This window comes from Nocardioides sp. JCM 18999 (assembly GCF_055391175.1).
In genome coordinates this window covers 2,471,860-2,693,913 of the sequence record NZ_AP043887.1, presented here as the reverse complement: position 1 = coordinate 2,693,913, position 222,054 = coordinate 2,471,860, and the positions used below count along the sequence as shown (strand labels likewise).

230 protein-coding genes, 5 tRNA genes, 1 pseudogene and 1 riboswitch (2 of these 237 cut by a window edge) are annotated in these 222,054 nt (G+C 69.5%); of the genes and pseudogenes, 110 read left to right on the top strand and 126 right to left on the bottom strand.

Annotated features, from left to right (window positions below; all coding sequences use genetic code 11):
* From ACZ5J1_RS13270 to guaA, 16 genes and pseudogenes are all read left to right on the top strand, one after another.
* Positions 1–842: the 3' portion of a GuaB3 family IMP dehydrogenase-related protein gene (locus ACZ5J1_RS13270; RefSeq protein ID WP_464559535.1), read on the top strand. The gene continues 271 nt to the left of window position 1, outside the view; 842 of the gene's 1,113 nt are visible here — the last part of the coding sequence; the start codon falls outside the window, past its left edge; its stop codon occupies positions 840–842.
* Between the two features lie 68 nt (positions 843–910).
* Positions 911–2,077, top strand: a complete 1,167-nt coding sequence (locus ACZ5J1_RS13265; protein WP_464559533.1) for a phosphotransferase family protein — start codon at positions 911–913, stop codon at positions 2,075–2,077.
* Entirely contained in the window at positions 2,074–3,228 is a 1,155-nt protein-coding gene (locus ACZ5J1_RS13260; RefSeq protein ID WP_464559531.1) for an Rv3169 family protein, read from the top strand. The genes ACZ5J1_RS13265 and ACZ5J1_RS13260 overlap by 4 nt, the downstream gene beginning before the upstream one ends.
* Positions 3,225–4,688: an aldehyde dehydrogenase gene (locus ACZ5J1_RS13255; RefSeq protein ID WP_464559529.1), complete on the top strand. Its 1,464-nt coding sequence runs from the start codon at positions 3,225–3,227 to the stop codon at positions 4,686–4,688. The genes ACZ5J1_RS13260 and ACZ5J1_RS13255 overlap by 4 nt, the downstream gene beginning before the upstream one ends.
* Positions 4,689–4,724: 36 nt before the next feature.
* Positions 4,725–6,458, top strand: coding sequence for a glycerol-3-phosphate dehydrogenase/oxidase (locus ACZ5J1_RS13250; RefSeq protein WP_464559527.1), 1,734 nt, complete (start codon positions 4,725–4,727; stop codon positions 6,456–6,458).
* Positions 6,459–6,665: 207 nt separating this feature from the next.
* A complete protein-coding gene (locus ACZ5J1_RS13245) occupies positions 6,666–8,264 on the top strand; it encodes an ELWxxDGT repeat protein (protein ID WP_464559525.1) in 1,599 nt (532 codons plus the stop codon).
* Between the two features lie 37 nt (positions 8,265–8,301).
* Complete coding sequence (locus ACZ5J1_RS13240) at positions 8,302–9,036, top strand: VOC family protein (protein ID WP_464559523.1); 735 nt, start codon at positions 8,302–8,304, stop codon at positions 9,034–9,036.
* A gap of 29 nt (positions 9,037–9,065) precedes the next feature.
* Positions 9,066–10,678 (top strand): annotated as a pseudogene (locus tag ACZ5J1_RS13235) (tyrosine-protein phosphatase); the annotation flags it as partial.
* Entirely contained in the window at positions 10,679–11,053 is a 375-nt protein-coding gene (locus ACZ5J1_RS13230) for a hypothetical protein (protein ID WP_464564830.1), read from the top strand.
* Positions 11,054–11,092: 39 nt separating this feature from the next.
* A complete protein-coding gene (locus ACZ5J1_RS13225) occupies positions 11,093–12,859 on the top strand; it encodes a GMC family oxidoreductase N-terminal domain-containing protein (protein ID WP_464559521.1) in 1,767 nt (588 codons plus the stop codon).
* 193 nt (positions 12,860–13,052) lie between these two features.
* Complete coding sequence (locus ACZ5J1_RS13220) at positions 13,053–13,442, top strand: hypothetical protein (protein WP_464559519.1); 390 nt, start codon at positions 13,053–13,055, stop codon at positions 13,440–13,442.
* Positions 13,443–13,486: 44 nt separating this feature from the next.
* Positions 13,487–14,806, top strand: a complete 1,320-nt coding sequence (locus ACZ5J1_RS13215; RefSeq protein WP_464559517.1) for an HNH endonuclease signature motif containing protein — start codon at positions 13,487–13,489, stop codon at positions 14,804–14,806.
* 52 nt (positions 14,807–14,858) lie between these two features.
* A complete protein-coding gene (locus ACZ5J1_RS13210; protein WP_464559515.1) occupies positions 14,859–15,065 on the top strand; it encodes a hypothetical protein in 207 nt (68 codons plus the stop codon).
* A 46-nt stretch (positions 15,066–15,111) separates the two neighbouring features.
* Positions 15,112–15,306, top strand: coding sequence for a hypothetical protein (locus ACZ5J1_RS13205; protein ID WP_464559513.1), 195 nt, complete (start codon positions 15,112–15,114; stop codon positions 15,304–15,306).
* Positions 15,307–15,319: 13 nt separating this feature from the next.
* Positions 15,320–15,610: a hypothetical protein gene (locus ACZ5J1_RS13200; protein WP_464559511.1), complete on the top strand. Its 291-nt coding sequence runs from the start codon at positions 15,320–15,322 to the stop codon at positions 15,608–15,610.
* Positions 15,611–15,668: 58 nt separating this feature from the next.
* Complete coding sequence (guaA, locus tag ACZ5J1_RS13195) at positions 15,669–17,243, top strand: glutamine-hydrolyzing GMP synthase (RefSeq protein WP_464559509.1); 1,575 nt, start codon at positions 15,669–15,671, stop codon at positions 17,241–17,243.
* A gap of 81 nt (positions 17,244–17,324) precedes the next feature.
* On the opposite strand, the gene ACZ5J1_RS13190 is transcribed toward guaA, so the two are convergent.
* On the bottom strand, positions 17,325–17,942 hold the full coding sequence (locus tag ACZ5J1_RS13190; protein ID WP_464559507.1) for a pyridoxamine 5'-phosphate oxidase family protein: 618 nt from the start codon (positions 17,940–17,942) through the stop codon (positions 17,325–17,327).
* A gap of 61 nt (positions 17,943–18,003) precedes the next feature.
* Here ACZ5J1_RS13190 and ACZ5J1_RS13185 point away from each other — a divergent pair, with 61 nt between their 5' ends.
* Genes ACZ5J1_RS13185 through ACZ5J1_RS13155 form a run of 7 tightly spaced genes read left to right on the top strand, consistent with a single transcriptional unit; the run spans position 18,004 to position 24,578 of the window.
* Entirely contained in the window at positions 18,004–19,284 is a 1,281-nt protein-coding gene (locus tag ACZ5J1_RS13185) for a D-arabinono-1,4-lactone oxidase (RefSeq protein ID WP_464559505.1), read from the top strand.
* 15 nt (positions 19,285–19,299) lie between these two features.
* Positions 19,300–19,878 (top strand): lysophospholipid acyltransferase family protein, encoded by a 579-nt coding sequence (locus ACZ5J1_RS13180; RefSeq protein WP_464559504.1) that lies wholly within the window; start codon positions 19,300–19,302, stop codon positions 19,876–19,878.
* Positions 19,875–20,648: an SDR family oxidoreductase gene (locus ACZ5J1_RS13175; protein ID WP_464559502.1), complete on the top strand. Its 774-nt coding sequence runs from the start codon at positions 19,875–19,877 to the stop codon at positions 20,646–20,648. Before ACZ5J1_RS13180 ends, ACZ5J1_RS13175 begins: the two co-directional genes overlap by 4 nt.
* A gap of 3 nt (positions 20,649–20,651) precedes the next feature.
* The gene (locus tag ACZ5J1_RS13170; RefSeq protein WP_464559500.1) at positions 20,652–21,647 is read left to right on the top strand and encodes an NADPH:quinone oxidoreductase family protein; all 996 of its coding nucleotides are present in this window, start codon (positions 20,652–20,654) and stop codon (positions 21,645–21,647) included.
* A gap of 32 nt (positions 21,648–21,679) precedes the next feature.
* Positions 21,680–23,209 (top strand): acyl-CoA synthetase, encoded by a 1,530-nt coding sequence (locus ACZ5J1_RS13165; RefSeq protein WP_464559498.1) that lies wholly within the window; start codon positions 21,680–21,682, stop codon positions 23,207–23,209.
* Between the two features lie 9 nt (positions 23,210–23,218).
* The gene (locus tag ACZ5J1_RS13160; protein WP_464559496.1) at positions 23,219–23,878 is read left to right on the top strand and encodes a GNAT family N-acetyltransferase; all 660 of its coding nucleotides are present in this window, start codon (positions 23,219–23,221) and stop codon (positions 23,876–23,878) included.
* Positions 23,879–23,906: 28 nt separating this feature from the next.
* A complete protein-coding gene (locus tag ACZ5J1_RS13155) occupies positions 23,907–24,578 on the top strand; it encodes an NUDIX domain-containing protein (RefSeq protein WP_464559494.1) in 672 nt (223 codons plus the stop codon).
* Between the two features lies 1 nt (position 24,579).
* On the opposite strand, the gene ACZ5J1_RS13150 is transcribed toward ACZ5J1_RS13155, so the two are convergent.
* Positions 24,580–24,723, bottom strand: a complete 144-nt coding sequence (locus tag ACZ5J1_RS13150; protein WP_464559492.1) for a GPGG-motif small membrane protein — start codon at positions 24,721–24,723, stop codon at positions 24,580–24,582.
* 87 nt (positions 24,724–24,810) lie between these two features.
* On the opposite strand from ACZ5J1_RS13150, the gene ACZ5J1_RS13145 reads away from it, so the two are divergent.
* The 4 genes from ACZ5J1_RS13145 to ACZ5J1_RS13130 are packed head-to-tail and all read left to right on the top strand — an operon-like array spanning position 24,811 to position 30,954.
* Positions 24,811–26,928 carry a molybdopterin-dependent oxidoreductase gene (locus ACZ5J1_RS13145; protein ID WP_464559490.1) on the top strand — a complete coding sequence of 706 codons (2,118 nt, stop codon included), beginning with the start codon at positions 24,811–24,813 and terminating at the stop codon, positions 26,926–26,928.
* On the top strand, positions 26,922–27,812 hold the full coding sequence (locus ACZ5J1_RS13140) for a DUF1295 domain-containing protein (RefSeq protein WP_464559488.1): 891 nt from the start codon (positions 26,922–26,924) through the stop codon (positions 27,810–27,812). Before ACZ5J1_RS13145 ends, ACZ5J1_RS13140 begins: the two co-directional genes overlap by 7 nt.
* Positions 27,813–27,830: 18 nt before the next feature.
* Positions 27,831–28,937 carry an FAD-dependent oxidoreductase gene (locus tag ACZ5J1_RS13135; RefSeq protein WP_464559486.1) on the top strand — a complete coding sequence of 369 codons (1,107 nt, stop codon included), beginning with the start codon at positions 27,831–27,833 and terminating at the stop codon, positions 28,935–28,937.
* A gap of 16 nt (positions 28,938–28,953) precedes the next feature.
* Positions 28,954–30,954 (top strand): SDR family oxidoreductase, encoded by a 2,001-nt coding sequence (locus ACZ5J1_RS13130; protein ID WP_464559484.1) that lies wholly within the window; start codon positions 28,954–28,956, stop codon positions 30,952–30,954.
* A 10-nt stretch (positions 30,955–30,964) separates the two neighbouring features.
* Here ACZ5J1_RS13130 and ACZ5J1_RS13125 read toward each other — a convergent pair whose 3' ends face one another.
* Positions 30,965–32,338 (bottom strand): WS/DGAT/MGAT family O-acyltransferase, encoded by a 1,374-nt coding sequence (locus tag ACZ5J1_RS13125; RefSeq protein ID WP_464559482.1) that lies wholly within the window; start codon positions 32,336–32,338, stop codon positions 30,965–30,967.
* A 108-nt stretch (positions 32,339–32,446) separates the two neighbouring features.
* On the opposite strand from ACZ5J1_RS13125, the gene ACZ5J1_RS13120 reads away from it, so the two are divergent.
* On the top strand, positions 32,447–33,526 hold the full coding sequence (locus ACZ5J1_RS13120) for an alpha/beta hydrolase (RefSeq protein ID WP_464559480.1): 1,080 nt from the start codon (positions 32,447–32,449) through the stop codon (positions 33,524–33,526).
* On the opposite strand, the gene ACZ5J1_RS13115 is transcribed toward ACZ5J1_RS13120, so the two are convergent.
* Positions 33,460–34,533: an ROK family protein gene (locus ACZ5J1_RS13115; RefSeq protein WP_464559478.1), complete on the bottom strand. Its 1,074-nt coding sequence runs from the start codon at positions 34,531–34,533 to the stop codon at positions 33,460–33,462. The genes ACZ5J1_RS13120 and ACZ5J1_RS13115 overlap by 67 nt on opposite strands.
* A 262-nt stretch (positions 34,534–34,795) precedes the next feature.
* Here ACZ5J1_RS13115 and ACZ5J1_RS13110 point away from each other — a divergent pair, with 262 nt between their 5' ends.
* From ACZ5J1_RS13110 to ACZ5J1_RS13100, 3 genes are all read left to right on the top strand, one after another.
* Positions 34,796–35,887 carry a sugar ABC transporter substrate-binding protein gene (locus tag ACZ5J1_RS13110; protein WP_464559476.1) on the top strand — a complete coding sequence of 364 codons (1,092 nt, stop codon included), beginning with the start codon at positions 34,796–34,798 and terminating at the stop codon, positions 35,885–35,887.
* A gap of 71 nt (positions 35,888–35,958) precedes the next feature.
* Positions 35,959–36,720: an ATP-binding cassette domain-containing protein gene (locus ACZ5J1_RS13105; protein ID WP_464559474.1), complete on the top strand. Its 762-nt coding sequence runs from the start codon at positions 35,959–35,961 to the stop codon at positions 36,718–36,720.
* Positions 36,713–37,954, top strand: a complete 1,242-nt coding sequence (locus tag ACZ5J1_RS13100; RefSeq protein ID WP_464559472.1) for a sugar ABC transporter permease — start codon at positions 36,713–36,715, stop codon at positions 37,952–37,954. The genes ACZ5J1_RS13105 and ACZ5J1_RS13100 overlap by 8 nt, the downstream gene beginning before the upstream one ends.
* A 13-nt stretch (positions 37,955–37,967) precedes the next feature.
* Here the strand turns inward: ACZ5J1_RS13100 and ACZ5J1_RS13095 are convergent, their stop codons facing one another.
* Positions 37,968–38,999, bottom strand: coding sequence for an LLM class F420-dependent oxidoreductase (locus ACZ5J1_RS13095; RefSeq protein WP_464559470.1), 1,032 nt, complete (start codon positions 38,997–38,999; stop codon positions 37,968–37,970).
* A gap of 34 nt (positions 39,000–39,033) precedes the next feature.
* Between ACZ5J1_RS13095 and ACZ5J1_RS13090 the strand changes: the two genes are divergently transcribed.
* Positions 39,034–39,762, top strand: coding sequence for an acyltransferase (locus ACZ5J1_RS13090; protein ID WP_464559468.1), 729 nt, complete (start codon positions 39,034–39,036; stop codon positions 39,760–39,762).
* A gap of 59 nt (positions 39,763–39,821) precedes the next feature.
* Complete coding sequence (locus tag ACZ5J1_RS13085) at positions 39,822–40,661, top strand: glycerophosphodiester phosphodiesterase family protein (protein WP_464559466.1); 840 nt, start codon at positions 39,822–39,824, stop codon at positions 40,659–40,661.
* Positions 40,662–40,664: 3 nt separating this feature from the next.
* Here the strand turns inward: ACZ5J1_RS13085 and ACZ5J1_RS13080 are convergent, their stop codons facing one another.
* On the bottom strand, positions 40,665–40,928 hold the full coding sequence (locus ACZ5J1_RS13080; RefSeq protein WP_464559464.1) for a hypothetical protein: 264 nt from the start codon (positions 40,926–40,928) through the stop codon (positions 40,665–40,667).
* Between the two features lies 1 nt (position 40,929).
* Complete coding sequence (locus ACZ5J1_RS13075; protein ID WP_464559462.1) at positions 40,930–42,186, bottom strand: PspC domain-containing protein; 1,257 nt, start codon at positions 42,184–42,186, stop codon at positions 40,930–40,932.
* A 171-nt stretch (positions 42,187–42,357) separates the two neighbouring features.
* Between ACZ5J1_RS13075 and ACZ5J1_RS13070 the strand changes: the two genes are divergently transcribed.
* From ACZ5J1_RS13070 to ACZ5J1_RS13060, 3 genes are read left to right on the top strand one after another with little or no spacing between them, the layout of a single operon-like run.
* Entirely contained in the window at positions 42,358–43,584 is a 1,227-nt protein-coding gene (locus ACZ5J1_RS13070) for an ATP-binding protein (protein ID WP_464559460.1), read from the top strand.
* The gene (locus tag ACZ5J1_RS13065; protein ID WP_464559458.1) at positions 43,577–44,245 is read left to right on the top strand and encodes a LuxR C-terminal-related transcriptional regulator; all 669 of its coding nucleotides are present in this window, start codon (positions 43,577–43,579) and stop codon (positions 44,243–44,245) included. Before ACZ5J1_RS13070 ends, ACZ5J1_RS13065 begins: the two co-directional genes overlap by 8 nt.
* 10 nt (positions 44,246–44,255) lie before the next feature.
* A complete protein-coding gene (locus ACZ5J1_RS13060) occupies positions 44,256–44,618 on the top strand; it encodes a hypothetical protein (protein WP_464559457.1) in 363 nt (120 codons plus the stop codon).
* Here ACZ5J1_RS13060 and ACZ5J1_RS13055 read toward each other — a convergent pair.
* The 4 genes from ACZ5J1_RS13055 to ACZ5J1_RS13040 all read right to left on the bottom strand — a co-directional run bounded on the left by ACZ5J1_RS13055 (position 44,612) and on the right by ACZ5J1_RS13040 (position 47,805).
* Positions 44,612–45,853 (bottom strand): RNA polymerase sigma factor, encoded by a 1,242-nt coding sequence (locus tag ACZ5J1_RS13055; protein ID WP_464559455.1) that lies wholly within the window; start codon positions 45,851–45,853, stop codon positions 44,612–44,614. The genes ACZ5J1_RS13060 and ACZ5J1_RS13055 overlap by 7 nt on opposite strands.
* Positions 45,854–45,860: 7 nt before the next feature.
* Complete coding sequence (locus ACZ5J1_RS13050) at positions 45,861–46,202, bottom strand: YciI family protein (protein ID WP_464559453.1); 342 nt, start codon at positions 46,200–46,202, stop codon at positions 45,861–45,863.
* A 104-nt stretch (positions 46,203–46,306) separates the two neighbouring features.
* Positions 46,307–46,894 (bottom strand): response regulator transcription factor, encoded by a 588-nt coding sequence (locus tag ACZ5J1_RS13045; protein WP_464559451.1) that lies wholly within the window; start codon positions 46,892–46,894, stop codon positions 46,307–46,309.
* A complete protein-coding gene (locus ACZ5J1_RS13040; protein WP_464559449.1) occupies positions 46,891–47,805 on the bottom strand; it encodes a right-handed parallel beta-helix repeat-containing protein in 915 nt (304 codons plus the stop codon). Before ACZ5J1_RS13040 ends, ACZ5J1_RS13045 begins: the two co-directional genes overlap by 4 nt.
* Before the next feature lie 124 nt (positions 47,806–47,929).
* Between ACZ5J1_RS13040 and ACZ5J1_RS13035 the strand changes: the two genes are divergently transcribed.
* On the top strand, positions 47,930–49,162 hold the full coding sequence (locus ACZ5J1_RS13035) for a glycosyltransferase (RefSeq protein WP_464559447.1): 1,233 nt from the start codon (positions 47,930–47,932) through the stop codon (positions 49,160–49,162).
* Positions 49,159–51,066 carry a right-handed parallel beta-helix repeat-containing protein gene (locus ACZ5J1_RS13030; RefSeq protein ID WP_464559445.1) on the top strand — a complete coding sequence of 636 codons (1,908 nt, stop codon included), beginning with the start codon at positions 49,159–49,161 and terminating at the stop codon, positions 51,064–51,066. Before ACZ5J1_RS13035 ends, ACZ5J1_RS13030 begins: the two co-directional genes overlap by 4 nt.
* Here ACZ5J1_RS13030 and ACZ5J1_RS13025 read toward each other — a convergent pair.
* The gene (locus tag ACZ5J1_RS13025) at positions 51,032–52,063 is read right to left on the bottom strand and encodes an LLM class flavin-dependent oxidoreductase (protein ID WP_464559443.1); all 1,032 of its coding nucleotides are present in this window, start codon (positions 52,061–52,063) and stop codon (positions 51,032–51,034) included. The two genes, ACZ5J1_RS13030 and ACZ5J1_RS13025, sit on opposite strands and share 35 nt — an antisense overlap.
* A 95-nt stretch (positions 52,064–52,158) precedes the next feature.
* Between ACZ5J1_RS13025 and pcrA the strand changes: the two genes are divergently transcribed.
* Positions 52,159–54,561, top strand: a complete 2,403-nt coding sequence (pcrA, locus tag ACZ5J1_RS13020) for a DNA helicase PcrA (RefSeq protein WP_464559441.1) — start codon at positions 52,159–52,161, stop codon at positions 54,559–54,561.
* Between the two features lie 13 nt (positions 54,562–54,574).
* Here pcrA and ACZ5J1_RS13015 read toward each other — a convergent pair whose 3' ends face one another.
* Positions 54,575–55,570 carry a M23 family metallopeptidase gene (locus tag ACZ5J1_RS13015; RefSeq protein WP_464559439.1) on the bottom strand — a complete coding sequence of 332 codons (996 nt, stop codon included), beginning with the start codon at positions 55,568–55,570 and terminating at the stop codon, positions 54,575–54,577.
* A 359-nt stretch (positions 55,571–55,929) separates the two neighbouring features.
* Between ACZ5J1_RS13015 and sucC the strand changes: the two genes are divergently transcribed.
* The gene (sucC, locus tag ACZ5J1_RS13010) at positions 55,930–57,096 is read left to right on the top strand and encodes an ADP-forming succinate--CoA ligase subunit beta (protein ID WP_464559437.1); all 1,167 of its coding nucleotides are present in this window, start codon (positions 55,930–55,932) and stop codon (positions 57,094–57,096) included.
* A gap of 31 nt (positions 57,097–57,127) precedes the next feature.
* Positions 57,128–58,024, top strand: a complete 897-nt coding sequence (sucD, locus tag ACZ5J1_RS13005; RefSeq protein ID WP_464559435.1) for a succinate--CoA ligase subunit alpha — start codon at positions 57,128–57,130, stop codon at positions 58,022–58,024.
* Between the two features lie 68 nt (positions 58,025–58,092).
* Here sucD and ACZ5J1_RS13000 read toward each other — a convergent pair whose 3' ends face one another.
* On the bottom strand, positions 58,093–59,907 hold the full coding sequence (locus tag ACZ5J1_RS13000) for a sigma factor-like helix-turn-helix DNA-binding protein (protein ID WP_464559433.1): 1,815 nt from the start codon (positions 59,905–59,907) through the stop codon (positions 58,093–58,095).
* 66 nt (positions 59,908–59,973) lie between these two features.
* On the opposite strand from ACZ5J1_RS13000, the gene ACZ5J1_RS12995 reads away from it, so the two are divergent.
* The 5 genes from ACZ5J1_RS12995 to ACZ5J1_RS12975 all read left to right on the top strand — a co-directional run bounded on the left by ACZ5J1_RS12995 (position 59,974) and on the right by ACZ5J1_RS12975 (position 64,753).
* On the top strand, positions 59,974–61,245 hold the full coding sequence (locus ACZ5J1_RS12995; protein ID WP_464559431.1) for a cell division protein PerM: 1,272 nt from the start codon (positions 59,974–59,976) through the stop codon (positions 61,243–61,245).
* Between the two features lie 11 nt (positions 61,246–61,256).
* The gene (gene purN, locus ACZ5J1_RS12990; RefSeq protein ID WP_464559429.1) at positions 61,257–61,865 is read left to right on the top strand and encodes a phosphoribosylglycinamide formyltransferase; all 609 of its coding nucleotides are present in this window, start codon (positions 61,257–61,259) and stop codon (positions 61,863–61,865) included.
* A 1-nt stretch (position 61,866) separates the two neighbouring features.
* A riboswitch (ZMP/ZTP riboswitch) is annotated at positions 61,867–61,946 on the top strand.
* A gap of 38 nt (positions 61,947–61,984) precedes the next feature.
* A complete protein-coding gene (gene purH, locus ACZ5J1_RS12985; protein ID WP_464559427.1) occupies positions 61,985–63,574 on the top strand; it encodes a bifunctional phosphoribosylaminoimidazolecarboxamide formyltransferase/IMP cyclohydrolase in 1,590 nt (529 codons plus the stop codon).
* 17 nt (positions 63,575–63,591) lie between these two features.
* Positions 63,592–64,443 (top strand): bifunctional methylenetetrahydrofolate dehydrogenase/methenyltetrahydrofolate cyclohydrolase, encoded by an 852-nt coding sequence (locus ACZ5J1_RS12980; RefSeq protein WP_464559425.1) that lies wholly within the window; start codon positions 63,592–63,594, stop codon positions 64,441–64,443.
* A gap of 16 nt (positions 64,444–64,459) precedes the next feature.
* On the top strand, positions 64,460–64,753 hold the full coding sequence (locus ACZ5J1_RS12975) for a DUF3017 domain-containing protein (RefSeq protein ID WP_464559423.1): 294 nt from the start codon (positions 64,460–64,462) through the stop codon (positions 64,751–64,753).
* A 4-nt stretch (positions 64,754–64,757) separates the two neighbouring features.
* Here the strand turns inward: ACZ5J1_RS12975 and ACZ5J1_RS12970 are convergent, their stop codons facing one another.
* Positions 64,758–65,693 carry an MIP/aquaporin family protein gene (locus tag ACZ5J1_RS12970; RefSeq protein ID WP_464559421.1) on the bottom strand — a complete coding sequence of 312 codons (936 nt, stop codon included), beginning with the start codon at positions 65,691–65,693 and terminating at the stop codon, positions 64,758–64,760.
* A gap of 103 nt (positions 65,694–65,796) precedes the next feature.
* On the opposite strand from ACZ5J1_RS12970, the gene ACZ5J1_RS12965 reads away from it, so the two are divergent.
* Positions 65,797–67,995, top strand: coding sequence for an NADP-dependent isocitrate dehydrogenase (locus ACZ5J1_RS12965; RefSeq protein WP_464559419.1), 2,199 nt, complete (start codon positions 65,797–65,799; stop codon positions 67,993–67,995).
* A 109-nt stretch (positions 67,996–68,104) separates the two neighbouring features.
* On the opposite strand, the gene ACZ5J1_RS12960 is transcribed toward ACZ5J1_RS12965, so the two are convergent.
* The 4 genes from ACZ5J1_RS12960 to ACZ5J1_RS12945 form a co-directional block, all read right to left on the bottom strand.
* Positions 68,105–68,749 carry a carboxymuconolactone decarboxylase family protein gene (locus tag ACZ5J1_RS12960; protein WP_464559417.1) on the bottom strand — a complete coding sequence of 215 codons (645 nt, stop codon included), beginning with the start codon at positions 68,747–68,749 and terminating at the stop codon, positions 68,105–68,107.
* Positions 68,749–69,312: a VOC family protein gene (locus tag ACZ5J1_RS12955; RefSeq protein WP_464559415.1), complete on the bottom strand. Its 564-nt coding sequence runs from the start codon at positions 69,310–69,312 to the stop codon at positions 68,749–68,751. Before ACZ5J1_RS12955 ends, ACZ5J1_RS12960 begins: the two co-directional genes overlap by 1 nt.
* Positions 69,313–69,375: 63 nt before the next feature.
* Entirely contained in the window at positions 69,376–70,005 is a 630-nt protein-coding gene (locus tag ACZ5J1_RS12950) for a TetR/AcrR family transcriptional regulator (RefSeq protein ID WP_464559413.1), read from the bottom strand.
* The gene (locus ACZ5J1_RS12945; RefSeq protein WP_464559411.1) at positions 69,998–70,612 is read right to left on the bottom strand and encodes a TetR/AcrR family transcriptional regulator; all 615 of its coding nucleotides are present in this window, start codon (positions 70,610–70,612) and stop codon (positions 69,998–70,000) included. Before ACZ5J1_RS12945 ends, ACZ5J1_RS12950 begins: the two co-directional genes overlap by 8 nt.
* Before the next feature lie 116 nt (positions 70,613–70,728).
* Here ACZ5J1_RS12945 and ACZ5J1_RS12940 point away from each other — a divergent pair, with 116 nt between their 5' ends.
* Genes ACZ5J1_RS12940 through ACZ5J1_RS12930 form a run of 3 tightly spaced genes read left to right on the top strand, consistent with a single transcriptional unit; the run spans position 70,729 to position 74,374 of the window.
* On the top strand, positions 70,729–72,084 hold the full coding sequence (locus ACZ5J1_RS12940; protein WP_464559409.1) for a cytochrome P450: 1,356 nt from the start codon (positions 70,729–70,731) through the stop codon (positions 72,082–72,084).
* A gap of 9 nt (positions 72,085–72,093) precedes the next feature.
* Positions 72,094–73,683 carry a succinic semialdehyde dehydrogenase gene (locus ACZ5J1_RS12935; RefSeq protein WP_464559407.1) on the top strand — a complete coding sequence of 530 codons (1,590 nt, stop codon included), beginning with the start codon at positions 72,094–72,096 and terminating at the stop codon, positions 73,681–73,683.
* 55 nt (positions 73,684–73,738) lie between these two features.
* Positions 73,739–74,374: a TetR/AcrR family transcriptional regulator gene (locus tag ACZ5J1_RS12930; protein WP_464559405.1), complete on the top strand. Its 636-nt coding sequence runs from the start codon at positions 73,739–73,741 to the stop codon at positions 74,372–74,374.
* A gap of 15 nt (positions 74,375–74,389) precedes the next feature.
* Here ACZ5J1_RS12930 and ACZ5J1_RS12925 read toward each other — a convergent pair whose 3' ends face one another.
* From ACZ5J1_RS12925 to ACZ5J1_RS12875, 11 genes are all read right to left on the bottom strand, one after another.
* On the bottom strand, positions 74,390–74,701 hold the full coding sequence (locus ACZ5J1_RS12925) for a hypothetical protein (RefSeq protein WP_464559403.1): 312 nt from the start codon (positions 74,699–74,701) through the stop codon (positions 74,390–74,392).
* A 104-nt stretch (positions 74,702–74,805) separates the two neighbouring features.
* Positions 74,806–75,285 carry a hypothetical protein gene (locus ACZ5J1_RS12920; protein WP_464559401.1) on the bottom strand — a complete coding sequence of 160 codons (480 nt, stop codon included), beginning with the start codon at positions 75,283–75,285 and terminating at the stop codon, positions 74,806–74,808.
* On the bottom strand, positions 75,285–75,764 hold the full coding sequence (locus ACZ5J1_RS12915; RefSeq protein WP_464559399.1) for a hypothetical protein: 480 nt from the start codon (positions 75,762–75,764) through the stop codon (positions 75,285–75,287). The genes ACZ5J1_RS12920 and ACZ5J1_RS12915 overlap by 1 nt, the downstream gene beginning before the upstream one ends.
* Complete coding sequence (locus ACZ5J1_RS12910) at positions 75,761–77,068, bottom strand: MCE family protein (RefSeq protein ID WP_464559397.1); 1,308 nt, start codon at positions 77,066–77,068, stop codon at positions 75,761–75,763. The genes ACZ5J1_RS12915 and ACZ5J1_RS12910 overlap by 4 nt, the downstream gene beginning before the upstream one ends.
* Positions 77,065–78,300 carry an MCE family protein gene (locus ACZ5J1_RS12905; protein WP_464559395.1) on the bottom strand — a complete coding sequence of 412 codons (1,236 nt, stop codon included), beginning with the start codon at positions 78,298–78,300 and terminating at the stop codon, positions 77,065–77,067. The genes ACZ5J1_RS12910 and ACZ5J1_RS12905 overlap by 4 nt, the downstream gene beginning before the upstream one ends.
* Positions 78,300–79,337: an MCE family protein gene (locus ACZ5J1_RS12900; protein ID WP_464559393.1), complete on the bottom strand. Its 1,038-nt coding sequence runs from the start codon at positions 79,335–79,337 to the stop codon at positions 78,300–78,302. Before ACZ5J1_RS12900 ends, ACZ5J1_RS12905 begins: the two co-directional genes overlap by 1 nt.
* Complete coding sequence (locus ACZ5J1_RS12895; protein WP_464559391.1) at positions 79,334–80,323, bottom strand: MCE family protein; 990 nt, start codon at positions 80,321–80,323, stop codon at positions 79,334–79,336. Before ACZ5J1_RS12895 ends, ACZ5J1_RS12900 begins: the two co-directional genes overlap by 4 nt.
* Positions 80,323–81,342 (bottom strand): MCE family protein, encoded by a 1,020-nt coding sequence (locus tag ACZ5J1_RS12890; protein ID WP_464559389.1) that lies wholly within the window; start codon positions 81,340–81,342, stop codon positions 80,323–80,325. The genes ACZ5J1_RS12895 and ACZ5J1_RS12890 overlap by 1 nt, the downstream gene beginning before the upstream one ends.
* A complete protein-coding gene (locus tag ACZ5J1_RS12885) occupies positions 81,339–82,673 on the bottom strand; it encodes an MCE family protein (protein WP_464559387.1) in 1,335 nt (444 codons plus the stop codon). The genes ACZ5J1_RS12890 and ACZ5J1_RS12885 overlap by 4 nt, the downstream gene beginning before the upstream one ends.
* Positions 82,670–83,503 carry an MlaE family ABC transporter permease gene (locus ACZ5J1_RS12880; RefSeq protein ID WP_464559385.1) on the bottom strand — a complete coding sequence of 278 codons (834 nt, stop codon included), beginning with the start codon at positions 83,501–83,503 and terminating at the stop codon, positions 82,670–82,672. The genes ACZ5J1_RS12885 and ACZ5J1_RS12880 overlap by 4 nt, the downstream gene beginning before the upstream one ends.
* A complete protein-coding gene (locus ACZ5J1_RS12875) occupies positions 83,500–84,333 on the bottom strand; it encodes an MlaE family ABC transporter permease (protein WP_464559383.1) in 834 nt (277 codons plus the stop codon). Before ACZ5J1_RS12875 ends, ACZ5J1_RS12880 begins: the two co-directional genes overlap by 4 nt.
* A gap of 181 nt (positions 84,334–84,514) precedes the next feature.
* Here ACZ5J1_RS12875 and ACZ5J1_RS12870 point away from each other — a divergent pair, with 181 nt between their 5' ends.
* From ACZ5J1_RS12870 to ACZ5J1_RS12860, 3 genes are read left to right on the top strand one after another with little or no spacing between them, the layout of a single operon-like run.
* The gene (locus tag ACZ5J1_RS12870) at positions 84,515–85,735 is read left to right on the top strand and encodes an acyl-CoA dehydrogenase family protein (protein ID WP_464559381.1); all 1,221 of its coding nucleotides are present in this window, start codon (positions 84,515–84,517) and stop codon (positions 85,733–85,735) included.
* Positions 85,735–86,715 carry an acyl-CoA dehydrogenase family protein gene (locus ACZ5J1_RS12865; RefSeq protein WP_464559379.1) on the top strand — a complete coding sequence of 327 codons (981 nt, stop codon included), beginning with the start codon at positions 85,735–85,737 and terminating at the stop codon, positions 86,713–86,715. Before ACZ5J1_RS12870 ends, ACZ5J1_RS12865 begins: the two co-directional genes overlap by 1 nt.
* Entirely contained in the window at positions 86,712–88,241 is a 1,530-nt protein-coding gene (locus ACZ5J1_RS12860; protein ID WP_464559377.1) for a class I adenylate-forming enzyme family protein, read from the top strand. Before ACZ5J1_RS12865 ends, ACZ5J1_RS12860 begins: the two co-directional genes overlap by 4 nt.
* Before the next feature lie 123 nt (positions 88,242–88,364).
* On the opposite strand, the gene ACZ5J1_RS12855 is transcribed toward ACZ5J1_RS12860, so the two are convergent.
* Positions 88,365–89,240, bottom strand: a complete 876-nt coding sequence (locus tag ACZ5J1_RS12855; RefSeq protein WP_464559375.1) for an acyl-CoA thioesterase — start codon at positions 89,238–89,240, stop codon at positions 88,365–88,367.
* Positions 89,241–89,400: 160 nt separating this feature from the next.
* On the opposite strand from ACZ5J1_RS12855, the gene ACZ5J1_RS12850 reads away from it, so the two are divergent.
* The 6 genes from ACZ5J1_RS12850 to ACZ5J1_RS12825 are packed head-to-tail and all read left to right on the top strand — an operon-like array spanning position 89,401 to position 96,999.
* Entirely contained in the window at positions 89,401–92,922 is a 3,522-nt protein-coding gene (locus tag ACZ5J1_RS12850) for an ATP-binding cassette domain-containing protein (protein ID WP_464559373.1), read from the top strand.
* A 37-nt stretch (positions 92,923–92,959) separates the two neighbouring features.
* Positions 92,960–94,165 carry an MFS transporter gene (locus tag ACZ5J1_RS12845; RefSeq protein ID WP_464559371.1) on the top strand — a complete coding sequence of 402 codons (1,206 nt, stop codon included), beginning with the start codon at positions 92,960–92,962 and terminating at the stop codon, positions 94,163–94,165.
* Between the two features lie 42 nt (positions 94,166–94,207).
* On the top strand, positions 94,208–95,260 hold the full coding sequence (trpS, locus tag ACZ5J1_RS12840) for a tryptophan--tRNA ligase (RefSeq protein ID WP_464559369.1): 1,053 nt from the start codon (positions 94,208–94,210) through the stop codon (positions 95,258–95,260).
* A 6-nt stretch (positions 95,261–95,266) separates the two neighbouring features.
* A complete protein-coding gene (locus ACZ5J1_RS12835; RefSeq protein WP_464559367.1) occupies positions 95,267–95,779 on the top strand; it encodes a 2'-5' RNA ligase family protein in 513 nt (170 codons plus the stop codon).
* Between the two features lie 3 nt (positions 95,780–95,782).
* The gene (locus tag ACZ5J1_RS12830; RefSeq protein WP_464559365.1) at positions 95,783–96,754 is read left to right on the top strand and encodes a YihY/virulence factor BrkB family protein; all 972 of its coding nucleotides are present in this window, start codon (positions 95,783–95,785) and stop codon (positions 96,752–96,754) included.
* Positions 96,751–96,999 carry an SCO4848 family membrane protein gene (locus tag ACZ5J1_RS12825; protein ID WP_464559363.1) on the top strand — a complete coding sequence of 83 codons (249 nt, stop codon included), beginning with the start codon at positions 96,751–96,753 and terminating at the stop codon, positions 96,997–96,999. The genes ACZ5J1_RS12830 and ACZ5J1_RS12825 overlap by 4 nt, the downstream gene beginning before the upstream one ends.
* A 140-nt stretch (positions 97,000–97,139) precedes the next feature.
* On the opposite strand, the gene ACZ5J1_RS12820 is transcribed toward ACZ5J1_RS12825, so the two are convergent.
* From ACZ5J1_RS12820 to ACZ5J1_RS12800, 5 genes are all read right to left on the bottom strand, one after another.
* Positions 97,140–98,090 (bottom strand): type IV toxin-antitoxin system AbiEi family antitoxin domain-containing protein, encoded by a 951-nt coding sequence (locus ACZ5J1_RS12820; RefSeq protein WP_464559361.1) that lies wholly within the window; start codon positions 98,088–98,090, stop codon positions 97,140–97,142.
* Positions 98,091–98,356: 266 nt separating this feature from the next.
* Entirely contained in the window at positions 98,357–99,100 is a 744-nt protein-coding gene (locus tag ACZ5J1_RS12815) for a succinate dehydrogenase/fumarate reductase iron-sulfur subunit (RefSeq protein ID WP_464559359.1), read from the bottom strand.
* Entirely contained in the window at positions 99,097–101,136 is a 2,040-nt protein-coding gene (locus ACZ5J1_RS12810; protein ID WP_464564795.1) for a fumarate reductase/succinate dehydrogenase flavoprotein subunit, read from the bottom strand. The genes ACZ5J1_RS12815 and ACZ5J1_RS12810 overlap by 4 nt, the downstream gene beginning before the upstream one ends.
* A 31-nt stretch (positions 101,137–101,167) precedes the next feature.
* Entirely contained in the window at positions 101,168–101,881 is a 714-nt protein-coding gene (locus ACZ5J1_RS12805) for a succinate dehydrogenase cytochrome b subunit (protein ID WP_464559357.1), read from the bottom strand.
* A gap of 141 nt (positions 101,882–102,022) precedes the next feature.
* A complete protein-coding gene (locus tag ACZ5J1_RS12800; protein ID WP_464559355.1) occupies positions 102,023–103,777 on the bottom strand; it encodes a PASTA domain-containing protein in 1,755 nt (584 codons plus the stop codon).
* A 169-nt stretch (positions 103,778–103,946) separates the two neighbouring features.
* Here ACZ5J1_RS12800 and ACZ5J1_RS12795 point away from each other — a divergent pair, with 169 nt between their 5' ends.
* From ACZ5J1_RS12795 to ACZ5J1_RS12785, 3 genes are read left to right on the top strand one after another with little or no spacing between them, the layout of a single operon-like run.
* Complete coding sequence (locus ACZ5J1_RS12795) at positions 103,947–105,710, top strand: methylmalonyl-CoA mutase family protein (RefSeq protein WP_464559353.1); 1,764 nt, start codon at positions 103,947–103,949, stop codon at positions 105,708–105,710.
* The gene (gene scpA / locus ACZ5J1_RS12790; RefSeq protein WP_464559351.1) at positions 105,707–107,857 is read left to right on the top strand and encodes a methylmalonyl-CoA mutase; all 2,151 of its coding nucleotides are present in this window, start codon (positions 105,707–105,709) and stop codon (positions 107,855–107,857) included. Before ACZ5J1_RS12795 ends, scpA begins: the two co-directional genes overlap by 4 nt.
* Before the next feature lie 46 nt (positions 107,858–107,903).
* Positions 107,904–109,088: a benzoate/H(+) symporter BenE family transporter gene (locus tag ACZ5J1_RS12785; protein ID WP_464559349.1), complete on the top strand. Its 1,185-nt coding sequence runs from the start codon at positions 107,904–107,906 to the stop codon at positions 109,086–109,088.
* On the opposite strand, the gene ACZ5J1_RS12780 is transcribed toward ACZ5J1_RS12785, so the two are convergent.
* Complete coding sequence (locus ACZ5J1_RS12780; protein WP_464559347.1) at positions 109,058–109,486, bottom strand: PPOX class F420-dependent oxidoreductase; 429 nt, start codon at positions 109,484–109,486, stop codon at positions 109,058–109,060. The genes ACZ5J1_RS12785 and ACZ5J1_RS12780 overlap by 31 nt on opposite strands.
* A gap of 16 nt (positions 109,487–109,502) precedes the next feature.
* Positions 109,503–110,126, bottom strand: coding sequence for a TetR/AcrR family transcriptional regulator (locus ACZ5J1_RS12775; protein WP_464559345.1), 624 nt, complete (start codon positions 110,124–110,126; stop codon positions 109,503–109,505).
* An 88-nt stretch (positions 110,127–110,214) separates the two neighbouring features.
* Between ACZ5J1_RS12775 and ACZ5J1_RS12770 the strand changes: the two genes are divergently transcribed.
* From ACZ5J1_RS12770 to ACZ5J1_RS12755, 4 genes are all read left to right on the top strand, one after another.
* Entirely contained in the window at positions 110,215–111,684 is a 1,470-nt protein-coding gene (locus ACZ5J1_RS12770; RefSeq protein ID WP_464559343.1) for an MFS transporter, read from the top strand.
* 71 nt (positions 111,685–111,755) lie between these two features.
* Entirely contained in the window at positions 111,756–113,018 is a 1,263-nt protein-coding gene (locus ACZ5J1_RS12765) for a helix-turn-helix domain-containing protein (RefSeq protein WP_464559341.1), read from the top strand.
* Between the two features lie 87 nt (positions 113,019–113,105).
* Positions 113,106–114,629, top strand: coding sequence for an acetaldehyde dehydrogenase ExaC (gene exaC, locus ACZ5J1_RS12760; protein ID WP_464559339.1), 1,524 nt, complete (start codon positions 113,106–113,108; stop codon positions 114,627–114,629).
* Positions 114,629–115,012, top strand: a complete 384-nt coding sequence (locus ACZ5J1_RS12755) for a DUF779 domain-containing protein (RefSeq protein ID WP_464559337.1) — start codon at positions 114,629–114,631, stop codon at positions 115,010–115,012. The genes exaC and ACZ5J1_RS12755 overlap by 1 nt, the downstream gene beginning before the upstream one ends.
* Here the strand turns inward: ACZ5J1_RS12755 and ACZ5J1_RS12750 are convergent.
* Together ACZ5J1_RS12750 and ACZ5J1_RS12745 are read right to left on the bottom strand one after the other, a co-directional pair.
* The gene (locus ACZ5J1_RS12750; protein ID WP_464559335.1) at positions 115,005–115,529 is read right to left on the bottom strand and encodes a hypothetical protein; all 525 of its coding nucleotides are present in this window, start codon (positions 115,527–115,529) and stop codon (positions 115,005–115,007) included. The genes ACZ5J1_RS12755 and ACZ5J1_RS12750 overlap by 8 nt on opposite strands.
* A complete protein-coding gene (locus ACZ5J1_RS12745; protein WP_464559333.1) occupies positions 115,526–115,774 on the bottom strand; it encodes a hypothetical protein in 249 nt (82 codons plus the stop codon). Before ACZ5J1_RS12745 ends, ACZ5J1_RS12750 begins: the two co-directional genes overlap by 4 nt.
* 63 nt (positions 115,775–115,837) lie before the next feature.
* Between ACZ5J1_RS12745 and meaB the strand changes: the two genes are divergently transcribed.
* Positions 115,838–116,830 (top strand): methylmalonyl Co-A mutase-associated GTPase MeaB, encoded by a 993-nt coding sequence (gene meaB / locus ACZ5J1_RS12740; protein ID WP_464559331.1) that lies wholly within the window; start codon positions 115,838–115,840, stop codon positions 116,828–116,830.
* A gap of 14 nt (positions 116,831–116,844) precedes the next feature.
* Here the strand turns inward: meaB and ACZ5J1_RS12735 are convergent, their stop codons facing one another.
* The 4 genes from ACZ5J1_RS12735 to ACZ5J1_RS12720 all read right to left on the bottom strand — a co-directional run bounded on the left by ACZ5J1_RS12735 (position 116,845) and on the right by ACZ5J1_RS12720 (position 121,963).
* Positions 116,845–118,071 (bottom strand): ABC transporter permease, encoded by a 1,227-nt coding sequence (locus ACZ5J1_RS12735; RefSeq protein WP_464559329.1) that lies wholly within the window; start codon positions 118,069–118,071, stop codon positions 116,845–116,847.
* Positions 118,071–119,264, bottom strand: a complete 1,194-nt coding sequence (locus ACZ5J1_RS12730; RefSeq protein WP_464559327.1) for an ABC transporter permease — start codon at positions 119,262–119,264, stop codon at positions 118,071–118,073. Before ACZ5J1_RS12730 ends, ACZ5J1_RS12735 begins: the two co-directional genes overlap by 1 nt.
* Positions 119,261–120,775: an ABC transporter ATP-binding protein gene (locus tag ACZ5J1_RS12725; protein ID WP_464559325.1), complete on the bottom strand. Its 1,515-nt coding sequence runs from the start codon at positions 120,773–120,775 to the stop codon at positions 119,261–119,263. The genes ACZ5J1_RS12730 and ACZ5J1_RS12725 overlap by 4 nt, the downstream gene beginning before the upstream one ends.
* 75 nt (positions 120,776–120,850) lie before the next feature.
* Complete coding sequence (locus ACZ5J1_RS12720; protein ID WP_464559323.1) at positions 120,851–121,963, bottom strand: BMP family lipoprotein; 1,113 nt, start codon at positions 121,961–121,963, stop codon at positions 120,851–120,853.
* 175 nt (positions 121,964–122,138) lie between these two features.
* Between ACZ5J1_RS12720 and ACZ5J1_RS12715 the strand changes: the two genes are divergently transcribed.
* Genes ACZ5J1_RS12715 through ACZ5J1_RS12705 form a run of 3 tightly spaced genes read left to right on the top strand, consistent with a single transcriptional unit; the run spans position 122,139 to position 124,932 of the window.
* A complete protein-coding gene (locus tag ACZ5J1_RS12715; protein WP_464564794.1) occupies positions 122,139–122,543 on the top strand; it encodes a cytidine deaminase in 405 nt (134 codons plus the stop codon).
* Between the two features lie 26 nt (positions 122,544–122,569).
* Positions 122,570–123,859 carry a thymidine phosphorylase gene (locus ACZ5J1_RS12710; protein ID WP_464559321.1) on the top strand — a complete coding sequence of 430 codons (1,290 nt, stop codon included), beginning with the start codon at positions 122,570–122,572 and terminating at the stop codon, positions 123,857–123,859.
* Positions 123,856–124,932, top strand: coding sequence for an adenosine deaminase (locus tag ACZ5J1_RS12705; protein WP_464559319.1), 1,077 nt, complete (start codon positions 123,856–123,858; stop codon positions 124,930–124,932). Before ACZ5J1_RS12710 ends, ACZ5J1_RS12705 begins: the two co-directional genes overlap by 4 nt.
* A gap of 14 nt (positions 124,933–124,946) precedes the next feature.
* On the opposite strand, the gene ACZ5J1_RS12700 is transcribed toward ACZ5J1_RS12705, so the two are convergent.
* Genes ACZ5J1_RS12700 through deoC form a run of 3 tightly spaced genes read right to left on the bottom strand, consistent with a single transcriptional unit; the run spans position 124,947 to position 126,684 of the window.
* Positions 124,947–125,384: an SRPBCC family protein gene (locus ACZ5J1_RS12700; RefSeq protein ID WP_464559317.1), complete on the bottom strand. Its 438-nt coding sequence runs from the start codon at positions 125,382–125,384 to the stop codon at positions 124,947–124,949.
* A 53-nt stretch (positions 125,385–125,437) separates the two neighbouring features.
* A complete protein-coding gene (locus ACZ5J1_RS12695; RefSeq protein ID WP_464559315.1) occupies positions 125,438–126,040 on the bottom strand; it encodes a uridine kinase family protein in 603 nt (200 codons plus the stop codon).
* Positions 126,041–126,048: 8 nt separating this feature from the next.
* Complete coding sequence (deoC, locus tag ACZ5J1_RS12690) at positions 126,049–126,684, bottom strand: deoxyribose-phosphate aldolase (protein WP_464564792.1); 636 nt, start codon at positions 126,682–126,684, stop codon at positions 126,049–126,051.
* Positions 126,685–126,762: 78 nt separating this feature from the next.
* On the opposite strand from deoC, the gene ACZ5J1_RS12685 reads away from it, so the two are divergent.
* Complete coding sequence (locus ACZ5J1_RS12685) at positions 126,763–127,356, top strand: hypothetical protein (RefSeq protein ID WP_464559313.1); 594 nt, start codon at positions 126,763–126,765, stop codon at positions 127,354–127,356.
* A 14-nt stretch (positions 127,357–127,370) separates the two neighbouring features.
* Here the strand turns inward: ACZ5J1_RS12685 and ACZ5J1_RS12680 are convergent, their stop codons facing one another.
* The 3 genes from ACZ5J1_RS12680 to ACZ5J1_RS12670 are packed head-to-tail and all read right to left on the bottom strand — an operon-like array spanning position 127,371 to position 130,350.
* Positions 127,371–129,011: a phospho-sugar mutase gene (locus tag ACZ5J1_RS12680; RefSeq protein ID WP_464559311.1), complete on the bottom strand. Its 1,641-nt coding sequence runs from the start codon at positions 129,009–129,011 to the stop codon at positions 127,371–127,373.
* A complete protein-coding gene (locus tag ACZ5J1_RS12675) occupies positions 128,971–129,645 on the bottom strand; it encodes a lysoplasmalogenase (RefSeq protein ID WP_464559309.1) in 675 nt (224 codons plus the stop codon). The genes ACZ5J1_RS12680 and ACZ5J1_RS12675 overlap by 41 nt, the downstream gene beginning before the upstream one ends.
* Positions 129,646–129,672: 27 nt before the next feature.
* Entirely contained in the window at positions 129,673–130,350 is a 678-nt protein-coding gene (locus tag ACZ5J1_RS12670; RefSeq protein WP_464559307.1) for a biliverdin-producing heme oxygenase, read from the bottom strand.
* Between the two features lie 168 nt (positions 130,351–130,518).
* On the opposite strand from ACZ5J1_RS12670, the gene ACZ5J1_RS12665 reads away from it, so the two are divergent.
* The 6 genes from ACZ5J1_RS12665 to ACZ5J1_RS12640 all read left to right on the top strand — a co-directional run bounded on the left by ACZ5J1_RS12665 (position 130,519) and on the right by ACZ5J1_RS12640 (position 137,236).
* Positions 130,519–131,628, top strand: a complete 1,110-nt coding sequence (locus ACZ5J1_RS12665) for a heme/hemin ABC transporter substrate-binding protein (protein WP_464559305.1) — start codon at positions 130,519–130,521, stop codon at positions 131,626–131,628.
* On the top strand, positions 131,625–132,722 hold the full coding sequence (locus tag ACZ5J1_RS12660; RefSeq protein WP_464559303.1) for a FecCD family ABC transporter permease: 1,098 nt from the start codon (positions 131,625–131,627) through the stop codon (positions 132,720–132,722). Before ACZ5J1_RS12665 ends, ACZ5J1_RS12660 begins: the two co-directional genes overlap by 4 nt.
* Complete coding sequence (locus ACZ5J1_RS12655; RefSeq protein WP_464559301.1) at positions 132,722–133,492, top strand: heme ABC transporter ATP-binding protein; 771 nt, start codon at positions 132,722–132,724, stop codon at positions 133,490–133,492. Before ACZ5J1_RS12660 ends, ACZ5J1_RS12655 begins: the two co-directional genes overlap by 1 nt.
* The gene (locus ACZ5J1_RS12650; protein WP_464559299.1) at positions 133,489–134,577 is read left to right on the top strand and encodes a hypothetical protein; all 1,089 of its coding nucleotides are present in this window, start codon (positions 133,489–133,491) and stop codon (positions 134,575–134,577) included. Before ACZ5J1_RS12655 ends, ACZ5J1_RS12650 begins: the two co-directional genes overlap by 4 nt.
* Positions 134,567–135,766, top strand: a complete 1,200-nt coding sequence (locus tag ACZ5J1_RS12645; RefSeq protein ID WP_464559297.1) for a hypothetical protein — start codon at positions 134,567–134,569, stop codon at positions 135,764–135,766. Before ACZ5J1_RS12650 ends, ACZ5J1_RS12645 begins: the two co-directional genes overlap by 11 nt.
* Positions 135,767–135,835: 69 nt before the next feature.
* A complete protein-coding gene (locus ACZ5J1_RS12640) occupies positions 135,836–137,236 on the top strand; it encodes an HtaA domain-containing protein (protein WP_464559295.1) in 1,401 nt (466 codons plus the stop codon).
* 23 nt (positions 137,237–137,259) lie between these two features.
* Here ACZ5J1_RS12640 and ACZ5J1_RS12635 read toward each other — a convergent pair whose 3' ends face one another.
* Genes ACZ5J1_RS12635 through ACZ5J1_RS12625 form a run of 3 tightly spaced genes read right to left on the bottom strand, consistent with a single transcriptional unit; the run spans position 137,260 to position 139,124 of the window.
* Positions 137,260–137,826 carry a TetR/AcrR family transcriptional regulator gene (locus ACZ5J1_RS12635; RefSeq protein ID WP_464559293.1) on the bottom strand — a complete coding sequence of 189 codons (567 nt, stop codon included), beginning with the start codon at positions 137,824–137,826 and terminating at the stop codon, positions 137,260–137,262.
* Between the two features lie 12 nt (positions 137,827–137,838).
* Positions 137,839–138,654, bottom strand: a complete 816-nt coding sequence (locus tag ACZ5J1_RS12630; RefSeq protein ID WP_464559291.1) for a purine-nucleoside phosphorylase — start codon at positions 138,652–138,654, stop codon at positions 137,839–137,841.
* Positions 138,655–138,671: 17 nt separating this feature from the next.
* On the bottom strand, positions 138,672–139,124 hold the full coding sequence (locus ACZ5J1_RS12625; RefSeq protein ID WP_464559289.1) for a gamma-glutamylcyclotransferase family protein: 453 nt from the start codon (positions 139,122–139,124) through the stop codon (positions 138,672–138,674).
* Between the two features lie 46 nt (positions 139,125–139,170).
* Between ACZ5J1_RS12625 and ACZ5J1_RS12620 the strand changes: the two genes are divergently transcribed.
* The 5 genes from ACZ5J1_RS12620 (at position 139,171) to ACZ5J1_RS12600 (ending at position 145,140) form a co-directional block, all read left to right on the top strand.
* Positions 139,171–140,136, top strand: a complete 966-nt coding sequence (locus tag ACZ5J1_RS12620; protein ID WP_464559287.1) for a nitroreductase family protein — start codon at positions 139,171–139,173, stop codon at positions 140,134–140,136.
* Between the two features lie 9 nt (positions 140,137–140,145).
* Positions 140,146–141,543, top strand: coding sequence for a dihydrolipoyl dehydrogenase (gene lpdA, locus ACZ5J1_RS12615; RefSeq protein WP_464559285.1), 1,398 nt, complete (start codon positions 140,146–140,148; stop codon positions 141,541–141,543).
* 301 nt (positions 141,544–141,844) lie between these two features.
* The gene (locus tag ACZ5J1_RS12610) at positions 141,845–142,414 is read left to right on the top strand and encodes a hypothetical protein (RefSeq protein ID WP_464559283.1); all 570 of its coding nucleotides are present in this window, start codon (positions 141,845–141,847) and stop codon (positions 142,412–142,414) included.
* A complete protein-coding gene (locus ACZ5J1_RS12605) occupies positions 142,411–143,820 on the top strand; it encodes an NAD(P)H-quinone dehydrogenase (protein ID WP_464559281.1) in 1,410 nt (469 codons plus the stop codon). Before ACZ5J1_RS12610 ends, ACZ5J1_RS12605 begins: the two co-directional genes overlap by 4 nt.
* Positions 143,821–143,934: 114 nt before the next feature.
* Complete coding sequence (locus ACZ5J1_RS12600) at positions 143,935–145,140, top strand: SpoIID/LytB domain-containing protein (protein ID WP_464559279.1); 1,206 nt, start codon at positions 143,935–143,937, stop codon at positions 145,138–145,140.
* Between the two features lie 4 nt (positions 145,141–145,144).
* Here ACZ5J1_RS12600 and ACZ5J1_RS12595 read toward each other — a convergent pair whose 3' ends face one another.
* From ACZ5J1_RS12595 to bcp, 4 genes are all read right to left on the bottom strand, one after another.
* A complete protein-coding gene (locus ACZ5J1_RS12595) occupies positions 145,145–146,926 on the bottom strand; it encodes an acetyl-CoA carboxylase biotin carboxylase subunit (RefSeq protein WP_464559277.1) in 1,782 nt (593 codons plus the stop codon).
* A 70-nt stretch (positions 146,927–146,996) separates the two neighbouring features.
* Positions 146,997–147,626, bottom strand: coding sequence for a Maf family protein (locus ACZ5J1_RS12590; RefSeq protein WP_464559275.1), 630 nt, complete (start codon positions 147,624–147,626; stop codon positions 146,997–146,999).
* Position 147,627: 1 nt separating this feature from the next.
* A tRNA-Leu gene (locus tag ACZ5J1_RS12585) sits at positions 147,628–147,701 on the bottom strand.
* 12 nt (positions 147,702–147,713) lie between these two features.
* Positions 147,714–148,178 (bottom strand): thioredoxin-dependent thiol peroxidase, encoded by a 465-nt coding sequence (gene bcp / locus ACZ5J1_RS12580; RefSeq protein ID WP_464559273.1) that lies wholly within the window; start codon positions 148,176–148,178, stop codon positions 147,714–147,716.
* Between the two features lie 36 nt (positions 148,179–148,214).
* On the opposite strand from bcp, the gene ACZ5J1_RS12575 reads away from it, so the two are divergent.
* Positions 148,215–148,466 carry a DUF3618 domain-containing protein gene (locus ACZ5J1_RS12575; protein ID WP_464559271.1) on the top strand — a complete coding sequence of 84 codons (252 nt, stop codon included), beginning with the start codon at positions 148,215–148,217 and terminating at the stop codon, positions 148,464–148,466.
* 7 nt (positions 148,467–148,473) lie between these two features.
* Here the strand turns inward: ACZ5J1_RS12575 and ACZ5J1_RS12570 are convergent, their stop codons facing one another.
* From ACZ5J1_RS12570 to orn, 5 genes are all read right to left on the bottom strand, one after another.
* Positions 148,474–149,157, bottom strand: a complete 684-nt coding sequence (locus ACZ5J1_RS12570; RefSeq protein WP_464559269.1) for a class F sortase — start codon at positions 149,155–149,157, stop codon at positions 148,474–148,476.
* A 16-nt stretch (positions 149,158–149,173) separates the two neighbouring features.
* Complete coding sequence (locus ACZ5J1_RS12565) at positions 149,174–150,583, bottom strand: hypothetical protein (RefSeq protein WP_464559267.1); 1,410 nt, start codon at positions 150,581–150,583, stop codon at positions 149,174–149,176.
* Between the two features lie 208 nt (positions 150,584–150,791).
* Positions 150,792–150,864 (bottom strand) — tRNA-Lys (locus ACZ5J1_RS12560).
* A gap of 90 nt (positions 150,865–150,954) precedes the next feature.
* Positions 150,955–151,030: transfer RNA gene (locus ACZ5J1_RS12555), tRNA-His, on the bottom strand.
* Between the two features lie 53 nt (positions 151,031–151,083).
* Positions 151,084–151,665 carry an oligoribonuclease gene (gene orn / locus ACZ5J1_RS12550; RefSeq protein WP_464564791.1) on the bottom strand — a complete coding sequence of 194 codons (582 nt, stop codon included), beginning with the start codon at positions 151,663–151,665 and terminating at the stop codon, positions 151,084–151,086.
* Between the two features lie 123 nt (positions 151,666–151,788).
* Between orn and ACZ5J1_RS12545 the strand changes: the two genes are divergently transcribed.
* The gene (locus ACZ5J1_RS12545; protein WP_464559265.1) at positions 151,789–152,316 is read left to right on the top strand and encodes a MauE/DoxX family redox-associated membrane protein; all 528 of its coding nucleotides are present in this window, start codon (positions 151,789–151,791) and stop codon (positions 152,314–152,316) included.
* A gap of 5 nt (positions 152,317–152,321) precedes the next feature.
* Positions 152,322–153,053 carry a DsbA family protein gene (locus tag ACZ5J1_RS12540; protein WP_464559263.1) on the top strand — a complete coding sequence of 244 codons (732 nt, stop codon included), beginning with the start codon at positions 152,322–152,324 and terminating at the stop codon, positions 153,051–153,053.
* A gap of 19 nt (positions 153,054–153,072) precedes the next feature.
* On the opposite strand, the gene ACZ5J1_RS12535 is transcribed toward ACZ5J1_RS12540, so the two are convergent.
* Complete coding sequence (locus ACZ5J1_RS12535; RefSeq protein WP_464559261.1) at positions 153,073–154,458, bottom strand: glycoside hydrolase domain-containing protein; 1,386 nt, start codon at positions 154,456–154,458, stop codon at positions 153,073–153,075.
* 91 nt (positions 154,459–154,549) lie between these two features.
* Here ACZ5J1_RS12535 and ACZ5J1_RS12530 point away from each other — a divergent pair, with 91 nt between their 5' ends.
* Genes ACZ5J1_RS12530 through ACZ5J1_RS12520 form a run of 3 tightly spaced genes read left to right on the top strand, consistent with a single transcriptional unit; the run spans position 154,550 to position 157,165 of the window.
* Complete coding sequence (locus ACZ5J1_RS12530; protein ID WP_464559259.1) at positions 154,550–155,947, top strand: ferredoxin reductase family protein; 1,398 nt, start codon at positions 154,550–154,552, stop codon at positions 155,945–155,947.
* A gap of 10 nt (positions 155,948–155,957) precedes the next feature.
* A complete protein-coding gene (locus tag ACZ5J1_RS12525) occupies positions 155,958–156,410 on the top strand; it encodes an FMN-binding protein (protein ID WP_464559257.1) in 453 nt (150 codons plus the stop codon).
* Positions 156,407–157,165: an FAD:protein FMN transferase gene (locus ACZ5J1_RS12520; protein ID WP_464559255.1), complete on the top strand. Its 759-nt coding sequence runs from the start codon at positions 156,407–156,409 to the stop codon at positions 157,163–157,165. The genes ACZ5J1_RS12525 and ACZ5J1_RS12520 overlap by 4 nt, the downstream gene beginning before the upstream one ends.
* A gap of 10 nt (positions 157,166–157,175) precedes the next feature.
* Here ACZ5J1_RS12520 and ACZ5J1_RS12515 read toward each other — a convergent pair whose 3' ends face one another.
* From ACZ5J1_RS12515 to ACZ5J1_RS12505, 3 genes are all read right to left on the bottom strand, one after another.
* Complete coding sequence (locus ACZ5J1_RS12515; protein ID WP_464559253.1) at positions 157,176–157,772, bottom strand: TetR/AcrR family transcriptional regulator; 597 nt, start codon at positions 157,770–157,772, stop codon at positions 157,176–157,178.
* Between the two features lie 73 nt (positions 157,773–157,845).
* Positions 157,846–159,714, bottom strand: a complete 1,869-nt coding sequence (locus tag ACZ5J1_RS12510) for a hypothetical protein (protein WP_464559251.1) — start codon at positions 159,712–159,714, stop codon at positions 157,846–157,848.
* Positions 159,715–159,732: 18 nt separating this feature from the next.
* Positions 159,733–159,820, bottom strand: a tRNA-Arg gene (locus tag ACZ5J1_RS12505).
* A gap of 88 nt (positions 159,821–159,908) precedes the next feature.
* Here ACZ5J1_RS12505 and ACZ5J1_RS12500 point away from each other — a divergent pair.
* Positions 159,909–159,981, top strand: a tRNA-Arg gene (locus ACZ5J1_RS12500).
* 537 nt (positions 159,982–160,518) lie between these two features.
* Positions 160,519–161,292 (top strand): SGNH/GDSL hydrolase family protein, encoded by a 774-nt coding sequence (locus ACZ5J1_RS12495; protein ID WP_464559249.1) that lies wholly within the window; start codon positions 160,519–160,521, stop codon positions 161,290–161,292.
* A 3-nt stretch (positions 161,293–161,295) separates the two neighbouring features.
* Here ACZ5J1_RS12495 and ACZ5J1_RS12490 read toward each other — a convergent pair whose 3' ends face one another.
* From ACZ5J1_RS12490 to ACZ5J1_RS12420, 15 genes are all read right to left on the bottom strand, one after another.
* On the bottom strand, positions 161,296–162,786 hold the full coding sequence (locus tag ACZ5J1_RS12490) for a hyaluronate lyase N-terminal domain-containing protein (RefSeq protein WP_464559247.1): 1,491 nt from the start codon (positions 162,784–162,786) through the stop codon (positions 161,296–161,298).
* Positions 162,787–162,804: 18 nt separating this feature from the next.
* Complete coding sequence (locus ACZ5J1_RS12485; RefSeq protein ID WP_464559245.1) at positions 162,805–162,939, bottom strand: hypothetical protein; 135 nt, start codon at positions 162,937–162,939, stop codon at positions 162,805–162,807.
* A complete protein-coding gene (locus ACZ5J1_RS12480) occupies positions 162,936–163,286 on the bottom strand; it encodes a hypothetical protein (protein WP_464559243.1) in 351 nt (116 codons plus the stop codon). The genes ACZ5J1_RS12485 and ACZ5J1_RS12480 overlap by 4 nt, the downstream gene beginning before the upstream one ends.
* A gap of 45 nt (positions 163,287–163,331) precedes the next feature.
* Positions 163,332–163,982, bottom strand: coding sequence for a hypothetical protein (locus ACZ5J1_RS12475; RefSeq protein ID WP_464559241.1), 651 nt, complete (start codon positions 163,980–163,982; stop codon positions 163,332–163,334).
* On the bottom strand, positions 163,982–164,188 hold the full coding sequence (locus tag ACZ5J1_RS12470; protein ID WP_464559239.1) for a hypothetical protein: 207 nt from the start codon (positions 164,186–164,188) through the stop codon (positions 163,982–163,984). Before ACZ5J1_RS12470 ends, ACZ5J1_RS12475 begins: the two co-directional genes overlap by 1 nt.
* Positions 164,185–164,406, bottom strand: coding sequence for a hypothetical protein (locus ACZ5J1_RS12465; RefSeq protein WP_464559237.1), 222 nt, complete (start codon positions 164,404–164,406; stop codon positions 164,185–164,187). The genes ACZ5J1_RS12470 and ACZ5J1_RS12465 overlap by 4 nt, the downstream gene beginning before the upstream one ends.
* Positions 164,403–164,573: a hypothetical protein gene (locus ACZ5J1_RS12460; protein WP_464559235.1), complete on the bottom strand. Its 171-nt coding sequence runs from the start codon at positions 164,571–164,573 to the stop codon at positions 164,403–164,405. The genes ACZ5J1_RS12465 and ACZ5J1_RS12460 overlap by 4 nt, the downstream gene beginning before the upstream one ends.
* Positions 164,566–164,733 carry a hypothetical protein gene (locus ACZ5J1_RS12455; protein WP_464559233.1) on the bottom strand — a complete coding sequence of 56 codons (168 nt, stop codon included), beginning with the start codon at positions 164,731–164,733 and terminating at the stop codon, positions 164,566–164,568. Before ACZ5J1_RS12455 ends, ACZ5J1_RS12460 begins: the two co-directional genes overlap by 8 nt.
* Positions 164,733–165,752, bottom strand: coding sequence for a M23 family metallopeptidase (locus ACZ5J1_RS12450; protein WP_464559231.1), 1,020 nt, complete (start codon positions 165,750–165,752; stop codon positions 164,733–164,735). The genes ACZ5J1_RS12455 and ACZ5J1_RS12450 overlap by 1 nt, the downstream gene beginning before the upstream one ends.
* A gap of 46 nt (positions 165,753–165,798) precedes the next feature.
* A complete protein-coding gene (locus tag ACZ5J1_RS12445; protein ID WP_464559229.1) occupies positions 165,799–166,635 on the bottom strand; it encodes a 3'-5' exonuclease family protein in 837 nt (278 codons plus the stop codon).
* A gap of 257 nt (positions 166,636–166,892) precedes the next feature.
* Positions 166,893–167,144 (bottom strand): hypothetical protein, encoded by a 252-nt coding sequence (locus tag ACZ5J1_RS12440; protein ID WP_464559227.1) that lies wholly within the window; start codon positions 167,142–167,144, stop codon positions 166,893–166,895.
* Positions 167,145–167,178: 34 nt separating this feature from the next.
* Entirely contained in the window at positions 167,179–167,418 is a 240-nt protein-coding gene (locus tag ACZ5J1_RS12435) for a hypothetical protein (RefSeq protein ID WP_464559225.1), read from the bottom strand.
* A gap of 86 nt (positions 167,419–167,504) precedes the next feature.
* Complete coding sequence (locus ACZ5J1_RS12430) at positions 167,505–168,482, bottom strand: hypothetical protein (protein ID WP_464559223.1); 978 nt, start codon at positions 168,480–168,482, stop codon at positions 167,505–167,507.
* A 38-nt stretch (positions 168,483–168,520) separates the two neighbouring features.
* Complete coding sequence (locus ACZ5J1_RS12425; protein WP_464559221.1) at positions 168,521–170,854, bottom strand: hypothetical protein; 2,334 nt, start codon at positions 170,852–170,854, stop codon at positions 168,521–168,523.
* A complete protein-coding gene (locus ACZ5J1_RS12420; protein WP_464559219.1) occupies positions 170,851–173,796 on the bottom strand; it encodes a hypothetical protein in 2,946 nt (981 codons plus the stop codon). The genes ACZ5J1_RS12425 and ACZ5J1_RS12420 overlap by 4 nt, the downstream gene beginning before the upstream one ends.
* A gap of 70 nt (positions 173,797–173,866) precedes the next feature.
* Between ACZ5J1_RS12420 and ACZ5J1_RS12415 the strand changes: the two genes are divergently transcribed.
* Positions 173,867–174,181 carry a DUF2510 domain-containing protein gene (locus ACZ5J1_RS12415; RefSeq protein WP_464559217.1) on the top strand — a complete coding sequence of 105 codons (315 nt, stop codon included), beginning with the start codon at positions 173,867–173,869 and terminating at the stop codon, positions 174,179–174,181.
* Between the two features lie 365 nt (positions 174,182–174,546).
* On the opposite strand, the gene ACZ5J1_RS12410 is transcribed toward ACZ5J1_RS12415, so the two are convergent.
* The 38 genes from ACZ5J1_RS12410 to ACZ5J1_RS12225 form a co-directional block, all read right to left on the bottom strand.
* Complete coding sequence (locus ACZ5J1_RS12410) at positions 174,547–175,164, bottom strand: hypothetical protein (RefSeq protein WP_464559215.1); 618 nt, start codon at positions 175,162–175,164, stop codon at positions 174,547–174,549.
* Positions 175,165–175,246: 82 nt separating this feature from the next.
* The gene (locus tag ACZ5J1_RS12405; protein ID WP_464559213.1) at positions 175,247–175,786 is read right to left on the bottom strand and encodes a phage tail tube protein; all 540 of its coding nucleotides are present in this window, start codon (positions 175,784–175,786) and stop codon (positions 175,247–175,249) included.
* Position 175,787: 1 nt separating this feature from the next.
* A complete protein-coding gene (locus ACZ5J1_RS12400; RefSeq protein WP_464559211.1) occupies positions 175,788–175,937 on the bottom strand; it encodes a hypothetical protein in 150 nt (49 codons plus the stop codon).
* 12 nt (positions 175,938–175,949) lie between these two features.
* Entirely contained in the window at positions 175,950–176,378 is a 429-nt protein-coding gene (locus ACZ5J1_RS12395; protein WP_464559209.1) for a hypothetical protein, read from the bottom strand.
* Positions 176,375–176,794: a hypothetical protein gene (locus ACZ5J1_RS12390; protein WP_464559207.1), complete on the bottom strand. Its 420-nt coding sequence runs from the start codon at positions 176,792–176,794 to the stop codon at positions 176,375–176,377. Before ACZ5J1_RS12390 ends, ACZ5J1_RS12395 begins: the two co-directional genes overlap by 4 nt.
* Positions 176,794–177,216 (bottom strand): DUF6093 family protein, encoded by a 423-nt coding sequence (locus tag ACZ5J1_RS12385; protein WP_464559205.1) that lies wholly within the window; start codon positions 177,214–177,216, stop codon positions 176,794–176,796. Before ACZ5J1_RS12385 ends, ACZ5J1_RS12390 begins: the two co-directional genes overlap by 1 nt.
* Positions 177,213–177,704 (bottom strand): hypothetical protein, encoded by a 492-nt coding sequence (locus ACZ5J1_RS12380; RefSeq protein WP_464559203.1) that lies wholly within the window; start codon positions 177,702–177,704, stop codon positions 177,213–177,215. The genes ACZ5J1_RS12385 and ACZ5J1_RS12380 overlap by 4 nt, the downstream gene beginning before the upstream one ends.
* Positions 177,705–177,722: 18 nt before the next feature.
* Positions 177,723–177,998, bottom strand: a complete 276-nt coding sequence (locus ACZ5J1_RS12375) for a hypothetical protein (RefSeq protein ID WP_464559201.1) — start codon at positions 177,996–177,998, stop codon at positions 177,723–177,725.
* The gene (locus ACZ5J1_RS12370; RefSeq protein ID WP_464559199.1) at positions 177,998–178,894 is read right to left on the bottom strand and encodes a phage major capsid family protein; all 897 of its coding nucleotides are present in this window, start codon (positions 178,892–178,894) and stop codon (positions 177,998–178,000) included. The genes ACZ5J1_RS12375 and ACZ5J1_RS12370 overlap by 1 nt, the downstream gene beginning before the upstream one ends.
* An 18-nt stretch (positions 178,895–178,912) precedes the next feature.
* Positions 178,913–179,374, bottom strand: coding sequence for a hypothetical protein (locus ACZ5J1_RS12365; protein ID WP_464559197.1), 462 nt, complete (start codon positions 179,372–179,374; stop codon positions 178,913–178,915).
* A gap of 82 nt (positions 179,375–179,456) precedes the next feature.
* Positions 179,457–180,314, bottom strand: a complete 858-nt coding sequence (locus tag ACZ5J1_RS12360) for a VG15 protein (RefSeq protein ID WP_464559195.1) — start codon at positions 180,312–180,314, stop codon at positions 179,457–179,459.
* A complete protein-coding gene (locus ACZ5J1_RS12355) occupies positions 180,301–181,590 on the bottom strand; it encodes a phage portal protein (protein WP_464559193.1) in 1,290 nt (429 codons plus the stop codon). Before ACZ5J1_RS12355 ends, ACZ5J1_RS12360 begins: the two co-directional genes overlap by 14 nt.
* Before the next feature lie 107 nt (positions 181,591–181,697).
* Complete coding sequence (locus tag ACZ5J1_RS12350) at positions 181,698–183,173, bottom strand: hypothetical protein (RefSeq protein ID WP_464559191.1); 1,476 nt, start codon at positions 183,171–183,173, stop codon at positions 181,698–181,700.
* Positions 183,127–183,432, bottom strand: a complete 306-nt coding sequence (locus ACZ5J1_RS12345) for a hypothetical protein (protein WP_464559189.1) — start codon at positions 183,430–183,432, stop codon at positions 183,127–183,129. The genes ACZ5J1_RS12350 and ACZ5J1_RS12345 overlap by 47 nt, the downstream gene beginning before the upstream one ends.
* A 99-nt stretch (positions 183,433–183,531) precedes the next feature.
* On the bottom strand, positions 183,532–183,804 hold the full coding sequence (locus ACZ5J1_RS12340) for an HNH endonuclease (RefSeq protein ID WP_464559187.1): 273 nt from the start codon (positions 183,802–183,804) through the stop codon (positions 183,532–183,534).
* 63 nt (positions 183,805–183,867) lie between these two features.
* Positions 183,868–184,857, bottom strand: coding sequence for a helix-turn-helix domain-containing protein (locus ACZ5J1_RS12335; protein ID WP_464559185.1), 990 nt, complete (start codon positions 184,855–184,857; stop codon positions 183,868–183,870).
* Between the two features lie 69 nt (positions 184,858–184,926).
* Positions 184,927–185,091 (bottom strand): zinc finger domain-containing protein, encoded by a 165-nt coding sequence (locus tag ACZ5J1_RS12330; RefSeq protein WP_464559183.1) that lies wholly within the window; start codon positions 185,089–185,091, stop codon positions 184,927–184,929.
* Positions 185,091–185,339: a hypothetical protein gene (locus ACZ5J1_RS12325; protein ID WP_464559181.1), complete on the bottom strand. Its 249-nt coding sequence runs from the start codon at positions 185,337–185,339 to the stop codon at positions 185,091–185,093. The genes ACZ5J1_RS12330 and ACZ5J1_RS12325 overlap by 1 nt, the downstream gene beginning before the upstream one ends.
* A 91-nt stretch (positions 185,340–185,430) precedes the next feature.
* The gene (locus ACZ5J1_RS12320; RefSeq protein WP_464559179.1) at positions 185,431–185,808 is read right to left on the bottom strand and encodes a hypothetical protein; all 378 of its coding nucleotides are present in this window, start codon (positions 185,806–185,808) and stop codon (positions 185,431–185,433) included.
* Positions 185,808–186,026, bottom strand: coding sequence for a hypothetical protein (locus ACZ5J1_RS12315; RefSeq protein ID WP_464559177.1), 219 nt, complete (start codon positions 186,024–186,026; stop codon positions 185,808–185,810). Before ACZ5J1_RS12315 ends, ACZ5J1_RS12320 begins: the two co-directional genes overlap by 1 nt.
* Before the next feature lie 63 nt (positions 186,027–186,089).
* Entirely contained in the window at positions 186,090–186,503 is a 414-nt protein-coding gene (locus tag ACZ5J1_RS12310) for a hypothetical protein (protein WP_464559175.1), read from the bottom strand.
* A complete protein-coding gene (locus tag ACZ5J1_RS12305) occupies positions 186,500–187,363 on the bottom strand; it encodes a hypothetical protein (RefSeq protein WP_464559173.1) in 864 nt (287 codons plus the stop codon). The genes ACZ5J1_RS12310 and ACZ5J1_RS12305 overlap by 4 nt, the downstream gene beginning before the upstream one ends.
* On the bottom strand, positions 187,363–188,070 hold the full coding sequence (locus ACZ5J1_RS12300; protein WP_464559171.1) for a hypothetical protein: 708 nt from the start codon (positions 188,068–188,070) through the stop codon (positions 187,363–187,365). The genes ACZ5J1_RS12305 and ACZ5J1_RS12300 overlap by 1 nt, the downstream gene beginning before the upstream one ends.
* A complete protein-coding gene (locus ACZ5J1_RS12295) occupies positions 188,067–188,405 on the bottom strand; it encodes a hypothetical protein (protein WP_464559169.1) in 339 nt (112 codons plus the stop codon). The genes ACZ5J1_RS12300 and ACZ5J1_RS12295 overlap by 4 nt, the downstream gene beginning before the upstream one ends.
* 2 nt (positions 188,406–188,407) lie before the next feature.
* Positions 188,408–189,508, bottom strand: a complete 1,101-nt coding sequence (gene dnaN / locus ACZ5J1_RS12290; RefSeq protein ID WP_464559167.1) for a DNA polymerase III subunit beta — start codon at positions 189,506–189,508, stop codon at positions 188,408–188,410.
* A gap of 60 nt (positions 189,509–189,568) precedes the next feature.
* A complete protein-coding gene (locus ACZ5J1_RS12285) occupies positions 189,569–189,949 on the bottom strand; it encodes a RusA family crossover junction endodeoxyribonuclease (RefSeq protein ID WP_464559165.1) in 381 nt (126 codons plus the stop codon).
* Positions 189,946–190,299 carry a hypothetical protein gene (locus ACZ5J1_RS12280; protein ID WP_464559163.1) on the bottom strand — a complete coding sequence of 118 codons (354 nt, stop codon included), beginning with the start codon at positions 190,297–190,299 and terminating at the stop codon, positions 189,946–189,948. Before ACZ5J1_RS12280 ends, ACZ5J1_RS12285 begins: the two co-directional genes overlap by 4 nt.
* A complete protein-coding gene (locus ACZ5J1_RS12275) occupies positions 190,292–190,948 on the bottom strand; it encodes a hypothetical protein (protein ID WP_464559161.1) in 657 nt (218 codons plus the stop codon). Before ACZ5J1_RS12275 ends, ACZ5J1_RS12280 begins: the two co-directional genes overlap by 8 nt.
* A complete protein-coding gene (locus ACZ5J1_RS12270) occupies positions 190,945–191,466 on the bottom strand; it encodes a hypothetical protein (RefSeq protein WP_464559159.1) in 522 nt (173 codons plus the stop codon). Before ACZ5J1_RS12270 ends, ACZ5J1_RS12275 begins: the two co-directional genes overlap by 4 nt.
* Positions 191,466–191,834, bottom strand: coding sequence for a hypothetical protein (locus tag ACZ5J1_RS12265; RefSeq protein WP_464559157.1), 369 nt, complete (start codon positions 191,832–191,834; stop codon positions 191,466–191,468). Before ACZ5J1_RS12265 ends, ACZ5J1_RS12270 begins: the two co-directional genes overlap by 1 nt.
* A gap of 41 nt (positions 191,835–191,875) precedes the next feature.
* Positions 191,876–192,700, bottom strand: coding sequence for a lambda exonuclease family protein (locus tag ACZ5J1_RS12260; protein WP_464559155.1), 825 nt, complete (start codon positions 192,698–192,700; stop codon positions 191,876–191,878).
* Entirely contained in the window at positions 192,697–192,834 is a 138-nt protein-coding gene (locus ACZ5J1_RS12255; RefSeq protein WP_464559153.1) for a hypothetical protein, read from the bottom strand. Before ACZ5J1_RS12255 ends, ACZ5J1_RS12260 begins: the two co-directional genes overlap by 4 nt.
* Positions 192,834–193,238, bottom strand: coding sequence for a hypothetical protein (locus ACZ5J1_RS12250; RefSeq protein WP_464559151.1), 405 nt, complete (start codon positions 193,236–193,238; stop codon positions 192,834–192,836). The genes ACZ5J1_RS12255 and ACZ5J1_RS12250 overlap by 1 nt, the downstream gene beginning before the upstream one ends.
* Before the next feature lie 80 nt (positions 193,239–193,318).
* A complete protein-coding gene (locus tag ACZ5J1_RS12245) occupies positions 193,319–193,525 on the bottom strand; it encodes a hypothetical protein (protein ID WP_464559149.1) in 207 nt (68 codons plus the stop codon).
* A 485-nt stretch (positions 193,526–194,010) separates the two neighbouring features.
* Positions 194,011–194,370, bottom strand: coding sequence for a hypothetical protein (locus ACZ5J1_RS12240; protein WP_464559147.1), 360 nt, complete (start codon positions 194,368–194,370; stop codon positions 194,011–194,013).
* Positions 194,371–195,245: 875 nt separating this feature from the next.
* Positions 195,246–195,512, bottom strand: coding sequence for a hypothetical protein (locus tag ACZ5J1_RS12235; protein WP_464559145.1), 267 nt, complete (start codon positions 195,510–195,512; stop codon positions 195,246–195,248).
* A 355-nt stretch (positions 195,513–195,867) separates the two neighbouring features.
* Positions 195,868–196,062, bottom strand: coding sequence for a helix-turn-helix domain-containing protein (locus ACZ5J1_RS12230; RefSeq protein WP_464559143.1), 195 nt, complete (start codon positions 196,060–196,062; stop codon positions 195,868–195,870).
* Positions 196,059–196,193: a hypothetical protein gene (locus tag ACZ5J1_RS12225; RefSeq protein ID WP_464564789.1), complete on the bottom strand. Its 135-nt coding sequence runs from the start codon at positions 196,191–196,193 to the stop codon at positions 196,059–196,061. The genes ACZ5J1_RS12230 and ACZ5J1_RS12225 overlap by 4 nt, the downstream gene beginning before the upstream one ends.
* 243 nt (positions 196,194–196,436) lie before the next feature.
* On the opposite strand from ACZ5J1_RS12225, the gene ACZ5J1_RS12220 reads away from it, so the two are divergent.
* On the top strand, positions 196,437–196,949 hold the full coding sequence (locus ACZ5J1_RS12220) for a helix-turn-helix transcriptional regulator (RefSeq protein ID WP_464559141.1): 513 nt from the start codon (positions 196,437–196,439) through the stop codon (positions 196,947–196,949).
* A gap of 696 nt (positions 196,950–197,645) precedes the next feature.
* Here the strand turns inward: ACZ5J1_RS12220 and ACZ5J1_RS12215 are convergent.
* Both ACZ5J1_RS12215 and ACZ5J1_RS12210 read right to left on the bottom strand, forming a co-directional pair.
* Positions 197,646–199,055 carry a tyrosine-type recombinase/integrase gene (locus ACZ5J1_RS12215; protein ID WP_464559139.1) on the bottom strand — a complete coding sequence of 470 codons (1,410 nt, stop codon included), beginning with the start codon at positions 199,053–199,055 and terminating at the stop codon, positions 197,646–197,648.
* Positions 199,056–199,233: 178 nt separating this feature from the next.
* Complete coding sequence (locus ACZ5J1_RS12210; RefSeq protein WP_464559137.1) at positions 199,234–200,607, bottom strand: aminopeptidase P family protein; 1,374 nt, start codon at positions 200,605–200,607, stop codon at positions 199,234–199,236.
* Between the two features lie 40 nt (positions 200,608–200,647).
* Between ACZ5J1_RS12210 and ACZ5J1_RS12205 the strand changes: the two genes are divergently transcribed.
* The 11 genes from ACZ5J1_RS12205 (at position 200,648) to ettA (ending at position 211,566) form a co-directional block, all read left to right on the top strand.
* Complete coding sequence (locus tag ACZ5J1_RS12205; RefSeq protein ID WP_464559135.1) at positions 200,648–201,772, top strand: PrsW family intramembrane metalloprotease; 1,125 nt, start codon at positions 200,648–200,650, stop codon at positions 201,770–201,772.
* Positions 201,769–203,499 carry a dynamin family protein gene (locus tag ACZ5J1_RS12200; RefSeq protein WP_464559133.1) on the top strand — a complete coding sequence of 577 codons (1,731 nt, stop codon included), beginning with the start codon at positions 201,769–201,771 and terminating at the stop codon, positions 203,497–203,499. The genes ACZ5J1_RS12205 and ACZ5J1_RS12200 overlap by 4 nt, the downstream gene beginning before the upstream one ends.
* A gap of 21 nt (positions 203,500–203,520) precedes the next feature.
* Positions 203,521–205,131, top strand: a complete 1,611-nt coding sequence (locus ACZ5J1_RS12195) for a GTPase family protein (RefSeq protein ID WP_464559131.1) — start codon at positions 203,521–203,523, stop codon at positions 205,129–205,131.
* A 77-nt stretch (positions 205,132–205,208) separates the two neighbouring features.
* Positions 205,209–205,721: a cysteine dioxygenase gene (locus ACZ5J1_RS12190; protein ID WP_464559129.1), complete on the top strand. Its 513-nt coding sequence runs from the start codon at positions 205,209–205,211 to the stop codon at positions 205,719–205,721.
* Positions 205,718–206,143: a rhodanese-like domain-containing protein gene (locus ACZ5J1_RS12185; RefSeq protein WP_464559127.1), complete on the top strand. Its 426-nt coding sequence runs from the start codon at positions 205,718–205,720 to the stop codon at positions 206,141–206,143. The genes ACZ5J1_RS12190 and ACZ5J1_RS12185 overlap by 4 nt, the downstream gene beginning before the upstream one ends.
* Positions 206,143–206,958, top strand: coding sequence for an ABC transporter ATP-binding protein (locus ACZ5J1_RS12180; protein WP_464559125.1), 816 nt, complete (start codon positions 206,143–206,145; stop codon positions 206,956–206,958). The genes ACZ5J1_RS12185 and ACZ5J1_RS12180 overlap by 1 nt, the downstream gene beginning before the upstream one ends.
* On the top strand, positions 206,955–207,596 hold the full coding sequence (locus ACZ5J1_RS12175; protein ID WP_464559123.1) for an ABC transporter permease: 642 nt from the start codon (positions 206,955–206,957) through the stop codon (positions 207,594–207,596). Before ACZ5J1_RS12180 ends, ACZ5J1_RS12175 begins: the two co-directional genes overlap by 4 nt.
* Positions 207,596–208,243 carry an ABC transporter permease gene (locus tag ACZ5J1_RS12170; RefSeq protein WP_464559121.1) on the top strand — a complete coding sequence of 216 codons (648 nt, stop codon included), beginning with the start codon at positions 207,596–207,598 and terminating at the stop codon, positions 208,241–208,243. The genes ACZ5J1_RS12175 and ACZ5J1_RS12170 overlap by 1 nt, the downstream gene beginning before the upstream one ends.
* Before the next feature lie 58 nt (positions 208,244–208,301).
* Positions 208,302–209,219: an ABC transporter substrate-binding protein gene (locus ACZ5J1_RS12165; RefSeq protein WP_464559119.1), complete on the top strand. Its 918-nt coding sequence runs from the start codon at positions 208,302–208,304 to the stop codon at positions 209,217–209,219.
* 160 nt (positions 209,220–209,379) lie between these two features.
* Positions 209,380–209,835 (top strand): single-stranded DNA-binding protein, encoded by a 456-nt coding sequence (locus ACZ5J1_RS12160; protein ID WP_464559117.1) that lies wholly within the window; start codon positions 209,380–209,382, stop codon positions 209,833–209,835.
* Positions 209,836–209,883: 48 nt separating this feature from the next.
* Positions 209,884–211,566 (top strand): energy-dependent translational throttle protein EttA, encoded by a 1,683-nt coding sequence (gene ettA, locus ACZ5J1_RS12155; RefSeq protein ID WP_464559115.1) that lies wholly within the window; start codon positions 209,884–209,886, stop codon positions 211,564–211,566.
* 77 nt (positions 211,567–211,643) lie between these two features.
* On the opposite strand, the gene ACZ5J1_RS12150 is transcribed toward ettA, so the two are convergent.
* Positions 211,644–212,858 carry an acetyl-CoA C-acetyltransferase gene (locus ACZ5J1_RS12150; protein WP_464559113.1) on the bottom strand — a complete coding sequence of 405 codons (1,215 nt, stop codon included), beginning with the start codon at positions 212,856–212,858 and terminating at the stop codon, positions 211,644–211,646.
* Between the two features lie 125 nt (positions 212,859–212,983).
* Here ACZ5J1_RS12150 and ACZ5J1_RS12145 point away from each other — a divergent pair, with 125 nt between their 5' ends.
* The gene (locus tag ACZ5J1_RS12145) at positions 212,984–213,862 is read left to right on the top strand and encodes an acyl-CoA thioesterase (RefSeq protein ID WP_464559111.1); all 879 of its coding nucleotides are present in this window, start codon (positions 212,984–212,986) and stop codon (positions 213,860–213,862) included.
* Between the two features lie 7 nt (positions 213,863–213,869).
* Here ACZ5J1_RS12145 and ACZ5J1_RS12140 read toward each other — a convergent pair whose 3' ends face one another.
* Together ACZ5J1_RS12140 and ACZ5J1_RS12135 are read right to left on the bottom strand one after the other, a co-directional pair.
* Positions 213,870–214,481: a PilZ domain-containing protein gene (locus ACZ5J1_RS12140; protein ID WP_464559109.1), complete on the bottom strand. Its 612-nt coding sequence runs from the start codon at positions 214,479–214,481 to the stop codon at positions 213,870–213,872.
* 15 nt (positions 214,482–214,496) lie between these two features.
* Entirely contained in the window at positions 214,497–214,880 is a 384-nt protein-coding gene (locus ACZ5J1_RS12135) for a globin (protein ID WP_464559107.1), read from the bottom strand.
* A gap of 68 nt (positions 214,881–214,948) precedes the next feature.
* Between ACZ5J1_RS12135 and ACZ5J1_RS12130 the strand changes: the two genes are divergently transcribed.
* On the top strand, positions 214,949–215,374 hold the full coding sequence (locus tag ACZ5J1_RS12130) for an OsmC family peroxiredoxin (RefSeq protein ID WP_464559105.1): 426 nt from the start codon (positions 214,949–214,951) through the stop codon (positions 215,372–215,374).
* Positions 215,375–215,380: 6 nt separating this feature from the next.
* Here ACZ5J1_RS12130 and ACZ5J1_RS12125 read toward each other — a convergent pair whose 3' ends face one another.
* The gene (locus ACZ5J1_RS12125) at positions 215,381–215,998 is read right to left on the bottom strand and encodes a mechanosensitive ion channel family protein (protein WP_464559103.1); all 618 of its coding nucleotides are present in this window, start codon (positions 215,996–215,998) and stop codon (positions 215,381–215,383) included.
* Between the two features lie 21 nt (positions 215,999–216,019).
* Between ACZ5J1_RS12125 and ACZ5J1_RS12120 the strand changes: the two genes are divergently transcribed.
* Positions 216,020–216,310 (top strand): hypothetical protein, encoded by a 291-nt coding sequence (locus tag ACZ5J1_RS12120; RefSeq protein WP_464559101.1) that lies wholly within the window; start codon positions 216,020–216,022, stop codon positions 216,308–216,310.
* An 89-nt stretch (positions 216,311–216,399) separates the two neighbouring features.
* Here the strand turns inward: ACZ5J1_RS12120 and pepN are convergent, their stop codons facing one another.
* Positions 216,400–218,946 carry an aminopeptidase N gene (pepN, locus tag ACZ5J1_RS12115; protein WP_464559099.1) on the bottom strand — a complete coding sequence of 849 codons (2,547 nt, stop codon included), beginning with the start codon at positions 218,944–218,946 and terminating at the stop codon, positions 216,400–216,402.
* Between the two features lie 153 nt (positions 218,947–219,099).
* Between pepN and ACZ5J1_RS12110 the strand changes: the two genes are divergently transcribed.
* The 4 genes in view from ACZ5J1_RS12110 to metG are tightly spaced (at most 24 nt apart) and all read left to right on the top strand, a layout consistent with a single transcriptional unit that may run on beyond the window.
* Positions 219,100–220,779, top strand: coding sequence for a CHAP domain-containing protein (locus ACZ5J1_RS12110; RefSeq protein ID WP_464559097.1), 1,680 nt, complete (start codon positions 219,100–219,102; stop codon positions 220,777–220,779).
* Positions 220,780–220,803: 24 nt separating this feature from the next.
* Entirely contained in the window at positions 220,804–221,403 is a 600-nt protein-coding gene (locus tag ACZ5J1_RS12105) for a mycothiol-dependent nitroreductase Rv2466c family protein (protein ID WP_464559095.1), read from the top strand.
* Complete coding sequence (locus tag ACZ5J1_RS12100; RefSeq protein WP_464559093.1) at positions 221,403–222,002, top strand: maleylpyruvate isomerase family mycothiol-dependent enzyme; 600 nt, start codon at positions 221,403–221,405, stop codon at positions 222,000–222,002. Before ACZ5J1_RS12105 ends, ACZ5J1_RS12100 begins: the two co-directional genes overlap by 1 nt.
* A 9-nt stretch (positions 222,003–222,011) precedes the next feature.
* Positions 222,012–222,054, top strand: the beginning of a protein-coding gene (gene metG / locus ACZ5J1_RS12095; protein ID WP_464559091.1) for a methionine--tRNA ligase. It continues 1,772 nt past the right edge of the window; only the first 43 of its 1,815 coding nucleotides appear in the window; its start codon is at positions 222,012–222,014; its stop codon lies beyond the right edge, outside the window.

Here is a 222,054-nt window from a genome sequence, read left to right as displayed (position 1 = left end):
TGCTCGAGGAGCTGGCCGGCCTCACCGGGGCCGATGCCACCCGCCGGATGCAGGAGATCTACGCCGAGCCGATCAAGGCCGAGCTGATCACCCAGCGTCTGCGCGAGATCCGCGACGCCGGCGTCACCGTCGCCGGTGCGCTCAGCCCGCAGCGGACCAAGGAGTTCGCCAAGACCGTCACCGACGCCGGCGTCGACCTGTTCGTCATCCGCGGCACCACCGTCTCGGCCGAGCACGTCAGCAGCCAGGCCGAGCCGCTGAACCTCAAGGAGTTCATCTACGAGCTCGACGTCCCGGTGATCGTGGGCGGCTGCGCCACCCACCAGGCCGCGCTGCACCTGATGCGCACCGGCGCCGCCGGCGTCCTGGTCGGTTTCGGTGGCGGTGCTGCGCACACCACCCGCACCGTCCTCGGTGTCGCGGTGCCGATGGCCAGCGCGGTCGCCGACGTGGCCGCGGCGCGACGGGACTACCTCGACGAGTCCGGCGGTCGCTACGTGCACGTCATCGCCGACGGCTCGATCGGCACCTCCGGCGACCTCGCCAAGGCGATCGCCTGCGGTGCGGACGCCGTCATGGTCGGCTCGCCGTTCGCCCGCGCCGCCGAGGCCCCCGGCCACGGCTTCCACTGGGGCTCGGAGGCGCACCACGCGGTGCTCCCGCGGGGCCAGCGGGTCGAGTTCGAGACCGTCGGTTCGCTCGAGCAGATCCTGTTCGGTCCGAGCTTCATGGCCGACGGCACGATGAACCTGATCGGTGCCCTCAAGCGCGCGATGGCCACCACCGGGTACACGGAGCTCAAGGAGTTCCAGCGCATCGAGGTCGTCGTCTCGACCGACTGAGGACTACTGGGGTCCCAAGTCGGGACTGGTCATTGACATGTGGAACACGTTCTAGAAATGTGTGACGCGTGACACAGACCCCGTCTTCAGCCGAGGTCCCGGCCGAGCTGGCCGAGATGACCCTGCAGCGCACGTCCCGCAGCCACGAGGAGATGGGCCGAGCGCTCACCACCTGGTTCACCGAGGTCCTTCCTCGGGGTCAGCATCCGGAGGTCGTCCTCCACGCCGACGTCAACGCCAACGGCATGTCGAGCGAGACCGTCCTCCTCGACCTGGTCACCACCGAGGAGGGACAGCGGGTCACCCGCGGGTACGTCGCCCGGGTGGCGCCCGCCGAGGCCGACCTGCCGGTCTTCCCGACCTACCGGCTCAAGGACCAGTTCGAGGCGATGCGCCTGGCCGGCGAGCTCGCCGGCGTTCCGGTGCCCGCGGTGCGGTTCCTCGAGCCGACCGGACGGATCCTCGGGACCCCGTTCTTCCTGATGGAGCGCGTCGACGGCGTCGTACCGCCGGACGTGCTGCCCTACCCGTTCGGCGGCAACTGGCTCTTCGACGCCGCCCCCGAGCAGCAGGCGGCCCTGCAGCGCTCCAGCGTCGACGTCCTCGCCCGGCTGCACGCGATCGCCGACCCCCTGACGAACTTCGCGTTCCTCGACCCCGCGGTCACCGGTCACGACGGCGCGACCCCGCTGGCCCGCAACCTGGCCAAGACCCGCGGCTGGTACGACTTCGCGCTCAACGCTCCCGAGGGCAGCCCGCGCTCCCCGCTGATCGAGCGGGGACTGGCCTGGCTCGAGGCCAACCTGCCCGCCACCGACGAGGGCGTGCTGATCTGGGGCGACGCCCGGATCGGCAACATGATGTACGACGACTTCGCGCCCGTGGCCGTGCTCGACTGGGAGATGGCCACCCTCGGTCCGCGCGAGATGGACGTGGCCTGGATGCTCTTCGCGCACAGCGTCTTCCAGGAGATCGCCACCATGCTCGGGCTCGACGGCATGCCCGAGTTCCTCGCCCAGGACGATGTCGTGGCGACGTACGAGGAGCTCAGCGGCGTCAAGCTCGGCGACCTGCAGTGGCACCTCCTGCACTGCGCGGTGCTGTGGGGCTGTGTCTTCCTGCGCACCAGCGCGCGACAGATCCACTTCGGTGAGATCGAGGCGCCCGAGCACCCCGAGTCGGTCTTCCACCACCGTCCGCTGTTGGAGCGCCTGCTCGACGAGGTCGGCGCGTGAGCGAGCACGGCGAGTACGTCGGCCTCGGACCGCTCGACGAGTATCCGATCCACCAGGTCGCCAAGCCGGTGGCGTGGGCCGGTAGCAGTGACCGGCACTTCTACGACCGCTGCTACCTCAACGCCCACGACCGCACGGGCGACATCTTCGCGATCATGGGTCTGGGCTTCTACCCGAACCTCGGCACCAAGGACGCGTTCTTCCTGGTCCGGCGCGGGGACGTCCAGACCGCCGTGCACCTCGGCGACGCCGCCGATCCGCGCGGCGCCGACCGGATGGCGCAGACGGTCGGGAACTTCAGCATCGACGTCGTGGAGCCGCTGCGCGAGCTGCGTCTCCGGCTCCAGGAGACCGAGGGGATCAGCGCCGACCTGCACTGGCGCGGCTCCTTCGACGTCGTCCAGGAGCTGCCGCACGTGATGCGGCAGGGCAGCACCACCACGCTCGACGCCCAGCGCTTCGCCCAGGTCGGCACCTGGGAGGGCGTGATCACCGTCGACGGCGAGGAGATCGCCGTCGACCCCCGGACCTGGGTCGGCACCCGCGACCGCTCGTGGGGGGTCCGTCCGGTCGGCGAGGCACTGCCGCCGGGCAAGCCGTACGACCCGGAGTTCGGCGGGATGTGGTGGCACTACGTCCCGCTGCGCTTCGACGACTTCGCCGTCGTCCTGATCATCCAGGAGACCCCCGACGGCTACCGCACGCTCAACGACTGCACCCGCGTCTTCAACGACGGTCGGGTCGAGCAGCTCGGCTGGCCGCGCGTCGAGATCCGTTACGAGCCGGGCACGCGGACACCCTCCGGGGCGACGTACACGTGCACGACTCCTGACGGGAAGCCCTTCGTCATCGAGGTCGACTCCCTGCTCGCCGTCCCGCTCCACCTCGGCGGCGGGTACGGCGGCGACTCGGACTGGTCGCACGGCCAGTGGCACGGAGCCGGGTTCACCGAGCGTCGCACCTACGACGTCACCGCCCCCGAGAACGTCGGCAAGGTGATGTTCGGCGTCCAGGACCACGTCGGACGGGCGGTCGCCCACGGCTCCGGCATCGACAGCTCCAGCGGCGTCGAGGGGTGGGGGCTCTTCGAGCACGCCGCCCTCGGCCGTCACACTCCCACCGGATTCACAGATTGGTTCGATCTCGCATGAGCACTCTCGGCAACCTCGACAGAGACGCGTTCTACATCGACGGCTGGACCGCACCCGCCTCGAACCAGCTGATCGAAGTGGTCTCCCCGCACAGCGAGGAGGTGATCGCCCGGGTGCCCGAAGGCACCCCGGCCGACATCGACGCCGCGGTGACCGCGGCCCGGCGCGCGTTCGACGAGGGCCCCTGGCCGCGGATGTCGCCGGAGGAGCGGATCGAGATCGTCGCCACCCTCTCCATGCTCTACGCCGGCCGGCTGGAGGAGATGGCCGAGGTGATCTCTCGCGAGATGGGGTCGCCGATCTCGTTCTCCAACCTGGCCCAGTCCCCGGCGCCGTGGATGCAGATCGAGTCGTTCCTCACGATCGCGCGGGCCTTCCCGTGGGAGGAGCGGCGCCCCGGCGCCCTGGGCGCCGACATCCTGGTCCGGCACGAGCCGGTCGGCGTCGTCGCCGCGATCCCGCCGTGGAACGTCCCCCAGTTCACGCTGATCTCCAAGATCGTCCCGGCGCTGCTGACCGGCTGCACCGTGGTCGCCAAGCCGGCCCCGGAGAGCCCGCTCGACGCCTACCTGCTGGCCGAGCTGCTCAGCGAGGCCGGCGTGCCCGACGGGGTGGTCAACATCGTCGCCGGCGGCCGCGAGACCGGTGAGCACCTGGTCCGCCATCCCGGCATCGACAAGATCGCCTTCACCGGCTCCACCGCCGCCGGACGCCGGATCGGCTCCATCGCCGGTGAGCAGCTCAAGCGGGTCTCCCTCGAGCTCGGCGGCAAGTCGGCCGCGATCGCGCTGCCCGACGTCGACGCCGCCTCCCTGGTCGAGGGACTCAAGTTCCTCGGCGTGATGAACTCCGGCCAGGCCTGTGTCGCCCAGACCCGCGTGCTGGTCCCGCGGGAGCGGCACGACGAGCTCGCCGCTGCGATCGCCGAGGGGATCGGGTCGATGAAGGTCGGCGACCCGATGGACCCGGCCACCGAGATCGGCCCGATGGTCGCCCAGCGCCAGCAGGAGCGGGTGGAGAAGTACATCGCGCTCGGCCAGGAGGAGGGCGCCCAGCTGCTGCTCGGCGGCGTCGGCCGTCCCGAAGGGCTCGACCGTGGCTGGTACGTCCGTCCGACCGTCTTCGCCAACGTCAACAACCGCAGCCGGATCGCCCAGGAGGAGATCTTCGGGCCGGTGCTGTCGGTGATCCCGTACGTCGACGTCGACGACGCCGTCCACCTGGCCAACGACTCCGAGTACGGACTGGCGGGCACCGTCTGGACCGCCGACGAGGAGCACGGCCTCGACGTCGCGCGTCGGATCCGCACCGGCACGATCGGGATCAACACGTACACGATGGACTTCGCCGGTCCGTTCGGCGGCTACAAGAACTCCGGCCTCGGCCGCGAGTTCGGGCCCGAGGGTCTGGCGCAGTACACCGAGCTGAAGTCGGTCTACCTCTCGTCGCCGCCCATGTAGACAGCGAGGTGAGGACCGACCTGCAAGGATCGAGACATGAGCTCGCAGTCTGTGCAGGCAGGAGTGCTGAATCCGTACGCCCGCGACGCGGCCATCTCAGCGATGGTGGGCGTCGGCGGTGACGAGCTCGACGTCCTCGTGGTCGGCGGCGGTGTCGTCGGCGCCGGGGTCGCGCTCGACGCGGTCACCCGCGGGCTGTCGACCGGCCTGATCGAGCAGCGCGACTTCGCCTCCGGCACCTCGTCGCGCTCGAGCAAGCTGGTCCACGGCGGCCTGCGCTACCTGGAGATGCTCGACTTCGCGCTGGTGAAGGAGGCCCTCGAGGAGCGCGGGCTGCTGCTCACCCGGCTCGCGCCGCACCTGGTCCGCCCGGTCCCGTTCATCTACCCGATCGAGCACCGGTTCTGGGAGCGCCCCTACGTCGGCTCCGGTCTGGCGCTGTACGACGGCATGGCCGCCCTGGGGAAGTACGAGATGGGGGTGCCGCGGCACCGTCACCTGTCCCGCAAGAGCCTGTCCCGGATCGCGCCGGACTTCCGCTCCGACCAGGTCGCGGGCGCGATCAAGTACTACGACGCCCAGGTCGACGACGCCCGCCTGGTGATGACGATCGCCCGCACCGCCGCCCGCCACGGCGCCCACATCGCCACCCGGGTCCGGGTCACCGGCTTCGTCCGGGAGGGCGACCGGGTCGTGGGTGTCACCGCCCGTGACCTCGAGACCGGCCGGGACCTGGAGATCAAGGCTCGGGTCGTGGTCAACGCCGCCGGTGTCTGGACCGACGAGATCCAGGAGATGGTCGGCGGCCGCGGGGCCCTGCACGTGCAGGCCTCCAAGGGCGTGCACATCGTGGTGCCGCGCGACCGGATCCGCTCCGACGCCGGGTTCATCATCCGCACCGAGAAGTCGGTGCTCTTCGTCATCCCGTGGGGCCGGCACTGGATCATCGGCACCACCGACACCGACTGGAACCTCGACCTCGCCCACCCGGCCGCGACCCGCGCCGACATCGACTACGTGCTGGCGCACGTGAACTCCTTCCTCAAGGAGCCGCTCGACCACGAGGACGTCGAGGGCGTGTACGCCGGCCTGCGACCGTTGCTCGTGGGGGAGAGCGACCAGACCGCCAAGCTCTCCCGTGAGCACACCGTCGTCACCCCCGTGCCCGGGCTGGTGATGATCGCGGGCGGGAAGCTGACGACGTACCGCGTGATGGCGCGCGATGCGGTCGATGCCGCCGCGCACACGCTGCGCACGCTCGGCCCTGAGCCGCGCGCGTCGATCACCGAGAAGGTTCGGCTGCTGGGTGCCGACGGCTTCGAGACCCGCTCCAACCAGCGGGTGCTGCTCGCCTGCCGCAGCGGCCTGCACGTGGCCCGGATCGACCACCTGCTCGGACGCTACGGCGGCATGATCGACGAGGTGCTGGCCCTGATCGCGTCCCGGCGCACGCTGGCGCTCCCGCTCGACGGGGCCGACGACTACCTCGCCGCCGAGATCGTCTACGCCGTCACCCACGAGGGCGCGCGCCACCTCGACGACGTCCTCACCCGAAGGACCCGGATCTCGATCGAGACCTTCGACCGCGGCGTCTCGGCCGCGACCGGGGTGGCCAAGCTGATGGCGGCCGAGCTCGGCTGGGACGACGCCGAGACCGAACGGCAGGTCGCCTGGTACTTCGCCCGGGTGCAGGCCGAGCGGCTCAGCCAGACGATGCCCACCGACGCCGAGGCCGACCAGGCCCGGCGTGAGGTCACCGACCTGGTCTGAGCAGAGCGCCAGAGGGTCGAACCTGGGACTCCCGGATTCGTCCCCTTCGGTTTACGATCGCCACTCCACGTCTCGGGTGAGGGAGAAGAGTCGTTGACCGCATCGCGAAGCCGACGATCGACCGTCGTTGCGACCACGCTCGCCTTGGTAGGGGCCGTCCTGGCCAGCATCGGCACGCCCTCATCGGCTGAGGCAGCAATTCCGCCCATGCTTCGCTGTGACCGCGGAGACGCGGTCACCACGAGCGCGCGCTTCTTCATCGCCTACACCGGCGAGAACGGCTGCGAGCTGTGGAAGAGCAACGGCACCGCCGCGGGCACCGTCCTGGTCAAGGACATGGTCCCTGGCAATCCCGGCAGCGATGCCCGCGATCTGACGGCCGTGGGCAAGACCCTCTTCTTCGTCAACGATGACGGCGTCCACGGCCGGCAGCTGTGGAAGTCCGACGGCACCGCGGCCGGCACGGGCATCGTGAAGCTGTTCGACACTCCTGGAGGTGCCTACCCTTCCCACCTGGAATCGGTCGGGAACCGGCTCTACTTCAGTGCTGACGACGGCATCCATGGCGACGAGCTCTGGAGGTCCGACGGGACAGCGACCGGCACCGTGATGGTGAAGGACATCACGAGCGGTGAGGATGGCTCCGACCCCGAAGGCCTGACGGCGGTGGGCAACACCCTCTACTTCCACGCGTTCGGGGCCAGGGGCCAGGAGCTGTGGAAGTCCGACGGCACCGCAGCCGGCACGACCATCGTGGAGAACGACACGAAGGGGCCGAGCGGCTCGTACCTCCAGCAGATGACCGCCGTCGGTGACACCCTCTTCTTCACAGTCGACAGTGTTGCGCCGCCCACCCGACTCTGGAGGTCGGACGGCACCGCAGCGGGCTCGACCCTGGTCGAGGAGCTGAGCAGCAACCACGACAGCCCGACGGCGTTGACCGCGGCCGGAAGCCGGCTCTACTTCGTCTCGGGCGAGAGCGAGCACGGCTCCGAGCTCTGGACGTCGGACGGGACAGCGGCCGGGACCCTCATGGTCAAGGACATCCTCGCCGGAGCGACCGGCGCGACCCCGCGCCTGCTCACGGCGGTGGGCAGCACCCTCTACTTCGTCGCGGACGACGGTGAGCACGGTGCCGAGCTCTGGAAGACCGACGGCACCGCGGCGGGAACGCTGATCGTCAGCGACATCGATCCGGGCCCGGACGGAAGCGGGATCGACTCGTTGACCGCGGTCGGCAGCTCCCTCTACCTCGTCGCGAACGACGGCGTTCACGGGGCCGAGGTGTGGAAGTCCGACGGCACGCCCGAAGGCACCACGATGGTCAAGGACATCGCTCCCGCGGGGTCGGACGCGGCGTACCGCCCGCAGTCGTTGATGGCCTTCGGCACCACCCTGCTCTTCACCGACAACGACGGACTCCGTGGCGACGAGTGGTGGCGCAGCGACGGGACCAGCGCCGGCACGGTCAAGGTCGCCTCGTACGTCGTGGCTCCGCCGACGACGACCCCGGTGCCGAAGCCGATCTCGCTGGTCGCTCCGGCCAAGGTCAGCGCGCTCAAGAAGGGCAAGCCGGTCAGGGTCACGGTGGGGCTGCCGCGCGGGGCGACGGCGACGTACACGTGGGTGCTGACGCCCAGGAAGTCAGGCAAGAAGAAGCCGAAGCCCCGGGTCGTCGGGCACGCAGCCACGATCAAACCCAAGCGGGCGTGGAAGGGCGGGACGTTGCGGGTCACCATCAGGATCACCCAGCCCGGCCACCTGACCCTGACCAAGACGCTCGCCGCCAAGGGACGCATCAAGTAGCGCGCCGGGTTCCCGACTGCGTTGCTAGCGTGAAGCCGTGTTTCTCGAGAACGTCGTCATCGACACCGTCGATCCTCGTCGGGTCGGCCGCTTCTGGGAGGCGGCGCTCGGCTGCGAGCCGCTGACCGACTCGGACGGTGGTTACGAGACCCGGCTGGCGATCGAGGACGGTCCGGTCCTCGACCTCTGCTTCCAGCCGGTCGGCACGCTCCCGGACCAGGAGCTCCGGCTGCACCTCGACCTGCTCGGCGGCGGCGACCAGTCGGACGTCGTCGAGCGCCTGATCGGCCTCGGCGCCCGCCACCTCGACATCGGTCAACGGGACGTGCCGTGGATCGTGCTCGCCGACCCGGAGGGCAACCCGTTCTGCGTGATGGAGGAGCGGGCGGCGTACACGGAGACCGGACCGATCGCCGCGATCCCGTTCGAGGGTGCCGATCCGGACCGGGACGTGGAGTTCTGGGCCTGGTTGAGCGGATGGGTGGACGCGCCCGGCGTCGCCCCGCGCACGCTGCGGCACCCGTCGATGCGCGGTCCGCTGCTGGAGTTCTGCCCCGAACGCGGCCCCAAGGTGTCAGGGAAGAACCGCTGGCACCTGGATATCCGGCTCGAAGGTGGCGACGACGTCGAGGCGATCGTCACCGAGGTCCTCCAGCGCGGCGGACACGAGTACGACCTCGGCGTCGGAGACCTGCCGTGGCGCACGATGCGCGACCCCTCGGGCAACGAGTTCTGCCTGCTGCGCGCCCCGGATTCACTCGACGTTCACTGACTTCTGCCCGGTTGCCTCGTTAGAGGGTCATGCGATCTCGCGCCTTGACCCTCGCGGCCGTCCTCCTCGCCCTGATCGGGGCTGGCCTGGCACTCCCGGGCACGCCCGCCCGAGCCGCCGATCCGGTGCCCTACGTCTCCTCGACCGGCAACGACCTCCTCGGCAGTGCTCGCAGTCTCCAGCTCCCGCACGCCACCAACGCCCGCGACATCGGCGGCTTCCGCACCACGGACGGTCACGTGGTGAAGACCGGGATCGCCTTCCGGTCGAACAAGCTGGGTGATCTCGACGACGGCGAGTGGGCGACGTTGCGCGGCCTCGGCGTCAACCATGTCGTCGACCTGCGCAACGCGAGCGAGAAGTCGGAGGCGCCCGACGACGTACCGGCCGGGGTCGGCTACCAGGAGGCCGACGTCGTCGGCATCCCGCCGACCGGTACCCCGCAGCTCTCCGACCTCACCGCGACCCTGCACTGTCTGGCCCCGGGCACGCCGGTCGGTGCGGTCTCGATCCTCGCCGCCCTGAAGGACTTCTCCGACGTCGGCACGGCCGAGGGCTACCTCCTCGAGGCCTGCTACGGCGGCTCGATGATCGCCTTCCGCGACCTGCTGCACTCCCTGCAGGACCCGGCGAAGACCGTGGTCTTCCACTGCAGCGCCGGCAAGGACCGCACGGGCGTGGCCACCGCGATCCTGCTCACCCTGCTCGGCGTCGACCGCACCACCGTCCTCGACGACTTCGAGAACTCCAACCACTTCCGCGGCGCCGGCTCCGTCCAGCGTGACTGGCTCGAGCAGTGGTTCACCGCCGTCGACCTGGACTGGGGCAGCTTCGACAACTTCGCCCGCAACGGCCTCGGACTCTCGTACGGCGACATCGCCGCGTTGAAGAAGCGCTTCCTGGCCAACGCCGCGGCGCCGGTGATCCCCGAGGTGGCGCCACCCGCCGGTGACTGGGACCGGATGCTCGGCCTCGAGCACGCGAGCAACGCCCGCGATGCCGGCGGCTACCAGACCGCCGACGGACTCTGGGTCCGCACCGGCGCCGCGTTCCGGTCCAACGCGCTCGGCGACCTCACTGCGGCCGAGTGGCAGAAGGTCCGCGACCTCGGTGTCACCCGGATCATCGACCTGCGCACCTCGGCCGAACGGTCGCAGAAGCCGGACAACCCGCCGGCCGACATCGCGTGGGAGGCCGACTCGGTGCTCGACCCGAGCACCACCGTCGACCCGGCCGACCTCACCGGCTACGGCCAGTGCGGGGCGAAGCTCGCCGTCCTGCAGACCCTGGCCACGGCGATCGGTGGCAGCGACCCGGATCCTGAGTCAGCGGTCACCGCGGCGACGTACCCGGTGATGGCGTGCTCCCGTGGTGCCACCGAGTCGCTCTCCCGTGCACTCCACGCGTTGGCGACGCCGGGGGAGACCGTGCTCTCCACTGCACCGCAGGCAAGGACCGGACCGGGATCACCTCGGCCATCCTGCTCACGATCCTCGGCGTCCCGCGCGCAACGGTGGTCGCTGACTACCTGCTCTCCAACGGGCACTACACGACCTCGCTCGGTGGTGACGCGGTCAAGGCCGCTTGGCTGCAGGCCTGGTTCGACCAGGTCGACGCGATCTACGGGGACTTCGACACCTACGTGTCCGAGGGGCTGAAGCTGACCGACACCGAGATCGGTCAGCTCGAGGCGAAGTTCCTCACCCGGGCGCCCGCAGTCGTTCCCCCGACCAGCACGCCGACCGCCACCCCCTCGGTGACCCCGAGCGCGGCCCCCGCCGCACCGATCCGGGCGCGCACCTGGACCACGCCCAACCGCAAGCGCCTGATCGCGGTGCTGCCTTACACCGGTCGGGCACGACTCAGCCTCGACGGTCACCGGCTCAAGCCGCGGTCGGTGACGGCGGGGAAGCCGGTCGTGATCAAGCTCCCGCACCGACTCAAGCGCGGCCGACACGTCCTCGCCTACCGGATCGGGGAGCACCGGGCGCACGTGATCGTGCGCAAAAGCTACTGATCGGTAGCCAGCACGTACGGGTTCACATACTGTGGGTATATGAGTGGCTCCCAGCACTACGACGTGCTCATCATCGGGTCGGGCTTCGGCGGTTCCGTCTCGGCACTCCGCCTGACCGAGAAGGGCTACAAGGTCGCCGTACTGGAAGCCGGCGCCCGGTTCGCCGACGAGGACTTCGCCGACAACTCCTGGGACCTGCAGAAGTTCCTCTACGCCCCGGCGGCCGGGTGCTACGGCATCCAGCGGATCGAGATGGTCAAGGACGCCCTCATCCTCGCCGGCGCCGGTGTCGGCGGCGGCTCGCTGGTCTACGCGAACACGCTCTACGAGCCGCTCGACCCGTTCTACCGCGACCCCAGCTGGAGCCACATCACCGACTGGAAGGCCGAGCTGGCGCCGTATTACGACCAGGCCAAGCGGATGCTCGGCGTGGTGCCCAACCCGCACATCACCCCGGCCGACGAAGTGATGCAGAAGGTCGCCGCCGAGATGGGGGTGCCGGACTCGTTCCACGCAGCACCGGTCGGGGTCTTCTTCGGCACCGGCGAGGCGCCGGGGACGACGGTCACCGACCCTTACTTCGGCGGCGAGGGCCCCGCGCGCACCACCTGCACCCAGTGCGGGGAGTGCATGGTCGGGTGCCGGCACAACGCCAAGAACACGCTGGTGAAGAACTACCTCCACCTCGCCGAGAAGAACGGTGCCGTCGTGCACCCGCTCACCACCGTCACCCGGGTGGTCCCGCGCGCCGAGGGCGGCTACACCGTGCACGCCCGCTGGACGAAGGCGAAGCTGCGTCGCGGGGGAGAGGCGACGAAGACGTTCACCGCCGACCAGGTGATCTTCTCCGCCGCCGCGATCGGCACCCAGAAGCTGCTGCACAAGCTCAAGGCGTCCGGTGACCTGCCCGCCATCTCGGACCGGCTGGGCCTGCTCACCCGCACCAACTCCGAGGCCATCCTCGGCGCGATCGCCCCTGACCTGTCGGTCGACTACACCCGCGGCGTGGCGATCACTTCCTCGATCCACCCCGACGCCACCACCCACTTCGAGCCGGTCCGTTACGGCAAGGGCTCCAACGCGATGTCGCTGCTCCAGACCGTCCTCACCGACGGTGGTCCGGGCCGCAAGCGCCGCTGGCTGAAGGAGCTGTGGACGCAGCGGTCCAACATCTCCAGGCTCTACGACCTGAAGCACTGGTCCGAGCGGATGGTCGTGCTGCTGGTCATGCAGGCACTGGACAACTCGATCACCGTCTACCCGAAGAGGACGCCCTTCGGCTGGCGGCTGACCTCCAAGCAGGGCCACGGCGCCCCGAACCCGACCTGGATCCCGCAGGCCAACGAGGGCGCACGCCAGATGGCGAAGGCGATGACGGTCAACGGCAACGAGGGGTACGCCGGCGGCACGATCGGTGAGCCGTTCGACGTGCCGATGACCGCCCACTTCATCGGCGGGTGCGCGATCGGGGACTCCGCCGCCACCGGCGTGATCGATCCCTTCCAGCGCCTCTACGGGTACGACGGCCTGCACGTCGTCGACGGCTCCGCGATCTCGGCCAACCTCGGGGTCAACCCGTCCCTCACCATCACCGCCCAGGCCGAGCGTGCGATGAGCTTCTGGCCCAACAAGGGGCAGGCCGACCCGCGGCCCGAGCTCGGGTCGACGTACGCCCCGATCGCCGCCGTCCCGCCGCTGTCCCCGGCCGTCCCTGACGCTGCCCCCGGAGCGTTGCGGCTCCCGATCGTCGCGGTCACCTCCGGCGAGCGGATCGCGGCGGAAAAAAGTTCTGAGATTTCTTCGTAACCCGGCGTAACCGCCCTGTGGCGCCCTCGTTGAAGTGATCAGACCCGGGACTTGCTCCCTCCCTTAGATTTCCGGGTCCGCGGCGGTCGACAGACTGCGACTGATGCCCGGCCACTCCCTCCCTCCCCGGCCGGGCATCGGTGCATTTCTGGGGCTGTTCGGTTGGGCGTGATGCCTGCGAGGATGCGGTGCGATGACGGACACGGTGCAGGAAGTCGACAGCGATCGGAGTCGGTCGCGCTCGGTCGTCGTGATCGGCGTGCTGGTGGCAGCGGTTCTCGCGCTGGTCGTGGCCTATGAGTTCGGCCAACGGCATCCGCCCGTGAAGGCGGAGGTGCTCGCCTGCCTCTCCGCCGAAGGAGACATCTCCTGCGGATACGAGGACAGCCCGAACTCCCCAGTGCTCAGCGTGCCGCGCGACGTCGCGTGGACCGATGCTGGCGGAAAGAGCCACCTCGGCGGGCGACCCAGCTGCCTACCGCCCGTCGGGATCGGGACGATTTTGGTGGAGGTCTCCTGGGTCGACGTTCGTCACGACGGTGGCACGAGCCATGGGGTGACCTCCGTGGACTGCTTGAGCTGAGATCTCGCCCCGGTTTTGTCGGTGGTGCCGTCTAGGTTCGGGGTATGGAGGAGCCGGTGTTCGACGATGGGTCGGAGGCTGGTCGCGGCCTGGGTCCGACCGCCGGGTTCCCCGTCAACGACATGCTCGCGATGGCTGCCCACAGTGCGCAGATGGCAGCCATCGCTGAGGTCTCGAAACTGCACTACACGGTGGAGTGGGCCACCGAGAACGGCCCCGAGTCCGGCCCTGGCGTCTCGTTCGGGCGCGGGCCGGCACTGTTGGATCTGCTCCACGACATCCCGCTCGCCGGTGAAGGCACTCCACTGGTGAGGGAGGATGCGATCGCCGAGTTCGCTGTCGCGTTGGGGATGAGTGATGCGCAGGCGCGCCTGTGGATCGGGGACGCTCTCGAGCTCGCCTACCGGCTGCCGAAGATCTTCGACCGGTTGTGGGAGGAACACCTCCCGGTCTGGAAGGCCCGCCTGGTCGCTGCCGCCACCCGACCCCTCTCGATGGAGGGCGCAGCCTGGATGGATGCCCAGCTGGCGTACCGGTTCGAGAAGGTCGGCCACACCACCCTGACCCGGTTGATCACGGAGGCGTTGACGCGGTTCGACCCCGAGGAGGCAGCCCGTCGTGCCGAAGCAGCAGCTGAGTCACGCAAGGTCGAGGTCCACACCGAGTCGGCCGCGTTGAACCAGAACGGTGTGGTCGACACCTACGCCTGCCTCGATCTCCCCGATGCAATCGACTTCGATGCCGCGGTCGCGATGGTCGCGGAAGAACAACGTGCTGCCGGGTCGGAGGAGTCGTTGGATGTGCGTCGGGCGAGGGCGGTGGGGATCATCGCCCGCCGCATCCTCGCCGGTGATCTGACGGTGGCGCCTTCGACAGCGCGGGATGCGAACCTCTACATCCACCTCGATGCCGACCAGGCCATGGCTGCCTGGGCACGCCTCGAGCAGCCCGACACCCTGGCCCCGGTGGCTCGGGTGAAGGAATGGCTCTCCGGTGCGGCCAAGGTGATCGTGCGGCCGGTGATCGACCTGAACGAGGACCTGGTCCGCAACCCGTACGCCCCCTCGACCAAGCAACGTGAGCAGCTGTTCCTCACACAGACGACGTGTGCGCATCCGTACTGCAACAAGCGGGCGCGGAAGGCGGATCTGGATCACATCAACGCCTTCGACAAGGACGGCCCGCCGGGTCAGACTCGTTCATCCAATTTGGCGCCTTTGTGTCGCTATCACCATCGGTTGAAGACCTTCGCCGACTGGACGTATGCCCGCCTCGCGGCGGGGATGTACCTGTGGCGCAACCCCGCGGGACAGCTCTACCTCCGCACCCGGGACGGCACCACACCGATCAGCTTCGCCCACTGACCCTGCCTCATATCCGCCCCGAACGCGCCCGTGACCTGAGATGCTCAGCCTCATGTCGGCACGCTGGTCCTGGGATCGATCTTCGCCGGGCTTCGTCCTGGTGAGCGCCATCGTCGTACTGATCTTCGGCGGGTTCGTGGCTCCCCGCCTCCTCTCCCAAGGTGGCGGGACAGCGATCTTCGGCGCCGTGTGGCTGGTCGTTGCGGTCGGGCAGTTGATCTACGCCGCGTGGCGTTTCTGGAAAGCCGGGACTGCTTAGGCCGTCGTCCGCGCGCGGTTCTGACGATGAAGTAGGGCAGGGGTGCATGTTCGACTGGGTAGCCAACACCGTCTCCTCGCTCGCCCAGTGGGCGCACTGGCTCGGCAAGGAAAACGGACCGGCCGTGGGGCGGAAGTCTCAGCGGACCTGGCGTGGACTGGTCTTCCTCGGGAGAGTGCAGTTCTGGGCGGTGGTGACCCTGATCGTCGGTCTCGTTCTGTGGTTGACCTACGTGGCCTGAGAAACTGGCCAGCGTGCCTGGAACCCTGGTCGCGCTCGCTGGCCTGGCGGCGTACGGGCATCGTCATTTCGACGACACGTCGGCCGTAGGAACGCTCCGATTGTTCGTCATCGTCTTCGCGGTGATTCTCGTCGTGACGCTCGGCCGTCCGGCGCTCATGTTCGACCTTCAGGGCGATACCGACGAGGCGTCGGATGAGAACCGAGACGCGGCCCGGATCGCGAGAACACAGGTCGCGGTCATTGCGACAGTGGTTCTGCTCGTCGTCGTGTACTTCGTCGGAGGCTTCACGTTCCTCGACTGAGCAGTCCTCTGACTCAGCCGCATTTCTGAGCAGGGTCCGGCGTCGATAGGATTCACCCATGACGGACGCCTCCGAACACGATCTGGTCCTCGTCGTCGACTTCGGGGCGCAGTACGCGCAGCTGATCGCCCGCCGCGTCCGTGAGGCGCAGGTCTACTCCGAGATCGTGCCGCACACGATGCCGGTGGCCGAGATGCTGGCTCGCAACCCGAAGGCGATCATCCTGTCCGGCGGTCCGTCGTCGGTCTACGCCGAGGGCGCCCCGGCGATCGACCCGTCGATCTTCGCGGCAGGGACCCCCGTCTTCGGGATGTGTTACGGCTTCCAGCTGATGGCCCAGGGCCTCGGCGGGACCGTCGACAACAACGGCGCCCGCGAGTACGGCCGCACCCCGGTCACCGTGGCCGACGGCGGCGTCCTCCTCGCCGGTCTGCCGGCCGAGCACAACGTCTGGATGTCGCACGGCGACTCCGTCTCCCAGGCACCCGAGGGCTTCACCGTCCTGGCCTCCACCTCCGGCACCCCGGTCGCCGCGTTCGAGAACGTCGAGGCCGGCTTCGCGGGCGTGCAGTGGCACCCCGAGGTGCTGCACTCCGAGCACGGCCAGCGGGTGCTCGAGCACTTCCTCTGGAACATCGCGCGCTGCCGCACCACCTGGACCATCGGCAACATCGCCGAGGAGCAGATCGAGCGGGTCAAGGAGCAGATCGGCGAGACCGGTCGCGCTGTCTGCGGCCTCTCCGGCGGTGTGGACTCCGCCGTCGCGGCTGCGATCGTGGCCAAGGCGATCGGGGACCGCCTCACCTGCGTGTACGTCGACCACGGACTGATGCGCAAGGGCGAGTCGGAGCAGGTCGAGCGCGACTTCGTCGCCGCCACCGGCGCCAACCTCGTCGTGGTCGACGCCGAGAAGCAGTTCCTCGACGCCCTCGCGGGCGTGACCGAGCCCGAGGCGAAGCGGAAGATCATCGGCCGCGAGTTCATCCGCTCCTTCGAGGCCGCCCAGTCGGACATCATCGACGCGGCGCCGGAGGGCACCACGGTCGGCTTCCTGGTGCAGGGCACCCTGTACCCCGACGTGGTCGAGTCCGGCCACGGCGCCGGCACCTCGGTGATCAAGAGCCACCACAACGTCGGCGGCCTGCCGGAGGACATCGAGTTCGAGCTCGTCGAGCCGCTGCGGACCCTGTTCAAGGACGAGGTCCGCTCGGTCGGTGCCCAGCTCGGCCTGCCCGACGTGATCGTCCAGCGCCAGCCGTTCCCCGGACCCGGCCTGGGCATCCGGATCATCGGTGAGGTCACCCGCGAGCGGCTCGACATCCTGCGCGAGGCCGACGCGATCGCCCGCGAGGAGCTGACCGCCGCCGGCCTGGACAACAGCATCTGGCAGATGCCGGTCGTGCTCCTGGCCGACGTCCGCTCGGTCGGTGTCCAGGGCGACGGTCGCACGTACGGTCACCCGGTCGTGCTGCGTCCCGTCACCAGCGAGGACGCCATGACCGCCGACTGGGCACGACTGCCCTACGAGCTGCTGGAGCGGATCTCGACCCGGATCACCAACGAGGTCCGGGAGATCAACCGCGTCACCGTCGACATCACCTCGAAGCCCCCGGGCACGATTGAATGGGAGTGAGCGAGGCCGAGCCACCGAGCTTGCTCGTGTGGCTTGTGCCGAGCGAGCGACCAACGCCCCGCAGGGGCGTCTGGGAGTGAGCTAGAAGCTCGGCGTCGCGGGCGCGCTCGGCCGACTCTCGTCGAGCGCGGGGTCGTCGCACGCCAGCGTGCCGTCGAACCACTCGTTCCGCTTCCAGTCCGGCACCGGCGGATCCTCGCCCGCGACGGGGACGAAGACCGACGCCTGGTTCGGGCCGTGGGTGTGGACGTAGCGGCGGCAGTTCGGAAAGACGGCTGACGCCCGCACCCGCACGACCGCCAGGGCGCCGGGGTACTCCGCGAGCAGCGGATCGGCCGGGTCGATGGTGGCCGCTCCGGTCAGGCGCAGCCGGGAACCGTCGGTGAAGTCGATGAACAGCAGCCCGACCGGCGGGTGCTCGCTGATGTTACCGAGGCTGAGGAACATCCCGTTGCCGTCGTAGCTCGGGAATGCCAGGGTCGACGTGTCCACGACGCGGACGAACCCGGGAGCACCGCCCTTGTAGGAGCACTGGGGCTGCCCGGTCGCATCGGCCGTGGCGAGGAAGAACATGTCCCGCGCTTCGATCCAGTCGCGGAAACCGGACAGGTCGTCACCTGCGACGCTGCCGAGACGATCGGCCAGGCGGCGCGTGTCGAAGTGATCCTGGAACTCGCGTTGCGATGCTCGGTAGTCCATGGTCCGGCCTCCGGTTCCGTGCCCTCTCAACGAGCATGCCACGTTCTTGTAGCGTGCGCGCATGCCAATCCCGGGCTTCAGGAACTGGTCCCGCACCGTCAGCAGCACGCCCACGCGCTGGGAGCGGCCCACCTCGGTCGATCAGGTCGCCGAGCTCGTGAGCGCAGCCGCCAACACTGGCAACCGGGTCAAGGTGGTCGGGGCGGGGCACTCCTTCAGCGCCATCGCCGCCCCCGACGGGGTGGCGCTCTCCCTGGACGGGCTCACCGGCGTGACGTCGTACGACGGCGACACGGTGACCGTGCGGGCCGGCATGCGCCTGCGCGACCTCAACGCCGCCCTCGCCGAGCACGGCCTGGCCCTGCCGGTCCTGGGCTCGATCGCGCAGCAGTCGGTCGCGGGAGCGATCGCGACCGGCACCCACGGCTCCAGCCTCGTGCACGGCAATCTCGCCGGCCTGGTCACGGGGATGACCCTGGTCGACGGTCGCGGCGAGGTCGTCGAGGTCAGCGAGCACCAGCTCCCCGGTGCGCGGGTCCACCTCGGCGCGCTGGGCGTGGTGACCGACGTCCGGCTCCGGGTCGTGCCGGCGTTCCGGCTCGCGCAGACGGTGGAGAAGGTCCCCGTCGCCGACGTCGGTGAGCGACTGGAGCAGATCGGCCGCAGCGCCGAGTTCGTCAAGGTCTGGTGGGTCCCGCACACCCGCGAGGCGTTGGTGTTCCGCTACGACCGCAGCGACGACCCGGCCGACCGGGTGACCCAGGTAGAGCGGTCGATCGACCAGCGGTTCATCCACCCGGCACTGCTGCCGGCGTTCTACGCGCTCAACAGGGTGGCTCCCGCCACCGTCGCGCCGATCAACACCCTGATGGCGGCGACGCTGGTGAAGAAGCGGCGCGTCGGAGCCAGCACCCTCCTGTTCAGCACCCCCGACCCCGTGCGCCACGACGAGACCGAGGCGGCGATCCCGTTGGCCTCCGGCCGTGCTGCCTGGGAGGCCCTGGTGCGCACCGCGCAGCGGGTGAAGGTCAACTTCATCGCCGAGCTGAGGTTCGTGCAGGGTGACGACGGCTGGCTCTCGCCGGCGTACGGCGGCGACGTGGTGCAGCTCGGCGCCTACACCGCGTTCGCGCGCGATCGGGACACGTACTTCCAGGGCTTCTGGTCCGAGATGAGCTCCCTCGGTGCGCGGCCGCACTGGGGCAAGGCGATGGACCACACCGCCGCCGACCTGGCACCGCTCTACCCGCAGTGGGGGCGCTTCGCATCCCTGCGCGACGAGCTGGATCCGCAGCGGGTCTTCGCCAACCGGTTCCTCGACCGGGTGCTCGAAACCGCGTAGGGCATAGTGCGGGTCATGCCCGTGCGTCACGCCCTCGCCCAGTTCCTGCTCCGCATCTCGGGGTGGAAGACCAGCGGTGAGGTGCCGGACTCCGCGATCCTCGTCGGCGCACCGCACACGTCCAACTGGGACTGGGTGCTGACCATGCTGCTGGCCTGGGACAGCCGGGTCTCGATCCACCTGCTGGTGAAGGACTCGCTCTTCAAGGGGCCGCTCGCGCCGATCCTGCGCGCCACCGGCGCGGTGTCGCTGGACCGGGCGAACCCGAAGGCCACCATCGACGCGCTGCTGGCCAAGGCGGAGCAGTCCGACACCTTCCTGCTCGGCATCGCCGCCGAGGGCACCCGGTCGAAGGGGGAGTACTGGAAGTCAGGCTTCTACCGGATCTCGCAGAACACCGGGCTGCCGATCACCCTCGCCTACCTCGACGGCCCCTCCAAGACCGTCGGCTGGGGTCCGACCTTCCACCCCACCGGCGACATCGTCGCCGACATGGACGTGATCCGTGAGTTCTACAGCGGGGTCACCGGCATCCGTCCGGAGGGCTTCACCGAACCGCGGCTGAAGGAAGAGTCCACCGGCGGTTTCGCGTGAGCCGTCCCCGGGGCATGGTCGTCACCGGTGCCGGTCACGGCATCGGGCGTGCGCTCGCCCGGCGGCTGGCGCGCGGGGGTGCCCGGGTGGTCGTCAACGACCTCGACGTCGAGGCGGCCGCGGCCGTCGCTGCGGAGATCGGCGGCGTCGCCGTCGGGGGTGACGCAGCCTCGGAGACCGGCGTCGCCGCGCTGGTGGAGCGGGCCACGGCCGAGCTCGGCGAGATCGACGTCTGGTTCGGCAACGCCGGCATCGACCGGGGTCTGGGTCTCGACGCCGACGAAGCCGCGTGGGCGAGCTCCTGGGACGTGAACGTGATGGCCCACGTCCGCGCCGCCCGTCTGCTCGTGCCGACCTGGATCGAGCGCGGGGCCGGCCGCTACGTGATGACCGCCTCGGCCGCAGGGCTGCTCACGATGCTCGAGTCGCCGGCGTACTCGGTCACCAAGCACGGTGCCGTGGGGTTCGCCGAGTGGCTCTCGGCCACCTACCGGCACCGCGGCATCGTGGTCCAGGCGATCTGTCCGCAGGGGGTGGACACCCGGATGTACGCCGAGGCGGGAGCGCTCAAGGAGGTGCTCAGTCGCGACGCGCTGCTGACGCCCGACGAGGTCGCCGAGCACGCCTGGCAGGCGTTGGAGACCGATCGCTTCCTCGTCCTGCCGCACCCGCAGGTCCGCGACTACTACGCTGCCCGAGCCGGCGACACCGATCGCTGGCTGACCGGGATGAACCGGGTGCAGCAGCACCTCGACGAGCGACAGGGGTAGTCGATGCGGGCATGGCAGGTGCACGAGCTGGGTGAGCCGGCAGCGGTGATGCGGTTCGAGGAGCTCGACGAGCCGACCGCGGGTAGGAACCAGATCCTGGTCCGCGTCCGTGCCGCGTCGATCAACTTCCCCGACGCCCTGATGTGCCGGGGCCTCTACCAGTACCGACCGCCGCTCCCGTTCACCCCGGGCGCCGAGCTGTGCGGCGAGGTCGTCGCACTCGGCGAGGGTGTCACCGGTTTCGCCGTCGGCGACCGGGTCATCGGCGCCGCTGCGCTGCCGGCCGGCGGCCTCGCAGAGATGGCCGTGATGGACGTCGCGACCTCGTTCCCCGCCCCGGCAGCCCTCGACGACGCCGAGGCGGCCTCGCTCTACGTCGGCTACCAGACCGGCTGGTTCGGACTGCACCGTCGAGCCCGCCTGCAGGCCGGCGAGACCTTGCTCGTGCACGCCGCCGCCGGCGGAGTCGGCAGTGCCGCGGTCCAGCTCGGCAAGGCCGCCGGTGCTCGCGTCATCGGCGTCGTGGGCGGCCCGGAGAAGGCCGAGGTCGCTCGAGCGCTCGGCGCCGACGTGGTGATCGACCGCCACGCCGAGGGCGAGGCCGGCGACTGGGTCTCGATCGTCAAGGCCGAGACCGGTGGTCGCGGCGCCGACGTCATCTACGACCCGGTCGGCGGGGACACCTACCAGCGCTCGACCAAGTGCATCGCCTTCGAGGGCCGGATCCTGGTGATCGGTTTCGCGGGCGGGGAGATCCAGTCCGCCGCGCTCAACCACGCGCTGATCAAGAACTACTCGATCGTGGGACTGCACTGGGGGCTGTACGCGAAGTACGACCCCGACGCGCTGGACGAGTGCCAGGCCGCGCTCGACGACCTGGCTGACCGTGGGCTGATCAAGCCGCTGGTCGGGGAGCGGATCCCACTGCCCGACGCCGCCGCCGGCGTCCAACGGCTCGCGGACGGAGTCACGGTCGGGCGCGTCGTCGTACTTCCTTAGCGATCGCTCAGGGAGTGTGATACAGATCGGGTATGTACCCGGGGACGTGGGCAGCGACGCAGCCCGACAAGCCAGCACTGATCATGGCCGGCAGCGGCCTGACCCTGACCTATGCCGAGCTCGACGAGCGCAGCCTCCGTCTGGCGCACCACCTGCAGGCGGCAGGTCTCGCGGTCGGTGACGTCGTCGCAATGGTCAGCGACAACCGGCTCGAGACCTACGAGGTCTACTGGGCGGCGCTGCGCTCGGGGCTCTACATCACCGCGATCAACAGCCACCTCACCGCGGCCGAGGTGTCGTACATCGCCGAGGACTGCGGGGCGAAGGCGCTGATCGTCTCGGCCGCTCTGGCCGACGTCGTCGACGACCTCGAGGTGCCCGAGTCCGTCCGGGTGCGGCTGGCGTTCGGCGGTGAGGTCGCCGGGTACGACGACTACGAGGCTGCCCTCGCCGCGGCGAGCACGGCACCGCTCGCGGCCCAGCCGCACGGCGACGACCTGCTCTACTCCAGCGGCACGACCGGTCGTCCCAAGGGGATCAAGCCGCCGCTGCCTCCGATCGCCGTCGACGAGCCCGGCTACCTCTACCCGTCGGTCTTCGGCGCGGTCTACGACTTCGACGACTCGATGGTCTACCTCTCGCCGGCGCCGGTCTACCACGCAGCACCGCTGCGCTTCGTCGGCGCGATCCACACCTTCGGCGGCACCGTCGTGATGATGGAACGCTTCGACGCCGAGGCCGCCCTCGCCGCGATCCAGACCCACCGGGTCACGCACACCCAGATGGTGCCGACCATGTTCGTCCGGATGCTCAAGCTGCCCGAGGACGTCCGGACGTCGTACGACGTCTCCTCGCTGCGCTGCGTGATCCATGCCGCCGCCCCCTGCCCGGTCGACGTGAAGCAGCAGATGATCGACTGGTTCGGGCCGGTGATCGAGGAGTACTACTCCTCGACCGAGGCGAACGGCTCGACGATGATCAGCTCCGCGGACTGGCTCGAGCACCCGGGGTCGGTCGGCAAGGCGCTGCTGGGGATCCCGCACATCGTCGACGACGCCGGGGCCGAGCTGGGGCCCGGCGAGATCGGGACGATCTACTTCGAGCGCGAGGTCCGGAACTTCAGCTACCACAACGACCCGGGCAAGACCGCGGCCGCCGAGCACCCCGAGCACGACAACTGGACCACCGTCGGCGACCTCGGTTACCTCGACGAGGACGGCTACCTGTACCTCACCGACCGCAAGGCCTTCATGATCATCAGCGGCGGGGTGAACATCTACCCGCAGGAGATCGAGGACCTCTTCACACTGCACCCGGCGGTCGCCGACATCGCGGTGATCGGCGTCCCCGACGAGGTGATGGGGGAGCGGGTGGTCGCCTTCGTCCAGCCGGCCCCCGACGCGGTGGCGGGTCCGGCGCTCGAGGACGAGCTGCGCGCGTTCGCCGCCGAGCGGTTGGCGCGGTTCAAGGTGCCCAAGGAGTTCCACTTCGCCGACGAGCTGCCCCGCACGCCCACCGGCAAGATGGTCAAGGGCAAGCTGCGCAGCGCCTACGCGGGCTAGGTTCGGGGCATGGCCCACGTCGAGACCCGGCCGTACCAGGCCTCCGACCGGGAGGGCCTGGTCGCACTGTTCTCGGCGGCGGGCGCGGGAGCGCCGGGCTCGGAGGTCTGGGGTCACGAGGCCTCGCTGGCCGAGGTCTACCTGACCCCGTACCTCGACCTCGAGCCGACGTCGGCGTTCGTCGCCGTCGTCGACGGGACGCTCGCCGGGTACCTGGTCGGCTGTGTGGACGAGCGCCGCTTCCCGAGCGAGGAGGACCGGGTCCACGACGTGATCCGGAAGTACCGGCTCCTCCGTCGTCGTGAGTCTCGCCGGTTCTTCCTCCGAGCGGCCCTCGACTCGGCGTGGTGCCGGCTCCGGCGCGAACCGATGGCGGGCGAGCTCGCCGATCCTCGCTGGCCCGCGCACCTGCACATCGACCTGCTGCCAGCAGGTCGGGGCAACGGGGCTGCCGACGGGGTGATGGAGCTCTGGTTCGGGAGGCTGCGCGAGCTCGGCGTTCCTGGGTGCTACCTGCAGACCACGGCCGAGAACACCCGAGCGGTGCGGTTCTTCGAACGGATGGGCTTCGTCCGGCACGGGCAGAACCCGGTCATCCCGGGCTCGCGGCACCATGGGCGGAGGATGCACCAGCAGACGATGGTGTGGACGGACGAGAGCCGTCGGTAGGTTTCGCGGCGCTGCCTAGGCTGTCGAGATGGCACAGCCCGGCATCGACATCCCTGACCACCGCGGACGGACCGGCCTCGACCAGGTCGGACGTGACCTCACACGGAACCCCGACGTGGTGGTCCGTGACGTCGAGCTCACCTCCGCAGGATGGCACGTCCTGCGCCGTACGACGCTGGACTACCGCCGGCGCGACGGACAGTGGACCACCCAGCAGCGCGAGACCTACGACCGGGGCAACGGGGCCACGATCCTGCTGCACGACGCCGAGCGGGACACCGTGCTGCTGACCCGGCAGTTCCGCTACCCGGCCTACGTCAACGACCACCCGGACGGGATGCTGATCGAGGCCGCCGCCGGCCTGCTCGACGGCGACGACCCGGAGACCGCGATCCGTCGCGAGGCCGCCGAGGAGCTCGGTGTCGAGGTCGGCGAGGTCCAGCACGTCTTCGACGCCTACATGAGCCCCGGCTCCGTGACGGAGCGGTTGCACTTCTACGTCGCGCCGTACACCCGCGCGCACGCCCTGGACCTGGGTGGTGGCGTCGAGGAGGAGGGCGAGGACATCGAGGTCCTCGAGCTCACGCTGCAGGCGGCGCTCGCGATGGTCGCGGACGGACGGATCGCCGACGGCAAGACGATCATGCTGTTGCAGTGGCTGGCACTCCGGCGGGCGTCCCATGCGCCGCCCGCCGGATGACCTAGTTGAAGATGCTGGCTCCGCCAGGACCGACTGCCAAGCCGACCACGATCAGAACGATCCCCCACAAGAGCTGACCCCTGATCAGAGCGAAGATGCCCGCGACCACCAGGACCACGGCGATGATCCACAGCAAGAGACCCATCTGATTCCTCCTTGAGTTGTGTACTGCAGGAGGAGTGGTACCCGAACGGGCGCGGATCAAACATGGGGCGTCCTATAGTCCCGAACTATGACGCCGATCACGTGCCCGCTGTGCGAAGCCACCTGCGGCCTGCTGATCGATCCGGACACCCTGCGTGCCCGCGGCGACAAGGACGACGTGTTCAGCCGCGGCTATCTCTGCCCCAAGGGAGCGGCGATCGGCGAGCTCCACTCCGCGCCCGGACGTCTCCGGGCGCCGATGATCAAGCGGGACGGGGAGTTCGTCGAGGCGACCTGGGAGGAGGCGTTCGCCGAGATCGAGCGCCGACTGCCCCCGATCCTCGAGGCCCACGGACGCCAGGCGGCGGCACTGTACTTCGGCAACCCGACCGCCCACCAGCTCGCGGGAGCGCTCTACCTCCGACCGCTGGTCAAGGCCCTGGGGACGACGAACGTTTTCAGCGCCGGCAGCGTCGACCAGATCCCCAAGGTCTTCGTCTCCGGCTACCTGTACGGCGACCCGGCGACCGTCCCGATCCCGGACCTCGACCGCACCGACCACCTGCTGATCCTCGGCGCCAACCCGCTGGTCTCCAACGGCAGCCTGATGACGGCGCCCGACATGCGGGGACGGATCAAGGCGATCGCCGACCGGGGGACGGTGGTCGTCGTCGACCCGCGCCGCACTCGCACCGCCGAGGTCGCCAGTGAGCACGTGCCGATCCGGCCGGGTGCCGACGCCTGGCTGCTGCTCGCGATGATCGCGACCCTGGCCGAGGAGGACCTGATCCGGATCGACCGGGCCCCCGAGCTGGCCGCCCTGGTCGACGGGGTCGAGCAGGTCGGCGCGATCGCCCGCGAGTTCCCGCCCGAGTCGGTGGTCGTGCGCACCGGGATCGATGCGGAGACGATCCGTCGTCTCGCCCGAGAGCTCGCGCAGGCCGAACGGGCCGCGGTCTACGGCCGGATGGGGACGACGACCCAGTCCTTCGGCACGTTGGCGAGCTGGCTGATCGACGTGCTCAACATCCTCACCGGCAACCTCGACCGTCCCGGCGGGGTGATGTTCCCGCTCGCCGCCGCCGGCCAACCCAACGCACGAGCCGGCAGTCGGAAGGCGTTCCGGCACGGCCGCTGGCGCAGCCGGGTCTCCCAGCTGCCCGAGGTGATGGGGGAGCTGCCGGCCGTGCTGATGGCCGAGGAGATGACGACGCCGGGGGAGGGCCGGATCCGGGCCCTGGTCACCGTCGGCGGCAACCCGTGCGTCAGCGTCCCGGGCTCCGACCTGGGCGAGGCCCTCGACGGCCTCGAGTTCATGGTCAGCCTGGACCCGTACCTCAACGAGACCACCCGGCACGCCGACGTCGTGCTGCCCGGACCGTCGCCGCTCGAGCGCGGTCACTACGACCTGCTGCTCTACCAGTACGCGGTGCGCAACATCGCCCGCTGGTCACCGCCCCTGCTGGACTCGGCGGTGCTGCCCGAGTGGCATTCGATGCTGCGGATCGCGGCCATCGCCAGCGGCCTCGGCGCCGACGTCCCGGTCGAGACCCTCGACGACGCCCTCGCCGCCCAGATGGGGGCGCTCAACGGGGTCGACCCCGACCCGGCGCTGGCAGGTCCGGAGCGACTCCTCGACCTGCTGCTCCGGTCGGGGCCGTACGACCTCGACCTCGCCGCGGTCCAGGACGCCCCGCACGGGATCGACCTCGGCCCGTTGCTGCCGCGGTTGCCCGGCGTGCTCTCCACCGCCGACGGCCGGATCGACCTGGTGCCGGAGGCGATCGTGGCCGACGTCGTACGGCTCCGGGAGGCACCCGAGCCGACCGACGGCGGGCTCGTCCTGATCGGCCGCCGGCACCTGCGCTCCAACAACTCCTGGATGCACCACGTCGAGGCGCTTCAGGGCGGCACGAACACCTGCACCCTCCAGATCCACCCCGACGACGCCCGTGGCCGCCACCTGATCGACGGGGGTCTCGTCCGGGTCAGGACCGCCGCCGGGGAGCTGGAGGTGGAGGTCGAGCTGAGTGAGGCGCTCCGGCCGGGCGTGGTCAGCCTGCCGCACGGGTGGGGGCTGGGTGAGGGAGTGAACTCCAACGTTCTGGGCGACGCCCGCCTGCTCGACGCGCCGACCGGCACCGCGGTGGTGAACGGGATCCCGTGTGAAGTAGAACACGTTCCTGTACCGTCCGTGCTGTGCTGAGCAAAGGTGCCTCGCTAACCCGGGTCGGGATCGTCTACGTCATCGCCTTCGGTCTCGCGACCGGCTGGCTCCTCTGGGGTCCGGCGACCGACCAGCTCTGGCTCGACGGGTTCATCGCCGACCTGATCGCCACCGTCGTGGTCTTCATCGGCAGCCGGGTGCTGCACAACTCCAGCTGCTACGACCCGTACTGGAGCGTGCTGCCGCCCTTCCTCGCCGCCTTCTGGACGATCGCGGCGACCGACCCGGCCGTCTCCGACACCCGCACGCTCCTGGTGCTGATCGTGATCGCGGTCTGGGCGATCCGGCTCACCGCCAACTGGCTCCAGGACTGGCCCGGCCTGCACCACGAGGACTGGCGCTACCCCGGCGTGCGTGGCACCGGCCGGTTCGAGGCGTTCAACGACCTGATGGGCATCCACGTCGTGCCGACCGTGATCGTCTTCGGCGCCCTGGTGCCGGCGTACGCCGTCCTCACCCGCCCCGGACGCGAGATCGGCTGGCTCGACATCGTCGCCCTCGTGATCGGCCTCGGCGCGCCCACCCTGCAGTTCATCTCCGACGCCCAGATGCGGCGCTTCATCCGGACTCGCCAGCCCGGCCAGGCGATGGACCAGGGTCTGTGGGCGTGGTCGCGTCACCCCAACTACTTCGGCGAGGTCAGCTTCTGGTTCTCGCTCGCGTTCTTCGGCATCAGCGGTGCTCCCGAGGACTGGTGGTGGCTGATCCTCGGTGCGCTCGCGATGCTCGCGATGTTCGAGTTCGCCAGCATCCCGATGATGGAGAAGCGCAGCCTGGAGCGGCGCCCGTCCTACCAGCAGATCATCGACACCGTGCCGCGCCTGTTCCCGCGCCCGCCCAGCCGCGCGTCCCAGCGGGTGTGAGCCAGCGATGACTGTGCGATGACGAAGGTCGTGGTCGCCGGGCTCGGCGACACAGGCCTGCTCACCGCCGTCCACCTGGCCCGGCACCGCGACCTCGAGGTCGTCGGGATCTCGACCCGGCCGGCGCTCGTCAGCGGGCAGGAGCTCGGCCTGCGACTGGCCCGGCCCGAGACCTGGGCGGCCGAGTACCGGATCGGCCTGGACCGCTTCCGCGGCCTGGACGCGGCACGGGTGCGGCACGCGCGAGTGAGGGGCCTCGACCTCGACGGCCGCTCCGTCGCGGCCACCGATCCCGCCGGCCGTCCCTTCACCGAGTCGTACGACGTCCTGGTGATCGCGACCGGCGTCAGCAACGGCTTCTGGCGCACCCCCGAGGTGCGCACGACCGACCAGATCGACGCCGACCTCGCGGCCGACCACGCCCGGCTCGCCGAGGCCGACTCGGTGCTGGTGGTCGGCGGTGGCGCGGCGGCGGTGGCGACGGCCTACCAGGTCGCCCTGCGCTGGCCCGACACCGTCGTGATGCTCGCCTTCCCCGGTGAGCGGGCGCTGGTCCAGCACCATCCGCGCACGTGGGGGACCGTCGAGCGCCGACTGCGGGAGGCGGGCGTCGACCTGATCCCCGGCCACCGGGCCGACCTCACCGGCGTCGACCTGGGTCGGATCGGCGCCGGTCCCGTCGCGTGGAGCACCGGCCAGCCCGCGACCACCGCGGACGCCGTCATCTGGGCGACCGGCCGGGTGCGACCCCACACCGACTGGCTGGACCCGGCGCTGCTCGACGCCGACGGCTTCGTCGCCGTCGAGCCGACCCTCCAGGTCGTCGGCCACCCCGAGCTCTTCGCGATCGGCGACGTCGCGGCGACCGACCCGTTGCGTTCCTCGGCGCGCAACCGCGCCGACAAACTGCTGGCCCGCAACATCCGGGCCTTCGTCGACGGTGGCGAGCTGGGCAGCTTCAGCCCGCCGCGCCGGCGTTGGGGCTCGGTGCTCGGTGCCGAGCCGGACGGCCTGCGGGTCTTCGCCCCGTCCGGCCGCGACTTCCGTTTCCCGGCCTGGTCGGTGCGGCACGTCCTGTATCCGTGGATCGTGCGGCGAGGAATCTATGGCGGCATCAGGACGTAGGACCTAACCTCGGCCCATGTCCTACGTTGTGACCGGCGCCACGGGATTCATCGGCCGTCGACTCGTCCAGGAGCTCCTCGCCACCCGCGAGGGGACCATCTTCGTGATCACCCGCGCCGGGTCGATGGACCGGATGGAGCGTCTGATCCGGCAGTGGGGCGGCGTCGATCGGGTGCTCCCGATCGTCGGCGACCTGAGCGAGCCGGGGCTCGGCGTGCACCCCGACTGGACCGCGGACCAGATCGGCGGGATCGAGCACTTCTTCCACCTCGCCGCGATCTACGACATCACCGCCGACGCGGCCACCAACGACCTGATGAACATCGAGGGCACCCGGCACGCCCTCGCCCTGGCCGAGGAGCTCCAGGTGGGCTGCTTCCACCAGGTCTCCTCGGTCGCCGCGGCCGGCGACTACGAGGGCGTCTTCACCGAGGAGATGTTCGACGAGGGCCAGCCGCTGCCGTCGCCCTACCACCGCACGAAGTTCGAGTCCGAGCGGATCGTGCGGGAGGAGGCCACGGTGCCGTGGCGGGTCTACCGCCCGGCGATCGTGGTCGGCGACTCCACCACCGGCGAGATGGACAAGATCGACGGCCCCTACTACCTGTTCTCGCTGATCAAGCGGCTGCGGGACGTGCTGCCGGGCTGGTTGCCCCTCGTCGGGGTCGACCTGGGGGACACCAACGTGGTGCCGGTCGACTACGTCGCGCAGGCGATGAACGTGCTCGCGCACCTGCCGGGCCGTGACGGTGAGGCCTTCCACCTGGTCAACCCGACCCCGCAGCCCGTGGTGGAGATGCTGAACGGCTTCTGCGCCGCGGCCGGCGCACCCCGCTTCGCCACCCCGCTGGACCGCAACCTCACCACCCACGCGCTCGGCCTGGTCCCGCGCGCGCTGCGGCCCGGCCGGCTGGTCACCGGCGCGATCCGTTCGCTGCCGCTCCAGGCCGCGCTCAACCAGACCGTCGGTCGTCTCGGGATCCCCGCCGAGGTCCTCGCCCACGTGAACTTCCGCCCGACGTTCGACTCACGCCGCACCCAGGCAGCGCTCGCCGGCGCCCTCGAGGTGCCGTCGTTGGACGACTACATGGCGACGCTGTGGACCTACTGGGAGGACAACCTCGACACCCACACCACCGGCTCGGCTGCCGTCCGCAAGGCGTTGAAGGGCAAGTACGTCGTCATCACCGGTGCGTCCTCCGGGATCGGCCAGGTCACCGCGCTCAAGGTCGCCCAGGCCGGCGGGATCCCGGTGCTGGTCGCCCGGGGCCGGGAGAAGCTCGAGGCGCTCCAGCTCACCATCGAGCTGCGCGGCGGCCAGGCGCACGTCTTCCCGTGCGATCTCTCCGACCTCGAGGCGATCGACGCGCTCGCCACCCGGCTCTCCGAGGAGCTGCCCTCGGTGGACTTCCTGGTCAACAACGCGGGCCGGTCGATCCGGCGCTCGATCAAGCTCAGCCACGACCGGTTCCACGACTTCGAGCGCACCATGCAGCTCAACTACTTCGGTGCGATCCGGCTGATCATGGGGCTGATCCCCGGGATGCAGGCCCAGAAGCACGGCCACGTGGTCAACATCTCCTCCATCGGGGTGCTGACCAACCCGCCGCGGTTCTCGGCCTACGTCGCCTCGAAGGCGGCGCTGGACGCCTGGAGCAACGTGGTCTCGAGCGAGCTCTTCAGCGACGGGATCAGCTTCACCTCGGTGCACATGCCGCTGGTGCGCACGCCGATGATCGCGCCCACCAAGATGTACGACCGGTTCCCGACGATCTCACCGGCGCAGGCGGCCGACATCGTGATCCGGGCCCTCGTCGAGCGGCCGCACGAGATCAACACGCTGTCCGGCACCGTCGGTTCCCTGGCCCACACGATCGCGCCCAAGGCGGCGTTCCGGGTGCTCAACCTGGCCTACCACGTGTTCCCCGACTCGGCGGCCGCGCGCGGGGACGCCGCCCCGGCAACGGAGTCGCAGCAGCAGATGCTCGCCCAGCTGTTCAAGGGCGTGCACTGGTAAGCAGCTCGGCTCAGGGCCAGGCCTGCTCGAGCTCGGTGAGTGCGTCCTCCAGGTGCCCGAGCAGCCGTTGCAGGCTCGGCACGCTGGAGCGGCAGCCGACGATGCCGACGTCGAGGTGCTTGTCCCGGCTGCACAGGGTCACGTTGACCGCCTGGCCGTCGAGCACGATCGAGGCCGGGTACATCCCGTCGAGCCGGGCCCCGTTGAAGTACATCGGTGAGCGCGGGCCGGGCACGTTGGAGATGATCACGTTGAACGGCGGCCGGGTGTACTTGACCACCCCGGGCAGGGGGGTCAGACCCAGCGGCAGCATCTGCAGCCCGGACAGGGCGAGGATCTGTGTCCGGCTGAGGTCACCGAGCAGGCGCTTGGCCTGACCGGCGCTGTGCGAGATCCGCTCGAGCCGGCGCCCCCCGAGCGGCTCGTCGGTGGCGAGGTTGACGATGATCATCCCGATGGCGTTGCCGCCGTCGCGCTCCGTGCCGGGGTTCCGGCCAGCATCGCGGAGGTCGAGGGAGACCGGCACCATCGCGGTCAGCGGTTCGTCTGGGAGGGCGTGCTGCTCCAGCAGGTAGGTCCGCAGGGCGCCGCCGACCATCGCCATCACGACGTCGTTCAGGGTCGTGCCCGAGGCCTTCGCCACCCGCTGGATCCGCTCGATCTCCCACGACTGCGCGGCGAAGCGTCGGGCGCCGCCGACCGGGCCGTTGAGGATCGTCTTGGGTGCGCGGGGCAGGGTCACGTCGCTCTCGCGCCACACGTGCTGGGCGACCTTGAGCGCGCCCGGCACCAGGCTGGCGATCTCCGCCGTGGCCCGAGCGCCGCCGAGCGCCAGGCTCCGAGGCCCGCGCACCGTCGGGGCGGACGCCTTGACCCGCGGCGGCAGCGCCCACGGTGGCACGCAGTCGGTCCGGTTCGGGTCCTCGTCGAACGCGCGGCGCAGCAGGGTCAGCGCCGAGACGCCGTCGACGAGGGAGTGGTGGATCTTGGTGTAGAGACCGATCCGGCCGTCGGCCAGCCCCTCGACGACGTACGCCTCCCAGAGGGGGCGGTGCCGGTCGAGCAGGGTGCCGTGCCAGTGCGAGACGTTCTGCAGCAGCTCCCGGATCCGACCGGGCGCGGGCAGAGCGGTGTGCCGGACGTGGTAGTCGGCGTCGACCGTGTCGTCGGTCGTCCACCAGGTCGAGCCCAGCGACGCGACCGGATCGGCCGGGCGCTTGCGGAACAGGGCCGACAGCTGGGAGGTGTCCCGGAAGCCGGTGACGAGGTCCTGGACGAACTCCGGCCCGGCGCCCTCCGGGGGCTCGAGGAGCAGCAGACCCCCGACGTGCATGGGGTGTTCGCGTGATTCGACCATCAGGAACATCGAGTCAGTGGGAGGCATGAAACCCATCGAGTGAACCTCCAGGAATGACCGGACATCGGGCAGGTGACGAGTACGCTAGCCATTGTTGTGGCATAGGTCACTGTTCTTCGTGCCGAATGGGGAGGCATGAAGTTCCTGATGAGTGGGGGCGGCGTGGCAACACGCACGGGTCGGCACAGCGGTCGCACGGTCGCGGCAGCAGTCACGCCGACGTACTTCGAAGCGACGAGCTGGCGCTCCTGGGCGCTCGGCACCGGAGCCCGGCTGACCGTTCGCCCCGTGCTGGGCCTGTGGGCCCACCTCCCGTTCGACTTCTTCCCGCCCAACCTCGTGGACAAGCTGGCCGCGGGTCGACCGGCGCCTGCGGGCACCCGGGTCGACGAGATCGCGTTGCGCTCCTGCCCGGCCGAGCTCATCCGTGGCAACGGGGTGGGGGACCGGCTCGACCGCGAGGCCGGCGCGATCCTCTACCTGCACGGCGGGGCCTTCCTCTGCTGCGGCCTCAACACCCACCGTGGACTGGTCTCCCGGATCTCGGCTGCGGCCGGGGTCCCGGTGCTCAACGTCGGCTACCGGCAGATGCCCGAGGCGCCGATCACCTGGTCCTTGGCCGACGCGATGGACGGCTTCGCCTGGTTGCTCGACCAGGGCTACCAGCCTGCGGACATCACGCTCGCCGGGGACTCGGCCGGGGGATACCTCGCCTTCGCCCTGGCCCGCGCGGTCCTGGACGCCGGCTGGGGACGACCCGCAGGTGTCGCGGCGCTGTCCCCGGTGCTGCAGATCGATCCGGGCCCACGACGTCAGCACCGCAACGTCGACCGCTGCCAGCTCTTCCCGGCCGCGGCGCTGGACCGCTTCTCCGCCATGATCCGCAAGGTTGACGCGAAGCACGGCGTGCTCGAGCCGCTCGTCGACCCGGTCGACATGGACGTCTCCGACCTCCCGCCGACCCTGATCCAGGTGGGTTCACGCGAGATGCTGATGGCCGACGCCGAGCTGATGGCCAGTCGGCTGGCGGCTGCCGGCGTGCCCGTCGACCTCCAGGTGTGGTCGCGTCAGGTGCACGTCTTCCACGCCGCCGCCTCCTGGCTGCCCGAGGCGCGTGCCGCCGTCGAGGAGGTCGCGACCTTCATCGATCAGGCGATGGGCAGCTCGGTGCGCTCGGCGGCCAGGAGGACCGCGCCGACCAAGCTGGCCCGGTGACCCAGGTCGCTGGTCCGGACCGGCGTCTGCGCGACCATGTCGAGCGCGTGCCGACGCAGGCCGATCCGCGCTGACTCGAGCAGCAGCTCCCCGGCGCGCGCCATGTCGCCGCCGATCACCATCATCTCGGGGTTGAGCAGGTTCGCGACGCTGGCCAGCCCCCACCCGAGGTGCATCCCGGCGTCCTCGAGCGCTCGCAGCGCCGCCGCCTCCCCGGCCCGGGCCGCATCGAGCACGTCGTCCAGGGTCGCGGCCGGCAGCTGCCCCGCCGTCCGGGCGAGCACGGTGTTGATCGAGGTGTAGGCCTCGAGGCAGCCCCGACCACCGCAGCGGCAGATCGGTCCGGCCTCGTCCAGGGTGAGGTGGCCGAGCTCGCCGGCGGTGCCCGCGGCGCCGTGGAAGATCTTGTCGTCGAGGATGATGCCGGCGCCGACGCCGGAGGAGATCTTGACGAAGACCGAGCTCCGGACGCCGTGCGCGACGCCGCGGCGGTGCTCGGCCAGGGCGCCCAGGTTGGCGTCGTTCTCCACGTCGACGGGGATGCCGAAGACGGCCTCGGCGCGGGTCCGGCTGTCGACGCCGTTCCAGCCGGGGAGGATCCCCGGTCCCTGGACCACGTCCTCGGTGATCGGGGCGGGGATGCCCATCGCGGCGCGGAGCACGCGGCCACCCGCCGGGGTGAGCTCGGCGATCAGCTTGGTCGCCAGCGCCAGGGAGTCCTCGTGCTGGTGGGTCGCCTCGAGCGAGATCCGCTCCTCGCCGAGGATCTCGCCGGTGAGCGTGCCGATCGCGACGGCGACGTGGGAGTGACCGAAGTCGACGCCGGCGACCAGGCCGGCGTCGCGGGAGAGCCGGACCGAGGAGCCGCGGCGGCCGCTGCCGGCCTCGGTGTCGACGAGCCGTGCCGCCGCCAGGTCGCGCACGATGTTGGAGACGGTGGCCGGGGCCAGACCGGTGACTCGCGCCAGCTCCGCCTGCGTGTACTCGGTCTCCCCGGATCGGAGCACGTCGAGAACCCGTCGCTGGTTCGCGCTCCGGAGGGAGGCATGGGAACCCGGCGACGGGGAGCGATAGGTGGGCGGTGTCACATCCGTCACGGGATCACTGTGCGGCCCCCAGACTTTGTCGTCAAGTAATAACGATAAAATCGGTGCACATCCCAAATCGGTGACAACTTGCGTCCATGGCTTGACGACAAGGATGTGACCCAGCACACTCAGACTGTTCCTGAGGGCGGCACACCGCCGCCCCTGAAGCGAGGAGAACACCGTGATCACAAACCTTCGGCGCACTGCGGTCGCCGGCCTGGCGCTCCTGGCGGGTGCCGGCGCTCTGACCGCTTGCGGTTCGGACGACGACTCGTCCTCCGGTGACAGCAGCAAGGGCGCGACCATCGCGCTGCTGCTGCCCGAGTCGAAGACCACCCGTTACGAGACCTTCGACAAGCCCCTCTTCGAGGACGCTGTCGCGAAGCTCTGCTCCGACTGCGACGTGAAGTACTACAACGCCGACCAGGACGAGGCCAAGCAGAACTCGCAGGTCGACTCCGCGATCAACGCGGGCGCCAAGGTCATCGTCCTCGACCCGGTCAACGGCGCTGGCGCCGGTGGCATGGTCCAGGCCGCGCACGACGCCGACATCAAGGTCGTCGCTTACGACCGCTTCATCGAGGGTGCTGACTACTACCTCTCGTTCGACAACGAGACGGTCGGCAAGATGCAGGGCGAGGCCCTGGTCAGCGCGATGGGCGGCAAGGGCAACATCCTGATGCTCAACGGTGCTCCGAGCGACCCGAACGCTGCTCAGTTCAAGGCCGGCGCGCACAGCGTGATCGACGCCAGCGGGATCAAGATCCTCTCCGAGTACGACAACCCGGACTGGAGCCCGGAGAACGCGCAGCAGTTCGTCACGGACTCGCTCAGCAAGTACAAGCCGTCCGACATCCAGGGCGTCTACGCGGCTAACGACGGCCAGGCCGGTGGCGTTGTCGCCGCTCTGACCGGTGGCGGCTTCAAGGCCGACGCTCTGCCCCCGATCACGGGTCAGGACGCCGAGGTCGCCGCTGTCCAGCGGATCCTCGCCGGCGAGCAGGCGATGACCATCTACAAGCCGATCCCGATCGAGGCCAACACGGCCGCTGAGGTCGCGGTCGCCCTGGCGAACGGTGACGAGCCGGCCGCGACCACCGACACCGGGATCGCGCAGAGCACCTACAAGGACGTCACGTCCTACATCTTCACCCCGGTCGCCGTGACCAAGGACAACGTGAAGGACACCATCATCGCTGACGGTTTCTACACGGTTGCCGACATCTGCACCCCCGACTACGCCGAGGCGTGCAAGGCGGCAGGTCTTTCCTGATGTCAGAAGTCCCCGTTAACGGTGGACACGACGGGACGGTGACCCCCAACTCGGGGGCCACCGTTCTGTCGTTGTCCGGAATCACGAAGCGCTTCGGTGCCGTTCAGGCGCTCACTGACGTCAGTCTCGACGTCAAGGCCGGCGAGGTCGTGGCCCTGGTGGGCGACAACGGTGCCGGCAAGTCCACGCTGATCAAGATCATCTCGGGCGTCTACCAGCCCGACGAGGGCACCATCGAGCTCGAGGGCAAGGCGGTCAAGGTCCCCGGCCCGTCCGCGGCCCAGGGCCTCGGTATCGCCACGGTCTTCCAGGACCTCGCCCTGTGCGACAACCTCGACGTGGTCGCCAACCTCTTCCTCGGCCAGGAGAAGAACCGCCTCAGCGTGATCGACGAGGTCACGATGGAGTCCGAGGCCTGGCGTCTGCTGCGCAGCCTCTCGGCCAAGATCCCGTCGGTCCGGATCCCGATCGCCGCCCTCTCGGGCGGTCAGCGCCAGACGGTCGCGATCGCGCGCTCCCTGGTCGGCAACCCGAAGGTCGTCCTCCTCGACGAGCCGACCGCCGCCCTCGGTGTGGCCCAGACCGCCGAGGTGCTCAACCTGGTCGAGCGGCTGCGCGACCAGGGCCTCGGCGTCATCCTGATCAGCCACAACATGGCCGACGTCCAGGCGGTCTCCGACCGGATCGTGGTCATGCGCCTGGGCCGGAACGCCGCCGAGTTCAAGACCGCAGAGACGAGCACCCAGCAGTTGGTCGCTGCGATCACCGGTGCCTCGGACAACGTCGTGGCGGCTCGTGCCGAGCGCCACGCCCAGGGAGGCACCCATGAGTGAGAAGCAGCAGGAGGTCGCTGCTGACCTGATGGATGAGCGCCTCATCCAGCACAAGGGATTCGGCGCGTTCCTCTCCGCGCAGTGGACGCGACTGCGTTCCGGCGAGCTCGGTGCCCTGCCCGTCGTGATCGGGCTGGTCGTCATCTGCATCGTGTTCCAGGCGCAGGAGGACGTGTTCCTCTCCTCGCGCAACATCGTCTCGATCACCCAGTTCGCGGCCCCGATCGGAATCATCTCGCTCGGCATCGTGCTGGTGCTGCTGCTGGGGGAGATCGACCTGTCGGTCGGTTCCGTCTCCGGTCTGGCCGCAGCGGTGATGGCGGTGCTGATCGTCAACCACGGCATGTCCGAGTGGCTGGCCATCCTGGTCGCGGTCTGCGTCGGTCTGGCGATCGGTCTGGTCTACGGCGCCCTGTTCGTCTGGGTCGGCGTGCCGTCGTTCGTCTTCTCCCTCGCGGGCCTGCTCGGGTTCCAGGGGCTGCTGCTCTACGTCCTGGGCAAGAACGGCACGATCAACCTGCCCAACGAGTCGCACCTGCGCGACTTCGCTCGGACCCAGTGGGTCAGCCCCACGTGGTCCTACATCCTGGTCGCTGCTGCCGTGCTGCTCTTCGTCGCCGGCCAGCTGCTGACGATCCGGAGCCGCAAGGCCGCCGGTCTGAGCACGCCGTGGCTGCCGATGGTCGCCATCAAGGCGATCGCCCTGGCCGTCGGCCTGGGGCTGATCACCTGGTACGTCAACGACGACCGCGGGTGGAGCTACCTGTGGGTCTTCTTCGTGTTCCTGGTGATCATCGTCGACTTCGCGCTGCGTCGGACCACCTGGGGCCGGCACGTCTTCGCCGTCGGTGGCCAGGTCGAGGCAGCACGTCGCTCGGGCATCAAGGTCAACGGGGTCTACTTCTCCGTCTTCGCCCTGACGTCGTTCTTCGCTGCGCTCGGTGGTCTGATGGCCGCCGGTCTCCAGACCAGCGTCTCGCAGGCGAGCGGTACGACCGACACCAACCTGACCGCGATCGCGGCCGCCGTCATCGGTGGCACGTCGCTCTTCGGTGGTCGTGGATCGGCCTGGTCGGCGCTGCTCGGCATCCTGGTGCTGCAGGCGATCGCGAACGGTCTCAACCTGCTCAGCGTGGACAGCTCGGTGCGCTTCATGGTCACCGGCCTCGTCCTGCTGCTGGCCGTGGCGATCGACTCGGTGAGCCGTCGCGCACGCACCAGCAGCGGACGCTAGCGAATCACGAAGGTCACGCCGTCCATTCCTTGAGGCGGGAGATGACCGACGCCGGGTCCTGGTCAACCGGGATCACCTGGAGGTCGGTCACTCCCGCTTCACGGAAGGCGGCGATCCGCTCCTTCACGTAGGACTCCGGTCCGACCAGATTGAGCATCTCGAGGAGGTCGAGGGGCACACGCTCCTCGGCCTCCTTCTTCTTACCGGCCAGGTAGAGCTCCTGGATCTCGGCGGCCTCGGCCTCGAAGCCGTAGCTGCTCACCAGGGTGTTGTAGAAGTTCTTCCCCTTCGCGCCCATGCCGCCGACGTAGAGCGCGACGAACGGGCGCATGAAGTCGAGCATCGGTTTGACGTCCTCGCCGATCGCGACCAGGCCACCGGCGCTGATCTCCAGCGGGCCGAGGTCGGCCGAGCGCTTGGCGGTGCCCTTGGCGAGCGCGTCGCCCCAGATCGAGCCGGCGTGCTCGGGAGCGAACAGGATCGGCAGCCAGCCGTTGGCGATCTCGGCGGTCAGGGCGACGTTGGCGTCACCGAGCGCGGCGATCCAGATCGGCATCTCGGAGCGCTCGGGATGGGTGATGATCTTCAGCGGCTTGCCCAGCCCGGTGCCCTGGTCGGCGGGCAGCGGCAGCTGGAACTGCTTGCCGTCGTAGACGAGCCGTTCGCGACGCAAGCCCATCCGGAGGATCTCGATCAGCTCGCGGGTGCGCTGCAACGGCTTCTCGTAGGGCACCCCGTGGAAGCCCTCGATCACCTGCGGGCCCGAGGCGCCCAGCCCGAGGATGCCGCGGCCGCCGCTGACGTTGTCCAGTCCGGCCGCGGTCTGGAGCATCGCTGCGGGGGTGCGGGAGTAGACGTTGAGGATGCCCGAGGCGATCTCGATCGTCTCGGTCTTCGCGGCGAGGTAGCCCATCAGGGTCGGGGCGTCGAAGCCGTACGCCTCGGCGACCCAGACCCGGTCGAGTCCGGCCTTCTCGAGCTGGGCGACGCCGTCGGCGGCCTCACGGGGGTTGCCGGCGTACTGGAGAGGTGTCGAGATCTTCACCCGACGAACTTAACCAGGTGACAGGATGACCGCCATGCCGTGGACCCTGGCCGATCCGCTCACCGATGCCCATCGTCGTCGGCTGACCGGTGCCGGCGTGCCCGCCGAGGTGCTCGACGACCTCGAGCTGCGGGCCATCGATCACGCCGATCTTCCGGACTGGTTCGCCGAGAGCACCAGCGCGATCTACCTCGCCCCCGGGGTCGACGTCCCGGCCAAGGTGCTCAACACGATGGTGCTCTACCCGTTCGACGACGTCCTGATCGTGATCGCCTGCGACAGCCCGAACCTCGACTCGCTGCTGATCGGCGGCGACGACGCCCTGGTCTTCCTCGGTCCTGACAGCGCCTTCACCTGCTCGTCGATCTACTGCGGCTCCGGTTCCTCGATCGTGCTGGTCGGGGGAGTGACGGCGACGCGGTGCGCGATCATCGACGCCCGCAACGGTGGCTCGATCTTCGCCGAACCCGGGCAGCTCTGGGCCTCCGACGTCTACGTCGCCACCGACGACATGCACCGGCTGACCGACGTGGCCACCGGGATGAGGCTCAACCCGTTCGGTGCCCACATCCGGCTCGGCTCGCACCTGTGGTTGTGCAAGGACGTGATCGTCTCCGGGAACGTCGAGATCGGCGCCGGCTCGGTGGTCGGCGCCCGCTCCGTCGTGCGGAACCAGAAGGTGCCGGAGCAGGTGCTCGTCGCCGGTGTCCCGGCCCGAGTCATCCGCGAAGGGGTCACCTGGGACCCGAACGACGTGCCCTAGCCGGGCGCCGTTCACGTTGCGGCAGCGCCCAGGACACATCGACTGTCCAGCCTGAGGACATGACCTCGCACGGCTTGGGTCTCGTCATCGGACACCGTGGCGCACCCTCGCACAGCCCCGAGAACACGCTCGCCTCCTTCCGGCTCGCCTGCCGGATGGGGGTCGACGCGATCGAGACCGACATCCAGATGTCGCGCGACGGGGTCCTGGTCCTCGTGCACGACGCCGAGCTGTCCCGGACCACGGACGTGGCCGACCACCCGGAGTACGCCGGGCGTCGGACCCGGAAGGTGATCGGACGGGAGCTGCTCGAGGGCTGGTTCGTCGACGACTTCACGCTCAGCGAGCTCCGCACGCTGAACAACCCGAGCACCCGGATCCCGACCCTCGACGAGCTGCTGTTCCTGCTCGCCGCCGAGTCGCGACGGGCGGGGCGCCGGATCGGCCTGCACGCGGAGGTCAAGCACCCGGCGTACTTCGCCGCTGCGGGTCTCCCGATGGCCGGGCCGCTGCTGTCCACCCTGCGCGACCACGGCGTCGGACGGCGGGGGAAGCGGGTCTGGATCCAGTCCTTCGACGAGCAGTTCCTGCGGGCGCTCTCACCGGCGACCGACGTCCCGCTGGTCCAGCTGGTCGATGTCGGTCAGCCGTTCACCTGCGGGGAGGTGGCCGGCTACGCCGACGCGCTCGGGCCGCACCGCAGCCTCGTCCTGGCCGGTGGCCTGGTCGAGACCGGGCTGGTGGCCGAGGCCCACCGTGCCGGGCTCTACGTCTTCGCCTGGACCCTGCGCGGCGGCGCCGACCAGGCTCGGGCCTTCCTCGACGCCGGCGTCGACGGCATCTTCACCGACGACCCGCTCGTCGCGGTCGGCGCCCGCCCGCCGGCGCTCAGCGCCTGACGGTCACCGGCGGACGCCGTGACGTCGGGCGCCCGAGAAGGCGACCGCGGCCAGGCCGACGGCACCGGCCACCAGCCACGGGACGGGCAGCAGCCAGCGGATGTCCTCGCCGCTGACGACGTCGCCCTCGACCAGCGCCCAGGCGCCGACCATGCACAGGAACGCCAGGCCCATCACCAGGTGGCCGACGCTGACCGGGTGCCAGCCGCTGCGCCTCTCCTCGGGCTCCGGGACGGCGTCGGTCGGGATCGTGGTGAACTCGCTCATCTCACTGCTCGCTCTCGATGGTGATCTCGCCGACGTTCAGCTCGGCGTCGATGATGATGCTGGGCAGGTCGCTGCCGAGGTGCTGGCCGGCGGTCGAGGTGATGTCCACGCCGCCGCCGTCGTGGCCGAGGACCTCGGTGTGGCCGAACCCGTCGATGTGGGCGTTGGCTCGCACCGCGACCCCGGCGGGAACGATGACCTCGATCCGGCCGACGTCGCCCTCGAGGCCGATCCGTCGGCCGTCGAGTCCGTCGAGGTCGGTGACCTGGCGCAGGTCGAGCACCGTCTCGCCGACCTTCATCTCGTAGGTGTCCAGCACGGCTGAGGCCGACAGCGGGGTGTAGGTGACGCGTCGGTCCTGGTCGTCCCAGGCCGTGGCGACCGTCGTGGCCGCCAGCACGGGAGCGATCAGCAGACCGACCAGGATCAGGCCGCCCGCGCGGCCCCAGAAGGCACCGAGGGCCAGCATCAGACCGACGATGCCGAGGGCGAGCGCCGGGTAGGCCGAGGCGACCACGTCGGCACCGGCCCCGTCGATCACGCCCAGCACACCCTCGGCGAGCGCGATCAGCGCGAGCGTGAACCAGAACAGCAGGGGCCCGCGGCGGGTGGTCCTGCGCAGCTGGGCGCGCTCGGCCCGGAGACGGGCCTTGGCCAGCGCTGCGTCGGTGCGGGCCTGCGACTTGGCCAGCGCGGCGGCGGTGCGCTGGTCGGCGCTGGCGAGCGCCTGGTCGATCGAGGCCTGGGTCTGCTGGTGCGCCTTCTCCAGCGCCTCGACCACCGCGACCTCGGTCTCGCCGCGGTCCTCGGCCGCAAGGTCCCGGCGACCCCAGATCCGGGTGAAGACCAGGATGATGATCAGCGTCGGGATGATCCACCAGGGGAAGTCGAACCCGCCGGCGACGTCGCCGATCAGGGCGAGGGCGGCGATCCCGAGGGCGATCCACATCGCCAGCGCCCGGGAGCGGGCGTCGAGGGTGACCACGGCACGACCGTCGCGCTCGTCGGGCATGAAGAGCCACCCGGCGCCGTAGATCAGGACGCCGGCACCGCCGAAGAAGACGGTGACGACGAACGCGATCCGGACGACGACCGGGTCGATGTCGAGGTGGCGTGCGATGCCGCCGGCGACCCCGGCGACGTAACGGTTCTCCGGACTGGCCGAGGAGGTGCGCACGAGGCGGCCCAGGTCGCGGGCCTCGTCGCGGGTGACCCGGGGGCCCTCCGGAGCTTCGGGAGGAGTGTCGGTGGTGCTCATGGTGACCACTCTCCGTCGCGAACCACCCTCGGGGGTATCGGGGACGACCCCGGGTCGACCCCGATACCGCCGGACCCCGTCCCCTGCCACGATGGAGCCATCATGAGTTCCGAGGCACCACATCTCGACCCCCCTGCGTTCGAGCGACCCATCCGGCGCGCGACCCGCGACATGGACGACGCCGTTGTCGGCGGAGTCGCCGCCGGTCTCGCCGAGCACCTGGCCTGGCCGGTGCTCTGGGTCCGGGCAGGCTTCGTGGTGCTCACCGCCCTGGGTGGACTCGGTGCCATCTTCTACGCCGCGCTCTGGGCGGCCCTGCCCTCGCGCGACCGGTTCCTCGCCTCCACCCCCGGCGCCGAGAGCGCGACCCGCGGCGGTCGACGACCGGGCCGCACCGGCCGGTTCTCCGACATCGGGCCGACGGTCGCGCTCTCCGCCCTGGGCCTCGGGCTGATCTTCGCCGTCGAGGTGATGTTCGGCCTGAGCAGTCTCTTCTGGCCCCTGCTGCTCGCCGGGGGCGGGATCGCGCTGCTCTGGCGCCAGGCCGACGAGGCCCAGCGCGAGCGGTGGCTGGACTCGGCCGGCCGGATCAGCCCCGGTCGACTCTTCTTCGGCCAGGGGTGGCAGTCCTGGGTGCGGATCGTGCTCGGGCTCGTCCTCCTGCTGACCGCCGCCGTCGGGTACGTCGCGATCTTCAACCGCACCGCGCACGGACTGGTGTTCGCGATCGTGCTGCTGGTGGGCGCCCTGGTGATCGTGATCGGCCCGGTCTTCAACCGGCTGACCAGCGACCTCTCGGCCGAACGGGACGAACGGATCCGGACCCAGGAACGCGCCGACGTCGCGGCGCACCTGCACGACTCGGTGCTCCAGACGCTGGCGCTGATCCAGAAGAACGCCGCCGACCCCAACGCCGTCACGAAGCTCGCGCGAGCCCAGGAGCGCGACCTGCGGAACTGGCTCTACACCGAGGCGCCGGCAGGGGAGGACACCGTCGTCGGCGCCCTCGGCGCGGCCGCCGCCGAGGTCGAGGACAGCCACGGAGTCGCGATCGAGGTGGTCTTCGTCGGTGACGCCCCGTTGGACGAGGGACTCCGGCCCCTGGTCGCGGCAGCCCGGGAGGCCCTGGTGAACGCGGCCAAGCACGCGCAGGTGGACCAGGTCTCGCTCTACGCCGAGGTCACCGCCGAACGGGTCGAGGTCTTCGTCCGCGACCGGGGAGTCGGCTTCGACCCCTCCCAGGTGGCCGAGGACCGGCACGGCGTGGCCAACTCGATCATCGGCCGGATGGCCCGGCACGGTGGACTGGCCCGGATCGACTCCGAACCCGGCGAAGGAACCAACGTGCACCTGACCATGCCCCGGGAGAACCGAGAGAAGGAGCAGCCCCATGAGTGAGGCAGCCACCACCGAACCGGTCGGCGTCGTGATCGTCGACGACCACGCGATGTTCCGCCGCGGCGTTCACGCGGAGCTGGATGCCGACCCGGACCGGGTCACCGTGCTGGGCGAGGCCGCCGACGTCGACGAGGCGATCCGGGTCATCGCCGACACGGCCCCCGCCGTCGTACTCCTCGACGTGCACCTGCCCGGGGGAGGCGGCGCCGAGGTGATGCGCCGCTCGCCGACGGTCGACGGGAAGCCGCTCTACCTGGCGCTGTCGGTCTCCGACGCCGCCGAGGACGTGATCGGGACGATCCGCGGGGGAGCCCGCGGCTACGTCACCAAGACCATCACCGGCCCCGAGCTGGTCAACGCCATCCAGCGCGTCGCCACCGGGGACGCGGTCTTCAGCCCGCGGCTGGCCGGGTTCGTGCTCGACGCCTTCGCCGGGCAGATCGACGTCGCCAGCGTTGACGAGGACCTCGACCGGCTCTCGGAGCGCGAACGCGAGGTGATGCGGCTGATCGCGCGCGGCTACGCCTACAAGGAGGTGGCCCGCGAGCTCTTCATCTCGATCAAGACCGTGGAGACCCACATGTCCTCGGTGCTGCGCAAGCTCCAGCTCAGCTCCCGACACGAGCTGACCCGATGGGCCAGCGATCGGCGGCTGCTCTAGGCTGCGCGCCATGGAGATCCTGCGCCTCGTCCTGCTCGCCATCCACCTGCTCGCCTTCGCGGCGCTCGCCGGTGGGCTGCTCGCTCAGTGGGGTCAGGCGGAGAAGAAGATCACCCCGGTGATCCGCTGGGGCGCCCGGATCGCCCTGCTCGCCGGCCTCGGCCTGGTGGGCGTCCTCGAGGCCGACGACATCCACCCGAACGCCGCGAAGATCGCGATCAAGTTCGTGATCGCGTTCGTGATCCTGGGCCTGGTCGAGCCGAACGGCAAGAAGCCGAAGATCAGCGACGGCCTCTACTACGCCATCCTCGGCCTCACCGTGGCGAACCTGCTGGTCGCGCTCTTCTTCCACCCGGCGCACGGCGCCTACTGAGTCGCGTTCAGCCTGCGTTCGAGGAACCTGCGCTCGGCGGCGTTCTCGGTGAGCAGGAGCGCTTCCTCGTAAGCGCTCCGGGCCTCCTCCGTGCGGCCCAGCTGGGCCAGCAGGTGGGCGCGGGCGGCCGGCAGATAGCCGTACGTCGCCAGCTGCGGCTCGGCACTGAGCCGGTCCAGCGCGGCGAGACCCGAGGTCGGTCCCGCAGCGAACCCCACGGCGATCGCCCGGTTCAGCTCGACCACGGGTGAGGGCCAGGCCGCGGCGAGCAGGTCGTAGAGACCGACGATCTCGGGCCAGTCGGTCTCGGCCCACGTCGGCGCCTCGGCGTGCACGGCGGCGATCGCCGCCTGCAGCGCGTAGCGGCCGGGTGGCCGCGAGCGCAGCGCCTCCTGCACCAGTCGCACCCCCTCGGTGATGGCGGCCCGGTCCCACTGCGAGCGGTCCTGGTCGGCCAGCAGCAACAGCTCGCCCGTCTCCGGGTCGAGCCGGGTGCTGCGGCGGGCGTCGGTGAGCACCACCAGCGCCAGCAGGCCGGTCACGTCGGCGTCGTCCGGCAGGAGCTGGTGCACCATGCCGGCCAGGTCCAGGGCACGCTCCACCAGGTCGACCCGGACCAGGTCGGCACCGGCGGGTGCGGTGTGTCCCGTCGTGAAGATGAGGTGCACGGTCGCGAGGATCGACCGGACCCGGTCCGGCAGCTCCTCGACCGGCGGCACCCGGTAGGGGATCCGGGCGCCGGCGATCTTCTTCTTCGCCCGGGTGATCCGGGCCGCCATCGTGGACTCGGAGACGAGGAACGCGCGGGCGACCTCGGCGGTGGTCAGGCCACACACCAGGCGCAGCGTCAGCGCGACCTGGGCGTCCGGGTGGAGCGCCGGGTGGCAGCAGGTGGAGATGAGTCGGAGCCGGTCGTCGGGGTACTCGCTCCCCGGGTCTTCGGCGTCGCCGACCGGCTCGACCTCGTCCATCACCAGCTCGGGCATCGCCCGGCGGAACAGGGCGTCGCGGCGCAGCTGGTCGATCGCCCGGTTCCGCGCGGTCACGGTCAACCAGCCACCCGGATGGCGCGGGATGCCGTCGACCCAGGCGACCAGCGCCCGGGCGTAGGCGTCCTGGACGCATTCCTCAGCCAGGTCGAGGTCGCGCGTGACGCGCACCGTCGAGGCGAGCACGTGGGCCCACTCCCGACGGTGCGCGTCGGCGACAGCCGCCGCAGCGGCTGCGGCGCTCACGCGGGACTCACCCCATGCTCAGGACCGGCCGAACCTCCAGGCCGCCGGTCGTCACGGGCACCTGCTTGGCCAGGGCGATCGCCTCGTCCAGGTCGGCGGCCTCGACGAGGTAGTAGCCGCCGAGCGCCTCCTTGGACTCGATGAACGGTCCGTCGGTGACCGTGAAGCTGCCGGCTCCGTCCGGGCGGACGGTGGTCGCGGTCGCCACCGAGGCGAGGGCGTTGCCGCCCGCGATCTTCGCGCCGGCGTTCTCGTTGAAGGCGTTGTGGCCCTCCATCAGCCGGGCGCTGACGGCCTCGTCGGTCAGCCAGGTCTCGTCGTCGTAGATCAGGATCAGGAACTGGGACATCGCAGTCGTCCTTTCGGTCGTGGCGGTCCGCCGTTCGGGCCGTCCTCACTTCCGACGGCCAGCATCTCGCGAAATCGACACCAGCGGGACAGTCAGCGCGACAGTCAGCGGGACAGGGAGACACCTTCGGCCGTGATCGCGACCAGGACGCCGGAGCCCTCGGTGGCCAAGGTCCCGATCAGGTCGATCAGGATGGTGTCGACCTCCACCTGCTCGACGTCGCCGAGACGGTGGGCCAGCTCGTGGGTCGGGATCGGTGCGCCCTCGGCGTACATCAGCAGCTCGAGGACGTCGAAGGCGACGTCGGAGACGTCCAGTCGCCGCGAGTCGAGCAGGACGACGCCCTCCTCCGGGTTCAGCCGCAGGTCGCCGAGCCCGATCCAGTCGCCCTGGTAGGTCACGCCGCTCACGTCGGCGGTCGTCGGCACCCCGGAGAGCGAACGGACGACCTCGATCCCGGCCGCCCGGAGCCCGGCGCTGAGTCGGTCACCGAGCTCGGGGTCCACGACCGCGACCCCCGGGTGGTGGAACCGGGCGACCTGGTCGGCCGTGGCCGCGTCGCTGGCGACGATCACCTCGAAGCCCTCTGCCTCGAGCTCGGCGTGCGCCTGAGCCATCCGGTCGACGTGAGCCGTCACCAGCAACGCCAGCGCGCGCCGGGAATCACCCGGTGGGGTGGGGGACCTCGTCATCGGCGAACCTCGTCTGCGTCTGGGCCCAGCGTGAAGGTGTTCGGACGAACCGTATTGTCCCTGCCCCCGCCCGGGATCAGGTGCAGGATCGCGATTCCGGCACTGCCGTTCGGGACCGTCAGGTGGTTGCCGGTGATCGTCCACCCGTTCCCCTTGAGGTCCACGACGGAGTCCGCCGTCGACGTCGGCGGCTGAGCTCCGCTCAGCTCGCTCCCGGAGATCACGCCGTCGCGGGTGCCCTCCTTGATGTCGACGGCTTCGGCCGTGGTGGCGGTGACGGTCGCGTCGATGATCCGGTTGCGATCGCTCCGATCGGGGCCGCAGTCGGAGAACTCGCACCAGTTCGACTGCGCGCTTCCGACGTAGATCCCCTCGCCGAACTCGGGGTCACGCAGTCCGGTCGAGCTGATCTCGACCCCCTCGACCAGGTTGTCGCTGCTCCCGGCCCGGAGGTGGAGGGCCTCGTCGCCGACGTCGTGGATCCTCAGGTCGCGGAGCGTGGTGTGCTGGGTGGCGTCGAGCACGACGCCCTTCTTCCCTCCGGTGACGCTGAACCCCTCCACCGTCCACCACGCGGCACCGTCGAGGTGGACGGCGTACCCCTGGCCGACGTCGCCGGCGTCGACCACCGCCGAGGCGGGGCCGCACAGCTCGATCGGGCGTTCCTGGGTGCCGGACGCCATGATCGTGAGCCGGGTCCGGTAGGTGCCGGGGGCGAGCGCGATCCGATCACCCGGGCGGGCCCGGGTGACGGCGCGGGTCAGGGCGTCGCTGTCACGGACGACGATGTCGGCCGAGCAGCTCGCCGGCACCCCGGACGTGTCGGGTCCGTCGGCCGAGCACGCGCTCAGGAGCAGCGCCAGCGGCACCGTCCCTCGCAGCACCCGGGCAGGAGTGGAGGGACGCGGCACCGGCACAGTTTCGCAGAGCGCGGTGCCGTGTCCCTCAAATTGCTGAATGAAGTCCTGCTGTCCCCCTAGGATCTGCTAGGGGAGCTCAACGCCGGCTCGGGCGACACACAGGGGAGGGCCGAGCGTGGCTTGGCTGCAACAGGTGCAGGACACCATGCGCTGGGTGCTGCCCTTCGGCGCGATCGGGATGTTCTCCTGGGGCTTCTGGCTGGTCCGCAAGATCCTCTCCGCGACCGCGCGCCCGACGCTCAACGACTTCCGCACCACGACGACGCTGGTGGTGCCCTCGTTCCACGAGGACCCCGACGTCCTGATGCGCTGCCTGCACACCTGGATCGCGCAAGGACCGACCCGGATCATCGTCGTGCTCGACGTCGAGGACGTCGAGGCGGAGTCGCGGATCCTGGCCCTGGGCGACGGACGCGTCGAGGCCGTCATGTTCCGGCACCAGGGCAAGCGCAGTGCTCTCGGCGTCGGACTCCGCATGGTCGACACCGAGCTGGTCATCCTGATCGATTCCGACACGGTGTGGGAGAACGGCATGTACGCCGCCATCCAGATGCCGTTCGTCGACCCGGCGGTCGGAGCCGTCAGCACACGGCAGAACGTCTACCTCCCCAAGAGCAGCATCTGGCGTCGGGTCGCCGACTGGATCATCGACCTGCGCTACTTCGACTACGCCCCCGCGATGGGACGGTTCGGTGGCGTCATCTGTGCCTCCGGCCGGACCAGCGCGTTCCGCTACAGCGCCGTCCGGGATCGGATCGGGGAGCTCGAGAACGAGTACTTCCTCGGCCGCAAGTGCATCGCCGGTGACGACGGCCGGCTCACCTGGTTGGTGCTGTCCCAAGGCCTCCGGGTCGCGCACCAGGACAGTGCCCGGGCGCTGTCGATGTTCCCGTCGACCTTCAGGGCCTTCGTGAAGCAGCGGGTGCGGTGGAGTCGGAACTCCTACCGCTGCTACCTGACCGCGATCCGGCACGGCTGGATCTTCCGGACCCCGCTGATCTCCCAGCTGACGGTGCTCCAGATCCTGCTCACCCCGTTGACCGCGGCCTTCAGCGTCGCGTACGTCGGCCTCGCGGTGCGTTCGCCGCACCCGGAGCTGGCGCTCGGGCTGGCGCTGGCCTGGCTGATCGTCGGCCGAGGGATCCGGGGGATCAGCCACCTGTGGCGACGTCCCGAGGACATCTGGATCCTGCCGCTGGTCGCCGTGATGATCCTGTTCATCGGCGGCCCGATCAAGCTCTACGCCTTCTTCACCATGAACAAGCAGGGCTGGCTGACCCGGACCGAGGGACAGATCGGTGGCGAGGGCCAGACCGAGGCCAGCCTCAACGTGGGAGCCGCCCGATGAGCCACGACGCTGCTGCCACCGCGGCCGAGCGCGGGGACACCGTGGGGGCGCGGGTGCGCTGGCCCCTGCGCCTGCTGATCCTGCTGCTCGTCGTCGCCACGGTCACGGTGATCGCGCTGGAGAGGCGCGGCGCGACCTCCGAGAAGACCGACGTCCCGACGGCCGCAGCGACGCCGAAGCACGAGGACACCACGCCTGATGACGCCGTGATGCAGCGCCAGGCCGATCTGGTCGTCGCCGAGGACCGTCGACTCCGCGCCGCCGTCAGTGCCGACGCCGACGGGATCACCGTGTCCCACGGGACCACCCTGGTCGGCCCCCGCAAGCAGCCGTACACCCTGGCCGACCTGGTCCGGGCCGGTGCGATCGTCCGCCGCTCGGCGACGGTCGTCGAGGTCGTCCGCCCGATCGTGGTCCGTCGCGGGGCCCGCCTGGTCCTGCGGGCGCCGGGCCAGACGCTCCGGCTCCGCAGTGGTCCGTCGGGCTTCACCAGCATCGTGGCCTGGGGCGGATCCCTCGTCCTGGGCGGTGCCGACGGCCGGTCGATGGTGGTCACCTCGTGGAACGACGGGGCAGCCTCCGCAGACGGTCTCGTCGACGACGGCCGGGCGTACCTGCGGGTCAAGGAGGGCGTGTTGGAGGCCGACCACGTCGACCTGCGCAACCTCGGGTTCTGGAGCGGTCGGACCAGTGGACTCGCGCTCACCGGCGGCGAGCAGGGTACGACGACGGGGCGGGTCAGCCACGCGTCGATGAGCGGGATGCATGCCGGCTTCTTCGCCGACGGGACCGACCGGGTCCGGATCGAGTCCTCGGTGGTCCGCCGCTCGTCGTGGGCCGGGATCTACCTGAACGGGGCGCAGCACGTCGACGTGGTCGACACCGAGGTCGCCCTCAGCGGGGGGAACGGGATCGATGTCCGGCAGGGCAGCAGCGGGGTCGCGCTGACCCGGGTCACGGCGACCGGTTCGGGTGGCTACGGCGTCCGGGTCGACGGCAATCCCCGGGCGGAGGGAGTGAACGCCGCCGGTTACGGGCCGGCGCACTTCGCCGACCTCACCGCCACCGGTGGACGAATCGCTGACAACAGGTCAGGGGGTCTGCTGCTGGACCACATGGACGACGTCACGCTCGCCGGACTGGCCGTGGACGAGCAACGGACCGCGTTGGAGGTCCGCGGCTCCACCGGCGTCGACCTCACCCGCAGCAGCCTCGCGTCGGGCTCCCACGCTGCCCTGGTCGTCGTCGACGAGGCCGATCGGGTCGGACTGCACGACGTCACCGTCACGGCGCCGGAGGTCGGCGTCGAGAGCACGGACTCCGCCGTCGAGGTGGAGGACGGATCGTTCACCGTCGACAAGGGGCACGGTCTGGTGTTCGACGGCGGCTCGGCGACGATCACGGGCGCGGAGGTCAACGGCATCGGTTCGGCCGCGATCACCCAGCGTGATGCCTCGGTCGAGATCGTCGACCTGGGCGGTGACTGGAAGTACCGGCCGGACGTCCTGCTCTGGCTCGAACGCCACTCCGCGCTGCTGCCCTACCTGCCGCTGGTCCCCGTCGTGGTGATCGGCAGCCTCCTGGTCTGGCGGCGCCACCGTTCGCAGGCCCGGCTGCGCGCCATGATGGCCGAGGCGTTCACCGAGCGCGGCAAGGAGCTCCTGCTCGACTACCGCGCCCCGGGCGAGCGCGGGCTGATCACGGCCCCCACCTCGTTCTCGGCGGCGGCCGAACCGCTCGACGACGTCGCCGCCGCTCGCTTCGCGGTCACCGCGGTCCGGGACTTCGGGCACCCGCCGGCCCGCGTCGCCCGCATCCTGGGCTACCCGACCTCGCGGGTCCGGTCCTGGGTCGAGGACGACGACAGCGCTAGCGCCAGCCCAGCGCCGGCGCGACGTGAGTGAGCAGGTTGTCGAGGAGCTTGACGTTGTAGTCGACCCCGAGCTGGTTGGGCACCGTCAGGAGCACCGTGTCGGCGATCGCGAGCGCCTCGTCCTCGGCCAGCTGCTTGATCAGCTGGTCGGGCTCGGCGGCGTAGGTGCGACCGAAGACGGCACGGAAGTTGTCGATCTGACCGACCTGGTCGCTGCTCTCGCCCTGCCCGCCGAAGTACGCGGCGTCGATCTCGTCGACGATCGGCATGATCGACCGGCTGACCGAGACGCGAGGGGTGCGCTCGTGGCCGGCTTCGCGCCAGGCCGCGTGGTAGCCCTCGATCTGCTTGCGCTGCTGGACGTGGAACGGCTCGCCGGTCTCGTCCTCCTTGAGCGTGGAGCTCTGCAGGTTCATCCCGAGCTCGGCGGCCCACCGGGCGGTGGAGTCGGAGCCGGCACCCCACCAGATCCGCTCGCGCAGCCCGGCGCTGTGCGGCTCGAGCCGGAGCAGGCCGGGCGGGTTGGCGAACATCGGGCGCGGGTTCGGCTGGGCGAAGCCCTCTCCGCGCAGCACCTCGAGCAGCACCTGGGTGTGCCGACGCGCCATCTCGGCGCCGCTCGGGTCGGACTCCTCCGGGGCGAAGCCGAAGTAGCGGAACCCGTCGACGACCTGCTCCGGGCTGCCCCGGGAGATGCCGAGCTGGAGTCGGTGGCCAGCGATCAGGTCCGCGGAGCCGGCGTCCTCGGCCATGTAGAGCGGGTTCTCGTAGCGCATGTCGATCACGCCGGTCCCGATCTCGATCCGGCTGGTGCGCGCCCCGATCGCCGCCAGCAGCGGGAACGGTGAGCTGAGCTGCCGGGCGAAGTGGTGCACCCGGAAGTACGCCCCGTCGATGCCCACCTCCTCGGCACCCTCGGCGAGCTCGATCGACTGCGTCAGGACGTCGGCGGCCGACCGCGTGGCCGACTGCGGGGAGGGGTTCCAGTGCCCGAAGGAGAGGAACCCGATGTTCTTACGATCACCCATGTTGACTGGAACGTTCATGTCTCGCCGTCCATTCCTCGTACCTCGGCCCGGTGAGTGGCAGAAGCGTCGGTGCTGCCGCCTAGGCTGGTCCCAGCATGTCTGTCATCCCTGGTTTTGAGTCCTTCGCCGCCCCCAGTCCCGCTCCCGCCGTCCGTCGAGGACCCAGTGCGGAGGAGCTCCTCGACGGGCTGAACGAGCCCCAGCGGGCCGCGGTCGTCCACGAGGGCGCACCGCTGCTGGTCGTCGCCGGTGCCGGGTCGGGCAAGACCCGGGTGCTGACCCGCCGGATCGCCTGGCTGATCAGCCAGCGGCACGCCCACCCGGGCTCGATCCTGGCGATCACGTTCACCAACAAGGCGGCCGCCGAGATGAAGGAGCGGGTCGCCGAGCTGGTCGGCCCGCGGGCCAAGATCATGTGGGTCTCCACGTTCCACTCGGCGTGCGTCCGGATCCTGCGCAAGGAGGTCGACAAGGTCGGCTACAAGTCGACCTTCACGATCTACGACGCCCAGGACCAGAAGCGGCTGATGACGCTGGTCTGCCACGACCTCGACCTCGACCCGAAGCGCTACCAGCCGCAGCAGGTGCTCAACTGGGTGAGCGACCAGAAGAACGAGCTGCGTGACGCCGACGACGCGGCCAAGGACGCGGCCAACGGTGTCGAGGAGGTCTACGCCAAGGCGTACGCGCTCTACCAGCGCCGGTTGCGGGAGGCGAACGCCTTCGACTTCGACGACCTGATCATGACCACCGTCCACCTGATGCGTGCCTTCCCCGAGGTCCGAGAGACCTGGCGGCGCCGCTTCCGGCACGTGCTGGTCGACGAGTACCAGGACACCAACCACGCGCAGTACGCGCTGGTGCACGAGCTGTGTGCGCACAACCCCGAGGAGCTGGACGGCGAGCGGGTTCCGCCGGCGGAGCTGATGGTGGTCGGCGACGCCGACCAGTCCATCTACGCCTTCCGCGGCGCCAACATCCGCAACATCCTCGACTTCGAGCAGGACTTCCCCGACGCGGGCTCGATCCTGCTGGAGCAGAACTACCGCTCGACCCAGACCATCCTCAACGCGGCCAACGCCGTGATCGACTTCAACAAGGGTCGGCTGCCGAAGCGGCTCTGGTCCGACGCCGGCGACGGCGAGAAGATCGTCGGGTACGTCGCCGACGACGAGCACGGTGAGGCCCGGTTCGTCAGCGACGAGATCGACCGGTTGGTCGACTCGGGCGTCGTGGCCAACGACGTCGCCGTCTTCTACCGGACCAACGCGCAGAGCCGTGTCTTCGAGGAGATCTTCATCCGCACCGGCCAGCCGTACAAGGTCGTCGGTGGGGTGCGGTTCTACGAGCGCCGTGAGGTGCGCGACGCCCTGGCCTACCTGCGGGCGCTGGCCAACCCGGACGACCAGGTCAGCCTGCGTCGGATCGTCAACACGCCCAAGCGGGGGATCGGTGACCGGGCCCTCGCCGGGATCAACCTGCTCGCCGAGCGCGAGTCGATCACGTTCTGGCAGGCCCTGACCCGGGTGCTGGAGGCGCCCGGCCTGGCGACCCGGTCGGTCACCGCGATCCGTGGTTTCGTCGAGATGATGCAGGAGCTGGGCTCGATGGTCGACGCCGGCGAGCGCGCCGACGTCATCCTCGAGACCGTGCTGGACCGCTCGGGCTACCTGGCCGAGCTGGAGGCCTCCGAGGATCCGCAGGACGCGAGCCGGGTCGACAACCTCGCCGAGCTCGTCGCGGTCGCCCGGGAGTTCGCCGACGACCCCGTCGCGGGTCCGAGCGCCGATCCCGCCGACTTCGAGGACCCCGACTTCGTCGCTCCCGTGCCCGGGCTCGTCGACTTCCTGGAGCGGGTGGCGCTGGTGGCCGACTCCGACCAGATCCCCGAGGACGGCGAGGGTGTCGTCACGCTGATGACCCTGCACACCGCCAAGGGGCTGGAGTTCCCCGTGGTCTTCCTCACCGGGATGGAGGACGGGGTCTTCCCGCACTCACGCACCCTGGGGGACAGCACCGAGCTCGAGGAGGAGCGCCGCCTGGCGTACGTCGGCATCACCCGTGCCCGTGAGCGGCTCTACGTCTCCCGGGCCGTGATGCGCAGCGCCTGGGGTGCCCCGATGCACAACCCGGCCAGCCGGTTCCTCGACGAGCTCCCGGTCGACCTCGTGGACTGGAAGCGCACCGCCGCCGAGCAGACCTCGTGGGGGCGTCAGGACGACTCGGGCAAGGGCTTCGCCGGCTTCGGTGCCCCGACGGCCGCAGGTCGCCGCAACTTCAGCAGCGCCGCCCTGCGCGCCGACACCGCCCAGCGGGCGCAGAAGTCGCGGGAGATCCCCTCGCTCGACCCGGGTGACCGGGTGACCCACCAGACCTTCGGGCTGGGCACCGTGGTCAGCGTGGAAGGGATCGGGGACAAGGCGACCGCGTCGATCGACTTCGGCTCCGAGGGCGTCAAGCGGCTGCTGCTGCGCTACGCGCCGGTGGAGAAGCTCTAGGAGCGGTGCAGCGTCAGGGGTTGATGCCCTGGGAGACCAGCGCCGCGTAGGGGTCCACCGGGTCACCGCCACCGGGGCGGACCTCGAGGTGGAGGTGCGGGCCCGTGACGTGGCCGGTCGAACCGACGTAGCCGATGATCTCGCCGGCGTGGACCGTCTGGCCCGCCGAGACGTTGAACGCGGTCTGGTGGCAGTACCAGAGCTCGGTGCCGTCCTCGAGCGTCTGCACGGTCTTGTTGCCGTAGGCGCCGTCGAAGGAGGCCGAGCTGATCACGCCGTTGGCGACCGCGCGGATCGGGGTGCCGGTCGAGGCGGCGAAGTCCAGGCCGGTGTGACGGTTGGCCCACAGGCCGGAGTCACCGAAGCGCGCCGTCAGGTGGTAGACGCCGGCCGGGATGGGGAGCTGCCACTGGTTCTTGCGCAGCACGTCGGACTGGGTCTGGGCCGCGGCCTGGATCTTCTTGAGCTTCTCGTCGCGCTGGGCGGCGACGGCCTGGGCGTCGGCGGTGCGGCTCGTGCTGCGGCTCAGGCTCGCCTCACGGGCGCTGCCGACCACCGCGACCCCGGAGGTGCCGCTGAGGGCGCTGGCCACGCGCAGGCTCCCCGTGTCGACGCGGACCAGATCGGTCGTGCCGGAGGTGACGGCGCCGAACCCGGCGATCGCCAGGGCGCCCACGCCGACCAGGGCCGGCAGGGAGGGCACTCGCTGCACCAGCGTGCGCCGTGCGGGCTTGGCGGCACGGCGCTTGCCCGTGCGGACCGCCGGAAGGTTCGTGGTCGTGTCGGCGGAGAGGTCGGTGCCGGGGGCGCCGTACAGCATCTCGTCGGTGAGCTTCGGGAGGGACCCGGTGAAGTCCTCGGTCAGCGCGTAGGGCAGGGCGCCGGTGTCCTCGGGGGACTCGGCGGCGAAGAGCTGCCACTCGTTCGTGACGGGTTCGACAACGACCTCGACGGGCTCACGACGGGCACGCTTGCCGACGTACGGGGTCGCCTGTTCGGTGGCTGACACACGGATGTCCGTGTCGGCGCGATGGGATCCCACAGTTTTCACTACTCCGCTGGCTCGGGTTCAGACGGCGAACGCGACGATAGCCGACGAGGCAGGGGGTTCGTGAATCGTTCGGCAAGACTCTGGGGAAAACTTCTCGCTACCTGCCGTGTGCCTCCAGGTCACCGATTGTGCCTATTTCAGGCGTAAGGGGGCAAAGAATAGTGCCGAAGTACCCCCGCCTCGAGGCCCTGGGGGAGTGGTGTGCATCACGCTCTCGCCCCAAGTGGTTACATCCCCGCAATGCAGGTCTAGAGTCGCCAAGGGTCGCACGAGGTCCTCGCGCGCCCCCGTACGTACACAACAGAAGTGGTGGATCCGTGGATCTGATGGAGTACCAGGCGAAGGAGCTCTTCGCCAAGCATGGTGTGGCTACCACCCTCGGCGTGGTCGTGGAGACCGCTGAGGCAGCCAAGGAAGCAGCCGAGCAGCTCGGTGGCGTGACCGTCATCAAGGCTCAGGTCAAGGCCGGCGGCCGCGGCAAGGCTGGCGGCGTCAAGCTCGCCAAGACCGCCGACGAGGCCTTCGAGCACGCGAGCAACATCCTCGGGATGGAGATCAAGGGACTGACGGTCAACCGCGTCCTGGTCACCCCCGCGACCCCGCCGGAGGAGGAGTACTACTTCTCGTTCCTGCTCGACCGCTCGAACCGCCAGTACCTCTGCATCGCGTCCGTCGAGGGTGGTGTCGAGATCGAAGAGGTCGCGAAGACCAACCCCGACGCGGTCAAGCAGATCGGTATCGACCCCGGCAAGGGTGTCGACGCTGCGAAGGCACGCGAGATCGCGACCGAGGCCAAGTTCCCCGAGGCCGTCTTCGAGCAGGCCGTCGAGATGATCGAGGCCCTGTACAAGGTCTTCGTCGAGGAGGACGCGACGCTGGTCGAGGTCAACCCGCTCGCCCGCCTCGCCGGCGACAAGCTCGAGGCGCTCGACGGCAAGGTCTCGCTCGACGAGAACGCCTCCGAGGTCCGTCACCCGGAGCACGAGGCGTTCGAGATCCGCGAGGAGGCCGACGCTCTCGAGTCGAAGGCCAAGGACCTCGGTCTCAACTACGTCAAGCTCGACGGTGCCGTCGGCATCATCGGCAACGGCGCGGGCCTCGTCATGAGCACCCTCGACGTCGTCGCGTACGCCGGCGAGAACCACGGTGGGGTCAAGCCCGCCAACTTCCTCGACATCGGCGGTGGCGCCAACGCCCAGGTGATGGCCAACGGTCTCGACGTGATTCTCAACGACCCGCAGGTCAAGAGCGTCTTCGTCAACGTCTTCGGTGGCATCACCGCGTGTGACGAGGTCGCCAAGGGCATCGTCGGCGCGCTGGAGCTTCTGGGTGACGCGGCGACCAAGCCGCTCGTCGTCCGCCTCGACGGCAACAACGTCGAGCTCGGCCGCCAGATCCTCACCGACGCCAACCACCCGCTCGTCACGGTTGTCGACACCATGGACGGCGGTGCCGACAAGGCCGCCGAACTGGCGAACGCCTGAGTACGCGGCGAGAGAGAACTGAGTTAATTAGATGAGCATTTACCTCAACAGCGACTCCAAGATCATCGTTCAGGGCATCACCGGAGGCATGGGTGCCAAGCACACCGCGCTGATGGTCGACTCCGGCGCGACGATCGTCGGTGGCGTCAACGCCCGCAAGGCCGGCACCACCGTCACCCACAAGGACGCCAACGGCGCTGACGTCGAGCTCCCCGTGTTCGGCACCGTGGCCGAGGCCATCGCCGCGACCGGCGCCAACGTCTCGGTCCTCTTCGTTCCGCCGGCCTTCACCAAGGACGCCGCGATCGAGGCGATCGACGCCGAGATGCCGCTGATCGTCGTCATCACCGAAGGCGTTCCGGTCCAGGACACCGCCGAGGTCTGGTCCTACCTGCAGGGCAAGTCCACCCGGATGATCGGCCCGAACTGCCCCGGCATCATCACCCCCGGTGAGTCCCTGGCCGGCATCACGCCGCACACCATCGCGGGCAAGGGTCCGATCGGACTGGTCTCCAAGTCCGGCACCCTGACCTACCAGATGATGTACGAGCTCAAGGAGTTCGGCTTCTCCACCGCCATCGGTATCGGCGGCGACCCGATCGTGGGCACCACCCACATCGACGCTCTCCAGGCGTTCCAGGACGACCCGGAGACCAAGGCGATCGTGATGATCGGCGAGATCGGTGGTGACGCCGAGGAGCGTGCCGCCGCCTACATCGCCGAGCACATCACCAAGCCGGTCGTCGGCTACGTGGCGGGCTTCACGGCGCCGGAGGGCAAGACCATGGGCCACGCCGGCGCCATCGTGTCGGGCTCGGCCGGTACCGCTCAGGCCAAGAAGGAGGCCCTCGAGGCCGTCGGCGTGAAGGTCGGCAAGACGCCGTCCGAGACCGCTGCCCTGATGCGGGAGATCATGCAGTCGCTCTGACCTGCTGATCGAACAGATTCACCCTGATGCCCCGGCTCCGGCCGGGGCATCAGGCATTTGAGGATCCGTCAGTTCAGGACCGCGAGCCGGGCCGCTGCCCGGTGCGCCAGCTCGACGAAGTCGCCCTCGGCGATCGTGTGCGAGCCGTCGGGCACGAAGCCGACCTGGGCGACGTGCCGGCCGGTGCGAGCGATCGCCATCAGGAACTCCACCGAGGCGTTGTCGGAGATGTCGGTCGTGACCCGCCACACGGTGATGTCGGCGCCGTCGGCGGTGATCGTCTCGATCCGGTCCACGTCGCTGCCGAGGTCCTTCTGGGGGCAGGACGCCATCTTGGAGCGGACGCCGTTGACGAAGGTCTTGGCCGCCTTGTCGCTGGCCCAGGTGCCGATGGTCTCGGTCAGGCCGAACTCGGCCGGGAGCCCCTTCGCGGTCGGGATGACGAAGGTCCGGGTCAGGTCGCCGGTGACGCCCTTGCCGTTGAACGAGGAGGAGTCGCATCCGGTCGCTGCCGGGTTGGTCGTCGCGGCGACCGGGTCGGTCGCGTCCCAGGGTTGGCTGACGCCGATCACCGGCGGCAGGTCCCAGGTGCCGAGCATCGCCGGGTTCCGGCCGGCCGGCAGCGGAGGGATCACCGTCGAGGTGACGCCGCTGGCGCAGGCACCGGCGTCGGGCAGGTCGCACAGCTTGGTGATCGCCAGGCTGATCAGGTCGACGTTGTCCGACACCGTCCGGGGAGCCGAGCTCGGGGCTTCGCTGACCACCGTGGTGGTCAGCACGCCGGTGCGGGCCACGCTGGCCACGATCGTGCGGCTCGGGGAGGTCCACTCCTTCAGCACCAGCTGGGTCGCCTCGTCGCCGACGCCGGTCAGGGTCCGCGTGCTCATCAGCTGCACGTTGGGCTCGTCGCAGGCGGCGTACCAGTGCCGGGAGGCCTGCCAGGTGCGGTGCGCGGCGTCGTCGGCGGCGGCGACCTCGATGGCCTGGCTGACGGTCCGGTCGTCGGTGGAGGTGAGCTTGCGGGTCAGCGCCGCCTCGGGGTCGGCGGCGGCGAACCGCTGCCGCTGGCAGGGCAGCACCAGCCCGTTGCCGGTGGTGCTGTCCGAGGTCAGGTCGATCGTCCAGGTGCTGGGCATCTCGTTGGTCACGATGCCCTCGCTGAGCAGGTCGTCCGTGCTCAGCGGATAGCGGGACTGAGCGGTCGGCTCGGCCGGGGTCTTCCAGGTCAGGGTGTTCAGGCTGGGTTCCGCACCGTCCACGTCGGTGGCGAGGATCCCCCCGAAGACGAAGACCGAGACGGCGATCACGGCGCCGAGGCCGGTGTGCAGGCGCCGACGGTTGGCGCCGTCACGGGCCACGATCGTGGGCCGCGGCCAGCGGATGTCGCGCAGCTGCTCGGCCATCGGTTCGAAGACCTTGAGGATCCCGGTCGCCGGAACCCCGCGGGAGAGCGCGAACGCCGTCGTCGCGCTCTGCAGCTCGCGCTCGACCCGGGTGAGCGGAACGCCGACCTCGCGGGCCAGCTCGTCGATCGGAAGTGTGGTCAGGTGAGCCAGCAGCAGCACGCGGCGCTGGGCGGCCGGGAGGTGGTGCAGCGCCGACAGGGTCGCGCGGGTCTCCTCGTCGAGCCCGCGCTCGCGGTGGAACGGGCGGGTCGTGGCCCGGCGGCCGGCCCGCGACCAGGCCAGCGGTCGGACATAGGACTCCGGGTCGTCGAGGAGGCTGACCTTCTTCCAGTGGTGCCAGGCGATCACGAAGGCGTCCCGGACACCGCGCTGCGCGGCGGTCAGGTCGCCGGTCAGTGCCCAGGTCTGGAGAAGCAGACGTCCACGGACGTCCTTGTAGAACGTCTCGAACCGGGCGATGTCAGCTGGTGTCCACATGAGCAAGGACACGTTACCCGGCGAGCCGTCGCAGCCCACGTCTGCGCCACAGTCATGATGGTCGGGATGACCTCTTTGCTTCCCCCGCTCCGCCCGCCCCAGGACGCGGTCCGCCGCTCGTCCGACGATGTCGCGACCGATCTTGCGCACCGGCGACCGCTCGTCGCCACCGCGCTGCTCGGCGGGGTCTGGGCGGCCGGTGGGGTGCTCGCGGTGGTGTGCGCGATCACGATGGTCGGCTGGTTCCTGACCGGGTCGGGTGACTTCGGTCAGCCGGGTGGAGCGGTCCAGACCGGTGCCGTGCTCTGGCTGGTCGCACACGGTTCGGGGGTGCACGTCGCGGGTGCCGCGATCGGCCTCCTGCCGCTCGGACTCACGCTGCTCCTCGGCTGGGCGCTGTGGCGTTCCGGTGTCCGCGTGGGGGAATCGATCTCGGGACACGGCCCCGACGCCGACCGGATCGCCGACGGAGAGCGCGACTGGACGGTGCCGATCGCGACCGGACTCCTCGCGCTCGCGTACGGCGTCGTGGTGGCGGTGGTCGGCTCGCTCAGCTCGACCCCCGCGCTCGGTCTCGACGTCGCCCGGGCCTGTGTGCTCGGCTTCCTGCTCGCCCTCGCGGTCGGGGGAGCCGGCATCGCCACCGGCTCGGGTCGGGCCGCGGTCTGGCTGGTCGCCGTGCCGCCGACCGTCCGGCTGGGGGCCGCGACCGGCTGGCGGATCCTGCGCGCCTGGTTCGTCGTGGTGCTCGCCGCGTTCGTCCTCGCGCTCGTGCTCGACGCCGCCACGGCGGCGAACATCGTCTCCCAGCTCGGCACCGACACCACCGAGAGCGCCCTGCTGGCCGGCTCGACACTGGTGATCGTGCCGAACGCGATGGCGTTCTCCGGCGCCTACCTGCTCGGTCCCGGGTTCGTCTTCGGTGCCGGGACCAGCGTCGCCCCGAGCGGAGTCCTGCTCGGCCCGCTGCCGATGCACCCGGTGCTCGCCGCACTGCCCGCCAGCGGCACCCAACCGGGCTGGGCGGCCTGGCTCATCCTGCTCGCGGTCGCCTCGGCCGCCTTCGGGGTCGTCCAGCTGCAGCGTCGCCACCCGACCACGCGGTGGGACGAGGGCCTGGTCCGGGGTCTCGTCGGCGGCGTCGGTGCCGGCATCGTCTTCGGTCTGCTCGCGCACTGGTCCGGAGGAGCGATCGGCCCCGGTCGGATGGCCGACGTCGGCCCGAGCGGTCTGGAGGTGACCGTCCGTGCGGTGGTCGCCTTCGGCCTGGGGGGTCTGGCCGGCGCCGCCGGGATGACCGCCTGGCAGCGGCGGAGCGCCGCCCGCACGGCCGGATAGGATCCACGCCTGTGCGCGTCGTCGTCCTGATCTCCGGTACCGGTTCCAACCTTCAGGCGCTGATCGATGCCGCCGCCGACCCGGCCTACGGCCTCGAGATCGTCGCCGTCGGCTCCGACCGCCCCGGCGTCGCGGGTCTCGACCGCGCCGCAGCGGCGCAGATCCCGACCTTCGTCACCCGGCTGGGTGACTTCGATGACCGGGACGCCTGGGACCGGGGCCTGCGTGACGCGGTCGCCGCCCACCAGCCCGACCTGGTGGTCCTGGCCGGTTTCATGAAGCTGGTGGGGGAGTCCTTCCTGGGCGCCTTCGGCGGGCGGACGCTCAACACCCACCCGGCGCTCTCGCCGAGCTTCCCGGGTGCCCACGGGCCCGCCGACGCGCTGGCCTACGGGGTCAAGATCACCGGCGCCACCGTCTTCGTGGTCGACGCCGGCGTCGACACCGGAGTCATCCTCGCCCAGGTCGCCGTGCCGGTGGAGGACAGCGACGACGAGGACGCCCTGCACGAGCGGATCAAGACCGCCGAGCGGGCCATGCTGGTCGACGTCGTCGGCCGTGTCGCGCGGGAGGGTTTCAGCGTCGAGGGTCGGCACGGACGGATCGGCGCCGCACACTAGACTGACCCCACACGACTGGCGCGGGTGGGTGACCACCGGGGAGTGTGAGTTCGAGAGGCATCGCCCGCCTGGGTGCCCCTCACCACCAGTGTTACGCCCACCGTTGAGGAGTCATGACCATGGCCGGCCAGCAGGACCAGATCGAGATCAAGCGCGCGCTGATCAGCGTGTTCGACAAGACCGGGCTCGCCGAGCTCGTCACCGGCCTGGCGGAGGCGGGTGTCGAGCTGGTCTCCACCGGCGGCTCCGCCGCTCTGATCGCCGAGCTCGGACTGCCCGTCACCAAGGTCGAGGACCTGACCGGGTTCCCCGAGTGCCTCGACGGCCGGGTCAAGACCCTGCACCCCCGCGTGCACGCCGGCATCCTGGCCGACCGCCGCCTCGACGACCACGTCGCCCAGCTGGCCGAGCTCGAGGTCGCCCCGTTCGACCTGGTCGTGGTGAACCTCTACCCGTTCGCCGCCACCGTCGCCTCCGGCGCCAGCATCGACGACTGCATCGAGAAGATCGACATCGGCGGCCCCTCCATGGTCCGCGCCGCCGCCAAGAACCACCCCTCCGTCGCGATCATCACCGACGGCGCCGACTACGCCCGCGCGCTCGAGGCCGCCCAGGGCGACGGCTTCAGCTACGCCGAGCGCAAGGCGCTGGCCGCCAAGGCGTTCGTGCACACGGCGACGTACGACGTCCAGGTGGCCTCCTGGATGGGGTCGGTGCTGACCGACACCTCCGACGGCTCCGGCTTCCCGGCATGGATCGGTGGCACCTACGACAAGGCGGCGGTGCTGCGCTACGGCGAGAACCCGCACCAGTCCGCCGCGCTCTACCTCAACGGCTTCGGGCCGGCCGGTCTGGCCCGCGCGGAGCAGCTGCACGGCAAGGAGATGTCGTACAACAACTACGTCGACACCGACGCCGCCCGGCGCGCCGCCAACGACTTCGCCGAGCCGGCCGTGGCGATCATCAAGCACGCCAACCCGTGCGGCATCGCCGTCGGTTCCGACATCGCCGAGGCCCACCGTCGTGCGCACCTGTGCGACCCGGTCAGCGCCTTCGGTGGCGTGATCGCCTCCAACCGTCCGGTCAGCGTCGAGATGGCCCGCCAGGTGGCCGAGGTCTTCACCGAGGTGATCGTCGCGCCCGGCTACGAGGACGGTGCCGTCGAGATCCTGCAGGCGAAGAAGAACATCCGGATCCTGATCGCCTCCGCGGACACCGCGGGCAGTCCCGTGGAGACCCGGCCGATCTCCGGCGGCCTGCTGATGCAGACCGTCGACCACGTCGACGCCGAGGGTGACGACTCCGCCACCTGGACGCTGGCCACCGGCGAGGCCGCCGACGCGGCCACGCTGGCCGACCTCGAGTTCGCCTGGAAGGCCTGCCGGGCCGCGAAGTCCAACGCGATCCTGCTCGCCGCGGGCGGCGCCTCCGTCGGCATCGGCATGGGCCAGGTGAACCGGGTCGACTCCTGCAAGCTCGCGGTCGAGCGGGCCAACACGCTCGCCGAGGGGGAGCAGCGCTCCCGCGGCGCGGTGGCCGCCTCCGACGCGTTCTTCCCGTTCGAGGACGGCCCGCAGATCCTGATCGAGGCCGGCGTCAAGGCGATCGTGCAGCCCGGCGGATCGGTGCGCGACGAGCTCACCATCGAGGCCTGCAAGGCCGCCGGCGTGACGATGTACTTCACCGGCACCCGGCACTTCTTCCACTGATCAGGACGGACACTGCGATGACTGCCCAGAAGCTCGACGGCACGGCCACGGCCGCCGCGATCAAGGCCGAACTCACCGAGCGGGTCGGGGCGCTGCGCGAGCGCGGTGTCACCCCGGGTCTCGGCACGATCCTGGTCGGCGACGACCCGGGCTCGCGCTGGTACGTCAACGGCAAGCACAAGGACTGCGCCGAGGTCGGGATCGAGTCGATCCGGATCGACCTGCCCGCCACCGCGACGCAGGACGAGATCGAGGACGCGGTGCGCTCGCTCAACGCGGACCCGGCCTGCACCGGCTACATCGTCCAGCTGCCGCTGCCGAAGGGGATCGACGAGAACCGGGTGCTGGGTCTGATCGATCCGTCCAAGGACGCCGACGGACTGCACCCGACGAACCTGGGCTGGCTCGTCCTCGGCGAGGAGGCCCCGCTGCCGTGCACGCCGTACGGCATCGTCGAGATCCTCCGCCGGCACGGCGTCGAGCTCGCCGGCGCCGAGGTGGTCGTGGTCGGTCGTGGCGTGACGGTCGGCCGTCCGCTCGGTCTGCTGCTCACCCGGCGCAGCGAGAACGCCACCGTGACGCTGTGCCACACCGGCACCCGTGACCTGGCCGCGCACACCCGGACCGCCGACATCGTGGTGGCCGCCGCCGGCGTGCCGCACATGATCACCGCCGACATGATCAAGCCGGGCGCCGCCCTGCTCGACGTCGGTGTCAGCCGGGTCGACGGCAAGGTCACCGGTGACCTCGCTCCCGACGTCTGGGACGTCGCCGGATGGGTCTCGCCGAACCCCGGTGGGGTCGGCCCGATGACCCGCGCGATGCTGCTGCAGAACGTGGTGCTCGCCGCGGAGAAGTCGCTGGCATGAGCAGCGGGCCGCGTTCGTGAGTGACGTCGAGCCGGAGGCCCGGACCTACCCGCGGACCATCGGCGGGATGTGCTTCCTCGTCGTGCTGGCGGTGGCCATCGCCGGCATCGGGGTGGCCGCGAGCGGCCGCTGGTTGCTGGGGGTGCGCTGCCTCGCCGCCGCGGTGCTGGGCGCCTCGGTCCTCCGCGCACTGCTGCCGGAGAAGGACGCCGGGATGCTGGCCGTGCGCGGCCGCGTCTTCGACGCCAGCCTGACGGCAGGGATCGGCCTGGCCCTGTGGTTCCTGGCCGATTCCCTGCCGAACGACTGATCGATCAGACGTCAGCCGGCGGGGTCGGCGGGGTCGGCGGAAGATGCGGCTTCCACTGCTGGGACTCGTAGTCCCACTCCCAGCCGTCCTGGATGATCCGCTGCGGCATCCCGGTCGGGACCTCGCTGGTGCCCTCACCCGGGCCCCACGGCGAGGTCTGAGCCGCCGGCTGCGGCGTCGGCAGGTGCAGGCCCGACCCGGCGACCGGTTCCCGGTCGGCGCCGAAGAGGCCGCCGTAGGCCAGGCCGGCGACGAGGGCGCCGAGCAGTGGAGCGAGGATGAACAGCCAGAGCTGTTCGATCGCGGTGCTGCCGGCGAAGAGCGCCGGCCCGATCGAGCGGGCCGGGTTGACCGAGGTGCCGGTGAGCGGGATCGCGACGAAGTGGATCGCCGACAGCGTCAGGCCGATCACGACGGGGGCCAGCACCGGTGAGGGAGCACGGTTGTCGGTGACCGCGAGGATGACGAGGACGAAGACCGCGGTCAGGACGGCCTCGATCAGGAACGCGCCCCACCACTCGATGCCGGAGCCCGAGTTGTCGCCGAAGCCGTTCTGGCCCATGTTGTTCTTCGACTCGTAGCCCGGGACGGCGTTGAAGACGGTGAAGAGCACGAGCGCGGCGAGGATCGCCCCGATCAGCTGGGCCCCGAAGTAGAGCGGGGTCGCCCGCCAGGCGAGGCGACCGCTGGTGGCGGCACCCACGGTGACGGCCGGGTTGAAGTGTCCGCCGGAGATGCGGCCGAGCGCTGCGGCCGAGAGCATCACGACCAGGCCGAAGGTGAGGCCGGTCGCGACCACGTCGGCGCCGGTCGAGATGGCGGCACCACAGCCGAGCAGGACGAGGAAGAACGTCCCCAGAACCTCGGCGGTGAAGATCCTCCTCGGATCGGTGCTGTCGTCGGTGGCGGTGTTGTCGGGAGTCGGTGCTGTGTCGTCCATGGGGCTCTCCATTCCACTCTCCAATTCACGCGTCGTTGCGCTGATGCTTGTGAGCGTAACCCCAGCGGCTGTGCGCAGGCAGGCACGCGATAGTGTCGCGGGCATGGCTGGTACTTCCCGGATCATCTACACGCACACGGATGAGGCGCCGCTGCTGGCGACGTACTCGTTCCTCCCGATCGTCTCCGCGTACGCCGCCAAGGCGGGCGTGAGCGTCGAGACCCGTGACATCTCGGTCGCGGCGCGGATCCTCGCCCAGTTCGGGCTGGCCGACGACGCGCTGACCGAGCTCGGTGAGCTGGCCAAGACGCCGGCCGCGAACATCGTCAAGCTGCCCAACATCTCCGCCTCCATCCCGCAGCTCAAGGCCGCGGTCAAGGAGCTGCAGGAGAAGGGCTACGACGTCCCCGACTACCCCGAGGCGCCCTCCACCCCGGAGGAGCTCGAGATCCGGGCGAAGTACGACAAGGTCAAGGGCTCCGCGGTGAACCCGGTCCTGCGCGAGGGCAACTCCGACCGGCGCGCGCCGCTGTCGGTGAAGGCCTACGCCAAGAAGCACCCGCACCGGAACAAGGCTTTCGGCGAGGGCTCCAAGACCACCGTCGCCACCATGGGTGCGCACGACTTCCGCTCCAACGAGAAGTCCGTCACCGTGGAGGTCGCCGACACGCTCTCGATCGTCTTCGAGGCCGCCAACGGTGAGACCACCGTGCTGATGGAGAAGCTGCCGGTGCAGGCGGGCGAGGTCGTCGACTCGACCAAGATGTCGGCCGCGCACCTCGACGCCTTCCTGGCCAACGCGATCGCGACCGCCAAGGCCGAGGACGTGCTGTTCTCCGTCCACCTCAAGGCCACGATGATGAAGGTCTCCGACCCGATCATCTTCGGCCACGTGGTGCGCGCCTTCTTCAAGGACGTCTTCGCGACGTACGGCGACGACCTGGCTGCGGCCGGCCTGTCGGCCAACGACGGTCTCGGCGCGATCCTCGCCGGCCTGGACGCGCTGCCCAACGGTGCGGAGATCAAGGCGGCCTTCGACGCCGGTCTGGCCAACGGCCCGCGGCTGTCCTACGTCAACTCCGACAAGGGCATCACCAACCTGCACGTGCCGTCCGACGTCATCGTCGACGCCTCGATGCCGGCCCTGATCCGCAACGGCGGCAAGCTCTGGGGGGTCCAGGGCGAGGAGGCCGACACCCTCGCGGTGATCCCGGACTCGTCCTACGCCGGCGTCTACCAGGCCACCATCGACGACGTGATCAAGAACGGCCCGCTCGACCCGGCCGCGATCGGCACCGTGCCGAACGTCGGTCTGATGGCGCAGGCGGCCGAGGAGTACGGCTCGCACAACAAGACCTTCGAGCTCGCGGAGGCCGGCACCGTCCGGATCCTCGCCTCCAACGGTGACGTCGTGCTCGAGCACGACGTCGAGGCCGGCGACATCTGGCGCGCCTGCCAGACCAAGGACATCCCGGTCCAGGACTGGATCAAGCTGGCCGTCACCCGCGCCCGCGCCTCGGCCACCCCGGCGATCTTCTGGCTGGACGAGACCCGTGCGCACGACGCCGAGCTGATCAAGAAGATCAACACCTACCTGCCGCAGCACGACACGGAGGGCCTGGACATCCAGATCCTCGCCCCTGCGCTGGCGACGGCGTACTCGCTGGAGCGGATGCGCAAGGGCCAGGACACCATCTCGGTGACCGGCAACGTGCTGCGCGACTACAACACCGACCTGTTCCCGATCCTCGAGGTCGGCACGTCGGCGAAGATGCTCTCGATCGTCCCGCTGATCGCCGGTGGTGGCCTGTTCGAGACCGGTGCCGGCGGCTCCGCCCCGAAGCACGTGCAGCAGCTGGTCGAGGAGAACTACCTCCGGTGGGACTCCCTCGGTGAGTTCTTCGCCCTCGTCCCGTCGCTCGAGGCGTACGCCGACCAGGCCGGCGACCCGGCCGCCAAGGTGCTCGCCGACGCGCTCGACAAGGCGACCGGCACGTTCCTCGACGAGGACCGCAGCCCGGGCCGCAAGCTCGGCACGATCGACAACCGTGGCTCGCACTTCTACCTCGCGCTCTACTGGGCCGAGGAGGTCGCTCGCCAGGACGCCGACCCGGTGCTGGCCGCCGCGTTCGCCCCGCTGGCGCAGGAGCTGCGCGAGAAGGTCCAGACGATCGTCGACGAGCTCAACGCGGTCCAGGGTCAGCCCGCCGACATCGGTGGCTACTACTACCCGGACGCCGCCAAGACCGCGGTCGTGATGCGTCCGTCGGCCACCCTGAACGCGGCCATCGACAACTTCTGAGCTCGGTGAGCAGGCAGAAGTTTTCAGCTGAAGCCTGCTGAGCAGTCAGAAACTTACGCCGATCGGGCGGTGACCTCGCGAGAGGTCACCGCCCGATCGGCGTTCCTGCTCAGCGGCGTGAGGTGGCGGCTCCCACGTCGTAGGCCTCGGCGCCTTCGGGGGCGGCGACCTCGATCACCGGCTCGGGGCGGTCGTCGAACTCGGTGCGCAGGGCGCGGCTCATCACGGCGTGCATCTCGTAGAGCGCGGTGATGTAGGTGAGCTCCAGGATCTGCTCGTCGCCGAGGTGGCGGCGCAGGGCGTCGAAGACCTCGTCAGCGACCCGCCCGCCGTCGTACACGAGGGCGTCGGTGTAGGCGAGGACGGCGCGTTCGACGTCGTCGAACGCGGCCGAGACCTGCCAGCCGGAGACGGCCGCGATCTTCTCCTCGCTGACCCCGAGGGCACGCAGCGACTTGCAGTGCTGGGAGAAGACGAACTGGCTGCCGCGAGCCCAGCCGGCGCGGGTCTGGCCGAGCTCGCGCAGGACCGGCGGGAGCAGCCGCTTCTCCGAGCGGTAGACGCCGAACCCCTGGACCGCGTGCTCGAGGACGTCGGGGACGAGGGCGAACACGGTCCACCAGTCACCGGGAGTGCCGGACTCGGTGCCCGGCTCCGCGACCGGGTCCCGGTCGGGGCCGAAGAGGAAGTCGTACATCATCGTCACGATCGGAGCGGTCGCCTCCGAGCGGGGGACCTGGCGCAGCCGCGGCATCAGGCGCCCGCTGCGGTGTGCGCGTCGGCGGCGGTGCGCGGGACCAGGTGGGCCTCGTCCGGTCCGATCTCACGGGTCCAGGCGGCGAACTCGAGCAGGACGCCGTCGGGGTCGACGAAGTAGAGCGAGCGGATGTAGACGCCCGGGTGCATCTCGGCGGCGACCGTCCAGGGCGAGTCGTCGTGGTTGAGGATCAGGCCGGTGCGGACCCCGGCGTCGTCCAGCTTCGCCTTGTACTCGTCGAACCGGTCCAGCGGGATGGTGAAGGCGACGTGGTTCATCGAGGCGATCGCGCTCTGGATCTCGCCGAAGCCCGGCATGTCGGCCGCCGAGGCGATCCCGGGTGCCGGCGGGGGAGCGTCAGGGAACCAGAAGAAGGCCAGGTAGCTCCCGGGCGCGACCTCGAAGAAGAAGTGCTGGCCGCCGTTCTCGGGCAGCTCGACGGTCTTCACCAACGGCAGGCCGAGCACGCCGGAGTAGAAGTCGACGGTGCGCTGCATGTCGGAGCAGACCAGGGCAAGGTGGCAGAACCCGTTGATCTCGAAGGGACGCTCGTCGCTCATCGGAGGACCTCACTGTTGTAACGGACAGATTCCGTCTGAAACTAGGAGGTGCCCGCGCCGAGGTCAAGGGGCGGGGCGTACGCCGGCCAGGGTGAAGTCGACGATCGCGCCCAGGACAGCGTCGCGCTGGGCGACGAGCTCCGGGAGCCGGTCGGGAGGGGTGAAGAGGATCCGGTTCTCGATCGCCCCGGACAGGGCGTGGAAGACGATCCGGGTCGAGACCGCCTCGTCGGCCTCCCTGCGGGCCACGGCCCGGCCGATCATCGCCTGGCCGATCGCGCTCTGTCGGGTGACGATCTCGGCCAGCCGGGGGCCGAAGACTCCTGGCTCGCGACGGGCCTCGACGGCGACCCGCATCACCATCGCGCCGGCGGGGGAGAGGCTCAGGTCCCAGATGTGGCCCGCCAGGGCGAGCAGGTCGCCCCGCAGCGAGCCGGTGTCGAAGTCGGTGTCGGGGAGGACGATCCGCTCCAGGGCGTCCCCGATCAGGGCCTCCCGCGAGGGCCAGCGTCGGTAGAGCGCGGCCTTGCCGACCTGCGCACGCCGGGCGACGGCGTCGAGGTTGAAGCCCGACCAGCCCGAGGCGGCGAAGAGCTCGATCGCGGCGGTGATGATGCGGTCGTCGATCGCGGCGTCGGCGGGTCGCCCGGGCCGCCGCGGCTGGCGGGCGATCGCGTCGGTCGTGTCAGCCATAGAGGCCGAGGTAGCCGTGAGCGGCGGCGTCGATCAGCTCGTCGGGGGTGGCGACCAGGGCGCCGTCCAGCCAGGCGGTGACGAGCTCGGCCATGCCGCCGATGAAGAAGAGCCCGGCGACGTCGTTCTCCCGGCCGTCGTCGTGGGAGCCGACGAATCCGTAGCTGCGCGCCTCCTCGGCCGAGCGGTGGGCGAGGTAGCGCAGCAACGCGGTGCGTCGGCTCCGCAGCTCGGGGATCGACGCGGACTCGATGATCGCCACCCGGCCCTTGCGGGGGTCGTCGACGAGCAGCTGCAGGAACGCCCGGATCGAGGCGTAGACCCGGGCCGTGGCGTCGGGGCCGGCCGCATCTGCCGCGGCGACGGTCACCGCCTCGATCTCGGCGGCGACCGCGTCCAGGACGGCCGCGAGTGCCTCGTCGAGACGGGCGAAGCTCTCGTAGAAGTAGCGCTCCGTCAGGCCGGCGGCGGCACAGATGGCGGTCATCGTGGTGCGTTGCTCGGGGTCGGCCCACACGGCGAGGGTGGCCTCCAGGAGCCGTTCGCGACGCTCGGCTGCGCGCTCGTCGGCACTCTGTCCCCGGTAGATCCCCGACTGCACGGCCATGAGTCCACCCTGTCAGCAGATCGGAGTCTCGACAAGGTTGACAGGATGTCCTTCCTGAATCAGTCTGGTCCTGGCGCGACATGACGCGGGTCACATCACTGAGCACGGGGGCATGGATGACGATCGAGGCGACACGGATCGAGAACGACGTACGGGAGCTGCCGGAGCTGCTGCCCAGCGACAAGGGGCTGCCCGTCCTCGGGCGGGCGTTGGTCTACGCCAAGGACCCGGTCGCGCTGATGCACCACCAGTGGGAGACCTACGGCGCAGTCACGCCGCTCAACGCGCTCGGCGAGATCGGCGTGATGGTGCTCGGCCCCGATGCCTGCGCCGAGGTGCTGCAGAACAAGGACAAGGCATTCGCCAACGGACCCGGCTGGGGCAAGATCGTCGGCCCGTTCTTCGACCGCGGCCTGATGCTGCTCGACTTCGAGGACCACCACCAGCACCGCCGGATCATGCAGGAGGCCTTCACCCGGCCGCGCCTGGAGAACTACATGGCGCTGATGCAGCCGGCGATCGCGAACGGTCTGGCCACCTGGAACGACGGCAAAGAGTTCAAGTCGTACTGGCGGACCAAGCAGCTCACCCTCGACATCGCCGCCCAGCTCTTCATGGGTGGTGCCGCCGACACCTCGGCCGCCGAGATGGACAAGATCAACAAGGCGTTCATCGACTGCGTCCAGGCCGCCGCCGGCATCGTCCGCGCCGACGTCCCCTTGACCCGGTGGGGTCGGGCCTTCAAGAGTCGCAAGGTGCTCGAGGACTTCCTGCGCCACTACATGGCGTCGAAGCGGGCGACGCCGACCGACGACATCTTCTCGGTGCTGTGCCACATCGAGACCGAGGACGGCGAGCGGTTCAGCGACGCCGACGTGATCAACCACATGATCTTCCTGATGATGGCGGCGCACGACACCTCCACCAACACCACCTCCAACATGCTGCAGCTGCTCGGGCAGAACCCGGTCTGGCAGGAGCGCTGCCGGGCCGAGTCGATGGCGATCGGCGAGACGCCGACGATCGACGACATCGGCCAGCTCGAGACCCTCGACCTGGTGATGCGCGAGACGCTGCGGCTGCGCCCGCCGGTGCCGGTGCTGCTGCGGCACGCGGTCAAGGACGCGGTCGTCCAGGGCGTGCGGATCCCGGCCGGGCACGACGTCCTCGTCGGGGTGCAGTTCTCGCACCTGATGGAGGAGTACTGGACGAACCCGACGGTCTTCGACCCCGACCGGTTCAGCGACGAGCGTCGCGAGGAGCGGTCGCACCGGTTCGCGTGGGAGCCGTTCGGCGGCGGGGTGCACAAGTGCATCGGGCTCAACTTCGCCGCCCTCGAGGTGAAGTCGATCATGCACCGGCTGCTGCGCGACTACCACTGGTCCGTCCCGCCGGCCTACCGCTCACCGATGGACAACCACTCGCTGCCGTTCCCCAAGGACGGCCAGCCGATCACGCTCGTCCGGAACTGAGGAAGACCCATGACCCTGATCGAAGAGACCGGCACCAACTTCCGACCCGCATGGGTGAACCAGGGACGGATCGCCTCGCTGGTGCACTGGGTGGCGACCCCCGTGTCCGGCGGCGGTCGCACGCAGACCGCGATCGCGCCGTACGACGCCCGGCCGACGGTCGCGGTCCCCGCCTCCAGCACCGAGGACGTCGCCGCGGCGGTCGCCGAGGCCCGTGCGGCCCAGCCGTCGTGGGCGGCGTTGAGCTTCGAGGACCGGGCCGCGGTGGTGCTGCGCTTCCACGACCTGATGCTCGAGCGCCAGGACGAGGTGATGGACCTGATCCAGTGGGAGATGGGCAAGGCTCGCTTCCACGCCTTCAACGAGGTGCTCCAGGTCGCGAACCTGGCGCGGCACTACGCCCGGCAGGGGTCGTCGTACCTGGCCGACCACAAGGTCCGCGGTGCGGTCCCGATCGCGACCAGCGTGCGCGAGGTCCGGGTGCCCAAGGGCGTGATCGGGATCGTCTCGCCGTGGAACTACCCGTTCTACCTCGGGGTGGGGGACCTGCTGCCGGCGATCCTGGCGGGCAACACCGTCGTCGGGAAGGCCGACCCGCAGACTCCGCTGACCCTGCTCTGGGCGCGCGCCCTGATGGCGGAGGCCGGTCTGCCCGAGAACGTCTGGCGGGTCGTGGCCGGTGACGGTCCGGCCGTCGGGGTCGCGTTGATCGACGAGGTCGACTACATCTGCTTCACCGGCTCGACGGCGACCGGGCGCAAGGTGGCCGTGCAGGCTGCCGAGCGGCTGATCGGTGCCTCGCTCGAGCTGGGCGGCAAGAACCCGTGCCTGGTCCTGGCCGACGCCGACATCGAGGCGGCGGCCCGCGGCGTCGTCGACGCGGCCTTCGCCAACACCGGGCAGATGTGCATCCACCTCGAGCGGATCATCGTCCACACCGCCGTCTACGAACGGTTCGTCGACGCGCTGCTGACCGCCACCCGGGCGCAGCGGGTCGGCCAGGCGCTGGACCTGCGCTTCGACATCGGGTCGCTCGCGTCCGAGGCCCAGCTGACGAAGGTCTCCGCCCACGTCGCGGACGCCGTCGCCAAGGGGGCGACGGTGCTGGCCGGCGGCAACGCACGACCGGACCTCGGGCCCTACGTGTTCGAGCCGACCGTGCTCGCCGACGTCACCGACGAGATGGACCTCTGCCTGGGTGAGACGTTCGGGCCGGTGATCGCGCTGTACCGGGTGAACACCGTCGACGAGGCGGTCGCGATGGCCAACCTGGGACGGCAGGGGCTCTCGGCCTCGATCTTCTCCCGTGACATCTCGGCCGCTCAGGCGCTCGCCCCGCGGATCCGTGCCGGCTCGGTCAACATCAACGACGGTGCGTCTCTCGCCGCCGGATCGGTCGAGGCCGGCATGGGCGGGATGGGGGAGAGCGGCCTGGGCAAGCGCCACGGTGCCGAAGGGATCCGCCGGTTCACCAACTCCCAGACCGTGGCCGCCTCCCGGATCGGACCGGTCGGCCCGCCGCCCGGGACGCCCGTGGAGAAGTTCGTCGGCCTGGTCAACGGTCAGCTGAAAGTGATGCGCAAGCTGCGCGTGCGCTGAGGTCTCTGCGGCTCGGGTGCGCGGCTTAGCGGCCGCGAACCACTAGGTTGAGGGAATGACATCGAGTGCTCCCTCGAATGGAAGCGGCGCCGCGCCGCGGGTGCGACGCACCCAGGCAGAACGGCGTGCCGCCACTCGAGGGGCGCTGCTGGACGCGACCATCGACGTGCTCGTCGACCGCGGCTACTCCGGCCTGACCACGATCCTGGTGTGCGAGCGGGCCGGCGTGACGCGGGGTGCGCAGGCTCACTACTTCGCCACCAAGGCGGATCTGGTCGTGCAGGCGCTCAGCCATCTCACCGATCGGCTGGTCAACGACCTCGTCTCGACCCCGCTCGACGTGGCCGACGATCCCGAGGGCCAGTACGCGGTGCTGCTGGACCGGCTGTGGGAGATCTTCTCCGGCCCGGTCTCCGCGGCGCAGCAGGAGCTGTTCATCGCCGCACGGACCGACGAGGAGCTGCGCGAGCACCTGGTGCAGTTCGACGACGCGGTGATGGTGACGCTGGGTGAGGCGTCCCGTCAGGTCGCGCCGGGGCTGGTCGATCGACCCGAGTTCAGCGCGGTGATGCTGACCGCCATCGCGACCATCCGGGGCCTGCGGATGCTGCGGGCCATCGCGAGCGAGCGCGCCGTGCAACGGGCCTGGATCCCCGCCCGCGAGCAGCTGCTGGCGGGGCTTCCGGCGTAGCGTCAGCCGCTTCCGTCAGCCGACCTCAAAGAGCGCGCCGAGCACGGCCAGCGGGGCGACGGTCGCGCTGACGACGAAGAGGACCTCGGTCACCCGTTGGACGACCGTCGAGAGCGTTCGGCCATCGGAGGCTGGGAGGACTCCGCGGACGCGCCGTCCGAAGAGCGCGGCGGCACCTACGACGAGAGGTGTTGCCACGGTCAGGGCGAGGAGACCCCAATCCGTCTCGAGCGACGTCCCATCAGACTCGCCAGTGCCCCAGATCCACCCGAGCACGAGGATCACCCCGATCTGGAGCAGTGGTACGGCGACCGGCCAACGCGTCATGGGCACGCAGTCTGGCAGCGCCAGGCACTTAACTGCTGGCGAATGCTCGCCGGGGGCGCCTCCCGGGCACCCTTCACCAGCACTTAACTCGGCGGAGGGGGACGTCAGACCGCGTTGAGGGTAGAGACGAGCCAGTCGCCGTCCTGGCGGACCATGGTCACCACGATCCGGCTCTGGTCGACCTGGGGCGCGTCGAGCTGGGTCGACGACGAGGTCTGGTCCACCACCAGCAGCACGTCCACCTCATCGCCGTCGTCGTCGAGGACGGCCGAGGACTTCACGCTCGCCTGCATGACGGCCTTGAGCTTCGGCGCTGACTCCAGCAGGGGAGTGGCGAGGTCGTCGTACTGGGTGCGCGCGTCTCCGGTGAGCAGGGAGGCGGTCGAGGCCATCTGAGCCTTGAGGCTGCGGTAGTCGTAGGAGAGCACCGAGGTCACCGCGTCCTCCGCCGCGGACCGGGCCGCGGCCGAGGTCGCGGCCCGGGAGTCCTGGTCGTGCAGCCACCACTGGCCCCACGCGGTCAACCCCACCGCCACGACGAGGACGACGGCCAGGACCCCGGCGACGATCTTCGAGCGAGCCATCACGACACCGGCGCGATCTGCGAGATCAGCCACTCGCCGGAGGAGTGGTCCAGCGTGATCGTCAACCGGTAGCGCCGGGTGCTGGGCTTCTCGGTCGCGGTGTTGGTGATCGAGGCGTCGACCGCGGCCAGCACGGTCGCCTTCGAGCCCGACTGCGAGACGAGGCCGGCATAGGTGACCTTGCCGGTCGAGACGCCCTCCGCCTTCGTGATGGCATCGGTGAGCTCGCCCATCGCGGCGGTGAACTGGGTGCGGAACGTTCCGGTCGACGCGTCCGCGACGCGGGCCAGGTCCTGGTCGAGATGGCGGTAGTCGTAGGAGGTGAACGCGGTCGCCGCCGCACGGCCGGCGGCCAGGGCGCCGGCGGCGGCTGCCGTCTCCTCGCGCTGGTCCCGCACCTGCAGTCCCGTCCAGACCGCGGCCGCCAGGGCGATCACCGTCGCCACAGCGAGTCCGCCGAGCACGATCCGGTTCCTCATCGAACCCCCTTCAACAACAGTCCTCGCAGGTCGGTCGGACCCACCATCCGCACCTTGCTATCGGCGGTCGGGGTCACGGTCCCAGTGGTCTGCCCAGCGGTCTGCTCGTTGCGGAAGCTGGACCGGGCGCCGAATCCGCGCGGATTCGTGGTCGGGCGCACCCGGGCGGTGTCGTCGCCGGCCGGCCGCGGAACGTTCGCGGCACCCCGGACGGCGACCCCGGCGCTGGCCGGCTCGGTGCAGGACGCGTTCACGTTCGCGCGCAGCGACGGGTTGCCCGGCACCGCGGACACGTTCGGCTCCTGGATCAGCGGTGCCCCCGAGGACTCGTACCCCTGGGTGCAGATCCGCTGGCTGGTGTCGACCACGGCGCCGAGCCGGGCGTAGCCGTCGCCGGGCTGGATGTTGAACGTGCCCTGGACGATCTTGGGCAGCAGCACCAGCTCGGTGTTCAGCCCGCGCAGCCGGACCGGGTTGGCGAGCACCTCACTCACCGTCAGCAGGTTCCCCAGCAGCACCCCGATCGCCGCCTGGTTCGTGGCCAGCAGCGTCCGGACCTGGGTCAGCGTGGCCGGCGCCTCGTCGAGGATCGACCGCAACGCGGGATCCTCCTTCGCCAGGGCGGCGGTCACGGTGTCCAGGCTCCGGCTCAGCCGCTGCAGGGTCGGGTCGAGATCACGTTGGGTGCCGAGCACCTGGTGGGCCGACCGGAGCAGCCGGTCGCTGGTCGGTTGCACCTTCGTGAAGTCCTCGCTCAGCTCGCGCGAACGGGTCAGCACCGTGGCCAGGTCCTCGCCACTGTCGGCGAACGCGTCGCCGAGCTCGTGCACCACCCGGGCCAGCTGCTCGGTGCCCACGCTGGTGGCGAGCCGGTTGAGCTTGACCATCAGAGCCGGTACGTCGGGGGGCAGCGTGGCCGCACTGATCGGCAGCACCGCGCCGTCCTCGAGGTACGGCGCCGCGTCGGTGGTCGGCTGCATGTCGACGTACTGCTCGCCGACGGCCGAGAGGTTGGCGACCTGCACCGTGGTCGCCTCGGGGATGTCGACGCCGCGCTTGATCCGCAGGTCGACGCGGATGCCGTCCGGGGTCAGGTGCAGCGAGGTGACCCGGCCGACCGAGATGCCGCGCAGGGTGACCTCGGCGTTGGGGAAGATCCCGCCCGAGTCGGGCAGGTTGACCGAGACCGCGTAGGAGTCGCCCAGGTAGCGCTCCGGGATGCCGACGTACCGGACCCCGGCGATCACGACGGCGACGACGCTGACCGCGGCGAACAGGACGAGGCGCAGGCGATGGCTGTTCACTGGTTCCCCCTCGGCAGGAGCAGGCCACCCAGGCCGGAGACCAGACCGCCGGAGCTGCGGGCCCCCGATGCCGACGGTGAGGCTGACGGGGGCAACGGCGTCTTGGACGGCGTCGTGGAGGCGGGCACCGACGGGGTCGGGACGCCGAGCATCTCGGTGGCCGGGGTGCCGTAGTCCGGCACGGTGCCGTCGGCGGTGCTCTGCGGGACGGGGGCGACCGCCTTGAGCAGCTGGGGGAGGTTCACCACGACGCTGCCCTTGAACGCGCCGTAGACCCCCGAGAAGGCGCCGATCGCGTTGTCGGCGAAGGGATAGGTGACCAGGAGCGTGATGCTCTCGGGGATCAGGTCGGCGGACTTGCCGAGCTCGGTCGCCACCGGCGCCAGCGCCCGCAGGTCCGCGACCGTGGCCCGCGTGCTCTGCCGGATCAGCCCGGTCGCCCGGTCGTGCAGGGTCTCCAGGTTGCGCAGCGCCCTGGTCAGCTCACGCTGCTGCCGGGCGAGCACGCCACTGGCCGGGTCGAGGGCCCGGACCGCTTCGCCGAGGACCTCGTCCTGGGCGGCGTAGGCGGCGCTCAACCGGGCGGTGGCGTCGATCGTGTCCACCAGCACGGCACGGCTGTCGGCCAGCTGCCCGACGATCGAGTCGAGGTTGCCGAGCAGGACCCGGGTGTCCTCCTCGTGGCCGGTCAGCGCGGTCGACATCTCCCGGGTGATCGTGGAGATCTGCTGCAGCCCGCCGCCGTTGAGCAACGCCCCCAGGGAGCCGAGCAGCTGCTCGACCTCGACGTCGTCGGTGGTGCGGGACAACGGGATCGTGCCGACGCTGCGCAGGCTCTCCCCGGTCGCGCCCTCGGGAGCGGTCAGGCCGACGTACTTCTCGCCGAGCAGGCTGGTGGAGCGGATCGTGGCGGCGGTGGCGGCGGGGAGCTCGTATCGGGTGTCGATCGCCATCGTCACCCGGGCGACGTGGCCCCGCTCCTCGTCGGGGACGACGCTGATCCCGGTGACCCGGCCGACCGGGACGTCGACCAGCCGGACCGTCGAGTTCGGCACCAGGTCGAGGACGTCGTCGAAGGTGGCGGTGACCGCGTACGTGTCGCTGCCCCCGGCAGCACCGGGCAGGCGCGAGGTGGTGACGTCGGGAAGCCGCCCGATCACCCAGGCCAGGAGCACGACGGTGAGGGCCACGCCGAGGATGGTGGCGAGGACTCCACGGAGACGCTGGGACATCACTGGCCTCCCGTGCCCGGCAGGACGGCGCTCGGGCACAGCTGCGGCACCCGCAGTCCGGAGAGCACCTGGCAGACCTGGGTGATGGGGGAGGCCAGCAGCGCTGTCAGGTCGACCCGGGCGTCCAGCACGCCCGTGGTCAGGTTCGCGGCACCGAAGATGCCCTCGACACCGATCGGGGCCAGGTCGGCGATCTCCATCAGCTCCCGTTCGCGGTCCTGGAGCGTGGTGGTGATCCGGGCGAGGTCGGCGACGTTGCTGGTGATCCCGTCCCCGTTGGTCGTCACGAACGCGTTGACGTCGCGCACGGCGCGACTGATGTTGCGGATCGTGGCGCGCAGCTGGCCGCGCTGGCTGGCGAGCTGCCCCGACACACTGCCCAGCCCGGTCTCGAACTGCCGGATCGCGGCATCACTGCGGGCCAGCGTGGTCACGAACCGCTCCAGCTGCTCGATGGTGGTGACGATGTCGCCGCGGCTCTCCCCGACGGTGTCGAGGGCGTCGGCCAGGTCGGCGAGCGACGTGCGCAGCGTCGTCCCGTTGCCGGCGAGGGCCTCGTCGGCGGTCGAGACCAGCTGGGAGACGCCGCCGCTCCGGTTGGCGCCCTGCGGTCCGAGCGCGTCGAGGAACCGGCCGAGCTGGCGGGTGACGTCGTCGATCTCGAGCGGGGCGCTGGTGCGGGCCGCGCTGATGGAGGCGCCGTCGGCGAGCTTCGCCCCCGACAGCCACGGCTCGGTGAGCTGGACGTAGCGGGCGCTGAGCACGCCCGGCGGGACGATCACGGCGCCGGTGTCGGCGGCGATCGGGGTGGCCTCGTCGAGCTCCATCGTGACGACGACGTGGTCGCCGGCGGACTCGATCTGCTCGATCCTGCCGATCGGTACGCCGACCACGCGCACGTCGTCGCCGACGTACAGTCCCACGGCGCGGGGGAACGAGGCGCTCACCGTGTAGTGCGAGCTCCGGTCCCGGCCGAGCGCCAGGAGCCCGCCCAGGAGCAGGACGACGAGGGTGGCGGCGAGGATGCGTCGGGTCATTTCGGTTCCCCCGAGTCGCGCAGGTCGACGGGAACCAGCCCGGCGAACGTGCCGTCGAACCAGCGGCCGTTGCCGATCACGTTGGAGAAGTAGCGCAGGTACGGCGCCAGCAGTCGCAGGGACTCATCCAGGTTCGCCTGGTTCTGCTTGAGCACGTCGAGGACGTGGCTCAGGTGGGTCATCGCGGGGGTGATCTCGGCCTGGTTGTCCTCGATCACGCCGGAGATCGTCGCGGCCAGGCTGCCGGTGGTGCGCAGCAGGGAGCGGATCACCTCCTGACGCTGGGCGAGCAGGGTGAAGATCCGGCCGCTGTTGCCCAGCAGCGTGGCCAGGTCCTTGCTCCGGCCGGCGAGGGTGTGCGAGATCGCCGCGGTCTGGGCGAACAGCTCGCGCACCTCGCCCTCGCGGTCGGCGACGGTCCGTGCCAGGTCGGAGAGTCCGGTGGCGGCCACCCGCACCTGCGGCGCTGCCGGGTCCAGGGTCGCCGAGACGGTGGCGAGGGCCTGGGACAGGGCGGCCGTGTCGAGCGGCGCCAGCTCACCGGCGGTGCCCAGGAGGGCGTCGGTGACGCCGAACGGGGTGGTGGTCCGGGCCAGCGGGATCGTGGCACCGGAGTCGAGCGTCTCGGTGCCGGCCGAGGTGAGGGCCAGGCTGTGCTGGCCGAGCAGGGTGTCGAGCTGCAGGGACGCGGTGGTGCGGTTCTTCAGGTCGACGTCCCCGTCCACGGTCAGGTCGACCACCGCGTGGTCGCGTTCGACCCGGACGGCGTTCACCCGGCCGACCGCGATCCCGGAGATCCGCACGGTGTCGCCCGGGGCGATCCCGGAGGCGTCGACGAACTGGGCGTGCAGCTCCTGGCCGCCGCCGTTCAGCAGTCCGGACAGCGTCGAGAGCCGGAACGAGGCCACCAGGACGACGGCGATCACGGCGATCGCGATCACCCCGACGGTGCGGGTGTGCTTGGTCTTCTCCAGAGCGGGAATCATCAGTTGCAGATCCCTGTCGTCGGGCCGGTCGGCGGGATCGCCAGCGGGGGAGCCAGGCCGTCGAGGTCGACCTGGGCCCCGATGCCGCAGTTGTAGAACTGGAACCAGGAGCCGTACTGGGCGGCACGCATCAAGGCGTTGAGCTTGACCGGCAGCAGCTTGAGCTTGTCGTCGAGCTTCTGCTTGTGGGTGTCGAGCCGTTGCGCCGCCTGCCGGGTCCCGGTGATGACCGTCTTCAGCGAGGGGCGGGCCTGGGTGAGGAGCGTGTCGGTCGCGTCGGCGAGCTGGTCGATGCTCGCCAGGGCGTCGAGGGTGACGTCGGTGTCCTGGTCCAGGCCGGTGGTGAAGCTCCGCAGCTGGGTGATCAATCGGTTGAACGGAGCGGAGTTCTCGTTCAGCGTGCCGAGCACCTCGGTGAGGTCGGTGACCAGCGACCCGATCGCCGCGTCGCGGGCCCCGATCGCGGTGCCGAGCGTGCCGGTGCTGCTGAGCAGGGACGCCAACGTCCCGCCCTCGCCCTGGAGGGCCTGGACCAGGGAGAGCGAGAGCGCGTTGATCGAGCTGGCGTCCAGGCCCTGGAAGAGGGGGCGGAAGCCGTTGAAGACCGCGGTCAGGTCGAGCGCGGGGGTGGTCTGGGTGGCCGGGAGGGTGCTGCCCGCCGGGAGGGTGACGCCGCCGGCGGGGACGTCGAGGGCGACGTAACGCTCCCCGACGAGGTTGCGGTAGCGGATCCGTGCCGCGGAGTCGGTGGTGAGACCGACGCTGCGGTCGACGGTGAAGGTGACCTCGGCCTGCTGCCCAGCGCCGAGTCCGACCGAGGAGACCCGGCCGACCGTGACACCGGCGATCCGGACGTCGTCGCCCGCCTCGAGCTTCGTCGCGTCGGTGAACAGCGCCGAGTACGTCGTGGCGTCGGGCTCCTGGTGTCCCTGCACGGTCCGGACCAGGAACCCGGTGACGGCGACGGTGATGAAGACGAACCCGAGCAGGAGGGCCAGGGTGCGGCGGTACTGCCTCATCCCAGCACCCCTCCCAGCAACAGCCCGAGCAGGTCACCGGCGGTCTTCGGTGGCTTCGGTGTCGTCGCCGTTCCGGTCTCGCTCCCCCCGAGGCCGAGGCCGGTCGTGATGCCGCCGGGAAGGCCGGACAGGTCCGGCAGACCGTTGACCGTCTCCAGCGGCTGGGGTTGGCCGCGGATCCCGTCGAGCTCCTTCGGGATGTTCGGCCACGGCACGGTGCCCTTGCCGTCCTTGGGCACGATCGGGCACTGCGGTCCGTAGGCGCTCAGGTCCAGGCTCTGCGGAGAGTCCTGCGGGTACTTGTACATCCCGCGACTGACCGAGACGTAGAGCCGCGCCTTGAGGTACGGGCCGTCGGCGAAGACCGCCTCGAGGCGCTCCTTGGCCCGGGAGACGCCGCGCAGGGTGCAATCCAGCTCGGGCGCGTACTTCTTGAGCAGCGCCAGCAGCGGTTCGCTGACGGTGACCACCTTCAACGCCGTCGGACCGACGGACGCGACCAGGTCACCGGTCACGCTGGCGAACTGGTTCGACGCCGCGAGCAGCTGGACCAGCTGGCGCTCCTTGGCGGTCAGGGTGCGAGCCGTCGTGCTGACCTGGTCGAGCGTGTCCAGGATCGGGCCCGAGGCTCGGGTGTAGGAGCCGGCGACGCTGCTCAGCAGACGGGCGTCGGCGAGCAGGTCCGGGATCGAGGGACGCACCGCGGTGGTGAGCTTCCGCGACGCGCTCAGCGACTCACCCAGCTCAGCGCCGCGGCCCTCGATCGCCCCGGCCACGGCGCTCAACGTGGTGTTGAGGTCGGCGGGGTCGACGGCGTCGAGCAGCGGGGCCAGGTTGTTGAGCACGGTGCTGGTCTCGATCGCGACGCTGGAGCGGTCGGGGTCGATCGTCGCCCCGTCGGTGAGACGGGCGGCACTCTGGGCCGCGGGCAGCTGGAGGTCGACGTACTTCTCGCCGAAGAGTGTCTTGGGGGTGACCACCGCCGTGACGTCGGCCGGGATCAGGTGGAGCTGGTCGCGGTCGAGGGCGAGGGTCAGGGTGGCCCCGGTGCCGTCCGCGGCGGCGCTGATCGTGTCGACCCGGCCGACGATGATGCCGTGCAGCTTCACGTCGGCACCGCTGGTCAGCTGGCTGCCGGCCCGGTCCAACCGCAGCGTCACCGTCGCCGGGTCGGAGAACGCGTGGGTGAACACCCCGACCGACAGCGCGAGGGAGCCGACGGCCAGGGCGATCGCGAGCAGGCCGAGCAGGACCAGCGAGGTGCGGCTGTACATCCGGGCGAGGAGCCCGCCGCCGGGTGCCTCCTCGCTGAAGCGGTGGTCGGGCCTCATCCGGCGATCCGGACGGTGCTCGAGGCGCCCCAGAAGGCCAGCGAGATGAAGAAGTCGCTGACCGTGACCAGCACGATGGCGGCCCGGACGGCCCGTCCGACAGCCACGCCGACACCGCCGGGGCCACCCGAGGCGGTGAAGCCGTAGTAGCAGTGCACCGCGATCACCATGACGGCGAAGAGCAGCGCCTTGATCAGGGAGAGCACCACGTCACCCGGTGGCAGGAACAGGTGGAAGTAGTGGTCGTAGGCGCCGGGTGACTGTCCGAAGCTCCCGGTCACCACGAACCTGGTCGCGAAGTAGGAGGCGAACAGACCGGCCAGGTAGAGCGGGACGACGGCGATCATGCCGGCCACGATCCGGGTGGTGACCAGGTAGGGGATCGAGGCGATCCCCATCACCTCGAGGGCGTCGATCTCCTCGGCGATCCGCATCGCGCCGAGCTGACCGGTGAAGCCGGCCCCGAGGGTGGCCGACAGGGCGATGCCAGCCACGATCGGGGCGATCTCGCGGGTGTTGAAGTACGCCGAGATGAAACCGGTGAAGAGCGAGGCGCCGATGTTGTCCAGGCCGGTGAAGCCCTGCAGCCCGACCTCGGTCCCGGTGAAGAAGGCCAGCAGCAGGATGATGCCGAAGGTCCCGCCGATCACGGCCAGCGCACCCGAGCCGAAGGAGGCCTCACCGAGCAGGCGCCAGACCTCCTTGCGGTGGTGGCGCAGCGTGGTCGGCAGCGCGGTGATGGCGCGCAGGTAGAAGAGGAACTGGTGGCCGGGGCCGATCAGGCCGTCGCCGACCAGGCGCACCGGACCGTTCGTGCCGCGCCGTCTCATGCGGCACCCGTCAGCTGCAGGCTGATCGAGGTGATCATGAAGTTGATCACGAAGAGCGCGGCGAAGGTGATCACGACCGACTGGTTCACCGCGTCGCCGACGGCGCGCGGACCGCCCTTGACGGTGAGGCCGCGGTAACAGGCGACGATCGCGGTGACGATCCCGAAGATCGCGGCCTTGAACTCCGCCAGCGCGAGGTCCTGCAGCGTCGCCATCCCCTGGAACGAGGCGACGAACGCGCCGGGGGAGCCGCCCTGGACGAGCACGTTGAAGCAGTAGCCGCCGGCGACGCCGACCACGCTGACCAGACCGTTGAGCAGCATCGCGACCAGGCAGCAGGCGACCACGCGGGGCACGACGAGGCGCTGGATCGTGGAGATGCCGAGCACCTCGAGGGCGTCGATCTCCTCGCGGATCGTCCGAGCCCCCAGGTCGGCGCAGATCGCGGTGCCGGCGGCGCCGGCCAGCAGCAGTGCCGTCACGATCGGGGAGGCCTCCCGGATGGTCGCCAGCGCGGACGCGGCGCCGGTGAAGCTCTCGGCCCCGAGCTGCTTGGTCAGGTTGCCCAGCTGCAACGTGATCACCGCACCGAACGGCACCGCGACCAGCATCGTCGGGAGCACCGAGACGGTCGCGATGAACCAGGCCTGCTCGACGAACTCACGGGTCTGGAAGGGCGGGGTGAGCAGGGAGCGCAGGGTGCGGCCGGCGAAGGTGAGCATGCCGCCGAGGCCGTCGACCACGCCGCCGAGGGCGAGCGGGCGCGGCTCGTGACGCGGCGGCACGGTGGGGGCTTGCACGCCCCACTCGTCCTGCTGCGGTGTCCCCATGATCACCACCTCTTCGTGACCTGCGTCACGTGTCCGGAACGACTATCACGCCTCCGTCGGGCCGACGCAAGCATTTCCATGCTTGACTGCCGATAAGTTTCTTAGCACCCTGGCGTGGTGTAGGTCACAACGACTCGTCGCTCGGCGGGTCACTCCCCGATTTCGCGGAAGAGAGAACTTCATGGACTTCGACGACACCCCCGACGAGGCCGCCTGGCGCGCGGAGGTCCGGTCCTTCCTCGAGGCGCACCGCGAGGAGCTCGGCTCCAACGCGCGCGAACGGGGCGTCCTCGACGAGGACCTCGCCAAGGCCCGACAGGCCCTGCTGTACGACGCGGGGTACGTCGGCGTGACCTGGCCCGAGGAGGCCGGCGGTCGTGGGGGGACCCCGATGCAGCAGGCGATCATCGACCAGGAGATGGCACGGCTGGAGATCCCCGGGCTGATCAACCTGATCGGCATCGGCATGTGCGGACCGACCGTCATCGTGCACGGGTCGGAGGACCAGAAGTCGCGCTACCTCAAGCGACTGCTGCGTGGCGACGACATCTGGTGCCAGCTCTTCAGCGAGCCGGCGTCGGGCAGCGACCTCGCGGCGCTGCGGACCAAGGCGGTCCAGGACGCCGACGGCAACTGGCGGGTCTCCGGGCAGAAGGTCTGGACCACGATGGCCCACCTGTCCCGCTACGGCATCCTGCTGACGCGGACCGATCCCGACGTGGCCAAGCACCGCGGTCTGACCATGTTCGTGGTCGACATGAAGGCGCCGGGCGTCACCGCCCGTCCGCTCAAGCAGATGAGCGGCGGCGCCGACTTCAACGAGGTCTTCTTCGACGACGTCGTGATCGCGGACTCCGAGCGTCTCGGCGCGGTCGGGGACGGCTGGACCGTCGCCCTGACCACCCTGATGAGCGAGCGTCTCACCCTCGGAGGCGGCGGCACCGAGATCGGTCCCGGCTTCGAGGCCGTCACCCGGCACATCGGCGCCCACCTGCCCTCGCTGTCAGCCGACCGGCAGGCGTTGGTGCGCGCCGAGCTCGGTCAGGCCTACGTCTCCGCGCTGGGAGCGCGCTACACCGGCTACCGCCAGCTCTCCAAGATCAGCAAGGGCGACTTCCCGGGGCCGGAGGCCTCCGCGGGCAAGCTCTCCGGCACCGCGACCGGGCGGAAGCTGGCCGACCTCGCCGTGCGGGTGCTCGGCCCCGACGCGATCTACGCGGCCGACGCCGACGGCGACAGCCTGTGGCAGACCCTCGACGCCGTCCTCCCGGGGATGGCGATCGCCGGCGGCACCAACGAGGTGCTGCGCAACATCATCGGTGAGCGGGTCCTCGGCCTGCCCGCCGAACCCCGCGCCGACAAGGGCGTGACGTTCCGTGAGTTGAGCGAGAGGACCGCCTGATGAACTTCGATCTGGACACCGAGCAGCGCGACCTGGCCGCGGCGGCCCGGGACTTCCTGACGGCCTCGGCCTCCCCGACCAACGCGCGCGACGCCCTCGACGCCGGACGGGTCGGCGTCGCGCCGGGCCGCGAGGAGCTGGTCAAGAGCGGCTTCGCGACCATCACCATCTCCGAGGAGTCCGGCGGTGGTGGCGGGTCGGTGCTCGACCTCGCGGTCGTCGCCGAGCAGGCCGGGCGGGTCCTGGCCGGTCCGTCGCTGGTCACCTACGCCCGAGCGGCCGTGCTGCTGGAGGAGGACCCCGAACGGCTGGCCGAGCTCGCCGCGGGCAACCTCGCCGTGGCCGTCGTCGACGGACCCTCCGCGCTCGACGCCGTCGGCGCGGACACGTTCCTCGCCCTGCGGGGCGAGGACATCGTGATCGGGTCCGGGGTGCTCACCGAGCGTCCCGCGATCGACCCGACCCGCGCGCTGGCCGATGTCGCCCTGGTGGAGGAGTCCCTCGTCGTCGTACCGGGGGGAGCGGAGCGGTGGGCCCGTGCCGAGATGGTCGGCCGGATCATCCTCGCCGCCGAGGACCTCGGCGCCGCCGATCGCGCCCTGCAGCTCGGTGTCGAGTACGCCGGCCAGCGGCACGCCTTCGGTCGGGCGATCGGCTCCTACCAGGCGGTCAAGCACGCGCTGGTCGACGTCTACTGCGAGGTCGAGCAGCTGCGCTCCCTGGTGTGGTGGGCGGCCTGGGCGGCCGACCACTCCGCCGACGAGCTGCCGCTGGCCTCGGCCGCGGTCAAGGGTGCGGCGGCGACCGCGCTGGAGAAGGCGGCCGAGACCCTGATCCAGGTGCACGGCGGGATCGGTTTCACCTGGGAGCACGACGCTCACCTGTTCTGGCGGCGGGCCAAGGTGGACCGGTTCCTGCTCGGGGACGCAGCTGATGCGTTCGACCAGGTGGCCCGTCTCGGGATGGAGCTGGCCCGATGAGCGCCCCGGTGGAGGCAGGTGTCGGCGAGCACAACCTCGCCCTGCTCGCCGAGCAGTCCTACGAACGGCTGGGCGACTACGAGCAGCTCTTCTTCGAGGGGCAGTGGTACACCTCGGGCTCGATCCACGAGCGGGCCGACCGGGTCGCCGAGGGCCTGCGGGCACTCGGGATCGAACCGGGCGACCGGGTCGTGGTGATGATGATGAACACCCCGGAGGTGTTCGTCTCCTACCAGGCGATCTGGCGCGCGGGCGCCGTGGTGACCCCGGTGATCTTCCTGCAGACCGAGCCGGAGCTGCGCCACATCCTGTCCGACTCCGGCGCCAAGGCGGCGATCGTCACCCCGGAGCTGCTGCCGATGATCCAGGCGGCCGGGGCTGACCTCGGGCTGACCACGATCGTGGTCGGTGGCGACGGGGCGGACGGCACGACGCCGTACGACGTCCTCGAGGCCAGCGAGCCCGGGCCGATCGTGCCGCGGGCCGATGATGACATGTCGGCGCTGCTCTACACCGGCGGCACCACCGGTCGGGCCAAGGGCGTCATGCTCAGCCACCGCAACCTGTGGGAGGCCGGCGCGGGCATGGACAAGGTGGCGCAGGCGATGGGGACCTCGCGCGCGTTGCTGCCGTTGCCGCTCTCGCACGCGTTCGGCCTCAACGTCTTCGTCGCGGGCCTGCACTCGACCAAGCAGACCGTCTCGGTGATGCAGCGCTGGTTCGACCCGGCCGGGTGGCTCGAGCTCGTCGCCGAGCACCGGCTCGAGTCCTCGCCCGTCGTCCCGTCGATGATGGGGATGCTGCTCGACCAGCCGTACGGCGACTACGACCTGTCGTCCCTGCAGACGTTCGGCTCCGGCGGCGCTCCCTTGCTGCCGCACCTGCGCGAGAAGGTGGAGAAGGCCTTCGGTGTCACGGTGCTCGAGGGGTACGGCTGCACCGAGTCGAGTGCGATCGTGACCGCCGCCATCCTGGGCGACGTCCGGACCGGCAGTGTCGGCAGGCCGGCGCCGCACGTGGAGATCTCGATCCAGTCGCCGACCGGTGACGTGCTCGCGGCCGGCGAGGAGGGCGAGATCTGCGTACGCGGGCTCGGGGTGATGCTCGGCTACTGGCACGAGCCGGAGCTGACCGCCGAGACGATCCAGGACGGGTGGTTGCACACCGGGGACATCGGCCGGGTCGACGAGGACGGCTTCCTCTACGTCGTCGACCGGGTCAAGGATCTGATCATCCGCGGCGGCTTCAACGTCTACCCGCGCGACGTCGAGGACGTCCTGATCGACCACCCGGCGGTCGCCTCGGCGGCGTGCGTGGGTCGTCCCGACGCCGAACGCGGCGAGGAGGTCGTCGCCGTGGTGCAGCTGCACCCGGGGATGGCCGCGACCGGCGAGGAGCTGGTCGCCTTCGCCCGCGAGCGGATGGCGAAGTACAAGTACCCCCGCGAGGTCATCGTCGTGGACGCCGTCCCGCTCACCAGCGTCGGCAAGATCAACCGCAAGGCGGTGCGCGAGCTCCTCACTTAAACAGAGGAGAAAGAGTCCTCCCCGGGTGAACCTGGGGGTGACCCGAGGAAACTCACCGAACCGGGGGAAGTCCACCGACCGCCGCACGACGGCTCGTTGGACTTCCCCCGGGTGCGTTGTTCCTCAGCGCTGGCGCAGCAGCGCCTCCTGGGCGACGTCGGCGACGCGGACGCCGTCGGCGGTGAAGATCGCGCCGCGAGCCAGACCCCGGCCGTGGTCGGCCCAGGGGGAGTCGCCGTGGTGGAGGAGCCACTCGTCGGCCCGCAGGGGTGCGTGGAACCAGATCGTGTGGTCCAGGGTCGCGGGCGCCCACCGGGCTCCGCCGGCATGCAGCGGTGAGCCGCCGTGGCGGCGCATCAGTGGATGCAGGATGCGCAGATCGGTGGCGTAGGTCAGCAGGGCGGCGTGCAGCAGCGGGTCGTCACCGATGGTGCCGCCGGTGTCGGCGGCGCGGAACCAGAGTCGGAGCTCGTCGCGGCCCTCCTCCTCGAGCAGCCCGACGGTGCGCAGGTCGAAGCCGTCGATGACGCGGGCCGCCGGGTGCGGTGCGCCGATCTCGTCGAAGACCTCGTGGTCGGGGCGCAACGTCTCGGGTCCTGGGGTGACCGGGGCGCCCTCGGCGTGCGCCGGCCCGTCCAGGGGGACGGCGAAGGAGCAGGAGAGCTCGGCGATCACCCGACCGGCCTGCGACACCTCGACCCGGCGATGGCTGATCGACCGGCCGTCCCGCGTCCGGGTGACGCCGAACTCGAGCGGGATCCGGTGGTCGCCGCGGCGCAGGAAGTAGGCGTGCAACGAGTGCACGGACCGATCGGCCCCGACCGTGCGGCCGGCGGCGACGAGCGCCTGGGCGGCCACCAGGCCACCGAAGACGTGGTCGAGCGCCGCCGACATCGCGGTGTGCCCGCCGACGAAGGCCTCCGGCCCGGTGGTGGTCAGGTCGAGCAGGTCGACCACCTCGGACAGGGGGACGCCGGACAGGAGCGGTGCAGCAGTCATGGTCGCCACCCTGCTGTGCGGCTCGGGCTCCGTCAATACCTGCAGGGATGCCGATAAGTAGGTGCGGTGGGCGTCCGGGTCACGGTCTGGTCACGGCCGAGCGTGGGGGTCGAATATCGAGAGGAAATCCGTCGGTGGTTCGCCCTAGGGTCGAACCGCAATGCCGAACACGCTCACCGCTCCCACGACCCGCTCGACCGGGTCGGTCTCGCCGTCCGTCGACCCCTCCCGCCAGGTCGACTGGCGGCGCATGCGTCATCCCGTCGTCGCCGTCGCGCTGGTCGCGCTCGCGATCGCCGCGCTGGCCCAGGCGCTCGGCACCGTGGTGGCCGGCAAGCTCGCCGAGGACCCGACCCGCGCTCTGGTCGCGCTGCTCGCCGTCTTCGTGGTCGGTGGCGCCCTGTTGGACACCGCCGGCCGGGTGGCCTGGTCCGCCGTCGTGGACCGGGCGGAGGGCAAGCTGCGCGGCGACCTGCTCGACGCCGCCCTGCACCAGCCGCTCGGCACTCTCACCGAGCAGGCCGTCGGGGAGATCCTCGACCGGGTCGACGACGACACCCACGAGGTCGGGACGCTGCTGCGGATGCAGCTCTGGATGGCGATGCGGACCGCGTTCGGGGTGCTCCCGATGTGGATCGTCGCCGGTGTCAGCTGGTGGCCCGCCTGGTTCCTGTTCCCGCTGGTCGGAGCCGTCACGCTCGTCGTGATGCGCCCCTTCCTCCTCGAGATCTCGCGGCGCAAGGTGATCGAGGAGGCCGCCTGGACCGACCATGCGGCGGTCCTGGAGGAAGGCATCGCCGGCCGTGACGACCTGCGCACCAGCCTCGGCCAGGCCTTCGCCGTACGACGCCTCGCGCAGCTCTCCGCCGCCGTGCACGCCCGATTCCTCGACGTCATCTCGGTCGAGGCGCGACTGGCCACCCGCGCCGGCCTGCTGCTCAACAGCCTGGTGATCATGGTCGCGGTCAGCGGCGTGGTTCTGGTCGGGGCCGACAGCCTCGCCGTCGGGACGCTGGTCACCCTCTTCCTGGTGACGACCAGCTTCGTCGGCCAGATCAACCAGCTGGCCCACCAGCTCCCTGACATCCAGGCCGGTCTCGGCGCGGTCATCCGGTTGCGCCAGATGCTGGCCGTCGAGGCGGAGCCCGAGGGTGGTGAGCCGATGCCGAGCGGGCCGCTCGACCTGCGGATCCGCCACCTGGACTTCTCCTACCCCGAGGGCGGGTTCGGGCTGCGCGGCATCGACCTGCGGGTCGAGGCGGGACACACCGTCGCCCTGGTCGGGCGGACCGGCTCGGGGAAGTCGACCCTCGCCTCGCTGCTCTCGCGCGCCGTCGAGCCGGCTCCCGGCACCGTCCTCCTCGGCGGGACCGACATCACCACGGTCGACCTGCACGAGCTGCGGGCCCGGGTCGGCGTGGTCACCCAGCGCACCGAGATCCTGGCCGGCACCCTGGCCGAGAACATCACGCTCTTCGAGGACGCGCCCCGCGACCAGGTCGCCACGGCGATCGCCGAGCTCGGGCTCACCGACTGGGTCTCCGGCCTGCCCCAGGGCCTCGACACCCTGCTCGGTCCGGGCGGCACCAGCCTGTCCGCGGGGGAGGAGCAGCTCGTCGCGTTCGCCCGCCTGCTGGTGCGCGACGTCCAGGTCGTCGTCCTCGACGAGGCGACGGCACGGATGGACCCGCTCACCGAGAGCCGCGTCGTCGCGGCGGCCGACCGGCTGCTCGCCCATCGCACCGGGGTGCTGGTGGCCCACCGGCTCTCCACGATCGAGCGGGCCGAGATGGTGGTCGTGATGGACCACGGCCGGATCGTGCAGCAGGGCATGCGTGACGAGCTCGCGGAGGTCGACGGACCCTTCCGTGACCTGCTCCGCGCGGGCGCCACCGCCGACTTCGCCCCGGATCCGGAGTCCGCGAACGAGGCGACCGAGCTGGCCGGGGTCGGCGGGCTGCGCCGGACCGGAACCCCGCCCGAACGTCCCGCGATCGCGCCCGGCCTCTCGCTGGCGAAGGGCACCTGGCGGGCGATGATCCTCAAGCCCTGGTGGGGCCTGTTCTCCGTCCTGGAGTTCCTGGTCGGATCGATCTTCGCCCCGCTCGGCGTCATCACCGGGTTCATCTGGGGGCGGATCATCGTCGAGCTCGCCGACGGCCGGACCCCGACCGGGCTGACCGTCGCGCTGGTGCTGCTGCTGCTGATCGCGCCGGTCGTGCTGGCCGACGCGTTCCGCCGCTACCCGCGCTGGTGGATCGAGGTGATGCTGCGCGTCCGGATGGCCGTCCTGGTCGGCCAGATCCGGCAGCGCCGCCTGCCCCGGACCCCGCCCGGTGAGGTCGTCGCCCGCTCGATGGACGCCGACCGGATGGCCCGCTACTCCGACCGGTGGGTCGACTTCGTCAACGGTCTGCTGATCGCCGTGCTGACCACGATCGTCGGCGGGTCGCTGCTGGCCGGAGGGATCCTTCTGGCGGTGATGGTCGGCAGCGCCCTGGCCTCCTCGGTCGGTCGACCGATCGCCGGCCGCTCCGCCGCCCGATCCTCCACGGCGCGCGCCAACTTCGGTCGCGCCGTGGTCTCGGCCGTGGAGTCGGCGCGCACCGTGAAGCTCGCCGGACGCACCCCGGCCGTGCAGGAGCACCTGCGTCGGGTCGACTCCGGTCGGGTCGAGGCCGCCGTCTTCGAGCACCGCGTCCAGACCGTTCTCGACGGCATCCCGATCGTGCTGGTCCAGGTCGGCGTGGTCGTCGCCTGGGCCTGCTTCCTCGGCGGCGTCTGGGGGCTGGGCACGGCGCTGCTGGTGGCCAACGCGGTCAACGGGTTCGACTGGTTCGGCCGGGTCGCCGGTGCGGTCGTCACCGAGGCGCCGGGTGTCGCCGCCTGGCAGCGGGCCACCAGCCGGCTCGCCGGCGGCGGCGACATGATGGAGCTGCCCGTCGGCGTCGACCTCGTCACCGGCGACGCTCCCGACCCGGTCGCCCCGCCACGGCGCCGGCTCGACACCCTCGAGCTGCGTGACGTCAGCGTCGTGCACGACGACGGCACCATCGGGGTCAGCGGTGTCGACCTCACCGTGAACCGCGGCGAGCTGGTGCTGCTCCTGGGCCAGGTCGGCTCGGGGAAGTCCAGCCTGCTCTCCGCTCTGGCGGGACTGCTCGACCACTCCGGCGAGCTGTGCTGGAACGACGACGCGGTCGAGGACGCCGAGACCTTCCTGCGCCCGGCGCAGGTGGCGTACGTCGCCCAGGTGCCGCGCGTGCTGTCGGGCACGTTCCGCGACAACGTCGCCCTCGGCTTCGACCGTGCCTTCGACGACCCGGTCGCCGCCGCCCGGCTCGACCAGGACGTCGACGGGGCCGGTGGCCCCGACGCGGTGGTGGGCCACCGCGGGGTGCGGCTCTCGGGCGGTCAGGTCCAGCGGCTCGCGCTGGCGCGCGCCCTGGCGACCGGCTCCGAGCTGGTGCTGGCCGACGACGTCTCCTCCGCCCTGGACGCGGCGACCGAGCTGGAGCTCTGGGCCTCGCTGCGTGAGCGCGGGGTGACCGTGGTCGGTGCCACCTCCAAGGCGGCCGCGCTCGCCCAGGCCGACCAGGTCGTCGTCCTCGACCGAGGTCGGGTGGCGGCGACCGGGACCTGGTCCGAGCTCGTCCCCGCCTGGGGACATCTCGCCGGCTGATGCGGAATAGCCACGACCCCATCCTGGTTCGAACCTCGTGACCTCCCTCCAAACGGCCCCGGCCGCTCCACGTCCCGCGCGCACGATCAGCCCGACCTGGGCGATCGTCGCGTTGGCGATGGGTGGGTTCGCGATCGGGACCACCGAGTTCGCCACGATGGGGGTCCTGCCCGAGATCGCCGACGGCATGGACGTCTCGGTCCCGACCGCAGGTCACCTGATCTCCGCCTACGCCCTCGGTGTCGTGGTCGGTGTCCCGATCCTGTCGTTCTTCGTCGCTGGTCTGCCGCGACGCACGCTGCTGGTCGCGTTCATGAGCATCTACGCGTTCTTCAACGTGGTCAGCGCGCTGGCGACCTCCTTCGGGCTGCTGCTGGTGGCTCGCTTCGCCGACGGCCTGCCGCACGGCGCGTACTTCGGCGTCGCGTCGCTGGTGGCGGCCAACCTGGTCTCCGAGGCCAGCCGCGGGCGCGCCGTCGCCGGCGTGATGATGGGGCTCTCCGTGGCCAACGTGTTCGGCGTCCCGGCCGTGACCTGGCTCGGCCAGGGGGTCGGTTGGCGGGCGGCGTACGTCGCCTGTGGCGTGCTCGCACTCGTCACAGTCGTGATGGTCCTCGCCCTCGTGCCCTACCAGGCCGGTGACCCGGCGGCGAGCGGGCGGGCCGAGGCGAAGAGCTTCTTCCGCAACACCCAGGTCTGGCTGACCATGGCCGCCGGCGCGGTCGGCTTCGGCGGACTGTTCTGCGTCTACTCCTACATCGCCAAGATCGTCACCTCGGTCGGCGGGCTGGAGAAGGGCGCGGTGCCGTTCTTCACCCTCGCCTTCGGGCTGGGCATGGTGGTCGGCACCTGGATCGCCGGTGAGCTGGCGAGCTGGTCGGTGTTCAAGTCGCTGCTCCTCGGTGGCACCGGATCGGGCATCGCGCTGATCCTGTTCTGGCTCGCGGCGCCGCACGGCTGGTGGCTGCTGCCGTTCACCTTCGTGGTCACCGCGATCGGTTCGCTGCTGGCGATCAACATGCAGCTGCGGCTGATGGACGTCGCCGGTGACGCGGTCACCCTGGGTGCCGCGATGAACCACGCCGCGCTCAACGTCGCCAACGCCCTGGGCGCGTTCCTCGGTGGCGCCGTCATCCTGGCCGGCTTCGGTTACCGCTCGCCCGCGCTCGTCGGGGTGGTGCTCTCCTTCCTCGGTGTGGCGATCCTGCTGTGGAGCGGTCTGCTGCAGCGTCGCGCGAGGTAACCCGTTTGGCGCTGGCCCGGGTGGGTCGGTGACAATGACCTCATGACGCAGAACGCCACGGAGGCGACAGCTGAGGGAACGAGGGCAGCGCGCCAGCGCGTCCTGTCCGGCATCCAGCCGACCTCCGACTCGTACCACCTGGGCAACTACCTCGGTGCCGTGCGTCAGTGGGAGACCCTGCAGACCGACGAGTTCGAGCCGTTCTTCTTCATCGCCGACCAGCACGCGATCACCGTCGAGCAGGACCCCAAGGTGCTGCGCAAGCGCACGTTGGTGGCCGCCGCCCAGCTGCTCGCCGCCGGCGTCGACCCGGAGCGCAGCGCGATCTTCGTCCAGTCCCACGTCCCCGAGCACGCCCAGCTGAGCTGGGTGCTGGAGTGCATCACCGGCTTCGGTGAGGCGCGCCGGATGACGCAGTTCAAGGACAAGTCGGCCAAGCAGGGGGAGGGCGCGGCCAGCGTGGGGCTGTTCACCTACCCGGTGCTGATGGCCGCCGACATCCTGCTCTACCGGCCGGCGTTCGTGCCCGTGGGTGAGGACCAGCGTCAGCACCTCGAGCTGACCCGCGACCTCGCGCAGCGGTTCAACAGCCGGTACAAGAAGACCTTCCGGGTGCCCGAGCCCTACATCCAGGCCGAGACCGCGAAGATCTACGACCTTCAGGACCCGACCTCGAAGATGTCGAAGTCGGCCTCTTCGGCCAACGGTCTGATCGACATGCTCGACGACCCCAAGGTGTCGGCCAAGCGGATCCGCAGCGCGGTCACCGACTCCGAGGCCGAGGTGCGCTTCGACGAGAAGGAGAAGCCGGGGGTCTCGAACCTGCTGCGGATCTACTCCGCGCTGACCGGCACCGGGATCGACAAGCTCGAGGCGGAGTACGAGGGCAAGGGGTACGGCGACTTCAAGTCCGACCTCGCCGAGGTCGTCGTCGAGTTCGTCACCCCCTTCCGCACCCGCACGTCGGAGCTGCTGGAGGACCAGACCGAGATCAGCGCCGTGCTCGCTCGGGGTGCAGCCCAGGCTCGGGAGGTCGCCGCCAAGACGTTGGCCGATGTCTACGACCGGGTCGGCTTCCTGCCGCCGTACGCCTGATCGACCGTGACGACCATCGGCGTCGCCCTCATGGTTCCCGAACCGTGGGGGAGCACCATCCAGGCCTACCGGGACGGGATCGGCGACCCCATGGGCGACCACATCCCGCCGCACATCACGGTGATGCCGCCCCTCGACATCGCCTCCTCCCTGATGCCGACGGTCGAGGGACACCTGCGCGCGGCGGCCGCCTCGGTGGCGCCGATCGCGATCCGGCTGCAGGGCACCGACTCGTTCCGGCCCGTCTCCCCGGTGGTCTTCGTCGACCTCGCTGACGGGATGGACGGCTGCCGGGCGCTGGAGCGGGCCGTCCGGACCGGACCGTTGGGGATCGACCCGAACTGGCCCTACCACCCGCACGTCACGATCGCGCACGACCTCGAGGAGTCGGTGCTCGACGCGGCCGAGCAGCACTTCGCCGACTTCGGGGCCGCCTACACGGTGGATGCGCTCAGCATGTTCATCCACGACGTCGACCACGGCTGGCAGCTGGCCCTGGAGTTCCCTCTCGGAGGGTGAGTCGTGCCCGACGTCGTGAGGAGGGCCCGCGAGGCCCAGGCGAAGGCCAAGGAGGCCTCTGGCCTGGCCAAGCGACGCTACCTGCGGGTGCGCCGTGACACCCCGCTGCTCGACCTGGTGCTCCGCATCCAGGAGCGGTATACCGCGATGGGCGGACGCCAGCAGGCCGGCGCGATCACCTACTACGGCTTCCTCTCGTTCTTCCCGATCCTCGCCCTCGCGTTCGCCGCCGTCGGGGTGGTCGACCGGTTCTGGCCCCGAGCCGAGCGCGCCCTGACCGAGGCCATCGACCAGATCATCCCCGGACTGGTCGGCGACGGCCCCGGGCAGATCAGCTTCGACCAGACGCAGCACTACAGCGGTTGGATCGGTCTCGTCGGTCTGGTCGGCGTGGTCTGGGCGGGGACCTACTGGGTGACCTCGCTGCGCACCGCGCTGTACCTGCTCTTCGACGTGCCACAGGCTGAGCGGCCGAGCTACGTCTGGGCCAAGCTCCGCGACGTGCTCGCGCTCGCCGTGATCGGCGGGATGCTGCTGCTCACCGTCGTCGGGGCCAGTCTGGTGACGACGTTCTCGAGCGAGATCTTCGATTGGCTCGGGCTCGGCGGAGCGACCGTGCTCAACGTGCTCACCCGGATCCTGTCGTGGCTGGTGAGCGTCGCGCTGTTCTACGCGATCTTCCGGATGGTCGTCCACCCGCACGTCCCGCAGCGTTCGCTCTGGGAGGGCGCGGCGCTGGGGGCGTTGGTCTTCGAGGCGATGAAGGCGCTCTCCTTCCTCATCCTCGGTTCGATCCAGGGTTCGCCGGCGTTCCAGGCGTTCGGCACCTCGATCGTGGTGCTGATCTGGCTGAACTACTTCTCCCGCGTCATCTTCTACGCCGGCTGCTTCGCCTGCGAGATCCGGCCGAACGGCCCGTCCACCACGATGGCGGCCGCCGCGGCGCCCGCCCACCATCCGAGGAGTCCCGCATGAAGTTCGAGAAGAAGCACGCCTGGCTGTTGATCGGCGTGGGGATCTGGAACTTCTGGGTCTGGGGCACCTTCATCAAGAACCTCGCCGCCGCGCACGCCAACGGCGAGCAGCACCCCGACGGCTACTACATCGCGCACACGGTGCTGATCGTCGTCGACCTGCTGATCGGCGCCGCCCTGCTCTGGCTCGGGATCACGGCGCTCCGCGCCGCCCGACGTGCCGAGCGGGAGTCGGCCGACGCCTGAGGGCGAGCGCGTCTGTTCATCAAGGTATGTTGCTGCGTCCGCACATCCTGGGTGGAGTTCCACTGGGGGAGCGTGGATTCGGCCACATACCTTGATGAACAGGCAGCCCAGGGATGCTCGCGGTTCGGCGCGATGGCCGGTCAGGCGGTCCGGGCCAGCGCCCGTTCCAGGCGCTGACGGAACGGGGAGACGGGCGCGAGTTCAGACCAGATCGAGCGCACGAAACGCATTCCCGTGAGATCGCGGATCTCGTCCTCGCGCTGCTTCTCGGCGAAGACGACGTCGCCGGCGCTCTGGCCCGGCTTGAGCAGCCTCCCGTACTTCACGCGCCCGTCGAACTCGCTGAGCACGCCGCGGTCGCCCCGCTCGGGCCACGCGAAGTCAGTGACTCCGGCGAGGGAACCGTCAGCGCGACGCACCTCGAACTGGAGCACCGGAACCGGCAGGTGCCACTGATCGAACAGCCACCGCGCCCGGGACTCACCGACAGATCCTGACCGTCCGTCGGCCATCCGCAGCGGCTTCTCGAGGTGGTGGGTGAAGGGCCAGTGGCGTTGCAGTTCGTACGCCGCTTCGAGCTCGTCCCTCGTCAGCGAACCGGCTCGCAGGCCGGAGTCGAAGAGCGCCAGTGCGGCCTCAGGGGTCGCGCGTGAGGCTGCCTCGAGGACAGCACGAGCCGGTCGAACCATCCAGATGCCGCCCACCTCGACGAGATCGTCATCGAGGCAGAAACCCTCGTGGTGGACCAGGTCGCGCTCGATTCGCCCGGCGTCGCCGTCGAGTCGGGTGACGTGGACCCGGGACAGATCGACACCCCAGAGATCGATTCCATGGAACAACGTTGCCGAGACGTGGCTCAGCACAACATCCGGGCCGATCGATGCGAGGACGGCGAGGCATCGGATGCGATGTCGTGACAGCCCATCGGCAGCCGACCAGATCGAGCCGTCGACATAGGCGTTGCGGCGGATCCTGACCATCGCGCCGCTGCGCACGAGGCGGGTGATGTCGCGGTCCGCGTGACCGGCGGCCAAAAGTTCCTGGCGGGTGACGAACTGTCGTTGCTCGACGGGCATCGCCAAGGGGTTCATGCCGCCAGCGAGCCATGTCGGCGTCGTCGTACGTCCTGAGCTGAACTCGGGCTGGGGATTGACCGACCGTGAAGGCTGCAGGGGAGACCTGGTGGCCCACAGTCCCCTCGTTGGTTCATCACGGGATGTTGTGATCTCGACGCCTCCCTTGTGGAACTCCACTGGGGAAGCGCAGATTGGGCAACATACCTTGATGAACATCCCCGGAGATGCGGCGAAGGCCGCTCCCCGAGCGGGGAGCGGCCTTCGCTGGTGGAACTGGTGGCTCAGTAGCCCTGCTTGATCGCCTCGCGCAGGTCCTTGTTGAGCTGGGAGATCACGTCGAGCGGGATCTCCTTGGGGCACGCCGAGGCGCACTCACCGATGTTGGTGCAGCCACCGAAGCCCTCGTGGTCGTGCTGGGCGACCATGGTCGCGACACGCGAGTAGCGCTCCGGCTGGCCCTGCGGCAGCTCACCCAGGTGGGTGATCTTGGCGCCGAGGAACAGTGAGGCCGAGCCGTTCGGGCAGGCCGCGACGCAGGCGCCGCAGCCGATGCAGGTCGCCACGTTGAAGGCGCGCAGCGCCTTGTCGCGGGGCGCCGGCACCGAGTTGGCCTCGGGAGCCGAACCGGTGTTGGCCGAGATGTAGCCACCGTTGGAGATGATCCGGTCGAACGCACCGCGGTCGACGATCAGGTCCTTGATGATCGGGAACGAGCCCGAGCGCCACGGCTCGATGGTGATCGTCTCGCCGTCGTTGAACGAACGCATGTGCAGCTGGCAGGTCGTGGTGACCTCCGGGCCGTGCGCCTCGCCGTTGATCATCAGCGAGCACATGCCGCAGATGCCCTCGCGGCAGTCGGAGTCGAACGCGATCGGCTCCTCGCCACCGTGCAGGAGCTGCTCGTTGAGCAGGTCCAGCATCTCGAGGAACGACATGTCGGAGGAGACACCGTCGAGGGAGTAGGTGTGCAGAGCACCCGCGGCCTCCGATGAGGCCTGACGCCAGATCTTGAGCGTGAGCTTCACTTGTAGGACCTCTGCTTCATCTCGATTGCGGTGTAGATCAGGTCTTCCTTGTGCAGGATCGGGTTCCCGCCCTCAAGCGAGTCACCGCCCCACTCCCACGCGGCGACGTAGGCGAACTCGTCGTCGTGACGCATGGCCTCGCCGTCCTCGGTCTGGGACTCGGCACGGAAGTGACCACCGCAGGACTCGCGGCGGTTCAGAGCGTCGATGCACATCAGTTCACCGAGCTCGATGAAGTCGGCCACGCGGCCGGCCTTCTCCAGGTCCTGGTTGAGGTCGTCGGCCGAACCGAGCACCTTCACGTTGGTCCAGAACTCCTGCTTCAGCGCCCGGATCTTGCCGATCGCCTCGGTCAGACCCTCCTTGGTGCGCTCCATCCCGCAGTACTCCCACATGATGGTGCCGAGCTCCTTGTGGAAGGACTCCACCGAGCGCTCGCCGTTGATCGACATGAACTTGTCGATCTGCGCCTGGACGCCGGCCTGGGCCTCGAGCACGGCCGGGTGGTCCGCGGCGACGGGCTCGAACGGGCCGTCGGCGAGGTACTCGCGGATCGTGTTCGGCAGCACGAAGTAGCCGTCGGACAGACCCTGCATCAGCGCCGAGGCACCGAGCCGGTTGGCACCGTGGTCGGAGAAGTTGGCCTCACCGGCGCAGTACAGGCCCGGGATGTTGGTGGACAGCTCGTAGTCGACCCAGAGGCCACCCATGACGTAGTGCACCGCGGGGTAGATCCGCATCGGCAGCTGGTACGGGTCCTCGCCGGTGATCCGGGCGTACATGTCGAGCAGGTTGTCGTACTTCTCCTCGATCGCCTCCTTGCCCAGGCGGGCGATCGCGGCGGTGAGGTCGAGGTAGACACCACGACGACGCTTGACCGGGTTGCCGTCCGCGTCGACCTCGTCGACCTCGGGACCGACACCGCGACCCTCGTCGCACATGTACTTCGCAGCACGCGAGGCGATGTCGCGGGGGACCAGGTTGCCGAACGACGGGTAGATCCGCTCCAGGAAGTAGTCGCGGTCGTCCTCGGCGATCTCGCGCGGGTCCTTGCCGGCGTCCGCAGCGTTCTTGGGCACCCACATCCGACCGTCGTTGCGCAGCGACTCACTCATCAGGGTGAGCTTCGACTGGTGCGCGCCGGTGACCGGGATGCAGGTCGGGTGGATCTGCGTGTAGCAGGGGTTGGCCATGTAGGCGCCCTTGCGGTGCGCACGCCACGCGGCGGTGACGTTGGAGCCCATCGCGTTGGTCGACAGGTAGTAGACGTTGCCGTAACCACCGGAGGCGAGCACGACGACGTCGGCCAGGTGGGTCTCGATCGCGCCGGTGACCATGTCACGGGCGATGATCCCGCGGGCGCGACCGTCGACGATGATCACGTCGAGCATCTCGTGCCGGTTGTAGGGCTCGACGGTGCCGGCAGCGACCTGGCGCTCGAGGGCCTGGTAGGCACCGAGCAGGAGCTGCTGACCGGTCTGGCCACGGGCGTAGAACGTCCGGGAGACCTGGACGCCACCGAAGGAGCGGTTGTCGAGCAGGCCGCCGTACTCGCGCGCGAAGGGGACACCCTGCGCGACGCACTGGTCGATGATGTTCGCGCTGACCTCGGCCAGGCGGTACACGTTCGACTCGCGGGCGCGGTAGTCGCCGCCCTTCACCGTGTCGTAGAAGAGGCGGTACGTCGAGTCGCCGTCCTCCTTGTAGTTCTTCGCCGCGTTGATGCCGCCCTGGGCGGCGATCGAGTGCGCCCGGCGCGGGGAGTCCTGGTAGAAGAACGACTTCACGTGGTAGCCGGCTTCACCGAGCGTCGCGGCGGCCGCGCCACCGGCGAGGCCGGTGCCCACGATGATCACCGAGAGCTTGCGACGGTTGGCCGGGTTCACCAGGCGGTTGTCGAACTTGCGGTTCGTCCAGCGGGTCGCGATCGGCCCGGTCGGCGCCTTGGCGTCGACGAGCTTGTCGCCGAGCGTGTAGAAGCCGGCTGCGTCGTCGGACTTCTGGACCGGAGCCTCGTTGGTCGGCTGGGGGTTCAGGAGGTCAAGAGATGCCACTGTGCTGCCGCCTTCAGTTCGAGATCACGCCGAAGAGCGTGAAGAGAGGGACCAACGAGAAACCGCCCGCGATGACGATCGCGACGATCCAGCCGAACGAGCGAGCGCGAGCGCGCGACGCGGCGGTGTTGGTCAGGCCGAGGGTCTGGCAGGCACTGAAGGTGCCGTGGTGCAGGTGGAAGCCCAGCGCGAGCATGGCGAGCAGGTAGATGACCGTCATCCACCACTCGCTGTCGGAGAAGGCGTTCACCAGCAGGGCGTACGGGTCGTCGACACCCTTGTCGCCGGTGGAGATGTCGACCTTGACGATCGTGAACTGGAGCAGGTGCCAGATCAGGAAGAGCAGGATCGTCAGACCGCCCCAGCGCATCGTGCGCGAGGAGAGGGACGACGCCTTGTTCTTCTTCACCTGGTACTTGACCGGGCGAGCCTTGGCGGCACGGCGGGTCAGCGAGATCGCGCTGCCCACGTGCACGATCAGGGCACCCAGCAGCACCACCCGGATGATCCACAGGGCGCCGGCGTAGGGAAGCATCGGCGTCCCCAGCGTGCGCAGGTGCTCCGCATACTCGTTGTAGGCATCGTGGCCCCCGAAGGCCTTCAGATTGCCGTACATATGCAGAAGCACGAACAGGATGAAGACGATGCCGCTGATGGCCATGGCCAGCTTCAGCGCGATCGTCGAGTGCGTCGAGCGCACACCTTTGACGAGTTCGGTCGTTGCCACGTTGGGGCACGTTACTCGCCGTGACCTGCAGCACGTCATCGGGGGCGGTGTGACATACGCCCGGTTACTGGCGGGTCACCAACCGACACTTAGCGTGCGTTCAGTTTCTGGAACGATCAAGGCGATTCTGAGATCGTCCGGCTACTTCCCGAGCACGAGTGCGATCTTGGTGCCCTTCTTCGCCTGGGTCCCGGCCGGGATGTTCTGGCTCAGGACCTTGCCGCGCTTCTTCTTCGGACCCTTCTTCTTCTTGGTCGGACCGACCGCACAGTGCGCCGCCTTCAACGACTGGATCGCCTGGGCGAGGGTCTTGCCGGTCAGCTTCGGAACCGCGCAGTACGTGATCGGTTCTGGACGAGGGCAGACGTTGTCGCTGAAGGAGCCGTTGGTCCCGTTCGCGATGGTGTCGGTCCCGCAGCTCTGGTGGATCGTGCCGGTCGCGGGCACGACCCCGGTGCCGTTGCCGGCGAGGAGCGAGTGGGCGACCCAGGTGACGGAGCCCGAGGCAGCACGCAGCGCGGTCCCGGAGGCAAGGATCGTCGTCCGGTCGAACGTCGCGTTGACCGGATGGCCGGTCGCCGGCGTCAGGTTGATGCCGGCGGCACAGGCGCCAGTGATCGAGAGGTCGTGCGCCGAGAGCGAGAAGGGCGCCGAGCCCGTCGCCGAGCCGGTGTACGAGATGCCCGTCTGGAACCCGTCGATCCGCACGTTCTCGAGGGTGAGGGAGCGTCCGCCGGTGATCAGGATGCCCGTGGATCCGTCACAGCCGTTGCCATCGAGGCTGAGGTTCCGGAGCACCACGTCATCCGTCGGCCCCGCATTGACGACGATCCCGGAGCCGCTCACCGTCTGGACCCCTGCGTAGGTACCGCTGCCGTCGAGTGTGAACGCCTTGGAGACGGTGACGGCTCCGCCGTCGACCGGGTCGACCACGGAGATGCTCCCGGAGCTCACGGTCTTGGTGATGGCGCCGGCGAACGTGCGGCACGGCGCGGTCCGCGAACACGGATTCATGTCGTCGCCGACTCCAGAGATCCAGGTGCGGGTAGCCCCGGACCCTGCGGGGGGCCGGACGACGGGGGCCGGCGGTGCCTGTCCGGCCGCCGAGCTGGCCACAGTTCCGGTGCTGCACTGGGTGCTGGTGACGGTGCCGTTGGTCGCGTTCCCCGACAGGGTCACGCCGCACGAGACGCGTGCCGTTCCGCCGGCGGAGGTGTCGACCGCGACCCGGTTGGAGTCGATCGAGCTCGTCGCTGCCCAGAAGGTGGCGTTCGGGGCAGTCTTGATCCCGGTGCCACCGCTGCTGACCCGCGACTGGGCGAGCACGGTCGTCACCGAGCCGGCGCCGGTCGGAGCGAGGTTCATCCCGGTCGTGCAGCTGTCGGCGATGGTGCTGTTCGTGATCGACAGCGTGGAGGACGGCGTGGTGGTCAGCGCGTTGATCCCCAGCGGGAACCCGGTGATTCGGAGGTGGTCCAGGGTGACGGAGCGGGCGCTGGTGACGCGCACGCCGGCGATCGAGTTGCACGCCTCGCCGATGAGATCGATGTTGCGCAGGATGACGTCGTCGCCGGGACCCGCGGCCACGATGATGCCGGTGGTGCTCGCTGCCAGGATGCTGGCCATCGCGGGACCGCCGTCGATGGTGATCGCCTTGGTGATCGTGACGGTGCCGTAGCCGCCGGGGTCGAGGACGGTGATGGTGCCGCCGGCCGTTGTCTTGGAGATCGCCCCCGCGAACGTCTTGCACGGCGCGGTGCGGGTGCAGTCGTTGGCGTCGTCGCCGACACCTGACACCCAGGTCCGGGCAATTGCGGCCGCGTGGGCGGGCGCAGCGATCACCATGGGGAGCAGCGTGAGGCTCGCGACGACAGCAAGGATGCGGAACGGCTTCATGCCTCATGACGCTAGGGGCGTCGTCCTGCCGGGGGTATGGCTCAGGTGGGCTACCCTGGATGACAACTTAGCGATCGCTAACCTTCTGGAACGATCAAGGCCGTTCTGGCCGTCATCTACTTCACACTCGGTGGCGTCCGCCACACCGTGACTCTTAAGGTTGCCCTTCATGACCGAGGTCCCTGCCACGCTGCAGCCCGTGCCTCTGGCTCGTCCCCAGGACGATCACAGCCAGGCTGACTGGGAGGCTGCAGCTGCCGCCGTGCTCCGCAAGGCACGCAAGCTCACCGACGAAGACGCTGACTCCCTGGTGTGGGAGAAGCTCGGGCGCACCACGCTGGACGGCATCGCCGTCACGCCGCTGGGGCTTCCCGGGGGAGAGGTCGTGGCCGTGCGCCCGACCCGGGGCGGCGCGTGGGACATCCGGACCCTGATCAGTGCCGCACCGGGCGCCGACGGCACCAAGCTCGCCAACGAGGCCGCGCTGGTCGACCTCGACGGTGGGGTCACCAGCGTCTGGCTCGCCGCCGACGCCGGCACCGACGTCGCCGGGGTCCTCGCGGGCGTCCTGCTCGACCTGGCCCCGGTCGTCCTCGACGCCCCGACGGCACCCACGGCCGTGGCCGAGGCCTTCCTGGCGCTCCCCGGCGTCAAGCACGCTGACTCCAACCTCGGCCTCGACCCGCTCGGCGCGATGCTGCGCGACCTGCCGCTCGCGGTGGACGAGGCGATCGCCGAGCTCACCACGCTCGCCCGCAAGGCCTACCAGGCCGACGTCCGCGCCATCGTGGTCGACGGCACCGCTGCCCACGACCTCGGTGCCAGCGACGCCCAGGAGCTGGGCTGGGCGATCGCGGTCGGCACCGCCTACCTGCGGGCGCTGGTGGCCAACGACTTCACCGTCGACCAGGCGGCGGCGCTGATCGACTTCCGCCTCGCAGCGACCGACGAGCAGTTCCCGACCATCGCCAAGCTGCGCGCCGCCCGCACGCTCTGGGCGAGCGTGCTCACCCACTCCGGTGCCACCTCGACCGAGATGCGGATCCACGCGACCACGAGTCGGCCGATGTTCAGCAAGTACGACCCGTACGTGAACATGCTGCGCGGGACGGTGGCGGCCTTCGCTGCCGGCGTCGGTGGCGCCGACGCCGTGACGGTGCTGCCCTTCGACTCCGCCAACGGTCGTCCGGACGGCTTCGGTCGCCGGATCGCGCGCAACGTCTCCCACCTGCTGATCGACGAGTCCCACGTCGCCGCGGTCGCCGACCCGGCCGGCGGCTCGTACGCCGTCGAGCAGCTGACCAACGACCTCTCCCTGGCCGGTTGGACCCAGTTCCAGCAGCTCGAGGCGGAGTGGACCAGCGGGGCGTCCGTCGGAGCCGACTTCGCTCCGTTCCGTGAGCGGATCGCCTCCGTGGTCGCCCAGCGCGAGACGGGCATCGCGAAGCGGAAGCTGCCGCTGACCGGTCTGACCGAGTTCCCCAACCTCGCCGAGACCCTCCCGGTCCGCGAGGCCGACCCGCTCAACGACCGGGTCCGCCGCTACGGCGCGAGCTTCGAGGCCCTGCGCGACGAACCGGCCGAGAGCGACGTCTTCCTCGCCACGCTCGGCACGGTCGCCCAGCACACCGCTCGCGCGACCTTCGCCACCAACCTGCTGGCGACCGGCGGCATCGGCGTGGTCAGCGCGGGAGCGACGTCCGGCACCGAGGACCTCCTCGCCGCGTACGGCGGCCAGCGGGTCGTCATGCTCGCCGGCACCGACGACGCCTACGCGACCTGGGGCGCGGCCGCCGCCGCCGTCCTGCGCGAGGCCGGTGCGACCCACGTGATCGTCGCGGGCAAGCCCGCCGACTTCGCCGACGACGCCGCAGCCATGGGCGTCGACGCGCTCGCCTTCGTGACCCAGACCCGGAAGGAGCTGGGTTCATGAGCATCCCCGCGAACTTCAGCCAGATCCCGCTCAGCCTCGACGAGCTCGTCGAGCCGACCCTGCCGGTCGGCGCGGGCTGGACCAGCCCCGAGGGGATCGAGATCGCGCCGGCGTACACCGAGTCCGACCTGCTCGGTCTCGACGCGCTCGGCACGTTCCCCGGCCTGAGCCCGTTCCTGCGTGGCCCGTACCCGACGATGTACACCTCGCAGCCGTGGACGGTCCGGCAGTACGCCGGCTTCTCCACCGCCGAGGAGTCCAACGCGTTCTACCGGCGCAACCTCGCCGCCGGGCAGAAGGGGCTCTCGGTCGCCTTCGACCTGGCCACCCACCGCGGCTACGACTCCGACCACCCGCGGGTGCGCGGCGACGTCGGCATGGCCGGCGTCGCGATCGACTCGATCTACGACACCCGCACGCTCTTCGACGGCATCCCGCTCGACGAGATGTCGGTGTCGATGACGATGAACGGCGCGGTGCTGCCGGTGATGGCGCTCTACATCGCCGCCGCGGAGGAGCAGGGCGTGAAGCCCGCCCAGCTGGCCGGGACCATCCAGAACGACATCCTCAAGGAGTTCATGGTCCGCAACACCTACATCTACCCGCCGGCCGGGTCGATGCGGATCATCGGCGACATCTTCGCCTACACGGCCTCCAACATGCCGCGGTTCAACTCGATCTCGATCTCCGGCTACCACATGCAGGAGGCCGGAGCCACGGCCGACCTGGAGCTCGCCTACACGCTCGCCGACGGGGTGGAGTACATCCGCACCGGTCTGGACGCGGGCCTCGACATCGACGCGTTCGCGCCGCGGCTGTCGTTCTTCTGGGCGATCGGGATGAACTTCTTCATGGAGGTCGCCAAGATGCGTGCGGCCCGGGCGCTGTGGTCGCGCCTGGTCGCCGACTTCGAGCCGAAGTCGGCCAAGTCGCTCTCCCTGCGCACCCACTCGCAGACCTCGGGCTGGTCGCTGACCGCGCAGGACGTGTTCAACAACGTCGGCCGCACCGCGATCGAGGCGATGGCTGCGACCCAGGGGCACACGCAGTCGCTGCACACCAACGCGCTGGACGAGGCGATCGCGCTGCCGACCGACTTCTCCGCCCGGATCGCGCGCAACACCCAGCTGCTGCTGCAGCAGGAGTCCGGCACCACCGGCATCATCGACCCGTGGGCGGGCTCGTACTACGTCGAGAAGCTGACCCACGACCTGGCCACCCGCGCCTGGGCGCACATCCAGGAGGCCGAGGCCGCCGGCGGGATGGCGAAGGCGATCGAGCAGGGCATCCCGAAGATGCGGATCGAAGAGGCTGCCGCCCGCACCCAGGCCCGGATCGACTCCGGTAGCCAGAAGGTGATCGGCGTCAACACCTACCGGCTCCCGGCCGAGGACCCGCTCGACGTGCTCAAGGTCGACAACGACGAGGTCTACCGGTCCCAGATCGCCAAGCTGGAGCGGCTGCGCGCCGAGCGCAACAGCGACGACGTCACCGCCGCCCTCGACGCGCTGACCAACGCGGCCGGGGACTCGAAGAAGGGCAACCTGCTCGAGCTCGCCGTCGCCGCCGCCCGGGCGAAGGCGACCGTCGGAGAGATCTCCGACGCCGTCGAGAAGGCCTACGGCCGCCACCAGGCCGTGATCCGTACGATCTCCGGTGTGTACCGCGACGAAGCCACCACCGCCGGTGACGCCTCCGTCGACGAGGTCCTCGCCGCCACCGACGCGTTCGAGGAGGCCGAGGGCCGTCGTCCGCGCATCCTGGTCGCGAAGATGGGCCAGGACGGCCACGACCGCGGCCAGAAGGTGGTCGTGTCCGCCTTCGCCGACCTCGGCTTCGACGTCGACGTCGGCCCGCTGTTCTCCACCCCGGAGGAGGTCGCCCAGCAGGCCGTCGACGCCGACGTGCACATCGTGGGTGTCTCCTCCCTCGCGGCCGGACACCTCACCCTGCTGCCCGCCCTCAAGGCGGCGCTGGCGGAGGCTGGCCGGCCGGACATCATGATCGTCATCGGCGGCGTCATCCCGCCCGACGACGTACCGACCCTCAAGGAGATGGGTGCCGCCGAGGTCTTCGTGCCGGGCACCGTGATCGCCGACGCGGCGCTCGACCTCCTCGCACGGCTGCGAGCACAGCTCGACGCCTGAGACGGCGCCCCCGACCGGGCGCGACTCCGGCCTCCACCAACCGGTGGTGGCCGGAGTCGTCACGGCTCTGGTGGGGTTCACCTCCTCGTTCGCGGTCGTCCTGGCCGGCCTGCACGGCGTCGGCGCCGATGACGCCCAGGCGGTCAGCGGCCTGCTCTCGATGACGTGCGTCTTCGCCGTCATCATGGTCGGGCTCGCCGTGTGGACCCGGACCCCGCTGACGCTGGCCTGGTCCACGCCCGGGGCGGCACTGCTGGCCACCACCGGGACGGTGCACGGCGGGTGGCCGGCCGCGGTCGGCGCGTTCGTCCTCACCGGGGTGCTGATCGCCCTGACCGGGGTGATCGCGCCGCTGGGGCGGGCCGCGGCGGCGATCCCGGTCCCGCTCGCCCAGGCGATGCTCGCCGGGGTCCTGCTCGAGCTCTGCCTGGCTCCGTTCACCGCGCTGGCCGCCCATCCCGTCGCCGTCGCCCCGGTGATCCTGACCTGGCTGGTCGCCACCCGCTGGCTGCCGCGCTGGGCGGTGCCGCTGGCCCTGCTGGTGGCGCTCGCGGTGATCGCGATCTCGATCCTGCACGCCGACACCCCGCTGGCCGGTGTCGCCTGGTGGCCGCGGCTCGAGCTGACCACCCCGAGCCTGTCGCTGGAGGCGGTGACCGCGATCGCGCTACCGCTCACGGTGGTGACGATGGCCTCGCAGAACGTGCCCGGCGTCGCGGTGATGCGCAGCTTCGGCTTCTCCGTGCCGTGGCGGACGAGCATGATCTCGACCGGCCTCGGCACGGCGGTGGCGGCACCCTTCGGCACGCACGCGATCAACCTCGCCGCACTGTCGGCCGCGCTGGCAGCGGGGGAGGGGGCGGGACCACGGGAGCGCCGCTGGATCGCGCCGCTGAGCGCGGGAGCGACCTACCTGCTCCTCGCCGCCGGCTCGGGTGCCCTGGTCGCGCTGACCTCGCTCGCGCCGTCGGGGATCGTCGAGGCCGTGGCCGGCCTGGCACTGCTCGGCTCGTTCTCGGCAGCCATTCTCGGCGCGATCTCGGACGAACGGCACCGGCTCAGCTCCGTGGTCGCGTTCCTGGTCGCCGGGTCGGGGCTCCAGGTGGCCGGTGTCGGGGGTGCGTTCTGGGCGATCGTCGCCGGGCTGGTGGTGCGGTGGTGGCTGGAGCGCGAGCCGCGTGAGCCGGTGGAGCCGGTGGATCAGGGGCGGGCGACGTCTCGCGAGCGGTAGCCCTGCAGGTGGGCCGATCCTCCGTCACGGTCGGAGCCGTCGAACGCCTCGATGTTCCAGGAGATGATCCGGTGCGGACGCAGGAGGAGCGTTTCGGGACTGAACCCGAAGGCGAGGGGTGGGTCCCGTCGCACGATCTCGATCCCGCCGCGGAGCTCGACTCCCCGTCCGGTCTGTCCGAGGGGATTGGGAGTGGCGGACTGGTCATCAACGACCAGCGACACCCGGGGATCGGCGGTGACGTTGCGGAACTTCTGGCTGCGGGCGAGGTCGGGGCCGCCGATCTCGAGGAGATCGCCGTCGGGATCCACCCAGAACGCGACGGGATGAACCTGAGGACTGCCGTCCGGGCCGATCGTCGCCAGGCGCCCGAGGGGGTGCGTGGTCAGGTAGGCCACTCGGCCTCAGTGAGGATCACGCCTCGCTCCAGCGGCCGTAGACCAGCCGGAGGATCGCCTCGGCGAGCTCGTCGAGGCCCTGCTGCATCTCGTCGGCGGGACCGTCGGCGAGCTGGTTGAGCCGGTGCTCCCGCATCGCGTCGACCATGATCGCCAGGGTCTCGGCGGCGATCCCGTCCGGAGCGAGCCCGGCGGCTCGGTCTCGCTCGATCTTGGCGCCGAGGGCGTTCAGGAACCGGGACTTGGCGCCGTCGATGAACTCGACGAGGGGCGGGTAGTCGTCGCCGTACCCCTGCATGGAGCAGGCCAGGATCGGGCGGTTGTCGCGCCAGATCGCCGCGGCGCCCAGCAGCGACTCCTGCAGCGCCTCCGGGCTCGGCCCGGTCGAGGCCATCCAGCCGTGGGTCTGGCTGAAGAGGTCGCCGATCTCCTCCATCAGTCGGGCCAGGACGGCCTGCTTGGAGGGGAAGTAGAAGTAGAAGCTCGTCCGCGAGATCCCGGCGGCGCCGGCGATGTCGTCGATCGTCACCGAGGCCATCGACTTGTGGGCGAGCAGCTCGCGGACCGCCTCGAGGATCTGCCCCTCGCGCTCGTCGCCCTTGGAACGCCCCCCACGGCGCCGTACGACTTCGGTCTGCATGGCGCCCGATCCTAGCCGTGACAAATGTGATCGACGTATCGTCGACAGAAATCGACACAGTGTCGATTCGGTGCGTAGCGTTGCCCCCATGTCTTCTGCGTCCGCCCCGAACCGGGCCCGTCTGGTGCTGCCGACGATGGCTGCGGCCGTCTTCCTGCTCTCGATGATCCAGACCCTCGTCGTCCCGGCGCTGCCCCTGATCGAGAAGCAGCTCGGCGTGGACGCGACCACCGTCGGCTGGGTCACCACCGCGACGATGCTGACCGCGTCTGCGGTCACGCCGCTCCTGGGCCGGCTCGGTGACGTCTACGGGCAGAAGCCGGTGATCATCGCCGCGCTCGCGATCACGCTGGCGGGCAGCCTGATCGCCGCCACGACCCACTCGATCGAGTGGCTGATCGTGGCTCGCGTGCTGCAGGGAGCGAGCTTCGGCCTCTTCCCGCTGGCGATCAGCGTGCTGCGCCACGAGCTGCCGCCGGCCAAGTTGATCCCGGGGATGTCGATCACCGCCTCGGCGCTCGGCGTCGGCTCCGGCTTCGCCCTGGTCGCGACCGGGCTGCTCACCCGCGACGACGCCGACTACCGCCGGATCTTCTGGCTCTGCGTCGGCCTCACCCTCGTCGTCCTGATCGCCGCCATCACGACGCTCCCTCGTCGTGCCGGCCGTGGCGGTCGGGTCGATTACGTCGGCGCGCTCGTGCTCGCCGCCGGCCTCGTGGCCCTGCTCCTCCCAATTTCGCAGGGCCACGAGTGGGGCTGGGACTCGGCTCGCGTGATCGGCCTGTTCGTCGTCGCCGTGGTGCTGCTGGTCGGCTTCGTCGTGCTCCAGGACCGCTCCGCCGAGCCGCTGGTCGCCACCCGCCTGCTGGCTCACCGGCCGGTGCTGGCGACCAACCTGGCCAGCATGTGCGTCGGCTTCGCGATGTTCGCCGTCTTCCTCGGCGCGACCTACTTCGTCCAGACGCCGCCGGAGCTGACCGGCTTCGGCTTCGGTGCCAGCGTGCTGCGCACCAGCATCGTCTTCATGCTGCCCGGCGCTCTCGTCTCGATGGCGATGGGCCCGGTCGCCGGTCGCCTGGTGCAGGCCTACGGGCCGCGCGCCGTGCTGGTGCTGGCCAGCGTCGTCGGCGTGGTCGGAATGGTCCTGCTCACCACGCTGCACAGCACCGAGCTCGAGTTCATCGGTGCCCTGGTGGTCGCCAACGCCGCGATCGCCATCGCCTACGCCTCGATGCCGGCGCTGCTGGTCAGCAACGTCGACCCGCACGAGACCGGGATCGCGAACTCGATCAACTCGATCATGCGCACCATCGGTGCGGCGATCGGCTCCGCGCTGGTGATCACCATCCTGACCAGCGACGTCGTCACCCATGCCACGCCCGTCGGCCCGATCGAGCTGCCCGCCGAGAGTGCCTACGTGACCACGTTCGCCCTCGCCGCGGTCGCCTTCGCCGTCGCGGCGGGGTTGGCTCTGCTGGCCCGCAAGCCCGCGACCGACGCGCCCGTCGTCGCGACCGCTCCGGCCGTCGAGGTCGCCGAGGTCGCCGAGGTCGTCTGACTCGAGCGCCGGACGGTGCCCTCCAGGGGGTGACGTAGTCTCGAGATGAGACCCACGTCACAGGAGGGTGGATGGTGCATCGATCGTCGACGGCCGATCCCCGGTCCGTGCTGGAGCAGGCGCACGACGCGTTCGTGAGCACCGGTGAGGCCGACGAACGGGTGCGGCCGCTGGTGGTCGAGTCCTGGCGGCGCAGCATGCAGGGCGGACTCGACCCCGAGCGTGGTCTGGCCCCGCTCGAGCTGCGGGACGAGGCTCTCGAGGCGGCCCGGGCCGACCACCCGCTCGCCGTGGCGATGCCGGTCATCCGGCGCCTGCTCGTCGAGGACGCGGCCGACGCCGGCCTGATGGTCGCGCTCTCCGACGCCGCGGGCCGGCTGCTCTGGGTCGAGGGCCCGAGCCGGTTGCGCGAGCAGATGGCCGGGATCCACTTCACCGCCGGCGCGACCTGGAGCGAGGACCGGGCCGGCACCAACGCGCCGGGCACCGCACTCGCCCTGGACCGTCCGGTGCAGATCCACGCCGCCGAGCACCTGCTCCGTCCCGTCACCCCGTGGAGCTGTGCCGCGGCACCGATCCACGACCCCGACACCGGGGCGATCCTCGGTGCGCTCGACCTCACCGGCGGGGACGACATCGCCGGTCCGCACGCCCTCTCCGTCGTCCGGGCGACCGTCGCCGCTGTCGAGCGCGAGCTCCAGCTGCACCGGCTGACGGCCCTCGCGGGCCGTCCGGCACCCGGTACGGCGACGTACCGGCTGCGCCTCCTCGGACTGCCGGCCGGCGTGATCGAGAGCGATCACGGGCTCACCCGGCTCAGCCTGCGCCATACCGAGCTGCTCACCCTGCTGGCCGCCCACCGCGACGGGATCAGCGGCGACGAGCTCGCGGTCGCGCTCAGCGACGGCGACCTGGCTCCGGTCACCCTGCGCGCCGAGATCTCCCGGCTGCGGGGCGCCCTCGGAGCGCTGGGGCTCACGTTGGAGGCCCGGCCGTACCGGCTCGACCCCCGCCTCGTCACCGACGTGGACGCCGTCCGGACCCGGCTCGCCGGGCGCGACGTCGGGGGAGCGGTCGACCTCTACCGCGGCGACCTGCTGCCGACCTCGGACGCTCCCGAGATCCGGCGGCTGCGGCACCGGCTGCGTGACCTGATCCGGGAGCAGCTGATCGCCGCCGGCGACCCCGACGCGCTGCTCCGCTTCGCCGACACCGAGCACGCCCGTGAGGACTGGGAGATCTGGCAGGCGGCCTACGACTCCCTCAATCCGGCCTCACCCCGGCTGGCCCGGGTGCGCGAGCACCTCGCGTTCCTGGACCGCGAGCTGCGCTGAGGCTGCAACGTTGCTGCAACTCCCGCCTGCCTAGCGTCGTCAGGGTCGGGCAACGGTGCCCGCGACTCGAGCACAAGGGAGTGCCAGATGGGCGTCTACGCGCAGCCGGGGACCGAGGGAAGCGTCGTCAGCTTCAAGCCCCGTTACGAGAACTGGATCGGCGGCGAGTGGGTCGCCCCGGTCAAGGGTGGCTACTTCGAGAACGTCTCGCCGGTCAACGGCAAGGTCTTCTGCGAGGTGGCCCGCGGGACGGCCGAGGACATCGACCTCGCCCTCGACGCCGCCCACCGGGCCGCACCCGCCTGGGGCAAGACCTCGGTCGCCGAACGGGCCGTCGTCCTCAACCAGATCGCCGACCGGATCGAGGCCAACCTCGAGATGCTCGCGGTCGCCGAGACCTGGGACAACGGCAAGCCGGTCCGCGAGACCAAGGCCGCCGACCTGCCGCTGGCGGTCGACCACTTCCGCTACTTCGCCGGCGCGATCCGCGCCCAGGAGGGGCACCTGTCCCAGCTCGACGAGGACACCGTCGCCTACCACTTCCACGAGCCGCTCGGCGTGGTCGGTCAGATCATCCCTTGGAACTTCCCCATCCTGATGGCGACGTGGAAGCTCGCCCCCGCGCTGGCCGCCGGCAATGCCGTCGTACTCAAGCCGGCGGAGCAGACCCCGGCCTCGATCCTGGTGCTGATGGAACTGATCGCTGACCTGCTCCCTCCCGGCGTGGTCAACGTGGTCAACGGCTTCGGGGTCGAGGCCGGCAAGCCGCTGGCGTCGTCGAGCCGGATCCGCAAGATCGCCTTCACCGGGGAGACCACCACCGGGCGGCTGATCATGCAGTACGCCAGCCAGAACCTCATCCCGGTCACCCTCGAGCTCGGTGGGAAGAGCCCGAACATCTTCTTCGAGGACGTGATGGCCTCCGACGACGCGTTCAGCGACAAGGCGCTCGAAGGCTTCGCGATGTTCGCGCTCAACCAGGGCGAGGTCTGCACCTGCCCGAGCCGTGGCCTGATCCAGCAGTCGATCTACGACCTGTTCCTGTCGGCGGCCACCGACCGGGTGAAGAAGATCGTGCAGGGCAACCCGCTCGACGACGCCACCATGATCGGCGCCCAGGCGAGCAACGACCAGCTCGAGAAGATCCTGTCCTACATCAAGATCGGGACCGAGGAGGGCGCCAAGGTCCTGATCGGTGGCGAACGGGTCGACCTCGGCGGGGACTTCACGGACGGGTTCTACGTCGCGCCGACGATCTTCGAGGGCACGAACAAGATGCGGATCTTCCAGGAGGAGATCTTCGGGCCGGTGGTGTCGGTGACGAGCTTCACCGACTTCGACGACGCGATGAGCATCGCCAACGACACGCTGTACGGGCTCGGGGCCGGGGTCTGGTCGCGCGACACCAACACCGCCTACCGGGCCGGGCGCGAGATCCAGGCCGGCCGGGTGTGGACGAACTGCTACCACGCCTATCCGGCGCACGCGGCGTTCGGCGGCTACAAGTCCTCGGGCATCGGCCGGGAGAACCACCAGCAGATGCTCGACCACTACCAGCAGACCAAGAACCTCCTGGTCTCGTACTCCCCGAACGCCCAGGGCTTCTTCTGATGCCTCAACCCGCCAGGGTCGCGTTCACGCCTGAAGCCGTCGACCTCGTACGGCGGCTTCAGGCTGAGCACGGCCGGGTGATGTTCCACCAGTCCGGCGGGTGCTGCGACGGCTCGTCGCCGATGTGCTTCCCTCACGGGGAGTTCATCACCAGCGAGGCCGACGTACTCCTCGGGGAGCTCGATGTCGACGCCCCCGAACCGGTGGAGGTCTGGATGTCGAAGGAGCAGTTCGGCTACTGGTCCCACACCCACCTGACGATCGACGTCGTCCCGGGCCGGGGAGCGGGGTTCTCGCTGGAGGCCCCGCTGGGGGTGCGGTTCCTGATCCGGTCGCGGCTGTTCACCGACGAGGAGGCGAGCCGCTTGGAGGAGGTCAGGTGACGGGCAGTCCGGTGTCGCGGATCAGGTAGATCCAGGGGAAGGCCTTGCAGCCGATCTGCCAGCCGTCGGCTTCGTAGTGCCGCGGCCACCTCACCCAGGCGACCCGGCGGTGCTCCCACTGAGTGTGGGTACGGACCATGCGGTGTCGCAGGATGCCGGCGCCGACGGTGTGCCAGCCGAGCTGCCCGGCGAGCTCGAGCTCGCTCAGCTCGTCGAAGACGGTGACCGGCCCGAGCCAGCGCTCCTCGTCGCCGAGCGGGTCGTCTCGGTCCTCGCGAGCACCGAAGCGTTGCTGGACGGCCTGGCGGCTCATGCCGAGCTCGGAGCCGATGGCGGCCCAGCTCTGCCCGGCCGAGCGGGCTGCGACGACCGACTGGCGAAGCAGGTCGGCCACGATCGAGTCGGCGGCCGCCGTTCGCCGGACGAGCGCGAGCTCCGAGTCGGCGTCCGCATCGTCGAGCCGCGACGCGAGGATGACCTCGCCGAGCGCGTCGGCGAGATCTCCGCGCGCGGTCATTCGCCGTCGCCGTCCCGGCTCGGCAGCCAGTCCGACGAGCCTCGGCCGTCCTGGGTGCCCGCGGTGCCACGCGAGCGCAGGTCCGAGGAGATCAGGAAGACCCCGATCAGGGTGAGCGCGATGCCCGCACCGAGGAGCAGCCCACCGAGCCACCCGTCGAGCAGCCGGCTGAGCAGGATGAGGGCGATACCGGGCAGGACGCTGGCCGCGCCGCGAGCGGGAGTGGGAGTGGATGCGGACGTCATCAGTCAAGACTAGGTTGACGCGTTCCAAGCGTCAACCATTGATTGACATGGCAGACTTCTGCCGTGCCGACCACTCAGCCCGTCGACCCCGTGACCGATCTCCTCGCCGGCATTGCCGCCGGTCAGCGTGCAGCGGTGTCGCGAGCCATCACCCTGGTCGAGTCCACCGCGCCGAAGCACCGGGAGAACGCTCGCCGGCTGCTGGCCGCCCTGCCGCGTCGTGACGCCGTCCGGGTCGGGATCTCCGGCGTCCCCGGGGTCGGCAAGTCCACCTTCATCGAGGCCCTCGGCACCCGTCTGACCGCCCAGGGCCACCGGGTCGGAGTGCTGGCCGTGGACCCGTCCTCGGTCCGCACCGGGGGATCCGTGCTCGGCGACAAGACCCGGATGAGCCGGCTCTCCGTCGACCCGAACGCCTTCATCCGGCCGAGTCCGAGCGCCGGCACCCTCGGCGGTGTCGCCCGCGCCACCGTTCAGGCGATGGCGGTGCTCGAGGCCGGTGGGTACGACGTGATCCTGGTCGAGACCGTCGGCGTCGGTCAGTCCGAGGTCACCGTCGCCGGGATGGTCGACACGTTCCTCTTCCTGACGATCGCCCGCACCGGCGACCAGCTCCAGGGGATCAAGAAGGGCATCCTCGAGATCTCCGACGTGGTCGCGGTCAACAAGGCCGACCCCGACGACACCGGCCGCCAGACCGAGGCCCGCGCCGCCGCCCGCGAGCTCGCCGGCGCGATGCGCCTGGTCCGCGGCATGGAGGACTGGACCCCGCCCGTCGTCACCGCCAGCGGTCTGGCCGACGACGGCGTCGACGGTGTCTGGGAGCAGGTCATCGCCCACCGCTCCCACCTGGGCGAGACCGGTGTGCGCGACAAGCGGGCCCGCCAGCAGCTCGACTTCACCTGGGCGTTGGTCCGCGACGAGCTCGAGCAGCGGCTGCGGCACAGCCCGCACGTGCGCGAGATCCGGGAGCAGATCAGCGCCGAGCTGCTCGCCGGTGCCCTGAACGCACCAGCGGCGGCCGATCGCTTGCTCGAAGCGTTCGACCGCCACTGACGGAGGGACCGGGCTCAGCCCGTCCTGTACGGGATGCCGTCCGCGGCCGGTGCTCGTGACTTCCCGACCAGACCGGCCACGGCGAAGATCGTGATCACGTAGGGCAGCATCAGGAGCAGCTCGCTCGGCAGCGGCGACCCGATCACCGACAGCACGCCCTCCAGGTTCGAGGCGAAGCCGAAGAGCAGCGCCGCGAACGCGGCCCGGATCGGATCCCAGTTGCCGAAGATCACCGCGGCCAGCGCGATGTAGCCCGCGCCGCCGGTCAGCTCACGGTTGAACTGCGAGACCGAGACCAGCGTGTAGAAGGCGCCACCGATACCGGCGATCGCTCCACCCAGGATGATCGTCGTGTAGCGGGTGCGGTTGACCTTGATGCCGACCGTGTCCGCAGCGCGCGGGTGCTCGCCGACCGAGCGGACGCGCAGGCCCCACTTGGTGCGGAACAGCGCCCAGGCCACAGCCACCACGACGACGTACATCAGGTAGACGATCACCGTCTGGCGGAAGAAGATCGGCCCGATCACGGGGATGTCGCCCAGGATCGGCAGCGCGTGCACGTGCAGCGACGGGGGAGAGTTCAGCTTCTCCGGGTTCTCGGTGAGGACCTCGGAGTAGAGGAAGTTCGTCAACCCGATCACGAGGACGTTCAGCACGACACCGACGATCACCTGGTCGACGAAGTACGTGATCGCGAAGACACCGAGGATCAGGGCGATCAGGGCGCCCGCCGCCATCGCGGAGAACAGTCCGGCCGTGGCCGAACCCGTGAGGGAGCCGACCAGAGCGGCGCTGAACGCGCCGAGCAGCAGCTGGCTGTCGATCGCGATGTTGACCACGCCGGCCCGCTCGCCGAGCACGCCCGCCATGGCGCCGAAGACCAGCGGCACCGCGAGCGCGATCGCGCCGCCGAAGAGGCCCGTGACCGGAATGGTCCCGCCCGCGGCGGCCCAGGTCAGCATGGCCAGCAGCCAGAGCACCCCGAACACGATGCTCACCCACCCCGGGGTCTTCTCGCCCCGCGTCGAGCGCCAGACGGAGAAGCCCAGGCAGACGACCAGGACGACCAGGACGGTCCAGCAGGTGCCTGTCACCGAGAGCGTGATCGCCTTCAGGTCGAAGAAGTCGCCGTCGGTCGCCAGGCGGTACGTCGTCGAGCCGGTCTGGTCGCCGAACAGGAGCGCCGCGGCCAGGACGATGATGAAGGCCAGGTAGACGAACGGGGTCCGCTTGTCGGTCATCACTTCGACTCCTTCGGCAGGCGGAAGATGGCTCGGACGAGCGGTGGCGCGGCGATGAAGAGGACGATCAGCGACTGGACGACGAGGACGATGTCGACCGGGACCCCTTCAGCCGCTTGCATTGCGAATCCGCCGGCCTTGAAGGCGCCGAAGAGCAACCCGGCACCCAGGATGCCGAGCGGACGGGAGCGACCCAGCAGGGCCACGGTGATGGCGTCGAACCCGATCCCGGCGTCGACGCCGGCGGTGACGCCGCTCGGCACGGTGCCCAGCACCTGGTTGACCCCGGCCAGACCGATCAGGGCTCCACTGATCGACATCACGACGATGTAGATCCGGCCGACGTTCGTGCCCGAGGCCCTGGCCGCGGTCGGGTTGATCCCGACCGCGCGCATCTTGAAGCCCAACGACGAGCGCTCCAGGATCCACCACACGACCCCCACCGCGATCAGCGCGAGCAGGAAGCCGAGGTGGAGGTTGAAGCTGTCCCCGGCGATCTTGGGCAGGATCGCGGTGTCGCGCATGGGCAGCGACTTGGGGTTGTCGGACCCGGGGGACTGGAGCAGGTTCTTCTTCGTCAACGCGTAGGAGACGAGGTAGAAGGCGACGTAGTTGAGCATGATCGTGAGGATCACCTCGTGCGCACCGGTGCGGGCCTTGATCAGACCGGCCAGACCGCCCCAGGCCGCACCGGCGAGCATGCCGACGATGATGGCCAGCGGCAGGTGGATGACCGTCGGCAGGTCGAGCTTGAAGCCGACCCAACCCGCAGCGGCTCCGGCCATCAGCATCTGACCGCGACCACCGATGTTGAACATGCCGGCACGGAACGCGATGCCGACGCCGAGACCGGCGACGATCAACGGTCCGGAGAACTTCAGCGTCTCGGTGAGGGGGCGGATCTTGAACTCGAGGTTCTTGCCGTCGGAGTTCCAGATGGCGCCCTTGAAGAACGCCGAGTAGGCGTCGGTGATCGTGGTCCAGAAGACGGAGAAGAAGTTCCCCGACCCGATCGAGGCGCGCACGTCCGCGTTGGCGAATCCGATCAGCAGCGAGCCGACCGCCAGTGCCAGCAGCACGGCGAGGAGGGAGACGATGGCGCTCCCGCTCAGGATCTCGCGGCTGACCTCGCGCCACCGACTCCCGCGGTCGCTCTCGGGAGCAGTCTCGGGTGCGTTCACAGGGGCGCTCACGCTGCCTCCTCCGGTCGTTCGCCGGTCATCATCAGACCGAGCACGTCGCGTGGGGTGTCGGCCGGGACGATCCCGACGATCCGCCCGCGGTAGAGAACCATGATCCGGTCGGCGAGGGCGACGACCTCGTCGAGCTCGGTCGAGACCACCAGCACGGGCACGCCGGAGTCGCGGGTGGCCACGATCTGCTTGTGGATGAACTCGATCGACCCGACGTCGACACCACGCGTCGGCTGGGCGGCCACGAGCAGGCGCAGGTCGCGGGAGAGCTCGCGCGCCACGACCACCTTCTGCTGGTTGCCGCCGGAGAGCTGGGACGCCAGCGTGGTGATCCCGGGCGCCCGGATGTCGTACTCCTTGAGCTTGGCGCGGGCGAACTCGTCGCGCACCTTGAGCTGGAGCGCACCGCGCTTGACGAACGGCGCACCCGAGGTGCGATTGAGGATCAGGTTCTCGGCGATGGTGAACTCGCCGACGAGCCCCTCCTCGTTGCGGTCCTCCGGGATGAAGCCGACTCCGGAGGAGTCGATGATCTGGCGCACCGTCCTGCCGACGAGCTCCTCGCCGTGCAGGCGGATCGACCCGGTGACGTGGTCCTGAAGACCCATCAGCGCCTCGGTCAGCTCGGTCTGGCCGTTGCCCTGGACACCGGCGACGGCGAGCACCTCGCCCTCACGGATGGCGAACGAGATGCCGTCGACGTGGGTGTGACCGTTGGCGTCGACCACCGTCAGGTTCTCCACCGTCAGCGCGTCCGGGCCGGCCTTGGCGGGCTCCTTGTGCACGGTGAGCTCGACCGGGCGGCCGACCATCAGGGAGGCCAGCTCGGCGTTGGTCGCGGTGGGCTCCGCCTCACCGACGACCTTGCCCAGTCGGACCACCGTGATCCGGTCGGCGACGGCGCGCACCTCGCGCAGCTTGTGGGTGATGAAGACGATGGCCGTCCCGGACTCGCGGAGCTGACGCATCATGTTCATCAGCTCGTCGGTCTCCTGGGGCGTGAGCACGGCGGTCGGCTCGTCGAAGACCAGGACCTTGGCGTCGTGGGTGAGCGCCTTGATGATCTCCACGCGCTGCTGCACGCCGACCGGAAGGTCCTCGATCAGGGCATCGGGATCGACGTCGAAGCCGAACCGCGCCGAGATCTCGCGGACCTTCTCACGGGCGGCGTCGAGGTCGAGGGTGCCCGCGAAGCGGGTCGTCTCGTGACCGAGCATCACGTTCTCGGCCACGGTGAAGACCGGGATCAGCATGAAGTGCTGGTGCACCATGCCGATGCCGGCGGCGATCGCGTCGCCCGGACCGGCGAAGTTCTGCACCTCGTCGTCGAGGATGATCTGCCCCTTGTCGGCCTGGTAGAGGCCGTAGAGGACGTTCATCAACGTCGACTTGCCGGCACCGTTCTCGCCCAACAGGCAATGGATCTCGCCCGGCTCCACGGTGAGGTTGATGTGATCGTTCGCGACGAGCGTCCCGAACCGCTTCGTGATGTCCTTCAGGACAAGCTTCATGGCACCTGATCTTAGGGGTGAGAACGGGACGAGGGAGGCCGGAGATTTCCGGCCTCCCTCGTCGACGTCAGTGCGTCACTGGTTGAGGTAGGACTTCACCGGGATCGAGCCGTCCTTGATGCCGGCCTTGATCGCGTCGAGCTCGCCCTGCAGCGCCGGGTCGACCTTGCTCTCGTAGTTGTGGAACGGAGCCAGGTCCACGCCGTCGTTCTCCAGCGTGCCGACGTACGGCGCGAAGTCGAACGAGTCGGGGTTGTTCGCGGCGTCCATCAGCGTCGTGTAGACGCCGGTGTCGATCTTCTTCTCCACCGAGGTGAGGATGTAGTCGGCCGTCGACGGGTCGGTCTCGAAGACGTCAGCGTCCACACCGAGCATGACCCAACCCTTGGCGGCGTTGTTCTTGATCACGGTCAGCGCGCCCTGGTAGATCGGGCCACCGACGGGCAGGATCACGTCAGCGCCCTGGTCGAAGATCTGCTGGGCGGTCTGGGTGGCCTTGTTGTTGGCCTCGAAGCCACCGGTGAAGGCGCCGTCCTGCTTGGCCTGGTCCCAACCGATGACCTTGACCGACTTCTTCTTCTGAGCGTTGAAGTAGTCGACGCCCTGGGCGTAGCCGTCCATGAAGATCGACACGGTCGGGAAGTTCATGCCGCCGTAGGTGCCCACCGCGCCGGCCTTGGAGTAGCTGGCAGCGGCGTAGCCGGCCAGGAACGCAGCCTGGGCGGTGTCGTAGAGGAGCGGCTTGATGTTGGCCTCGTCGGCCTTGCCGTCGAAGGTGTTGCCGTCGGCGCCACCGTCGGCGGAGTCGTCGATGAGGACGAACTTCACGTCGGGGTTGGCAGCAGCCGCGGTCTTGGTGGCCGAAGCGAGCGCGAAGCCGACCGTGATGATGACGTCGCAGCCCTGGGAGACCAGGTTGTCGATGTTGGGGGCGTAGTCGGTGTCGGACTGGGACTCGACCGACTTGAAGTCGGCGCCGAGCTCGTCAGCGGCCTTCTTCATGCCGTTGTAGCCGAGCTCGTTGAAGGAGTGGTCGTCGAAGCCGCCCGCGTCCGAGACCATGCACGGCAGGAAGTCGGACTTCGCGGCGGTGTCGCCGTCAGAGCTGTCGCTGCCACAGGCAGCGAGCGTGGCGCTCGCCAGCAGGGCCGCAAGGCTGCCCGCCGTTGCCTTCTGAATCTTGTTCACGTTGCCTCCAGTGTCGGTTCCCCCTCGACGCGCGCCGTGGGCCACGGGTCAACGTAACCGGGACAGAGGGCCCCGGAAAAGCCGAACTCTCAGGATCCGCTCAGGCGTTACCGAACTGCGACATTCAGGGCCGTGTACTTGTCCACGCCGTAACAACGCTGTCACTGTGGATCACATGGTGGACGCCGGCGCGGACTTCGATTGGGACGGACTCAAGGCCAAGGCGGTCGAGGCGGCGACGCACGCCTACGCGCCGTACTCGAACTATGCGGTCGGCGTGGCGGGGGTGACCGCCGACGGCCGGGTGCTGCAGGGCTGCAACGTCGAGAACGCCGGGTACGGCGTCACGCTGTGCGCCGAGTGCGGCCTGGTCAGCCAGCTGCACATCACTGGGGGCGGGAAGCTGACCCACGTCGTGTGCGTCAACGGTCTCGGCGAGGTGATCATGCCGTGCGGTCGCTGCCGCCAGCTGCTGTGGGAGAACGGCGGTCCCTCGTTGCTGCTGTGGACCGTCTCCGGGGTGCGGCCGATGAGTGAGGTCCTGCCCGATGCGTTCGGTCCCGAGGACCTGGATATCTGAGAAACGGCGAACGGGGAGAACGACGAATGAGCAACCATGATGCGGTCGAGGTCATCCTCGCCAAGCGGGATCGCGGCGAGCTGAGCGACAGCCAGATCGACTGGGTGATCCGGAACTACACCGACGGCGTGGTCGCCGAGGAGCAGATGTCCGCCCTGGCGATGGCGATCCTGCTCAACGGGATGAACCGCCGCGAGATCGCCCGGTGGACCGCGGCGATGATCGGCACCGGCGTGCGGATGGACTTCTCCGCCCTGTCGCGTCCCACGGCCGACAAGCACTCCACCGGCGGGGTGGGGGACAAGATCACCTTGCCGCTGGCTCCCTTGGTGGCCGCCTGCGGTGTCGCCGTGCCGCAGCTCTCGGGCCGTGGACTCGGTCACACCGGTGGGACGCTGGACAAGCTGGAGTCCATCCCCGGCTGGCGGGCGGCACTCTCCAACGAGGAGATGATGCGACAGCTGGAGGACGTCGGCGCCGTGATCTGCGCCGCCGGCACCGGCCTGGCTCCGGCCGACAAGAAGCTCTACGCGCTGCGTGACGTCACCGGCACCGTGGAGGCGATCCCGCTGATCGCGAGCTCGATCATGAGCAAGAAGATCGCCGAGGGCACCGGTGCGCTGGTGCTCGACGTCAAGGTTGGCTCCGGCGCTTTCATGAAGAACGTCGACGACGCCCGTGAGCTCGCCCGCACGATGGTCGACCTCGGCACCGACGCCGGGGTGCACACCGTCGCGCTGCTCACCGACATGAACACGCCGTTGGGGCTGACCGCCGGCAACGGGCTGGAGGTGACCGAGTCGGTCGAGGTGCTCGCCGGTGGCGGTCCCGCCGACGTGGTCGAGCTGACCCTCGCCCTGGCCCGCGAGATGCTGCTGGGCGCCGGCGTCACCGACGTCGACCCCGCCGACAAGCTCGCCGACGGGTCGGCGATGGATGCGTGGCGGGCGATGATCAGCGCTCAGGGCGGCGACCCCGCTGCCGTGCTGCCGGTCGCGCGGGAGCAGCACGTCGTGACCGCCCCGGCCAGTGGGGTGCTGACTCGGCTCGACGCGATGGCGGTCGGCCTGGCCGCCTGGCGTCTCGGCGCCGGTCGCGCCCGCAAGGAGGACCCGGTCTCCGCCGGTGCCGGTGTGGTCTGGCACGCCCGCCCCGGCGACTCGGTCGTGGCCGGTGCGCCGCTGCTGACGCTGCACGCCGACGAGCCGGAGCGCTTCGAACGCGCCCTGGCCTCGCTGGAGGGCGGCTTCGACATCGCTCCCGCAGGCACGGCGTTTTCGCCGGACCCGCTGGTGATCGACAGAATCCACGCATGACCGACCTTTCGCTCGACACGATCCGCACCCTGCCCAAGGTGGTGCTGCACGAGCACCTCGACGGCGGGCTGCGTCCGGAGACCGTGCTGGAGCTCTCCGCCGAGATCGGGCACGAGCTGCCGGCGGACACCGTCGAGGACCTCGCGCGCTGGTTCCACGAGAGCGCCGACTCGGGCTCCCTGGAGCTCTACCTCGAGACGTTCGTCCACACCGTCGCCGTGATGCAGACCCCGGAGCACCTGGCCCGGGTGGCGCGGGAGGCCGTGGAGGACCTGGCCGAGGACGGCGTCGTCTACGCCGAGCTGCGCTACGCCCCGGAGCTCAACACCGCCGGGGGACTGGAGATCGACCAGGTCGTCGCCGCGGTCCAGGCCGGCATCGACGAGGCCTGCTCCCGGCTGCCGATCGTGGTGCGCCAGCTGCTCTGCTCGTTGCGGCACACCGAGCACGCGATGGAGGCCGCCGAGGCGGTCGTCGACTTCGCCGGGTACGGCGTCGTGGGCTTCGACTTCGCCGGGCCCGAGGCCGGGTTCCCGGCGTCGGCCCATGCCGACGCCATCGACGTAGTCCGACGCGGCTGCGCGCGGCTGACCATCCACGCCGGTGAGGGCGACGGACTCGACTCCATCGCGGACGCGCTGCTGATGGGAGCGGAGCGACTGGGCCACGGCGTGCGGATCGTCGACGACATCACGTTCGAGGACGACGGCGAGGGCAACACCGAGGTGGTGCTCGGTCCGCTGGCGACGTACGTCCGGGATCGGCAGATCCCGCTCGAGGTCGCCCCGACCTCCAACCTGCAGACCGGCATCGCGGCGACGATCGCCGATCACCCGTTCGGGCTGCTGGCCGACGAGGGCTTCACCGTGACGATCAACTCCGACAACCGGCTGATGAGCAACACCAGCGCCTCGGAGGAGACGTTCAAGCTGGTCGAGGCGTTCGGCTACGACCTCGACGACCTCGAGATGTTCACGCTCAACGCGATGCAGGCCGCGTTCCTGCCGCTCCCGGACAAGATCTCGCTGATCCAAGAGGTCATCCTGCCGGGGTACGACCAGGCCCGGAGCTAACGCGGCGAAAGGGATCAGCCGACCGCGCGGCGGGCGAACTCCTTGGTGGTGTGCGCGACGGCGATCTTCACGACCGGTTCGACGACCTTGGCCATCGCCTTGCCAGCGAGGCCGCCGGGGAAGTCGTAGCTGAACTCGCAGTCCACCGTGGTGGCGTCGGCAGCGTCAGCGCTGCGGAACTGCCAGCGGGAGCGGTTGGGGAAGCCGGCGATCGAGGTGATCACCATCAGCTCGTTCTCGACGTACTCCTGGAGCTCGACCGTCGACCTGATCGTCAGGCCGAGGTGGACCGCCGCCTCGAACTGCGCGCCGACGCCGCGGGTCTCCTCGGTCAGCGGCTCCCACGACTTCACGCCGTAGAACCAGTCCGGGGTGGTGCGGTAGTCCGAGATGTAGGCGAAGACCTGCTCGACCGGGGCCGCGCACTCCGTGGTCACGTGGATGGTGGGCACGTCGATCTAACGTCGCGCGGCGGGCTCGGTCACGGGCACAGTCACGGGCTCGGTCACGCCGGGGCGTGCAGCAGGTGCTGGATCTCGGCGTAGCCCTGCTTCGGGCTGACCACCGTGCACCCCATCGCCTCGGCGCGCGCGACCACGTCACCCTGGACCCGCATCAGCGCGTACCCCCGCCGGACCAGCACGCTCGGGGCCTTGCGCCGCTCCCGGAGATCGCGCACGAGCCGCCGCCAGAACGTCACGATCGGGCGCTGGGTGACGCAGTACGCGGCGGCCAGGATCCCGGTCGCCTCGCAGTCGGCGACGATGTTCTGGGCGAAGATCCCCTCGGCGACGAACAGGTCCGAGTCGCCGAGGTCGAGCAGCCGGTGACCGGTCCGCCCGTCCTTGGCCAGCTCATAGATCGGTACGTCGGCCCGGCCGGTCTCGCACAGCTCGACCAGCGTCCGCAGCGCATCGCGGTGGTGCCAGGAGTCGATGTGGTCCCAGTCGATGATGCCCTGGTTCGGGCCGTCGGCGATGTGCGGCACGGTGGGGTCGGAGCCGTCCTTGTAGAAGTCGTCCAACCGCAGGATCGGCAGGCCCAGCCGTTCGGCCAGACGGGACTTCCCGGCCCCGGACGGCCCGGCCAGGATGATGACGCGAGGCATGGGTCAGGTCAGTAGCCGGTGGCGGAATCGCCCGCCAGCAGGGCCCGCGAACCGGAGACACCGAGACGGGTCGCACCGGCGGCCGCCATCTCGCGGGCCTGCTCGAGGGTGCGGACACCGCCCGAGGCCTTCACCTGCAGGTGGGGGACGGTGGCGTGCATCAACGCGACGGCGTGCACGGTCGCGCCGCCGGTCGGGTGGAAGCCGGTGGAGGTCTTCACGAAGTCGGCGCCCGCAGCCTCGGCGGCCAGGCAGACGCCCACGATCTCGTCGTCGGTCAGCGCGGAGGACTCGATGATCACCTTGAGCACGGTGGGGGCGGGGGCCGCTGCCCGGACGGCGGCGATGTCGGCCTGGACACCGGCGAAGTCACCCTCCTTGGCGGCACCGACGTCGATCACCATGTCGATCTCGTCGGCACCGAGCCGGACCGACTCGGCCGCCTCGGCGGCCTTGACCGCGCTGGTGTGCTTCCCGCTCGGGAAACCGCAGACCACGGCGACCTTGAGCCCCTCGGGAACGGTGATCGGCAGCATCGACGGGGAGACGCAGACGCTGAAGGTGCCCAGGTCGGCGGCCTCGGCGATGAGGGCCTCGACGTCGGCGCTGGTGGCCTCGGGCTTGAGCAGGGTGTGGTCGATCATCCGGGCCACCTGGGCGGCGGTCAGGTCGGCGGTCGGGGAAGCAGACTCAGTCACCCCCACACTCTAAGGTTCCGTGGCATGGGAGACGAAGGCGCGAACCGGCTCACGCCGACCGCGGGGCCGGGGATCGAGTGGCTCGCCGCTACCAGCGGGACGATCACCGGCTGGCTCGGGGTCGGCACCGGCCTGGCCGCGGCGGTGCTGGCCGTGATCGCCGGCGCACCGATCTGGATCCCTCTCGGTCTGCTGATCGCGCTGGTCTCCTGGATGGTGCTGCTGCGTCCCCGCGCCGGGATGGGGGCCGAGGTGCTCGTGCTGCGCGGCATGGGCGGCACGGCCGTGATCCCGCTGGCACAGATCACCTCGGTCGTGATCCGACAGCTGGTGGTCGTCCAGGTGGGGGAGCGACGGTTCACCAACCCGGCGATCGGTCGTCCCCTGCGTGAGGTCCGGGTCCGTCCGGGCGAGGTGGCGCGACCCAATCCGGGCGTCGACCACCAGGAGGAGCTGATCCGGTCGCGGGTCGCCGATGCCCGGCGCACCGCCGCGCTGCGAGCCGAGCGCGGCGCCGAACCGGTCGGTCCGACCGAGGTCGTGGTCACCCCGGCGTGGCCGGAGTTCGCCTGCCTCGCGGTCCTCGCGGTGTCGATCCTGACGCTTGCGCTGATCTAGGCGACCCGGCTGATCTAGAGGCCGAGAGCTTCCTTCATCGCCAGCTTGAGGGCGGCCAGGTCGTCGGCCGCCACCGCGCGGGCCTCGGCGACCGTGCCGGTGACGGGGACGACCACTTCGAGGTAGCACTTCAGCTTCGGCTCGGTGCCGCTCGGACGCACGATCACGCGGGCGCCGTCGAGGCGGTAGCGCAGCCCGTCGGTCGGGGGCAGGTCGACCGTGCCGGCACTGAGGTCCTCGTTCAGGGTGATCGCCCGTCCGGCGAGCGTGACCGGCGGATTCGCCCGCAGCCGGGCCATCGCGTCGCTGATCAGGGACAGGTCGCTGACCCGGACCGAGAGCTGGTCGGTGGCGAAGACGCCGTACTGTCCGGCGATCTCCTCCAGCCGCTGGGCCAGCGAGGAGCCGGCGGCCTTGAGCCGGGCGGCGAGGTCGCAGAGCAGCAGCACCGCGCTGACCCCGTCCTTGTCCCGGACGTGGGCCGGGTCGACGCAGTAGCCGAGCGCCTCCTCGTAGCCGAAGGCGAGCCCGTCGAGGCGCCCGATCCACTTGAACCCGGTCAGGGTCTCGACGAACGGCTTCCCGGTAGCGCGGGCCATCACGCCGAGCAGGGACGAGGAGACGATCGAGTTGGCGTAGATTCCCTCCACACCGCGGCTGAGCAGGTCGTGACCGAGCAGTGCCCCGACCTCGTCGCCGCGCAGCATCCGCCACTCACCGGTCGTCGGATCGGGGATCGCGGCGGCACACCGGTCGGCGTCGGGGTCGTTGGCCACCACCAGGTCGACGCCGGAGCGGGCAGCGAGTGCGAGCGCCAGGTCCATCGCCCCCGGTTCCTCCGGGTTCGGGAACGCCACGGTGGGGAAGTCGGGGTCCGGGTGGGCCTGCTCGACCACGACCTCGACCTCGGTGAAACCGGCGCGGGTGAAGACGGCCTGCATCGTCTCCAGGCCCACGCCGTGCATGGCGGTGTAGACGATCTTGAGGTCGCGGGGCGAGCCGTCGGGGACGACGTCGGCCGCGGTCGCGATGTAGTCGAGCCAGACCTGCTCGTCGACCACCTCGCCACCGTCGCCGCGCGGAATGTCGGCGAGTGCTCCGACGGCGGCGATGTGGGCCGCGATGTCGGTGTCGGCGGGCGGCACGATCTGGGATCCGTCGCCGAGGTAGACCTTGTAGCCGTTGTCCTGGGGAGGGTTGTGGCTGGCCGTCACCATCACGCCGGCCGACGCACCGAGCGGCAGGATCGACCCGGCCAGCACGGGGGTCGGCATGGTGCGCGGCATCAGCAGCGCGGGCAGGCCGGCGCCGGTCATCACCTCGGCGGTGTCGCGGGCGAAGACGTCGGAGTTGTAGCGGGCGTCGTACCCGATCACGACCGGACCCGTCGCGCCGCTCGCGGTGAGGTAGGCGGCCAGCCCGGCGGCGGCGCGCAGCACGACGACGCGGTTCATCCGGTTGGGGCCGGCGCCGAGGGCGCCACGCAGCCCGGCGGTGCCGAACTCCAGGGTGCCGGCGAACCGGTCCGCCAGGTCGGCCGACGCCGCGGCATCGCCGGCCTCGACCCGCTCGACGACGGCCTCGAGCTCGGCCCGGGTGGCCGGGTCGGGGTCCTCAGCGAGCCAGGCTCGGGCTTGGGTGATCAGATCCGACACGGGACAACCTCCGAGCGACGCCGACGATGAGAAGCAACTGAGCAAGACAGTACGTGGCCATCACCCAGAGGTCATGCCCCGGCTGGGTCCAGACGTCGAAGGCGTCGAGCGCGATCAGGAGATCACTGGCCATGAAGATTGCACCGCCGACAGTGCTGGCCGGATGCACCCCGGTGGCCAGGAACGCCATCGAGGCGAGCAGCCCGCCGTAGAGCAGCACCGCGGGGATCAGCACGCCCGCGCCGGGGAGCAGGAGGGCCTCCAGCCCGAGCCAGGCGACGACGTACGCCGGCAGCCACCGTCGCGCGGCCTCGGCCCGCAGCGGCCAGAACGCGGCGATGTAGAACCCCTGCGCGACCATGAAGCAGCCGATCAGCGCGCCCAGGTGGGCGTCGTCGGGGACCAGGGCCGGGAGGGTGTCACCGGCGCACGAGAACGCCAGCGCCCACAGCGTCAACGTCCGCAGCCGGGACCGCGCCGACGTCGAGGTGACCGCGGCGAACCAGCACGCGAGCGCCGGCATCAGCAGGATCTGCGTCAGCCGGGCCGCGGTCGGTTGGTCGAGCGCCTCAGCGGTCAAGTGGGCAACGGTCAGTGCTGCGAACGGGAGCAGCAGCAGGGGACGCGGAAACACGTCCGCCAACCTAGGCGACGCGCAGCCTCAGCGGGCGAAGTCGCCCAGCTGCGCGCCGAGCTCGACGAAGATCGCCTGGTTGAGGTTGAACGCCAGTCGGACCTCGTCCACGACGCGGGCGGTCTCGGACTCGTCCAGGCCGAGGCCGTCGAGACGGGCACGGTAGCCGTCCTTGTAGATCTTCGGCTTCTCGATCTGGTCGAAGTCGTAGAACGCCACGCCGACGCCGGGCTCGAGCTCGAAGTGACGCGTCATCAGGCGACCGATCGCCTGGCCGCCGGAGAGGTCGCCGAGGTAGCGGGTGTAGTGGTGCGCCACGAAGAGCGGGGCCCAGGTCGCGGCGGCCTCGCGGATCCGGGCGGCGTACGCCGTCGCGGCCGGTGAGTCGACGCTCACGCCGTCGGGCGCCCAGAACGCCAGGTCGTCACGGAGCTTGTCGAGCCGCTCCAGGGCCTGGTCACTGACGGCGGCCACGGCCGGGTCGTCGGCCAGGGCGCGGGCGGTCTCCTCGAGGGCCTCGTAGACCGGGAGGAGGCGCTGCAGGTAGGCGGCGTAGCCGGCTTCCTTGACCCGACCGGCCAGCAGCTCCTCGAAGAACGGGGAGTGCTCGGCGGCCTCGTGCTCGGCCATCGAGCCCTCGCGCATCGCTGCCGAGAGGGACGCCGCCTGGGTCGCCGGGCGCTCGTCGGTCTGGGGAGCGGTCATGAGGGTGCCTCCGGGAGAGTTCGATTTTGCTGACAAGGTGTCGAGATGATGTTGACACACTGTCAGATCGTTGACAAGGTGGCCTGGTTGGAAAGGCTAACCTTTCTTTGCTTAGGATAACCTAAGTCATCATCGTGAAGTCGTGAAGTACATCAGGGACGAGGAACCGTGGATCGGGTGCGCCAGCAGGGTCTGAAGTGGGCCGGGCTCGGAATGGTTCTGTTGCTGACCGCGTGCGGGTCATTGCCCGAATCGCGTGGCGAGGCCGACTCGGGGACTGCCGTCCCGCTGTCCGAGGCGTCGGTGATCGCCGACCCGAAGGCCTACGAGGGCGCCACGCACGCGGTGCTCGGCGACGTCGCCATCGACCCGATCAGCGACTCCGCCACGCCTGAGCTCCCGGCGACCGTGAAGGATGCCCAAGGCACCTCGGTGACCGTCAAGGACGCCAGCCGCATCCTCGCGCTCGACATCTACGGCACCCTCGCGCAGACCGTCTTCGAGCTCGGCCTGGGTGACCGGGTCGTCGGCCGCGACCTCTCGACCCAGTTCGCCGAGGCGAAGGATCTGCCGCTGGTGACCAACCCGACCAGCCACGACCTGGTCGCGGAGAAGCTCCTCGAGCTGAACCCGTCGGTGATCATCACCGACACCTCGCTCGGGCCGTGGGACGTGCTGCTGCAGATGCGTGATGCCGGCATCCCGGTGGTCGTGGTCGACTCCCACCGCAGCCTGGACAACCTCGCCTCCCTCACCACCCAGGTCGCTGACGCGCTCGGCGTGCACGACCTCGGCGTGCAGCTGGCCGCTCGGACGACGAAGCAGGTCGAGGCCACCACCGCCGAGATCGCCGCGGTCGCGCCGAGCACCGTGCAGACCCAGCTGCGCACGGTGTTCCTCTACGTCCGTGGCACGGCCGGCATCTACTACATGTTCGGTGAAGGCTCCGGCGCCGACTCCCTGATCGACGCCCTCGGCGGGTACGACGTCAGCAAGGAGATCGGCTGGAACGGGATGAAGCCGGTCACCGACGAGGGCCTCATCGCGGCCGCGCCCGAGCTGATCCTGATGATGACCGACGGACTCAGCTCCGTCGGCGGCGTCGACGGCCTGCTCGAGAAGCTGCCCGCCCTCGCCCAGACCCCTGCCGGGCAGCACCAGCGGATCGTCGACATGTCCGACGCCGCGATCCTCGGTTTCGGTCCGCGCACCCCCGCGGTGCTCAACTCCCTCGCCGTGGCGATCTACGCCCCCGCATCGGCCCGGGCCGCTTCGTGAGCAGCGCCAGCCTCGAGCTCGGAGGGACGACGGCAGCGACCGGTGTGCTGCCCCGGGCCCGCCGTGCCCGCGTCACGCTGCTCTTCGGCGGGCTCGGCATCGGCCTCCTGGTCCTGATCGTCTTCTCGGCCGGTCGCGGCCAGTTCGACATCCCGTCGGACCAGGTCCTCGGGTCGGTGCTGCACCGTCTCGGCCTCGACATCGGCACCGCGCCGACCCACCCGCTGGGCGACGCCACGCTCTGGAACGTCCGGTTCCCGCGGATCGTCCTCGCCGTCCTCGTCGGCGCCGCCCTCGGCACGGCCGGAGCGGTCATGCAGGGCGTGTTCGGCAACCCGCTCGCCGAGCCGGGCGTCGTCGGCGTCTCCACCGGGGCGGCGTTCGCGGCCGCGATCGTGATCGTCTTCCAGCTCAGCTTCGTCGGCACCTGGACCGTGCCGCTGTTCGCGTTCGTCGGTGGTCTGGTCACCACCGCCGCGGTCTACCTGCTCTCCCGCGCCGACGGCCGCACCGAGGTGGTCACGCTGGTGCTCACCGGCATCGCGGTCAACGCGCTGTGCGCCGCAGGCCTCGCGCTGATGATCTTCCTGGCCGACACCCAGGCCCGCGAGGAGATCATCTTCTGGCAGCTCGGCAGCCTCAACGGGACCCGCTGGGACTACGTCGCGGTGGTGGCGCCGTTCCTCGTCGCCGGGGTGGGCGGGGCGATGGTGATCGCCCGCAAGCTCGACGTCCTCGCCCTCGGCGACCGGGCCGCCCGTCACGTCGGGATCGACGTCGAACGACTGCGGATGTTCGCGATCCTGATGGTCGCGCTGCTCACCGCGGCCGCGGTCTCCTTCGCCGGCATCATCGGCTTCGTCGGCCTCGTCATCCCGCACCTGATCCGGATGGTCGTCGGTCCCGGACACCGGGTGCTGGTCCCCGCCAGCGCCCTCGGTGGCGCGCTGCTGCTGCTCTGCGCCGACACCGTCGCCCGCACCGCGGTGCCCTACGCGGAGCTGCCGATCGGCATGCTGACCGCGCTCGTCGGTGCCCCGTTCTTCTTCTGGCTGCTGCGCCGGACCCGCAAGACGGCTGGCGGGTGGGCCTGATGTTGCGCATCGACCAGGTCTCCCTCGCCCTGGGGGGACGCCCCGTCCTCGACGGGGTCGACCTCGAGATCAAGGCCGGCGAGCTGGTCGCGCTGGTCGGTCCCAACGGCGCGGGCAAGTCGACCCTGCTCGGCGTGATGGCCGGCGACCTGACCCCGGACGCCGGTGCGGTCACCCTCGACGGGATCGACCTGGCCGCCTGGAAGGCGCTCGAGCTCGCGCGCCGACGGGCGGTGCTCCCGCAGGAGCAGCGGCTCGCGTTCGGCTTTCGTGCCGTCGACGTGGTCCGGATGGGGCGTGCCCCCTGGGCCCGCACCGCTCGCGAGGACGACGACGACCGGGTGGTGGCGGCCTCGATGGACCGCACCGGCGTGCTCGGGTTGGCCGAGCGGATCTTCCCGACCCTGTCGGGTGGGGAGAAGGCACGGGCGTCGTTCTCCCGGATCCTCGCCCAGGAGACGCCGCTGGTCCTGCTCGACGAGCCGACCGCCGCCCTCGACCTGCGCCACCAGGACCAGGTCCTGGCCGAGGCGCGTCAACTGGCGGTCGCCGGCGACGCCGTGGTCGCGGTCGTGCACGACCTCAGCATCGCGGCGGCGTACGCCGACCGGATCTGCGTCCTCTCCGGCGGCAAGGTCGTCGCCGACGGTGCTCCGGCCGACGTCCTCGACCCCGAGCTGATCGGGCGCGTCTACGAGCACCCGGTCGACGTGATCACCCACCAGGGACGCCTCCTGGTGGTGCCCCAACGACTCGAGGTGCTCGCGTGAAGCTCATCGCCGCAGCCGTGGCCGCTGCACTCCTCGGCTCCGTCTCACTTGCAGGGCCGGCCCACGCCGCGTCCCGGGTGACGGTGACCAACGAGGACGGCCGCGCCGTCGCCGACCCGACCTACGCGACCACGCTCCGGCTCAAGGGCAGCGGGTTCCAGCCGATCAAGGGCGGGTACGGCGGCGTCTACGTGGTGTTCGGCACCGTCTCCGGCACCTGGCAGCCGAGCAAGGGTGGCGTCTCCGGGACGAACTACCTCTTCGTCCCGGACAGCCAGGACAAGGACAACCAGGGCTTCGAGAAGTTCGTCGCCTTCAACGGCTCCGACACCGCTGGCTCGGCCAACGGCGGCACGATCTCCGCCAACGGCTCCTGGTCGACGACCATCGTGGTCCCCGGGGCGACCTTCCAGACCGTCGACAGCTCCGGCAAGGCCCGCACGGTCGACTGCCGCAAGGTCACCTGCGGCGTGATCACCATCGGCGCGCACGGCGTGGTCAACCCGCGCAACGAGACCTTCACCCCGGTGCGGTTCGCCTCGCTGGGTGCGTCCCCGTCGGCTGCGGCGTCGGCGAGCAGCTCGGCAGCGCCGACCACGACCGGTGCCAGCACGGCTCCGACCGCGGCAGCGATTCCCACCAGCGCTCCGCGCGCCTCGGCGACGCCGACCCTCGCCGTCGACCGGGCCACCGCCGTCGCTGGCCGCGTGCTGTCCTTCACCGCCCAGGGCTTCCAGCCCGGCGAGCAGGTCAACGTGACGTTCGACGACGGGATGGCGGGCGTCGGGCCGCTCCCGGTCGGCGCCAGCGGCGAGGTCGCCGGCGTGATCCAGCTGCCCGCGCAGAGCACCGCCGGCACCCACGTCCTGCGGATGACCGGAGCCGCCTCGGCGGCCAGCGCCAGCGCGAACTTCGCGGTCGCGCCCGGTGAGGTGACCGCCGACGTCGAGCCGGCGGCCAGCGACTCCTCGGCGCCGTACGTCTTCCTGGCCTTCGCGGTCATCGCCGTCCTCGGGGCGGTCGCGTTCACCCTGGTCCGGCGCCTGCGAGGCCGCCGCCGAGCCGGAGCTCCCGATGCGGTCTGACCTGCGCCGCGGCCTGGGAGCCGCCACGACCACCGCCGTCCTCGCCCTCGCCGTGCTCCTGATCGGCGCCCTCGGGCTCGGCTCAGCCGCCGCGGCCGACGACCCCACGGAGACCGACCCCCGGGTCGTCGACGCGGCGGTGCTGCGATGGGGCCTCAACGTCGAGTCGTCGAGCCCGGCGTACTTCGGCCGGAACTTCTTCTCCGCCGGCAAGCTGCCCAACCGCGGAGCGGCCCACGAGGTCGCCCAGGCCGACTGGTCGGCGCGCAGCGGCCAGGTCCGGATCGAGCAGTACTCCACGGCGACGAGGAAGTACGCCGCCGCCACCTGGGCCGGGGTCAACAACGGCGCGGCGGGCGACCAGCAGGTCGTCCTCTCCGGCGGCAGCGGCACCGTCGACCTCGCCCAGGGTGATGGCGTGATCCGGTGGACCGGCTCGTTCAGCGTCGTCTTCTACTCGGGTCAGAGCTACTTCTACGTCACCGATCCGGTGCTCACCGTCGAGGACCGGCAGGCGGTCCTGACCGCCACGCTGAGCGGGTTCGGGGCCTCGCGCACCGACAGCAGCCAGTGGCTCCCGCTGCCGTCGACGCCCGTCACCCTGGCCGACCTCGGCACGATCGACCTGAGCGATGTCGACGGGTTCACCGCCGACCCGGCGTACCGCGGGGTGAGCGTCACGACGCCCTCGGGCGCCGCCGCGCAGGTCCGCACCGGTGCGAACTGGGGCGCGTTCCCGCAGTCGTTCGTCGACTTCCAGGCCGGCACCGGCCTGAGCTCGTTCTGGTACTCGAGCGGGTCCTCGATCGACGCCGGCAAGGTCGCCCTCCCGATCTCGGTGAGCTACGACGAGAGCCAGGAGGTCGTCGCGCCGACACCGACCCCGTCGTCACCGGTGAAGGTGACGAACTCGGCGATCCCCGCACCGACACCGACGGTCACCACCCAGGTCACCGTCACCGCTGCACCGCTGCCCGCGCCGCCCGTGGCGCTGCTGCCCAGCAGTGCGCCGACCGCTGTCGCGGTGGCCGCGCCGGCGGTCCACCCTGCCCCGACCGTGCTCGCCCTGACCAGTGCGGAGACGACGACGTCGACGTCGACCCCGCGCTGGCCCTGGTGGGTGGGATCCGTCCTGCTCATCGCCTCCGCCGCCCTGGTGCTCCTGACCTTGCGGCGCCCCCGGGTCTGACCCGGCGCACGAACCATCACCCCATCCCGAGAAAGCCGGCTTATACCGGCCCGAAGAGAGGAAACACCCATGTCCACCACCACGATGCGCCGTCGCGTCGCCGCCCTCGCGGCCGGCGCGCTCGGAGCTGGCGCACTGGCATTCGTCGCCCCGGCCCCAGCTGCGCAGGCCGCCACCTCAACGCCGTCGCCGGGTTCGACCTTGACGTGGCAGGTGTCGAAATACTTCGACACCGGCTTCTCCCTGAAGACCCACGAGGTCGCTGACGGGGCCACGGAGGCCGAGGACGGCGTCGTGACCTTCCACGACGGCGCTGGAAGCTATGACCCGGCGACGGGCGTGGCTTCGGTGACCTACCAGGGTTCCGTTGCGGCAGTCTTCTCGCTCGGCGATTACACGATCACCATCGCCGATCCCGCCGTGGTCACCGATGGGGCCGGCCGAGGGACGCTGACCGCAGTCGTCTCGAGCCGTGTCGGCACCGCGACCTCTGGCGGCACGCGCGTCAAGGTCGCAGGCTTCAATGCTGGCGCCTGGACCAATGCTGCACTGACCGCGACGCCTGACTGGCTCGGAGTCCTCCAGCCCGGAAGCGCGGAGGCGACCGCCCTGGGAATCACGGGGAACACCAGCGGAGCCACTCCGAAGCCGAAGCCCGTCGATGGAGGGTCCTTCGCGCCCGAGTTCCTGGGGAACTTGGACGCTGGCCTGCGGTCGCACTTCTACGCCAGTGGGTCGAGCTCTGACGCGGACAAGCCGCCGGCTGCTTTCACGGCTCAGCTTCCGCGGACCGTCACCAGCGCGGTTGACGCGTCGCAGTCCTCGTTCGCGAAGGGCCTCGCGGTCACCGTCACGGGCACTGGGTTCGTCGCGGGTACGGGGGGTCTCAACGACGCCGGCGTGTACGTCGGAATCGCGGAGTCCGGCGGTCTGCCTGACGTCTCCTCGCAGGAGAGCCAGAGCCAGTTCGCCCAGTCGGCGTTCGTGCCGTCGGCGAGCATCACCGCCAACGCCTTCACCAAAGCACTGACAGTTCCGACGAACAAGCTCGACAAGACGAAGAGCTACTCGATCTACACCTGGCAGGCGCACACGCACAACACGACGGCCCAGGACACCGAGACTCCCTTGGTGTTCAACCGCGCGCTCCTCTCCCAGCCGACCGCACCGATCGTCAAGAAGGCTCCCGTCCTCACCCCGAAGCCGGCCGCGAAGCTCAAGGCGGGCAAGAAGGCGCTGATCACCTACAACCTGGGTGCGACGGCCACCGGCAAGGTCAAGGTCGTGATCAAGAAGGGCAAGCGTGGTCTCAACGCGACGCTGACCCTGAAGAACGGCCGCGGCGCCCTGGCGATCACCAAGGCCCAGACCAAGAAGCTCGGCAAGGGAACCTGGACGATCACGTCGACCTACGCGGGCAACGCGACCGTGAAGGCCGGCAAGACGATCACCAAGCTCAAGGTCAAGTGACCTGCGTCTGATCGCCTGATCACTCAGCCCGCGGCACCGACCGCCCGGAGGACGAACTCTTCGATCGTCTCCGGCGGGAGGTGCCGCGGGCTCAGGCACGCGTGCACCAGGCGCATCGTCGCGTCCAGGTCTTCGATGGTGAACACGCCCGCCTCCTGACCGGCGCGCAGGATTCGGGCCAGCACCTGTTCCACCTCGGTGACGTGCTCGCGGATCTCCTCCAGCGAGGACGCCGGCAGGACGCCGTACAGCTGGGGGCCGAGCCCCATGTGGAACTGCTCGCCCGAGTCCAGGTGGTTGCGGACGTAGATCCGGAGCTGGGCCCGCGGGTCGTCGGTCTCGTCGAGGTGCTCCTGCAGGTGGTCGACGTACTGCGCCGTCTCGTGCCCGGCGAACGCGACCACGACCGCTTCCTTGTCGTGGAAGTGGTGGTAGATCGTGGTCCGCCCGAGCCCCGCCCGTTGGGCGAGCTGGGCCATCGTGATCGCGTCGTAGCTCTTCTCGGCCATCAGCTCCGCGAAGGCGGCGAAGATGCGTGCCTGGACCTGGCTGCGATGCTCCGGCACGGAGCCGGCATCGATACGTGGCATCCGGTACGACGCCTAGAGCCGGGGGACGATGCGGGAGAGCAGGTCGCCCATCCGGGTGGCGGCGTCGCGGCCGGCCTCGATGACCTCCTGGTGGGAGAGCGGCGCATCGGAGATGCCGGCGGCCAGGTTCGTCACCAGCGAGATGCCGAGGATCTCCATGCCTGCCTCGCGGGCGGCGATCGCCTCGAGCGCGGTCGACATGCCGACCAGGGAGCCGCCGAGGATGCCGGCCATCCGGACCTCGGCCGGGGTCTCGTAGTGCGGCCCGGTGAACTGGACGTAGACGCCCTCGTCCAGGGTCGGGTCGAGCTCGCGGGCGATGCCACGCAGGCGCGCGGAGTACAGGTCGGTGAGGTCGACGAAGCGTGCGCCGGCCAGGGGAGAGCTCGCAGTCAGGTTGATGTGGTCGCTGATCAGCACCGGGGTACCGGGGGACCACGCCTTGTTCAGTCCGCCGCAGCCGTTGGTCAGCACCAGCTTGGTGGCACCGGCCGCGGCCGCCGTACGGATCGGGTGGACGACCGCCTCGACACCCTTGCCCTCGTAGAAGTGGGTGCGAGCCAGGAACGCCAGGACGTGCAGGTCGCCGTCGGGACCGGCGATCCGGATCGACTGGATCTTGCCGGAGTGGCCGGCGACCGCCGCGTCGGTGAAGCCGGGCAGCTCGGAGCGGTCGATCTCGGCGACAAGCTCGCCGGCCTCGGCGAGCTTCGCAGCGGCGGGGAGCCATCCCGAGCCGAGAACGAGAGCGATGTCGTGCTGAGGAACACCGGTCAGGGAGGCGAGCTTCGCAGCGGCGTCGGTGGCCTGCTGGTACGGATCCGTCACGTGCCGACCGTACCCGTTCACAGCCCGGTCGAGCGACAGGGGCGATGGCGCAGGGCGGTCACGTAGTCCTCCGGCGCATCGGCCGCCTCGGCCGCGTCGGCGATCACGCTCAGCAGGTGCGCCGAGGGGAGACCACCCTCCCAGGCGTCGAGGACGTAGGTCCACGCCAGCTCGTCGCCCGACATGGTCGAGACCCGGAGCTTGGTCCGGCGGTAGAGCCCGGTGTCGGTGGCCTCCCACTGGTCGAGCACCGCCTCGTCGCTCGGGGTGACGTCGTACAGGGCCACGTAGACCTGTTCGCCGGGTGCCTCGACGATCGTGGGCAGGGCGCCGTCCCAGCCGTGCTCCTCGCCTCCGAACGTGAGCCGCCAGCCCATCACCCACCCGGTGGTCTGCAGCGGGGAGTGCGGGCAGCGGGCGCCCATCAGCGTCGGGTCCAGGTTGGTCCCATAGGCGGCGTACAGGCTCACGAGGAGAAGCGTACGAAATCGCGGCCGGGCCCTACCCTTGACCGTTATGTGGTGGCGCCGCCGACGAGACGATCAGCAACTCTCCCTCCAGGACGACCTGCTCCGCGAGGCGCAGGTCGACGCCGACCGTTTCCTCCGGTACTCGATCCCGCCCGAGGGTGGGGTCGACCGGCTGAGCGAGCTCTCGGGGATGCAGCTCGACGCGCTGACCACCCGCAGCTACCACCGGGTGGAGAAGGGCTTCTCGCTCCCGGATCCGCGGCGTCCCTTCGGCCAGCGCTCCATCCCCGCGCTCGAGCGTGCGATGGCGAACCCGAACGCGAACACCGAGGCGATCTTCGTCGAGGAGTCCCGGCGCGCCCTGGAGGCGCTGACGAAGTGGAACGAGACCGGCCTGCTCGACGAGCAGGTGGCGCCGCGCGGTGACTCGCTGCCGACGAACCCGCTGGATCCGGCCGACGCCGCGACGTTCCTGACCTCGCGGCACAGCGTCCGCGACTTCGCCAGCACTCCGGTCGACCGCGCGCTCGTGGAGGAGGCGGTCCGCCAGGCCGGCTACGCACCGTCGGTGTGCAACCGACAGAGCTGGCGGGTGCACTACTTCGACGCTCCCGAGGACATCGCTCGGATCCTGTCGATGCACCGCGGCTCGGCAGGTTTCGCCGAGGCCGTCCCCGGACTCTTCATCGTCACCTACGACCTGCGCGCCTTCGAGCACACCCTCGAGCTGCACCAGGGCTGGATCGACGCGGGCCTGTACTCGCAGACGTTGCTGCTCGCCCTGCACGGTCTCGGCCTGGGCGCGGTGCCGCTGAACTGGTCGCGCCGGAACCGCGGCAGCAACGAGCTGCGCCGCCGCACGGGCATCGCCGACCACGAGAACGTGGTGATGCTGATCGCGGCCGGCCACCCCAGCGAGGGCCACCGGGTCGCCCGCTCCGCACGCCGCCCGGTGGGGGAGATCCTTCGCTTCGGCTCGACCGATGCGCAGCGCGTTGAGGGCCGCGATTAGGCTTGGGTCGTGACCCACTTCGATGTTCTCGTCCTCGGTGCTGGCCCTGGTGGCTACGTCGCCGCCATCCGCGCATCCCAGCTCGGCAAGACCGTGGCTGTCGTGGAAGACAAGTACTGGGGCGGTGTCTGCCTCAACGTCGGCTGCATCCCCTCCAAGGCGCTGCTGAAGAACGCTGAGCTGGCCCACACGCTCACCCACGAGAAGGCCAAGTACGGCATCGAGGGCGACGCCACGATGTCGTTCGGCCCGACGCACGCCCGCTCGCGCCAGGTCAGTGCCGGCATCGTCAAGGGTGTCCACTACCTGATGAAGAAGAACAAGATCACCGAGATCGACGGGTGGGGCACGCTCACCTCCGCGACCGGGATCGACGTGAAGGGTCACGACGGCACGGTGTCGTCCTACACCTTCGACAACCTCATCCTGGCCACGGGTGCGAGCGTCCGCCTCGTGCCCGGTGTCAGCGTCTCCCAGAACGTGGTCACCTACGAGGAGCAGATCCTCACCGACCAGCTCCCGAGCTCGATCGTCATCGGTGGATCGGGCGCGATCGGCGTCGAGTTCGCCTACGTGCTCAAGAACTTCGGTGTCGACGTCACGATCGTCGAGTTCGCCGACCGGATGGTTCCGACCGAGGACGCCGACGTGTCCAAGGAGCTGCTCAAGCACTACAAGAAGCTGGGCGTCAAGGTCCTGCTCTCGACCGCGGTCAAGAGCGTCGTCGACAACGGCTCGTCCGTCACCGTCACCGTCGCTCCGGCCGCCGGTGGCGAGGAGCAGGTCCTGACGGCGGACAAGTTCCTGGCCGCCTTCGGCTTCGCGCCCCGCCTGGACGGCTACGGCCTCGAGGCTGCCGGCGTCGCGACCACCGACCGCGGCGCGATCGCCACCGACGAGTACGGCCGCACCAACGTCGCGAACGTCTACGCGATCGGTGACGTCACCGGCAAGATGATGCTGGCCCACGTCGCCGAGGCGCAGGGCATCGTCGCCGCCGAGGTCATCGCCGGCGAGGAGACCATGCCGGTCGAGATCGACTTCATCCCGCGTGCCACCTACTGCCAGCCGCAGATCGGCTCGTTCGGCTACTCCGAGCAGCAGGCGAAGGACAAGGGGTACGACGTCAAGACCGCGACGTTCCCGTTCTCCGCCAACGGCAAGGCCCAGGGTCTGGGCGAGGCGGTCGGTTTCGTCAAGATCATCGCCGACGCCAAGTACAACGAGATCATCGGTGCCGCCATGATCGGCCCCGACGTGACCGAGCTCCTGCCGGTGCTCACGCTGGCGCAGAAGTGGGACCTCACCGCTGACGAGGTCGGTCGCAACGTCTTCGCCCACCCCACCTTGGGCGAGTCGGTCAAGGAAGCGATCCACGGTATCGCTGGACACATGATCAACCTCTGACGATCGAGCTCTCTGACGGGCCGTCCGCACTTGGTGCGGGCGGTCCGTTGCTCTTTCCACCGTGGGTTCTCCCAGACCAGCTCAGGACTAGGGGTGTTAGACCACGGCGGTTGGACCACGCCTGGACGCCGGCCGGATCGCACCGTCGGTGGTCTCACCGGTCTGGTCCAACACCCCTAGTGCTGCCGGGCATGATCGGCAGCGCCCGCTGGGAGTCCCCACACCGTGTCGATGGCGTCCTTCTCCACCGTGACTCCCGAGCGTGGCTGGTGTGCCCGCGTCCACCCCTAGCGTCTCGGGCATGCGCATCTCAGAACGCGAATCCGCGCGCCGGCTGGAGGCGCTCTGTGGTCTCACCCGCACCCCGGCTCGTCGGCTCTTGCGGACAGGGATCGCGGGAGTGTCCTTCTGGAGCAACGACGTCCACGCCCTGCTCTACGACACCGATCGTGTCGAGGCGGTGGGGCGACGAGCCATGCCGACCGTGCAGGCGCTCCGCGGTGCGGTGCCGGCCGGCCTCCTCCACCTTCGGTTGGCGCCCGCCCAACGCTGGGAGGTGGGTTGGGATTCTGAGCGACGGCTGGAGGTCCTTGCCGACCACGCTCCGATCGCCCGGATCCGACGCCTTGAGCTGCTCCTGAGGCTCGAAGCCCTCGGCCTTCTCCCGTTGGTCGCCACCGTGAGCGGCTTCGTCATCGGAGGTGCCGAGGTGTGCTCACCCGGAATCCAAGGGCGCCGCCTCGTGCTCGACCCGCCGGGAGCCTGGTTCGGCGTGCTCGACGGACGTCCGTGGCCCTCGTCACGAGGCGGGCTGGCCCTGCAATGGCACGATGCGGCCCCATGGCGACTCCCTGACAGAATGTCGGCATGACTTCTGTGGTGATCATCGGCGGCGGTCCGGGTGGGTACGAGGCGGCCCTGGTCGCCCAGCAGCTCGGAGCCGACGTCACGGTGATCGACCGCGACGGCCTCGGTGGCAGCTGCGTGCTGACCGACTGCGTGCCGAGCAAGACGCTGATCGCCACCGCCGAAGTGATGACCGACATGGCCGCTGCGCCGGAGCTCGGCATCCACTTCCGCGACGGGGACGGGGATCGTGCCACGACCGTCGTCGCCGACCTCGCTCAGGTCAACGCCCGGGTGAAGGCGCTCGCCGCCGCGCAGAGTGCGGACATCGAGGGCCGTCTCACCCGCCGCGGGATCCGGATCCTCAAGGGCACCGGCCGTCTCGGCGCCGGTGCCGGTCGCGGAGGTGGGGACGTCATCGCCACCCTGGCCGACGGCTCTGAGGAGACCATCTCCACCGATGCGGTGCTGGTCGCCACCGGGGCGCACCCGCGGGTGCTGCCCACCGCGCAGCCCGACGGTGAACGGATCCTCACCTGGGAGCAGGTCTACGACCTGACCGAGACCCCGAGCCACATGATCGTGGTCGGCTCCGGCGTCACGGGCGTCGAGTTCGCCAGCGCCTACCTCGCGCTCGGGATCGAGGTCACCCTGGTGAGCTCCCGGGAACGGGTCCTGCCCGGCGAGGACGCCGACGCCGCCGCCGTCCTCCAGGACGTGCTCGAGCGCCGTGGCATGCACATCCTCAGCCAGTCCCGGATGCAGTCGGTGACCCGTGACGGCGAGACCGTCACGGTGACCCTCTCCGACGGGCGCACCGTGACCGGATCGCACTGCATCCTCGCGCTCGGCTCGATCCCCAACACGGCCGGTCTCGGGCTCGAGGAGCACGGCGTCAAGCTCGACGCGGGCGGCTTCATCCTGACCGACAAGGTCAGCCGGACCACCGCGCCCGGCGTGTACGCCGCCGGCGACTGCGTCGGAGGGTTCATGCTCGCCTCCACCGCCGCCATGGCCGGCCGGATCGCGATGCGGCACCTGCTCGGCGACGGGGTCCAGCCGATGGACCTCAAGCAGATCGCCTCCAACGTCTTCACCAGCCCCGAGATCTCGACGGTCGGCTGGTCCCAGGCAGCGGTCGACTCCGGCGAGGTCCAGGCCGACGTTGTCAAGCTCGACCTGCAGGGCAACCCCCGCGCCAAGATGCAGGGGATCAAGGACGGCTTCGTGAAGCTGATCGCGCGTCCGGGCTCCGGCGTCGTGATCGGCGGGGTGGTCGTCGGGCCGCGCGCCAGCGAGCTGATCCACCCGATCTCGTTGGCCGTCGCGGCCAACCTGACGGTCGACCAGGTCGCCAACACCTTCACCGTCTACCCGTCGCTGAGTGGATCGGTCGCCGAGGCTGCCCGTCGGCTGCACCAGGTCGACTGAGGGCCTCGAGAACCACACCCGTGTAGTTCGGGGACTTATACCCCGGGACCTGGACAACCCCCGGTCGACACGCCCTAGACTCCCAGGAGTTTTCAACTTCCCCAGGAGTCACACATGCCACGGCTCACCCGCGTCGCCGCGCTGCTGACCCTCTCCACCGCGCTCGTCCTCGCCCCCGCCGAGGCGGCGACCAAGGCTGCGGGCCCCAAGTTGGCGGTCCCTGCCGGCGCGGTGCTCACGCTCGACGGACACGGCTACGGACACGGACGGGGCATGTCCCAATACGGCGCCGAGGGCGCCGCGCGCCGCGGGCTGAGCGCGACGCAGATCCTGGCGTTCTACTACCCGGGCACCACCCTCGGGCCGGTCTCCGGAAAGCTCCGGGTCCTGATCGGGGCCGACACGACCGCCGACACCGTGGTCAAGGCACGATCCGGACTCGTGGCGCGGACGAGCTCCAGGTCGACGGTGTGGGACGTCACCGCCAAGCAGCCCTCGGCGACCGAATGGCGGCTCAAGCCGGTCGACGCGAGCCGGACCGCGATCGCGTGGCGGGTCGGGTCCGGCCCGTGGAAGCAGCTGGCCACCTCGGCCTCGACGCTGGAGTTCTGGGCCGCCGGCAAGCCGATCACGTTGCGCCGCCCGGGCGGCACCGCCGCCTACCGGGGAGCGCTGCGCAACGCGCCGTACCGCGGGCGCGACCACGACACCGTCAACGTCGTCTCGGTGGAGAACTACCTGCGGGGCGTCGTCGCCAGCGAGATGCCGTCGAGCTGGAAGCCGAGCGCCCTCCAGGCCCAGTCGGTGGCGGCCCGGACCTACGCGGTCTACAGCAGGGCGCACGCGCCGTCCCAGCGTGCCTACGACATCTGCGACTCAACGTCGTGCCAGGTCTATCGCGGCGTCGCCGGCGAGGCGAGCGCGACCGACGCGGCGATCGCCGCGACCGCCCGGACCACGATCCTGTACCGCGGCCAGCCAGCGTTCACCCAGTTCGGCTCCTCCAGCGGCGGCTGGACGGTCGCCGGCACCGTGGCGTACCAGAAGGCCCAGGCCGACCCCTACGACAACTGGTCCGGCAACCGGCAGCACGCCTGGCGCGCGACGGTGGACCCGGCGGCCGTGGCCAGGGCCTGGCCCTCGATCGGCGCCCTGAGCGGGATCCAGATCCTCAGCCGCGACGGCAACGGCGACTGGGGTGGGCGTGTGACCCGGCTCAAGCTGACCGGTGCGAAGGGTTCGACAACAGTTGAGGGCACCGCGTTCCGCAGTGCCCTCAATCTGAAGTCGACCTACTTCGACGTCGCCGTCAGTCCCTGATCGGTCAGTCCTTGATCTCGGCGATGACCTGACCGTTGGTGACGGTCGCGCCGATCTCGGCGGCCAGGCCCGTGATGGTGCCGGACTTGTGCGCCTTGAGCGGCTGCTCCATCTTCATCGCCTCGACGACCACGACGACGTCGCCCTCGGCGACGACCTGGCCCTCCTCGACGGCGACCTTGACGATGGTGCCCTGCATGGGGGCGGCGACGGCGTCACCGGAGACCGCGGCGCCGTGCTTCTTGCCCGCGGCACGCTTGGGCTTCTTCGCGCCCGCGGCCGGACCGGCCGACAGGCCACCCAGGCCCGCGGGGATGACGACCTCAAGACGCTTGCCGCCGACCTCGACGACGACCGTCTGCTTCTCGCCGGCCTCGTCAGCCTCACCGGCGTCGCCGGCGTACGGCGTGATGGTGTTGTTGAAGTCGGTCTCGATCCAGGTCGTGTAGACGTCGAAGGAGCCCTCACCCGTGGGGTTGGAGGAGGCGACCCAGGCGGGGTCGTTGACGATGACCTCGTCGAACGTCAGCGCGGTCGGCATGCCGTCGATCTCGAACTCGGCGATGGCGCGACGCGAGCGCTCGATCGCCTGGGTGCGGTCGCGACCGGTGACGATCAGCTTCGCGATCAGGGAGTCGAAGGCACCGGGGATGGTCTCGCCGACCTCGTAGCCGCCGTCGACGCGGATGCCCGGGCCCTGCGGCGGGTTCCACTTGGTCAGCGTTCCGGGGGCGGGCATGAAGTTGTTGCCGCCGTCCTCGGCGTTGATCCGGTACTCGATCGAGTGCCCGATCACCGCGGGGTCGTCGTAGCCGAGCTCCTCGCCCGCGGCGATCCGGAACATCTCGCGGACGAGGTCGATGCCGGTGACCTCCTCGGAGACGCAGTGCTCGACCTGGAGGCGGGTGTTGACCTCGAGGAAGGAGATCGTGCCGTCGGCGGCGACCAGGAACTCACAGGTCCCGGCGCCGACGTAACCGGCCTCCTTGAGGATGGCCTTGGAGGAGGAGTAGAGCCGCTCGACCTGGTCGTCGGTGAGGAACGGCGCGGGGGCCTCCTCGACCAGCTTCTGGTGGCGGCGCTGCAGGGAGCAGTCGCGGGTGGAGACGACGACGACGTTGCCGGCCGAGTCGGCCAGGCACTGGGTCTCGACGTGGCGCGGCTTGTCGAGGAACTTCTCGACCAGGCACTCGCCACGACCGAAGGCGCTGATCGCCTCACGGGTCGCGGACTCGAAGAGCTCCGGGATCTCCTCCAGGGTGCGGGCGACCTTGAGGCCGCGACCGCCACCACCGAAGACGGCCTTGATCGCGACCGGGAGACCGTGCTCCTGGGCGAACGCGACGATCTCGTCGGCGTCCTTGACCGGGTCCTTGAGGCCGGGCGCCAGCGGGGCACCGGCGGCCAGGGCGATCTGCTTGGCCTTGGCCTTGTCGCCGAGCGCGTCGATCGCGGCGGGGGAGGGGCCGATCCAGATCAGGCCGGCGTCGATCACGGCCTGGGCGAAGAGGGCGTTCTCGGCGAGGAAGCCGTAGCCCGGGTGCACCGAGTCGGCGCCGGAGCGCTGGGCGACGTCGATGATCTTCTCGATGCTGAGGTAGGAGTCCGCCGGCGTGGAGCCGTTCAGCGAGTACGCCTCGTCGGCGAGCCGGACGAAGAGTGCGTTGGCATCCGCCTCGGCGTAGACCGCGACGGACGTGATTCCTGCGTCCTTGGCGGCACGGATGACACGGACGGCGATCTCACCGCGGTTGGCGATCAGCACCTTCTGCAACGGCTTGCTCAACGTAACTCCTTCAGTCGGACAACCCGGCGATTCTAGGGGGATTCGCGCGGCTGTGATGCCCAGGGTGCCGTTACCGGACAGTATCCGTCCCTGGCACGTTCCAAAGATCGGTCCACGCGTGACCCAGGTCACTCGCGAGGCGTCTGACGAGGGGAAGACTGACCCCGACGACGTTGTGGAAGTCCCCGTCGATGCCCGTGATGAAGGCTCCGCCGAGCCCGTCGACGGTGAACGCGCCGGCCACCTCGAGGGGTTCGCCGGTGGCGACGTAGGCCTCGATCTCGACGTCGCTGAGGTCGGCGAAGTGCACCACCGTCCGAGCCAGGTCGCGGACCTGGACCCCGCTCCGGGTGTCGATCAGGGTGTGCCCGCTGACCAGCACCCCGCTGCGGCCGCGCATCTGGCGCCAGCGCCGGACCGCCTCGTCGGGCGTGTGCGGCTTCCCCAGTACGTCGTCACCGAGCTCGAGCACCGAGTCGCAGGCGAGGACGAGGGCACCGTCCGGGATCTCGCCGGCCCGTGGTCCGGACAGGACGGCGGTCGCCTTGAGCGTGGAGAGCTCCAACGCCAGCGCGTCCGCAGGGAGCGGCCCGAGCTGGTCCTCGTCGACGCCGCTGACGATGACGGTCGGTTCGATCCCCGCCCGCCGCAAGGTGGCCAGGCGGGCCGGGGACTGGGAGGCCAGGACGAGCGGTGTCATGTGCGCTCGGAGAGACTCGAACTCTCACTGGCCAGGACCTAAACCTGGTGCCTCTGCCAATTGGGCTACGAGCGCGCGGCGCTCAGTCTAGAGACCCAGATCCTTGCGGAGCTTGGCGACGTGGCCGGTGGCGCGGACGTTGTAGCCGGCGTACCCGATCGTCCCGTCGGCCTCGACCACGAAGGTCGAGCGGATCACGCCCTCGACGACCTTGCCGTAGAGCTTCTTCTCCCCGAACGCGCCCCACGCGGTCAGCACCGACTTGTCGGGGTCGGAGAGCAGGGTGATGGTGAGGCCGTCGCGCTCGCGGAACTTCGCCAGCTTCTCGGGCTTGTCGGGGGAGATCCCGACCACGGAGTAGCCCTGCGCCACGAGAGCGTCGAGGGAGTCGCTGAAGTCGCAGGCCTGCTTGGTGCACCCGGGCGTCATCGCAGCGGGGTAGAAGTAGACGATGACGCGGCCGCCGGCGAAGTCGGACAGGGAGACCGAGTCGCCCGTGTCCGAGGTCAACGTGAATGCCGGTGCTGTGTCACCGATCTGCAGGCGAGTCATGGTCCCAAGGTAGCGGCCATTGGTAGGTTGAGACCCATGACCACGGACAACAACGCCGCCCTGGCGGGCGAGATCGACCAGATCCGCGAGCGACTGGCGGGGACGATCGACGAACTGGTCTACCGCGCGAACCCGCGCACGATCGCCGGCCGTCGGATCGCCTCGGTCAAGGCGACCTACGTCGACCCGACCACGGGCGAGCTGCACACCGCCGCGATCGCCAAGACGGTCGCGATCGTGGGTGGCGTGATCGGCGCGATCGCGGCGATCCGCTACCTCAGCCGCTGACCGTTCCTCAGGTCGCGGGGATCGCCGTCGCGCCGGCGGGGGCCCCGATCGGAGCACCGAAGACGACCGTGTTCGTCTTGTAGTACGAGCCGTTCCAGTCGCTGCAGGTGATCAGCACCAGGCGGCCGTCGCCGCGCGCTTGGGAGAACAACGCCTCCGAGCGCTTCGAGAGCTGGGACTTGGTGTAGACCTTCCGGACGGTGACGCGGTAGCGCATCGTGCCGCGCTTGGTCACCACGTCGACCGGGTCACCGGCCTTGAGCTTGCCCAGGTTGTTCATGCTGGCGCCGCCCGTGTGCAGGGTGTGCCCGGTGATGACGGTCTGGCCCTGGGTCGCACCGGGCTTGGCGCTGGCGTTCCACCAGCCGACCTCGAGGTAGTCCCGCGGGGGATCGAGCGCCTTGTCGATCATCGCGATCGGCACGACCGGAGCGGTGATCTTGAGCGTCGGCATCGAGATCTCCATCGGAGCTCCGGCGCTGAGTGCCTTCTCCAGATCGAGACTCGGGTCCTCGTTCGCGGAGGCGGCCGGACCGCCGGGGACCATGAAGGCCCCGATCACCGAGCCGCCGGCCAGGACGGCCACCAGCAGCTGGAGGGCGACCAGCGAGGCCACGAAATACCGGGCGAGCCGGGTGAACCTGTGGTTCACCCGGCTCGTCGGGTCGTTCGGGGTGGTGCCGTCGTTCATGGGCCGCAGTGTGTCATTACGGGCGCAGGCTGCGCCGGAACCCAGCGATACCCGCACCGGTGCCGGCCAGGACCAGACCGACCAGGCCGGCCATCGCGAGGGCCGACGGAGCGTCCTCGAGGGAACCGATGCCGGACTTGACCTCGGTAGGCGTGCCCTCGTCGACCGTCGGGGTGTCGTTGTCGTCCGTGGTGGTCGTCGTGGTCGTGGTCAGGGTGCTGTTCGGGCCACAGACGACGTGAGCCGCGCTCAGGCCGACCAGGGAGGAGTTGTCGCCCAGGAAGGCAGCCGATCCAGGCACCGAGGCGGCCGCCGGCAGGACCTGGAGGTCGAGCGCGGTCACGTCGATCGTCCGTCCGCCGTCGCGACGCTCGACCTTGTTGAGCACGCCCTTGAGGACGGCGTCCTCGAGCGGCTTCAGCTGGTCGGAGAGGACCGCGAGGAGGTTGTCGTTGAGCGCCTTGACCAGCGCCGTGAGACCGCCGTTGACCTGGCTGATCACCGGAGCCAGCTGCGACGTGTACGTGTTGCCCGTGACGAGTCCGGTCAACGCCCCGGTCAGCGCGTTCGTGATGGCGGTGACGACCTTGTCGAGGTCGGTCACGATCGGGACGTTCTCACCGGTGTTGAGGTCGACCGGGATGGTGATCGGGCCACCGAGCTGGGCGGGCAGGCCGACGCGGAGGCCGAGCTTGGCGACCGTGCCCCCTCCGGTCGCGACCTTCGGGTCAGCCTGGCAGCTCGCGTAGACGGCACCCAGGTCGAGCCCGACCGAGAGGCCGGTGGCGTTGAGCAGCGGCGCGAGGACCTGGTTGGACAGCGGTCCGAGCACGCCCTGGAGGACCTGGTCGAGGGTCGTGGTCGCCGGGGTGAGGCCCGAACCGATGGTGTTGAGCAGGTCCTGGACCGGCTGGAGGGCGCCCAGGCCGAGGCTCGAGAGGAGCTGCGTCCCGTTGGACCCGCCGACGCCGGCGAGCAGCAGTCCCTGGGTCACCGTCACCTTGGAGAGGTCGATGTGGCCGGCGTCGAGGCTGAGGGCGCTGCCGCCCTTCAGGCACGAGGCTCCGACACCGGTCGAGACGAGGGAGCTGCCGCTGCCGGCGACCGAGGCGCACGCGGCGGACTTGCCGACGCCCTTCTCGACGGAGGTCTTGGCGTCCTGCGAGGCGGTGCCAGCCGTCAGCAGCGTCTGGTTGGCCACGGCGTTGAGCGAGGGCTGGTTCGAGCCACTGGTGGTCTCGGTCTTGCCGTCGTTCTGAGCGACATAGGTGCCCGTGCCGAGGTCCTGCGAGGCGATGTTGAGGGTCACGGCGGAGGCAGTGCCCTGCGCAACGGGCGCGGCGGCGAAGGCCGGACCGGCTGCCAGAGCGGCCATCGCGACGGCAGCCACGGTGGCGCCGGAGCGAACGAACAGTCGGTGGGACATGTAAAACCCCTTCAGGCGGGACGACGAGCCACCCACTCCGAGACGAGGGGCGATCACTTGGGCCAACGTCACGCGGCGCCAGAAGTTACGGGTCCGTCCCCCCAATTAGGTAGACCCGGCGAAGATGTGACACGAGTCACATCGGCAGCGGTCGGGGGAAATGAAGCGAGGCCGGTGACCTGGTCTCCCAGGCCACCGGCCTCATCTGTACGCCATCACGGACTCGAACCGCGAACCCGCTGATTAAGAGTCAGCTGCTCTGCCAATTGAGCTAATGGCGCTCGCTTCGCCTCCAGGCCTTCGCCCTTCGACTGGTGAAACTTTACATCCTCGGTGGGCCGCTCCCAAATCGGGAGCGACCCACCTTCAGATGGGGTGGATGACGGGACTTGAACCCGCGACAACCGGCACCACAAGCCGGGGCTCTACCAACTGAGCTACACCCACCATGGACCCGCTACCGACGAATCGGAACCGGACCGAGAAGGAAGCATAGGGGGTCAGTCAGTGAGTCCGGTAATCGAGCCGCCGTGCTGGGCGGCGATGCCGCGGGCCGTCTCCGAATCGATCCCCGGCGCGGGCACGAAGACCGCCTCGCGGTAGTAGCGCAGCTCCTCGATCGACTCCTGGATGTCGGCCAGGGCGCGGTGGTTGCCGCGCTTGGTCGGAGCGGCGAAGTACGTCCGCGGGTACCAGCGGCGGGAGAGCTCCTTGATCGAGGAGACGTCGATGATCCGGTAGTGCAGGAACCCGTCGAGCTCGGGCAGGTCCCGGGCGATGAAGTTGCGGTCGGTGCCGACGGTGTTCCCGGCCAGTGGCGGGCGGGCGTCCTTGCCGCAGTGCTCCTGGATGTAGTCCAGGACGATCCGCTCGGCCTCCTCCAGCGTGACTCCGGACTCGAGCTCCTCGAGCAGGCCCGAGGTGGTGTGCATGTCGCGGACGAAGTCGACCATCTGCTCCAGCGCGGCGGCCGGCGGCTTGATCAGGACGTCGACCCCCTCGCCCAGCACGTTCAGCTCGGAGTCGGTGACCAGCGCTGCGATCTCGACCAGGGCGTCGTGCTCCAGGGACAGTCCGGTCATCTCGCAGTCGATCCAGACCAGTCGATCGGTTCGCTCAGGGGTACTCACGCCCGCACCCTACCGCCGGGGTGCGGACCGCTCCGCCTTCAGGTTTCCCACAGACGGCGCTCCTAGGCTGGAGGGGTGAAGCAGGCAGAGGCGCCGACGACCGGCAGCGCGATCCTGGGCTGGTTGGGCCTGATCGCGCGGGTCGTGGTGGGTGTGGTCTTCGTGGCCGCGGGCCTGGACAAGATCGGCGACCCGTACGCCGCCGTGCTGGCCGTGCGTGCCTACGAGATCCTGCCCAGCGGTCTCGCCGAGGTCGTCGGGCACACGTTGCCGATCCTCGAGATCGTCGTCGGGGTCGCCCTGATCCTCGGGCTCCTGACCCGACTCGCTGCGATCGTCGGGGCCCTGCTGCTGCTGGCGTTCATCCTCGGGATCGCCTCGGTGTGGCACCGCGGGATCCTGATCGACTGCGGCTGCTTCGGTGGCGGCGGATTCGACCCGAACGCCGCCGACAAGTACCCCTGGGAGATCGCGCGCGACGCCGCACTCCTGGCGATGTCGGTCCTGGCCGCGTTCGTCGGGAACCGACGCTGGGCGCTGGACGGACTCCTCTTCCGACGTACCCCCGAGCTCGACGACAACGACATCAACGACGAGGACTGAGAAGCATGGCGAACGAACGACCCCAGGACCGCACCGCACGACTGGCCCAGGCGAAGGCGGAGGCGCGCGCCAAGGAGCGGCGCCGCAACCTCCTCGTCGGGCTCGGAGTCGTCCTGGCGATGGTGCTGATCGTCGGGGGCGGCGTCCTGATCAGCAACCTGAGCAGCGACAAGCCGACCGATTCGCCCGAGGCGTCGGCCGACGCGGTCAGCGTCACGATCGGCCCGGACGACGCCCCGCACAAGGTCGTCATCTACGAGGACTTCCTCTGCCCGTACTGCGGTGAGCTGGAGAAGGCCACCCGCACCGAGCTGTCCGCGCTCGCCGCCGACGGCAAGGTCCAGGTCGAGTACCGCCCCTTCAACCTGCTCGGCCAGACGCCCACCGACTACTCGCAGCAGAGCCTCGAGGTCTTCGCGGCGGTGGTCCACCACGACACCGCCGAGGTCGCCAAGGCGTTCCACGACGCGCTCTTCGCCGACCAGCCCTCCGAGGCCGGCCCGTTCCCGAAGCAGTCCGAGATCGTCGCGACCGCGGTCACGGCCGGCGCCACGGAGTCCGCCGTCACCGGCTCACTCGACTCGGGTGATGCCACCACGTGGGCGAACGGTGCCACCCAGGCCGCTCTGAACGCCGGCGTGCAGAGCACCCCGACGATCCTGCTCGACGGTGCCGAGTTCACGAAGGGCACCACCATCGACGACCGGGCCCAGGCCCTGATCGCCGCGGTGTCCTGACCGCGGCGATCCTCCGTCGCTACGGCGTGACGAGGTAGCCCGCGATCGTGACCTTCCCGCGCTGGTGCGGCCGCACCGTCAGGCGGCCGTGCCGGGTCGCGGGCAGGGTCACGCGGTGGACGCCGCCGCCGTGGAAGGTCGCGATCAGGCGGCCGCCGAGGAGGACGTCAGCCTTCCCGCTCCCACGGGTCTGGACGGCGATGGTCCGGCCGGTCACGATCGGGCCCTTCGCGATGCTGCGGCCGTGGGAGGCCAACGACGAGCCGTGCCTGCTCCAGCCCTTGCCGTGGAACGCGGTGCCCTTGCCCCAGCGGTAGACGCACGAGGTCTGCCAGCCCGAGGTGTTGCCGGCGCGGTCGGTCCCGCGGGCCCGGACGCACACCTTGCTGCCGGCCTTGACCGCGACCCGCCGCTTCACCTGGGTGGTCCGGCGCAGGTCCTTGGGGGAGGTCCAGTGCTTCCCGGTGCGGATCTGGACCTGGTAGCGGGCGACCCCGGCCGAGTCCTTCATCCGCCAGACCAGGGTGGTGTGGCTCGCCCGGGTCACCCGGGTGCTCGCCACGGCCAGCTTCGGGGGCGTCCGGTCGGGCGGGGGCAGCCGGAAGGCGCTGGGCTGGACGGCGCTCTCGTCGATGTTGAGCTTCACCCCGCCGTACGTCTCGTTCCCGCCACCGGTGAACTGGTGCATCCGGCGACCGACCCACATCGAGGAGATCGCTGCGGGCGTGGTGAACGTGGTGTTCGGCTGGCCGTCCCACTTGGCCACCCAGATGACGTCGGGCTTCGCGTAGGTCGGGTCGGCTGCGGCGTTGACCACGTCGGTGACGGTCGAGTTCACCGAGCCGTAGAGCGCGGAGTTCCGTCCGAGCTGGTGCAGCCGGGTCGTCCACCCGGCCTGCATCGCCTGGGCCGCGGCGGTGCACTTCGGCTTGCCGGTCGGGTAGCCCTCGAGGTCGTACGCGATCGGGGCGCCGACCGGGAGGCCCAGCTGGTAGACCGAGGCCGCCGCATCAGCCGCCATCGCGGCACCCTGGGCCTGTGCGGTCGCCGCGGTCGCCGACATCTTCTTCGTGAACGTCGAGCACGAGGCCTGCAGGCCCACGTAGATCGGCAGCACCTGCCACCCGCCGGCCCGGACCTTCGTCACCCACTCCTGGGTGAGATTGGCCTGGGTCTTGCAGGCCCGCGCGTCGTACGCGGCCGCGGCATGGATGTAGACCGCGATCGCCCGGTACGGCGAGGAGGCCTGCCATTTCTCGATGTCGGGCCACGAGGGTGTGTTGCACGTGTCCAACATCAGGATGTGGCCGGCAGCGGGCGCGGGTGGTGTCCGGTCGGCGCCCCAGGCAGGGGTGCTCAGTCCGAGACTCACCGCGAGGGCGAGAAGAGCAACAAGTGAACGCACCCGGAGGACTGTACGTCGCCGGGCCGTGCTCATAGCGACTTCCCAGGATCCTCCGCCCCCGATCTCAGGCCACCCGCGGAGGCTGGAGGACATGACCACCCTCACCGGAACGGCGGGAGCCCCGGCGGTCGGACGCACCCGGCTCGGGACCGTCGCACGACGCGACGCGGGAACCCGCCTCGGTGCCCTCGTGCTGCTCTGGGCCGCGCTGCTGCTGCCGACCTGGTGGTGGATCAGCGGCGGGGGGATCGCGGACGTCGACGGACCCGCCGCGGGTCTCACCAGTGTCGGTCGGCTGACCGGGCTGTGGGCCTCGGTGCTGCTGCTGGCCCAGGTGGTGCTGATGGCGCGGGTGCCCGCGCTGGAGCGCAGCTTCGGTCAGGATCGGCTGGCGCACCTGCACCGTGCGGTCGGGTTCACCTCGTTCACGCTGATGCTGGCGCACATCGGCCTGATCACGCTCGGGTACGCCGATGCGCGACCCGGTGCGCTGGTCGCGACCACCTGGACCCTGACCGTCGACTACCCGGGGATGCTGCTCGCCGTCGCCGGCACGGGCTGCCTGGTGATGGTGGTGCTGACCAGCATCAAGGCGGCGCGACGACGGCTGCGCTACGAGTCCTGGCACCTGCTGCACCTCTACGCCTACCTCGGCGTCGGGCTGGCAGTGCCGCACCAGCTCTGGACCGGCGCCGACTTCCTCGGCTCCACGGCACGCACCGTGTTCTGGTGGACGGCCTGGGCGGCCGCCGCGGCCTCGGTGCTGGTCTGGCGGATCGCGGTGCCGGTGTGGCGCAGCCTGCGCCACGAGGTGCGGGTCGTGGCCGTCGTACCCGAGGCCGAGGGGGTCGTCTCGGTCTGGATGGAGGGCGCGGCGATCAGCCGGCTCGACCCGGCCGCGGGCCAGTTCTTCACCTGGCGCTTCCTCGGACAGCAGGGCTGGACGCGGGCGAACCCGTACTCGCTCTCGGCCGCGCCGCAGGGTGATCGGTTGCGGATCACCGTGTGCGAGGTCGGCGACGGGTCGGCGTCGTTGCGCACCCTGCGTCCCGGCTCGCGGGTCGTGTTCGAGGGTCCCTTCGGGCGGCTGAGCGAGCGCAGCCGCACCCGGACGAAGGTCGCCTTCCTGGGCGCCGGGTCCGGGGTCGCGCCGCTGCGCGCCCTGGCCGAGGGGCTCTGGTACGACGACGCGGTGCTCATCCAGCGGTGCCGGCGCACCCCGCTGTTCGTCGACGAGCTCGAGGCCCTCCGCCAGGTGCGGCCGCTCCGGCTGGCGACGCTCACCGGTCCCCGCCGGGCGGCCGGGTCGTGGCTCGCAGACCCGCACGCCCCTGACGACACCGCGGCCCTGGTCGGGCTGGTGCCCGACCTCGTCGAGCGCGACCTCGTCGTCTGTGGTCCGCCGGCATGGGTCGCGTCGCTGCGCCGCGCCGCACTCGCCGCAGGCCTGCCAGCCGACCAGTTCCACGTCGAAACCTTCGAATGGTGAGGAGAACCAGATGAAACGCATCGTGTGGTGGGGGATGAGCACCGTGACCGCGGTGGTCCTGCTCTTCGGCTACCGGACCTCGACCGAGGGTGCCGCGACCACCGCAGCAGCCCCGATCACCGCGACCACCGGCAGCGACTCCGGTGACGGCAACGACTCCGCTGACGGCAACGGCAGCGACTCCGGCGCCAGCACCGTCACCGGCGACTCCGTCTCCACCCGGTGGGGGGACATCCAGGTCGCGATCACCGTGGCCGACGGCGCGATCACCGACGTCTCGGTGCCGGTCTACCCGAACGGCAACGGACGCGACGCGGAGATCAACGCCTCGGCGCTGCCGACGCTGATCAGCGAGACGATCAGCGCCCAGAGCGCCGCCATCGACATGGTCAGCGGGGCGACGGTGACGAGCATCGGCTACCAGCAGTCGCTGCAGAGCGCGATCGACCAGGCGGGGCTGTGAGCACCGTGACGCGAGAGCCCGCCGTCGCCCGCCGGGTCGCGCACCTGATGGGGATGCCGATCAGTCTCGTGCTGCGCGGTCGGGAAGCCGGCACGCTGCGCGGTGAGGACGCCTGGGCGGAGGCCCTCGCCTGCCTGCGTGACGTCGACCGTGTCTTCAGCCCGTTCCGGTCGGACTCCGTGATCAGCCGGATCGATCGCGGGGAGCTCGAGCCGGCGGCGGCGCCGGTCGAGGTCGCCGAGGTCCTCGCCCTGGGGGAGCGCGCCCGCGAGGAGTCGCACGGCGCCTTCGACGTACGTCGTCAGGGGCATCTCGACCCGAGCGGAGTGGTGAAGGGCTGGGCCGTCGATCGAGCCGCCCGGGCGCTGCGCCACCTGGAGGAGACCGACTTCTGCCTCAGTGCCGGGGGCGACCTGATCGCCTCGGTCGCGGCGCCGGACCGGGACCCCTGGCGGATCGGCATCGAGGACCCCCGCGACCCGCGCAGGATCGTGGCGACCGTGCCGGTCCGCGACGGTGCCGTCGCGACGTCGGGACTCGCCCACCGGGGCGGCCACATCATCGACCCGCGGACCGGAGCGGTGCCGCGGACGTGGGCCTCGGTGACCGTGATCGCCGAGGACCTCACCACCGCCGACGTCGACGCCACCGCTGCGTTCGCGCTCGGCAGCGTCGGCGCGCACTGGCTGCGGAGCCGCGCCCGGTCGGGCCTGGTCGTCGACGCCGACGGTCGCGTCGAGGTGATCGCGGCCTGAGGCGCCGGGGTCAGGAGCCGAAGAGCCCGAGCGTCTCCAGCGCCGTCCGGACCACCGTCGCCGGGTCCTCCGCCCCGTCCCCCTGGGCCCACGCGAGGTAGCCGTTGAACGTGGTGATGGTCAGCGCCGAGGCGAGCACCCGGGCCTGGAACACGGCGATGCCGTTCTCGACCAGGTAGGTGCGGATCAGGGCCGACTGGTCCTGGAGCCGTTCGGTCCCGAAGGCGAAGAGATCGCTGTGCTCACCGATGATCCGCAGCCGTGAGCGCGTCACGCCCGACAGCGGTGGGTTCAGCGTGGTGTCGACGAGTGCTTCGTGCAGCACCGCCAGCGGATTCGCTGCGGGGTCGGCCGAGCGGCGCGCGATGCTCTCCCGCAACGCCTCGACGCGCGGTCCGAACCCGTCCCAGATCAGGTCGGCCTTGGTCGGGAAGTAGCGGAACAGACTGCGCCGACTGATGCCGGCGGCCGTGGCGATCTCGGCGGCGCTGACGTCGTGGTAGCCGCGTTGCTCGAACAGGTCGAGCGCCACGGAGGCGAGGTGGTTGCGGTCGATCTCGACGGGTCGACCGCGGCCTCGGGGGCCGTCAGGCGAGGAGGGAGCCATGAGCGCATCCTGGCACTCCGTTCCCGCGGGGAGTGTGATTTTGCTGTAACAGAACCGAATCACATCGAGGCGGTCACGCCCGGGCGGGCGCCGCCTGCGGCGTGAGGGTCGAGGTGGGAGACGTCGTGGTCGAGGGGTAGATGTTGAAGACCCCGCCGCGGACGTAGTCCACGTAGGAGATCGCCGAGACCGGAATCTGGGAGCGGGTGCTGGCCCCGCGTGCCAGGAGGATCGTGGTGAACCCGTACTTCTTCGCAGCCTTGAGGATGCTGAGGGCGTAGGCCTGGCCGCCGGTGAGGTTCGACAGCACCTTGACCTGCACCCGGCTCTGCCAGCCAGTGCCGTAAGCCGTCTGGGCGGCGCTGCGGAGGTTCGCGAACGCCGCGTCGAGGACGGGCGCCGAGTTGAAGGGGCGGAGGTTCTTCACCTCCCACTCGGTCGAGATCCCGTAGGACGCGTTCTGCTTGAAGGTCGTCAGCACGTCGCGCAGGCCCTTGCGCTTCTTGATGTGGGCCCAGTTCTGGGTCTCGAAGCGTCCCTTCTTGAGCCACTTCGGGTTGTACGGCGCACCGTGGGCGTTCACCCAGACGAGCTTGCCCGGGCTGGTCGCCTGCTTGGCGCCGGCCTTCTTGCTGGCGCGGTTGACGAAGGAGATCTGGCCGTTGTTGTCGATCCACTTGTAGCCCCTGGCGGCTGCCGCCCTGGTGCCGGCCAGGGAGTCGCCGAGCGTGCCGCCGGCGGTCTTGATGCGCGTGTCGGAGTGGTAGAAGGCCTTGCCGGGCGCGGCGTAGGACGCGCGGGCGAGCGGGGAGACCTGGAACGTCGGCTCGCTGCCGTTCGCGCTGCCGCCGAGGTCGGTGTCGGCCCACAGGAGGTAGCCGCCGTCGGCGTAGCCCGCGGCGCCGGCGGCACCGGTGGTCGGGTTCGCGCCGGCGAAGGAGGCGTTCCCGTCGATGCCGGTGACGACCGTCTGCGAGACGCGGGCGTGGCCGCCGCCGGTGGCCTGGCCGGCGAGCCGGACCGCGGCGCCGGTGATCGGCAGGTTGTAGCGGTCCCGGACCGTGGCGACGAAGGAGCGCGTGGTGCCCGACACGGTGGTCTTCTGGACCCGGATCGACGTCGGCGTCTGGGCGTAGATCGCGATCACCGTGGCGTCGGAGACGACGTTGCCGGTGGCGTTCGTCGAGGTCGCCCGGATGACGGCGAAGCCCGCGGAGGCGGGCGTCGGGGCCAGGTCGACGGGGACGTACGTCGTGCCGTTGCGGACCGTGGTCGCCGGCGCGCTGACGCGGAGGGCGGGTTTCGTGGTGGTGCCCCACATCGGGTCGGCGAGGGTCGTCGCGGTGCCCGTGTTCGTGGTGAGGCCGACGGTCGCCCAGCTGTGACCGTCAGCCCGGCGATGGATGCCGACCCGGTTGTCCTCGATGGTGTTGCTCGCCTTGCCGTTGACGTTGTCGTACGTCAGCGAGAACTTGAACCTGGTCCCCGAGCCGGTCACGAGCACGGCGGCGTCCGCCAAGGTCTCGCCGACCACGGTGCTCGTCGGGTCGTAGGCGACGGCCGCGAGGTCGTAGGCCCCGGCCGTGGCTGGGAGGGTGACGGTGCCGTCGAAGAGCCGGGAGGTGGCCGCCGGGTCGGCGCGGCTGTCCGGGGTGAGGGGAGCGCCGGTGAGCACCCAGGAGCTGTCGTCGGCGGTGTCCGGCCGGTAGTACACGGCGATGCGGTCGACGCTGCTGGGCGCTCCGAGGAGCACGTGCACCGAGGTGCCGGTCACGCCCTTCGGGATCGCGCCGCCGGTGGGGGTGAAGAAGGTGACGGCCACCGCGCCGGCGGCCGGAGGTGTGGGGAGCGATCCGGCCGCCTGGGCGCTCGTCGGGATGCTGACGGCCGCGGTCGCGACGACGGCGATCACCAGCGGACGGATGATGCCCCTGAGACTCATGTGAAAGACGATAATCGATGGTGCCCCCGGCAGGATTCGAACCCGCAACCCGCCGGGTAGAAACCGGCCGCGCTAATGGTTCTGTGAGCGTCAACCATTGGGCCACGTTAGCCAAACGTTAGCCGATGCGGCAGGAGTAGACCAGGAGTCCATGCCCGACCAAGGCGCCCGTGATGCCAAGATTGGGCCACCTGGCCTCCGTAGCTCAGGGGACAGAGCAGCGGCCTTCTAATCCGCCGGTCGAAGGTTCGAATCCTTCCGGGGGCACATGACAGACGAGTGGCGAGCCGCTGGAGGCACCGCACGAGCAGCACACGTCTGGGTGGACATCACAGGCGCCTGGGGTGCTCAGAAGCGTCCTGGGCTGCTCACGGAGGTCAGAAAGACTGTGTCGGGGCAGTGGGAGGGTTACGTGATTGTGGCGTCTCAGCATCAGGGGGCGGGTGGTGTGCCGGTGACGACGGTGGAGCAGGGTTGGCATCCGGCGTCGATGATCCGGCCGGTGAAGCCGGAGCCTTCTGATCGACCGGAATGAAGTAGAACGCCCCACCGAGCCGAGGGGACGGCTGGTGGGGCGCTTCTGGTCTCCCGCTGGTACCTCGGGAAGGATGTCCGCGGGGATTCGGTTGTGATCCCATCGTGCGCCTAGGTGGCGCGGGTGTCTACCTCGGAACGCACGAAACCGCCCCGGCCGAAGCCGGGGCGGTTCTGTGACTTGCTGGGTCGCATGCGTGGTTGGTCACACGGTGGTGGCGGGAGTTCGAAGCCGGTCCGCGTGTAGCGATCGCGGGATAGAGTCCCCGGGTGCTCCGTCGAAACTGGCCCCAGATCGCCACCATCGTCTTCGTTGTGGTTTCGGCCATCGTCGTGGTTGCGGTGACGGTCGCCTGGAACCGCGCGCCTGCGCCCGGTGCGGGGCCGGCCACGTTCCCGAAGCCGTTGACGACGAGTCTGAAGACTGACCCGTTCAAGTACCCGCCAAGGGGATCCAAGGCGCTGTTCATCGGCGACTCCTGGACGGCCGGTTTTGTGGCAGACCCCGAGAAGGGCTTCGCGTATCTCCTTGCGAAGAAGTCCGGCTGGGACGCCACCATGCTGGCGGTGCCCGGCTCGGCAATCACCTTCCAGCGCGGACCGACGGAGCCGAGCTTCACCCAGCGGATCGACACCCTCAAGCCGGAGTACGACCCGGCGATTGTGTTCGTCCAGGGCGGGATCAACGACACGGTCAGCCCCCGGATCAGGGGCGTCCGGGCCGACCTTGAGACCTTCCTCAAGGCCGTGAAGGCCGCTTACCCGAAGGCAGAGATCGTGGTGATCGGCCCCTTCAACCGCAAGGACCCCATGCCGTCCACGTTCCAGACCGTCAACAATGCGATGCTGGCCGCAGCCGCTTCGCAGGGCGCATTCTGGGTTAGTCCCATCACCGCGAAGTGGATCACCGCGGCGAACATTCCCGCCGTGATCGAGCCGGGCGGAGACCACCCGGGCAACAAGGGCCACGCCTACTTGGCGTCGATCCTCGCCTCGACACTCGACGGCATGATCGGTAACTACCCGCCAGCACCGTTGGGCTAGAGCTCAGGCGATCGCCCGCAACACTCGGCCGACCGGCTGGACCGGGATACCAAGGGTCTTGCAGAACGTGACGAGGGTCTGGAAGTTGGCCGTGGAGACCTCGCCCGCTGCCGGGCTGGCCGCGATGTTGTGGCTGAGGATGTTCACCCAGGTGCCGTTGTCGTAGGCGCTCTGGATTGCCGCCTGGATCGATGCCACTGACACGAACGCAGGCTGGAAGGCCGGCACCCGCATGGAGTTGTCCAGAGGCATCGGGGAGCCGCCCGGTCGCTGGTAGGTGTGGCGGGCGTAGGTGAAGTACTTCGACACCTTCGCCTGCAGCGCTGCCGAGTCGTCGCCGAGAGGCCAAGCCCAGAAGTCCGAGCCTCGGAACCCGTTGTCCATGAGCCACTGCTTCATGTTGTACAGGTCAGCGTCAACGTCGGCGGCTGAGAGGGCCGAGTACCCAGCGGCGTGCGCCGCGGTGGTGTAGGAATGGCCGCCGATGTCCCATCCGTTGACGTCGCACAGGGACTTGATCTGGGCGAGGGTCATGTTGCCGGCGGTGCCGACGCGGTCAACGATCGGGAACAAGGTGCCGGCGTAGCCAGCGGCGTCGAGGATCGGGCGGGCGATTGTGTAGTGCGAGGCGTAGAGGTCGTCGAAGGTGAACGACACCACGCCGTTCGGGTAAGCAGGGGCCTTGGGGAACGTCGCGAACCCGCCGAGGTTGGTCACAAGGGCGCCCGAATTGCGGTCCTTGACCAGGACTCGGATGTCGGTGATCGCTGCGAGGTTCGGGGTCCCGACAGTCGCAACGGTGTCGCCCCAGGAGAAGTAGAGCCACATCCACTCGCTCGAGCGAAGCGACCGGTTCGCGCCGTTGGTCGCCGTGTCCCCAACCGCGATCTTGAGGGCCTTGTAAGCGGCCAGGTTCCCGGTTCCGAGGTACAGCTGAATGAAGTCGAGGCGCTTGACGTCGTCGACCTTGACCAGGACCGCCATCTCCTTGCCCGAGAGGTTCATGGCAGACATACCGAAGTGGTCGACGAAGGTGTTGGCCGCGGTCCCGCCGGTCGTGACCTTGACGGACTGGCTACCGAGTCGGTAGTCAGCCGTGTCGTCGGCGATGGTCGCGCCAGCTCCAGAGACGGTGAACCCGTGGCCCGACTGGAACTGCGTGAGGTACGTCAGGTCAGCCTTGGGCATCTGGAACGTGGGCGGCTGGGACAGGTCGGAGAACTGCGCCCACCGCAGGTCGCCCTGGGCCTGGCTGACCAGTCCCTTCGTTCCGCCTGGCCCGTAGGCGGCTAGGAGATCGTCCTCGTCGAGGTACCCCTTGAGGTCGGCGAACTTCGTGACGCCATCGCCGATCTTGAGCACGCCTGTCGTGGTGTCGCGGCCGGGCTCGCCGGCGGCGAGGAGCCTGGTCGGGTCGGCCGTCGAGGCAGTATCAGCGGCATTCCACTGCGTGGTCGTTCCACGGCGGATCTGGATGAGCTTGTCGCGGGGCATATCAGCAACCTCCGTGGGTCAGGGTGTGCCGCCGTCGAGCGTTTCCGGCTCGTCGGCGTGAACTGGGGTGGGGTCGAGGGTGAGCGCGGCGGTCGCACCGCCGAGCAGCAGCGCGAGGAGACCGCGGCGGCCAGAGCGCGGCTCGTCGCTCACGGGGTACCGCCGTCGATGTTGGGGGCATCACTCGGCTCCGGTGTCACGATGACGGTCGTGACGGATCCGGGGATGCCGGAGGGCCCAGGCGACCCTGCTGGGCCGCTGGGGCCCGTTGACCCAGGTACGCCCTGTTTGCCCGCCGGTCCAGCCGGACCGGTCTGATTGATCGGCGTGAGCTTGGATCCCTTGGGGCATTTGCCCGCCTTCGTGGCACTCACCACAGTGTTGTTCTTGCCGACGCAGACGTTCACGGTCTTGGTGCTGGTCGCGGCGTAGACCAATGTCGCGCCGCCGACCAGCAGGAGCGCGACGATCGCGGCGATTACCCCGGTGCGTGCCTTCACGGTGAGCATCCTCACCGACTCGGGATCGTCCCGCAGGCGATTCCCTCACGGGGTGCCGCCATCGGTGCCCTCTGTGGTGAGGAACTCACCAATCGCGGCCGTAAGCGCGCCGCTGGTTGCTGAGTCGGTGTCTTCGATCTGCGAGGCGATGAAGGCGTCAGAGTCGACCAGGGCTGCCTCAGCGGCGGCGGCCGAAGCTGCTGCGGCTTCGATCATGGCCGACCACTGGTCGGTGACCTTGATCGTCTGACCCATGTCGGTGGTCATGTCGATCAGGTCGTCGAGGTCGACCGTGGTCCCAGCCTGCTCGACAGTGATCACGAACGGGCCGAACGGCTGCGTGACCTTCCGGCCTGCGATCGTCGCGGTCAGGCTGATCGTGACCGTCAACGCGTGACCGTCCGTGACAGCGTTGCCGTTCCACTTCCAACCCGTCTGGTTGGTGCAGGGGACGATGAACGAGATCTCTTCCCCGGCAGTCACGTCGCCACCGGAGGAGACGTTGTACCAGCCCGACAAGTCCGGCCCCCACGACAGGCGCGGGGCCTTCCGGGTCAACGGGTCGGTCGGGACCGTGCCGAGCATGTCAGCACGGATCGACATCCCAGCACCAGCCTGCTCGAAGACACGGGCGGGGCCGAGGGTGACGGTCGCGTAGAGCATCCCGTCCGGGAGTGCAGGATCGAAAACGGGCATCAGGCGTCTCCGTCCGTGTTGGCGTCGTTGCTCGCGGTGTAGAGGAGTCCTGCGAGGCCGAGGAGGATCGCGGGCCAGTCGCCCCAGTTCTGGTCGACGACGACGTAGACCGACGCGGCCAAGGTGAACAGTGCTGCGAGAGCTGCGAGGGTTCGGTGCACCTTCTTCCGGTGCTTGGCCGGGACAAGGTCGGTCAGGAAGTTCATGAGGTCCCCTTCGTAATGTGCTTGTCGAAGATCACCGCGCCGGCGTAGAGGACGGCGCGGAAGATGAGGCGACCCGCACATGTGCGGGTGTGCCAGAGGTCGCGGGTGCATTCGGACGCGGTGTCGTTGATGCCGTGGGTCTGCTGACGGCGAAGGGTGACCAGTTCGAGGGCCAGCCATGCGGCACCGATCACCGGCCAACCGAGGCGCGGAGTCATGCCCGCTTCACCCACTCGTCGAGCAGCGCATCGATCCGAGCGTGGTAGCGAGGCGCGAACGCCTTCGGTGCCCGGCGCATCGACTCGCGAAGGAAGATGATCGCGGCTTCGATCTCGGGGACGGTGGTGTCGTCGGTGACGATCAGCCCGCCGACGACCTCAGCCATCGAGGCCCCAGTTGCGGAGGGCCTGGGACAGACGCTCGTCCTCGTCCTTGAGGCCGCCACAATGCTCGGTGCAGGGAACCCACGCCCAGGTGCCTTCCGGGACGAGGGGGTCCGGCCACATCTCGGCGCTGTGCGCGAGGCAGCGTCCAAGGCCAGGCATCAGACTCGACCGCCGCGGTTGAAGTCGATGTAGGGCTCGTTGATCCGCTGGAGCCGATGCTTCCCGCGGGGGAGGATCATGGTCGTGAACCCGGCCTTGTGGGCGTACTTGAGCACCTTCTTGGCGTAGTCGAGGCCGCCGCCAAGGTTGGTCAGAACCTTGACCTCGACGTGCTTCTGCCAGTCGTTGCCGTAGGCCGCCATCGCAGCGAGCGCGAGACGGTTGAAGTAGACCGTGAGCGCGGCACCCGATGCGACGGGGTTGAGGTCCTTGACCTCCCACTCCGTCGACAAGCCGAGGTCGGCGTTCTGCTCGAACGTCGCCGCCGCGGTCCGCAGCTTCGGGTGCTTCGTCCGGATGGCCCGGGAGGTGAGTGACTCGAGCTTGCGGCCCTTGAGCCAGACGGGGTTGAACGGGGCGCCGTGCATGTTAAACGGCCACGAGTCGCACGAGGAGTGGCCGTTCTCGTCGATCCAGGGGTAGTCCTCGCGGGCGGCCTTGACGCTGCCCTGGCGGGAGTCGCCGAGGGTTCCGCCGGCGAACTTGATCCGGGCGTTGAAGTGGGCGACCTTGCGGCGGGGTGCCTTGCGGGTCACGATGCCCTCCTTCGGCTGGCCGATGAGGACGGCGATGTCAGGGTTGACGTCGGATCCGTATCGGAATGGGGACTTGCGGACCTCGAGGTGGAGGTGCGGCCCGGACACGTTGCCCGTCCGTCCGGTCCTCCCCAGGAGGTCGCCAGCCGTGACGACGTCACCGACCCTCACGAGGCGGGTGTCGAGGTGGGCGTAGAGGATCCGGTACTCGACGTCGCCGATCTGGGAGGACACGACGACGTGGAGGCCGTAGGCGTCACCCCATCCGCCGCCGTTCGATGCCTCGATGACCGTCCCCGCGGTGGCCGAGTGGACCGGCGTACCGATGGGTGCGAGGAAGTCGACCCCGGTGTGGTGCCCGCAGGCCCACATCTTCCCGGGGACGCCGTACTTCGTGCCGACAGGCTGGGGGACAGGACGCATCGCAGTACCTCCGGAGCTGTTGAGTTGTTGGGGGGTGGTGTGGCGGTTAGACGCCGCGGACGATGGACATGCGCTCGGGCTCGATCGAGAGCCGCTGATGTCCGCCACACGCGCTGCACTTCTGCATCGAGTACGTCAGCACCGAGGCGACATAGCGCTTGGCGATCGCCTCCACCTCGGTGGACCCGCACCGGTTGCAGGTCCGCATCCGGTCCTCGCCATCGACGAAGAGGGCGGGGTGGTTCTTGATGTGGGGTCGGAGCCAGTCGTAGAGGCCCTGGGTGGCGATGACGTCGCCCTCGCAGTAGTCCGTCAACCGGTCGCGGTCCTCGACCGATCCTGCGAGTGCTCGTTCCATGGCGTCGCGGTCGTACCGGTCGGTCTTGGATGGGATCCCGACGATCTGGCAGAACGCGTCCAGGCCCTTGAACGGGGCACCGGACTTGAACTGCTGGCGGAGGATCTTCAACGTGTCGACCGTCTTGAACGGCGGCAACGGAGGCAGGTCCGGCTGATGGGGGTGGCCGATCCGGGGAATGTAGAAGTCTCCGAGGAGCCAGGGGATGTCGGCGCCGTCAACGTTGTGTCCGACGATCAGGTCAGCTTCGGCCATAAGCGCGTGGACACGCTTGAGGAACTTCTTCCGGCCGCCTTTGTCCCACTCGGCCAGGCGGATGACGTCAGGCGAGTCGTACCACTTGGCGCAAACGAGCACGGTCCTCATTTCCCGGGTCACGGTCTCGTGGTGGACGTACCGGTTCTTGAGGTCGCCGCGGTCCCAGAACCGCTGCAACGAGAGGCCGTCGATCCGTTCGACGTCGAGGATCAGGATCCGGTTGCGTACTGCAGGGTTGATCTGGATGGTCTTCCCGGCGAGCGCCATGACTCAGCCGCCCTGTCCCGGGCGGCGGGGGTCACTGTGGCCGCATTCACCGCGGCCGTGACGGCTGATCGTCGTCTCGGAGAACGTAGGCGTGTCGGCGTCCTCCCGACACTCCTGAGCGATCCGAGCCCAGCTCAGTGCAGGGTCCGCGAACCAACCCCGCAGCGTCTCCGCCGACTCTGGATCCAGGTCAAACCTCAACGCCCGGCACACAACACAGTTGGGTAGCGTCTCGATCTTGCGTCCAGACAGAGCCATCACGCACCCCCCGCGACCTTGAACACCGCAGCGACTCCTGACGCACCCAGCGCGGTGCCGGCGAGCGCCGCACCCATCAGGACGTACTTGAACTGCTCGAGCTTTGTCAGGCGGAGGTTGTGCTCAGCGTGGATCGTCTTGCCCTCAGCGTTCTCCGCCCGAAGCTGCACCACCTCAGCCAACGTCGTCGCTTGGGTGATCTCCAACTGCTGCAGCTTCTGCATCAGCCGGTTCACTTCGTCAGTCGTCACAACAGGACTCCTTGCCGGTTCGTCCGAGAGATGGTCATGCCGGGCCAATCGCGATCCACATGATGCGGATGTTCGCCGACCCGCTCTCACGGAGCGCCTGGATCCAGAAGCTGTCGACGGCACCGACCCCGTTGTTCGCTCCCGAGGACGGGCCCCAACGGATGACCGCGGGCAGCGACGGGACAGCGGTGTCAATCAGCGTGCAGAACACTCGCGGCGCGGCACTGAACTCGGTCGGGAACGCGACCTGCGTGTTTGAGGCTGTCCCGGTCACCGTGATGACAGTGGTCCCCGTGATCGTGCGGACCCCGTCGACAACATGGTTCGTCGGGTCAGACGCGCCCCGTCCACTCCAAGCCATCAGGCCACCTCCGCCCCGTGGTCAGCCAGAACTGCAGAGCCATCAACCACGAGCCCGCGGGGACCGATGCTGATCTCGTCAGCACTGACATCCCAGGAGGCTGATTCGATGATCACGTCGAGCATCGGACGGCTGTGGTCGGGGCGCGTGTCGCGCTGCGGAAGGCGGATCATCGCGCCGCGTGCACACTGCAGCCACACCTTCGCGAGGTGCGGACGGCCGACGAACTGGTTGCGTGCCAAGGTGAGACCGTTCGACCATCCACCCGCCGAGAGATCGGCCAGGATCGACTCAAGCAGGTTGGCGGCAGTGGTTGAGGTCAGCGCCTTGACGCCAGTCAGGTCGATGAGCTGAACGGGCCGACCGGATCCGGCTGTGGCGTTATCCAGGCTGCCGGCGCTGTCCCGCCAGCGACCGACGAGGGTGCGTGCCTGGCTTCCGTCCGCCCAAGAGAGCTCGTCTACGCCGGGGTAGGCGAACAGTGTCGGGGCTGTCGGGTCGGCGACAGTCCGGAGGATCGCTCGTCCGTCGACAAGCGGGCGCTTCGAAGCATCTGAGAGGGCGCCGAGGAGGTCCGGGATCCCCTTCAACTCCTCGCCGACTTCGGAGTCGCCGTAGGGCGTCGAGCTGATCGAGTCGAGGCGCCGCCAGTCGACCCAGTCCTCGGCGATCGCGTTGTCGATCGCCTTGTCTGCGACCGTGGTGGTCTGCCCCGTCGTGGCATCGAGACACGGGACCGTGTCTGCCTGCGTGGCTGCACCCGCGATCGCGACCGACCGAGAGTTCCAGCCGACCGCGGTCACGGTCCCCGTCAGAAGCGCCAGGCCGCCGATCGAGACGAGCGCGGACGCTCCCTCGGTAAGCCAGCCAGGACGCTGCACAGGCGAGAAGTTGTGGGTGAACGTCGCCGACGACGGGCCGCAGACCTGGTCGATCCCGAACCCGGTCTCGAGGACGAGGTCGCTGACCGTCGTCACCAGACCTAGGGGGCGCCCGTCGATGTAGACCTCCGGGGTCACAGGAGCCGCCGAGCGTAGGCGCGACCCGAAAGGTCAGCGGTCTGGCAGCCGTCAGCGATGGACGCGATCGACTGCGTACCCGGGTTGCCCTGGTGCTGGCCCCACGCGAGCACCCGACCCGGTTCAAGGTCGGTCATGTAAGTGCCATCTGCGAGTCCGACACGGATTGTCGGGACCGGGCTTCCTGTGCTGGCGCTGCTGAGCTCGACAACTTCGACGTCGTGGCCGTCGTAGGTGCCGGACACGTCGAGGAGGGTGAGTTCACCGTCCAGTGGCGCGAAGTAGAGGTCGTCCAGGGTCAGCGCGGTCGCGGTGATGTCCAGGTCAAAGGTGCCTGATGTGGCGTCGCGGGGCGGGAGGGTCATCACGCCGACCGGGATCACGGAGTAGGTGTTGGTGAGGAGGTCCGGCCACGTGGGGGACCCGTTCGAGATCACGGTCGCTGAGATGGTCTCGGTCTCCGATGCGATCGTCAGGGTCTGGGTGGTCGCGGTCGAGGCCATCACCCGGGCAAGCACGAGCCGGTCGCCAGGGGTGAACGTCGAGGCGTCGAAGGTCATCGTTGTCGGGGCAGCGGTCAGCGAGTTCTTCGTCGCAGACAGGCAGGCCGATTCGCTGGTTCCGGTCAGACCGGAAGCTGCACGACCTGCCACGAACCCCGGCCCGGAGAACAGCATGGCCTGGTTTCCCAGGGGTGAACCCACGATCGGCGCGACCTTGAACGACATCGCGTCGTAGTAGCCGCCGATCCGGACGATCGCCCGGGCAGACGCGGCGCCGTCCGGTGCGGTCGCGGTCGCTGTGAAGGACCGCCAGGCGTTCGTCAGCGTGGCCGTGGCGACCATGAACAGGGAGCCGATCATGTTGGTGCCGGCGACGTCGGAGTAGAACGCGATGTCCATCCGTCGACCAGTGGCGGCGGAGTAGTGCTGCCCCTCGACGGTGACCACCTGGCCGGGGATCACGGCGAAGGCATCCGACTGCACGTAGTCGGCCGGGTTCAGCCCGGTGGCGGAGGAAGCCTCAAGTGAGTGGGTGCCGGCGTAGTGCTGCGTCGTCGACCACGCGAAGTTGGCCGGGGACCCGACCGTGCTCCAATCACTGATCCCAGCCTCGAACCCACCATCGGCAAGCTGCTCGACACCGGTCCCGACGCCGCGGCCCTCGAGCCGGAGCGTCAGGTCAGTGCGCTGCGGACCCGGGACCTCGATCTGCCGGGACTGGACGTAGCCCGTGAAGACACCGTCGACAGCCCCCGCGGACTGGGTGATTGCGTCGATGCCGACCTGAGCGTCGTAGTACATCGTGAGGGTGAACGGCTTGGCGTACTTCACCGCGAGGCCATCGAGGTCGTAGCCCGGCGCGAACGTCGCCTCCCATCCGCCCGTGGCGTCAGTGACGCGGAACGACGAAGGAGTGACTGTCGTACCCGCCGCGTCGGTGAACGAGACGGTGCCGTCGTACTTCCACGCCCCGACCACGCGGGAGGTGTAGTAGCCGGCGCCGAAAGGCCCAGAGTAGGTGCCGGTGCGGTAGCGAGCGCGGCCGGTGACAACCATGTACGGGCGCGAGGGGTCCGCGGCGATCGTGGCGGCGCGGGTGGCGGTTACGGAGATCCCCAACGCGGTGCAGGCGTAGTGCCCGGCGATCCCGTCCGGGTGAGGGGCATCGCGGTGGGTCGCCGAGGCGTAGACCATGCCGGTGAACGGGGCGACGTTGACGCCCATCGACGTCGAGTCGGTGCCATTCGCCGCGATCGTGCCCGAAGCCGCCCACCCGGTGGTGGAGGTGCCGTCATCGACAACCACATCGGACGGCGGGGAATCCTGCGGCGGGACCGGCGGAGCAGCGAACTCCGTGATCTCGACAGCACGGGAGAACGGCCGGGCCTCGACCGTGAGCAGGTAAACCCGCTGCTTCCCGTTGAGCTCCTTGATGTCGGCCCACGCCCAGTTCGGGGAGGCATGCCACATCTCGTAGACGCGGGTCGCCGTCCCGTCCAGGGGGCCAAGGTAGGTCAGGTCCGCGTAACCGCTCCATGAGCAGGCGTGCTCGACGGCGTCGCCGGCCGCGTCGAGCGCCTGACCGGGCAACTCCATCTGGGGATCCGCCTCGGCGACCACAGGGATCGTGATGGTCCGGTTCCCGCGGCGCGAGATCTCCGACACGTCGCCATCGGCCAACTGGGAAGCGATCTGCGCGATCACGACCTCGGCGTCACCGAGGCTGAACTGACCTTCGTCGCTCTGGGCGAGCGCGTGAAGCCTCCACCCGTCCTCGTTGAACCCCTCCATCATGAGGTCAAGCCCGTTGAACAGGATCGCGGTCACGGCTTGTTCCCCCTCGAGGTCGCAGGCTTGACCTGCTTGGCCTTCTTGGTCGCGGCTACGGCCTTCTTCGCCCGGCCGGTCTGCTCATGGCGAAGCAACCGGATGCCCTTGTTGATTTGCTTGAGCTCGCTGGTCTGGGTCTTCGCCTCATGCGCAAAGCCGGCGACTTCGACGCCTCGGCTACCAGCCGACATCGCGAGCGCCTGACGTTGCTGGAACAGGGCCGAGTACTGCTTGAGTTCGGCGTTCGTCCCGCTCGAGGCTGCCCGGAGAGTGTCGATGTCGCCGCGGCTGATCAGGTCGTTGAGAGCAGCACCGGACAGGCCGCGGCCCTTGAGGGACGTCTCGAGGCTCTTGAACTCGGAGGCATCGGCAACGCCGGCCTTGAGGGAAGCGATCGCGGCGCCGAGACTCCCGCCGGCGTTCCCCTTGGAGAACACGCCACCAGACGATTCAGCCCACGGGTCCGAGGTCAGGCCCGAGACGATCCCCGACGACAGGTCGGCGGCGGATGCCGTCGTCTTGTCGAGAGCGGACGAAGCCTTCTCGGCCGCCCTCTCCAACTTCGCCAGCGCCCGGTTCAACCCGAGGCCGCTGATGTCGACGCCACCCACAGTCCGGCCACTGCGGTGACCACCGTCAGCGAACCGGCCGGCGTTGATCGCCTCCAGTGTCCCGAGGTTCCGGTCGACCTGCCCGAAGCGGTTCGACACGATGTACTCAGTCGGCGCCACCCAGGTCAGGACCCGGTCCCCGTAGGTCGGGTTGCCGTCGCCGGGGATGTGCCCGCCGTCAGCCTTGCCGCCGATCTCTTCCTGCCAACGACCAGCCTGGGACGCGATGTTCAGCCGCAGGGTCTTGTCGTGTAGGGCGTGCCACTGCGCAGCGAACGCCCGCACCTCCGCCTGCGCGGCAGACGTCTCCGCGTTCACCTTCAACCGCAGGTTGGTCGGGATCTCCAACACCTGCTTGGCGAGCGCGTGCGCGGCACGCTTCGAGACGCCCATGCCCTCGGCTGCCTCGACGAACGCCTTGCGTGCAGCCTTGAAGCGGCCGACGTTGTTCTTGACCGCGTCGTCCTGGTTGTTCCACGCAGCGGCCAGCCCAGACAGGGCCTCGCGGTTCTTGAGGGCATCCTCAGTGTTGCCCCGGATGCCCGCGTTCGACTTCTCCGCCTGCTCAGTCGCAGCGTTCAACGCCTGCCGGTACTGAGTCTCAGCGTCAAACGCCGACAGCGCCTCAGACTTCTGAGCCTGCATCGCAGCCGTGAGCTCAACCAGCGACTGAGTCTGGGTATCCGCGGCGTCAGCCGAGGCCTCGTTCGCCTCGCCAGCCGACTTCACTGCCGCGAGGTAGGACGGGAACGAGTCAGTGACCTGATCGATCGTCGCACCCTGCTCGCGCGCAGACGCAGACAGTTCCTTGAACTTCGCCGCAGCCGCCTTGCCCTGGCCGTTCGTGACCATCGACGCGAGGGTCTGGTCAGCCTTGCCCAGGTTCGCCTGCTGCTGGTCGTAGTCGTCGTTCCCCGGCAGCCAGCCCGTGAGTTGGTGAGCGGACTGGCCGAGCCAGTTGTTCCCCGCCCAACCCGTCGACTTCGTGTTGCCGGCGATCTGCTTGATGTCCTTCGAAGACCCGAGGTCCCCGGCCGCGATGTTGCCCCAGAGCTTGTTCATCCCGTCCGAGATCGGACCGACCGCCGCGAGAGCAGCAACCATCGGGAGAGCCCGGAGAACCATCGACAGGCGGGTCCCGGCAGCAGCAGCGGCAGTCTCAGCCGCCGTGAAGCCCAGCAGGGCCTTCGTGGACAGTGAGGTGGCGAGGTTGAACGCCAGCATCGCCGCAGCGGTCGTGTACAGCGCCGGACCGATGTCAGACTGCCCGATCACGCCGATGAGGTTCGCGAGAGCGGTCAGCCAGGGAAGGACTGCGTCACCGAACGGCTGCATCGCATGGACCAGACCGAGGAACGCCTCACCGATGCCCTGGAGCAGGTCCACGACCTTCGGGCCGGACTCGCGCACGTAGGCGATGAACTCCGCGAAGCCGTCCGTCTGGCTCAGCCCGTCCGACCACTCGCGGAACGCCCGGGAGGCGCCGACGAGGCCATCGGTGAAGAACGTCGTCAGCGGAGCCATGTCCCGCAGCAGCGACGCGAACCCCGCGGCGACGTTGCCGGTCGCCACAGCGAAGGCCTCCATCGTCGAGGCGCCATCGGTCTGCAGGTAGTTGAAGAACTTCTGCCAGTCGGCATCGTTCGCCAGCGAGTTGCCGGCGCGAGCCGTCAGGGAGCCGAGCTCGGTCGACATGCTCGTGACGAACTCGCGGACCTCAGGAAGCATCGTCAACAGCGACGAGATGCCCTCCTCGACGCCCGGCAGAAGACCCTCACGCGTCAGGTTCTGCAGGGAGCGAAGTTCGGGCTCGAGGTCGTCGAGGAACCGCACGAAGTGCGCGCCGGCGGGGCCAGCGGCCTCCAGGGTGGCGTTGAGCTTCTTGAGGTTCGCCTCGGTCGGGTCGAGCTGGTACGCATCGAGCGCCTTCAACGCATCGCCGAGACCGTTGAACGCCAGCACCGCAACCGACACCGCCCCAGCAACCGCCCCCAGGCCCGCGGTGAGACCAGAGATCGCCGGGATCGCGGCCGCAGAGATCGGCACGAACGCCGGTCCGATTAGGGACGCCGTCGAAACCAGCGCCGACAAACGGCCGGTGAACTGGTTGAGGTCAGCTGACGCCTTACGCGACGACCGAGACGTGCTCTCGAGCGGACCATTCGGGTTCCCGAACGGAGAAATCGCCTTGTTCGCCTGAACAGCCGTCCCGTCCAGGCGCCCCAACTCGTGGTTGAGGAGGGCCGTCTTCGCGGCAGCCGTCGCCATCCCGACCGAGAAGTCGACATCGTGCAGGGAAAGTTCGACTGACTCGCGACGCACGCCCACGCTCGATCACCACCGCTCTCTTGAGTTGTTCGCCTCTACGGCGGCTAGATCCGGCCTTACGCTGAGCCGCATGACTGAACGGCACGCGCCAGACGCTGCGGCAGGTTGGTACCCGGACACCGAGATGGCGGGCACAGTCCGCTACTGGGACGGGAAGTCATGGACCGAGAAGGTGGCGCCGGCCAACGAAGGCAAGGCGGTCGAGACCAACGACGTCGAAACCCTCAACTGGGGTCACTGGCTGATGGTCTTCATCTTCCCGATCCTCGGAATCGTGTTCGGGATCATCAAGCTCGGGAAGAACCCCCGGCTAGGCGCCCAACTGTTCGGGATCACCCTGCTCGCCCTGATCGTGTGGGCGATGGTCATCAGCTACAACGGGTAGCGTCGGACCTTCGAGTTGGACGTAACTCGTCCGGCCATCCGACGCACGGCGGGCCGAAGCCGGGAGATCCTTCTCAAGGTCGGACTCCTGCTCGTCCCGCATCCGGACCCCACGCTGATAGCCCGCACAAACAGGGCAGTCACGGTCCTCGATCTTGAACCGCGGATCCTCCATCGCAACCGAATCATGCAGACCGCAGATGTCATGCACCGCGGCGTCATGCTGGGCGATCGCCAACAGGCGGTCACGCTCAACCTTCGTCCACTCCGGTTCACGCGTCACAACCGTGTACCCGGTCAGAGTCCCCGAAGCGTCGTAATGCTTGTGGTACTCCTCAGGCGCCCACCCGTACAGGCGCCGCTCGCTTACTCCGAGGTCTCGGGCAAGCCTGAGGACGGCTCTCTCGTAAGGAGCGCCTCCGACAAGGCCGAGAGCGCTTTTGGGACGTCATCACCCAGCTCGTAGAACGCGACCACGATCCGCGCCAACTTCTTCAAGTCCGGCAACGAGATGTCCAGGGTCGCGTAGTCACCTGGCGCGAGGGGCTCACCGTTCCACTCGACGACATAGGCGCCGAGGTCGGCGATCAGGTCGTCAGCGTTGCACCAGCCGCCCGTGATCTTCTGATCCACGAGAGCCGCGGCGTCCTCACCGAGTCGGGCCGGATGCTCACTGCGCCATGTCATCCACTCGGCCGTGGTCCTCGTCTTCGCGACAGTGACCTCAGCCTCGTACTCACGGGAAGTCTCAATCAGCTCCTCGATCCGAGCCGCGACCTCAAGCGCCTCAGTCGACTCGGCCTGACCCATCTTGCGGGGGCCAGCCTGCGCCTCCGAGACGTTGATCTCCTCGAGCTGCACAGCAAGGGCCGTGATCTCCTCCACGTACCGCTTGCCCGCCGGCAACATCACCGGATGCTTCATCTGCTGACGCCACGGCGTCGCAGCACTCTCAGCACGCAACTCAGCCAAGGTCTTCGTCACGATCACTCCAAACCGAGTAGCCGAGTATGGAGACCCCCGCCCGCCACACTCGGCAGGAGACGGGCGGGGGCGTCTACAGGGATCAGGCAGCGAGCTCGTGATCGGAAGCGATCGGCTCCCCACCCTGAACCACCAGCGCCTGCGTGACACTGTTGTGGTCAAACTCGCCGTCACCCGTGGCACCCTTGCGGCGGATACCGCACTGCACCAGGAGGACATCGGCGATCTGCGACGCGGACACCGCGCTGATCTCACCGTCGACACCCTCGAGAACGACGACCGTGACGACCGAGTCCGGCTCCAAGGCCTCGTAGACCTCGTTGCCGTCAGCGCCGGCATCGCCGAGCTCCTGCGGCAGGAACGAGTACTGAGCCTCGACAGCCGGGTAATTCGCCTGACCGAGCTCGGTCTGGGTGAACTTCGAACCCAGCTTCCGGGGACCCTCACCCGTGTTCTGAGTCGGCGTGAACCGGAACGGGTTGTAGAGGTGCAGGCTCGCGAACAGGCCCGCGTTCACCTCAGTGACGGTCGGGATACCCGAACCAGCAGCCGGGGGAGTGGTCAAGATGACAACAGACTGGCGAGCGAAACTCTTGCTCACCGGAGGGGCGACGAGAGGCATATCAGTTCTCCTTCTCAGGGGACGGGATGGTGTCGGCGGGCGAGGCCGGCGTGACCGTCGCCTTCTTCTCCTTGGGCTCCGAAACCGGAGCGGGAGTCTTGGGGGAAACCGCGGCGCGGTCCTTGAGGATGCGAGCGAGATGCGCGTTCATCGGTGCCTCCTTCTAGAGGGCGTAGGTCCACTGGGACATGCCGGTCTGTCGGCCGTCTTCGGGCCGGATGGACTGGGTTGCTTCGTGGGTGATCGGGGTGGACTTGATGTCCTCGACCTCGATGCGGGCCTCGTTGATGGCGTCGGTGACCTTCACGGCCGCCCAGCGGGCTTCGTCGACCGTGCGGCCGACGTAACGGACGCTGAGGCGCCATCCGGTGACAGGCTGCCGGCCACCGCGGGTGGGTTCCGCGTATCGGCGCTCGAGCGACACGAGTGTGTAGATCGGGGGGAGGGTGCCCTTGTTGCCGTCTGCGCCGGGGACCTTGCCGTAGTCGAAGCAGCGGGGACCGTTCTCGTTGGCCGGGTCAGGGCCGAGTGCTGCGTTCAGCAGGCCGGCCAGGACGGCGATGTGCTCACGTTCGTCAAGCGCCCCGGTCATGAGGCGTTCCCGGGCCAGAAGAGGTTCCCGATCAGCTCGGAGATGTCACGGTGGAACTTCGGCCGGACGACGTCGAGGGACTGGTCCAGGTTGTGATGTCCGGGGTTGTTGATCGATCCGTCTTCCAGGATCGCTCCGAGCTTGCCCTGGCCGCGGTACTCCGGGCCGTAGTTGGCCTTGATCTGACCGCCGCCGAACCCGAGGTAGGTCTGTGGTGCCCGGTCCCAGGTTATGGAGTTGGGGTACTTCTTCGCGTGCTGTCCGGAGGTCCACTGCGCGATCCGGCGAGCAGTCTGACCTCCTTCACGCGCCGCTGAGCCAACGATCTTGCCGCCGCCCTGGTACAGGTCGACTGGACCGCGCTCGAGGTCGTACTGCAGGTCGCCGAGGTTGTGGGAAACGTGTGCGCGGGCCATCACCACTCCAGGGGTCGTTGGTCCCCGATCGCGGGGACACGGCGTGCGGTGGCTTGGTCCTGCCAGCTCGCTTCGATGATCCGGAAGACCGCGCCGGCGTTCTCGCCGCTCGTGATCTCGACCATGTCGCCATCGGCTAGGTCGGTGGTGTCAGCGGGGAAGTGCAGGATCCGAGCTGGAACGGTGACTGTGACTCCGTCGAGATCGACCGCTCGGTAAGGCGAAGTGCTGGCGGCGGCACCGGAGAGACGCATGCTCAGGTCGCTGTGAACGACGTCCCAGACGGGGACGTCGAGGCCGCTGTCCTCGTCCTGGACGGTCTCGCCGCCCTTGCGTCGGACTGTCGCCAGGGACTTCATCCGGCCCTCTGCCTCAGCCCTCAGGGCTGGCAGGTTCGCGTCGATCGCGGCCTGAACCGTCACGGCTCGTCCTCCCACAGGGGAAACCCGGCGATGTCGGCGCCACAGGAGCAGTAGGCGCCCCCGAAGACCGTGTTGCCGGCACCATCCACGTAGGTGTTGGCGCTGCAGATCTCCGCGTGACAGATCCCAGAACCCGAGGGGGTGATCGAGAACGCCCGCCCACCCGTCTTCGGGTTGAGGAGGTCCCACCACTCGTCGAGGATCGTGACCCGACCAGTACTGGTCCGGTAGGTCTTCGAGACCGACCCGTCATCGACACTGACGGCAACCTGGGTGGCGTCGTCGGGGTGCTTGACCTGCTCCACCACGGCTTCACGGACGACGTAGTCGACCTTCGCCTGGTCCAGGAGGGTCACATCGCCGAGACGGGCCTCGATGAGCATGAACGCGTCAGCGATCCACATGCTCCACTGGTTGTACTCAGCCGATCCCGAGTCCGGGGTGGTGCGGCCGAGCGCGACCGCGATCATGTCGGGGGTCACTCCCATGACCGCACCACCCTTCGCTCAGGACTCTTCGACGCTGCTGGCGTCGTCGGCTTCGAGGGCCGCGATCAGGGCTGCCTTGTTCCCCTCCAGGGAGATCAGGGCGTCCTCCTCGCGACCTTCGTTGCGGGACTCGATCTCGGCCTTGAGTTCGGCGACCTTCTGGCCGGCGTACTCGTTGCCCGAGTCGGTCTTGGTGGCGCCGTCGAACGGCACCCACTCGCTGCCCATCCGGGCCGCCGTCTCGTCAGAGCACGAGACGACGGCACCGGAGTTGATGTTGCGAAGACGAGCCATCAGACGAGGTCGTGGATCTTCGCGAAGGCGTTGAGGTCGGCGATGCCCCAGCCGTAGACGACCTCAGCACGGAAGGCGACCTGGTTGTTGCGCTTGAGGTCGCCGCCGCCGTCCGGGTCGCCGTACTTGATCAGCTCGAGGCCGATCGACTTCTGGACACCCCACCGGATGGCAGAGAAGTCACCGACGTAGCCGAGCACCTTGGTGTCGACCGCGAGGATCCCGGTTCCGCGGACGGTGTTGGAGACCGAGGCACGGTGGCCGTCGAGCTCGCTGACCTCGGTCTGGAGCTTGAAGTTCGGGTAGAGCTTCTGCTCCGAGTTCGTGCCGCGCAGGGCGGAGAACTTCGCGGCGTAGGTCGGGTCCAGGGCGATGTCGCTCGGGATGAACCCGTCCGCGAGGACGAGCGCATCCGCAGCGTCGAGGCTGACGTAGGGCTTGTCGGCCGCGGCGTACTCGACCAGGTTGGTCGTGTCCGTGAGGCCACCGTTCATCGCGGCCACGACGGCACCGCCAGTGGGGTTGATCTCGTGGAACACGCCGAAGTCCAGCGCACGAGACAGGGACGGCTGGATCAGATCCAGGATCTCGCCCACGACCTCGAGCTGACGGTCCTCGTCAGCCCACAGAACCTCTTCGTTGAAGCGGAGGGTCTTGTGGAACTTGAACGGCTTGACGCTCTTGGTCGTCGGGGTGACGGTGGAGGCACCCTTCTGGGCACCCTCAGCGACGTACTCGGCCTCACCGATGTCGAAGGTCCACGACTCACCCTCACCGAACGTCATCGGGGTCGGGGTCGACAGGGACGCGACGGCAGAGCCGTTCTTGATCTTGCCGAGCCAGGGCTCGAGCTTCTGCTTTGGGATCGAAAGCGATCCGGTTGCGAGCGACGTCATGTCGCCCTCCTTTCGGGGTTAGTCCCCAGTCCCGAAGAGCGCCTTGGCGAAGGCACGCTCGTCGGTCACCGGGGGCTTCTTGGTTTCGCCCTCGCGGGGCACGTGGTTTCCTGCCTTGTTGGCTTCCGCTGTGCGGTCGGCGAGACGCTTGGCCTGGGCGGTCAAGGTCTCGGCGTCCGTGCCAGTGAGGAACAGGTCGCGGTCCTCGGCGGAGATGCCGTGGGTGTTGGCGATCTCGGCGCGCAGGGCGCGTGCCGATGACTGGGCTGCGGTCTTCTCGACCTCAGCGAGTCGGTCCTCGAGCGTCTTGGCGCCTTCGGCCTTCTGCTTGAGATCGTCGTAGTCCGCGTACTTCACCTTGATGGCTTCCCGTTCACGCTTGAGGCGGTCAGCCACAACACGATCGAGGTCGGCCTGGGTGAAGGTCGCTTCCTTGTTCTCGGTGCCCTCGGTGGTCGAGGACTCGGTGCCTTCGGGCATGGATGAATCTCCGTAACTCGTCAGTTTCTTGCTCCGGCGTTGAGCGCCGCCGTGGCGCTTACCCCCGCGAGGGCGGGGTAGATCAGGTGAGTTCCGCGAGGCGTTTGCGGAGACGTGCGAGCTGGTTGCTTCGCCATTCGGTCGGCTTCAACATTTCGGTGATCCCGATCTGCAACTCGACCTGCGCCTTGGTGAGACTCGCGAATCCGCCGGCCCCACTTGCGCGCTTCGCCGCGGACGTCATCGAGTCCGGAATCGTAGGTTCCGGGGCTCCGAAGTTCTCGTGGAGGTACTTCTTCAAGACGTACTGCTGCTCCGGCGTCCGCTTCCGCTGCGATGCCACGTACTGCATGACACTCGCGGGCGGTCCAACCTCGCCGTTCTTGAACTGAACCGCCGCGGTGCAGTTGCAGTCAGGATGGGCCGCGAACCGTGCCGTTGCCTTGGTGAAGACGGCTCCCTTGTCGGCGAGCATCTGGCACATCGGGCAACCGTCAGTGCGTGCGATCCGTTTCCATCCGACTGCGGCGGGGTCGCGCTTCGCGTTCTCGGTCGTCGTCTCTCTGTACGCCCGTGCGGTCTCCAACTGGATCACCTCGGCGATCCGGGAGTACGTCAGCTCGACGTCGGGCTCAGGAAGCCGAACTGGCTCCAACGCCCAGCCGGCCAGGTTCCCGACGATGTAGTCCTCGCGCACCCGAACGATCGGCGTGGGCGTGAACAACTCGACGACGTTCGCCGCCTCCCGGGCCTGGTCGTAGAAATCCAGTGCCAAGGTGGCGGCAGCGTTCCCGTACTCCTGAACCACGGCTGGGCCAAGGATCGAGAAGACCTGGGCCGTCTGACTCACGTCGTCGGTGAGTTGATCCTGGACTGCGGAGACTGCGGCGCTGGTTACGAGCTCGAGACCAGCGCGAGACTGTTGCTCAGGCGTTGCCACTCGGCAGGATCCGGTTCAAGAGTGCCCGGCCGGCGTTGGCCTTGAGGTCGAGCTTCGCACGGCGGATCTGGTCCGCGGTGAGGCCTAGAAGTTCCATCCCAACCTCGGTGTCGGCCAAGGCGGGGTACTTGTCGATGATCTTCGAGCCAGCGTCAGCAGCAGCAGCCCGGGAGACGTACTGCGGAGGGCGCCAGCGCGGTCGAATGTCCAGAGTTGAGGGGAGGTTCCCGCCGTTCATCATGCTCAGCGCACGAGTGGCGGCAGATGCGACGTCGGGGGACCAGTCGTCAGTGGTGGTCTCAGCGGTCGCGATGATGTCATCCCGCGACGCCATGAGTGCCTCGGCGCTGGTCGGGTTCGAGTCCCCGAGGATGCCGAGCTCGCCGAGAGGGATGCTCGTCTCGCCAGAGAACACCTGAGCGAGCATGCGGAGGTGGGCGTTCTGGGGCTCCGGGGACTGCCCGTGGAACTGCTTGATGTCAGCCCGCGCCAACTGTGGAGTGTCCGCGAGGCTGAGATCGTCACCGATCGCCCAGATCGCATCCCAGGCAGCCTGCCACGTCGGCTTCTGGCTGCCGTCAGCGTTCTTGAACGCCTCCTCGCCGGCCCCCAGTAGGGCGTAGCGGGGAAGAGAGTAGGCCTCACCGTTGACGTCGGCGCGGATCATCGCGGCCAACGCCTGCTTGTGGATAGAGATCGTTGCCCGGGTGATCCTGGAGGACCCGAACGGGCGGCCGAGGCGTGGCTTGAACGCCATTCGGTCGACGGGGACGCCGTAGGAGTGCGAGCGTCGGGTGACCGTCCAACTCCCGCCAACCTTCGTCATGATGACGTTCAGGTTGTTGATGTACATGACCATCGCGATCGGTTCGCCCAGGTCGTCGAAGTCGGAGATCGACAGGAACGCCCGAAGCTGACGGCGCCGCGGATCCCACAAGCCCGTGCCAGACAGAGCATCACGGCCAGTCGTCAAGACCTCCGGCTCACCCGCCTGAACGTCACCCTGAGTCGTGACGAGCCAAGCAACCGAGTGGATCAGCCCAGACGTTCCGGTCTGGCTGATCTCGCTGACCAGACGGTTGTCGCGCATGTACTGCGACAGACCAAGCTCGTCGAGATCGTTCCCGGCAGCGTCATCGAAGGTCTCGAGGTTGCAACGCCGCGACAGCTTGTCGACGGCCATCGCGGACCAGCCGAGAACGTAGGCGCGCTTCTTCACCGAAGGCGGAGCAGTCGACGACATGAGGCTCTTGGTCGAGTTCTTCATGTCGTACATGCCGGCACGCATCGCGTTCCGGTTCCGCTTGGACCGCCACTGGACGACAAGCTCGTCCAAGACGTTCTGCTCGAAGTGCTCCAGGTCAAGGATGGTGATCGACTCCATCAGCCAGTCACCACCCTTCTTCCGCCTGTCGGCTTACGTACTGGTCGCTTCACTGGACTGGTGGTTCGTGCGCCCCACAGGGCGAGAGTGGAGGCGACGATCGGAGTGATGTCCGAGGCATCTCCCCGGCGGTTCCACGCCCAACCGCCACCGGCCATGTCACGCTTCGAGGCGCTCGAGAGCGACACGTTGAGCTGCGGCTGGTCGGTGTGCCTGACCGTGGACTGGATCACTGAGTCGAAGATCTGACCGCACGCAGCGGACATGTCCTTCGCCGACGTGGTCGTGACCTTGATCCCGGCACGCTGGAGCTCATCGATCATCGAAGCGGCCGGCGACATCGCGTCGATCACGACAGCCCTGATCTCGTTGCGCTCACACCGCTGCTTCACCCACGGGAGAACCCAGTCGGTGCCGTTGCGGTGCTCGTCGATCTCGACATGCCACAGCCCGTCCGCTCGCATGCCACCCAAGGCGACAGCAGCGACAGACCGATTCGGGGCGACATCGATCGCCAGAGACTTGCTCTCGATCGCCATCGACGACGGATCAGCAACAGCAGCCCATGTCTGCTCATCGATGACCGCAGAACCGCCCTGCGAATCCCAGATCCCGCGGCCCTCACGGTTCCACGAGTCCTCGTCCTTGAGGTTCTTCCACAGCCGGAGCATCGACTCCAGCGGCGTCCGATCCGGGAACGACGGATTCATCAGCGGCCACTGCGAACGATCATCCGGAGCAGAAGCCGGGTCAGCCCCGATCTCAAGCCAGATCGCATCCTCGGCCTCACCCGCATGAGCCTCAGACCGACGCTGCGAGAACGCCTCAGACGGATCCGACTCACGCGGAGGAGTACCCATGAAGAACAGCAGCGCCCCATGCTCATGACGAGCCTGGTTAGTCGCCGCGATCATGTCCTCGAGCGCCTTGGTGTCGAGGATCTGAGCCTCATCGAACACCTCGACGTCGATCTCATCGAACCCACGACCGAAGCCCTGCGACCGAGCGCCGAACATGATCATCGAGCCATTCATGAACTCGACCTGCTGCTCACCGTTCGCAGCCCGCATCGCCCGCACATGCGGAGCAACCTTCTTGCGCCGGCAGATCCCACGCAGCGAGGTGAACGTCTTGGTCGACGTCCGAAGGTGATGCGCCGTCCAGACGACCTGCAGCCCAGGGAACAGAATGCACATGATCACCAGGACCGCGAGCACGAAGTAGGTCTTGCCGACCTGGCGGGGGATCGATAGCCCGATCCCGCCGACCGTGGCGACGTACTTCCCATCGGCGCCGTACCCGAGACAGACCGTCCCGAGCTGCGCCTGCCACCAGTCGAACCCGAGATCGAGTTCCTTGCCCTTCGCCTCGATCCGAGGCCAAACGGTCTTCTTGATCCCCTCCGGGAACGTGAACTTGCGGGCGTACTCAGACAGCCGAGGCGTCGAAGTCGCCGTCTTCGACCTCGCTGCCATCGTCGCTCGCTTCCTGAGACTCGCGGGCATCGATCGCCTCGATGTCCCGAACGATCTCCATCAGGCGCTTCGACAACGCAGCAAGATCACGAGCCGGCGTGTTCTCGTTCTCAACCGTCTTCGCAACCCGGTCACGCATCGCAACAAGCAGCTCCCGAGTCGTACCGCCCGAGGCAGCAGACGTGACCGTCTTCGGAGTCGGCGGAGGACCAGGAATGTCGGCCTCAGTGACGGCACGGAGCGGAGCCTTGCGGGTCATGCAGCTCACCTGCCCTGCGTGGAAAAATGGTGGGGAGAGATCACGCCTAGCCCCGGAGGTACCTCGGCTTGGGTGGGGGAGGGGTCCTCCCCCTGGGGGTTAGTCGAGTGATCCGGAGCGTCTGACGATGGGGGCGACGAGGCGGGCGCGTTTCTTGGAGTTGCACTCGCGGTGTGCGGCCTTCTTGTTCGCCAGGGTGTCGGGTCCGCCCTTGTCGAGGGGGATGACGTGGTCGACGACGAAGCTGAGTGGGTTGAGCCAGTCGAGGGTGTAGTCGATGGGCTTGCCGCAGATGTGGCAGCCTGCGCCGGTCCGTTTGATGGCGGCTCGGTCTCGGTCTCGTTTGGCTGTGTTCCGTGGGTGCTTACTCATGCACGCCTCCCGAAATCACCGAAGGCACCCGGACACATGTCTCGGGCACCTTCAGTGACGAGATTAGCCGACTGCGGGTTCATTGGCAAGCAACTTGTCGATCTGCTCCGCGTTGTAGCGGAGTTGCTCGGCGATCCATCGGCTCTTGACCTGGTTTCGGGAGGCCCACTTGCGGAGGCGTGAGGTCTTGATGTTGAACCGTTCGGCGGCTTCGTTGGCGGTGATCCAGTGCCCCTCTCGGACGTGTTCGCGGGTGAGTGCGTCGATGGTGGCGCGGTAGTCACTGTCGGTCCACCAGTGAGCGGGGTTGGTGGCGCAGTGCCAGGTGTCGAGCTTCCCTGCGATGACGTCGAGGCCTGAGCCTCGGGCGTAGTTCTTGAGGAGGCGGACGGGTGTGGTGTTGGTGCCTGCGAGTTCGTGGGTGCAGGTGGGGCAGTGGTGTCCGCGTTCGGCTCGGCGTGCGGTGTGGGCGACGGCTTCCATGTGGCTTCGGAGTCGGCGGATGCGGAGGGCTGCGTCTTCGAACTGGTCTTCGTGGGGGAAGGTGCCGTTGAGGAGTCCGGTGAGGTAGTCGGCTGCGCGGGGGACGGTGATCTCGAGTTCGGTGACAGGGCCGTAGGTGTCGCGGAGTGAGAGGTCGAGGTCTCCGAGGACGACGTAGGGGTGGAGTGCGGGTGCTTCGTGGTCTCGGGGCCAGGAGCAGAGGCCGCGCCGCCAGTCGACGGATTCGCGCTGTTCGAATTCGGTTTCGGTTCGGCCGGCCCAGCCGATGCTGCCGGGTCCGATGAGGTTGGCGGCTTCGCTGTTGACGCCGGCGTTGAGGGCTTCGATGACGAGGTCGATGTTGTAGAGGGTTTTGATGGTGGTGAGGTCGGTGCGGGTGCGGCCGATGCAGGTGGGGCAGGTGTAGGTGCCGGCGGTGTGCTTGACGTGGTGTCCGCAGGGGGTGCGCTGGAGGCCGCAGTGGTCTTCGGCGCAGGGGCGGGGGTTGTCGCCGGGGGTGAGCCATCCGTGGTCGGTGTCGTAGCTGCAGGTCGGGGTGTTGGTGGTCACTGGTTCTCCTGGGCAGACGGAAGACCCCCGGCTGGTGGGCGCGGGGGCTGTGTGGTGTGTGGTTGTGGGTTAGGTGGTGGGGTCCTGGCCGGAGGGTGGGGGCTTCGGGGTGTAGTACGCGTCGATGCGTGCGAGGTGGGTGTCGGTGGTCCGGTTGGTGGTGAGTGACCGGCAGCGGTCACCTTCTTTGGCCCCGCACTTCGGGCACGGGACGGTCTGGAGCCATGCGACCATCACTCCTCCGCCCCGGAACGCAAGCGCGGTCCCGCCCACACCCAGCCGGGATCGCTGTGCAGGCTGATGACGTGCTGCTCCCGCCAGGTCCGCTCAGACCCCGAGCCCTGGAACACCAGCGCGCCGCAGGCGACACAGACCTCAGCCAACAGCACCTCTCCGAGGATGACCCGAGGCCACTCGGCGTCCATGATCTCGTCGGCGAAAACGGCTGCTTCCTCACCCGTCGGGGTGGTGTTCTCGGTCATCGTGTTGCTCCTTGGTCGATGCACCAGAGGCATCGGAACGAGCCGATGGTGCAGAGGTTGCGGCGGCAGAGGACACACCAGACGAGCCGCATCAGGACTCACCCCCGACGGAACGTTTGCGTGCCGCTCGCACGTCGTGAACGTCAACCCCGTCGAGGGCATCGCTGAGCGCATCCTCATGCGAGAACCCTCGGGACCTGAGGGCCTGGTACGTCCTGCGCTCGCCATGCGTCAGAGGCGTTTGCTCAACGGCGGACCACTCCGAATAGGTCACTGTGCGCTCCACGGCAGTCACGGCGTGGCCGTTGACGCGCTCGACCACGGGCTGCTGGTTACCACGAGGCATCACGTCTGCGACGGGCAAGCAGGGCTCGGCGCAACCGTTCTTCTCGCAGTCGAACCGGAGGCCGTAGTCGGTGCGCGTCCGGGCTGGATACTCACCCGCGGGCGTGGTGTTGGTGTTGGTCATCAGAGGCCTTCGATCTCGTGTGCGGGGATGTAGGCGCCTCGGAACCTGTAGCCGGTCTCGAGTGCGTGGGTGACGTGGTCGGGGAGGTCTGCGAGTCGGAGGATGGCGATCGGGGGTGCGGTGAGGGTGATGCCGTCGGTGGGGTCGAGGTTGACGGTCCAGAGGGTGGGTTCGTTGTTGGCGTCGGGGGCGATGGTGGTCATCGGTGTGGTGGTCATGGCTGCTCCTGGGATGAAGAAACCCCCGGTGTTGGCCGGGGGCTGATGTCCTGTTCGGGTGGGTCAGGCGGTGAGGTCGGCACGGAGCTTGGCGATGACGGCCTCGATCGCCTTCGGCTTGGAGACGAGCTCGCCGGCGAACGCGTTGGGCTCGATCTGGTCGCCGTCTCCGATGCGCTTCCGGGTCGCGGCGAGCCAGGCGCTGTACTGGCTCGTGTCAAGGTTGGGTGGCGGCTCGACGGGTGGATGCTCGGCGATGCGTCGGCCTCGGATCCGTTTCACCTCGGCGAGGACGTCCGATGGGGCACACCACCGTTCGCCGCGTAGAGCGATGTTCAGGACGGCTTGGCGTGCGTCGGTGAACGGGTAGGCCGCGAGGAGTTCTCCGAGGGCGTCGCCGGTGAACTCGTCGATGGGCTGTTGGGGGAAGTGGGCGCCGATGTAGCGGGCGAGGGTGGCTGCTTCGGTTGGGGTCATTGGATTCCCATCTGTCGTTCGCGTTCGATGGCGCGTTCCATCTGCCGTTCGAAGAGGGCGGTGCGTTCGTTGTTCCGCCCTGATGGCATGCGGGTGGGGAGTGGTTCGTCGTTCCAGCCGGCGCGGTTGAGCCAGGTGGTGGGGTGTGCGGTGAAGGCGTCGGTGCGGTTGGGGTCGTCGCGGTACCTGATGGCGCCGCTGAGGATGTCGGCGGGTCTGGTGGTCTTGGCGGCTTTGATCCAGGCGCTTCGGGCTTTGGGTTTGCCGACTTTGCGGGGGTAGGTGTCCCAGAAGGCGTCGAAGTCTTCGGCTGCTTGGGTCACGGCTGCCGCGGTAGCGGCTGCCACCGGGATGAGTGCCGGTGTGGCGCCTGGTCGACGGACTGTACTTCTACTATCACCATCACCATCACCATCACCATCACCATCAGTGGCGGGTTTTGGTGCCCGGGGCTCACTTTCCCGCAGTGTGCTCGCGTGGCCCCGCAGGGTTTCAGGCTCAGAATCCGGTTCCTTGGCCTTCTTGGCTGGCTTCTCGCAGCCCGTCCGCTCGCAGGTCTTGAAGTACCTCCAGTCGATCCGCTGCCGCTTCGCCAACCCTGGGATGACGATCCAGCCATCGGAGCGGACGATCAGGTCGCCCTCCGCATCCGCCAGCTCGCGGAGCAGGTCCGCGACGTTCACGTCGTCGGTGGCGAACACCCAGCGCTTGATCTGCTTGGACCTGTCGCGCAGGTGCCCGTTGTCGCAGGCGAAGCACCACATGCCGGCGAACAGCAGACGTGCGGCGATGCTGACTTCGGCTAGGTCGTCGTCGGAGAAGAAGTCCGGGTGGAGTGCCCTGACTTTTGCTAGTGCCATCAGGCGGCCTCCTCTTGATGTCGTTCGCAGTGGGTGTTGCCAGCGGTGATGAACGTGTTGCAGTCGGCGCAGGTGGGCTTGGCGCGGGCACGGTTGCGTTGCGTGGCGTGGCATGACCGGCACCGCCTCGAGGTGAGGTCGACCGGGGTTCCGCAGTCCTCGCAGGACCCCTTGTGTCGACGGTGGATCCTGGCTCTCAGCTTCTGGTGCTCGAGGTGGCATTCGAGGCAGTGCCGCCCGCGTCCGTAGGCGCGTGGCTGCTTCTTGCAGGTGACGCAGACCGCGAGCCCGGTCCGATAGTCGGTGACGGCTTCCTGCTGGCGGGCTTCTTGGACGGTTGGCGCCTTGTGCGGCTTGGGCCGTTCCTCGCGCACCTTCCGTTCCTTGGCGCGCTTGGCCCTCTGTGCTGCGAGGTCGGCGGCCGTGATGCAGGCGGAGGAGCAGTACCGGCGGTTTCGGTTGGGGGTGTAGAACGCCTCTCCACACGATCCGCATGCCATTGGTTCTGCGGGGTGGGATCGGCCTGCCATGCCGCCCGTGTAGTAGGTGCCTGCCCAGACGCCGTCGAATCCGGGGCCGGGGTCACTGGTCTTGCATGCGCTGAGGATCGGGCAGGTCGAGCAGATGTTGAGTGCCCTCTGGATCTCCTCTGGGTCGGTGATGTCCTCGAACATGGCCCAGCGGTTGGTGCAGGCTGGCTGGGTCATCGGGTGAACCGGCCAAGGCTGTCGCGCTTCATGACGCGGGCGGTGACCTTGCCGATGGTGAGGGGGATCTGACGGCGGATGATCCACTCGCTGCCGTCGCAGGTCACGAGCAGCTCGGACCTCGCGGGGCCGGCGCCGAGGACTTCCCCGATGAGGGGGGCGTGGTGGTAGCCGTCGCTGAACTGGACCTTGTCGCCCGGCTTGAATCCGGTTCGCTTGCCGTCGTTGAGGTGGGCCGAGAGCCAGCCGATGCGGGGCTCGCTGGCCCCGAACTTGGCGCGGTGAGCCTGGTGGACGGCGCACTGGCAGGGGCCGGTCTTGGTTGCTGTGGTCATGGTCAGGCTCCTTGGATGCGTCGGGGCTGCACGAGGGCAGTGGTTCGGGGGTTGGTGACTTGCTGGATGACGACGGAGTCCCAGTGGCCTGATGGCAGGCGTCGGGCTGAGAGGGTGATGTCGCTGGTCATCGAGGTGAGGGCGGCGAGCACCTTCACTGGGTCGATCGCGAACCGCCAGTCGCTGGTGGCTTCGACGTTGGCGGCGACGTGCTCGAGCCCTTCTCCGCTCTCTGTGGCGGCTGTCGAGATCGAGATGCCGCCTTCGACGGGGGCGAGGCGGACGTCTCCCTTGCCCTCGGCTACGAGTCGGGCGCGCTTGCAGGCGTCGGCCAGGTCGCTCGCTTCGACGGTGATGGTGACGTCGTCTGTGGTGGTGTCTCGGAACAGGCGCGCGATCTTCGGGAACTCCGCGTCGAGGAGGCGGGTGGTCACTGTTCGTCCGTCGGCGGTGAGCGCGAAGGCCCGGTCGTCGGCGTGCAGGGTGACGAGCCCGGTGAGCCCCTTGGCTGCCGCGTTGATCGCACCCGCTGGGACGAGGGCGTCGATCGGCTCGCCAGCCCAGGGGGTGGATGAGCTCGCGAGGACGAACCGGTCGGTGGCGTAGGCGTACAGGTCGCCGTCTGTGGCGAGCTTGATCCCGGTGAGTGCGGCGAGCATCTCGTCGGACCCGGCAGCCCAGGCGGCGCCCCCCAGCAGTTCGAGGAGCTCGCCGGCGTCGAGTGTCCCGACCTCTGCCGGCACGTCGGGGAGTGCGGGGTAGCCGCGGAGGTCGAGGGTCGGTGTCGCGTACCTCGAGCGCCCAGACTCGACGGTGCATCGCTGGCCCTCGGCGGTGATGGTGACTTCGCTGCCGGCGAGGCTTCCGAGGATCGACTTGAGGAAGACGGCCGGGATCAAGGTGTCGCCGCCATCGGAGACGGATGCATCGACGACCGCTGCGTGCGACGTGTCGTAGTCGAACGCGGAGAGGGCGAGGGGCTGGTCGGGGCTGGCGGTGATGCGGATCCCGGCGAGGGTCGGATGCTTGACCCGGGCCGGGACGGCCTGCGCGACCCAGGTGACTACCTCGGTCAGCGCTTTCCTGTCTGCAGTGAACTTCATGGGTGCTCCTGGAACGGAAGAAGCCGCCCGGTTGGGGCGGCTTCGGTGTGCGGATGTTGGTCAGGTTGGGCTGACGAGGGTGAGGTGGATCTCGTGGTCGCTGGCCCGGTCGAGGTTTGGGCCGCGCTGGAACTTCTCGGAGAGGATCCATCGGGGTCCGTCGTCTTCGATGAGTCCGGCGTTGACGAGGCCGTCGAGTAGGGCCTTGGTGGTCGGTTGGGCGTTGGATGCTTCCCCAACGTCGAGGCGGACGCCCTTGGGGTAGTGGACGGTCCAGAGCGCTTCGACTTGGCCGGTGATCGGGGGAAGTTCAGCGGCCCGCACGGCGGCGAGCTGCTGGAGGTCCCGGACGATTCGTTGCTTGTAGGCCCGGTTGGCGATGTGCCGGTTGGAGGTGAGCCAGAGCGCCTTGGGGATCGACATCACCAGCTCGACGGTCACCCTTCGCCCTTGGGCTTAGCGGAACGTTTGCGCGGCTCCCGGTACTCGATCCAGTCACCCATGCGTTGCAGGAATCGACCGAGCCCAGACGTCTGCGCCCAGTACGGGCCGAGGTGCCCACGGTCCTGGCCCATCTCCTCGACCAGCGGTCCGACCATGCGCTCATTGAGCGTGTGATCGGCCAGTGCGTGAAGGACGGCAGACACCTGATTCGGGCTCGGCGGCTCCTCCCCGTGCAGGTACGGGCTGCCGAGGTTCAGTTTCTGACTCCTCAGCAGGCGGTCGGCGGCGTGCTCTTTGCCGATCAGCATGGGGTCGTCTTTCTCACCCGTAAACGCGGTGTCAGACATCGCTGCCTCCCTGGATCGCCTTCTGCACCGCGACGGGGAGGGCCTGAATCTTGGCAGCGTTGACGGCCTCGTAGTCGTAGTCGCCCTTGGTCTCCGAGTAGTTCAGGAGCCATAGGAACGGACGCTCCACCCACGTCGGCAGGAAGTTGCCCTCGGCCCGGAGGGCGTCCAGGTTGTGCCGGATCCCCTCGCGGGCGTCGTGGTCACCAACCCAGACGTCACCGTGCATCGAGCCGCTGCTGGTGAGGCCGTATCCCGGGTAGCCAACGCCGTTGTGGCGGTAGTTGTAGTAGACCTTCGTCGAGTTGCGGCTGGTGCTGGCGTAGGACTCGCAGGTCGCGAGGATGCCGTCCGGGTGCCAGAGGATGACGTAGGTCTCGGTGTTCTCGTTGTTGCCGGCGAACTCCTCCCGGTAGACCTCGGTGAACCCGAGGTTTGCGTAGAGGTCGAGGGTGGGGATGAAGTCCATCGAGAAGTAGGAGTCGTTCGTGTCGGTGAGGAGCCGGGCCTTCCTGGCGTTGTGCTCAAGCGCGAGCAAGAGACCGAGGTCCGAGGTGAACTGGTCCTCCTTGTACGACTCGCCCGTGAGGCGCTCGGCCTCGCCCAGCGGGTCGAACCGCAGCGCGGCGGCGATGTCTTCGGCGCTCATGAGTCGGTTCCGTTCAGCTTGTTGACCTCGGCGACGATCTCGGCCTGGCGGTCGGGGGTGGCGGTCGTGTACTCGGTGCGGAGGGCGGCGATCCGGGCCTCGTTGGGGTCGACTACGGGAGCGGGCAGCGGCTTCACGACCCAGTACGCGCCCTTCCCGCCGCGGGGGTTGACGAGCGTCGTCTTGCTGCCGGTGATGTGGGAGAGCCGGCTGATCCGGGTACCGCCTCGCTTCTCCTTGCCGAAGTAGACGTTCGGGTCGCCGTACAGCTCGACCTGCCGTCCGACCCACTGGCTGGTGTCCTTGCCCCAGTTGTCGGCCAGGACGCGGAGCATGCCCTTGCTGGGTCGCCACCACCTGGGGAACTCGGCGAGGCGGATGTTGACGGGCTGCTGGTCGGCGAGCTCGGTGCCGTTCTCGCTGACTTCGGTGATGGTGTAGATCTGCGGGGGCAGTCCTTCGAGGTCGGCGTAGTCGAGTTGGTCGCTCTTGGGGGCGAGGGCTTTGGTGAGGTCCATCAGAAGGCGTCCTTTTCGTTGGCGGATGCCGTGGTCGGCTTCTTGACCCACGGCAGTCGGAGGGCGGTGCCTCCGCGGTGCTTCGAGGAGTTCGCGTAGCCGCGCTGGATCACTCCTGCATCGGCGAGCGCGTCCAGGAGGGCGTAGTAGGTCGGCGTCGGGATCTTGACGTCGACGTACAGGTGCGAGTGGCCGGGCGTTGATGAAGGGACGAGCCATGCCGGGACGTCGAGGTCGATCAGGAGGGCGTGGGACTCGGCCCCGTCCTCTCGGATCGAGGTGCTGATGTTGGCGTCAGCGATGCTCGCTGCTGGCTCTCGTTCCTCCTGCGAGTAGGTGACGCTGGAGTCTTCATCCCAGGTGGTCACCTTGAATAGGCGAAGGTTGGCGATGAGGCTGAGGACGTTCATCAGAAGGTCAACTCCAGTAGGTCGGGGATGCGTTCGGTGGTGGGTAGCCCGTCGATGCGGGTCAGGTAGGTCGTGGTCTGTCGTTCGGCTTCGTGTTCGAACCGGGTGACGGCTTCGGCGATCGCGGTCTGCCATTTCGCTTCGGGGTAGACCCGCTTGGTCCAGAGGGGGAGGCCGTGGGAGAAGGACACGAAGTCGCACCAACGCCGGCCGGACACGAACAAGCCGGCCTGTATCTGGGGCATGTAGTGGGTCGGGACCTCGTCGGCGAGGATCGTCTGGACGTGGGTCTTCTGCCGAGGCGATTTGATCTCGATCAGGCCGAGGTCGCCGACGAGGCCATCGGGGGAGTACCCGAGGGTCCAGCCGTCGCGTTCGAGGGTCATGAATCCGACCTCGGTCACTTCGACGTCGTTGACTTCGGCGTACTTCGCTCGAGCGACGGGTTCGTGGTCATGGCCCCGTTGCATGTCCCGGGTGGGCCAGGTCTCCTCGACGTGCTGAGACACCCGCTCAGCGACGAGGGTCGCCGTGAGTCCGCGACTGGTGTCGTTGTTCGCCGGGGTCAGGACGTGGGGGAGGGCGTTGGCCTTGTTGGTCCGCTGCTCGTGGATCGTCTTGATCGGCGTCGGTTCCTTGCGGGTTGCGCTGAGGCAGGGGTTGAAGGACTGTGCGCCGCAGGTGGGGCAGTCGACCTCCCGCGGGTCGGGTGGCCCGGAGGTGATGAGGCTGCCCACGGTGGATGCGGTGACGAGACCACAGCGAGCGTTCAGCCACTCCTGGGATCCCTGCTCGAGCTGCTCGTAGATCTTGAGGCCGGTCACCAGCGGGCCTCCTTGTCTGCCGCGTCCATCTCTTCTTGCCAGGACGCTTCACGCTGCTCGTCCCGGATCGCCTCGCCGAACTTCTCGGCCAGGGCCTCGGCTTCGGGGTCGTCAGCCAGGTACGGACGGCCCATCAGATGGCCTTGACCGTGTGGCTGGTGAGGTCGTAGACGAACGCGTTCCCGTTGACGGCGTCGAGGAGTGCGGTCAGCTCGGGGTTGGCTGCGGCTTCCCGGCGGAGTCCGTCCTCGAGGACCATCTGCAGGTTGGTCCAGGCAGCCTCGCGTTCGTCGACCACGATGTTGAGCTCGGCGAAGACTGCGTCGATGTGCTCCTGGTGGGTCTCGGCGTCGGCGTGGAGTGCAGCGTTGGCAGTCTCGGCGCGGACGTGGGCCTCGGTGAGTGCCCATTCGAGTCCGTCGATCGTGTTCCCTGACGTCTTCTTCTCGTTGGCGAGGATGTGTCGGTGCCAGAAGTAGCCGCCGACGAGTGCGACCAGGCAGGCGATGACGATCGGGGTGTTGTGGATGTGGTTCATGTAGGTTCCGTTCTCAGAGACAGCGAAGCCCCGGCCCTCCATGCGCGGAGGACCGGGGCGTTTCAGTTGGTCGGGGTTGGTCAGGGGGTTGGCGGGCTGCCGGTCGGAGAACCAGCTGTGTAGGCGTCGAGGGCCTCTCGGAAGGTGCGGTAGAGGTATCCCCAGGCGAACTTGCCGTCTCGGATGATGTCGAGGTTCCAGGGGAACTCCGGGGGTTCGCCGTCGTCGTAGGGGGTGTCGTCTCGGTAGATCCGGTATCGAGTGACTGTCGCTTCGACGTCACTCACCGGGACCTCCGGAACGTAAACGCGGAGTCTGGTTCGGGTCGTTGCTGCCTGAGCACTCATACTTCTGGGGTTGCCACGCCGCAGGGCATCGCTTGTTTCCGCACCGCGAGCAGACGGTCATCCCCGTGAAGGTGCTCCACGAGAAGGCGTCACGGTATGGGTTGCCAGAGTGGAGCGGGCCGACCGGAACCGACTTCACAGCGCAGTGACTATGCCCCTGGTCCCATGCCTCGGCAATGAGTCGCCTGACCGTGGTCACGAGGTCGTCCCGGTCGTTCTGGCATGGGACCGACTCGCAGAAGTCACCCTGGCAAGCGCACGAGTAGGTGCCGTTATCCCAAGGTGACAGCGCCTCAGCCAGCCCCGCAATCTCACCCGGTTGCGTGCTCATCAGATCGTTCCCTTCATCCACTCGCAGGTGAAGATCACAGCCGCGAAAACCAGCACGAACACAGCCACGACCCACAGGGTTGAGAGCAGGCCCTTCATGCCGTCACCTCCCATCCGCGGACCCGACGCAAGCGGACGTCCTTCGCCCCGTTTCCCTTGGAGTGGGTCGGGTCGATCGGCGCGAGCTCGTCGGTCTTGTCCAGGTAGCCGTTCGGGCCACACGCCGGCGCCCACATCGCAGACAACCAACGCGGGTCGATCTCGGTGAAGCGGTCGTGGAGCAGGGCCGAGACACGCGACGGATGAACCCAACCCGAGTGGGCTTCGGCGTCCTCGAGACACGCAGCCTTGAAGTCAGCCGCATGCACCTTCCCAAGCGGCGACACCTCGTCAGCGATCAGGGACAACATGTCCAACTGGTCCGGATCAACCGGACGAGTAGCGAGCGTGGTCATCACTTCACCTCCAAGCAGGGGGAACAAAGAACCCGACCGCAGAAGCGATCGGGCAAAGTCAGAAGCCAGTGGCAGCGGAGACATCGGCGCCTCACAAGACGGCCTGCCTTGCCTCACAGTCAGAACAGACGTACAAACCCATCGCCGTATCCCGACGCGTCATCGGGAACTCACACACCAGGCACAAGGCACGCTCATCCGGATCTGTGGTCATGGCGTCCGGTCCTCAGGGCGAACATCGCGTCGCCACCCCTGCGACCACAAGTAGTCGGCCATCCTGTTGCGGTCACTGAAGAGCATGTGGCGGCTGGACGGGGCGCGGGTGACGTCGTTGAACAGGACCGCGTACCGCCAGTAGTCCTCCGTTCCGAACTCAGGCCGGGCAACGACCGGGTCTGCTCCGCAGGTCGGATCGGTGCACCCAGGGAGTCCGCAGCGCTCGCCAACGGCCGTGGTCTCGTCAGTCACGACTTCTCCTTGCATTCGGTGTGGTCGAACCCGAGAGCCCAAGGCAACCCGCACTCTCGACAGGGGGACTGGCGGTCACTCGTGCGCGACCGCGGGGCCTGATGCTTACGGCGTGACTTGTGCGGCACGTCATGGCGCAACCAGTCATCAGTGATCCGCTCAGACGACGCCATCAGAACCCCCAGAACGCAAGCGCGGGTCGTGCATGGCAGTCCCGTAGCGGCTACCCACCTGACCCGGCTCATTGCTTCCCGTGCAGGCGTACTCGTGGTTGGTCGCGTGGGGGCATCGCTTGTTGCCGCACTCCGAGCAGAGGATCATCCGGGTCATCCCGATGGTCAGCCAGGTCCCCTCGGCGGCGGGCTGGTTGCCGATGCAGGCGTAGCATCCACAGGCTTGCTCGCCCGTCATCGCTGGTCACCTGCCTCGGGCTCGATGCCCACGACGTGGGAGATCGCGATGCCGCCGGGGTAGCCCTCGACCAGCACGACGGGCGTGTGGCTGCCGAGGTTCCACGCCTTGGAGCGGGTGCGGCTCTTGCGCCCCTCTCCCGTCCGGTCGCCCGGCCAGTAGAGCACCGGGGTCCCGATCGGCATGCGCTCGTTGAACGCATCGACGGCTCGCACGTTCTTCCCGGTGCGCCGAGGCGATGAGTTGATCTGCTCGCCGCTCATCGCTGCCGGAACCCATCACGCCGCGGATCCGAAACACGAGGCTTCGACCGCATCGACATGTGATCCCCACGCTTCAACCACGCCCGGAACGTCTGCCGCACATGGTCGGCGACATCATCGAAGGCACCCGCAGCGAGCGCCTCAGCATGAGCCCTCTTGTCAGCCGCGTCCTTCCGGGCCGCGTCACGCTGATCAGCCTCAAACGCACGAATCAACGCCTGAGCCTGACGCCGATCCACACGAAGCTCATGGACGATGTAACGCAGTTGGCCGTTACGAGTGGACAAGTCGAACCCTGTCCCAGTGATCAGCTCACCGAAAGGCTTAGAGGAGGCAACGAGGCCCGGGGGACTGGTCATGCGGGGCGCTCCGTGGGGAGGGTCTGGATCCACTCGTCCAGGTCGGCGGCGCGGATGACGCGCTTGGGGCCGTTCCAGTGGCAGAGGAGGTCGCCGGTGTCGCAGGCGGCGATGATCCGGTTTCGGCCGATCCCGGTCGCAGCGGCGGCGACCTCGGGGGATCCGGAGATGAAGGAGAAGGCGATGCTCATGCCGCGGCCTTTCGGGATACGTCGCTCCCGATGGCGTCGATGAGCATGTGCACCCACTTGGCGCTCGGCTCGGCGTTTCCGTTCTCTACGTTGGAGAGGTACGGGGCGGAGATCCCTGCCACACGCGACACGTCGTCGAGGGTGAGGCCAGCGCTCTTGCGGAGGAGTCGGAGGGCAACTCCGACGTGGTTGTTACTGCTTCTTACGGTCACGGGTAAGAAGGTATGAAGTCTTACGGTGTCATGCAAGCGCAACACGCGCTTCTTACTGTGGACTAGCGGAAAATCAGTAAGACATGCGATTCTTTACCTATGGCCGCACCTGAAAGAAGTGCTTGGATCCCGCTTCTCGCTGAGCGTAGAGCTCAGTTGAAGATGTCGCAGAAGGAACTTGCCATCGCCGCTGACGTAGCTGAGAAGACCGTCACCAACATGGAGACAGGCGGCAAGGTGCCGCAACACAACACTCTTTGGCGGTTGCAAAAGGCTCTCGGACTGTCGAGTGACATCGATGTTGCTCGGCGCAGGATCGCCGAGTACGACGAGGGGGACCTGGGCGAAGAGGACGGTCCGAATCAGGATTCCCCCGCCTCCGGCCTAACGGAGGTGGCGATGTCCGTACTTGCGAGCGTGAAGCATGACCCCGACTACCTACTTGCGGCCTTGCGCACCAAGTTGGACGACATGGCCTTGATCCAGATCGCCCACTACATCCTCGAGGACCAGAAGCGGATGGCGCAGCAGTCGATCGAGCAGCTTCGGGCGCTTGAAACTGCCGCCGGCCTAGACCCAATGGGTCCCGACACGGTCGCTATTGACCTAGGCGAAGGAGTGCTCGGTGGGTCCGACTCGCGACCAGCTCGAGTTCGGAGTCGCCGCAAAGGCTGACGGGCACATAGAGCACGCGTAGGGCGGTGTCGTACCGCGGCCCGTCGATGTCTGATCGCACCCGGATAGTCAGGTTCCACGCCTCGCGAAGGCGAACCATGTCCGGGTGGCTCTCTGGTCGACTGTCTGTCGCATCCGGTTCTAGCTGACTGTTCGCTGGCCGGTTGATCATGGCGTAGTGCTTGGGGTCGCGGTGATCCGTGGAATCGGCGTCGATCGTCGCGCCTGCTGCGGCCGTGCTCTGCTGCTGGTGGGGCATGTTTCTATCGGTTCCTTCTCGGTGCCTGGTCGACGCAGACCTGGCCTCTATTGACGAGGGACGCCAGCCGCCACCTCGAACACATGTTCGACTATAGGGCGTACCTCCGACACGACCGATGCTCTTGTGGCCATACCGTTGCAAACCTGTCGCGTGTCATCCTTCCCTTGGGCGAGGTTGTCCGCTATTGGTCCTGCATGTAATTGGGCACTAAGTCCCATAAGGAACCGCCAATAGGTGTATTACACCGGGCATACGGTTTCTGAGTGCCGAACCAGCCTCGGACGCCGAACCATAGTGTTCGCGTCCCTGACCCCCTCTGGGAGGGCGTCGAACGGCTGGCAGCGATCAACTCGGAGACCAAGTCGGCTGTCGTTGTGCGCGCCATCGAGGAACACCTCCACCGCGAAGGCATCCGCGTAGAGGACTAGCGGGCCTCAGTCCTGCCGCCGCCAGTCGAGCGCGTTGCCGATCCCTTCCAGCGCCTCGCGCACACGGATGTCCGACGTGTGGGTGTAGACCTTGTTCACCTCGGCGCCGGCGTGACCAAGGATCTTGATTCGCACGTCGACGTGGTAGCCGAGCTCGGTGAGGACCGTGTTGCACGTCTTCCGTGCACTGTGAGGCGTCGGCATCGCGACACCCTCGGGTCGCGTGATCCCGGCAGCGATCAGGCCGTCCAGCCACCGGTCGCCCCAGTCTTCGAGCGAGATCGGTCGGCCATTCACTGCGCCCTTGCCCTTGCCGCCGCGGGGGCGGTGGAAGATCAGGCCTTCGATGCCGGGCTTCGACTGGTCCAGGTACTCTCGCCAGATCGCGACCAGTGGCGCAGGGACCGGTAGTTTCCGCCAGGACGTCGAGGTCTTGGGTCGCACGAGGTAGGTCGTGCCTTCGACGTGCCGCGCTTCGGTGTGATCGGGGATCGTCGTGACCCGCTTGGGGCAGTACCCGGCCGCTTTCTTCCCGCACGGCCAGGCGTTGCCTTCCTGGCTTCCGCAGCCGTGTTCGGGCTTGATGCGCTGTACCTGCCAGGAGATCGTGACTTCGGCGGCGTCGAGGTCGATCATGTCCCGGGTCAGGCCGAGGAGTTCGCTCGGGCGAAGGCCGATGAAGAACGCGGTCGAGTACATCGCCAGGGGCATCGGGATCTTGCCGCCGCCGGGATCGTGGGTGGCGAGGACGGCTCGGGCTTCGGTGCTGTCGAGGTAACTCTTCTCCTTGGCGAGCACCTTCGGCGGCCCGGCGATCATGGCGACGTTCCGGCTGATCTTCTCTCGCCGCATCCCGTAGGTGAGGACGGTGGAGAGCTGCTGGTGTGCTCCGAGGGCGGTGCGTGCTGAGATCCCGGCGCCGTCTGGCTTCGGGGCGACCAACCACCGGTGCCAGCGTTCGATCGTGCCGACGTCGATCTTGTCGAGCTTCTTCTTGCCGAGGAACGGGAGGATGTAGTTCCGGAACGCCGTCTGGTAGTTGCCCCACTGGGTGACCTTGATCTTTTGGGGCGCGTACCCCTCCCACCATTCGGTCACCCAGGCCTCGAGGGTGGGGGCGGGGTCGCCGAGGTCGCCGGTCTTGGCGACGGTGACGTGCAAGGCCCGGAGTTCGCGGAGTGCGTCGGCCTTCTTGGCGCGGACGATGGTCTTGCGTCGTCGTTCGCCGCCGAGGTCGGGGAGTTCGACGACGGCGACCCACATGCCGTGGCAGGTGTGGGCGGGCCGGACCTTGGTGGGCTTGCCGGTTCGGGGGTGGGGTGGTCCGGCGGTCAGTGGTGGGCAGCCGCAACGCGCTTCGCAGCGCTGGAACAGGGATCCGGTTCCGCGGCCTCGTCGGGCGTCCTTTGGGGGCATGCCGACAAGTATACGTTATCCAAACGTTAGCCGAACGTCCTTCACCAATGGGGACCGATGAGGGCCGATTGAGCGTAAATCGACCTGTTCAACACCCCTGTTTTACCGGGTAGAAACCGGCCGCGCTATCCAGTTGCGCCACGGAGGCTGGACCGCCACATTGTGGCAGTGGCCCGGATCAGGGCATCAACTCGCCCATCCACTGCTCGATCGCCTCGGCGCCGCGCGGCAGCGACGCGGACAGGTTCCGCGGCCCGTCGGCCGTCACGACGATGTCGTCCTCGATCCGGATACCGATGCCGCGGAGCTCCTCGGGGACCAGCAGGTCGTCGGACTGGAAGTAGAGGCCGGGCTCCACGGTGAGCACCATCCCCTCGGCCAGGGTGCCCTCGACGTAGTTCCCCGGCGCAGCCGCGGCGCAGTCGTGCACGTCCATGCCGAGCATGTGGCTGACCGAGTGCAGCGTCCAGCGCGAGTAGACCTTCGAGTTCTCGTCGAGCGCTTCCTCGACGGAGACCGGGAGCAGGCCGAGGTCGCCGAGGCCGTGCGCCAGGACGTCGATCGCGGCGTGGTGCGCGGCCCGGAAGGCAGCACCGGGCCGGACGGCGTCGATGCCGGCCTGCTGGGCGTTGAGCACCAGCGTGTACAGGTCACGCTGCAGCGGCGTGAAGGTGCCGGAGACCGGCAGGGTGCGGGTGACGTCGGCGGTGTAGAGGTTGCGGCCCTCCACGCCCATGTCGAGCAGGATCAGCTCACCCGGGGTCACCGGGCCCGAGTTGTCGATCCAGTGCAGCGTCGTCGCGTGCGAGCCCGACCCCACGATCGAGTCGTAGCCGATGTCGTTGCCCATCGCGCGGGCGCGGCGGAAGAACGTGCCCTCGATCCAGCGCTCACCGTAGGTGCGGACGTTGTCCCACTCCTTGACGGTGTCGGAGAAACCGAGCGTGGTGATGTCGCAGGCCTCGGCGAGCTCGCCGATCTCCCACGCGTCCTTGATCAGGCGCAGCTCGGAGGCGACCCGGGTCAGGTCACCGTCCTCACCGTGCACCCGGGTCTTGGTTCCCTCGTCCAGCACCAGGTCGTCGATGTGACGCACCTCGAGGCCGAGGGAGTCGCTCAGCTCACGGGCCGACGGACGCCGACCCGCCCAGAGCTCGCCGTAGATCCGGTCGCGGAAGAACTCGTCGGACTCGCGCGAGGAGCGCGGCCGGGCGTACAGCACCGCCGAACCGTCGGGCTCGATCACCAGCACCGCGTCGGAGGTCTGGTTCCCGCTGAAGTAGGTGTGCGCCGTGTCGGGCCGGAACCGGTAGTCGGTGTCGTTGGAGCGCACCTTGTAGGTGCCGGCCGGAAGGACCAGACGCTCGCCCGGGAAGGCCGCCGCGAGCCGGGCCCGACGGGCCGCCGCCCAGGACGCGACCGGGTGCGCGGGCAGGTCGAGCTCACGGTCTCCCCAGCCCGTGCGCATGAACGACGACCACGCCTCCGGGACGCCGCCGTCGTGGGCCTGGGTGCCGGTGCCGGACTGGGTTGCTGCGTTCTGCTCCTCCATGGGATCAGTCTAGGCAGCGGTGGCGTGGGAGGCTTCTTCCGTGAACGACCCGCGCAGCCGTACCGGAGGAACGTTCACGATCGTGGTCTCGATCGTCGTCCTGCTGGCCGCGGTGCCGACCGTGGTGCTGCTCGCGCTGTCCGGAGCGCCGACCACGATGGCGGTGGCGACCGTCCTCGCCGCGCTCCCGGTGGTTCCCCTGGTCGGGGCGTACCTGTGGCTGGACCGCTACGAGCCGGAGCCCCGGGGGCTGCTCGCGCTGGGCCTGTGCTGGGGAGCCTTCGTGGCCTGCTTCGCCGCGATCGCGCTCAAGGGTCTCGGCGGGATCCTGGCCGGGATCGAGAGCACCGCCGGCACCGTCGTGGTCTCCCCGGTGGTGGAGGAGGCGGTCAAGGGCGCCTTCCTCGTCGCCCTGCTGTGGTGGCGCCGTGACGAGCTCGACGGGGTCCTCGACGGCATCGTCTACGCCGGCATGGTCGGCATCGGCTTCGCGTTCACCGAGAACATCCTCTACCTCGCGGCGGCGTACAACGGGACCGACGGGCTCGGGCCGGGCGGCACCGACGCCCTGACCCGCACCTTCCTGGTGCGCTGCGTGGCGAGCCCGTTCGCGCACCCGCTGTTCACCGCCTTCACCGGGGTCGGGGTGGGGTTGGCGGTCGCCGCTCGCTCCTGGCCGATGCGCGTCCTGCTCCCCATGGTCGGGTACGCCGTCGCCGTGCTGGCCCACGGGTTCTGGAACGCTGCGACGGTGTTCGGGTTCACCGGACTGGTCTCGGTCTACGCCGTCCTGATCGTGCCGGTGTTCGTCGGCATGGGCGCGCTCGCGCTCTGGGCTCGGGGATCGGAGGCACGGATGCTGGAACGTTCCTTGGCCGCGTGTGCCCGGCAGGGACTGCTCCCGTCGAGCGACATCGGCTGGATCGTCGACCTGGGCGCCCGCCGCGAGGCTCGGGCGTTCGCGCTGCGCCGGGGCGGTGCCGCGGCGCGCGAGGCGATGGCCGAGTATCAGCAGGCGGCGATCGAGCTCGGGTTCCTGCATCACCGGATGCGCCGCGGTGCTCCGCCGCCCCAGTTCGAGCGCCGCTCACAGGCTTACGTCGACCTGATCGGTAAGGTCAGGCCGACCATCGCATTTCCCGGACAGGTGGTACCCACCCGATGACGGCACATGACGCCGCCGACAGCACGCGTTTGGTGACGGCCCTGGTGCGACTGCGCCAGGCCCTCGCCGAGGCCGTGCTTCCCCTCGACCTGCCTAGCTCCGAGGAGCCTCGGCAGCTGCGCGAGGACCTCGTCTCCCAGCTCGAGGACTACGTCATCCCACGGATGATGACGCTCGACGCCCCACTCCTCGCCGTCGTCGGCGGCTCGACCGGGGCCGGCAAGTCCACCCTGGTCAACAGCCTGGTCGGCGACCACGTCACCACCTCCGGCCTGCTGCGTCCCACGACGCGCTCGCCCGTCCTGGTGCACCACCCCGACGACGCGACCTGGTTCGGCCAGGACCGCCTGCTGCCCGACCTGGTCCGGGTCACCGAGTCGACCAACGACCCGAACGCGCTGCAGCTGGTCGCTTCCGACCGGATGCCTCCCGGTCTGGCGATCCTGGACGCGCCGGACGTCGACTCGGTCGAGGAGCAGAACCGGATCCTCGCCGGGCAGCTGCTGTCAGCCGCCGACCTGTGGCTCTTCGTCACCTCCGCGGCCCGGTACGCCGACCAGGTCCCCTGGGAGTACCTGCGTGCTGCCGCCGAGCGCTCCACCGCGGTCGCGGTCGTGCTCGACCGCACTCCGGCCGACGCCGTCCAGACGGTGGCGACCCACCTCGCCCGGATGCTCGCGTCGCGCGGTCTGAAGGACAGCCCGCTCTTCATCGTCAACGAGGGCACGGTCTCGTCCGAGGGCCTGCTCGAGGCGTCGTACGTCGCCGAGATCCGCGGCTGGCTGGAGATGCTGGCCGCCGACGTGCAGGCCCGCGAGTCGGTCGTCCAGCAGACCTTGGACGGAGCCGTCCGCAGTGTGGCACGCAAGGCCCATCCGCTGGCGGACGCAGCCCGTGAGCAGGTCGAGGCGGGGATCGGCCTGCGGTCCGCTGCTCTCGAGGCCTACGCGACCGTGGTCGACCAGGCCGTCGCAGCGGTGCTCGACGGCACCGTGACGCGCGGTGAGGTCGCGGCCCGGTGGCAGGAGTTCGTCGGGTCCGGCGACCTGGTCCGTTCCGTCGACGTGCGGGCCGGGTCGTTCCGCGACCGGGTGGCCTCGGCGTTCCGGGGACAGCCCCGCGACGCCGAGTTCGTGCTGGAGGCGATCGAGTCCGGACTGGAGCTCCTGATCCTCGAGCACGCCGAGCGTGCGGCCGAGACCGCTCAGGCCGGCTGGTCCGGGCTCGCCTCGGGCCCGGCGCTGCTGGCGTCCAGCGAGACGGACCTGTCGCGCGCCTCCCGCGACGTCCGGCGCAGCGCCGAGCGTGAGGTCCGGGCCTGGGTCGCGTCGGTGAGCACCTTGGTCGAGGACGAGGAGAGCGCGCGGGCGCAGGCCGCGTCCGACGACCGGGCCTACGACGTCACCGGTCTGACCCTCGCGCTGATCGTCACCGTGATCACCTCCGCACCGGGCGCCGGTTCGTCGAGCACGGAGGACGCCGGACGGCTGCTGCTGGAGGCCGTCTTCGGTGTCGAGGCCGTCGCCGTGATGACCACCCGCGCAGCCGAGGCCCTGACCTCCACGGTCCGCCGGGTGCTCGGCGCCGAGCAGCACCGCTACGTGGTGCTGGTCGACGGACTCGGCCTCGATCCGGAGGCGCCCGACCACGTCCGGGTGGCCGCTCGACGGGTCGACGACGCACGGTTCGCGGCCCAGCGGGGGAGCGGCGGCTCTCGTCAGGGCTGAGTGACCGTTAGGCTGACCGCCGTGATCGCTCAGGGTGGAACCGACATCGGCGTTCGGATCGATGGACTGGCCGCCGCCCTCGGTGCTGCCGGTGATCGGCTGCCTGCCGATCTGACCGTGGAGGCGCGCGACATCGTCGACCGCGCCGCCGGCCGGCTCAAGCTGTCCGCCGACCACACGGTCGTCGCGATCGCGGGAGCGACCGGGTCCGGCAAGTCCTCCACGTTCAACGCGCTGACCGGCCTCGAGCTGGCCGCGGTGGGCGTGCGCCGTCCGACCACCTCGTGGGCGACCGCCTGCGTGTGGGGCGCGCAGGGAGCCCGCGAGCTCCTGGAGTGGCTCGGCATCCCGGAACGCCACCAGACCACCCGCGACTCGATGCTCGACACCCGCCGCGAGTCCAACGACTTCGACGGCATGGTGCTGCTGGACCTGCCCGACCACGACTCCACCGAGGTGGCCCACCACCTCGAGGTCGACCGTCTGGTGGTGCTGGCCGACCTCCTGGTCTGGGTCCTCGACCCGCAGAAGTACGCCGACGCCGCGATCCACGACCGCTACCTGCAGCCGCTGCGCACCCACGCCGAGGTGACCGTGGTGGTGCTCAACCACATCGACGAGGTGCCCGAGGACCGACGTGAGGCGATGCTCGCCGACGTACGTCGCCTGCTCGAGGCCGACGGCCTGCCCGACGTCCGGGTGATCGGGATGTCGGCCAAGCTGGGCTGGGGCGTCGACGAGCTGCGTGACGAGATCGCGCGCCGGGTCGCCGACAAGCGCACCACCCGGAGCCGGATCGAGGCCGACGTCCGCAGCGTCGCCACCCGGCTCGAGGAGGCCTCCGGCGACGCCAAGGCGCGCCAGCTCGCCAGCACCCGGATCGAGGCGCTCGAGGACGCTCTCGCCGACGCCGCCGGGGTGCCGACCCGGGTCGGTGCCGCTGAGCGCTCGGCGCGGATCCGGGGTCGCCGGGCGACCGGCTGGCCCGTGGTCTCCTGGGTCTCCGCCCTGCGCCCCGACCCGCTCGCCCGACTCGACCTGGACCTGGGCGCTGCGGCACCGATCGTCGCCGGTGTCGGTGCCGACGCGGGGCCGGTGACGGCGCAGCGCTCACGGGTCGACACCGAGGTCCGGGCGCTGGCCGACGACGCTGCGGCCGGCCTGGGCGAGCCCTGGCAGGCATCGATCCGACAGGCGTCCGTCTCCCGGATCGACGAGCTCAACACGAACCTGAACGGCGCCGTCGCCGACACCGACCTCGGCGTCTCCCGGCTGCCCGTCTGGGTGACCCTGGTGCGGGTGTTGCAGTGGCTGCTGGTCCTGGCCGTGATCGGCGGACTGGGCTGGGGCGTCGCCGCCGGGCTGACCGGTGCGCTCGACGAGGTGCCGAGCGTCGGCGGGGTGGCGCTGCCGTGGGTCCTCGCGGCCGCCGGTGCGGGGCTGGGGATCCTGGTCGCGCTGATCTCGCTCCCGCTGGTCTCCGCCGCGGCTCGGACGCGCGCTGCCGGCGCTGAGGAACGGCTCCAGGTCGCTGTGTCGGAGGTGGCCGCCACGTCGGTCGTCGCACCGATCGAGGCCGAGCTCGCCGCCTATGCCGAGGTCCGAGCGGGGCTCACCCGCGCCCTGGCGTGAACTCCGGCGCCGAAAGCGCCGTCTCATTCTTCAATGCAGTGAATGTGTAGCAACTAACTAGAGATATAGTCGTCGGCATGAAGGCCGTCCCGACCACTCTCTCCCGCGCCGAGCTCGCCGGCGTGACCCGCGCGTTCGCCGACCGGGTGGTCGCGGGGGAGTTCGCCGTCGAGGCGCATCCGGACGAGCGCTGGCACGTCCGCATCCACGCCGACGACCAGGTCGACGTCTGGCTGATCAGCTGGACCACCGACCAGGGCACCGAGCTGCACGACCACGGCGACTCCGCCGGCGCCTTCACCGTGGTCTCCGGGGACCTGACCGAATCGGTCTGGACCCGGCCCGGCGCGGGGGAGTCCGCCGCGTTGCTCGACCGCGTCCGATCGGCCGGTGAGACCGTCGCGTTCGCGGAGGCCTACATCCACGACGTCCGCAACACCGCCGAGGCCACGGCCGTCAGCGTGCACGCCTACTCGCCGCCGCTGTCGTTGATGCACTACTACGACGTGAACCACGGCACCCTGACCCGCCGGATCTCGCAGTGGACCGACGACCCGGAGGCTCCGGCGCCCGATCGGCGGGCCTCGTGAGCGGCACGCCGCGGTTCGCCAGTGTCGACGCGATGCTCGAGGCGGCCCGGGTCGGGCTGACCCGGCTCGACCCGCGCGAGACCGCCGACGCCGTCACGGCGGGCGCGATCCTGGTCGACATCCGGCCGTCGTGGCAGCGCGAGGCCGACGGTGAGATCCCGGGTGCGCTCGTGGTGGAACGGAACCACCTCGAGTGGCGGTTGCACCCCGCCTCGGACGCCCGGCTCGCCTCCGCCAGACTGGGGCAGCGGTGGATCATCCACTGCACCGAGGGGTACACGTCGTCGTTGGCAGCCCGCTCGCTGGTCGAACTCGGCCTTGACGCGGGGGACCTCGTCGGGGGCATCGTTGCGTGGGCCGAGGCAGGTCTGGCGGTCCGTCGCAGCGTCACCCCCATCGAAGAGTTCGTCCCGGAGGAATAGTGGTCATCGAATTTCGATCCGTCGGCAAGACGTTCGCCGACGGATCGGTCGCCGTGCGCGACTTCTCCCTGGTCATCCCGAGCCGCACCACGACGGTGTTCGTCGGCTCTTCGGGATCGGGGAAGACCACCCTGCTGCGCAGCATCAATCGAATGGTCGAGCTCACCTCGGGCCAGATCCTGATCGACGACGTCGACGTCGCCACCCGCAAGCCGGTCGAGCTGCGTCGCAGCATCGGCTACGTGATGCAGCAGGCGGGCCTGCTGCCGCACCGCTGGGTGATCGACAACGTCGCGACGCCCTTGCGTCTGGCCGGCGTGTCCAAGTCCGAGTCCCGCGTCCGTGCGCGCGAGGCGCTCGCGAAGATGGGGCTCGGCGACGAGTTCGACCGGAAGTACCCGGCTCAGCTCTCGGGGGGACAGCAGCAGCGCGTCGGCGTCGCCCGTGGGCTCGTGGGCGACCCGAACATCCTGCTGATGGACGAGCCGTTCGGTGCCGTGGACCCGATCGTGCGCGCCGAGCTGCAGCGTCAGCTGGTCGCGCTTCAGCAGGAGCTGGGCAAGACGATCGTCTTCGTCACCCACGACATCGAGGAGGCTTTTCTCCTCGGCGACCAGGTCGTCATCCTGCGCCAGGGCGGGGAGGTGGCCCAGGTGGGGACGCCGGCCGAGATCCTCGCCCACCCGGCCGACGACTTCGTCCGCGACTTCGTCGGCCTGGACAAGGGGCACCGCACCCTCCGGATCCAGGAGATCGAGGGTCGTCAGGTCGTGGTCGACGACCGAGGTCGCGCCACGGGCGTGCTCGCTCCATGACCTGGATCAGAGCCAATCTCGACCGTCTCCTCGAACTCACCCTGACCCACCTCTGGCTGAGCGTGGTGCCGGTGGTGATCGGCTTCGTGGTCGCACTGCCGATCGGCTGGTGGGCCAGCCGGCACGGGCGCTGGCGGGGGACGGTCGTCGGCACCGCCGGGCTGCTCTACACGATCCCGTCGCTGTCGTTGATCGTGATCATCCCCAGCGTGATCGGCACCAAGATCCTGTCGCCGATCAACCTCGTCATCGCCCTGACGCTGTACGCCGTCGCCCTCCTGGTCCGGACGGCGACCGATGCGTTCGCCCAGGTCTCCCCAGGGGTGCTCGACGCCGCCTCGGCCAGCGGGTACTCGTCCTGGCAGCGGGCGATCAGCGTGGAGCTGCCTCTCGCAGGACCCGTCATGCTCGCGGGTATCCGGGTCGCCTCGGTCTCCACGGTCAGCCTGGTCACGATCGGGGCGCTGATCGGAGTGAGCAACCTGGGCTCGCTCTTCACCGAGGGCTTCAACCGGTACTTCATCACCGAGATCGTCGTGGGCATCGTGCTCGTCGTCGCCCTGGCGCTGGTCCTCGATGCGGCCTGGGTGCTGGTGGGCCGGCTGCTGCTGCCCTGGACTCGTGGGGGTGCGCGCTGATGGGCGTCTTCGGCGAGTCCTGGACCTGGCTGACCGACCCCGAGCACTGGCAGGGCGAGGACGGCATCCCGCACCGCCTGCTCCAGCACCTGGGCTACACCTCGCTCACCCTGCTGATCGCCGCCTTGATCGCCCTGCCGATCGGGCTGTGGATCGGGCACACCGGGCGCTTCCGTGGCCTGGCGATCGCCGTGACGGGCTCGATGCGTGCACTGCCCACCCTGGGCCTGCTGACCCTGATCGTGCTCTGGCGCGGGATCGGGCTGGCTCCGCCGATCGCAGCGCTGGTGGTGCTGGCGATCCCTCCGCTCCTGGCCGGCGCCTATGCGGGCGTCGAAGCGGTGGATCGGCGGACCGTCGATGCAGCCCGAGGGATCGGGATGACGGAGTGGCAGGTGCTGACCAAGGTCGAGATCCCCCTGGGCGTGCCGCTCATCGTCGGCGGGATCCGTGCGGCCACGCTCCAGGTCGTCGCGACCGCCACCATCGCCGCCTACGTGGCCCTGGGCGGCCTGGGTCGCTACCTCATCGACGGTTACGCGGTGCAGGACTATCCGCAGATGCTCTCCGGCGCCGTCGTCCTCGTCGTGCTCGCGCTCGCCCTCGACGGACTGTTCGCCCTGCTGCAAAAGTGGGTCTCGGCGTGACCCGAGATCCGATCCCCAGTTCACCTGTTCAGATGACCAACGAGAAGAGAGATCGACCATGAAGCTCACACGCACCCTCGGCGGGATCAGCGCCGCGGCGCTCGCCCTCACCATGGCTGCCTGCGGCAGCGACCCCACGGACACCTCATCGGGCTCCGACGGCGACTCGTCCAAGCCGATCGTGGTCGGCTCCGCCGCCTTCGGTGAGAGCGAGATCCTGGCCGAGATCTACGCCGGCGCGCTCAAGGCGAAGGGCGTTGACGCCACCACCAAGCTCGACATCGGCGCGCGCGAGGTCTACGTCAAGGCGCTCCAGGCGGGCGAGATCGACCTCGTTCCCGAGTACACCGGCAACCTGCTGACCTACTTGGACCCGAAGGCGACCGCCACCGCGGCCGCCGACGTCGAGGAGGCGCTCGACGAAGCCCTCCCTGACGGGATCGACGTGCTCGACCCCGCTCCCGGCGAGGACAAGGACTCGCTCAACGTCACCGCGAAGTTCTCCCAGGACAACGGCGTCACGTCGATCGCCGACCTGGCCAAGATCAAGGGCCTCAAGCTGGCCGCCAACCCGGAGTTCAAGACCCGCTCCTACGGCATCCCCGGCCTGGAGTCGGTCTACGGCATCACCGGGATCGAGTTCAAGGCGATCAACGACTTCGGTGGCCCGGCCACGCTGAAGGCGTTGACCGACGGCACCGTCGACGTCGCCGACATCTACTCCACCACGCCGTCGATCACCGCCAACAACCTGGTCACCCTGACCGACCCGAAGAACCTGATCGCGGCCCAGAACGTGGTCCCCCTGATCCGCGAGGACGCCGAGTCGGACAAGGTCGAGGAGACTCTCGACGCGGTCTCGGCCAAGATCACCACCGAGGAGCTGCTCAAGCTGAACACGGCCTTCGCCGGTGACAGCAAGCCCTCGGCGGCTGATGTGGCGGCCGACTGGCTGAAGGCCAACGGTTTCGCCTGATCACTGCCTCACCTGCGACGCGGGCCGCTCGGTTTCCACACCGGCGGCCCGCGTCGTCGTTCTCCCCACCCTCGACGGCGTCACATGAGGGACCACGGTGTTGCCGAGGAGTCTCGAGGTCGAGCGGGCCACGGTGGCCCCACCGACACGGAGGAGCACCATGAACGACACCACGATCAACCTGCGCGGGTACGTCGGCGGCGACGTCGTCCTGCGCGACGCCGGCGACACCCAGGTCGCCGAGTTCCGCCTCGGAGTGACGCCCCGGGTCTACTACCGCGCCACCGGCACCTGGGCCGACGGCATCACCCAGTGGTACACCGTCAACGCTTGGCGTCAGCGGGCGATCAACGTCAAGAAGTCGCTCAACAAGGGGGAGCCGGTCGTCGTCACCGGCCGTCTGACGGTGCGGGAGTGGGCCGACAAGGACGGCGTGCTGCGCACCACGATGGAGGTCGAGGCTGACTTCGTCGGGCACGACCTGCTGCGCGGCAGCTCGATGTTCGTCCGCCCCGAGCTGCCGGCCCAGACGGGAGCCGATCGCGAGGAGAACGCGGCAGAGGAGGCCGCTGCCGAGCCGGCACCCGAGTGGGCGGTCAGCGGCACGGCCGCCTGAGGCACCGCCGAGTGGGCCGAGTCCCGGCCCGCCACTAGGCTTCGCTCCATGGCCGAGTACATCCTCTCCCTGCGCAACGTCCGCAAGGCTCACGGCGACAAGGTCGTCCTGGACAACGTCACCCTCTCGTTCCTGCACGGAGCGAAGATCGGCGTCGTCGGCCCGAACGGGATGGGGAAGTCCTCGCTGCTGAAGCTGATGGCGGGCCTGGACCACCCGAACAACGGTGACATCGTCCGCGACCCCAACGCGACGGTCGGCATGCTCCAGCAGGAGCCGCCGTTGACCGAGGGCAAGACCGTCCTGGAGAACGTCGAGGAGGCCGTCCACGACGTCAAGAGCAAGATGAAGCGTCTCGACGAGGCCTACGCCGAGATGGGCGACCCCGACGCCGACATGGACGCCCTGATGGCCGAGACCGGTGAGCTCCAGACCTACCTCGACAACGTCAATGCCTGGGACATCGACTCGAAGCTCGAGCAGGCGATGGACGCGCTGCGCTGCCCCCCGGCGGACCTGCTCGTCGACAACCTCTCCGGTGGTGAGCGTCGCCGGGTCGCGCTGTGCAAGCTGCTGCTGGCCGAGCCCGACCTGCTGCTCCTCGACGAGCCCACCAACCACCTCGACGCCGAGTCGGTGCAGTGGCTCGAGGGTCACCTGAAGTCCTACAAGGGCGCTGTCCTGGCCGTCACCCACGACCGGTACTTCCTCGACAACGTGGCCGAGTGGATCGCCGAGGTCGACCGCGGCTCGATCCACGGCTACGAGGGCAACTACTCCACCTACCTGGAGACCAAGAAGGAGCGTCTCAAGGTCGAGGGCCAGAAGGACGCCAAGCGCGCCAAGATGCTCGAGAAGGAGCTGGAGTGGGTCCGCTCCAACGCCAAGGGCCGCCAGACGAAGTCGAAGTCGCGTCTCGCCCGCTACGAGGAGCTCGCCGCCGAGGCGGAGAAGGCCCGCAAGATCGACGCGGCTGACATCAACATCCCCGCCGGTCCGCGCCTGGGTGACATCGTCCTCGAGTCCAAGCACATGTCGAAGAGCTTCGGCGACAAGCTGCTCTGGAACGACATCTCCTTCACCCTGCCCCGCGCCGGAATCGTCGGCGTGGTCGGCCCCAACGGTGTCGGCAAGACCACCCTGTTCCGGATGATCACCGGCGGTGAGGTCCCCGACTCCGGCGAGCTGGTCGTCGGCCAGACGGTGAAGATCTCCTACGCCGACCAGACCCGGGCCAACATCGACCCGAAGAAGAACGTCTGGGAGGTCGTCTCGGACGGGCTCGATTTCATCAAGGTCGCCAACTTCGAGATGAACAGTCGCGCCTACGTCGCCTCGTTCGGCTTCAAGGGTCCCGACCAGCAGAAGCTGGCCGGCGTCCTGTCCGGTGGAGAGCGCAACCGGCTCAACCTCGCGCTGACGCTCAAGCAGGGCGGCAACATGCTGCTCCTCGACGAGCCCACCAACGACCTGGACGTGGAGACGCTGTCCGCCCTCGAGGACGCCCTGCTGGACTTCCCGGGCTGTGCCGTGGTCACCTCCCACGACCGGTGGTTCCTCGACCGCATCGCCACCCACATCCTCGCCTGGGAGGGCACCGAGGAGGAGGAGGGCCACTGGTTCTGGTTCGAGGGCAACTTCGCCTCCTACGAGGAGAACAAGATCGAGCGCCTCGGCATCGAGGCCGCCCGCCCGCACCGGGTGACACACCGCAAGCTCACGAGGGATTGATCCAGACCTCGCGAAAACGCAGAACGCCCCGGCCATCGGCCGGGGCGTTCTGCGTTGAACGAAGGGTCGCGCGAGGCTCAGACGCGCTCGAGGATCATCGCCATCCCCATGCCGCCGCCGACGCACATCGTGATCAGGCCGGTCGACTTGTCGTGCCAGTCGAGGCTGTTGATCATCGTGTTCTGCAGGCGGGCACCGGTCATGCCGAACGGGTGGCCGACGGCGATCGCGCCACCGTTGATGTTCAGCTTGTCGTAGTCGACACCGAGGTCGCGGGCCGAGGGGATCACCTGGGCGGCGAACGCCTCGTTGATCTCGACCAGGTCGATGTCGTCGATCGTCATGCCGGCCGAGGCGAGCGCCTTCTTCGAGGCCTCGACCGGACCCAGGCCCATGATCTCGGGGGAGAGGCCGGAGACGCCCGTGGAGACGATCCGGGCCAGCGGCGTGAGACCGAGCTCGGCGGCCTTGGCGTCGCTCATCACGATCACGGCGGCGGCGCCGTCGTTGAGGGCGCAGCAGTTGCCGGCCGTGATGGTGCCGTCGGGGCGGAACACCGGGGCCATGCCGGAGATGCCCTCGAGGGTGGTCCCGGCGCGCGGGCCGTCGTCGGCGGTCACGACGGTGCCGTCGGGGCGGGTGACCGGCGTGATCTCGCGGGCCCAGAAGCCCTCGGCGATGCGCTGCTCGGCGAGGTTCTGCGACCGGACGGCGAACTCGTCCTGGTCGGCGCGGGTGACGCCCTTGAGCTGCGCCACGTTCTCGGCGGTCTGGCCCATCGCGATGTAGACGTCGGGGAGCAGGCCGTCCTCGCGCGGGTCGTGCCAGGTGACGCCACCCTCGGCCGCTGCGGCGGTGCGGCCCTGAGCGTCCTTGAAGAGCGGGTTCTTGGTGTTCGGGATGTGGTCGGAGGTGCCGAACTGGAAGCGGGACACGGTCTCGACGCCGGCGGAGATGTAGACGTCGCCCTCGCCGGCCTTGATCGCGTGGAAGGCCATCCGGGAGGTCTGCACCGACGAGGAGCAGTACCGGGTGATCGTGGTGCCGGGGATGGCGTCGTAGCCCATCAGGACCGAGACGTTGCGGCCCATGTTGTTGCCCATCTCCCCGCCGGGGAGGCCGACGCCCAGAATCAGGTCGTCGATCGTGTTCGGGTCGAGCGCCGGGATCTTGTCCAGTGCGGTCTGCACGATGAAGGCGGAGAGGTCGTCGGCCCGGAAGTCGACGAGCGAGCCCTTGTTGGCGCGCCCGATCGGGGTGCGGGCGGCTGAAACGATCACGGCTTCGGGCATGTGGATCTCCTGCGTCGGCGTTGAAGCATCGATATACGGTGAAAACTGGAACCTGTTCCAGTAGAGCCTGTCCAGACTACAGGGGCCCGGCGCGCGCGGATCGACAGTGATGGAAAGATCACACCGTGCGGCACACCTACTCATGCACCGTTCGTTGGGGCGACATGGACACGTTGGGGCACGTCAACAACGTCCGCTTCGCCGACTACCTCCAAGAGGCCCGGGTCGACCTGTTGCGCGTCCACGGTGCCGGGGCGCCGACGGACGACCTCGCCGAGGGGCCCCTGGTCGTCGCTCAACAGCTCACCTACCACCAGCCGCTGGTCTTCGATGCCCGCCCCGTGAACATCGACGTCTGGGTGGCGCAGATCCGCGCGGCCTCGTTCACGCTCGCCTACGAGGTGTACCGCGACGGTCCCGAGGGTCGGACGACCTACCTCACGGCCTCGACGCTGCTGACCCAGTTCACGTTCGCCACCGAGCGGCCGCGCCGGATCAACCCGGTGGAGAAGGAGCAGCTCACCCACTTCCTCGAGCCGACCGAGCTTCCGGTCCCGGAGTGGACCGAGGCTCGGCACGAGGAGGTCGGCCACTACCCCGTGCGGGTGCGCTTCTCCGACCTCGACGTCTACGGCCACGCCAACAACGTGATCTACCTGGAGTACTTCCAGGAGGCGCGGATCAACCAGATGGCGGGTCTGATCGAACGCTCGGCCGCCGCCGGCGGGCTGGCGGAGCTGCCGTCGTTCGTGGTCGCCGCCCAGCACCTGGAGTACAAGCGACCGATGGTGCTGCGCGCCGAGCCGTACGACTCCTGGGTCTGGGTGCAGCGGATCGGGACGACGTCGATGGCCCTGCAGTCCGAGATCCGCGACCTCGACGGCACGCTCGTCGCGCGCGGGTACTTCGTGCTGGTCTCGGTGGACCCGCACACCGGTGCTGCGGCCCCGTTCGACGACGCCTTCCGGGCGGCGTTCGAGCCGGTCGATCAGCCCGCGGGCTGAGCCGGAGTCACAGCTCCTCGGCCGCGGCGAGGACCGAGCGCAGCAGGCCTCGGTTCTCCGGGGTGAGGTCGAACATCACCACGATGTCGACCAGGTCGACCTCGGCGCCGACGCCCTTGATCCGCAGGGCGCGGCCGAGCAGGCTGAAGGTCACGCCGTCGGCGGTGAAGCGGAGCGTCAGCTCGACGTCGGGGCTCAGCCGTTCGCCGTCGGCGCGCTCGAGCCGAGCCCGCAGGCCGACCTCGCTGAGGTCGACGAGCAGGCACTGCGCCACGGGTTGCCACTGGCCGACCAGCCCGATCGTCATCGGCACGTTCAGGTCGATCCGGGGGTGGGCACGCCGGTCGAGCTCGACCGACGGACCGACCGCCTCCAGTGTCCAGGTCTGCATCTCGGCGCCGGGGTCGGCGGCGACGATCTTGGTGGCGATCATCTGCTGGCCCGACGGGCCCGACCAGGTGAGGTCGGCCTGGATGCCGACGTCGAGCCCCGAGACGGCGGAGAAGCCGCCCGGACGGCCGACGACGGCGAGGCCCTCCTCGTGGCGCAGGACGACGACGCTGTACTGGCCGCCCTCCGGGGTGTGGAGGGCGGCGGTCTTGGACGGTGGAGGCAACATCGGGTTCTCCATCGGCTAGCCGGGCGAATTGATCATGAAGTTCGCGGCATGAGTCACGTAGGCCCAGAACTCGGCATCCTGCTCGGGGGTGAGGTCGACCGCATCGAGCCCGACCCGGAAGCAGTGCAGCCACCGGTCGCGGGCCGCGCTGTCGACGACGTAGGGAGCGTGACGCATCCGCAGCCGCGGATGGCCGCGCTGCTCGGAGTACGTCGTCGGTCCACCCCAGTACTGGGCGAGGAAGAAGGTCAGCCGCTCCTCAGCGCCGGCCATGTCATCGGCCGGATACATCGGTGCGAGGACGGCGTCGAGCGCCACCTCGGCGTAGAAGCTCGCGACGATCTTCTCGATCGTGGGCATACCGCCGATGGCGTCGAAGAACGTCCGATCCCCATCCACGGTCCTATTGTGCCGGATCACGTTCAAGGGGCGCTGTAGGGCTTCGGTCCCTATGGCAGGATCGACGCATGGCCACTACACGCAGCGCGACCACTGTCTGGGAGGGCACCCTGTTCGAGGGTGCCGGTCAGGTCACCTTCAACTCCTCGGGAATCGGTACCTACGACGTCTCCTGGCCCTCGCGGGCCGAGGCTGCCAACGGCAAGACCAGTCCGGAGGAGCTGATCGCCGCCGCGCACTCCTCGTGCTTCTCGATGGCGTTCTCCAACGGTCTGGTGCAGAACGGCACGCCGCCCACCAAGCTGACCGTCAGCGCGGAGGTCGAGTTCACCCCCGGCACCGGCATCACCGGGATCGCCCTCACCGTCCGCGGTGAGGTCGACGGGCTGATCAACGAGAAGTTCGTCGAGCTGGCCACGGCGGCCAAGGAGGGTTGCCCGGTGTCGGTGGCCCTGGCCGCGGTGCCGATCACGCTGGACGCCGCCCTCGCCTGAGGCCTACTAGGAATCCGAGGGAGCCAGGGGGTCTCGTGCCCCCTGGCTCTCGTTACCCACCCGCAGGATCTCGCCGTTGCGGACGTGCCAGATCAGACCGTTGTCGTCGCGCAGGGTGGTGATCCGCAGCGACACCGACTCGACGGTGCCGCGGGCGATGTCGGCCGAGGCGGCGCCGATCTGGACGCGGTCGCCGACGCCGTACTGGTCCTCGAAGATCATGAAGATGCCCGACAGGTAGTCCTTCACCAGGGACTGCGCGCCGAACCCGAGCGCGATCCCGGCCACGCCGGCGCTGGCGATGATCGGGGCGATGTTCACCCCGACCTGGGCCAGGATGATGGTGCCGAAGACCAGGCCGATCAGGCCGGTGACCGAGCTCTTCACCAGGCTCCCGGCGGTGCGGGCTCGCTGCAGCCGGCGGCTGGCTGCCGCGGGGGACTGCAGCCTCTCGGGCAGGACGCCGGTCTCGGCCCGCCGCACCACCCGGTCGATCAGCAGCCGGGCGACGGCGTTGAGAACGGCCGCCAGGGCGACCAGGAACGCCACCATGCTGAGCGTGCCGAGCCATCCGTCGGTCGCTCCGCCGGTCAGGTCGTCCATCCACTGGGGGCTCCACGTCATGGGAGCAGTATGCTCAGCGACGTGATGACCTCCCGCTTCGCCCGCCGGGCCGCCACCGCTGCGGTGACCGCTGCTGGGCTCACTCTCCTGATGGCTGCTCCTGCGATGGCCGACGTGCCGCAGGGCTGGAGCGACCCGAAGGACGTCTCGACGTGGGCGTGGCTCCTCGTCCTCCTCATCGTCCCGGTCGGCCTGGCGATCCTCATCACCCTGGTCGTGGCGGGCCCCGGCCTGCTCAAGGGCAAGGGCCTCACGGGCGGCCAGCCGGAGCCGGCCCCGGGCATGTCGAGCGAGACGCACGACGCGCACTGATCCTCCGGATCGATGCGGCACTGATCTTCTGAAGCAACGAAAGCGCCCACCCGGCTGAACCGGGTGGGCGCTTTCTCGTGCGAGCGGACTCAGCCGGCGTCGCGGGCCTGGGCGGCCAGTGCGCGCGCGGCGGAGTCGCGGCCCTCGCGGACGTACCGCTTGGCGCCCGGCTCGGCCGAGGACTCGGCCAGCCAGGCGTCGCACCGGGCCAGCAGGTCCTCCGACGCCGCCAGGCGCGGGAAGGTGGCCTGCATCGCGACCGCGGCCTTGTGCGAGCCGAGGTGCTCCCAGACGGTGTCGGCGGCCTCGAGGTAGCGCTCGACGTACCCGGCGAGCAGCTCCTCCTGGCCGGCCTGGTGGAAGGCGGTCGCGGCCGAGCGCATGGTCTCGTTCGGCGTCGACGTCTCGACCATGATCAGCTGCCAGGCGGCCTCCTTGGCCTCGGCCGTCGGGCGCGCGGCTCGTGCGGCAGCGGCCTTCTCCTGGCCCGCGATGGTGCCGTCGGCGACCAGCTCGGCCTCGATCGCCTCGTCGGCCACGGCCCCTGCTGCGGCCAGGCCGGTCAGCAGCGTCCAGCGCAGGTCCTGGTCGACCTCAAGGCCCTCGAAGGTCAGGCTGCCGTCGAGCAGCCCGCCCAGGTCCGCGATCGCGTCCGTGGAGCGGGTCGCGGCGGCGTACGCGCGGGCGAAGGTGAGCTGGTGGTCGCTGCCCGGCTCGGCCGCGCCGAGGAGCTCACGCAGCCCCGACTCCCACCGAGCGGTCACGGCCGACCGGTTCTCCGGCGCGGTGTAGAGCGTCGCGGCGAGGGCGGCGTTGGCGGGGATCCGGGTGATCGCCCACGAGTCGGTCTCGGTGGCCAGGTTGGCCAGGACGAGCTCGACGTAGTCGGTCGCGCTCAGCTCGGCGTCGCGGGTCATGTCCCAGGCCGCACCCCAGACCAGGGCCCGGGCCAGGGAGTCCTCGATCGTGGCCAGCCCGGACAGGGCGGTGGCCAGGGAGCGCTCGTCGAGCCGGATCTTGGCGTAGGCCAGGTCGTTGTCGTTGAGCAGCAGCAGGTCGGGCTGGGCCAGGCCGACCGCCTCGGGCAGCTCGGTCAGCTCGCCCTCGACGTCGACCTCGAGGTACTGCGTGCGGACCAGGGCGCCGGCCTCGTTGGTGGTGTAGAAGCCGACGCCGACCCGGTGGCGACGCAGGGTCGGGTACTCGGCGTTCGCGGTCTGCCGGATCGCCAACGAGGCGTAGGTGCCGTCCTCGGCGAGAGTGAACTCGGGGGCGAAGGTGTTCACCCCGGAGGTCTGCAGCCACTCGGCGGCCCAGGAGGTCAGCTCGCGGCCGCTGGACTTCTCCAGCGCGGCGAGGAGGTCCTTGAACTCGGGGTTCCCGAACTCGAACTCCTTGAAGTAGGCCTGCAGGCCGGCCAGGAACGGGTCGAGCCCGACCCAGGCGACCAGCTGCTTGAGCACGGAGGCGCCCTTGGCGTAGGTGATCATGTCGAAGTTCACCTCGACGGCGGCGAGGTCGTAGTTGTCGGCCGCGATCGGGTGCGTGGTCGGCAGCTGGTCCTGGGTGTAGCCGGTGACCTTGCGGGCGTTGGCGAAGCCGGTCCAGGCGTCGGTGAACTCGGTGGCCTCGGCCTCGGCCCAGTAGCAGGCCCACTCGGCGAAGGACTCGTTGAGCCAGAGGTCGTCCCACCACTTCATCGTGACCAGGTCGCCGAACCACATGTGCGCCATCTCGTGCAGGATCACCGAGGTGCGGAACTCGTAGAACGAGCGGGCCTGGCGCGAACGCGGCAGGTACTCGTCACGCAGCGTGACGGCGCCGGCGTTCTCCATCGCGCCCATGTTGTACTCCGGCACGTAGAGCTGGTCGTACTTGCCGAAGGGGTACGGGTAGTCGAACTTCTCCTCGAAGAACTCGAAGCCCTGCTTGGTGATCTTCACGACCTCGTCGCGGTCGAGGTAGGGCAGGAGGGACTCGCGGCAGTAGTGGCCGAGCTCGATGGAGCCGTACTTGCCCTCGTAGGTGTCGTGCACGCCGACGTACTCGCCGGCGATGAGCGCGGTGATGTAGGTCGACATCCGCTTGGTCGGCTCGAAGGCCCACACGGCCTTCCCGTCGCCGGCCGGCGACGGCTCGGGCGTGGGGGAGTTGGACACAACGGTCCAGTGCTCCGGCGCGGTCACGATGAAGGTGTACGTCGACTTCAGGTCGGGCTGCTCGAAGGTGGTGAACACCCGACGGGCGTCGGGGACCTCGAACTGGGTGTAGGTGTAGACCTTGTCGTCGACGGGGTCGACGAAGCGGTGCAGGCCCTCGCCGGTGTGGCTGTAGGTGCAGTCCGCGGTCACGACCAGCGTGTTCTCCGCGGCGAGGCCGTCGAGCTGCAGGCGGGAGTCGCTGTAGACCGTGGCCGGGTCGAGGGAGACCCCGTTGAGCGTGACCGTGTGCACGGTGGCTCCGACGAGGTCGGCGAACGTCGAGGCGCCGGGGGTGGTGGCGGTGAACGTCAGCGTGGTGGTGGAGGCGAACGTCTCCTCGCCCGTGGTGAGGTCGAGTTCGACGGTGTAGCCCGTGACGTCCAGGAGCGCTGCGCGCTCAGCTGCCTCGGCACGGGTCAGGTTGGTTCCAGGCATGCCGACAAGTCTGACATCCTGTGGCCGTCAGCAGCGCCGGTGGAGGTCACGGATCGGCCACAGGCGGGACTTCAGACCTGAATTGAGAATTACAAAAATGTAGTTCACCCCCCGGCGTGTTGCTCTTGACGAATTCCCCCTAGGGTTCCACTCGTGCCACTCCAGTCACAGGTGTCCCAGAGGTCACGACGAGCGCTCCTTGTGGGCCTCGTCCTGGCGCTCGTCCCTGTGCTCTGGGGCGGAACCGGTGGCTTCTCCCGGGCCGCAGCCGACACCGCGCCGTCGATCACGCTCTGCTCCGGTTTCGACTCCTGCGCGGCCAAGGGGATGGCCCACGACGGGTACAAGAGCGCCAAGTCGCAGATGTACTGGAACATGTACTCCGGCGTGAACTGCACCAACTACGTCGCCTACCGGATGATCCGCGCCGGGATGCCGTCGGCCCGGCCGGCCCAGCTCAAGTCCGGCAAGGGCAACGCCACCTACTGGGGCGGCTCCTTCGGAACGCTGACGAACTCGACGCCGATGGTCGGTGCGGTCGCGTGGTGGAAGGCGAACACCAACGGGGTCGGTTCGGCCGGCCACGTCGCCCGGGTCGAGCAGGTGCTCGCCAACGGTGACGTCGTGATCTCGGAGTCGAACTACGGCAGCGAGTTCACCTGGCGCCAGCTCGCCAAGGGTGGCAGCCGCTTCCCGACCGGGTTCATCCACCTCAAGGACTCCGTCCTCACCGCCACCACGGCGCCCAGCGTCGCCGGGGCGCCCAAGGTCGGTGTGCCGGTCAAGGCCAACGTCGGCACCTGGTCGCCGGCCCCGACCTCATACGCCTACCAGTGGTACGCCGGTGGCGTCGCGGTCCCCGGTGCCACGGGCGCGACCTTCACACCGACCTCGGCCCAGCTCGCCAACGCTCTGCAGGTCCGCGTCGTGGCGGCCCGCGCCGGCTACGTCGCCGGCGCCCGCGCCTCGGGAGCCTCGGCCGCCGTGGCGCCGGGCACGCAGACGGTCACCGAGGACCCCGTGATCAGCGGAACCCCGCAGGTCGACGAGACCCTGACCGCCGACCCGGGGGTTTACGCGCCAGGTGCCGACCAGGTCACCGTGCAGTGGCTCGCCGACAGCGTGCCGATCGCCGGTGCCACCGGCAACACGTTCGTCCCGAACAAGGAGCAGGCCGACGCCCGGATCGCGGTCAAGGTGACCGCCGTCAAGGCCGGTTACACGCCCCTCGTCCGTACGTCGGCCCCGACCGCCCCGATCGTCGCCCCGAACATCCGCGTCGCCGCCGCCTCGATCCAGGGGACCCGCCTGGTCGGGCAGACGCTCAGCGCCCAGGTGAAGACCACCGATCCGGTCGACGTGGTGCGCAAGTACAGCTGGATGCGTGACGGTCAGCCGATCGACGGCGCCCGCGCGGCGACGTACGTGCTCAAGCCCGCCGACGTCGGGCACCGGATCGGCCTGCGGGTCGCCCTCGACGCGCACGGCTACCTCAGCCGCAAGATCGACCTCACCCCGGTCGCGGGGATCCGCACCCCGCTCAAGGCGGCCATCCGCACCGACGTCCGCAAGGACCGCACGGTCTGGGTCAAGGTGCTCCTCACCCCGCCGGCGGGACAGAGGCCGACCGGTCGGGTCGACGTCAAGGTCGGGCGCCAGCTGCTGCACGGCGTGATGCGCAAGGACGGCACCGTGCGCCTGCACTTCACCCGCCCGGGCGTCGGCAACCGCCCGATCAAGGTCTACTACGGCGGAAACGCCCGGTTCCTCAAGACCAAGGCGAGCGGCGCGGTCGTGATCCCGGCCAAGCGCGCCGCCGGCAAGGGCAAGTGAGGAACCGGCCCGTACCCTGGCCGCATGACCAACGCTGACTTCTGGTTCGACCCGGCCTGCCCGTTCGCGTGGATCACCTCCCGGTGGATCCTCGAGGTCGAGAAGGTCCGCGACATCCAGGTCACCTGGCACATCATGAGCCTGGCCTACCTCAACGAGGACAAGGACATCCCGCAGGAGTACCGCGACTTCCTGGCCGACGCCTGGGGGCCGGTCCGCGTCCTGGCCGCGGTCGAGCAGAAGCACGGCAAGGCGGCCCTGCTGCCGCTCTACACCGCGCTCGGCACGGCCCGCCACCTCGAGGGCCAGAGCTTCAGCCGCGAGGTGATCGCCGAGGCGTTGACCACTGCAGGGCTCGAGCCTGAGCTGGTCGACGCGATGGACGACACCTCGCTCGACGAGTGGATCAAGACCTCCCACCACCTCGGCATGGACCAGGTCGGCCACGAGGTCGGCACGCCCACGATCGCGTTCAACGGGACCGCCTTCTTCGGCCCGGTGATCTCCAAGGCCCCGAAGGGTGAGGAGGCCGGCGAGCTCTGGGACGGCTTCGTGCTGGTCGCGAAGTACCCCTACGTCTACGAGCTCAAGCGCGCCCGCAACCACGAGCTCGACTTCAGCTGATGAGCGAGACGCCCGACGGCGCCGAGGTGCCCGAGCTGGTGGTCAACGCCGACGGCCAGATGGGGATCCTCTCCCTGATCCGGTCCCTCGAGCAGGCCGCGACCCTGCTGGACTCGGTCACCGAGGACGACCTCGAGCGCCCCACGCCGTGCACGGACTGGACGGTGCGCCAGCTGGCGAACCACCTGATCGCCCAGCCCCGGATCTACGTCACGATGCTGCAGGGTGCGCCGCCCGGCTGGAACGGGCGCGAGGACTACACCCGCCACCTCGGTGAGGAGCTGCGCACCCGGGGCAACACCCTGATCAACCTGTGGCGCGAGGTCTCCGCCGCCGAGGCGCTGATGGTCGGCGACCCCGACTGGCAGAGCGCTGAGATCGCCATCCACAGCTGGGATCTGGCCGTCGCCCTCGGGCGCACGACCGACGCTCTCGACGAGGCCGTCGCCCAGCGCGCGCTGATCACCCTCGACCGCACCCTGGGGCCCGCCCGCAAGGGCCGGGCGTGGCAGAACGCGAAGGCCGCACCGGCCGGGTCCAACGCCTACGAGCACCTGGCGGCGTACGCCGGTAGGGACGTTCCGTTCACCGCTCCCTAAACTCTCGGTGTGAGCACCAAGGTTCTGTCAGCCGTCGCCTGGCCCTACGCCA

Bases quoted from the DNA above. Each gene is read 5' to 3' on its own strand.
- ACZ5J1_RS12860 (WP_464559377.1), top strand. From the start codon at position 86,712: ATGAGCGCCCCGGTGGAGGCAGGTGTCGGCGAGCACAACCTCGCCCTG.
- ACZ5J1_RS12855 (WP_464559375.1), bottom strand. From the start codon at position 89,240: ATGACTGCTGCACCGCTCCTGTCCGGCGTCCCCCTGTCCGAGGTGGTC.
- ACZ5J1_RS13190 (WP_464559507.1), bottom strand. From the start codon at position 17,942: ATGGACTACCGAGCATCGCAACGCGAGTTCCAGGATCACTTCGACACG.
- ACZ5J1_RS12270 (WP_464559159.1), bottom strand. From the start codon at position 191,466: ATGGACCTCACCAAAGCCCTCGCCCCCAAGAGCGACCAACTCGACTAC.
- ACZ5J1_RS13000 (WP_464559433.1), bottom strand. From the start codon at position 59,907: ATGTGGACACCAGCTGACATCGCCCGGTTCGAGACGTTCTACAAGGAC.
- ACZ5J1_RS12935 (WP_464559407.1), top strand. From the start codon at position 72,094: ATGACCCTGATCGAAGAGACCGGCACCAACTTCCGACCCGCATGGGTG.
- ACZ5J1_RS12515 (WP_464559253.1), bottom strand. From the start codon at position 157,772: ATGGCTCCCTCCTCGCCTGACGGCCCCCGAGGCCGCGGTCGACCCGTC.
- ACZ5J1_RS12465 (WP_464559237.1), bottom strand. From the start codon at position 164,406: ATGACTCCGCGCCTCGGTTGGCCGGTGATCGGTGCCGCATGGCTGGCC.
- ACZ5J1_RS12450 (WP_464559231.1), bottom strand. From the start codon at position 165,752: ATGCGTCCTGTCCCCCAGCCTGTCGGCACGAAGTACGGCGTCCCCGGG.
- ACZ5J1_RS13085 (WP_464559466.1), top strand. From the start codon at position 39,822: ATGACCTCGCACGGCTTGGGTCTCGTCATCGGACACCGTGGCGCACCC.
- ACZ5J1_RS12685 (WP_464559313.1), top strand. From the start codon at position 126,763: ATGGGAGACGAAGGCGCGAACCGGCTCACGCCGACCGCGGGGCCGGGG.
- ACZ5J1_RS12370 (WP_464559199.1), bottom strand. From the start codon at position 178,894: ATGACGTCGCTCGCAACCGGATCGCTTTCGATCCCAAAGCAGAAGCTC.
- ACZ5J1_RS12320 (WP_464559179.1), bottom strand. From the start codon at position 185,808: ATGACCAACACCAACACCACGCCCGCGGGTGAGTATCCAGCCCGGACG.
- ACZ5J1_RS12365 (WP_464559197.1), bottom strand. From the start codon at position 179,374: ATGCCCGAAGGCACCGAGTCCTCGACCACCGAGGGCACCGAGAACAAG.
- ACZ5J1_RS12200 (WP_464559133.1), top strand. From the start codon at position 201,769: ATGACGGCACATGACGCCGCCGACAGCACGCGTTTGGTGACGGCCCTG.
- ACZ5J1_RS12275 (WP_464559161.1), bottom strand. From the start codon at position 190,948: ATGAGCGCCGAAGACATCGCCGCCGCGCTGCGGTTCGACCCGCTGGGC.
- ACZ5J1_RS12220 (WP_464559141.1), top strand. From the start codon at position 196,437: ATGTCGCAGAAGGAACTTGCCATCGCCGCTGACGTAGCTGAGAAGACC.
- ACZ5J1_RS12850 (WP_464559373.1), top strand. From the start codon at position 89,401: ATGCCGAACACGCTCACCGCTCCCACGACCCGCTCGACCGGGTCGGTC.
- ACZ5J1_RS12640 (WP_464559295.1), top strand. From the start codon at position 135,836: ATGTCCACCACCACGATGCGCCGTCGCGTCGCCGCCCTCGCGGCCGGC.
- ACZ5J1_RS13220 (WP_464559519.1), top strand. From the start codon at position 13,053: ATGACGGACACGGTGCAGGAAGTCGACAGCGATCGGAGTCGGTCGCGC.
- ettA (WP_464559115.1), top strand. From the start codon at position 209,884: ATGGCCGAGTACATCCTCTCCCTGCGCAACGTCCGCAAGGCTCACGGC.
- ACZ5J1_RS12900 (WP_464559393.1), bottom strand. From the start codon at position 79,337: ATGACCCGACGCATCCTCGCCGCCACCCTCGTCGTCCTGCTCCTGGGC.
- ACZ5J1_RS12795 (WP_464559353.1), top strand. From the start codon at position 103,947: ATGACCGAGGTCCCTGCCACGCTGCAGCCCGTGCCTCTGGCTCGTCCC.
- ACZ5J1_RS12895 (WP_464559391.1), bottom strand. From the start codon at position 80,323: ATGATTCCCGCTCTGGAGAAGACCAAGCACACCCGCACCGTCGGGGTG.
- ACZ5J1_RS12475 (WP_464559241.1), bottom strand. From the start codon at position 163,982: ATGCCCGTTTTCGATCCTGCACTCCCGGACGGGATGCTCTACGCGACC.
- ACZ5J1_RS12330 (WP_464559183.1), bottom strand. From the start codon at position 185,091: ATGGTCGCATGGCTCCAGACCGTCCCGTGCCCGAAGTGCGGGGCCAAA.
- ACZ5J1_RS13245 (WP_464559525.1), top strand. From the start codon at position 6,666: ATGCTTCGCTGTGACCGCGGAGACGCGGTCACCACGAGCGCGCGCTTC.
- ACZ5J1_RS12875 (WP_464559383.1), bottom strand. From the start codon at position 84,333: ATGGGGACACCGCAGCAGGACGAGTGGGGCGTGCAAGCCCCCACCGTG.
- ACZ5J1_RS13180 (WP_464559504.1), top strand. From the start codon at position 19,300: ATGCCCGTGCGTCACGCCCTCGCCCAGTTCCTGCTCCGCATCTCGGGG.
- ACZ5J1_RS12125 (WP_464559103.1), bottom strand. From the start codon at position 215,998: ATGACGTGGAGCCCCCAGTGGATGGACGACCTGACCGGCGGAGCGACC.
- ACZ5J1_RS12130 (WP_464559105.1), top strand. From the start codon at position 214,949: ATGGCCACTACACGCAGCGCGACCACTGTCTGGGAGGGCACCCTGTTC.
- ACZ5J1_RS13070 (WP_464559460.1), top strand. From the start codon at position 42,358: ATGGACGACGCCGTTGTCGGCGGAGTCGCCGCCGGTCTCGCCGAGCAC.
- orn (WP_464564791.1), bottom strand. From the start codon at position 151,665: ATGACCGGACTGTCCCTGGAGCACGACGCCCTGGTCGAGATCGCAGCG.
- ACZ5J1_RS12590 (WP_464559275.1), bottom strand. From the start codon at position 147,626: ATGACACCGCTCGTCCTGGCCTCCCAGTCCCCGGCCCGCCTGGCCACC.
- exaC (WP_464559339.1), top strand. From the start codon at position 113,106: ATGGGCGTCTACGCGCAGCCGGGGACCGAGGGAAGCGTCGTCAGCTTC.
- ACZ5J1_RS12350 (WP_464559191.1), bottom strand. From the start codon at position 183,173: ATGGCAGCGAGGTCGAAGACGGCGACTTCGACGCCTCGGCTGTCTGAG.
- ACZ5J1_RS12775 (WP_464559345.1), bottom strand. From the start codon at position 110,126: ATGCAGACCGAAGTCGTACGGCGCCGTGGGGGGCGTTCCAAGGGCGAC.
- ACZ5J1_RS12255 (WP_464559153.1), bottom strand. From the start codon at position 192,834: ATGGGCCGTCCGTACCTGGCTGACGACCCCGAAGCCGAGGCCCTGGCC.
- ACZ5J1_RS12540 (WP_464559263.1), top strand. From the start codon at position 152,322: ATGGCGAACGAACGACCCCAGGACCGCACCGCACGACTGGCCCAGGCG.
- ACZ5J1_RS12490 (WP_464559247.1), bottom strand. From the start codon at position 162,786: ATGCCCCGCGACAAGCTCATCCAGATCCGCCGTGGAACGACCACGCAG.
- ACZ5J1_RS12325 (WP_464559181.1), bottom strand. From the start codon at position 185,339: ATGACCGAGAACACCACCCCGACGGGTGAGGAAGCAGCCGTTTTCGCC.
- sucD (WP_464559435.1), top strand. From the start codon at position 57,128: ATGAGCATTTACCTCAACAGCGACTCCAAGATCATCGTTCAGGGCATC.
- ACZ5J1_RS12945 (WP_464559411.1), bottom strand. From the start codon at position 70,612: ATGGCCGTGCAGTCGGGGATCTACCGGGGACAGAGTGCCGACGAGCGC.
- ACZ5J1_RS13090 (WP_464559468.1), top strand. From the start codon at position 39,034: ATGCCGTGGACCCTGGCCGATCCGCTCACCGATGCCCATCGTCGTCGG.
- trpS (WP_464559369.1), top strand. From the start codon at position 94,208: ATGACGCAGAACGCCACGGAGGCGACAGCTGAGGGAACGAGGGCAGCG.
- ACZ5J1_RS12745 (WP_464559333.1), bottom strand. From the start codon at position 115,774: ATGACGTCCGCATCCACTCCCACTCCCGCTCGCGGCGCGGCCAGCGTC.
- ACZ5J1_RS12735 (WP_464559329.1), bottom strand. From the start codon at position 118,071: ATGACCGACAAGCGGACCCCGTTCGTCTACCTGGCCTTCATCATCGTC.
- ACZ5J1_RS13050 (WP_464559453.1), bottom strand. From the start codon at position 46,202: ATGTCCCAGTTCCTGATCCTGATCTACGACGACGAGACCTGGCTGACC.
- ACZ5J1_RS12920 (WP_464559401.1), bottom strand. From the start codon at position 75,285: ATGGCTCGCTCGAAGATCGTCGCCGGGGTCCTGGCCGTCGTCCTCGTC.
- ACZ5J1_RS13120 (WP_464559480.1), top strand. From the start codon at position 32,447: ATGAAGTTCCTGATGAGTGGGGGCGGCGTGGCAACACGCACGGGTCGG.
- pepN (WP_464559099.1), bottom strand. From the start codon at position 218,946: ATGCCTGGAACCAACCTGACCCGTGCCGAGGCAGCTGAGCGCGCAGCG.
- ACZ5J1_RS12470 (WP_464559239.1), bottom strand. From the start codon at position 164,188: ATGAACTTCCTGACCGACCTTGTCCCGGCCAAGCACCGGAAGAAGGTG.
- ACZ5J1_RS12230 (WP_464559143.1), bottom strand. From the start codon at position 196,062: ATGAGCATCGCCTTCTCCTTCATCTCCGGATCCCCCGAGGTCGCCGCC.
- ACZ5J1_RS12530 (WP_464559259.1), top strand. From the start codon at position 154,550: ATGACCACCCTCACCGGAACGGCGGGAGCCCCGGCGGTCGGACGCACC.
- ACZ5J1_RS13045 (WP_464559451.1), bottom strand. From the start codon at position 46,894: ATGACGAGGTCCCCCACCCCACCGGGTGATTCCCGGCGCGCGCTGGCG.
- ACZ5J1_RS13185 (WP_464559505.1), top strand. From the start codon at position 18,004: ATGCCAATCCCGGGCTTCAGGAACTGGTCCCGCACCGTCAGCAGCACG.
- ACZ5J1_RS12460 (WP_464559235.1), bottom strand. From the start codon at position 164,573: ATGGCTGAGGTCGTCGGCGGGCTGATCGTCACCGACGACACCACCGTC.
- ACZ5J1_RS12355 (WP_464559193.1), bottom strand. From the start codon at position 181,590: ATGTACGACATGAAGAACTCGACCAAGAGCCTCATGTCGTCGACTGCT.
- ACZ5J1_RS12525 (WP_464559257.1), top strand. From the start codon at position 155,958: ATGAAACGCATCGTGTGGTGGGGGATGAGCACCGTGACCGCGGTGGTC.
- ACZ5J1_RS12950 (WP_464559413.1), bottom strand. From the start codon at position 70,005: ATGGCTGACACGACCGACGCGATCGCCCGCCAGCCGCGGCGGCCCGGG.
- ACZ5J1_RS12755 (WP_464559337.1), top strand. From the start codon at position 114,629: ATGCCTCAACCCGCCAGGGTCGCGTTCACGCCTGAAGCCGTCGACCTC.
- ACZ5J1_RS12800 (WP_464559355.1), bottom strand. From the start codon at position 103,777: ATGAAGCCGTTCCGCATCCTTGCTGTCGTCGCGAGCCTCACGCTGCTC.
- ACZ5J1_RS12445 (WP_464559229.1), bottom strand. From the start codon at position 166,635: ATGGCGCTCGCCGGGAAGACCATCCAGATCAACCCTGCAGTACGCAAC.
- ACZ5J1_RS12160 (WP_464559117.1), top strand. From the start codon at position 209,380: ATGAACGACACCACGATCAACCTGCGCGGGTACGTCGGCGGCGACGTC.
- ACZ5J1_RS12705 (WP_464559319.1), top strand. From the start codon at position 123,856: ATGACCGACCTTTCGCTCGACACGATCCGCACCCTGCCCAAGGTGGTG.
- ACZ5J1_RS13130 (WP_464559484.1), top strand. From the start codon at position 28,954: ATGTCCTACGTTGTGACCGGCGCCACGGGATTCATCGGCCGTCGACTC.
- dnaN (WP_464559167.1), bottom strand. From the start codon at position 189,508: ATGAAGTTCACTGCAGACAGGAAAGCGCTGACCGAGGTAGTCACCTGG.
- ACZ5J1_RS12645 (WP_464559297.1), top strand. From the start codon at position 134,567: ATGCGGTCTGACCTGCGCCGCGGCCTGGGAGCCGCCACGACCACCGCC.
- ACZ5J1_RS12215 (WP_464559139.1), bottom strand. From the start codon at position 199,055: ATGCCCCCAAAGGACGCCCGACGAGGCCGCGGAACCGGATCCCTGTTC.
- ACZ5J1_RS12635 (WP_464559293.1), bottom strand. From the start codon at position 137,826: ATGCCACGTATCGATGCCGGCTCCGTGCCGGAGCATCGCAGCCAGGTC.
- ACZ5J1_RS12235 (WP_464559145.1), bottom strand. From the start codon at position 195,512: ATGAGCGGCGAGCAGATCAACTCATCGCCTCGGCGCACCGGGAAGAAC.
- ACZ5J1_RS12340 (WP_464559187.1), bottom strand. From the start codon at position 183,804: ATGAGTAAGCACCCACGGAACACAGCCAAACGAGACCGAGACCGAGCC.
- ACZ5J1_RS12620 (WP_464559287.1), top strand. From the start codon at position 139,171: ATGTGGTGGCGCCGCCGACGAGACGATCAGCAACTCTCCCTCCAGGAC.
- ACZ5J1_RS13170 (WP_464559500.1), top strand. From the start codon at position 20,652: ATGCGGGCATGGCAGGTGCACGAGCTGGGTGAGCCGGCAGCGGTGATG.
- ACZ5J1_RS13145 (WP_464559490.1), top strand. From the start codon at position 24,811: ATGACGCCGATCACGTGCCCGCTGTGCGAAGCCACCTGCGGCCTGCTG.
- ACZ5J1_RS12175 (WP_464559123.1), top strand. From the start codon at position 206,955: ATGACCTGGATCAGAGCCAATCTCGACCGTCTCCTCGAACTCACCCTG.
- ACZ5J1_RS13060 (WP_464559457.1), top strand. From the start codon at position 44,256: ATGGAGATCCTGCGCCTCGTCCTGCTCGCCATCCACCTGCTCGCCTTC.
- deoC (WP_464564792.1), bottom strand. From the start codon at position 126,684: ATGATCGACCACACCCTGCTCAAGCCCGAGGCCACCAGCGCCGACGTC.
- ACZ5J1_RS12870 (WP_464559381.1), top strand. From the start codon at position 84,515: ATGGACTTCGACGACACCCCCGACGAGGCCGCCTGGCGCGCGGAGGTC.
- ACZ5J1_RS12885 (WP_464559387.1), bottom strand. From the start codon at position 82,673: ATGAGGCCCGACCACCGCTTCAGCGAGGAGGCACCCGGCGGCGGGCTC.
- ACZ5J1_RS12305 (WP_464559173.1), bottom strand. From the start codon at position 187,363: ATGGCACTAGCAAAAGTCAGGGCACTCCACCCGGACTTCTTCTCCGAC.
- ACZ5J1_RS12750 (WP_464559335.1), bottom strand. From the start codon at position 115,529: ATGACCGCGCGCGGAGATCTCGCCGACGCGCTCGGCGAGGTCATCCTC.
- ACZ5J1_RS13150 (WP_464559492.1), bottom strand. From the start codon at position 24,723: ATGGGTCTCTTGCTGTGGATCATCGCCGTGGTCCTGGTGGTCGCGGGC.
- ACZ5J1_RS12695 (WP_464559315.1), bottom strand. From the start codon at position 126,040: ATGCCTCGCGTCATCATCCTGGCCGGGCCGTCCGGGGCCGGGAAGTCC.
- ACZ5J1_RS12890 (WP_464559389.1), bottom strand. From the start codon at position 81,342: ATGAGGCAGTACCGCCGCACCCTGGCCCTCCTGCTCGGGTTCGTCTTC.
- ACZ5J1_RS12930 (WP_464559405.1), top strand. From the start codon at position 73,739: ATGACATCGAGTGCTCCCTCGAATGGAAGCGGCGCCGCGCCGCGGGTG.
- ACZ5J1_RS13160 (WP_464559496.1), top strand. From the start codon at position 23,219: ATGGCCCACGTCGAGACCCGGCCGTACCAGGCCTCCGACCGGGAGGGC.
- ACZ5J1_RS13205 (WP_464559513.1), top strand. From the start codon at position 15,112: ATGTTCGACTGGGTAGCCAACACCGTCTCCTCGCTCGCCCAGTGGGCG.
- ACZ5J1_RS12510 (WP_464559251.1), bottom strand. From the start codon at position 159,714: ATGAGTCTCAGGGGCATCATCCGTCCGCTGGTGATCGCCGTCGTCGCG.
- ACZ5J1_RS12375 (WP_464559201.1), bottom strand. From the start codon at position 177,998: ATGGCTCGTCTTCGCAACATCAACTCCGGTGCCGTCGTCTCGTGCTCT.
- ACZ5J1_RS13075 (WP_464559462.1), bottom strand. From the start codon at position 42,186: ATGAGCACCACCGACACTCCTCCCGAAGCTCCGGAGGGCCCCCGGGTC.
- ACZ5J1_RS12655 (WP_464559301.1), top strand. From the start codon at position 132,722: ATGTTGCGCATCGACCAGGTCTCCCTCGCCCTGGGGGGACGCCCCGTC.
- ACZ5J1_RS12345 (WP_464559189.1), bottom strand. From the start codon at position 183,432: ATGACCCGCAAGGCTCCGCTCCGTGCCGTCACTGAGGCCGACATTCCT.
- ACZ5J1_RS12995 (WP_464559431.1), top strand. From the start codon at position 59,974: ATGACCTCTTTGCTTCCCCCGCTCCGCCCGCCCCAGGACGCGGTCCGC.
- ACZ5J1_RS12295 (WP_464559169.1), bottom strand. From the start codon at position 188,405: ATGACCACAGCAACCAAGACCGGCCCCTGCCAGTGCGCCGTCCACCAG.
- ACZ5J1_RS13080 (WP_464559464.1), bottom strand. From the start codon at position 40,928: ATGAGCGAGTTCACCACGATCCCGACCGACGCCGTCCCGGAGCCCGAG.
- ACZ5J1_RS12405 (WP_464559213.1), bottom strand. From the start codon at position 175,786: ATGCCTCTCGTCGCCCCTCCGGTGAGCAAGAGTTTCGCTCGCCAGTCT.
- ACZ5J1_RS12965 (WP_464559419.1), top strand. From the start codon at position 65,797: ATGGCTGGTACTTCCCGGATCATCTACACGCACACGGATGAGGCGCCG.
- ACZ5J1_RS13250 (WP_464559527.1), top strand. From the start codon at position 4,725: ATGAGCTCGCAGTCTGTGCAGGCAGGAGTGCTGAATCCGTACGCCCGC.
- ACZ5J1_RS12960 (WP_464559417.1), bottom strand. From the start codon at position 68,749: ATGCCGCGGCTGCGCCAGGTCCCCCGCTCGGAGGCGACCGCTCCGATC.
- ACZ5J1_RS12565 (WP_464559267.1), bottom strand. From the start codon at position 150,583: ATGTCCCACCGACTGTTCGTTCGCTCCGGCGCCACCGTGGCTGCCGTC.
- ACZ5J1_RS13255 (WP_464559529.1), top strand. From the start codon at position 3,225: ATGAGCACTCTCGGCAACCTCGACAGAGACGCGTTCTACATCGACGGC.
- ACZ5J1_RS12100 (WP_464559093.1), top strand. From the start codon at position 221,403: ATGAGCGAGACGCCCGACGGCGCCGAGGTGCCCGAGCTGGTGGTCAAC.
- purH (WP_464559427.1), top strand. From the start codon at position 61,985: ATGGCCGGCCAGCAGGACCAGATCGAGATCAAGCGCGCGCTGATCAGC.
- ACZ5J1_RS13210 (WP_464559515.1), top strand. From the start codon at position 14,859: ATGTCGGCACGCTGGTCCTGGGATCGATCTTCGCCGGGCTTCGTCCTG.
- ACZ5J1_RS12670 (WP_464559307.1), bottom strand. From the start codon at position 130,350: ATGACCGCTCCCCAGACCGACGAGCGCCCGGCGACCCAGGCGGCGTCC.
- ACZ5J1_RS12820 (WP_464559361.1), bottom strand. From the start codon at position 98,090: ATGAACCCCTTGGCGATGCCCGTCGAGCAACGACAGTTCGTCACCCGC.
- ACZ5J1_RS12905 (WP_464559395.1), bottom strand. From the start codon at position 78,300: ATGTCCCAGCGTCTCCGTGGAGTCCTCGCCACCATCCTCGGCGTGGCC.
- ACZ5J1_RS12880 (WP_464559385.1), bottom strand. From the start codon at position 83,503: ATGAGACGGCGCGGCACGAACGGTCCGGTGCGCCTGGTCGGCGACGGC.
- ACZ5J1_RS12925 (WP_464559403.1), bottom strand. From the start codon at position 74,701: ATGACGCGTTGGCCGGTCGCCGTACCACTGCTCCAGATCGGGGTGATC.
- ACZ5J1_RS13155 (WP_464559494.1), top strand. From the start codon at position 23,907: ATGGCACAGCCCGGCATCGACATCCCTGACCACCGCGGACGGACCGGC.
- ACZ5J1_RS13125 (WP_464559482.1), bottom strand. From the start codon at position 32,338: ATGCCTCCCACTGACTCGATGTTCCTGATGGTCGAATCACGCGAACAC.
- ACZ5J1_RS12390 (WP_464559207.1), bottom strand. From the start codon at position 176,794: ATGGCCCGCGCACACGTTTCCCACAACCTCGGCGACCTGCAGTACGAC.
- ACZ5J1_RS12315 (WP_464559177.1), bottom strand. From the start codon at position 186,026: ATGACCACCACACCGATGACCACCATCGCCCCCGACGCCAACAACGAA.
- ACZ5J1_RS12825 (WP_464559363.1), top strand. From the start codon at position 96,751: ATGAAGTTCGAGAAGAAGCACGCCTGGCTGTTGATCGGCGTGGGGATC.
- ACZ5J1_RS12140 (WP_464559109.1), bottom strand. From the start codon at position 214,481: ATGTTGCCTCCACCGTCCAAGACCGCCGCCCTCCACACCCCGGAGGGC.
- ACZ5J1_RS12400 (WP_464559211.1), bottom strand. From the start codon at position 175,937: ATGAACGCGCATCTCGCTCGCATCCTCAAGGACCGCGCCGCGGTTTCC.
- guaA (WP_464559509.1), top strand. From the start codon at position 15,669: ATGACGGACGCCTCCGAACACGATCTGGTCCTCGTCGTCGACTTCGGG.
- ACZ5J1_RS12710 (WP_464559321.1), top strand. From the start codon at position 122,570: ATGAGCAACCATGATGCGGTCGAGGTCATCCTCGCCAAGCGGGATCGC.
- ACZ5J1_RS12105 (WP_464559095.1), top strand. From the start codon at position 220,804: ATGACCAACGCTGACTTCTGGTTCGACCCGGCCTGCCCGTTCGCGTGG.
- ACZ5J1_RS12310 (WP_464559175.1), bottom strand. From the start codon at position 186,503: ATGACCCCAACCGAAGCAGCCACCCTCGCCCGCTACATCGGCGCCCAC.
- ACZ5J1_RS12915 (WP_464559399.1), bottom strand. From the start codon at position 75,764: ATGAGGAACCGGATCGTGCTCGGCGGACTCGCTGTGGCGACGGTGATC.
- ACZ5J1_RS12575 (WP_464559271.1), top strand. From the start codon at position 148,215: ATGACCACGGACAACAACGCCGCCCTGGCGGGCGAGATCGACCAGATC.
- ACZ5J1_RS12940 (WP_464559409.1), top strand. From the start codon at position 70,729: ATGACGATCGAGGCGACACGGATCGAGAACGACGTACGGGAGCTGCCG.
- ACZ5J1_RS12865 (WP_464559379.1), top strand. From the start codon at position 85,735: ATGAACTTCGATCTGGACACCGAGCAGCGCGACCTGGCCGCGGCGGCC.
- ACZ5J1_RS12715 (WP_464564794.1), top strand. From the start codon at position 122,139: ATGGTGGACGCCGGCGCGGACTTCGATTGGGACGGACTCAAGGCCAAG.
- ACZ5J1_RS13030 (WP_464559445.1), top strand. From the start codon at position 49,159: ATGAGCCACGACGCTGCTGCCACCGCGGCCGAGCGCGGGGACACCGTG.
- ACZ5J1_RS12605 (WP_464559281.1), top strand. From the start codon at position 142,411: ATGACTTCTGTGGTGATCATCGGCGGCGGTCCGGGTGGGTACGAGGCG.
- ACZ5J1_RS13165 (WP_464559498.1), top strand. From the start codon at position 21,680: ATGTACCCGGGGACGTGGGCAGCGACGCAGCCCGACAAGCCAGCACTG.
- ACZ5J1_RS12250 (WP_464559151.1), bottom strand. From the start codon at position 193,238: ATGAACCACATCCACAACACCCCGATCGTCATCGCCTGCCTGGTCGCA.
- ACZ5J1_RS12610 (WP_464559283.1), top strand. From the start codon at position 141,845: ATGCGCATCTCAGAACGCGAATCCGCGCGCCGGCTGGAGGCGCTCTGT.
- ACZ5J1_RS12170 (WP_464559121.1), top strand. From the start codon at position 207,596: ATGGGCGTCTTCGGCGAGTCCTGGACCTGGCTGACCGACCCCGAGCAC.
- ACZ5J1_RS13100 (WP_464559472.1), top strand. From the start codon at position 36,713: ATGAGTGAGAAGCAGCAGGAGGTCGCTGCTGACCTGATGGATGAGCGC.
- ACZ5J1_RS12190 (WP_464559129.1), top strand. From the start codon at position 205,209: ATGAAGGCCGTCCCGACCACTCTCTCCCGCGCCGAGCTCGCCGGCGTG.
- bcp (WP_464559273.1), bottom strand. From the start codon at position 148,178: ATGACTCGCCTGCAGATCGGTGACACAGCACCGGCATTCACGTTGACC.
- ACZ5J1_RS12395 (WP_464559209.1), bottom strand. From the start codon at position 176,378: ATGACCGGGGCGCTTGACGAACGTGAGCACATCGCCGTCCTGGCCGGC.
- ACZ5J1_RS12970 (WP_464559421.1), bottom strand. From the start codon at position 65,693: ATGGACGACACAGCACCGACTCCCGACAACACCGCCACCGACGACAGC.
- ACZ5J1_RS13135 (WP_464559486.1), top strand. From the start codon at position 27,831: ATGACGAAGGTCGTGGTCGCCGGGCTCGGCGACACAGGCCTGCTCACC.
- ACZ5J1_RS12380 (WP_464559203.1), bottom strand. From the start codon at position 177,704: ATGGGAGTGACCCCCGACATGATCGCGGTCGCGCTCGGCCGCACCACC.
- ACZ5J1_RS12150 (WP_464559113.1), bottom strand. From the start codon at position 212,858: ATGCCCGAAGCCGTGATCGTTTCAGCCGCCCGCACCCCGATCGGGCGC.
- ACZ5J1_RS12210 (WP_464559137.1), bottom strand. From the start codon at position 200,607: ATGGAGGAGCAGAACGCAGCAACCCAGTCCGGCACCGGCACCCAGGCC.
- ACZ5J1_RS12415 (WP_464559217.1), top strand. From the start codon at position 173,867: ATGACTGAACGGCACGCGCCAGACGCTGCGGCAGGTTGGTACCCGGAC.
- ACZ5J1_RS12765 (WP_464559341.1), top strand. From the start codon at position 111,756: ATGGTGCATCGATCGTCGACGGCCGATCCCCGGTCCGTGCTGGAGCAG.
- ACZ5J1_RS12725 (WP_464559325.1), bottom strand. From the start codon at position 120,775: ATGAAGCTTGTCCTGAAGGACATCACGAAGCGGTTCGGGACGCTCGTC.
- ACZ5J1_RS12770 (WP_464559343.1), top strand. From the start codon at position 110,215: ATGTCTTCTGCGTCCGCCCCGAACCGGGCCCGTCTGGTGCTGCCGACG.
- ACZ5J1_RS12300 (WP_464559171.1), bottom strand. From the start codon at position 188,070: ATGACCCAGCCAGCCTGCACCAACCGCTGGGCCATGTTCGAGGACATC.
- pcrA (WP_464559441.1), top strand. From the start codon at position 52,159: ATGTCTGTCATCCCTGGTTTTGAGTCCTTCGCCGCCCCCAGTCCCGCT.
- ACZ5J1_RS12455 (WP_464559233.1), bottom strand. From the start codon at position 164,733: ATGCCTGGCCTTGGACGCTGCCTCGCGCACAGCGCCGAGATGTGGCCG.
- ACZ5J1_RS13025 (WP_464559443.1), bottom strand. From the start codon at position 52,063: ATGGGTGATCGTAAGAACATCGGGTTCCTCTCCTTCGGGCACTGGAAC.
- ACZ5J1_RS12600 (WP_464559279.1), top strand. From the start codon at position 143,935: ATGCCACGGCTCACCCGCGTCGCCGCGCTGCTGACCCTCTCCACCGCG.
- ACZ5J1_RS12240 (WP_464559147.1), bottom strand. From the start codon at position 194,370: ATGACCACGCTCGCTACTCGTCCGGTTGATCCGGACCAGTTGGACATG.
- ACZ5J1_RS12980 (WP_464559425.1), top strand. From the start codon at position 63,592: ATGACTGCCCAGAAGCTCGACGGCACGGCCACGGCCGCCGCGATCAAG.
- ACZ5J1_RS12570 (WP_464559269.1), bottom strand. From the start codon at position 149,157: ATGAACGACGGCACCACCCCGAACGACCCGACGAGCCGGGTGAACCAC.
- ACZ5J1_RS12165 (WP_464559119.1), top strand. From the start codon at position 208,302: ATGAAGCTCACACGCACCCTCGGCGGGATCAGCGCCGCGGCGCTCGCC.
- ACZ5J1_RS12280 (WP_464559163.1), bottom strand. From the start codon at position 190,299: ATGTCTGACACCGCGTTTACGGGTGAGAAAGACGACCCCATGCTGATC.
- ACZ5J1_RS13065 (WP_464559458.1), top strand. From the start codon at position 43,577: ATGAGTGAGGCAGCCACCACCGAACCGGTCGGCGTCGTGATCGTCGAC.
- scpA (WP_464559351.1), top strand. From the start codon at position 105,707: ATGAGCATCCCCGCGAACTTCAGCCAGATCCCGCTCAGCCTCGACGAG.
- ACZ5J1_RS13215 (WP_464559517.1), top strand. From the start codon at position 13,487: ATGGAGGAGCCGGTGTTCGACGATGGGTCGGAGGCTGGTCGCGGCCTG.
- ACZ5J1_RS12955 (WP_464559415.1), bottom strand. From the start codon at position 69,312: ATGAGCGACGAGCGTCCCTTCGAGATCAACGGGTTCTGCCACCTTGCC.
- ACZ5J1_RS13225 (WP_464559521.1), top strand. From the start codon at position 11,093: ATGAGTGGCTCCCAGCACTACGACGTGCTCATCATCGGGTCGGGCTTC.